The following is a 228783-nucleotide window of genomic DNA, read 5'->3' as shown; positions in this document are numbered from 1 at the left end:
GCAGCGATCCGCACCCATCTTCGCGGCGTGCTGGCCGACCTGCAGAAAGTCGCCCGCCTGCTGCCCCATTGCTTCGAGCCGGGCTAGCCGTCAGGCCCCCGGTCCGAAGGTCTCGAACAGGATGCGGTCGGGCGGGATGCCTGCGTCCTCCAGCCCGTTCCGCAGATCCGCGATGAAGCCCGCCGGCCCGCAGATCATGTAATCCGCATCGGGTCCGGCACCCAGTGCCAGCACATGCCCGGCGGTGATCCGGCCCGTCTCGTGATGATCGCGCCCGATCCGGTCGCAGGGCTCGGGCCTGCTGTAGAACACGCGCTGGCGCAGGTTCGGATGGGCCGCGACAAGGGCCGCGACCTCGTCCCGCATCGCGTGATCGCGCCCGCTGCGGGCCGCGTGCAGATACCAGGTCCTGCGGCCCGTCCCCGCCAGCGCATGCAGCGCCGACAGAATCGGCGTCAGCCCGACCCCCGCGCCGATCAGGACGACCGGCCCGCGCCCCTCGGGCAGCACGAAATCGCCCGAGGGCTCGCCCGCCTCGATGATGCCACCTTTGGGCAGCGCGTCATGCAGATGGCGCGAGACGAGGCCCCGATCCTCGCGCTTGACGGAGATGCGGTACTCGCCCCCCTGCGGATCGCCCGACAGGGAATAGCTGCGGCTGCTGGTCCCAGCCTGCCCCGGCACCTGGACCGTGATCGGCAGATGCTGCCCCGCGCGAAACCGCGGCAGAGGCCGCCCGTCCAGCGATGCCAGATGAAACGAGGTGATGGAGGCGGACTCGACCGTCTTGCGCACCACCCGCAGCTTGCGCGCCCCGCCATCAGTCCGCGACCAGCGCAGCGACAGCGCGGCGGGCCGGTCGATCACGGCCTCGACCTCGACCCGGATCATGCGCCAGGCATCGGGATCATGCGCGTTGTCGGGCGACCAGTCCACGCTGGCCCGCCCGCGAAGATGCAGCAGCCCGCCGGTCGCGAAATCGACGAAGACCAGCCCCACGCGGGGATCGGCCATGATATTGCCGATGGTGTTGAAGAAATTGTTGCCCATGTAATCGGGGATCAGCAGCCGGTTCCGCCCCTCGACCCGCACGAAGCCGGGCGCTCCGCCCCGATGAGAGGCGTCGTACCCGTCCGAGGCCGCGCCCGCGCCCTCGTGCTGACCGGACCCGATGAACAGCGTATCCGCCGCGTGGATCCGCGCGATCTGGTCGTCGTCCAGCGCGTCCGATCGGCGCACGGGTCCGGGGGATGACGGAACGCGGGCAAGGCTGCGCTCGTGGATGTACTGCGGGCAATTCCCGAAGGTCTGCACGACGCGGATCACGAAGCCGTCCGGCACGGGGCGCAGCCGCCCCGAGAACCGGTTGCGCCGCCGCGTCGCAAGGTCGATCCCCACCGCGCCCACATCGCCCCCCTGCGAGAAGCGCTGCGCCAGTGGATCGTCGTCCGGAACATCGGCGCGAAACGCCAGATGCTGCGGATCGGGCGAGGTGACGAAGCCCTCCTCGCCCTCGACCAGGGTCACCCAGACATGCCCCGAGGGGTCGGCGCCCGCCAGAACCATGAAGGGCAGGCCCGCGTGGAACCTGCGATGCTGATCCGGCAGGTGGTCGCGGACGAAGCCGCCCGCCCACCGCGACACGTCGCCCACGCCCGCCCGCATCTGGGCCGCACGCTCGGCTTCGTGAAAGGGGTTGGGATGGGTCATCGGGGCCTCAGGCCAGCTGGGGGATGGGCGACCGCGCCATGCCGACAAAGCCCGGCAGGGACTCGATCCGGTCGATCCACGCGCGGACCCGGGCATAGGGCGACAGGTCCACCCCACCCTCGGGGGCATGGGCGACATAGCTGTAGCCCGCGACATCCGCGATGGTGACGCGATCCGCGGCCAGCCAGTCGCGACCCGCCAAATGCGCCTCCATCACCGACAGCAGGCGGTGTGCGCGGGCGACGGCGGCGGCATGGTCGTGATCCGTGCCGAAGACCTTGACCAAACGCGCGGCGCAGGGTCCGGCATAGATGTCGTCGGCAGCGATGCTCAGCCAGCGCTGCACCTCGGCGGCGTCCTTGGGGTCGGCAGGGATCCAGCCCGCATCGGGCGCGTGGGAGCCCACCAGATAGACGAGGATCGCGTTGCTGTCGGCCAGTGTGAAGCCGTCATCGTCGATGGCAGGGACCAGGCCGAAGGGGCTGATCCGCAGGAAATCGGGCGCCTTGTGCGCACCGTTCGCCATGTCCAGATCGACGGTGCGGTAGGGGAGGCCCAGCAGGGCCATCATCAGTTCGACCCGGTGGCAATGGCCGGATTTCGGGTGGCGATACAGGGTGATCGCGGTCATCGGTCTCTCTCCTTGCGTGACGGGGCGTTCCAGCGTCAGGGGGATGGCCGCCGAGTCCCTGCAGTCCGGTCGGGCGGCGCGTCGTCTGGCCCCAAAGTTAATTTGCCGCGCAGGGCGAATGAATATACCCTTCACAAAAGGCATAATTTCACCGGACGACATGAATGGACCGGCTCCAGACCCTCGAGATCTTCATCGCCGTGGCCGAATCCGAAAGCTTCGCCGAAGGCGCGCGGCGCGTCGGCATCAGCGCGCCATCCGCCACGCGCGGGGTCAACGCGCTGGAGACGCGTCTGGGCGCGCGGCTGTTCACCCGCACCACCCGCCGCGTCCGCCTGACCGAGGTCGGCAAGACCTATCTCGAGGATGCGCGCCACGTCCTGACCCAGCTTCAGGCGGCGGATGATGCGGCCTCGGGCGCGGCGCTGCGGCCCAAGGGGGAATTGCGGCTGACCTGCTCGAACGAGTTCGGGCGCATCTACGTCACCCCCATCCTGACCGAGTTCCTGGACACCCACCCCGAGGTTTCCGCCGATGTCGTGATGGTGGACCGGGTCGTGAACATGGTCGAGGAAGGCTTCGACGTCGCGGTCAGGATCGGGCCGCTGCCCTCGTCGGGGCTGGTCGCGATCCGCGTGGGCAGCGTGCGCCGGGTGGTCTGCGCCTCGCCCGGCTATCTTGCGCGGCACGGGACGCCCCGCACCCCCGAGGATCTGGCGCGGCACAGGATCGCCGCGGCGGCCCCCGTCAGCCCGCTGGTCGAATGGCGCTTCGGCGGGGACCGCGCGCAGGTGATACGGATGAGGCCGCGCCTGCGTCTCAGCAGCGTCGCCGCCGCGATCGAGGTCGCCCGCCAGGGCTGGGGACTGACGCGGGTGCTGTCCTATCAGGTCGGCCCCGACCTTCAGGCGGGCCGGTTATGCGCCGTGCTGACCGACCACGAACCCGAGCCGCTGCCCATTCACCTGGTCCATCCCGAGGGCCGCCGCGCCCCCGCGAAGGTCCGCAGCTTCATCGATCTCGCGACCGAACGCCTGCGCGCATTGCCGGTCCTGGCGTGATCAACGCGACAACCCCGGCCTTGCACCCCGTCGCGCGACATCCCACACATGGCCCCACAGGCCAGAGGAGCGCAGCATGACCACCGCGACACCGAACCATGAACAGGCTATCGCAAGGCTGCGCGACCTTCTGGGCGACAGGCTTGCGACCGGGCCGTCGATCCGCGACCTGCACGGGCGGGACGCGGCCTATGCGACGCCGCACCTGCCGGACGCCGTGGCCTTTCCCGACAGCACCGAGGAGGTCGCGGCGATCATGCGGATCTGTTCGGAGCATCGTTGCCCGGTCGTGCCCTTCGGCATCGGCTCGTCGCTGGAGGGGCATGTCGTGCCGCTGAAGGGCGGGATCAGCGTCGATACCAGCCGCATGAACCGCGTCCTGGCCGTCAACGACCGCGATCTGGACGCGGTGGTGCAGCCGGGCGTCACGCGGACGCAGCTGAACGCCGAACTGCGCGCCACGGGGCTGATGTTCACCGTCGATCCCGGCGCCGACGCCACCCTCGGCGGCATGGCGGCGACGCGGGCCTCGGGGACGAATGCCGTGCGCTATGGCACGATGCGGGAAAACGTGATGGCACTGACGGTCGTGCTGCCCGACGGGCGCGTGATCCGGACGGGCAGCCGCGCGCGCAAATCCTCGGCGGGGTACGACCTGACGCATCTGTTCGTCGGCTCGGAAGGCACCCTCGGGATCATCACCGAACTGACGGTCCGGCTGCACGGATCGCCCGAACGCATCATGGCCGCCACCTGCGCCTTCGAGACGGTCGAGGACGCGGTCGATACTGTCATCCTCGCCATCCAGAGCGGCCTGCCCATGGCCCGGATCGAGTTGCTGGACGAGATGCAGATGCGCGGCATGAACATCTTCAACCCCGACCTGGACCTGCCCGAGAAGCCGCACCTGTTCCTGGAATTCCACGGGACCGAGGCGGGCGTCGAGGAACAGGTCGCGACCTTCGGCGACATCGCGGGCGAATTCGGCGTCAGCGGTTTCCGCAGCGCCAGCCGGACCGAGGACCGCACCCGCCTGTGGGAGGCGCGGCACAACGCCTATTTCGCAGCCAAGGCGCTGCGGCCCGGCTGTTCGGCGGTGCTGACCGATTGCTGCGTGCCCATCTCGGCGCTGGCGGAATGCATCGCGCGGACCAAGGTGCTGATCGCGGAATCCGGGCTGGTCGCGCCGCTGGTGGGGCATGTGGGCGACGGGAATTTCCACCTTGCGATCCTGATCGACCCCGACGATCCCGACGACATGGCGCGCGCAAGAACGCTTGCGGGCGCGGTGAACATGATCGCGCTGGAGCTGGGCGGGACGGTGACGGGCGAACATGGCGTGGGGTCCGGCAAGACCGCCTATATGCGCGCCGAACACGGCGAGGGCTGGGACCTGATGGCGCAGATCAAGCGCAGCATCGACCCCCTGAACATCATGAACCCTGGCAAGGTGGTCGAGGTCTGACGCTCACATCCGCGTGAGCGGCTGTCACGTTCCGCCCCCCGCGCGCGTATCGGCCACGAAGCACGGTTACCACAAGGAGAATTCCGATGCGTCTTGCGATCACGGCAGCCACCTTCATGGCGCTTGGCGGCGCGGCAATGGCCGGGCCGATCAGCTTTGCCAGCGGCTGGCAGGAACAGCGCCTGTCGCTGTTCAGCACGAACGACTATCGCTTCGGGTCCAGCCTTTCGATGCAGTCCGAGGGGTCGGTCTCGATCGCGTGGACGCGGGTCGGACAGGGCGATTGGGGTGCGGATGCCGCATCCTGGAACTGGACGGTCGAGGAATCCGTGCCCGCGACCGACCTGTCGCGCAAGGGCGGTGACGACCGGAACCTGTCGATCTATTTCGTCTTCGTGCCCGAAGCCTCGGCGCCGGGGCTGGCTAACGCGAACATCCGCAGCCTGCTGGGCAATTCCGAGGTGCGGATCATCCAATACGCCTGGGGCGGCAATCACGGTCGGGGGCAGGTGCTGCCCTCGCCCTACGGGCCGCGCGGACAGGGCGTGACGATCCCGCTGCGCCAGGCTGGCACCGGTTCGCATTCCGAGAATGTCGACCTGGCGGGCGATTACGCGCGCGCCTTCGGGGGCAGCAAGGGCGCGCTGATCGGGCTGGCCGTGTCGGGCGACAGCGACGACACCGACAGCCGCATCCGCGCCGCGATCGGCGGGCTGACCCTGCGCTAGGGGATCACGTCGCCGCGACGGCCCCATTTGCGAATTGCGGGGGCCGTGCGGGCATCGTAACCCACGGGAATGGCAAACGATCCATTCCAGCCCGTCGGTCCGATCCTGCTGCTCGATGACATCTCGGGGTCAACGATGCGGCTGGCGGCCATGTTCATCATGCCCGCAGGCGATGTCCCCGGTCCGCTGACCCTGGCCGAAGGGACGGCCCAGCCCGAGCGCATCGCGGATTTCGACCGCGCCTCGGTCTGGCGCGCGCGCTTCGCGCTGCCTGCGGATCGCGCGTCCACCTATGGCTGGGACGGTCGGGAATACGAGGTCGCGGGCGACATGACCGGCGACCTGCGCCTGGCCTATGTGTCGTGCAACGGCGAAGAGGTCGGCGACATGGACCGCGAGGGGTCCGAGCGCAACGTGATGTGGTCGCGCCTGCGCGACGAACATCGCCGCGCGCCCTTCGCGCTGATGCTGCATGGCGGCGATCAGGTCTATGCCGACGAGGTCACGCAGGGCCATCCGCTGACCGAGGACTGGCCCGACCGCCTGCCCGCCGATCCCACCGCCGAACAGCTTGCCGATCTGCACCGCCACCTGCGCGAACGTTTCTTTGACCGCTATGCCGCGCTCTATGCCGCGCCGGAACTGGCATGGCTGTCGGCGCGCGTGCCCTCGTTGATGCAATGGGACGACCACGACATCTGCGACGGCTGGGGCTCGCTGCGGACCGAACGCACCCGCTCGGACATCGGGCAGACGCTGTTCCATGCCGCCCGAGAGGCGTTCCTGCTGTTCCAGCACGCCACGACCGAGGGCGACCTGCCCGCGCGCTTTGCCGATCCGGCGGGCGCGCATCTGGGCTGGTCGGTCGCTGCGGGCGACCTGCGCATCCTGGCGCCGGACCTGCGCGGCGAACGCACGCGCCGCCGGATCATGGGTCCGGGCGGCTGGACCATGATGCAGGATCAGGCCCGCGCGACGGCGGGCGGGCACACGATGCTGATGTCCAGCGTGCCGCTGCTGGGTCCGCGCATGTCGATCCTGGAGACCGTCATGCTGGCCATCCCCAGCATGCAGAAATACGAGGACGACCTGCGCGACCAATGGCAGAGCCGCGCGCATCGCGACGAATGGCGGCGCATGCTGGGGCTGGTCCGCGACATGGCCGAGGCCCCCGGCCACCGCCTCACCACCCTCTCGGGCGAGATCCACCTGGCGACCCGCGCGGTCATGCGGCTGTCGGACGGTCACGCGATGCATCAGCTGGTCGCCTCGGGGATCTCGCATCGCGCCCCGCCCAAGGCCTGGGCGCGTTTCCTTGGGATGCTGTCCTGGCTGGGCGAGGATCCCCTGCCGCGCCACCCCATCGCGATCCGCACCCTGCCCGGCCAGCGCCACCGCTATGCCGCCGAGCGGAACTTCCTGGTGCTGGACAGGCACGGCGTGGACTGGTCGGCGGTCTGGCACTTGGAACATTCCGGCCCGACCCCGCCCCTTCCGCTGGACTGATCCGACGCGGCGTTCCGGCACTGCATTCGCTGCAAACCTGCCGGAACACGAAAGAAAACTGTGGAAATCCTGTCGCGCATGTCGTTTCCTTGCGCCCAAGGGCAGCACTCAAGCCTTGCCCACGGGGAGGATGACCATGAAGAACACCACCGCACTTGTCGCCGTGCTGATGCTCGCGGCCACCGGCGCATCCGCGCAGAACGAGAAATATGCCGATCTGGACCGGACCGACTGGCCCGAGAGCTTCACGGTCGGCACGGCATCGCAGGGCGGGACCTATTTCGTCTATGGCTCGGGCTGGGCGAACCTCGTGGGCGAGGAGCTGGGCATTTCCGGCGGCGGCGAGGTGACCGGCGGCCCGATGCAGAACATGGCGCTGGTCCACACGGGCGACGCGGCCTTCGGCATGACCACTATGGGCCCCGCGCGTGAATCGCTGGAAGGCACGAACCCGATCGCGCCGGGCCTGCAGATGACCAATGCCTGCGCGATGTTCCCGATGTACCAGACGCCCTTCTCGATGGCGGCGCTGGCCTCTTCGGGGATCACGTCTGTCGAGTCGATCCCGGACGGCGCGCGCATCGGCTTCGGTCCCGCAGGCTCGACCTCGGACACGTATTTCCCGGCCATGCTGGAATCGCTCGGGGTGAACTTCGAACGCCGCAACGGCGGCTGGGACGATCTTGGCGGGCAGCTTCAGGACGGGCTGCTGGACGCGGTGGCCTTCGCGGTCGGCATCCCGACCCCCGCGATCAGCCAGATCGAGGTCCAGGCCGAGGTGAACTTCATCGACTTCACCGACGAGGAAGAGGCCAAGATCATCGAGGAATTCCCGGTGGCCGAGTTCGGCATCCCCGCCGACACCTATTCCACGCTGGATCGCGACATGCAGTCGGTGGCCATGTGGAACTTCGCCATCGCCAGCTGCGACCTGCCCGAAAGCTTCGTCCATGCCGCGACCGACATCGTCATGTCGGACAACGACCGCATGAAGAACATCCACGGCTCGGCCCGCGAGACCCTGCCCGAGAACTGGGAGAAGAACACCGTCATGAAGTGGCACCCGGGCGCCGCCCGCTGGTTCCGCGAGAATGCCGGCGCCGAGATCCCGGACGACATGGTCCATTCCGCCGAATAAGGTCCGGCTGAAATCCTGACGACAACAGGCGGGCCGCGGCGACAGCTGGCGGCCCGTTTCACGACCCAAGAGACGGACGGCCAAGCGCCGCGGGATGGAACGGATGCCGGAACAGGACCACGAAACAGGGCGCGAAACGCCCGAAATGCAGGCCAGCGCCCTGCCCGAGGGCGGCGGCGTCATCGCCGAGGGCGTGGACGACGAACCCGTCGAAGCCAACCGCCGCAGCTTTGCCGGATGGCGGCTGACGGTCGTGACGTGGTTCGCAGCGCTTTACGCCGCCTTCCACATGATCGCGCTGAACGGCGTGTCGATCCGCGACTGGACGGGCATCAACCTGTCCTTCCTGCCGACCTTCCCGATGGAGACGTGGAATTTCCGCATCATCCACGTCGCTGGCGCGCTGTTCCTGGGCTTCGTGCTGTTCGCCGCCCGCCGCTTCCCCGCCGAGGACGAGGACGAGAGCCGCGCGATCCGCCTGCCCTCGGCCGCCTTCGGCGTTCTGGCGCTGATCTCGCTTGCGACGGCGGTGTCCTTCGCGATCGACATCGCGGGCGGGACCATGTGGAACGGCATGGACGAAGGCATCCGCAACCGAGAGATCTGGTGGTTCGGCGTGCCCCTGCTGGTCGCAACGGCAGGCGGGACCGTGCTGGGCTGGATACACCTGCGCCGCCGCGACGGGTTCTCGGCCCCCGACATCGTGCTGGGCATCTGCGCCTGTGCGGTCGCGGTCTACCTGATCACCATCTATGGCACGCTGATGCGCAATTCGACGGGCACACCCTTCGCGCCCATCGGCATCTCTCTGGCGGCGGTCGCGGGGACGGCGCTGATCCTTGAACTGACGCGCCGCGTGGCGGGCATGGCGCTGGTCATCATCTCGGCCGTGTTCCTGGCCTATGTGTTCACCGGCCAGTACATGCCGGGCTTCCTGAACTCGCCCGCAATCTCGTGGGAGCGGTTCTTCAGCCAGGTCTATACCGATGCGGGGATCCTGGGGCCGACCACGGCGGTCAGCTCGACCTATATCATCCTGTTCATCATCTTCGCGGCCTTCCTGTCGGCGTCGAAGGTGGGCGACTATTTCGTTAACTTCGCCTTTGCCGCAGCGGGCCGGTCGCGGGGCGGACCCGCCAAGGTCGCGATCTTCGCATCGGGCCTGATGGGCATGATCAACGGCACCTCGGCGGGCAATGTCGTGGCGACCGGATCGCTGACAATCCCGCTGATGAAGAAGGTGGGCTATCGCCCGACCACCGCCGGCGCGGTCGAGGCCGCGGCATCGACCGGCGGTCAGATCATGCCGCCGATCATGGGCGCGGGCGCCTTCATCATGGCCGAGATCACGGGCATCCCCTATACCGACATCGCGCTGGCTGCGGTGATCCCGGCGATCCTCTATTTCGTGTCGATCTACTTCATGGTCGATTTCGAGGCCGCGAAGCTTGGCATGCGCGGCATGCGAGAGGATGAGCTGCCGAAATTCCGCGCCATGGCGCGGCAGGTCTATCTGTTCCTGCCCATCGTGATCCTGATCGCGGCGCTGTTCATGGGATATTCGGTCATCCGTGCGGGCACGCTGGCCACGATCTCGGCCGCGGTGGTGTCCTGGCTGACGCCCTATCGCATGGGGTTCGGCGCCATCGCCAAGGCGTTCGAGCTGGCGGGCATCATGTCGATCCAGATCATCACCGTCTGCGCCTGCGCGGGCATCATCGTCGGCGTCATCGCCCTGACCGGGGTTGGGGCGCGGTTTTCCTCGCTTCTGCTGGGGATCGCGGGCGCGTCGGAACTGCTGGCCCTGTTCTTCGCCATGTTCATCGCGATCCTTCTGGGCATGGGGATGCCGACCACGGCGGCCTATGCGGTCGCCGCCAGCGTCGTGGCCCCCGGCCTAACGAACCTGGGCATCCCGCCGCTGACCGCGCATTTCTTCGTCTTCTACTTCGCGGTCGTCAGCGCGATCACCCCGCCCGTGGCGCTTGCCAGCTATGCGGCGGCGGGGATTTCGGGGGCGAATGCGATGGCCACCTCGGTCGCGTCCTTCAAGATCGGGATCACCGCCTTCGTCGTGCCCTTCATGTTCTTCTACAACGCGGCCCTGCTGATGGACGGCACCTGGCTCGAAATCATCCGCGCGGGCGCGACCGCGATCGTGGGCGTGTTCCTGCTGTCGGCGGCGGTGCAGGGATGGTTCATCGGCGGGCGCATGGTCTGGTGGCTGCGCCTGGTCCTTGGCATCTTCGCGCTGTTCATGATCGAGGGCGGGCTGCTGACCGACCTGATCGGCATCGGCGGCGGCGTCGCGGTCTGGGCCGTCCAGAAGATGATCCGCCCCGATCCCGACGCCCCCTTCGAGGTGCGCGGCGCAGACTGACCAGGACCCCGCGATCCCTCCCCGCCTTTGCATCGAACACGGCTTTGTTACATAAGGTGCAAATCGAGGGGGCGGGATCGCGGTTCCGCGCCTCAAACTCAATGAAGGGAGGCGCATCATGGAAACAGGCGTCTGGGTCAGCCTTGCTGCCTATTTCTTGCTGATGCTCGGCATCGGCTTCTATGCCTATCGTAAATCCACCGCCAGCAGCGAGGAATACCTGCTGGGCGGTCGCAACCTGCCGCCAGCCGTCGCGGCACTGTCGGCAGGCGCATCCGACATGAGCGGCTGGCTGCTGCTGGGCCTGCCCGGCGCGCTCTATGCCACGGGCCTGGTCGAGGCCTGGATCGGGATCGGCCTGTTCGTCGGCGCATTCGTCAACTGGCTCGTGGTAGCCCCGCGCCTGCGCGAACAGACCGAGCGTTACGACAACGCGCTGACCATCCCGTCCTTCCTGGCGAACCGCTTTCCCACCAAGGCCAAGGCGCTGCGCGTCGTGTCGGCGGTTATCATCGTGGTGTTCTTCGCGGTCTATACCGCGTCGGGTCTGGTCGCCGGGGGCAAGCTGTTCGCCAGCGCCTTCGATGGCGGTTACATGACCGGCGTCTGGGCGACGCTGCTTGTCGTGCTGGCCTATACCATGATCGGCGGCTTCCTTGCCGTCAGCCTGACCGACTTCGTGCAGGGCTGCATCATGATGATCGCCCTGATCATCATGCCCGCCATGATCCTGTGGCTGGGCAAGGGCGACGGCTTCGCGCAGGCGGCGGAAACCGTCTCGACCGTCGATCCTAACTATCTGTCGCTAACCAACGGGCTGACCTTCGTGGGCTTTCTGTCGGCGGTGACCTGGGGCCTGGGCTATTTCGGCCAGCCGCACATCATCGTGCGCTTCATGGCCGTCCGCAGCGTCCGCGAGGTCGCGACCGCACGCAATATCGGCATGGCCTGGATGGGCATCTCGCTGCTGGGTGCGGTGGGTGTCGGCATCCTGGGCCGCGCCTATGCGGTGCGCAACGACCTGGCCGTCGAGGATGCCGAGACGATCTTCATCATCCTGTCCGACCTGCTGTTCCACCCGCTGGTGACCGGCTTCCTGTTCGCCGCGCTGCTGGCTGCGGTGATGTCCACCGTCTCCAGCCAGCTGCTGGTGTCGTCCTCGTCCCTGGCCGAGGATTTCTACCGCCTGTTCCTGCGCAAGGACGCGTCCGAGCGCGAGGTCGTGAACATGGGCCGCATCGCCGTCGCGCTGGTCGGCGTCGTGGCCGCCCTGATCGCGGGCGATCCCGACAGCCAGGTGCTGGGGCTGGTGTCCAACGCATGGGCGGGCTTCGGCGCGGCCTTCGGTCCGCTGATCCTGCTGTCGCTGACCTGGTCGCGCATGACCGGATCGGGTGCGGTCGCGGGTCTGGTGACCGGTGCTGCCGTGGTGATCGCCTGGATCGCGCTTGGCTGGAACAAGTCCTTCATGGGCGGCGCGGGGATCTACGAGATCATCCCGGGCTTCGTCGCGGCCTTCGCGGCCATCGTCATCGTCAGCCTGGCCAGCCGCCAGCAGAACGAATACCGCGCCTGACGACGGCGCCATGACAACGGAAAACCCCGTCGGCGAACCGGCGGGGTTTTCTTTTGACGTCGGCAGATTGTCGACGAAGGGGCGTCGATCAGCCGTTATTCGCGCTCGAGAAGTCGACGGGCCCACCTTCGGGAAACTCGCTCAGCGTGATCAGGTCGTCGGCGTTCAGGTCGCGGCGGTGCAGATCCTTTTCCTGCAGGACGTCACCTGCGCGGACTTGGCGGGTCGACAGTTCCTGGACCGGCTGCTCGTCGTTGAAGCTGGGGCCGTTGCCGCCCTGGACGGTGGCGAAGGCCGGGAATGCGGTCAGGGCCGAAAGGGCTGCGACGGCGGTCAGTTTACGGATAGCCATGGTATGTCTCCTGTTTCGTCATTGCGTTCAGGGGTGCACTACGCATGACCCGGGGGGATCGTTTCATCGCTCGCATTCCTGTGATTGAATGCGAGAACGGGTGAACGGAACGGTTTTGTATGGCCATTTTGACGTGCCGCGACGCATCCGCGCATAGGGGAACCGGAAGGCCGATCAGCGCGGTCTGCGACCCCAGCCGATACGCGCCCAGGCCATCTCGTGCAGGAAGTAGCACAAGTATCCCGTGACCCCGCTGACCAGGGCGATCCCGCCCCCCGCGCTGAGCGATCCGGTAAAGGCAAGTCCGATCCCCAGCATCACGACCAGCCCCAGAAGCTGCCATGTCAGTGCCTTGATCGCGATCCGCGCCCTGCTTTCCATGCGTTCCCCTTTCATGACGTTTCACGATCCCTAACTGCAGGAGGCGGCGCCGAGAATTCCGATAATTCGCTGCGGATTGTTTGCGTTGTTGTGCAAAGACTGCATTGTAGTCGAATGGCAACCAGAGACAGGCATCAGATCTTCCGCGCGCGGCTGGGACAGGCCATGGCCGACAGCGCCACCAGCAAAAGCGCGCTGGCCCGCGCGGCCGGGGTCGATCGTTCGACCGTCGGGCAGCTTCTCAAGGGCGATCACCCGCGCCTTCCCAACGCGCAGCTTGCAGCGGACATGGCTGCGCATCTGGGCGTCAGCCTCGATTGGCTGCTGGGGCTGACGAACCGACCCGAACCCGCGGGCGACATCCTGGCCTCGGCCATGGGGCTCAGCCCTGCCGAACGCGACGAGGCCGACCGCCAGATCATCGAATGGCACCAATCCGCCATCGGAAGCAAGATCCGCCACGTCCCCGCCACCCTGCCCGAAATGCTGAAGACCCCCGCCCTGCTGGAATGGGAATACGCCGCCTGCCCGCCCGCCACGATCGCGCAGATCATCGGGACCGCCCGCGCCTATCACGACTGGGTCCGCACCGGAGAGGCCGATTACGAGATCGCGATGCCCCTTCAGGAACTGCAGTCGCTTGCATCGGGCGAGGGCTATTATGCCGATCTGTCCGCCGATATCCGCCGCGACCAGTTGCGCTTCATGGCCAGCCGATGCGAGGCGCTGTTCCCGCGCCTGCGCCTGTTCCTTTTCGACAAGCGCCGCGCCTTCAGCGTACCCGTGACGGTCTTCGGCAACGGGCTGGGGATCATCTATGTCGGGCAGTTCTACCTGTCGCTGAGGGAACGCCAGCGCGTCGGCGCCCTGATCGACCATTTCGACTGGCTGATCCGCAATTGCGACACCGACGCCCGCGACGCGACGGCCTATCTGGCGCGGCTGGCAGGCGGCTAGAAGCTCAGCCCGCGCAGCCAGTCCACGAAGATCGCCACGTCCTCGCGCGGGCCGAGGTCGTCCTGCTCGACGACGTAGAAGCTTTGGGACATCGGGACCTCGACCGGCAGGGGCGCGACAAGGGTGCCCGCCTCGAAGGCGTCGAAGGCGAAGCTGCGGCTGACGATGGCGCAGCCGTGGCCCGCCGACAGCATCTGCAGCGCCAGCAGCGACGAATCCGCCCGCATCCAATGCGCGGGGCGCGGCAGGGGCATGCCCTCTTGCAGGAACAGGCGGTCCCAATCGGTTTCGCAGCCGACGATCTGGACGATATCGGCGCGGGCCAGCGCGTTCAGGTCCGGGATCGCGGGGGCATAATCCGGGTGACAGACCACGGTCGCCGGCGCGGTCTTCAGCGGATGGATGTTCTGCTCGGGCCAGTCGCCCGCACCATAGCGGATGTCCAGATCGATGCTCGCGCCGTTCATGCGGTCGGCCCAGACGGCGGTCGACAGCTCGATCTCGATCCCCGGATGTTCGCGGCGGAACGCGGCCAGCCGCCGCGCCAGCACCAGTGCCGCATAGGAGATCGAAGACCGAACCCGAATGACCGAACTGCGCCGGTCGCTGAACAGCCCGTCGGTCGCGACCTGCATCTCGGCAAAGGATTTGCGCACGGGCACGGCATAGGCCTGACCCATATCCGTCAGCTCGACCCCCCGCGCCAGCCTGCGAAACAGCTGGATCCCCAGATGCCCTTCCAGCAGGCGGATCTGCTGGCTGACGGCGGCGGATGTCAGGCCCAGCTCGTCCGCGGCGGCGCTGAACGAGGCATGGCGCGCGGCGGCCTCGAAGGCTCGGAGCCATGTGACATGGGGCAGCTTGCGCATGGGCGGGGTCCGTTCCTGCAGTCGGCGGCCATCCTGACGTAGGCGATGGGCAAACGCAAACAATGCCTCAGCAGTCAAAGGCATTGTTTGCATTGCAGGCAACGCTCTGGCTTGCTGGCGCGGAATTCGGGACCGCAAGGCAGGGGGCGATGACCGGGACTGCATATGATTACATCATCGTCGGCGCGGGTTCGGCGGGCTGCGTGCTGGCCGAGCAGCTGACGCGCTGCGGGCGCCACAAGGTCCTGCTGCTCGAGGCCGGGGGAAGCGATGCGCGCTTCTGGATCAAGGTGCCGGTCGGCTATGCCGTGAACTATGCCAATCCCGCGCTGAACTGGGGCTATCGCACCGATGCGGACGAGGGGCTGGCCGGGCGCAGCACCTATTGGCCGCGCGGGCGAGTCGTGGGGGGCAGCAGCTCGATCAACGCGATGGCCTATGTGCGGGGGCTGCCGCATGATTTCGACGATTGGGCGGCGGCGGGCGCGACCGGCTGGGACTGGGACGCGGTCCGGCAGACCTATGACGCGATCGAGGATGCGGGCGGCGGGCCGGTCCGCGTGGCCGACCTGTCCGACCGGATGCACCCGTTCTCGGCCCGCTTCCTGGACGCGGCGCGGCAGGCGGGTCATCCGCTCAGCCCCGACATGAACCGGGCCGAGGGCGTCGGCCATTATCGCAGCACCGTCTGGCGCGGGCGTCGCTGGTCGGCGGCCGACGCCTTCCTGCGCCCTGCCCTGCGCCGTCCCAACCTGCGGATCGAGACCGACGCCCATGTCACCGGCCTGCGGATGGAGGGTCGGCGCGTGACCGGCCTTAACTGGTCGCGGCGCGGCCAGATGCACCACGCCCTCGCCGGGCAAGAGGTGATCCTGTCGGCGGGCGCGATCAATTCCCCGCAGATCCTGCAGCTGTCGGGCATCGGACCGGCGGCCTATCTGCAATCGCTTGGGGTGACGCCTGTGATCGACCTGCCGCAGGTGGGCGAGGGGTTGCAGGACCACCTGGCGATCACGCATCAGTTCCACGCATCGGTGCCTACGCTGAACGCGATGCTGGGTCGGCGGCGGGGGCGGCTGGCGGCGGGGGTGCGATATCTGCTGACGCGGAACGGTCCGCTGTCGGTTCCGGTCAACCAGGTCGGCGGCTTCGTGCGATCCGCGGACGGGCTGACGCATCCCGACATGCAGCTGTTCTGCAATCCCGCATCCTATTCGCTGACGACGGACGGCCAGGTGGTGATGGATCGCGATGGCGGCTTCATCCTGTCGGGGCAGTTCTGCCGCCCGACCAGCCGCGGGCAGGTGCGCATCACCTCGGGCGATCCGGGGGTCGCGCCCGCCATCCGCCCCGCGTCGCTTGGCACCGCAGAGGACCGCGCGGCGGCAGTCGCGGCCAGCCGCCTTGCGCGCGACCTGTCGCTCGTGCCCGCGCTGCGCGACGTGACGCGCGCGCCGAAATGCGCCGACCTGCACGCCATGGACGACGCCGCGCTGCTGCAGGATTTCCGCGAGAGGGCCACCACGGTCTATCATCCCAGCTGCACCTGCCGGATGGGCCATGATCCCGCCGGTTCGGTGATCGACGCGCGGCTGCGGGTTCACGGCATCGACGGATTGCGCGTCGTCGATGCCTCGAGCTTTCCGAACATCACCTCGGGGAACACCAACGCGCCGGTCATGATGCTGGCGATGCGCGCGGCGGGAATGATCCTGCAGGACGCGCGATGACGAACGACACCGACGAAAGGGGACGCAATGCGCCTTGAGAAGCTGGAAACATTCGTGATGGGCAACCCGCCCCCCCGCCATGGGGGCCGATATTTCATCTTCGTCCGACTGACGACCGAATGCGGCATCACCGGCGTGGGCGAGATCTACAACGCCACCTTCGGCCCCGACATCTGCTGCGCGATGGCGCGGGACATGTTCGACCGGCAGTTCGCGGGCACCGACCCCGCCAATATCGAGCTGCTGTTCCGCCGCGCCTACGGGGCGGGCTTCACCCACCGCCCCGATGTCAGCGTGATGGGCGTGTTCAGCGGCCTTGAGATGGCGTGCTGGGACATCCTGGGCAAGGCCGCCGACAAGCCGGTCCATGCGCTTCTGGGCGGGCGAGTCCATGACCGGCTGCGCAGCTACAGCTACATCTATCCGGCGGATGGGGATGTCTATCCCGACCCCGACGCGCCGAATGTCTACAACGACGCCGAGATGGCCGCCGAGGTCGCGGCGAAGATGGTCGATCAGGGCTTCAACGCGCTGAAATTCGACCCCGCCGGACCCTACAGCATCTTCGACGGCCACCAGCCCCGGCGCGAGGACATCACCCGCAGCGTCGCCTTCTGCCGCGAGATCCGCCGCGCCGTGGGCGACCGCGCCGATCTGCTGTTCGGCACCCACGGGCAGTTCACCGTCTCGGGGGCCAAGCGGATGGCCCGCGCACTGGAACCCTACGACCCCCTGTGGTTCGAGGAACCGATGCCGCCTGAAAGCCCCGCCGACATGGCGGCGGTCGCGGCCTTCACCTCGATCCCCGTCGCCGCGGGCGAGAGGCTGTGCACGAAATACGAGTTCGCCCGCGTGCTGGAAGCCGGGGCCGCCTCGATCCTGCAGATGAACCTGGGCCGCGTGGGCGGCCTGCTCGAGGCCAAGAAGATCGCCGGCATGGCCGAGACGCGGCAGGCGCAGATCGCGCCCCATCTCTATTGCGGGCCTGTCGTGGCGGCGGCGAACATCCAGCTGGCGGCCTGTTCGCCGAACTTCCTGATCCTCGAAAGCATCGGGACCTTCGACGGCCCCTACATGGCGGGCGTGAAGGGCCGGATCGAATGGGAGGACGGCTATGTCATCCCCTCGACCGCGCCGGGGCTGGGGCTGGAGCTGGACGACGCGGCCATCGCCGCGAACCCCTGGACCGGCACCGATCTGCACCTTGGCATGACCGAAACGCATGTGACCCACTAGGAGGACCATCATGACCGATATCGACACGTTCTTCATCGGCGGTGAATGGGTCGCCCCGCAGGGCACCCGCACCATGCCGATCCTGACGCCCCGCGACAATTCGCGCATCGGCACGCTGACACTGGGCGATGCGTCCGACGTGGACCGCGCGGTCGCCGCCGCCTGCAAGGCGTTCGAGGGCTTCTCGACCACCACCAAGGCCGAGAGGCTGGAGCTGCTGCGCCGCATGGCCCGCATCACCGAACGGCGCATGGACGACCTGGCCCATGCGATCACAACCGAGATGGGCGCCCCCATCACCATGTCCCGCGACGTGCAGGCCGATAGCGGCCTCGGGCACCTGAACGCCTTCATCGCCGCGCTTCAGGCGCTGGACGAGGAAGAGACGCTGCCCAATGGCGACATCCTGTCGAGGGAACCGATCGGCGTCTGCGGCCTGATCACGCCCTGGAACTGGCCCATCAACCAGATCGCGCTGAAGGTCGTGCCGGCACTGGCCACCGGTTCGACCTGCGTCCTGAAGCCGTCCGAGCACACCCCCCTTTCGGCGCAGATCTATGCCGAGATCGTCGAGGAGGCAGGCTATCCCGCGGGCGTCTTCAACCTGGTCCACGGCGACGGGCCGACCGTCGGGGCCGCGATGTCGCGCCATCCCGACATCGCGATGATGTCCTTCACCGGCTCGACCCGCGCGGGCAGCGCCGTGTCGCGCGACAGCGCCGATACGATCAAGCGCGTGACGCTGGAACTGGGCGGCAAGTCCCCGAACCTGGTCTTCGCGGATTGCGACCTGGAAACCCGCGTGCGCGAAGGCGTGCAGACCTGCTTCTACAATACCGGGCAATCCTGCGACGCGCCGACCCGCATGCTGGTCGAGCGCGGCGTCTACGACCGCGCGGTCGAGATCGCCCGCCAGGCCGCCGAGGAACAGCAGGTCGGCGACCCGCTGGAGCAGGGCGACCACATCGGTCCGCTGTTCGACGGACTGCAATACGACCGCGTGCAGGCGATGATTCAGAAGGGCATCGACGAAGGCGCGCGCCTGCTGGCCGGCGGCCCCGGCCGTCCCGAGGGCCTGCCCGAGGCGCTGCGCGAAGGCTGGTTCGTGCGCCCGACGATCTTTGCCGACGTGACGCCCGACATGGCGATCTGGTCGCAGGAGATCTTCGGCCCGGTTCTGGTGATGACCCCCTTCAACGACGAGGATCAGGGCATCGCGATGGCCAACGACACCGAATACGGGCTGGCCGCGTACCTGCAGACCGGGGACGAGGCGCGCGCGACGCGTGTCGCACGCCGCCTGCGCGCGGGCGGCATCCACATCAACGGTGCCGACGCCGATTACGGCTCGCCCTTCGGCGGCTTCAAGCATTCGGGCATCGGCCGCGAGGGGGGGCGCTTCGGCCTCGAGGATTACCTTGAACTGAAGGTGCGCCCGCCCTTCAAGGCGTGATGCGCCGATCCTGACGACAGAAGGCCCGGCGCGGATATCCGCGCCGGGCCTTCTTCGTCTTACGGCTGAAGCAGCGCCCCGTTCAGCCCCGCGCCTGCTGCGCGGGCTGTTCGACCGAACCGTCATGCCCCTTCATCGCCAACACGCGATAGGTCGAGCGCAGCGCCCCCCGGTCGGTATAGCAGCCCCGCAGGTGACGCTTGCCGCTGTCGGCGACATAGCCTTCGCGGCCATGCACGATGCGGTGGTTGTCGAAGACCACGCAATTGCCCGCCTCGGAGCGGAAGCGCAGAAGGAAGCGATCCTCCTGCATCATGCGGATGAACTTGATGAACGCGGGATAATAGTCGTCCAGCAGATCCTGCGGCAGGTCCATGTAGTCCTGCAGGTGCTGCGAGATCGTGACCCCGGTCACGCGCCCGTCCACATCCGTCTCGATCACGCGCTGGTGGGACCGGTAATCCCAGTTGTCGTGACGATAGAAGAACGGGATATCGTGGCCCGCCAGCAGGGCGAAGGCCTCGGGGGCCTCCTTGCGCAGGGCCTCCGCCACCGCGGCACCGTCGAGGAACAGCGAATTGCCGCCCTCGACCGTGTTCTCGAGGCAATGGAGGAACTGCACACCCGGCGCGGTCTCCTCTCCCGGCAGGTCGGTATGCATTTCCAGCGGACCGGCGGTGAAGGCAAGGTTCGTCGGCGCGATCTCGACGCGGACGTTGAAGAACAGCCCCTCGGCCGACGGGGTGACGGGGCCGATCGCGTTCACCAGGCGGGGAAGCGATCCTTCGGACTTCTCCATGTCGGTCACGATGGCGATGCCGTCCTCGATCAGGGCGCGGGTCAGGCGGGCGCGGCCTTCCTCGGTGCCCACCACGGCATCCTGGTCCATGCGCGTGATGTTGGGCGTATGGTCCTTGTACCACAGGCGGCGCGGCAGGTCGGCGGGATCGGCGCGGCGACCGGTGGCGAAGACCTCGCGCAGCAGCGACAGCGGCACGCGAGAAGCCTGCGCCTCGTCGGCCCAGCCGATGACGACCGTGTCCTCCTCGATCACGGCCGAGGTGGCACGCGGCGGAGACTTCAGCTCCGAGGCGTCGAAGATCCGTTCGCGCGTCTGGGGGTCGATGCAGGACAGGCACGCATCGCGCAGCCAGTAGTAGTTGAAGTACTTCTCGCCTTCGGGCAGGCCGATGACCATGCCCTTCTCGCGCAGGTCGAAGCTTGTTTCGGTCATGCGACGTCTCCTTTCAGGTTCGTCTCAGGTTGCATAGCTGTCGCCCTCGGCATCCAGGATGGCGCGCAGCTCGGACAGATGCGCCTCGGCCTGGCCGGGATAGTCCTCCAGCTCTCGGGCGGTCTTCTCGGCGATGTCGTCGGACATGATCCGCAGCGGACGCCCGGTCTGCAGCGCGCGGACATAGGTTTCCGCCGCGCGTTCGAAGTAGAACAGGCGGTTCCACGTGTCGGCCACGCTGTCGCCCACGACCAGGATGCCGTGATTGCCCATGACCAGCACCTTGCTGACAGGGTCCGACAGCAGGCTCGCGCAGCGGCGGCCCTCCTCTTCGAAGGCGAGGCCGCCGAATTCCTCGTCGATGACGTGGCGGTTGGAGAAGGTCGCCGTGTTCTGGTCGATCGGCGGCATTCGGCTGTCGGCCAGGCAGGCCAGGACGGTCGACCAGATCGAATGGGTGTGCATGACGCAGCGCGCATGCGGGCAGGCGCGGTGGATCGCGGCGTGAAGCCCCCAGGCGGTGGGATCGGGCGCGTTCGGCGCGTCCATCACCGAGGGGTCGTCCACGTCCAGCATAAGCAGGTCCGACGCCTTGATGCGCGAGAAATGCACCTGGTTCGGGTTGATCAGGAACCGCGTGCCCTCGTCGTTCACCGCAAGGCTGAAATGGTTCGCCACCGCCTCGTGCATGTTCAGCCGCGCGGCCCAACGGAAGCTGGCGGCAAGGTCCGCGCGCTCGGTCCAGTGATCGAGATTGGCGTGCTGCATGGGGGTTACCCCTCGGCCAGCGCGGGGCGCGATTCCGTCAGGCCCGCGGGCGCCGACAGGCCGGTCGGGATGACCTCGTAGCCGCGTTCCTCGGGTTCGTCGTCGACCAGTTCGGGCGGGAAGCCCGGCGCGGTGATCGACAGGCCGGTGGCCTCTTCCAGGCGGCGGATGATGTTCGGCGACAGCTCGCGTTCGCCAAAGCGCGCGATGCCGTCGTTGAAGATCTCGATCATCAGGGGGCTGATCTCCAGCGGCACGCCGGCCTCGGACGCGATCTTCTGGAACAGGCCGATATCCTTCTTCACCAGGTCCATCGTGAACGAGATGTCGCGCGAGCCGTTCAGGATCACCTGGCTCTCAGTCTCGTGGACGAAGGACGTCCCCGACGAGATCTTCATGGCCTCATAGGTGGTGTTCAGGTCGATCCCCGCGGCCTTCATCGTCACCAGCGCCTCGCAGCAGGTCAGCAGGTTCGCGGTCGCAAGATAGTTGGTCATCACCTTCAGCACCGAGGCCGTGCCGATATCGCCCGTGTGCAGCACGCGACGCCCGAGCGTCGCCAGCGTCGGCAGCATGCGTTCGAAGGTCGCGCGGTCGCAGCCCGCGAAGATCGAGATGTTGCCCGTATCCGCCCTGTGGCACCCGCCCGAGACCGGGCATTCCATCGCCGCGCCGCCGCGTTCCTGCACAAGGGCCGCAAGACGTTGGACCTCGGCCTGGTCGGTGGTGGACATCTCCATCCAGATCTTGCTGTGATCGACCTCGGGCAGCATTTCCTCGACCACGGCGGCCGAGGCGGCGGGCGAGGGCAGGCAGGTGATGACCGCGTCGCAATCGCGCATCAGCTGGCGCGGGCCGCTTGTGGACTTCGCGCCCTTGGCGACGAATGCCGCGACCAGCTTGGGATCGAGATCGTGGACCGTCACGTCGAATTCGTTGCGCAGCAGGCTGCCGGCCAGCTTGCCGCCGACATTGCCCAATCCGATGAAGCCGATTTTCATGTGATGCAGCGCCTTTTTCCGAGCTGTTTCAATTCCCCTTCAGGCTGGTGCAGATCGCCCCGGATTTGAAACAATGCGTTTTCACCCACAGGGTCCGCTGGCGTTGCCGCAGCCTGGCGGCAGACCGGTCCCCCCGGCCCGTCAAACTTTCGACTTGACCCGGAACATATCGTGATCGCATCTATGGCGGGATGCAGTCGGGCAATACAACATCTAGAAACGACCCTGTGATGCGGAACGTGAAGAACACCCCGCATCCCATTGTGCGATAAACGCTTTCCCGACGCAGCGGCACAAACGGCAACGACGACCCCTTGGATTGGACGAATTGGAAGACCTCAGCCCCGAAGGCGCTGCCCCGGCAGTCGGCCTTGACCTCGAACCGGTGGACCGGATCAACTTCGCCCTGTCGCAGAACGGACTGTCGATCCTGCGACGCGTCGCGCTGCGAAACGACGGCGACGAGGCGCTGGAGAACCTGGACGTCACGCTGCTGACGCGCCCCGCCGCCATGCGCCCGCGCAGCTTCCGCATCGACAGGATCGCGCCGGGGGCGACCGTGACGCTGCCGCAGGCGGAAACGCCGCTGGACAATGCGCTGCTGGGCGGCCTGAACGAGGCCGAGTGGGGCGAGGTCGTCCTGCAGGTCCACCAGTCCGAGACGCTGCTGGCCGAAACCTCGCGCCCGGTCGAGATGCTGGCGCGGGACGAATGGGGCGGGCTGTCGATGGCGCCGCTGCTGGCCGCCCACCTGTCGCCCAACGACGCGCTGGTCGCGGGCATCCTCAAGGACGCCGCGCGGCTGCTGGAAGCCGTGGGCGAACCCGGCGATATCGACGGATACCGCTCGGGCGATCCGGGCCGCGTCTGGATGCTGGCGGGGGCGATCTGGTCGGCGCTGACGGGATGGGGCCTCAGCTATGCGCTGCCGCCCGCGTCCTTCGAACGGCAGGGCCAGAAGCTGCGCGACCCCGCGCGCATCCGGTCCGAGGGGCTGGCGACCTGCCTCGATACGGCGGTCCTCCTCGCCTCGTGCTTCGAGGCTGCGGGCCTCAACCCCGTCGTGCTGTTCGCCGAGGGGCATGCCTGGACCGGCTTCTGGCTGACCGACGCCGATTTCGGCTGCGTGTCGGAACCCGACGTGATGACGGTGCGCAAGGCCGTCGATGCGCGCGAGCTGGTGATGCTGGAAACCACCTACCTGACGCGCCGCCCCGCCATCGCCTTCGAAGAGGCCGCCGCCGCGGGCCGCGATCTCGTGGCCGAACGGAACGAGCACGGCTTCCTTCAGGCGTTGGACATCCGCCGCGCACGTGCCGCGGGCATCCGCCCGATGGCCAGCCACCGCGCCCCCGAGGATACCGATCCCGACGCCCCCGTCGCGCCCGCCGCCCTGCCCCGACCGCTGCCGCCCGGCATGATGCCCGCCAGCCCGATCGCGGACGACACCCCGCAGAACGCCGCCGACCGCATCGCCCGCTGGCAGCGCAAGCTGCTGGACCTGTCGCTGCGCAACCGGCTGCTGAACTTCCGCGACACGCGCCAGACCCTGCCCTTCATCTGCCCCGACATCCCCGCGCTCGAGGATCGGCTGGCGCAGGGCCAGGGCGTGCGGGCGGAATCGCTGGCGGGCGACGCCCTGCCCGAAGACCCCGCGATCATCGATCAGATGGCCCGCGACGCCTTCCAGCGCGGGCGCATCGCCGTCCCGCTGCCCGGCAAGGACATGCAGGACCGGCTGCTCGACCTCTATCGCAAGGCCCGCAGCGACCTGCAGGAGGGCGGGACGAACACGCTGTTCCTGGCCGCGGGCTTCCTGCGCTGGAAGAAATCGGCGCAGGATACCCGCAGCTATCGCGCGCCGCTGCTGCTGATCCCGGTCCGGCTGACGCGCCGCTCGGCCCAGTCCGATTTCGTGATCGAACCGCACGAGGACGACATCCGCTTCAACACCACCCTGCTGGAGTTCCTGAAGCGCGATTTCGACCTGAAGATCCCCGAGCTGGAGGGCGATCTGCCCCGCGACGAGGCGGGCTTCGACCTGACGCGGATCTTTACGACGATGCGCGCCCGCATCCGCGACGTGCCGGGCTTCGAGCTGGTCGAGGAATCCGCCCTCTCGACCTTCTCCTTCGCCAAGTTCCTGATGTGGAAGGACCTGGCCGACCGCACCGACAGCCTGCGCGACAGCGCGCTGGTCCGTCACCTGGTCGACAACCCCGAAACCCCCTTCCTGCCCGAGGGCGATCCGGGGCTTGCCGGACCGCGCGACGTGGACCGCCGCCTGCCGCCGCAGGACCTGTTCGCGCCGCTGCCTGCCGACAGCTCTCAGTTGGCCGCCGTCCTGTCGGCGCAGGAGGGGCGCGACTTCGTGCTGATCGGCCCGCCCGGCACCGGCAAGAGCCAGACCATCGCCAACATCATCAGCCAGTGCCTTGCGACGGGCCGCACGGTCCTGTTCGTGGCCGAGAAATCCGCCGCGCTGGATGTCGTCCATCGCCGCCTGAACGCGCATGGCCTGGGCGATGCCGTGCTGGAGCTGCATTCAAACAAGGCCGACCGCAAGTCGGTCATGGCCCAGCTGGGCCGCAGCTGGGATCGCGCGTCCGAGGGCAGCGATGCCGAATGGGCGCGCGTCACGGCGGATCTGGATGTCACGCGGCAGGAACTCAACGCCTATGTCGCGGCGCTTCATGCAACGGGGCGGCAGGGGTTCAGCATCTTCCAGGCCATCGGCTGGGCGCTGAACGCCGATCCGGCGCTACGCCTGCGCTTCGACAATCGCGATGCCCATGACGATGAAAGCTTCCGCAGGATGCAGCAGATCGCGGCCACGCTTGGCCGCACGCACGCGGTCGTGCGCGATCTGCCGTCATTCCCGCTGATCGGCGCGCAGGACTGGTCCTTCGGCTGGCAGGCGCGGCTGCTGGAAACCGCGGCGCCGCTGGCGCGCGCGGCACGCGACCTGATGGCCGCGCGGCGCGACCTGATCGCGGTCGCGGGCCTGCAGGACGCCACCCCGCCCGAGGATCTGCTGGCGCTGGCCCGCGCGGGCGACGGCGCGGGCGACCTGGTCTGGGCGCTCGATCGCCAGCCCCAGGATCTGCCTCGCCAGGGCCAGGACCTTGCACAGGTCCTGCGCAGCCGCGACGAGGCCCGCGCCCGCCTTGCCGCGACCTATGATCCCGGCGCGCGGATTCCGGTCGATCGGCTGGACAGCGACTGGCGAGAGGCGCAGGCCAGGATCTGGCCGCTGTCCTCGCTGGCGACGGGACGCCTGCGCAAGCTGCTGCAGACCTATGCGACGGCAGGACAGGCCGATCCGCAGACCGACATCCCCGCACTGGGCGCCATCGCGCAGGCGCAGGCGGCGATCGACGCATCGCCCCTGCGCGACGTGGCGGACGATGCCGCGACCCTGACCGCGCGCGTGCAGGCGGCCGTCGCCCTGCTGGGCGCGGTGGAGACGCTGCGCCCGCATGTGGCCGAACCGGCGCGCTGGCAGGACAGCCTGCGCCGCATCGCCTCGGGCGGGGCGCATCCCGCGCGGGCGTTGCTGGCGGCGCAGGACGCCTTTGCCGCCGCCTGCCCGCCCTTCGCCGATGCGGCGGGCGGCAATCCGGCGTCGGTCCCGCTGGCCGAACTGATCGCGCAGCTGGACGCGCTGGAACAGGCGCGCGAGCATCTGCCGGACTGGACCCGCTGGAACGCCGCCCGCCTCCAGGCCGAGGGGGCCGGACTGCTTCCGCTGATCGAGGCGCTGGAGGATGGCCGCCTGACGCAGGACGCCGAGACGGCCTTCCGCAACGCCTATGCCGCGTGGTGGCTGCCCGAGGCGCTGGATACCGACCCCGTCCTGCGCGGCTTTTCCCACTGGGCGCACGAGGACGCGATCGCGCGGTTCCGCGACCTCGACCGCGCCGCGACCGAGATGGCCGCCGGACAGGTGCTGGCGCGCATCCGCCACGGGCTGCCCGCCCGCGATGCCGTCCCGCGCAAGTCGGAGCTGGGCACGCTGCGGCACCAGCTGGGGCTTCAGCGTCCCAGCATGCCGATCCGGTCGCTGATCGCGCAGATGCCCGACGCCTTCACGCGGCTGGCGCCCTGCGTACTGATGTCGCCGCTGTCGGTGGCGCAATACCTGCCCGCCGGGCAGGCGGCCTTCGACGTGGTGATCTTCGACGAGGCGTCCCAGATCACCACATGGGACGCGATCGGCGCCATCGCGCGCGGGCGGCAGGCGATCATCGTGGGCGATCCCAAGCAGCTGCCGCCGACCAACTTCTTCGGCAAGGTCGAGGACGACGCCGACGACATCCCCGAGACCGAACGCGACCTTCCCTCGATCCTGGACGAGGTGGCGGCATCGGGCGTGCCGACGCAGCAGCTGGACTGGCATTATCGCAGCCGCGACGAGGCGCTGATCGCGTTTTCCAACTGGCACTATTACGGCGGGCGGCTGATCACCTTCCCCTCGCCGCGGACGCAGTCGAACGCGGTGCGGCTGCACCCGGTCGACGGCACCTATGGCCGCGGCAAGGATCGCCGGAACGAGGTCGAGGCCCGCGCCATCACGCAGATGACCGTCGCGCGCCTGACCGAATGGCTGACCCTGCCCGAGGCCGCGCGTCCGACCCTGGGCGTCATCACCTTCAACGCCGAACAGCAGGCGCTGATCCTGGATCTGCTGGATGAGGAACGCCGCCGCGATCCCGAGCTGGAATGGTTCTTCGAGGATGCCCGCGAGGAACCCGTCATCGTCAAGAACCTCGAGAACATCCAGGGCGACGAACGCGACGTGATGCTGTTCTCGATCACCTACGGGCCGGATCACGCGGGCAAGCTGTCGATGGGCTTCGGCGCGCTGAACGGCACGGGCGGGGAGAAGCGGCTGAACGTCGCCGTCACCCGCGCGCGGTCCGAGCTGCACGTCTTCGCCTCGCTGCGGGCCGAGCAGATCGACCTTGCGCGCACCAATGCGACCGGTGTGCGGCACCTCAAGGCGTTCCTGGATTACGCGGAACGCGGGGCCGTGGCCCTGCCCGCGCAGGATACCGGGTCGCAGGGCGGCGTGGACAGCCCGTTCGAGGCCGCGGTCCTGCAGGCCTTGGAACTGCGGGGATGGGAGATCCGGCCCCAGATCGGGGTGTCGGGGTTCCGCATCGACCTGGGCGTCGTGCATCCCGACCATGCCGGGATCTATCTTGCGGGGATCGAATGCGACGGCGCGACCTATCACGGATCGGCCACGGCGCGGGACCGCGACAAGGTGCGCCAAGCGGTGCTGGAAGGTCTTGGCTGGACGATCCTGCGCATCTGGTCGACCGACTGGTTCCGCCACCCGCCCTCCGTCGCGGACCGCATCCACGAGGCGCTGCAGCAGCATCTGCAGGCCGACCGCGACCTGCGCGCGCAGAAGGCCGCCGAAACGCAGCCCCCCGCGCCGCAGGCCGCGACCGCCACGCCCGATCCTGATCGATTCTTCGACGCCGCCTATCAGCCGGTGCTGGTCGCCATGATCGCCGAGGAACTGTCGCGCGACGCGCCGCTGCCCCTGACCGAGCTTGCGGGCCGGATCGCGGCGCTGCACGGCTGGCCCCGCGCGGGCGACCGGATCGAGGACAGGGTCCGCGCAGCAATCGACCCCGCCCGGATCGAGTGCCGCGACGGGGTCGAGATGGTATCGATCGAAGGGGCCTGAGCGGCCCCTCCGCGTCACTCGGCGATGGCCTTGTCGGTCAGCATCCCCATGGCGCCCGCCAGCTTCTCCAGCGGTTCCTCGGCGCCGTCGATCTCGTACAGGTCCTCGAACTCTTCGGGGTCCATGTAGCCGACCTTGGTCTGCCCGTCCTCGTCCCAGATCAGGACGCGGGCGGGCAGGTCCAGCGCGATGCGCGGATCGGCATTCATCAGGGGCGTGCCGATCTCGGGGTTGCCGAAGATCATCACGGTCGCGCCCGGCATTTCCAGGCCGGCAGCCTCGGCTGCGCGCTGGTGGTCGATCCGCGTGACCAGCTTGGCGGGGCTTTCCTCGATGGCGGCTTCCAGCCGGTCGGCGGTCGTCACCACGTCATGCGGGCTGTCCTTCACGATCCAGTCGTCGGGGCCGTCATCGGCCAGAGCGGGCGCGGCCATGAGGGTCATGGCGGTCGCGATCATCGGCAAACGCATGGGCGTTCCTTTCTTCCGTCCCTTGGACGCCCCGCCCCGGATCGGGACAGGGCCGGGGCGGAACACCCGAGGGGCGTGGCCGGTTCCTCAGCCGCCCGTAAGCTGCAGCAGGACCAGGTAGATGACCGACGGCCCCATCAGGCAGCCGAGGCCCGTGTAGAACGTCGCCGTCATCGCGCCATAGGGGACCAGCCGCTTGTCGGTGGCGGCGAGGCCCCCCGCGACGCCGCTGGTCGTGCCCATCAGCCCGCCATAGGCCATGGCCGATTTCGGGTTGTTCAGCCCGATCACCGGCGCGACGAAGGGCGTGCCGATCATCACAAGCACGGCCTTCAGGAGGCCCGCTGCGACCGACAGCGCGATCACGTCCGAACTGGCCCCGAGCGCGGTCCCGGTCACCGGACCCACGATATAGGTCGCGGCACCCCCGCCGATGGTCGCCATGCTGACGGCATCGGTATAGCCGAAGGAGGCGGCGACGACCGCGCCCACCACGAAGGACAGGACGATCCCCATGATCAGCGACAGCACGCCCGCGGTGCCGGCCTTGCGGATTTCGCGCATGTCCACGCCATAGGCGGTGGAGACGATGGCCAGGTCGCGCAGCATGGACCCGCCCATGATCCCGATCCCCGCGAACAGCGGCATGTCCGCCAGCCCCGACGACCCGCCCGTCACGCGCCCGCCGATCCAGGCCAGCACCAGGCCCAGGATGATGGCCACGGCAGATCCGTGGACGCGACCCGCGCTCAGCCGGTCAGACAGCTGGTAGGACACCCACATCACCACGCCCACCACCACGAAGGCGAAGACGAGGCCGTTCTTCTCGATCAGTCCGACGATCTCTTCCATGGCTCAGGCCTCCTGCGGCATGAGGGGCGGAAGCGGGGCCTCGCGGCCGCCGATACCGGCGATGACGGGAACCATCGCGACGCAGACGACCGTCGCGCCGACACCCGCGATGATCGCGACGGGACCGCCCGCAAGGGCCGCGACGACGTTCTGCTTGGCCGCCATCGCCACGACGATGGGGATGTACATCGCGCTCCAGAACAGGACGCCCTGTTCGGTCAGCTTGGGCAGCCGACCGGTGCGGCGCATCCAGTCGGTCAGCACGACAAGGATCAGCATCGCGAACCCGACGCCGCCCACATTCGACTGGACGCCCAGCACGGCCCCCAGCAGATCGCCCAGGATGACGCCCGCCAGGTGGCAGGCGGCCAGGGCCGCAACTCCGTAGATGATCATTTCTCTCCTCCCTCTCGTTTGTTTTCCCCGTTCCGCGCGACCTCCTCCGTCACGCGAAACGGGGCCTTCGTTCAGGCATCCACACCGGCATAGAGCGTGGCGTGATTGCGGCGCAGTTCGGCCTTCTGGACCTTGCCCATGACGTTGCGCGGCAGGGCATCGGCCAGGATCACGCGCTTGGGCTGCTTGAAGCGGGCCAGCTTCTCCGACAGCGCGGCGCGCAGGGCCTCGGGGTCGAGGCTTGCGTCGCCCTTCGGCACGACGACCGCCGTGACACCTTCGCCCAGGTCGGGATGCGGCAACCCGATGACCGCGCTTTCCAGGACGCCCGGCAGCGCGTCCAGCGCCTCCTCGACCTCCTTGGGATAGACGTTGTACCCGCCCGAGATGACCAGGTCCTTGTCGCGCCCGCTGATGCGCAGATATCCGTCCTCGCCGATCAGGCCCAGGTCGCCCGTGATGAAGAACCCGTCCTCGCGGAACTCGGAGGCGGTCTTCTCGGGCATGTTCCAGTAGCCCTCGAAGACGTTCGGGCCCTTCACCTCGATCAGGCCGATCTGGCCGTCGGGCAGCGGGGCCCCCGTCTCGCGGTCGGTCACGCGGATGGCGATGCCCGGCAGCGCCATGCCGACCGCGCCCGGAATGCGGTCGCCGTCATAGGGGTTCGACGCGATCATGCAGGTCTCGGTCATGCCATAGCGTTCGAGGATCTTCATGCCCGTCCGCTCCTCGAAGGCGCGGTGATCCTCGGCCAGAAGGGGGGCGGAGCCGGACACGAACAGGCGCATGTTCGCCGTCGTCTCGCGCGTCAGGCGGTCGGATTTCAGCAGGCGGGTGTAGAAGGTCGGCACGCCCATCAGGACGGTCGCGCGATCCATCAGGTCGATCGCCTGCTCCGGGTCGAACTTCGTCAGGAAGACCATCGTCGCACCCGCCGTCAGCGCCATGTTGGCGGCGACGAACAGACCGTGCGTGTGGAAGATCGGCAGCGCGTGGATCAGGCGGTCATCCGCCGTGAAGCGCCAGCATTCCAGCAGCGCCTCGGTGTTCGAGGTCAGGTTGCCATGCGTCAGCACCGCGCCCTTGGACCGCCCCGTCGTCCCCGATGTATAGAGGATCGCGGCACGGTCGGACGGCCCGGATTCCACGCGATCCTCGCGCGGGGTGGCGCTGCGGGCGGCGTCCATCAGCGTGCCGTCGGCATCCGGCCCGAGCGTCTCGACGCGTAGCGCGTCCGAGGCGCGATGCGCGTGATCCGCAGCCACCGAAGGGTCGCAGACGAAGATCCGGGGCGAGGCATCGCCCACGAAATAGTCGATCTCGGGGCCGGTATAGGCCGTGTTCAGCGGCAGGAAGATGCCGCCGACCTGCAGCACCGCCAGATACAGCGCGATGGCCTCGGGCGATTTCTCGACCTGGACGGCCACGCGGTCGCCGGGGGTCACGCCCATTTCCGTCAGCGCGCCGGCCATGCGTTCGACGATGTCGCGCATCTGGGCAAAGCTGATGTCTGGCTTGCCGGGGCGCTGGAACAGGGGCTTGCCCTCCAGCAGCTCGGCGGTCTGGATGAATTGCTCGTGGATGGTCTGCATCAGGGTCTCCTCCCCCTCTTATCGTTGCAGTGCTTCGGCAAGCTGTTCGCCATGGGCGACCGTGCCGTCGCGGACGAAGCCCTCGTGGCGGGCCTCGATCAGCGGAAGTTCATAGAGGTAGTTGATCATCAGCCCATGCGCGGACCGCATCGCACCCGGCGACAGGTCGGCGGGCCAGTTCAGGCGATGCGCGCTGGCACCGTTGCCCAGGTGGAAACGGGCGACCGGATCGGCGGGCATGCCGCCGCGGCCCTTTTCCTGCACGATGTATCGCGCGGCTATGGCCTCGATCTCGGGGCGCAGGGCCTCGATGGCGTCGGCATCCTCGGACCATTCGCCCGCTGCCAAGGCACGCCCAAGGGCTGCGGCGCGGTCGTCATCCTGCGCGGCCAGCCAGCGGGCAAAGCCCGGCACGGGCGATAGCGTCACGAAGCGCGACAACTGCGGCAGCTCCGCGCTGAGGACGGCGACCACCTGTTTGATCAGGAAGTTCCCGAAGGACACGCCCTTCAGCCCCGCAAGGCTGTTGTTGATCGAATAGAACACGGCCGTATCGGCATCGACGGCCTCGCGGGCCTCGGGGGCGGTCAGGATCGGGCCGATCGCATCGGGGATGCCGCGCGTCAGGGCCACCTCGACGAAGATCAGCGGCTCGTCGCCGGTCGCGGGGTGGAAGAAGGCATAGAGCCTGCGGTCGTTGTCGGCGAGGCGGCGCTTGAGGTCGTCCCAGCCCCGCATGCGGTGGACGATCTCGTAATCCATGATCTTCTCCAGGATCGCGGCGGGCGAGGCCCAGTCGATCCGGCGCAGCGTCAGGAAGCCGCGGTTGAACCAGGACGCGAAGAGATGCGCGAAATCCTCGTCGATGGGCGCAAGGGCCGGATCGTCGGCGATGGCCTTCAGCAGGTCCTCTCGCATGCGGACCAGCCGCAGGGTCGCGCCGGGCGCCAGGTTCAGGCGGCGCAGCAGGGTCTGGCGCGCGGGCTCGACGGCACGGAACAGATCCGCCACCGCGACCGCGTCCCCGCCCGCATCCTAGGCGGCATAGGCGCTGCGGATCGCATCGGCATCGACGCCGTAATCGTCGCGCAGATGGGCGAAGAAGGCGCGCTTCTCGTCGTCCGACAGGTCGCCATAGGCGGCCAGCGCCTGTTCGGCCACCGCCACCCGAGAGGCGTCCCCGATCCGGCCCATCAGCACGCTGCAGGCGGCGATCAGCCGCTCGGGTGCGGGGTGGGACAGCGCCTTCAGCGTCTCGGCCTCTCCGGCGCGCTTGCGCCGGGTGATCGCCTCGACGAAATCGGTCAGGAAGGTCAGTCGTTGCTTGCCCATATGCGATCCTCCTCGGGACCAGATATACACCTTCTGGATGTTGTTGTATATAACAGCCTTGCAAATGGACAATTCCCCGCCCGTCGGATGAAATGGGCAGCAAGGACAAGGACATCGCGTGGCCATGAACATCCCGACCGCCCAGAGAATCCGCCTTGCGCTGGAAAACGACATCGTCGACGGGCGCTTTCAGCCGGGCGACAGAATCGACCCCGATGCCATCGCCGCCAATTACGGCTGTTCGCGCACCCCCGTCCGCGAGGCGCTGCAGGCGCTCGAGGCGTCGGGCCTGCTGATCGTCCAGCCCAAGCGCGGCACCTTCGTCACCAAGCTGGGCGTCGCGCAGCTGATGGAGCGGTTCGAGCTAATGGCCCAGATGGAGGCGTTCTGCGCGCGCCTGGCCTGCCGCCGCGCCGAGGATGCCGATCACCGCCGCATCGAGGCCAGCCTGTCCGCCTGCGAGCTGGCCGCCAAGGCGGGCGACAGCGACCGCTACTATGCCGAGAACACCGAGTTCCACCAGGCCATCTATCACGCCGCGCACAACGCGTTCCTCGAGGCCGAGACACTGCGCCTGCAGGCGATCCTGCAACCCTATCGCCGCCGCCAGCTGCAGGCGCGGGGGCGGGTGCGGACCTCGCTTGCCGAACACCGACAGATCGCCCGCGCCATCCGCGACGGCGCCGAGGACGAGGCCGCCCGCGCGATGCAGGATCACGTCCTGATCCAGGGCGAACGCTTCCGCGATCTGGTCGCGCTTCTGGAAAGGTTGGACCGTCGTGCCTAGCTTGGGGGGCTGAACAAGGAAGGATCCCATGACCGAAGCATCCCCGATCCGCGTCGATATCGTCTCGGACGTCGTCTGTCCCTGGTGCGTGATCGGCTATCGCCAGCTTGCGCTTGCCAGCGAACAGACCGGCATTCCCGTCGAGGTGCACTGGCACCCGTTCGAGCTGAACACCGACATGCCCCCCGAAGGCCAGAACCTGCGAGAGCATATCGCCCAGAAATACGGCTCGACCATCGAGGAATCCGAGGCCTCGCGCCATCGCCTGACCGAGCTGGGGGCAGAGCTGGGCTTCGAGTTCAACTATGCCGCCGACATGCGGATGGTGAACACCTTCCGCGCGCATCAGCTGATCGACTGGGCCGCGACCAAGGGCAAGGCGCACGAGGTGAAGATGGCGCTGTTCGCATCCTTCTTCACCGATCGCCGCGACGTGTCGCAGCCCGACGTGCTGGGCGACGCGGCGGTCGCGGCCGGTCTGGACCGCGACGAGGCGCTGGAGGTCCTGCGCGACGAACGCATGGCGGGCGACGTGCGCCAGAAGCAGCAGTTCTGGACCGGGCACGGCATCTCGGGCGTGCCCGCGATGGTCTTCAGCCAGCAGCACCTGGTGACCGGCGCGCAGGGGGTCGAGAATTACGGCCGCATCCTGCAGCACTTGGCAGAGGCCTGATCGACATCACGGGTTCGTGATCCGTGTAACGATCGGTTCGGTCGCTCCGAATGGTCAGGGGAAGGACGGCGCAAGATCGTCCTTCCCGTCTGACAAGGAGGACCCGATGACAACCAAGACCAACACGCTTGCACTGGGCGCCGCGCTGACCTGCGCCCTTGGTGCGATGGCAGCCACCCCCGTCCACGCCCAGGGCATGGAGAAATGCTTCGGCGTCTCGCTGGCGGGCGAGAACGACTGCGCCGCCGGACCGGGCACGACCTGCGCCGGAACCTCGAAGGTGGATTACCAGGGCAATGCCTGGACGCTGGTGCCCGCGGGAACCTGCGCGGATATCGCGCTGCCCGCCGCCGATGACGGCACCGCGCGGCAGGGATCGCTCTCGGAACTCGACCGCGACATCCCTGCCTGACCGGCAGGGCGCGCGTGCGCGGGTTCCCCCGGCCGCGCACGCGCCATCCGCCCCGTTCCAACCGCCAAGGTGAACACCATGTCCCATCTTCCCGCACGCCCCGGTGTCGGCTTCAAGTCGAAGCACTTCGCCGATATCGCTCGCAACCCCGGTCCGGTCGGCTTCTTCGAGGTCCATGCCGAGAACTACATGGGCGCGGGCGGGCTGCCCCATGCGCAGCTGACCGCGCTGCGCGCCGATCACCCGCTGTCGGTGCATGGCGTCGGCCTGTCGATCGGCGGCCACAAGGGGCTGGACGAGGATCACCTGGCGCGGCTGAAGACCCTCTGCGACCGTTACCAGCCCGACAGTTTTTCCGAGCATCTCGCATGGTCCAGCCACGGGGCGGAATATCTGAACGACCTGCTGCCCCTGCCCTATACCGAGCAGACGCTGCAGATCGTGGCCGATCACGTCGACCGCGTGCAGGAGGTTCTGGGCCGCCAAATGCTGCTGGAGAACCCCGCGACCTATGTGCTGTTCGAACAGTCGACCATACCCGAGCCCGAGTTCATGGCGAGTGTCGCCGACCGCACCGGCTGCGGGCTGCTGCTGGACGTGAACAACGTCTTCGTGTCCTGCGCGAACCATCGCCGCGATCCGCTGGACTATCTTGCGGAATTCCGGCTGGACCTCGTGGCCGAGATCCATCTGGGCGGCCACGACCAGGAGGACCTGCCCTCGGGGCCGCTGCTGATCGACAGCCACGGCGCGCCCGTGGCCGATCCGGTCTGGGCGCTGTTTCGCGACATCATTGCCCGCACGGGGCCGCTGCCCACGCTGGTCGAATGGGACAACGACGTTCCCGAATGGTCCGTGCTGGCCGCCGAGGCCGCACGCGCCGATGCAATCCTTCGCGAAAGGGGGCAGAGCCTTGCCGCACAGTGATTTCCTGACCGCGTTCCGGGCGGGCCTGCAGGACGGCACCCTGCCCCCCGGACTGACCGCCATCGATCCGGCCGAGACCGGCCAGCGTTTCGCGGTCTATCGCAACAACGTGGCCGTCGGCCTGTCCGAGGCACTGGCCGCCCGTTTCCCCGTCATCCGCCGCCTGGTGGGCGAGGAATTCTTTGCGGCGCTGGCGCGGGGCTTCATCCGCGACGACCGCCCCGCCAGCCCCGTCATCGCGGAATGGGGCGAGGGCTTTGCCGATTTCCTTCGCGGTTTCGCACCGCTGGTCGCCCATCCCTACATGGCCGACGTGGCGCGGCTGGAACATGCGCGGGGCCGCGCCTTCCACGCCGCCGACGCGATGCCGGTGGCACCGGGCGATCTTGCGGCTTGCGCGCCCGACCGGCTGATCCTGGGGCTGCACCCCTCGGTCCAGGTGCTGCGCTTCGGGCATGCGGCGATCTCGGTCTGGCTGGCGAACCAGCCGGACGGCCCGCCCGTCCGCGACCATGCGCGGGCCGAGACCGCGCTGATCCTGCGCGACCCGGCGTTTCAGGTCCATGTCGTGGGCATTGCCGAAGCCGACGCCGCCCTGATCGAGGCCCTGCAGCAGGGCCGCCCCCTTGCCGATGCGGCCCGATGCGCGCTGCGGATCGATCCCGACCATTCGGCGCAGCACATCCTCGTGCGGCTGATGTCGGGCGGGGCCATCACCAGCGCGCAGGAGGAAGCGCCATGATCGCGACGTTGAACACCGTCCTTGCAGCCATTCCGCGCGACATTCCCGCGCTGGCCCTGCGCGTCTTTCCGGCGATGGTCTTCCTGCAATCGGGCCGCACCAAGGTCGAGGGCTTCGGCATCAAGGAATCGACCTGGTTCCTGTTCGAACACGAATACGCCCTGCCCCTGCTCCCGTCCGACTGGGCGGCGGTAATGGCGACGGTCGCGGAACATGTCCTGCCGGTCCTGATGATCCTTGGGCTGATGACGCGGCTGTCGGCCCTGGGGCTGCTGGCGATGACGGCGGTGATCCAGGTCTTCGTCTATCCGGGGGCGTGGATCACCCACGGGTTGTGGGCCGCCGCCCTGCTTGCGGTGATCGTCCACGGGCCGGGACGCTGGTCCATCGACCGCGCCCTGCGGCTGGACTGAGGAAGACGTGATGGCCTTCGTCCAGTCATATGCGGCCCCCCGGCATTGCCTCGGCTCCGTTCGAAGCGCTATTTTGGGCGCCAGCTTCGATAACGGACGGGAGGTCGCGCTGGAACCGCAGGGCGAATGGGAAAGGCTGTTGACGGCCGCGAACGCGGGCGACGGCGCCGCATTTGCGCGGTTCCTGACACTGATCACGCCGGTCATGCGCGGCATCATCCGCGCACGCGCCGGCACGATGGGCAGCGACGAACACGAGGACATCCTGCAGGAGGTCCTTCTGGCGGTCCATCTGAAGCGGGGGACATGGCAGGGCGACAGGCCCGTGCGGCCCTGGCTCTATGCGGTGGCGCGACACAAGATCGTCGATGCATTCCGCAAGCGCGGCAGCGCGATCCAGGTGCCCATCGAGGCATTCGAGGAGACGCTGCCCGCCGAACGAAGCGACGAACCCATGGCCGCCCGCGACCTGTCGGCCATGCTGGACCAGATAGACGAGCGATCGGCCACAATCGTGCGCGCGATCGCGATCGAAGGTGAAAGCGCCGAGACCGCCGGAGAACGCGTCGGGCTCAGCGCAGGAGCCGCACGGGTATCGATGCACAGGGCGATGAAGCGCCTGAGCGCCCTGGCGGAGAGGATGACGAGATGAGCGAACGACAGACCACCGAAGACCTGATCGCCAGCCTTGCGGCCATGCCTGCGCCGCCCCGGCTGCGCATGTCCCGCATCGCGCTGCAGATCGTGGGGCTGGTCGGCATCGGCCTCGTGCTGCTGCTGATCGGCACCGGCCTGCGGCCCGACCTGGCCCATGCGCTGACGACGCCGGTGACGCTGGCCAAGAATGCCATTCCGCTGGCGCTGGCCGCAATCGCGCTGCCCGCCGCCATGATGACCGCCCGCCCCGAGGCCGAGCCCCCCGTCTGGCTGCTGCTGCTGCCCGCCGGACTGGCCGCCGCGCTGTTCGTGGCGACGCTTGCGGAAACGCCTGTCGCGCAGATCCCGCGCGGGATCATGGGCAATACCGTCGCGGCCTGCCTGACCTCGATCACGGTGCTGTCGCTGACGCCCATCGTCGTGGGGATCGCGCTGATGCGCCGGGGCGCCACGACGCGTCCGACCCTGACGGGCGCGCTGATCGGGCTGGCATCGGGGGCGGGTGCTGCCGCGGGCTATGCCCTCCACTGCGCCGAGGACAACCCGCTGTTCTATGTCACCTGGTACGGGATGGGCATCTGCATCGCGACCCTGATCGGGGCCGTTCTGGGACGCCGCTGGCTGCGCTGGTGATTGGCGGAAGGGAATGGGAGTCGAACCCACCCGGGACAGGCTCGCTGCCCCAACCGGATTTGAAGTCCGGCCGCCCCACCGGGGACGATTCCCTTCCATGACGCGCCATGCGCGGGACGGCCTTGATGGCCAAGCCCCGCGCCCTTTGCAAGCGCCTTATCCGAACAGATCCAGCCGATGCGGGTTCAGCTTGCGCATGTCCCCGCGCCGGATTGTCACACCCAGCCTGTCGAAGAAGTCCAGGATCTCGATCGCGACCTTGCGACCGTTGTTCAGCCGGTCGCGGAACGCGGGGGCCGCGAACCAGTCGCCCTCGGCCTGATCGGCCACGTCGCGCAGGATGGCCAGCATCTCGATCGTGACCTCTCGGGCGAAGAAGTGGTCGGTGGCCACCTGATCGGTCAGGCCCAACTTCTGCGTCAGGCGCATCGCGCGGCGCAGGTCGCGTTCATCGACTCCGAACTCGGTCGCGAAGTCGCGCACGCGCGGCGGGCGGAAGCGCTGTTCCCCGACCAGGACCGGATGCACGCGCTGCCATATCGCCTCGTCCTCGGGGGACAGGCGGACCGAGTGGCCGGGCAGCCGCAGGAAGGCCCCGTCCAGCACGACGCGACCCTCGGCGGCCTCGGACCGCAGGAAGGCCAGATGCGCGTCCTTGGGCAGGCGCGGCTGCATCGACAGGCGCAGCCTTTCGCGACCAAGGCCCGGCATGTCGGGGTTTTCTTTGTGGAAGGCCGCAAGCTGTTCGGTCAGTTGATGCTGCAGGCCCGCGAGATGCGCGTCCGACAGCGCGACGCCCACGAAGTTCGGGATGCGGTCGTCCTGCGGCAGACCCCTGTCGCGGAAGAAGACGCGCAGATCGACCGGCGCGATGTCCAGCATGCGCGGCAGCGGATCGGGCAGCCGCGCGGCCCCGATCAGCGCAAGCCGTTCGGGCGTGCGCCTGCGCCGTGCGGGCGGGCGCAGGTCCAGGAACCGCCCCCCGCCGATGGTCCGACTGGCCGAGACGTCGCGCAGCACGAAGCGGTCGCCCACCGCGCCCGCGACCGGACGGTCCAGCACGATCTGCACCGGCCCGCCCTCGCCCGGGCGGATCGGATCGCCCAAGGGCACGATCCTCGCGCCGCGTTCGGCGGCATGGCTGTGCAGGCGGGCGGGAAACCAGGTGCCGACGGGCTTGGGTTCCGACGGCAGGACCGACAGCCAGGCGTCGATCCGGTCCGTCGGGGCCAGAAGCTCGGGCGCCATCAGCATGTCGCCGCGATGGATCGCGTCCTTGGCGATCCCCTCGCCCGCCAGGTTGACCGCGCAACGCTGGCCCGCGACGCCCGTGGTTGCGGCGCGGTTCTGCGCGTGGACGCCCCGCACACGGGCCGCGATCCCCTCCGGCCCGATCACGACCTGATCCCCGACCGAGACGCGCCCCTGCACGACCATGCCCGTCACGACCGTCCCCGCCCCCGACAGGGTAAAGCTGCGGTCGACCGACATGCGCAGCGGCAGCGCATCGGCGCGGGCGGCGGTCGCGGCCTCGGCCCGGATCAGCGCATCCCGCAGCGCGTCGATCCCCGCGCCCGTGACGGCGGATACGGGCATCACCGGCGCACCCGCCAGCAGCGTGGGTGCCAGCGCATCCCCGATCTGCGCGCGGACCTGCGACAGGCGGTCGTCATCCACGAGGTCGCATTTCGTCAGCGCCACGATTGCACGGTTAAGGCCCAGCAGGTCCAGGATGGCCAGATGTTCGCGCGTCTGCGGCATGATCCCGTCATCCGCCGCCACGATCAGCAGCGCCATGTCGATCCCGCCCGCACCGGCAAGCATGGTGTGGATCAGCCGCTCGTGTCCGGGAACATCGACGAAGCCCGTGACGCCGCCGCCGCCCAGATCGGCATAGGCGAAGCCCAGGTCGATGGTGATGCCACGGGCCTTCTCCTCGGCCAGGCGATCGGCATCGGTGCCGGTCAGCGCCTTCACGAGGGCGGTCTTGCCGTGGTCGATATGTCCTGCGGTTCCGACGATCATCGCCCGGCCAACGCCCCCGTCAGATCGTCATCCGCGCCAAGGCAGCGCAGGTCGAGGATAAGCGCCCCGTCGCGAATATGCCCGATGATGGGGCGCGGCAGGGCCCGCAGCCGCGCGGCAAGGCGGTCGGGCGCATCGCCGCCCTGCCCCGTCAGCCGCAATCCCGCCGAGGGGATCGTGTCGGTCGGCAGCGCGCCCGACCCCACCTGGCTGTCGCAGGCGCAGGTTTCGGCATGGAAGCCCCAGCCCGACAGGATCTTCGCCACCTGCGGCAGCACCCGTTCGGCCTGCGCGGCAATCTCGGCCTGCGGACGCGACAGCATCCGCAGCACCGGCAGACGCTCCGCCAGTCGATCCGGATCGCGATAGAGCCGCAGTGTCGCCTGCAGCGCCGCGATGCGGATCTTGTCCAGCCGCAGCGCGCGCTTCAGCGGGTTGCGGTTGATCTGCGCGATCAGGTCGCGCCGCCCGACGATGAAGCCCGCCTGCGGGCCGCCCAGCAGCTTGTCCCCCGAGAAGGTCACCAGGTCGGCTCCCTCGGCGACGGCCTCGGCCACGGTCGGTTCGCGCCGCAGGCCCCACCGCGACAGGTCCACCAGCGATCCCGCGCCCAGATCGTTCAGCAGCACGACGCCCGCCTCGCGCGCGATGCGCGACAGTTCGGGGGCCGCAACCTCGGAGGTGAAACCCTCGATCCGATAGTTCGAGGTATGGACCTTGAGGATCAGCCCCGTATCCGCGTCGATCGCGGACTGGTAATCGCGCGGATGGGTGCGGTTCGTGGTCCCGACCTCGACCAGGCGGGTGCCGGCGCGGGACATGATGTCGGGCATGCGGAAGGCGCCGCCGATCTCGATCAGCTCGCCCCGCGACACGATGCTGCCGCGCCCCTGCCCGAAGGTGTTCAGCGCGATCAGCACGGCTGCGGCGTTGTTGTTCAGGATGGTCGCATCCTCGGCCCCGGTCAGCTCGCACAGGATGTCGCGCAGGTGGTCGTCGCGCTGTCCGCGCCCGCCGGTCGCAAGGTCGAATTCCAGCGCGAGCGGCGCGGCCATGGCGGTCGCGGCGGCCTCGACCGCCTCGGGGGCCAGGATCGCGCGACCCAGATTGGTGTGCAGGACGGTGCCGGTCAGGTTCAGCATGGGCCGCAGCCCCGTTGCGGCGGCGGCGGCCAGGTCGGCGGCGATCAGATGCGGCAGCGCGGCGGCCTGCGCGGGCCCGTCGGCACCGTCGCGGATCGCATCGCGGGCGCCGTCCAGACGCGTGCGGGCGGCGGCGGTGACCGCCTGCCGCCCGTGTTCCGCGACCAGTGCCGCGACCGGTTCCGATTGCAGCAGCTGATCGACGGATGGCAGGGCCCGGAAGCCCTGCATCAGAACCCCGCCAGGAAGGGGTTGAAGCCCCCGCGCGTCACGCCCTTGTCCTTCATCAGCAGGTCCAGCCCAAGCGAGCCGACATCGTCCGCGATGGGCTCCAGGCTGTGGTTCGCCGTCTGGGTCAGGATCTTGACCCAATGGCCGCACTTGCCGCATTCCTCGGCGCGGACGGTGGCCTCGGCGGTTTCGACGCTGCGATAGGACACGTCCTCGTTCGAGCCGCAGCAGAGGCAGGTCACGCGGACCTCGTTCCAGCGGGTCTGGCAGCAGGCGCAGGTCGCATAGCGCACGCCTTCCAGCTGGCCAACCGTGGTCAGGGACGAGGTGGCCGCCCGCCCGCCGCAGGACGGGCAGACGCCCGTGCGGATCGGGACCAGCGCATCGGCATCCAGCGTCGCAGCAAGCCGGGCCAGATGCAGCTGCACGGCCAGCGAGGCGAACAGGTGGGGCGCTGCGCTGTCATCGGGGATCGTGTCGGACAGGATGTTCCCGACCAGCCAGTGCCGGTCCGCGACCCCGGCCGAGATGACGGCCGACAGCGCAAGCCGCGCCTCCTCGGGCATCTCGATGGCCTGAGCCTCGGACAGGAAGCGGTCCAGCAGGATGTGCAGATCGGGATCGGTCGCCAGCTTCGCGCGGTCGATCGGCGGCATGCGGCTTTCGCGTGCAAGGTCGATGCGGTCGCGCGGGACGGGGGTCACCTGCGGCAGATCCCGCGCGATGCGGTCCTGCAGGGCCACCAGCTCGCCCAGGAATTTCAGATAGGGCGCAAGGTTCTGGCTGTGCTGCGACAGGAAGTCGAAGCGCCGCGCGCGCGTCGCGAACAGCCGCGCGGGGTTCGGCAGAAAGGCAAGCGGCGCCTGAGGGACGCCGCCGATGACCGTCGGATCGGGTTGGATGGTGGTAGTCATGATCCTCTCTGGGCCGACCGGCCACGAAAGTCGGGTCGGCGGATCATTCCGCCGGACCCTTGTTGTCACGCGCCGCGATCTCTCGCAGCCACTTGCGGTGATGGCGATACGCCCAGCCGCCAGTCACGGTTCCCCGCGTCATCGCACGCAGCGTGCCACGCGTCCAGATCGCGGCATAGACGTGGACGATGAACACCAGGATGATCGCGACCGCCGACAGCGCATGGACCAGCACCGCGATGCGCCGCACCGGGATCGACACGAGGCCGGGGAAGAACTGTTCCCAGATCGCGACGCCGGTGACGATCACCAGGATGATCAGGCCGGACATGCCCCAGAAGACGAACTTCTGGCCGGGGTTGTATTTCCCCAGCTCGGGCAGCTTGTCCTCGTTCTGCTTCACGACATCGCCGATATGGGCCATCCACTTCGCGTCCTCGCGCCGGGGCAGGTTCAGCCGCCACAGCTGCACGAACATCAGCGCGAAGCTGACGAACAGGACGACCCCCACGATGGGATGCAGCCAGCGCGTCGTCTGACCGCCCCCGAAGAGGCCGGTCAGGAAGTACAGCGCCGGATCGAACAGCGCCAGCCCCGAGATCGCAAGCACGATCAGGCAGGCCGCCGTCACCCAGTGGTTCGCACGGGTGAAGCCGCGATACCGGCTGACGCGGATCGGCTCATGGCTGGCGATGTGATCGCCTCGTTCCGAGAATTGGGGACGCGCCATCAGAGCTGCCCCCCGTCACGCGGTTCCTGCCCGTCGACGATGCGATCGGCCTCGATCTCGTCATGCTCCTCGACCTCGTTCGGGCGGGCGAACAGACCATGCAGCGTCGCGCCGACGGCGGCGATGCCCATGGCCGCAAGGCCCGCGGTCTTGGTCACGCCCTTCCAGCCCTCGACCACCGGCGAGATGCGCGGCTCCTCGGGCAGGCCGGCATAGAGACCGGGCTGGTCGCGATGATGCAGGACATACATCACATGCGTCCCGCCGACGCCCTCGGGATCATAGAGACCCGCATTGTCATAGCCGCGCGACTTCAGATCCTCGATCCGTTCGGCGGCATGGGCCTTCATGTCGTCCTTGGTGCCGAAGACGATGGCCTGGGTCGGGCATGCCTTGGCGCAGGCCGGACCCTGCCCCACCGCGACGCGGTCCGAACACAGCGTGCACTTGTAGCTCTTGTGGTCGGTATCCGAGATGCGGGGGATGTTGAACGGGCAGCCGGTGACGCAGTACCCGCAGCCGATGCAGTTGTCGTGGTTGAAGTCCACGATTCCGTTCGAATACTGCACGATCGCGCCGGGGGCCGGGCAGGCCTTCAGGCAGCCCGGATCCTCGCAATGCATGCAGCCATCCTTGCGGATCAGCCATTCCAGCTCGTTCGTGACCGGGTTCTCCCATTCGCTGAAGCGCATCAGGGTGAACATGTCGGGCGTCAGGTCGTGGGGGTTTTCGTAGACCCCCACGTTCTCGCCGACACCGGGATCGGTGTCGTTCCATTCGACGCAGGCCGACTGGCAGGCCTTGCAACCGATGCACTTGCTGACATCGATCAGCTTGGCCAGCTTCGTCAGCTCGCGATCCGGCTGCGGAACGTTCCGCGTGGCCGAGATGCGGGTGATGTCGCCCTGATCGAAATAGGCCTCGGTCGGCTGGACCGGCGGGTTCGAGACCGCGGTGGTCGGGCCAGATGCGGTATCCTTCATGCGACCGGCTCCTCTGCTGCGGGTTCGATGTTGACAAGGAAGGCCTTGTATTCGGGCGTCTGGATGTTCGCGTCACCCACGAACGGCGTCAGGCTGTTCGGCCCGAAGCCCTTCTTGGCGGCGCCCATGAAGCCCCAGTGCAGCGGGATGCCCACCACGTGGACCTGCTTGCCGTCGCAGACCATCGGCTTGATGCGCTTGGTCACCACGGCCTTGGCCCAGACCTGCCCGCGGTTCGACCAGACGCGCACGCGCCCGCCCTTGGTGATGCCGCGTTCCGCCGCCAGTTCCTCGCTGATCTCCACGAAGAACTCGGGCTGCAAGGCGGCGTTCACCTTGTTGTGCTTGGTCCAGTAGTGGAAATGCTCGGTCAGGCGATAGGATGTCGCGACGAAGGGGAAGTCCGCGCTGGTGCCCAGCTGCTCCAGGTCGCCCGGGAAGATCCGCGCAGCCGGGTTGCCCCGCATCTTGCGGTTCAGCACGTTCTCCACGGGGCTCTCGAAGGGCTCCATATGCGTGGGGAAGGGTCCGTCCACCATCATCTTGCGGCTGAAGAGGCGTCCGACCCCCTCATGCGTCATGATGAAGGGCATGACCTCCTCGGGCTTGGCCGTCGGTGCCGTGTCGGGCACGTCGAAGCCGACCCACTTCTCGCCGTTCCATTCGATCAGCGTGCGTTCGGGGTCCCAGGGGCGCCCCTTCATGTCCGCCGATGCGCGGTTGTACAGGATCCGGCGGTTCAGCGGCCACGCGAAGGACCATTTCAGGAAAGTCCCCGTGTCGCCCAGGTCCGAATTGTCCCGGCGCGCCATCATGTTGCCTTCCGGCGTGAACGAGCCCGCGAAGATCCAGCACCCGGCCATGGTCGATCCGTCGTCGCGCAGATGCGCGAAGGTCGAGACCTGCTCGCCCGCGGGGACCAGCAGCTTTTGGGGATCGGCAAGGTCATAGACGTCGCGCAGCGCGCGGCCGTTCATCTCCTTGGCCAGTTCCTGGGGCGAGGGTTCCATCGGATCCTCGTATTCCCAGTTCAGGTTCACGATCGGATCGGGGAACACGCCGCCCTCGGTGCGATACAGTTCGCGCACGCGCAGGAAGATGTTGGACATGATCCAGGTGTCCGGCTTGGCCTGCCCCGGCGCGGTCGCGCCCGGCCAGTGCCATTGCAGCCAGCGACCCGAGTTCACGGTCGCGCCCTCGTCCTCGGCGAAGCAGGTCGTGGGCAGTTCCAGCACCTCGGTCTGGATCGAGGCCATGTCGACATCGTTGTAGATGCCGTGATCCTGCCAGAAATGCGCCGTTTCCGTCTGCAGCGGGTCCATCACGACCAGCAGCTTCAGCTTCGACAGCGCGCTCAGCAGCTTGGCCCGGTTCGGGAAGCTGAGGAACGGGTTGAAGCCCTGGCAGAAATACAGGTTCACCTCGCCCTTGGACATCATGTCGAACATGCGCAGGATGTCGTAGGTCGGAACGTCCAGCTTGGGCAGGTAGTCGTAGGCCCAGTCGTTCTCCTCGGTGGCGGCGTCGCCCCACATGGCCTTCTGGAAGGACACGAAGAACTTCGAGTAGTTCTGCCAGTAGCTGATCTGGTTCGGCCGCAGGGGCGGGTTCGCCTTGCCCGCGATATAGGTCTCGAAGTCGATTTCCGTGTCGCGCGGGATGTTCATGTATCCCGGGATCAGGTTCGACATCAGGCCCAGATCGGTCAGACCCTGGATGTTGGCATGGCCGCGCAGCGCGTTCACGCCGCCGCCCATCATGCCGATATTGCCCAGGATCAGCTGCAGCATCGCCATGCCGCGGATGTTCTGCGCACCCTTGGAATGCTGCGTCCAGCCAAGCGCATAGACCGAGGTCATGACGCGGTCGGGCGCGCTGCATTCGCCGATCATCTCGCAGATGGTCAGGAACTTGTCCCTGGGCGTGCCGGTGACGTTCTCGACGAATTCGGGGGTATAGACGTCGACATGCTCGCGCAGCAGGTTCCACACGCAGCGCGGATCCTGAAGCGTCGGGTCGGTCATCGCGAAGCCGTCATCGCCGATCTGGTATTCCCAGTCGTCCATGTCGTAGCTGCGCGTCTCCTCGTCATAGCCGTTGAACATCCCGTCGGACCAGCCGAAGCCGTCCTTCACCAGGAACGCCGCGTTGGTATAGTTGCGGACGTATTCCCACTGGATCTTGTCGTTTTCCATGCACCAGCGGATCACCCCCATCAGGAAGGCGATGTCGGCGCCCGGACGGATCGGGGCATAGTAGTCCGCCACCGATGCGGTGCGGGTATAGCGCGGATCGACCACGATCAGCTTCGCGCCGCGACGGGCCTTTGCTTCGGTCACCCACTTGAAACCACATGGATGCGCCTCGGCGGCGTTGCCGCCCATGACGATCACGAGGTCGGTATTCTTGATGTCGGTCCAGGCGTTCGTCATCGCGCCACGGCCAAATGTCGGAGCCAAACTGGCCACCGTAGGTCCGTGTCAGACGCGTGCCTGGTTGTCGAAGCCGACCATCCCCATCGAGCGCACGACCTTGTAGGTGGTCCATGCGGCCTCGTTGGTGGAACCAGATGCCGCAAGGAAGCCCGCCGTCGTCCAGCGGTTGACCGGCGTGCCGATCTCGTTCCGCTCGATCATGTTGGCGTCGCGGTCGTCCTTGATGGCGCGGGCGATCTTGTCGAATGCCTCGTCCCAGGTGATGTCCTGCCATTCGCCGCCGCCGGGGGCGCGATAGCGGGGCTTGGTCGCGCGGGTCTCGGATTTCACGAAATCCTTCAGCGCGGCACCCTTGGGGCACAGCGTGCCGCGGTTCGTCGGGTGGTCGGCATCGCCTTCGACATGGACCAGCTCGGCGGTCTCGCCCGCCTTCAGGTCACCCTTGGAATACAGGATGATCCCGCATGCCACCGAACAATAGGTGCAGATGTTGCGCGTCTCGGTCATGGTGGCCAGCTTGAAGGCGCGCACATGTGCCGCCTCTGCCGCCTCGGCCTTGCCGAAACCCATCGCGCCTAGCGATGTCGCTGCAACCCCTGCACCTGCCAGCCGCAGGAAACTGCGGCGTGAAAGGTCCATATTCATTCGACCCCTCTCCCTTGCGATTAGGCGTGGTACAAATTGTGTACATATGGTCTGCCCGAAACGCGGAATTGTCAATATCGGTTGCAGATGCTGCACGGCCCGCAGGCGGCGCGCGACCTTTCGCCGCAACCGCGTAACACGCCCGATTGACGCGCAGGGAACGATGCCGCCCCCGGCATGTTGTCATGCAGGTTCAAGCCAGGAGAACGACATGACCGACAGCCCCGATCTTCGTTGCGACGTGGCCGTCATCGGGGCGGGCACGGCGGGCATGTCGGCGGAACGCGCGGCGCGGGATGCAGGCGCCAGCACGCTGCTGATCGACCCCGAGTTCCGCGGGACGCTGTGCGCGAATACCGGCTGCATGCCCTCGAAGCTGCTGCTGGCGGCGGCCCATGCCGCCCATGACGCGCGCCGCGCGCCCGTCTTCGGCGTTCATCCCGGCACCCCGCGCATCGACGGCCCCGCGGTCATGGCCCGTCTGCGCGAGGAACGCGACCGCTTTGCTGCCGGCACGCGCGAAAGCTATGACAAGCTGCCCCAGGGCGTGATGATCCGCGCCCGCGCACGCTTCGCGGGTCCGAACCTGCTGGCCCTGTCGGACGGGCGCACCGTCCGGGCCGGTGCGGTCGTGATCGCCACCGGATCGGCCAACGCCATCCCCGAGCCCTTCCGCGATCTGGGCGAGGCCCTTCTGACCAACGAGACCATCTTTGAGATCGAGGACCTGCCCCGCAGCCTTGCCGTCATCGGCGCGGGCGCCATCGGGTGCGAACTGGCGCAGGCGATGGCGCGGCTGGGGGTCACCGTATCGCTGTTCGATCACGGCAGCACGGTCGGCAAGGCCCGCTGTCCCCGCGTCGGGCGCGCGCTGGAACAGGCGTTGACGCGCGACGTGGACCTGCATCTGGGCGTCCAGACCGATGCGCAGCGCGAGGGCTTCGGCGTTCGTCTCCGCTGGTCCTCGGACGATGACAGCGGCGAGGAATATTTCGACCGCGTGCTGGTCGCGGCAGGGCGGCCGCCGAACCTGAAGGCGCTGGACCTGGAACGAAGCGGACTGGCGCTGGACGACAAGGGCATGCCCGATTTCGACCGCCGCACCATGCGCTGCGGCGACAGCGCGATCTTCATTGCGGGCGATGCGAATGCCGACGCGCCGGTCCTGCACGAGGCCTCGACCGAGGGGGCCGTCGCGGGGCGCAACGCCGCCCGCCTGCCCGACGTGGCCCCTGCCGACCGCAGCCCGGCCTTGGCGCTGACCTTCACCGATCCGCCGATGGCCGTGATCGGCACCGCCCCCGAGGACGGTCGCATCTGCGGCAGCTCGGATTACGGCGATCAGGGCCGCGCCAAGGTCGAGGCCACGAACGAGGGGCTGATGCGCATCTATGCCGACGATGACGGGCGGCTGACGGGAGCGGATCTGTGCTGTCCGGGCGGGGACACGCTGGCGCATCTGCTGGCCTGGGCGATCCAGTCGGGCGCGACCGCGCCGCAGCTTCTGTCGATGCCCTTCTATCACCCCACCCTGGTCGAGGGCATGAAGCCCGCGCTGCGCGACATCTGCCGCCAGGTGAACGCACCGCAGCCCACGGACCGCGATTTCGGAACGCCCCCGGGTGCATGAACCCACTGGACGCATGAACAGGAAAGACACATGAGCGAGAAGATCATCGACCTCGGCAACGGGTTCTGGAACATCCGCGGCGATCTGCGGATCGGCGGCGTGCTGAACGTGGGCACGCAGGCATCGCTGGTGCAGCTGGGATCGGGCGAATTCGCGATGCTGGACAGCTATCCCCTGTCGGGCGAGATCCGCGACCAGGTGATGCAGATGACCGACCAGGGGCGTGCGGTGACGGCGGTCTTGAACCTGCATCCCTATCACACGCTGCACTGCCAGGCGGTCGCGCGGGACTTTCCGCAGGCGCGGCTCTATGGGACCGAGCGGCATCGCCGCCAGCACCCCGATCTGGACTGGCAGCCGACCCTGATCGACACCCCCGAGGCCGAGGCCACCTTCGCGTCGGATTTCGTCCTGACCGTGCCGCGCGGGATAGATCACACCACCGCGAACGAGCGCGTTCACGCGGGCTCGGTCCTTGCATGGCATCCGGCCAGCGCGACGCTGCATGTGGACGACACGATCAACGTGCTGCCCATGCCCGGCCCGCTGAAGCGCATCGTGGGCGAGGACAAGCTGTTCATGCACCCAACCATGTCCAAGGCGCTGACCGGCGACCCCGACTGCATCGAGCAGCTGGGCGCGTGGGTGGACGAGCTGGCCCATACCTGCGCCGAGCTGCGCAACCTGTGCGCCGCGCATTCCAGCATCCGCAGCTTTGCCCCCGGAGAGTTCGGCCCTGCCCTGAGAAAGGCATTCGACCGCACCCTGCCCGGCCTTCGCAAGGCGTTGCAGTCCTGACCTTGCACCGCCCCGCCCCCGCGTCGTATCGCGGGGAAAAGGGGGTGCCCATGGGACAGATCACCTTGCGTTCGGGCCGTGCGACGGCGACGCTGCTGCCGTTCGGCGCGGTGGTGCAGGACCTTCGGATCGCGGGCATCGACCGCCCGCTGGTGCTGGGCCATCCCGACCCCGCCGCCTATGCCGACCGATTTGCCCATGTGGGCGCGATGATGGGCCGCTTTGCCAACCGCATCGCCGGGGCACGCTTCGATCTGGACGGCAGGACGCATGTGCTGGACGCGAACGAGGGGGCGAACTGCCTGCATGGCGGCCACGCGGCGGCCTCGCTTCGGGACTGGACCCCGATCCGCACGACCGAGGACAGCGCGACCCTGACGTTGACCCTGCCCGATGGCGCGGGGGGATTTCCGGGCAATTTCCACGCGACGATCCGGATCACCCTGTCGGATGACGGGGTCCGTTGCGCGCTGGATTTCGACCTGCAGGCCACATGCGACCGCGCCACGCCCTGCAGCCTGACGCATCACGGTTATTTCGCGCTTGGGGGCGATGCGGCGGACCAGATCCTGACGGTTCATGCCGACAGCTATCTTCCGGTGGATGCGTCGGGCATCCCCGTGCCCGAAGCCCCCGCGCCGGTCGCGGGAACGCGCTTCGACTTCCGGCAGCCGCGGGCGTTGGGACGCGACGGGATCGACCATTGCTTCTGCCTGCCCGGCGGGGATGCCGCGATGCGGCAGGTCGCGACGCTGCAATCGTCGGACCTGCGGCTGGCGGTGTTGACGACCGCGCCGGGGCTTCAGATCTATGACGGCGGGCATTTCCCGCCCGAAGGCATCCCCGCGCACAAGGGCCAGCTGGCCCGCCCTCGCGCCGCCGTCGCGTTCGAGGCGCAGGCATGGCCCGACGCCCCGAACAGGCCGGATTTCCCGGACGCGATCCTGCGTCCGGGCGAGATCTGGCAGCAGCGCACCCGTTACCGGATCGAGCCTTCCTGACCGACCGTGACGACCGCCACGCCATCCGCGAATTGCGGGTGGCGGGCGGTGATGCGGATCTGTCCCGCATCCCCCGTCAGGCGCAGCCACATCCCCGTGGTGCCCCCCTGCAAGGGCCGCGCATGGGGGCCGATCAGCGTGGCCGGACCCTCGACCGTGACATCGACGCAGCCCGCCAGGAAGGGCAGACGGTTCCCCGCCTGGTCCAGCGCACGGATCATCACCCGCAGGTCGATATCGCCATCCGCCGGGACCGACTCCAGATCGGGCGCGACCTGCAGCGTGGTGGGCAGCGGGTCGGCCACGAAATCGCGACGGGCGACGGGCTTGCCGTCGATCAGGCCGGTGATGCTGCCGGGATGCCAGCTCATGCCCCACAGGCCCAGTTCCTCGGGGCCGATATGGCGGTCGTCGATGATGACCGGCGGATGCGGCAGATGCGGGAAGCGTTCGCGATCGGGGCCGACGCGGCGGGTGACGCCCGCGCATTCGAACTCGACCTCGTCGCAATTGGTCAGCACGATCAGCGGCAGCACGCCGCCGATATTGCGTTCGCCCCGCGCCCAGAAGGTCACCGGCTCCATCACCACGCCCTCGGATTGCGGTTTCTGGCTGGAATAGGCATGCGCCGCGAATTTCGGTTCGCGCCAGATGTCCATGACGCCGTGATGGCAGATACGGTCGCCCGCGCCGAAGTCCTTGTGCGTGTTGTAGTCGAACATGCACCAGCCGATGCAACCCGCGATGTTCGGATCGCCATGCGCCGCGTTCAGCACGTCCAGGTGACGGATCACGTGTTCCATCTGGCGCAGCTCGGGGTCGCCCGCCTTGGTGGGGAACATGTGGCCGTTATATTCGGTCACCACATAGGGGACCGGCGCCTTCAGGCCCGTCACTTCGGTCTGCGCGCGCAGGGGGGTGCGCGGGCGCTGGATCAGCGGCAGCTCGGATTCGTCCAGGATGAAGTCGTTCATCGTATAGACGTCCTCCAGCATCTCGCTGTCGGTGATGAAGCGCACGCCGCCGGTCGCCCGCGTCGGGTCCAGTTCCCGCGCGACCGCATTGGTGCGGACATAGAAGTCGTGGTTGTCCTGGCTTTCGTTGATGCGCACGCCCCAGATCACGATGCTGGGGTGGTTCCAGTCGCGGCGGATCATCGCGCGGACGTTCTCCACCGACGCGTCCTGCCACGCCTGGTCCCCGATATGCTGCCAGCCAGGGATCTCCTCGAAGACCAGCAGGCCGATCTCGTCGCAGCGGTCGATGAACCACGGGCTTTGCGGATAATGCGAGGTGCGCACCATGTTGCAGCCCAGATCGCGCTTCAGGATCTCGGCGTCGCGTTCCTGCGCGTGACGGCCCGCGGCATAGCCCGCATGCGCCCAGCTCTGATGCCGGTTCAGGCCGCGCAGCTTGACGGGCCGGCCGTTCAGCACGAAGCCCTCGGGGGTCCATTCGGCAGTGCGGAAGCCGAAGCGATGGGTCGTCACGTCGCCCGTGTCGGGCAGCGTCAGCTCGACCGTGTACAGCGCCGGATCATCCAGCGACCACAGGCGCAGGCCGGTCAGGCCCGAAAGGGTCAGCTCTCCCTCGCCCTCGGTCGCGGCGATCTCTCGGTCGCCGTCCAGCAGGCGGGCGCGGACGGGGCCGGGGGCCGTGACCTCGGGGCGGATCACGACGGTCTTGTCATCCGACAGCGCGTCCGGCGTCAGGATGCGCGCGTTCGTCAGGTGGCGTTCGGGAATAACCTCCAGCCAGACATCGCGATAGATGCCCGCATAGGTCAGATAGTCGATCTGCGCGCCGAAGGGCGGGATCGCAGGGTTTTCCGACCCGTCCAGATGCACGGTCACGACCGCCTGGCCATCGCCCAGGTGATCGGTCAGATCGGCGGTGAAGGGGGTATAGCCGTCGGGATGGGCCACGACCTGCACCCCGTTCACGAAGACGCGCGAATCCGCCATCGCCCCGTCGAAGCGCAGCCGGACCCGCCGCCCCGCCCATGCCGGATCGGCGGCGATCACGCGCTGATAGGTGAAGGGCTTCTGGAAGCACGCCTCGTCGAAATAGGTCAGCGGCATGTCCACCGCGTTATGCGGCAGGCGCACCGCCTGCCCCGCCAGAACGGCGGCAGGGTCGGCATGGCCGGGCGCGAAGGTCCAGCCGTCGTTCAGTTTCAGCGTCTCGCGCATGATCACCACTCTGCAAAGCTGCCGTCGGCATGGCGCCAGACGGGGTTGCGCCAGCGATGGCCCTCGGCCGCCATCTCGCGGACCTTGGCCTCGTTCACCTCGATGCCCAGGCCCGGACCCTGCGGGATCTTCACGAAACCGTCGTCATAGTCGAAGACGCTCGGATCGACGAGGTAGTCCAGCAGGTCGCTGCCCTTGTTGTAATGGATCCCGAGCGACTGTTCCTGGATGAAGGCGTTGTAGCAGACGGCATCCAGCTGCAGGTTCGCGGCCAGCGCGATGGGGCCAAGCGGGCAGTGCAGCGCAAGCGCCACGTCATAGGATTCGGCCATGGACGCGATGCGATAGGTCTCGGTGATGCCGCCCGAATGGCTGGGATCGGGCTGGATGATGTCCACGAAGCCGCCCTGCAGGATCGACTTGAAGTCCCACCGCGTATAGAGCCGCTCGCCGAGCGCGATGGGGGTGGAACAATGGTTCGCGATCTCGCGCAGGGCCTTGGCATGTTCGGACAGGACCGGTTCCTCGATGAACATCAGGCGGAAGGGTTCCAGCTCCTTGGCCAGCACCTTGGCCATCGGGCGATGCACGCGCCCGTGGAAGTCGATGCCGATGCCGAAATCCTGGCCCATCTCGTCGCGGATGGCCTGCACGCGTTCCAGCACCTGGTCGACCTTGGCGTGGGTATCGACGAACTGCATCTCCTCGGTGCCGTTCATCTTGACGGCGGTAAAGCCGCGGTCGCCGCAATCGCGGGCCATGCGGGCCGTGTCGCCCGGACGGTCGCCGCCGATCCAGCTGTAGACGCGGATGCGGTCGCGCAGCTGGCCGCCCAGAAGCGAATGGACCGGAACGCCCAGATCCTTGCCCTTGATGTCCCACAGCGCCTGGTCCAGCCCCGCGATGGCCGACATGTGGATGCCGCCGCCGCGATAGAAGCCTGCGCGATACATGACCGTCCAGTGATCCTGGATCAGGCGCGGGTCGCGGCCGATCAGGTAGTCCGACAGCTCTTCGACGCAGGCGGCGACGGATGCGGCGCGGCCTTCCAGCACGGGCTCGCCCCAGCCGCAGACGCCCTCGTCGGTGCTGATCTTGACGAAGCACCAGCGCGGCGGAACGATGAAGGTTTCGATCTGGGTGATCTTCATGGTGTCAGTCCTGGAATTCGGGTGCCGCATGGATGCGGCCGTTCATGAACGCGTCGGCGACAAGCCGCAGCGGGGCAAGGTCGAAATCGCTGTCGCCTCGGGCGACCAGGTCGCCGAAGCGGGAATAGAGGCGGGCGTATTCACGGTTCCCGCCCGACTGGATCTCGGTTCCGTCGATGGTCAGGCGCGCGCCGCCCTCGGACAGGATCGCGGTGCCGGCATCGGTCTCGAAGCGGATCTGCCAGATATCCGCGCCCTGCTGGCGCCAGTCCAGCCGCGCGGTCACGGGGTGGCCCGCATCCATCACCAGATCGGCGGCGATGGGGGTCTGGCAGTTCGACGGCACATGCAGCTCGGCCCCGACCATGCGCGCGGGCGCGGGCAGCACGGCGGTCAGGATCGACAGCGCGTTGATGCCCGGATCGAAGACGCCAAGCCCGCCCGCCTGCCAGATCCACTGCTGGCCCGGATGCCATTTGCGCACATCCTCGGACCAGTCGATATGGGTGCGGCGCAGCGTGCGGCCCGCCAGCCAGTCGCGGCAGGCATCGACGGCCGCAGCCTCGCGCGAGTGCCATGTCGCGAAGATGGTCAGGCCGCGGGATTTCGCCTCGGCGGCCAGCAGCTCCAGCTCGGACAGGGTCGCGCCGGGGGGCTTTTCCAGCATCAGGTGGCGGTTCGCGCGCAGGACCGACATGGCCTGATCGAACCGCCCCTGCGGCGGCGTGCAGAGCGACACGGCATCCACCCCGCCCGCCGCCAGCAGCGCGTCGACATCGGGGTGGTTCGCCACGCCCTCGGCCTGCGCGTTGCGGCTTGCGACATCGGTCAGCACCATGCCCGCCGTCGCCTCGATGGCGGGCAGATGCTGGGCGCGGGCGATGGTGCCCAGGCCCACGAGGCCAATCCGAAGATCGCTCATCTCAGGCGCTGCCCGGTTTCGGCGTCGAAGTAATAGGCCGCCGCCGGATCGAAGGTCAGCCCCACCGTGCCGCCGCCCGCGGGGTCCAGCCGCTGATCGGTCTGCACGACCAGCTTCTCGCCCGAGGGCGCGGTCAGATGCGCGAAGGTCATCCCGCCCAGGTTCTCGGCCATCTCGACGCGGAAGGGACCGTCGCCGGTGATCTTCAGCGCGTCGGGACGCAGGCCCATCTCGACCTTGCGGCCCTCCAGAAGGTTGCCGTTCGAATGGGGCACCGGCGCGTCGAAGGCCGGGACGACAAGCTGCCCGTCCGTCACCTGCCCCGCGACGAAGTTCATCGAGGGGCTGCCGATGAAGCCCGCGACGAAGCGGTTGTCCGGGTCGTCGTACAGGTGCATGGGCGCGCCGACCTGCTCGATCCGGCCCGCGCGCAGGACGACGATCTTGTCGGCCATGGTCATCGCCTCGACCTGGTCATGGGTGACATAGATCATCGTGGCCTTGATCTCGCGGTGCAGGCGCGCGATCTCGGCACGCATCTCGACCCGCAATTCGGCATCCAGGTTCGACAGCGGTTCGTCGAACAGGAAGACCTTGGGCCCGCGCACGATGGCGCGACCGATGGCGACGCGCTGGCGCTGACCGCCCGACAGGGCGGCGGGCTTGCGGTCCAGCAGCGGCTCCAGTTTCAGGATGCGCGCGGCCTCGGCGACCTTCTCGCGGATCTCGGCCTTGGGGTGGCCGTTCATCTTCAGACCGAAGCCCATGTTCTCGGCCACGGTCATGTGCGGATAGAGCGCGTAGGTCTGGAACACCATCGCCACGCCGCGATCGGCGGGCTCGGCATGGGTGACGTCGTCGGCCTCGATGCGGATCTGGCCGTCGCTGGTCTCCTCCAGGCCCGCGATCATGCGCAGCAGCGTGGACTTGCCGCAGCCCGAAGGCCCGACAAAGACGCAGAACTCGCCCTGATCGACCTGCAGATCGACGCCGTGAATGACCCGCACGGGGCCGAAATCCTTGGTGACGCGGTTCAGCTGAACGCCGGACATGCGGACCTCATTGCTTGGTTTCAGGAAAACGCCACGCCTCGGCCGCGGCGGCGATGGCCGCGCTGGCGTCGGATACGGGACCGGCCAGCGACAGCAATTCGTCGCGAGAGGTCGTGGCGGTGGTGGTGGTGACCGAGATCGCGCCCAGCATCCGCCCGGATGCCGACAGGATCGGGACCGCGATGCAGGCGATGCCGGCCTCGTGCTCCTCGTCGTCCAGCGCGAAGCCGCGCTCGCGGATCACGCCCAGCTCGGCGCGCAGCGCCTCGGGGGTGGTGATGGTCTTGGGCGTGTGCCCGTGAAAGGACTGCCGCGCGATGGCCTGCGCCAGCCGGTCCTCGGGCAGGTGGGCCAGCATGGCCTTGCCGACGCCGGTGCAATAGGCCGGACCGACCTTCCCCGACTGCGAGAACATCTCGACCGGTTTCTGGGCGTTGCGCTTGTCCACATACAGCACGGCGCCGTTGTCCAGCTGCGCAAGGTGCACGGTCTGCCCGATGCGGGCGGCCAGCGCGTCGATGATGTCCTTGGCCAGCGGCGCAAGGCTGGACTGCGCCCAGGCCGAATGCGCAAGGCGCACCAGCCGCATCCCCGGCGCATAGGTCTGCCGATCCTCGTCGAAGACCAGCATGTCCTGATGCGCCAGCACCTGCAGGAAACGATAGAGCGTGGCCTTGGGCAGGCCCGCGCGCGGAAGAATCTCGGCAAAGCGGACGGGGCGGCCGTATTCGGCCACGAGGTCCAGCACCGCCAGGGTGCGACCCACCGTTCCGTCCGATGTCTCGCGGTCCATTGCCGTCACGTCGCCGTCCCCCTCCCGTTCTGGCCCTTGTTGACAGGCTAGTCGATTCGCCGCATAGTTTCAATATTCAAAACCAAGTCTCAAATATTGGAACCAACTCGGGAGGAGATCATGTTCCAAGTCAAGCACGGACTGGCGATGGCCGCATTGCTGGCCACCACAGCCCCCGCATTCGCGCAGACCCGCACGCTGGTGATGAACACCGACGCGTCCGACCCCGCCCCCAAGGCGGCGTTCGAGCAGCTGATCGCGGATTTCGAGGCCGAACATCCCGACATCAAGGTCGAGGTGAACGTCTTCGACCACGAGGGGTACAAGACCGCCATCCGCAACTTCCTGACCGCCGACGCGCCGGATCTTGCGAACTGGTATGCGGGCAACCGGATGCGCCCCTTCGTCGAGGCGAACCAGTTCATGGACGTGTCCGACGTCTGGGCCGAGAACGGGCTGGAGGAGAGCCTGGGTTCCGCCGCGTCCTCGATGACGATCGACGGCAAGCAGTGGGGCGTTCCCTACACCTATTACCAGTGGGGCATCTACTTCAACCGCGACGCCTATGCGCAGGCGGGCGTCGATCCCGACACCATCGAGACCTGGGACGACTTCGTCGCCGCCTGCGAGAAGATCGACGCCGCAGGCATCGACTGCCTGACCACGGGCAGCAAGGCGCTGTGGCCCATCGCGGGGATCTTCGACTATCTGAACCTGCGCACGAACGGCTACGACTTCCACATGCAGCTGACCTCGGGCGAGGTTCCCTGGACGGACGATCGCGTCAAGGCGACCTTCGCGAACTGGGAAAAGGTGCTGCCCTATACCACCGACAACCACGCCGCCATCGACTGGCAGGACGCGGTGGCGAACCTCGTCCAGGGCAAGGCCGCCAACTATGTCATGGGCAATTTCGCGGTCGCGGCCTTCAAGGATGGCGGCATGACCGACGAGAACCTGGGCTTCATGCCCTTCCCGACCGTCGACGCCTCGATCCCGCGCGCCGAGGATGCGCCGACCGACACCATCCACATCCCCGCGGGCGCCAAGAACCCCGAGGATGCCAAGCTGTTCCTGGCCTTCCTGGCCCGCGCCGACGTGCAGACCAAGATGAACGAGACGCTTGGCCAGCTGCCGATCAACGCCGAGAGCAGCGTGGGTGAGGACCCCTATCTGCAGCAGGGCTTCGAGCTGCTGTCCACGGCCGAAGGCGGCATCGCGCAGTTCTTCGACCGCGACGCCAGCCCGGAAATGGCCAAGGCCGGGATGGAGGGCTTCCAGGAGTTCATGGTCCGCCCCGAGCGCCTGGACAACATCCTCGATCGGCTGGAGCGTCAGCGCCAGCGCCTGGCCGGGCAGTAAGCGCCGCCATCGGCATCCAAGGCGGGGGCGACACCGATCGCCCCCGCCCCTTCCCATCCGCTGACCCACCCCGGAGGACGTGATGTCCGTCACCCCCGATACGCATGGCACGCCCGCGCCGCGCAGGCGCCGTCGCAGCCAGCTGACGCCCTGGCTGTTCCTTACGCCCGGCATCCTGATGTTCGCCGTCTATGTCGTCATCCCGATCTTCCAGTCCTTCTGGATCTCGTTCCATTCCTGGGACGGCATCGGCGAGGCGCGCTGGATCGGCCTGTCCAACTATTCCGAGCTTTGGTGGGACGAGGCGTTCTATACCAGCCTGAAGAACAACGTCATCTGGCTGGTCCTGTACATGCTGGCGGTGCCGTTCGGGCTGCTGATCGCGCTGTTCCTGAACCAGACCGTGCGCGGCATCCGCATCTACAAGTCGCTGTTCTTCTTCCCCTTCGTGATCAGCCAGGTCGTCGTCGGCCTGATGTTCTCGTGGTTCTACGCGCCCGATTTCGGGCTGCTCTATACCCTGATCGAGGCGGTGACCGGGGACGGAGTGGCCATCCTGGCCGACGAGCGCTTCGTGACCTACGGCATCATCGCGGCAGGCCTGTGGCCGCAGATCGCCTATTGCATGATCCTGTACCTGACGGGCCTGAACGCCGTCGCCCCCGACCAGATCGAGGCCGCGCGCCTGGACGGCGCGAAGGGCTGGAAGATGCTGTGGCACGTCATCATCCCGCAGCTGCGGCCCGCGACCTTCATCGCGGTCGTCGTCACCGTCATCGGCGCGCTGCGCAGCTTTGACCTCGTGTCGATCATGACGGCAGGCGGACCCTTCGGGTCGTCGCGCGTGCTGTCCTACTACATGTATGAGCAGGCGCTGTCGGAATACGGCTACCGCATGGGCTATGGCGCGGCCATCGCCGTGGTGCTGTTCGCCATCATGATGATCTTCATTTCGGGCTTCATCTGGAAGATGTGGCGCGACGAGAAAGGGGTCTGACCCATGTTTCCCCGTCCCATCCAGACCCTGTCGCCCGCCGCGCAGCGCGGATACAAGATCGCCCTGCCGATCATGCTGGTCCTGTGGCTGCTGCCGCTTCTGGGGGTCGCGCTGACCTCGTTCCGCCCCTCGGGGGACCTGGCCGCCGGCAATTATTTCGGGATGCCGTCGCGCATCGCCTTCGAGAACTACCTGGACGTGTTCCGCAACTCGCCCTTCGCGCAGTACCTGTGGAACAGCTTCCGCGTGACGATCCCCGTGGTCATCGGCGCGGTCGGGCTGTCCTGCCTGACGGGCTTCGCGCTGGCGGTCTACAGGTTCCGCCTGTCGATGGTCGTGTTCTTCATGTTCGTGGCGGGCAATTTCGTGCCCTTCCAGATCCTGATGGTGCCGGTGCGCGACCTGACGGTGAACATGGGGCTGTACAACAGCATCACCGGCCTGGCGCTGTTCCACATCGCGTTCCAGACCGGCTTCTGCACGCTGTTCATGCGCAACTTCATCAAGGCCCTGCCCAAGGAACTGATCGAGGCCGCCCGCGTCGAGGGCGTGACCGAGTGGCAGATCTTCTGGCACATCGTCATGCCGCTGGTGCGTCCGGCCATCGCCGCGCTGTCGGTGCTGATCTTCACCTTCATCTGGAACGACTATTTCTGGGCGACGGTGCTGACCACGGGTGCCAGCACGCAGCCGATCACGGCGGGTCTGAACAGCCTCAACGGGCAGTGGATCGCGGCGTGGCACCTTGTCAGTGCGGGGTCCATCCTGGCGGCGCTTCCGCCCGTCCTGATGTTCTTCCTGATGCAGCGCCACTTCATCGCCGGCCTGACCTTGGGTGCCGTGAAATGAGCTTCTGGCGGATCGACACCCCGACCCAGACCTTCGTGTTCGGGTCCGATGGCAGGCTTGCCTGCTGCCACTACTGGGGCGCCCCCCTGCCCGAGGATACCGACCTGGCCGCGATGGTCGCGGCGGGGCGCGGGGGCATCACCGGCGGCATGCTGGACCAGGTGCCGCCCCTGTCCCTGGCCCCCGAGGCGCGGCGCAGCTTTCCGGGGCAGCCGGGGCTGGTGGCCTTCGGGGCGGACGGCGCGGAACTGGCGCCCGAATGGCGCTTCGACCGCGCGGATCGCGACGGGGGCACGCTGATCCTGCGCCATGTCGCGCAGGGGCTGGCGCTGGACTTCACCATCCGCGCGCTGGATCACGGGCTGGTCGGGTTCTCGGCCAGCCTGCGGTCGGACACGCCGATCCGGCTGCACTGGCTGACGGCGGGGGCGCTGCTCCTGCCCGCGCATCTGGACCGGCTGACCGAATTCGCGGGCCGCTGGACGCGCGAATGGCAGCCGGTCACCACGGTCCTCGACCACGGGATGCGGGTGCGCGAGGCCCGCACCGGACGCTCGGGTCATGAACATCCGCCGCACATGATCCTGGCGACGCAGGGCACGACCAACACCCGGGGCGAGAACGCGGCCATCCATTACGGCTGGTCGGGCGGCCACCGCATGGTGGTCGAGACCCTGCCCGAGGGCCGCCGCCAGTTGCAGCTGGGCCATGTCACCGGATCGGAACGCGCCCCGGCCACGGCCTTCGCCACCGCCGAGATGATCGTCGCGCGCAGCGACGGGGGCCTCAACGGCACGGCGATCCCGTTCCAGCGCCATATCCGCGACAACCTGCCGCGCGCGCGCCAGCCTCGCCCCGTCCATTACAACGGGTGGGAGGCGATCTATTTCCGCCACGACCAGGCCGAGCTGCGACGCATCGCGGACCGCGCCGCCGAACTGGGGGCCGAGCGTTTCGTGCTGGACGACGGCTGGTTCGGGCTGCGCGACGACGACACCTCGTCGCTTGGGGACTGGGTCATCGACCCGCGCAAGCACCCCGAGGGCTTCGGCCCGCTGATCGACCATGTGCGCGGTCTGGGCATGCGCTTCGGCCTGTGGTTCGAACCCGAGATGATCAACGAGGACAGCGACCTGCACCGCGCCCATCCCGACTGGGTCATGGGACCGGCCGACCAGATCCGGGGCCGCAACCAGCTTCACCTGGACATGAGCCGCGAGGACGTGCGCGACCACCTGTTCGCCCGCATCGACGCCGTGCTGTCCGGCAACGACATCGATTACGTCAAATGGGACCACAACCGGCTGACCCCCTTCCCCGACGCGGCCCAGACGCGCGGCGTCCATGCCCTGCTGGACCGGCTGCGGACGGCGCATCCGGGGGTCGAGTTCGAAAGCTGCGCCTCGGGCGGAGGTCGCATCGACGCGGGCATCCTGACGCGCTGCGGGCGGGTCTGGCTGTCGGACAGCAACGACGCGCTGGAACGGCTGCGCATCCAGCACCACGCGGCATCGCTGCTGCCCGCCTGCGCGACCGGCAGCCATGTCGGCCCGCGCGACTGCCACACCAGCCACCGCGTCCTGCCGATGGCCCTGCGCGCATGGACGGCGGCGCAGCGGCACATGGGCTTCGAGATGGACCCGCACGAGCTGACCGAGGACGAGGCCGCGACCCTGACCCGCGTAACCGCCTGGTGGAAGGCCAATCGCGACTGGATGATGGCGGGCGACATCTGGCGGCTGGACCGCCCCGACGACGCGCTGGCCGAGATGCAGCTGGCCGCCGACGGATCGCGCTTCGTGCTGTTCGCCGCCCAGATCACCGCGCCCGTCGCGCTGCAGCCTCCGCTGCTGCGGCTGACCGGGCTGGATCCGCAGGCTACCTATCGCCTGCGCATGATCGAGGCCCCGTCGCGGCACGCCACGTCGCATGTGGCGCTGACGGACGGGGAAATCCGCGTCTCGGGGGCGGTTCTCATGGCGCAGGGGGTTGCACTGCCGCCCGCCTTCCCGCAGTCCATCGCCGTCATCGAAGGAGAGCGTCTGTGACAGGAACGATCGACTGGATTGCCGCCGACTGGGGCACGACCAACCTGCGGCTGTGGGCCATGTCGGGCCGCGCGCCCGTCGAGGCCCGGACCGACCCGCGCGGCATGGGCGGCCTTGCCCCCGACGATTTCGCCGCCGTCCTGGCCGAGGCGACGCAGGGATGGCCCGCCGTCCCCGTCATCGCCTGCGGCATGGTGGGCTCTCGGCAGGGCTGGTCCGAGGCCCCCTATGCCGCCGTGCCCTGCCCCGCCCAGCCGCGCATCGTCGCGGTGCCGGGCGATCCGGGGGGCCGCCCCGTACGGATCGTCTGCGGCGTCAAGCAGACCGATCCCGCCGACGTGATGCGCGGCGAGGAAACGCAGATCGCGGGCCTGCTGGCCGCCGATCCGCAATTCGACGGCGTGATCTGCCTGCCCGGCACCCATACGAAATGGGTCCGCATCTCGGCCGGCGAGATCTGCAACTTCAAATCCGTCATGACAGGCGAGATCTTCGGCCTGATCGCGGGCCATTCCGTGCTGCGCCATTCGGTCGGCACGGATGGCTGCGACCTGCCGACCTTCCTGTCGGCGGTGTCCGACGCCATCGCGCGCCCCGAACGCGGCTATGGCGGCCTGTTCCAGATCCGCGCCGAGGGGCTGCTTGGCGAACTGCCCGCGCCCGTCGCCCGCGCCCGCCTGTCGGGCACGCTGATCGGCTGGGAACTGGCCGCGACCAAGCCCTGGTGGCTTGGCAGCGACATCACCATCATCGGCGCATCCGGCCTTGCGCGTCTCTATGCCGAAGCCCTGACGGCGCAGGGCCTGGCCCCGCGCAGCGTCTCGGTCGAGGATGCGACGCTTGCGGGCCTGAACGCCGCCCATGACCGCTTCAGATCGGAAGGCTGATCCATGTCACGACCCCTCATCGCCATCCTGCGCGGCCTGACCCCGCCCGAGGCCCCCGCCATCGCCCGCGCCCTGATCGAGGCCGGCGTCACCCGGATCGAGGTTCCGCTGAACTCGCCCGATCCCATCGACAGCATCGCCGTCATGGCGCGCGAATTCGGGCAGGACGCCACCATCGGCGCGGGCACCGTGCTGACGGTGGAACAGGTCCGCGACGTGGCCCGCGCAGGCGGTCGCATGGTCCTGTCGCCCAATTGCAACGCCGATGTCATCCGCGCCACCCGCGCCGAGGGGATGGACAGCTTTCCGGGCGTCATGACCCCGTCCGAGGCCTTCGTGGCGCTGGATGCGGGCGCAAGCGGGCTGAAGATGTTCCCGGGCGAACTGATCGGCCCCGTCGGCCTGCGCGCGATGCGGGCGGTGCTGCCCAAGGATGTCGATTGCTGGGCCGTGGGCGGGGTTTCCGCCGACAACATGGCCGAGTGGCGCCAGGCGGGCGCTGCGGGCTTCGGGATCGGATCGTCCATGTACAAGCCGGGCGACACGCCGCAGGTGGTCTCCGACAAGGCGCGCCGCATGGTCGCCGCATGGGACGAGGTCGGCGCATGATCTTCGACGCGGGGCAGTGCCAGCTGGGTGAGGGCGCGTTGTGGCATTCGGATCGCAACGCGCTGATCTGGTTCGATATCCTGGGGCGGCGCATGTTCATGCGCGAACCCGGCGGGGAACGCCGCGAATGGCGGTTCGAGGATCACGTCTCGGCAGCGGGGATCGTGGACCGCGACCGCCTGATCGTGGCCTCCAGCCGCGCGCTGTCGCTGTTCGACCTGCGCGACGGCAGCAGCCGTCCGCTTGTCGCGCTCGAGGCCGACAACCCGGTCACGCGATCGAACGATGGCCGCGCCGACCCGCAGGGCGGCTTCTGGATCGGAACGATCGGCCTGAATGCCGAGGATGGCGCGGGCTCGATCTGGCGCTGGTACCGGGGCGAGCTGCGCCGCCTGTTCCCCGACATCACCATCACCAACGCCATCTGCTTCACCCCCGACGGGCGGCACGCGCATTTCGCGGATACCGCACGATCCATCGTCTGGAAGGTCGCGCTGGACGCCGATGGCTGGCCCGCGGGCGACCCGCAGCCCTGGCTTGACCTGTCGGCCGAGGGGCTGAACCCCGACGGCGCGGTGATCGACGCGCAGGGCGGCTTGTGGACCGCGCAATGGGGTGCGTCCCGCGTCGCGCGCTATGACGCCGAGGGGCGGTTCGACCGCGCCATCGACCTGCCCGCCCGCCATGTCAGCTGCCCCGCATTCGGCGGACCGGAACTGACGCGCATGTTCGTGACCTCGGCCACGCAGGGGCTGGACGACCCCACCCCCGAGGATGGCTGCGTCATGTCCGTGCCCGCCGATGTCGCAGGCCAGCCCGAATACCGGGTGCGGGTGGACTGATCCCCGTCCTAGGGGCAGGACCCATTGCTTGCCGTCTAACGGGGCGATTCCCCGTTGCAAAGATAGAGGCATGATGAGCAATCCTTTCTGGCTGAGCGACGAACCGTTGGCGCGGCTGCGGCCGTTCTTTCCCAAGAGCCATGGCAAGCCACGAACCGATGGCCGGCGTGCCTCGAGCGGCATTGTATTCGTCAATCGCAATGGCTTGCGATGGCGTGCTGCGCATGCAGCCCGTGGTCCCACAAGACGCGCTACAATCATTGGAAGCGCTGGAGTGACAAGGGCGTCTTCGCCCCGATGATGGCTGGCCTGGCGTCCGAGCGCGGCGAAACGAAGACCGTCATGATTGGTCGGACCAGAGGGTTCGCGGGAAGAAGAAACTGTCAGTTTTTGCCCCAGAACGGAACACCAAGCTGCACGCTATTTGCGACAGAAAAGGCCGGTCTCTTAACCTGTTCGCCACGGCGGGTCAGGTCAGCGATGACATCGGTGCAAGAGCAATGCTGAGCAGCCTGACGGACGTGGACTGGCTCCTCGGGGGTCGCGGCCATGACACCAATTGGTTCATAGAGGAGTTGAAGGATACGGAGGATACGCCCGTGCATCCCTAGCCGGAAGCACCGGAAGAGAACCGTCAAACACGACAAGTACCGTTATAAACGGCGCAATCGGATCGAGATCATGTTCGGCAGGCTCAAGGACCGGCGGCGTGTGGCAACCCGATACGACAGATGCCCGCAGGCTTTCCTCTCGGCCATCGCACTGGGTGCGCCCGTCATCGACTGGCTGCGAAACTCAATGAGTCCAAGCCCATATAATGGTAGTCAGAGCAGCTTGGACCGCACAATAATCGCAGATGAACGGTATACCCAGTACTAGGTCAGTATCAAAATCGGGCGCAAGCATCAGGGCGCTATCGCGATTGAATACGACCGCTGCCCCAGCACAATTCGCATGCCGGCGCTTCAGCGGCTATCGTCGTCTACCGGCTGAAAGCGCGGCCTTCCGGGTCACGACTGCCCGGTGCCGGATAAAGTTCAGGCTGGACCATCTCGGTGACCGGAGGGCTCTTGTCCTCCAGAAGCGTGAAGGCGCGCTGAACCAGCATCTTGTGCCGTTGTCGCATCATGTGCACAGGAAAGCGAAGCAACTGCCCCAGGGGCTCGTAGTCGAAACACCCCATCGAGCATTCGGCCAGTTCGGCCTCGGGCAATGTTGCCAGAAAGCGCAGCGCACCCTCGAAAACCGAATCCGAATTGATGAACAGCCCGCGCGGAAGCCCTCCCATCTTGCGATAAAGCGCTGCGATGGATTCGGTCGCAGCATCCAGATCGTAGGTCTCGGCGATGACCTGCTCTGGTTCCAGATGCCCGACATGGGCATAAACGGCATCGGAAAAGCCTTCGACGCGATTGCGAGTGGACGGCAGCCTTCGGTCGCCCCCCAGAAAGTATATGGTGTCTCGCGGACTCTCTCCGATCCTGACGCCACGGTGCGTCATACTGCTCAGGATCTCTCGGGTCAGGATGCGCGCGCCCGTCCGGCTGTCGGTGACGACGGACGGCGCCAGATCGCAAGGCTGATCCACGAAGACATGGGGGATGTCAGCGCTTTGGCATTGTCGGCTCAGTTCGTCAGGGGCGACCGCGCCGACGAAGAATATCGCATCGATCGACCAGGACATCAGGTCCGTGACGGTGTCGTGCTCCTTCTGCGTGTCCCGGCCGGTGGAGATGATGACGGGGCACTGGTTGCGTGCCCGCACCTCGTCCGAGAAAGTCTGAGCGATGCTGGAGAAGAAGCGGTTGTATTCGGGAACCAGCAGCGCCACGAGGCCGGATCGGGATGTCCGCAACGCCCTTGCCTGCAGGTTGATCGAGTAGCCCTGCTCACGTGCGATGGCGATGATCCGCTCGGCCGTCGCGCGCGAGATTCGCCGCTTTTCCCATGTGCCGTTCAGGGCCGCGCTTACCGTCGAGGCGGATGCGCCTGCCTTCGCGGCAATGTCGTATATCGTTTCTTTCTGGTTTTTTTTCACAGCATTACCGCATCCGCTCTCGTTCGGACCCACCGCCCCAACAGAAGTATTGACACTGTGCAGGAAAAGCACGAATGTTTGCAACATCGATTGTGCACCGAGGAGGTGAGCTGGTCTGATGCCCGGGAGTGGGTCGCAGACTTTTTTTTCAAGCAACAGCACAATCGGTTGCGCAAATGGATTGGCGGAATACGTCCGCTTGGGGAGGGATAGATGACGAAGATGAATTGTCTGATCGGCGCCTTGGCGCTGACGACCGGCCTGTCTACGGCGGCCGTTGCCGAAACATCGATCGGGGTGGTCGTCAAGATCGGCGGCATTCCGTGGTTCAATGCGATGGAAGATGGGATCGAACGCCGCGCAAAGGAGCTTGGCGTCGACGCCGAGATGATCGGCCCCGTTTCGGCCGATCCGTCGCTTCAGGTGCAGGCTATCGAGGATCTGATCGCAAAGGGCGTCGACGTGATCGGCGTCGTACCCAATGACGAGGCCGCGCTGGAGCCGGTTCTGCAGAAGGCGCGCGACGCGGGGATCGTCGTCATCTCTCACGAAGGGCCGGGCCTTCAGAATGTCGACTGGAACTTCGAACTGGCATCGGCCGAAGGTTTCGGCGAGGCTCACGCCAAGCTGCTGTCTGACAAGGCGCCGGATGGCGGCACCTACGCGGTCTATGTGGGATCTCTGACGGTGCCGCTGCACAATGCCTGGGCCGATGCGGCGATTGCCTGGATGGACGAGAACCGTCCCGATCTGAGCATCGTCGGTGATCGCTACGGCGTTGCAGAGAACGTCGATGACAGCCGGTCTACGGCGCTGGACCTGATCGCGGCGAACCCCGACCTGAAAGGGTTCCTGGCCTTCGGCAGTCAGGGGCCCATCGGCGCCGGGCGCGCGGTCGAGGAGCGTCGCAAGACTGGCGAGATTCACGTCATGGGGCCGTTCTCTCCGGGCCAGGGGCGGAAGATGATCCATTCGGACGTTCTGACTGGCGGCTTCATGTGGAATCCCGCGCAGGCAGGCGAGGTCTTCGTGACCCTGGGCGACATGCTGGCCAATGGCCAGCAGATCGAGGCAGGCATGGAAGTCCCCGGACTGGGCGTGATCGAACCCGACTTCGAGCAGCGTGACATCATCACCGATAACCTGCTGGAAATCAACAAGAGCACCGTGGACGATCTGGCCGACATGGGCCTCTGATCCGAAGCCTTGCTGCAGGCGGGGCATCGCGCCGCCTGCCCGTCCCCATTATTCACAGGTGAAGCATGACAACTGCCGAGGCAGATCGATATGCGCTGCGCCTCCACAAGGTCTCGAAGGCCTTTGGCGGCGTGCAGGCGCTGAACCGGGTCGACTTCGAGGTGCGCGCAGGCGAGGTGCACTGCCTCGCAGGCGAAAACGGATGCGGCAAGTCGACGCTGATCAAGACCGTTATCGGTGTGCACCAGCCCGAAGAGGCCGAGCTGATCGAGCTGTTCGGCGAAAAGGTCGACCGGATCAATCCCGTCAAGGCGCGCGAGCTTGGCGTATCGGTCATCTGGCAGGACCTTGCCCTGTTTCCGCACATGACCGTGGCCGAGAACATCGCCTTCGACGACCTGGTTGGTCTGCGCCCCCGATCGGTCCGCTACCGCGAAATGGTCCGGCGGGCGGGCGATGTGCTGGACCGTCTGGGCGTCGACATCTCGCTCGGCGCGTCGCTGAGCGATCTGGCAATCGCGCAGCGGCAGGTCGTCGCCATCGCCCGTGCCCTGATGAACAATGCCCGCCTGATCTTCATGGACGAGCCGACGGCCTCGCTGACCCAGACCGAAACGGACCGCCTTCTTGATATCGTGCGCAAGTTGTCGGCCGACGGGGTGGCAATCGTCTTCGTCTCGCACCGTCTTGCCGAAGTGCTGGAGATCGCCGAACGCGTGACCGTCGTGCGCGACGGAAACCTCGTGGGCGTCTATCCGACCGAAGGCATGACGCAGGGACGCCTGGGCGAGCTGATGACCGGTCACCTGATCGAGGATGAGGTCGTTGCCCGCGACCTGCCCGACGCGCCGACGGTATTTCAGGCCACGGGCCTGACGCGGCGCGGTGAATTCAGCGATATCTCGTTCAGGATCAAGGCGGGCGAAGTGCTTGGCCTGACAGGTCTGATCGGGGCGGGACGGACGGAGCTGGCGCATGTGATGATGGGGATGCGTCAGCCCGATGCCGGACAGATGGCGCTGAACGGTGCGTCCTATCGTCCGGCCAATATCCGAGAGGCGATCCGTGGTGGCATGGCCTATGTCTCGGAGGACAGGCTCTCACTGGGCTTGCTGCAGAAGCAGTCGATCGAGGACAACACCGTCATCTCGGTCCTGCGCAAGCTGACCACTGCGGCCGGACTGATCTCGGATACGCAAAAATCCCGGCTGGTCAGCCATTGGATCCGCGAGCTTGGCGTCAAGATCGGCGCAGCTTCCGACGCCATCTCGACCCTTTCGGGCGGCAATCAGCAGAAGGTCGTCCTGGCCAAATGGCTGGCGACCGAACCGCGCCTGCTGATCCTCGACAGCCCAACCGTCGGCGTGGACGTCGGCGCACGGGCGGGCATCTTCCGCATCGTGCGATCCCTTGCCGAGAAAGGGCTGGCGATCCTGCTGATCTCGGACGAGGTGACCGAGATCATGCATCAATCCGACCGGATACTTCACATGGCCGGTGGGCGCATCGTCGAGGAATACGATCCGCGCGCAATCTCGGTGCCCCAGTTGGAGGAGAAAATCTATGCGTGACGCATTCCGCCGCTATACGATCGAGCTGCGCTTGGGCGTCGTACTGGTGGTTATTTGCGCGCTGCTGTCCGTCGCTGCCCCGCAATTCGCCACCCTGCCGAACGCCACGTCGCTTCTGAACAACAGCGCGGTCAACCTGATCTGGGCCGTCGGGCTGCTGGTCGTGCTGATCGCGGGTGGCATCGACATTTCCTTCGCGGTCGCATCATCCGTGGTCCAATACCTGGCGGCAAAGCTGCTGATCGGCATCGGCGGAGGCAACTGGCTACTGGGGTTCCTGTTCTGCGGATCGCTCGGGATCCTGCTGGGCCTGCTGAACGCATGGCTGATCCATGGCTTCAGGATCATCTCGATCGTTGTCACCATCGCGACCTTCAACGCCTTCTTCGGTCTGCTGATGTTCTTCAGTGGCGGGCGCAACATCTACAACCTGCCCGACTGGTGGACGGCCCGGATCTTCATCTTCGAACACGAGAACGCGCAAGGGGTCTGGTCCGAACTGACCCTGCCCGTCGCCGTCATGATCGGTTGCATCGTCGCGACCTGGGTGCTGATCAAGCGCACTAATATCGGGCGGCAGCTCTATGCCTTCGGTGACAACCCGGAAGGCGCGCGGCGCGCCGGCGTGAACATCGCCGTCATGCAGGGCGTCGCGTTCGGATGGATGGGCCTGATGGCGGGGATCGCCGGCCTGATGCAGGTCAACCTCGTGAAGGAGGTGGTGCCCAACGCGCTCTATGGCCGAGAGCTGGATGTCCTTGCGGCCGTGGTGCTGGGGGGTGCGCGACTGGGCGGCGGCAAAGGGACGATCCTCGGGTGCATCCTGGGAGTGATGTTCGTCGCGGTCACGCAGAACGGCCTGAACCTGCTGGGCGTGTCGCCCTTCGCATTCCAGATGATCATCGGTGCCGCGATTCTCGTCGCGATCTCCACCTCGAACATCGATCTCAGCCAATTCTTCCGGAACAAGGAGGCCAGCTCTTGATGTCGCGATCCTCTCGTCTGCCCGTTCAGAAGGGCATCCGCATCAGGCCCGCCACCGGCGAGAACCTGTCCCTGCTGGCCCTTCTGGCCGTTCTGGTGGTGGTCTTCTCGATCGCTTCGCCCCGCTTCCTGACCGGCGCGAATCTCGGCTCGATGGGATTCCAGATGCCGCTGCTTGGGCTGCTCACGCTGGCGATGCTGGCCCCGATCCTGTCGGGCGGCCTGAATCTGGCCATCGTCTACACGGCCAACATCAGCGGCCTGACGCTTGCCTGGACGCTCATGCAGTTCGGCGGCGCCGAAGCCGGGATCGGCGCCTTCATGCTGGGCTGCGTCTTGGCGCTGGTGGTCGGCGCATTGGCCGGTGCGGCGATGGGCGGGGTCGTCGCCTATGTCGGCGCGCACCCGATCCTCGTTTCCCTGGCCATGATGATCTTCCTGCGCGGCCTGGGCGAGTTCCTGACCCGCGGGGGCGACATCTCGGGCTTCCCGGACTACATGCGCATTCTTGGGCACGGCAGCCTTGTCGGGGTTCCGGTACCCCTGATCATCTTCGGCATCGTCGCCTTCGGATGGCACATGCTGCTGCGCCGTTCGCCGCACGGCTTCTCGGTCTACATGACCGGGTCGAACATGAAGGCGGCCGAATATGCCGGGCTGAACGCCAAGCGAACGCTCGTGCTGATCTATACCTTGTCGGGCGTTCTCTGCGCGATCGCGGGCATCCTGATGGCGGCGCGCTTCAACTCCGTCAGGGTCGGCCACGGCGAGGCGATGCTGCTGATCACCGTGCTCGCCTGCTTTCTGGGCGGCGTGGACCCGTTCGGCGGGCATGGCCGCGTGGCGCCGGTCGTCATCGCGCTGGTCATCCTGCAGGTCCTGTCTTCGGGGCTGAACCTGATCGGTGCGAACCAGCATCTCTCGACTGCCGTCTGGGGCCTGTTCCTGATCGCCGTGATGGTGATGCGATCCAGCCAGTTGCGGCACACATTCTTCTTCCTGTTCGGAAAGGGCAAGTAAATGCAAGGCTTTGGCGTTCATACAAGCATGTGGACAATGAACTGGGACCGCGAGGGCGCGGAACGTGCCGTCAAGGGCGCCGTGACCTACGGTGTGGACTTCATCGAGATCCCGATGCTGCGCCCGAAAGAGGTCGACACCGCACACACCGCCGCGCTGCTGGACAAGAACAACCTCCGGGCGGTCTGCTCGCTCGGGCTCCCGGAACAGAACTGGGCATCGGTGAATCCAAGCGGCGCGATCGAGTACCTGAAGCTGGCGATTGATCAGACCAAGGCTTGCGGCGCCGAGGCGCTGTCGGGCGTCACCTTCGGCGGCATCGGTCAGCGCACCGGGACCTGGCCGACGCAGGGCGAGTACGACAACATCGCAAAGGTTCTGGACGCTGCCGCGAAGTACGCCAAGACGGTCGGACTGCAGTTCGGTATCGAACCCGTCAACCGCTACGAGAACCACTTGATCAACACCGGCTGGCAGGCGCGCGACATGATCGAGCGGGTGGGTTCCGACAACATCTTCATCCACCTCGACACCTATCACATGAACATCGAGGAGAAGGGGGCCGCGAACGGCATCCTCGATGCGCGCGACTACCTCAAGTACATCCACCTCAGCGAAAGCGATCGGGGCACGCCGGGCGAGGGCTGCTGCGACTGGGACGAGGTCTTTGCCACGCTGAAGGCGATCGATTTCAAGGGCGGGCTGGCAATGGAGAGCTTCATCAACATGCCGCCCGAAATCGGCTTCGGTCTGGCCGTCTGGCGTCCCGTTGCAAGTGACCACGACGAGGTGATGTCCAAAGGGCTGCCGTTCCTGCGCAACAAGGCCGCGCAATATCGCCTGATCTGATGAGCCGCCGCATAGACTTCGACGGGCTCATCGCCGAGGCACGCAGTCTTCTGGAACGCCCCGGCCGGCGCATCCTCGCGATTGCCGGGGCACCGGGTTCCGGCAAGAGCACCACCGTCGACAGGTTGGCCCAGGCCTTCGATCTGACCCATCCGGGTCAGGTCGCGATCCTGCCGATGGACGGATATCATTTCGATGATGCGGTGCTGCGTCAGGCAGGTCGCCTGCCGTGGAAGGGTGCACCCGACACGTTCGACGTGGGGGGACTGGCTTCGACCCTGTCCCGCCTGGTGGCCGGGACCGACACGGTTGCGGTGCCAGTTTTCGACCGCGCGCTCGAGATATCGCGAGGGTCCGCGCGGCTGATCGGTCCAGAAGCGCGGCTGATTCTGTGCGAAGGCAACTATCTGCTTCTGGACCATGATCCATGGCGCGATCTTGCCCCTTTCTTCGATCGGACCCTGATGATCGACGTGCCGGAGAACGAGCTGAAGCAACGTCTTACGGCAAGGTGGCAAGGATACCGTCTGTCACCCGCGGATATCCGCGACAAGCTGGAGGCCAACGACCTGCCCAACGGGCGAACCGTGCGCAGCGCAAGCAGACCAGCCGATCTGGTGCTGACCCAATGAAGGAAGAACGCATGCATTATATCGGGGTCGATGTCGGCACCGGATCCGCGCGGGCCGGGGTGTTCGACGCCAAGGGCGCGCTGAAGGGCACGGCCAAGCGCCCGATCGACACGTGGCGCGACGATGAGGGCCATGCCGAGCAGTCCAGCGCACAGATCTGGAAGGCGGTCTGCGACAGCGTGGCCGAGGCGGTTCTGGCAGCAGACGTTTCCGCGCAGGACATCGCGGGGATAGGCTTCGACGCGACCTGTTCGCTGGTCATCGTCGGCGGCACCCCGTGCGATCCCGCCCATCCCGACCGCGATGTCATCGCATGGTTCGATCATCGTGCGGAGGAGCAGGCCGACCGGATCAACGCCACGGCGCATCCCGTGCTTCAATATGTCGGCGGACGCATATCGCCCGAGATGCAGACCCCCAAGCTTCTGTGGCTGAAGGAGAACCGAAACCAAGCCTATAAAAGCGCCGATCACTTCTTCGACCTGACGGATTTTCTTACATGGAAGGCAAGCGGATCGGTCGCGCGATCCACCTGCACCGTCACCTGCAAATGGACCTATCTGGCGCATGAGGGTCGTTGGGACGGCAGCTTCTTCGACAAGGTCGGCCTTGGCGATCTGACCGACGACGGCCATGCACGGATCGGCAGCGATATCGTCGCCCCCGGAACGGCAGTGGGCCACGGCCTGACCGAAGCCGCCGCGCATTCGATGGGGCTGCGGCCCGGCACGGCAGTGGCCGCCGGATTGATCGACGCGCATGCGGGCGGGCTTGCGACCGTCGGTGCGGCGGGTGGCACCGGCGCAACGCGGACGCTGGCCTATGTCTTCGGCACCTCCTCATGCACCATGACGACCAGCAATGCTGCGCATCCGGTGCCCGGTGTCTGGGGCCCCTATTTCTCGGCGATGGTTCCGGGGCTGTGGCTGAACGAAGGCGGTCAGTCTGCGGCGGGCGCTGCGCTGGATCAGCTCTGCTCCTCTCACCCCGCAGCACCCGAGGCTGCGCGTCTTGCATCCGAAGACGGCAAGACCCTGACCGCTTGGCTTGCCGACCGCGCGCAGGCGAAAGACTTGGGAAGTCGCGCAGTCACGATGGCCCAGGGCTTGCATGTGGTGCCGGAATATCTTGGCAATCGCGCACCTTTTGCCGATCCAAGGCGCCGCGCAGTGATCGCGGGACTTGGCCTGCAAACCGGCCTCGACAGCCTTGTGGCACTGTATGTCGCGGGGTTGTGCGGGCTGGCCTACGGCTTGCGACAGATCATCGAGGCGCAAACTCGATCGGGCCTCGAAAGCATCGTGATCTCGGTTTCGGGCGGTGCGGGGACGCACCCATTCTCGGCCCAGATCCTGGCCGATGCCACCGGCAGGACGGTCGAGGTTACCCAGAGCCCCGAACCCGTGTTGCTGGGATCGGCCATGCTGGCCGCCCATGCGGCACAGGCGGTCCCCGATCTGCAGACGGCCATGCGCATGATGTCCAGCGTCGCCCACAGCTTCCAGCCCGACGCGCAGGCGGCAGCAATCCATGACACGCGGTTCGACGCGTTCGAGCGCCTCCAGGCTGTCGCTCATGCGGTGACGTGACCGCATGGGAAGTTCGCTCAGACCTCGACCTCGACCCGGCCCAGGGGGTTGGCGCAGCAGGCCAGGATCCAGCCGTCCTCGATATCCTCGTCGCTGATGCCGCCGTTATGGACCATGTGCACCTCGCCCGAGCGTTTGCGGATCCGGCAGGTACCGCACAGGCCGAAGGTGCAGCCCGAGGGGATGTTGAGGCCCGCGCGCTTGGCGACGGCAAGGACCGTGTCGGTTTCCGAACAGGCCGCCGACACGCCGCTTGCGGCAAAGACCACCTGCGCGCGCGCATCCTCGTCCGGGGCCACGTCGTCGATGACGGGGGCCTCGGCCTCGGTCGCGACGGGGGCGCCGAAGCTTTCCTGGTGGTATCGGTCCATGTCGTAGCCGAGCGACCCGAGCATTTCCCGCACCGCCTGCATGAAGGGCTCGGGGCCGCAGCAGAACACCTCTCGGTCCAGATAGTCCGGCGCCATCAGGCCCAGCATGATCTGCGACAGGCGGCCCTGGTATCCGTGCCATGTCTGGTAGGGCTCGGGCTCTTCGACGGTGAAGCGCAGCTGGACGCCCGGCACGCGGGCCGCGAACTGTTCCAGCCGCTCGCGGAAGATGATCTCGGACGGGGTGCGGGCGGCGTGGACGAACACGATGTCGGTGTCCTGCGCCTGGTCCCAGGCCCAGGTCGTCATGGACATCATCGGCGTGACCCCCGACCCGGCCGAGATGAACAGGTACTTGCGGGCCGGATGCTGGTGGAAGCTGAAGATCCCCGCAGGACCGAAGGCGCGCAGCCTCGTGCCGGGGCGCAGGTGGTCCAGCATCCAGCGCGTACCCACGGAATCCGGCTGCGCCTTGACCGTGACCGAGATCGACAGCGGACGCGATGGCGACGAGCTGATCGTATAGGTCCGCTGCACATTGCCGCCCGGCACTGGCAGGTCCAGCGTGATGAACTGGCCGGGGGAATAGTCGAACCACGCCCCCGAAGGCGCGCGGAAGGTGAAGGTCGCGCAATCGCGCGTCTCGGGGGTGACCATGACGCATTCAAGCGGCTCGTCGTCGGACCAGGGCTCGGACGACCAGTTCAGGCGCAGTCGCTTCATCGCCATCACTCGGCCGCCATGGTCTGCGGACCCAGCCGTTCGGTCATCGTGGCGCAATACCAGTCGGTGAACTGGATCACGCCCTCTTCCTGCAGGGTCGAATAGGGGCCGGGCTCGTAGGCGGGGGACAGGATGCCCACCTGGTTCTCCTCGACGACCTGGCGGTCCTCGTCATTGGTGTGCATCCAGACATGGGTCAGGTCGTCCAGATCGTAGTCGCGCCCCTCGGTCGCGCCTGCGGGCACCAGCCAATGCGTCGTCACCTGCGTTTCCGTGGGGCTGATGGGCAGCACCCGGAAGACGATGGCGTGATCGGCCAGGAAGTGGTTCCAGGTATTGGGATAGTTGAAGAACAGCAGCGCCCCTGCATCGTCGAAGGGCATCGTGCCCATGCGGTGCGACACCGCCTTCTTGCCGCTGAGGGTATAGCTTTCGGCCCCGTTCAGCAGCGGGATGCGCGCAAGGCGCCATTGCATCCGGTCGTGGTTCACGAAGCGCGAGGGCAGGCCCGCATCCTCGCAGCGGCGCCAATGGGCGATGATCTCGGGGCTGGCGCTGTCGGGGCCTTCCATCGCGGTCATGCTGGGATCGTCGGAATAGGTGCGGCACAGCGACGGATGGCTGCCCCCGCAGTGATAGCATTCGCGGTTGTTTTCGATCACCAGCTTCCAGTTGCCCTTTTCCACGATGGTCGAGCTGTGCGCGATGCGCGCGTCCTTCAGCCCATGCGCCCCCAGATAGCGCATCAACTGGGCGGCCATCTCGTTGATGGCGGGCGGGATGCGGGCAAGGCAGATGAAGATCATCCCCGCCAGATCGACGCAGTGGACAGGCTTCAGCCCGTATTTCGACGCGTCGAACTCCGGCCCCATGTCGCGCGCGAAGATCAGCTTGCCGTCCAGGTCGTAGGTCCATTGGTGATAGGGGCAGACCAGCTTGGGGTTCGTGCCGCTGGCCGTCGCGCACAGCCGCTGCCCCCGGTGGCGGCAGACATTGTGGAACGCCCTGATCCGCCCGTCCGCGCCCCGCGTCACGATCACCGGATATTCGCCCACCTGCATCGTGGTGAAGCTGCCGGTCTTGGGCAGTTCCGCCGACGGCCCCGCGAACAGCCATTCGCGATACCAGATATGCTCCAGGTCGTCGCGGAAGGTCGTCTCGCTGCAATAGAGATCGCGCGGCAGCGAATGGTTCGGCTGGCGTTCCGCGATCAGCTGGGCCGTGGAGATGTGTTCGTTCATGGCGCGGCGCGATTCCTGTGCGGCAAGGGTTCATCTTCCCCCAACGATAATCGGTGCCATGCGCCTTATTGGCCCTTTTGCGACATTCCGGGCGCGAAAACGGACATGCGCCCCATTTTGCCGGCGGAGGGTCGCCGATAAATGGAAAAACATTCCAAAATATTTCTTGGCAAGTCCCGCGCCCTGCCCTAGACCTGTCGCCAAGGGAAATTCCTGCGCCATGAAGGGGGAACCATGACCGAACGTCTCGACCGCCACGGCCTTGCCGTCGATGCCCGACTTGCCGAATTCATCGAAACCAGCGTGCTGCCGGGAACGGGCGTCGATGCCGACCGCTTCTGGCAGGGCTATGCCGAGCTGATCGACGGCTTCGCCCCGGAGAACCGCGCCCTGCTGGCCCGGCGCGAGGAATTGCAGACCCGGATCGACGACTGGCACCGCGCCCGCGGCAACCAGCCCTGGGACGCCGCGGCCTATCGCGCCTTCCTGACCGAGATCGGATACCTCGTCCCCGAGCCCGCGCCCTTCACCATCGCGAACGGCGATATCGACCCCGAGATCGCGACCCTTGCCGGTCCGCAGCTGGTCGTGCCCGTCAGCAATGCACGTTTCGCGCTGAACGCGGCGAATGCGCGTTGGGGCTCGCTCTATGATGCGATGTACGGGTCGGACGTGATGGGCCCTGCGCCCACCGGCGGCTTCGATGCCGACCGCCGCGATGCCGTCGTGGCCCGCGTCGCGGCCTTCCTGGACGAGACCTTCCCGCTGACCGCCGGCAGCCACAGCGCTGTCGAGGGCTATGGCGCGGACGACCAGGGGCTGGTCGCGACCGTCGCGGGCCAGCCCGTGCGCCTGGCGCATCCGGCGGCATATGTCGGCACGCGCAGCGATGGCGGCGATACCGGATACCTGCTGCGCCATAACGGACTGCATGTCGAACTGGTGATCGACCCGACCGACCCGATCGGGGCCGCGTCCAAATCCGGCCTGCGCGACGTCGTGATGGAGGCCGCGCTCAGCGCCATCCAGGATTGCGAGGACAGCGTCGCCGCCGTCGATGCCGAGGACAAGGTCGCCGTCTATGGCAACTGGCTGGGCCTGATGAAGGGCGACCTGGCCGAGACGTTCCGGAAGGGCGACAAGGACATGACCCGCCGCCTGCAGGGCGACCGCGTCTTCGCGCGTCCCGACGGGTCCCAGCTGACCCTGCAGGGCCGCGCGCTGCTGCTGGTGCGCAATGTCGGCCACCTGATGACCACCGATGCGGTGCTGAAGGACGGCCAGCCCACCCCCGAGGGGATGATGGACGCGATGGTCACGACCGCCTGCGCCATGCACGACTTGGCCAAGACCGAGGGCCCGCGCAACAGCCGCTGCGGCGCGATCTATGTCGTGAAGCCCAAGATGCACGGCCCGTCCGAGGCCGATTTCGCCAACCGCATCTTCGCCCATGTCGAGAAAGTGCTGGGCCTGCCCGCCAATACCGTCAAGCTGGGCCTGATGGACGAGGAACGCCGCACCAGTGCGAACCTCGCGGCCTGCATCCACGCGATCCGCGACCGGATCTTCTTCATCAACACCGGCTTCCTCGACCGTACCGGAGACGAGATCCACACCTCGATGCAGGCGGGTGCCTTCGTCGGCCGCGACGGATTGAAATCGGCCAGCTGGCTGAAATCCTACGAGGATCGCAACGTGCTGATCGGCCTTGCTGCCGGGATGCGGGGCCGCGCCCAGATCGGCAAGGGCATGTGGGCCAAGCCCGACGCCATGGCCGAGATGCTGGAGGCCAAGATCGGCCATCCGAAATCGGGCGCGACGACTGCTTGGGTGCCCAGCCCGACCGCGGCGACGCTGCACGCGATGCATTACCACGCCGTCGATGTGGCACAGGTCCAGGACCGCATGTCCGCCAACGCGCTGCCCGATCTGGACACGCTGCTGACCCCCGCGCTGGCGACCGAGCCGATGGCCCCGGACCAGATCGCGCGGGAACTGGAAAACAGCGCGCAGGGTATCCTCGGCTATGTCGTGCGTTGGGTGGACCAGGGCATCGGCTGCTCCAAGGTGCCCGATATCGACGACGTGGCCCTGATGGAGGATCGCGCCACCTGCCGGATCAGTGCGCAGTATCTGGCGAACTGGCTGGAGCATGGCCTGATCACGACCGACCAGGTCGAGGATGCGCTGCGCCGCATGGCCGCCAAGGTCGATGCGCAGAACGCGGGCGATCCGGCCTATCGCCCCATGGCGCCGGGCTTCGACGGCCCCGCCTTCCAGGCCGCGCGCGACCTGATCCTGACCGGCACGCGCCAACCCTCGGGCTATACCGAGCCTGCGCTGCATGCCCGCCGGGCCGAGGCCAAGGCGATGGCCTGACGCCCCATCCTGCGGGGAACCGTTCGGGCGCGCGGGGGATTTCCCCTGCGCGCCCTTTTCATTGCGGCGCGCAGCGAACAAAGGGGACAGGGATGGACAACCGGCAGATTTCCGAATTCGAAGGCCGCCTTCTGGCTCAACGCCGCCTGCTGGCGCGGCTGATCGCGGCCATGCCCGATGCCGCGCGGGACGAGATCCGCGGCTTCATGTCCGATCGCAGCCTGCCCCGCGACGGGCAGGAGGACCCGGGCGCCGTCCCGTCCGAGGGGCAGGCGCTGGATCACGCGATGGCGGACGAGTTCCGCCGTATCGACCGGCTGGTCGGCGACCGGCTGGCCGATTAACGCGCGTCCAGCCGCGCCTGCAGATCGGCCGGATCGAACAGCGCGTCCAGATCGACCCGCGCGCGCAGCCGTGCCAGCAGCAGATACAGCCCGCCCAGCTTGCGATGTAGGAACAGGATCTCGGGCGGGGGCATCTCGGCGGCGCTGCGGGTGCGGGCAAGGTCCATCGCCAGATCGGCGATCTGCTGCGGGATGGTCGTTCTGGCGACATCGAAGACCCCGCCCTGCCGCAGAGGCTGGAAAGCGATCTCCATCATGTCCAGAAGCGCCTCGCGGTGATCGGGCGGGGTCTCAGAGCGGAAATATCCGATGGCGATGGCGGCATCCGCGATCGAGCCGCGGTCGCCGCCAAGGCCCGCCCGAAGCAGCGCAAGGTATCGAGGCGCCACCGCCCCCGAGAAACCGCGCGTCGCGCCGAAATCCAGCAGGACGATCCGCTGTGTCGACGGGCACCAGCGGAAATTGGCAAAGTTCGGATCCGTCTGCATCAGGTCGAACAGGAACAGCTCGTCGATGACCAGCCGGACCATGTCGCATGCCACGCGGTCGCGCAGGTCCTGCGGCGCGTCGGTCAGCAGCTCGATGGGCTGGCTGTCGATGAAATCCATCGCAAGGACGGTGCCGGTCGTCAGCTCCTCCACGGGCCGGGGCAGCGTGAAGCGCGGTCGCTCGGCCAGATGCGCGCCATAGGCCAGCATCGCGCGGGCCTCCTGCAGGTAATCCGCCTCTTGGCGCAGCTGGGTGCGGGCCTCGTCCATCAGGGCGGGCAGGTCGATCCCCGGCGGCGTCACCCCCGGCATTCGCAGCAGCATCCCGAGGTTCGACAGATCGCTGTCGATGCTGTCCGCGACGCCCGGATACTGCACCTTGATCGCAAGGTCGCGACCGTCCTTCAGCCTTGCGCGATGGACCTGCCCGATCGAGGCCGCGGCGATGGGGCGGGTCTCGAACCGGTCGAAGCGGTGGATCCAGCCTTCGCCCCAGGCGGCGTCCAGCTGGCTGCGCAACTGCCGGGGTGGCATGTGGTCCGCGTCGGCACGCAACCGCGCCATCACCTGCGCCAGCTCGGGCGGCAGCACCGCCCCCGCATCCATCGAGATCAGCTGCCCCAGCTTCATCGCGGCCCCGCGCATCCGCGACAGCTGGTCGGTCAGCCGCAGGGCGTTCCCCGGCGTCAGGAACAGCTGCGATGCCGAGGGCCGCCTGCCCTGCGCGATTTCCCGAAGCCCCGTCGCCATGGCGCGCGCCCCCATGCCCCCGGCAAGCCCCCCGATCCGCGCCATGCGCGACAGCCGCCCCTGCGGGACCGGCCGGATGCGCGGCTCATCGTTCATCGACACCCCGCGCCAGCAGGTGGCCCGCCATCTCTCGGCCGCTGGCCCAGCCATCCTCGGCATAGGGGCCAAGCGTCCAGTCGCCGCCCACGATCACCGCGCTGGCCTGGTCCGCAAGGAACGGCGCCCCAAGCGGATGCGACGCCTGGGAATAGAGCCAGCGATGCGCGACGGCATGCTTCAGCGCCTCGGGCGGGGCCTGGATGACGCGCAGCAGCTCGGGGGCCATGATTTCGGCCAGCTCGGGCAACGGCGTGTCGACATGGCGCGCGCTGAAATCGGGATCGGCCTGCGCGACCCAGGTGGTCAGCCGCTGCCCTTCCCGGCCCGGCTTCGCGCCGTCATTGGCGATCCATGACATCGCCCCCCGCCCGATCCGCGTCGTGAAGGGCGCGGGCGCATCGACCCCCGCCATCAGCGTGGCGCAGGCATGGAAGCGCACCTGCATCAGGCGGTCATAGAGGGGATGCGTCTCGCCCAGCAGCTCGGCCGCCTGGGGCGCGGGGATGGCCAGCACCAGCTGCCTTGCGCGAAAGACCTCGTTGCCGGACAGCAGGCTCCATATATGGCCGTCGAAGACGATCCGCTCGATCCGGACGCCCTGCACCACCTCCAGCCCCGAGGCCAGCGCGCGGGGCAGGTCCACCATCGTGGGCGTTCCGATGCACCATTCGTCGCCCGGTCCGATGGACCAATGGGCCAGCCTGGCACCGGCCTTTTTAAGGAAGGCGTGGAATTCGGGGGTGGAACACTGGATCCCCTGCGCACCGTGGTCGAAATGCATCCCGTCGCCCGTGCAGCGCGATGCAAGACGTCCGCCGATGGAACGCCCCTTGTCGAACAGGCGAACGCTCAGCCCCCGGCGCGAAAGCGCCCGCCCACAGGTGATCCCCGTGATCCCGGCGCCGATGATGGCAATATCCTCGACCAGCACGTCAAAACCCTCCGCACCATGTACAATGCCACAAACAGAACACGTGACACTGCGTCACTGTGGCGCGAGGATGTTAGACCAGCTTCAGCCCTCCGAGAAAGTCCAGAAACCGCGAAAGCGCCGCGGTCACCAGTTTCCGGCTGGAATAGACGACATGGACCGGAACGCCCGGCAGCGCGTAATCGGGCATGACCTGCACCAGCCGACCCTCGGCCAGGTCCGCGGCGACCTGGAATTCGGGCGCCAGCGCGATGCCCCGTCCGCCGACCGCCATCGCACGCAAAAGATCGCCGTTGTTGCTGGAAAAGGCGGGCGTGATCTTCTGATAGATCACCTCGTTGCCGTTGCGCAGCGGCCATGTGCCCGGCCCGCGCAGGTTGGTGTAATGCAGGCAGGCATGGTCGCGCAGATCGGCGGGGATGCGGGGGCTGCCATGCCGCTGGATGTAATCGGGCGCCGCGACCAGCAGGATATGCGCGTCGTCCAGCCTGCGCGCGTGCAGGGCGCTGTCCTCCAGCTCTCCGATGCGGATCATGGCGTCGAACCCCTCGCGCACCATGTCGGACCTGCCATCTTCCAGCACCAGGTCCAGCTGGATGTCGGGATGGTCGTCCATGAAGCGGAACAGGTGCGGTTGCAGAACCTTCAGCGTGTACTGCACGGGCGCCGCGATGCGCAGCGGGCCCGCCGGATGTTCGCCCGCGGCCTTCACGGCCTCGGCGGCGGCGTCCAGCTGCCCCAGGATCTGCGTCAGCTCGGCATGGAAGGCCAGCCCCACCGCCGTCGGCTTGACCGCGCGGGTCGAACGCGACAGCAGACGCCCGCCCAGATCCGCCTCGAGATCCGAGATCATCTTGCTGCACATGCTCTTGGAGATGCCCAGCCTGCGCGCGGCCCCTGCAAAGCTGCCCTCCTCGATGATGGCGACGAAGGCTCGAAGGGGCTTGAGTTCCATGACATGGCTCCGCAGGGCGTGAACGCAAAAAGGACCGCCTGCCCCCGAAGCCGGGGCGGGCGGTCCGTCAGGCCCCGCGTCGCGGGGCAGATCGGTCACGGATTAGTAGTAGCCGTGGCTGGAATTATCAACCGGACCTTCGGGCGCGGCGACCTTGGTCACGTTGACGATGTCCGAGGCCTCCAGACCGGCTTCGGCCAGTTCGCGGGTGGTCATGACCGAACCTGCGGGAACTTCGACGGTGACGGTCGGCTGGGCCGCACGCTCGGAACCCGCGATCGGGCCCTGGCTGCTGGCCTGTGCGGCACCGGTGGCGAGGGCGAGGGCGGCGAGAGCAAACACAACAGGTTTCATTTCATATCTCCTTGTTCTTGCGCGGTACCTGCGATCAGGTCCGTTTGGATGAGCGGGAGATATGCCCCGTGCCGCCGGAAGATTAGCCCCCGATTTGCACCTTCTGAATTCGCTCTCGTCGAACAATGCGACAGCCGCATGACAGCCTAGCGCGCGGTGCAGACCTGATCGATGCGGGCCAGGATCGCGGGCGCGTCCCCGTCATGGGCATAGGACTGCCGGGGCCGCCCCTCCCAGTCGGCCAGCGGCCCCTTCCGGTCCTCGGGGTTGCACAGCGTCAGGCCGATGGCGATGCCGCGATCGACGACGCGAACCTCGCCCCGCGCCAGGTCGAACAGGTCGGGATCGGTCAGATAGACCGCCGCGCAGCAGTCGTGCACCAGCATCCCGTCATAGCCCGCCCCGCGATAGAAGCCGACGTAATCCTGCGACAGCTCGGCCACCAGCTCCATCCCCGCGCCGCCGCGACGGGCAAGGTCCTGCAGCGTGGCCGCATCCATGAAGGTCTGCGTGGTCAGGTCCAGCGGGATCGCGACGACCGGCCACTCCGCGCCAAAGACCACGTCGGCGGCCAGCGCATCGCCCCAGATGTTCGCCTCGGCAGCCGGGGTGATGTTGCCCGGTACACGGAAGGCGCCGCCCATGATCACGACGTCGCGGACCAGGGGCGCGATGCCGGGGTCCAGCGCCAGCGCGCGGGCGAGGTTCGTCATGCGCCCGACGGCCAGAAGCCGCACCTCGCCCGGATGGGCGCGGACGGTGTCGATGATGAAGCGCGCCGCGGTTTCGGAAACCGGACCCGCCGCCATGTCGATCGGAATGTCGCCAAGACCGTTCAGCCCGTGGATATGGGTCGGGAAGGATTCCTCGGCCATGTCGGGGGTCATCGTGGCCGACGCGCCCGCATGGACGGGCACGTCCTCGTGGCCCCATTGCTTCAGCAGCCAGGCGGCATTGCGGGTCGTCACCTCGACCGGGGCGTTGCCGAAGACCGTGGTCACGCCCAGCAGGTCGATCCCCGGATGGCGCAGCAGGTAATAGAGCGCAAGCGCGTCGTCCACGCCGGGATCGGTATCGAAGATGACTTTCTGCTGGCTCATGTCTCGGCTCCGTTCGCTGATCGCGATCTGCATAGCCGGTTTCGCCGCAACGGACGAGGGGGGATCAGTCGCGCAGCGCCGCCATGAAGCGGCGGTCGATGCGGTCCTTCAGCCACCAGGCCGCCCGCCCCCGCAGGCTGAGCCCGCGCCAGACCGCCAGCGCCCTGCGCTGCCCGAGCGATACGAGCTTGAGATAATCGTGCTGCGGGTGGAAGGCATCGAGCGCCCTGCCCCGCGCCAAGGCCGCGATGTTGCAGGCCAGAAGCGGCCCCTGCCTGACGGCATAGACCCCTGCTCGCGGGCGCGGCGCGGTCGTCTGGACCGCGCAGTCGCCGGCCGCGAACAGGTCGTCGCGACCCATCACCCGCAGATCGGCCCCCACGCGGATGAACCCCGACCCATCCACCGGCAGACAGGCCTGCGGCCAGTCATAGGCGCGCGCGCCCGCCGCCCCGATCGCCAGCCCGCACTCGATGCGCCGCCCGTCATCCAGCAGGATGTGATCCGCGGCGACGCGGGTGACGCGATGCCCGGACAGCAGGGTGATGCCGTTCAGGGCCATCTCGTGGCGCAGCTGCCGCGCGGCGCGGGGTGGCAGGCCCGCAAGCTCGGTCCGGCCGCTGTCGATGACGGTCACGGGGCCGTCATGCGAGTGCCGGATGGCGAAGGCGATCTCGATCCCCGCAAGGCCCGCGCCGATCAGCGCGACGGGCGTGCCGGGGGGCGCGGCGGCCACGAAATCCTGCCAGCGACGGCGGAAGACGCCGACCGGCTTGACCGGAACGCCGTGGTCGCGGAACCCCGGCATGTCGCCCAGGCAGGCATGCGATCCAATGTCGATCGAGGCGATGTCGTAGCTGCGCGTCCCCGTCCCCTGCGGCCCCATCAGCGTGACCAGGCGGCGTTCGGGGTCGATGCCCGTCACGCTGGCGCGCATCAGGTGCAGCTTGTGCCGCCGCGCGATGCGGTCCAGCGGGGCCATCATCAGGGGCGTGTCGTAATGACCCGCGACGACGCCGGGCAGCATCCCGGAATAGGCGGCCTCGGTCCCCGGATCGATCAGCGTGATGCGCGCATTCGGCAGCGCCTGACGCAGCGCGGGCAAGGCCACGAGATGCGCGTGACCCGCGCCGATCAGCAGGATGTTGGCCATTCCGGCCTGCGCCACAGGTTTCATGCGGGGGATACACCGAGAAGATTGCCCCACCGAAGCTGCCCGCCCGGCGCGCCCCGCGCAAGCGCAATCCGCATCCAATTGGACCGATCACGACGCCGCGCCATACACGATGGCGCGACCGCGCCGACCCCCGTCAGATCGACATCGTGGCCTCGACCGCGCGCTTCCAGCGGGCGACGCGGGCATCGCGATCCTCGGGTTGCATTTCGGGCTGGAAGCTGCGGTCCAGCGCCCATGCCTTCGCGAACCCCTCTTGGTCGGGATAGATGCCGTTGTGACGACCCGCCAGCCATGCCGCGCCAAGGGCCGTCGTCTCCAGCACCTGCGGGCGGTCGACCTGCGTGCCGAGGATGTCCGACAGGAACTGCATCGCCCAGTCGGACGCGCTCATGCCGCCATCGACGCGCAGGGCGGGCTGGCCCTCGGGGTTCCAGTCGGCCTGCATCGCCTCCAGCAGGTCGCGCGTCTGATAGCCCACGCTCTCCAACGCGGCGCGGGCGAATTCGGCGGGCCCGGAATTGCGCGTCAGGCCATAGATCGCGCCGCGGCAATCGGGCTGCCAATAGGGCGCGCCAAGACCCGTGAAGGCGGGAACCAGCACCAGGTTCTGTTCCGGATCGGCGCGTTCGGCCAGGGGCTGCGTCTCGGCTGCGTCGCGGATGATCTGCAGCCCGTCGCGCAGCCACTGCACCACCGCGCCCGCGATGAAGATCGACCCCTCCAGCGCATAGGTCGGCTTGCCGTCCAGCTGATAGGCGATGGTCGTCAACAGCCGCTTGGTCGAGGCGACGGGCTTGTCGCCGGTGTTCAGCAGCGCGAAGCAGCCCGTACCATAGGTCGATTTCATCATGCCCGGCTGGAAGCACGCCTGCCCCAGGGTCGCGGCCTGCTGGTCGCCCGCGACGCCGCTGATCGGGATGGGGCGCCCGAACAGGTCGGCCCGCGTCTCGCCGAAATCGGCGGCGCAGTCGCGCACTTCGGGCAGCATGGCCTGCGGGATGCCGAACAGCTTGCAGATCGTCGTGCTCCACCGGCCCTTGTGGATGTCGTACAGCATCGTGCGGGCGGCGTTCGTGGCGTCCGTCGCATGGACCTTGCCGTCGGTCAGCTTCCAGATCAGCCAGCTGTCCACGGTGCCGAAGGCCAGGTCGCCCGCCTCGGCGCGCGCGCGGGCGCCTTCGACATTGTCCAGGATCCATTTCAGCTTGGTCGCCGAGAAATAGGGATCGACCAGCAGACCCGTGCGGTCGGTGATCATCGGGCCGTGGCCCTGGGCCTCCAGCTCTCGGCAGAATTCGGCGGTGCGGCGGTCCTGCCAGACGATGGCGTTGTGGACGGGCTTGCCGGTCTTGCGGTCCCAGACCAGCGTGGTCTCGCGCTGGTTGGTGATGCCGATGGCCGCGATGGTTGGGTTGCCCGCCTTCTCGATGGCCGCGCGGCAGGTCGCGGCGGTCGATGCCCACAGGTCGCCCGGATCGTGTTCGACCCAGCCCGAGCGCGGGAAGTGCTGGGTGAATTCCTCCTGCGCCTTCGCGACGATACCCATGCTGCCGTCGAAGACGATGGCGCGGGAACTTGTCGTGCCCTGATCGATGGCCAGAATATGGGTCATGCCTTGGTATCCTTTCTGCGGCATCGGCAAGGGGCGCGGTCGATCCGCGCCCCTTCCGGTTCTCATGCGGGCAGGATCATTCCTGCCAGCGGGTGATCAGTTCCTCGTAGGAAATGGTCTTGGGCTCGGGCTTCTCGTTTTCCAGCTTGGGCTTCGGGGCGCCGGGCTGGTCCAGCCAGTACTGGGCCTCCTGCTCCTCGTTCAGCACCGGGCCCAGGTCGCCCTGCACGCCGGAACGTTCCAGCCGGTCGAGGACCGCTTCCTGCTGTTCGCACAGCGCGTCCAGCGCCTCCTGCGCGGATTTCGCCCCCGAGGACGCGTCACCGATATTCTGCCACCACAGCTGCGCAAGGCGCGGATAGTCCGGCACGTTCAGGCCGGTATCCGACCAGCGCGTGCGGTCGGGCGAGCGGTAGAACTCGACCAGGCCGCCCAGCTGCGGGGCACGTTCGGTAAAGCTCTCGTGGCGCACCGAACTGTCGCGCACGAAGGTCAGGCCGACATGGCTCTTCTTGGTGTCCACGGTCTTGGACACGATGAACTGCGCATAGAGCCATGCGGCCTGCGCGCGATCCACCGGGGTGGACTGCATCAGCGTGGCCGAACCGACATCCTGATAGCCGACCTTCATCCCCTCTTCCCAGTAGGCGCCATAGGGCGAGGGGGCCATGCGCCATTTCGGCGTGCCGTCCTCGTTCATGACGGGCAGACCTTCCTTGACCATGTCGGCGGTGAAGGCGGTGTACCAGAACATCTGCTGCGCGATGTTGCCCTGCGCGGGGACCGGACCGGCCTCGCTGAAGGTCATGCCGCCCGCGGCGGGGGGCGTATAGTTCTTCAGCCAGTCGATATACTTCTCGATGGCATAGACGGCGGCGGGGCTGTTCGTCGCGCCGCCACGGGCCACGCAGGACCCCACGGGCTGGTAATCCTCGTTGACGCGGATGCCCCATTCGTCGACCGGGAAGCCGTTGGGTTCGCCCTTGTCGCCCATGCCGGCCATGGACATCCAGGCATCGGTGAAGCGCCAGCCGAGGCTGGGGTCCTTCTTGCCGTAATCCATGTTGCCCCAGACTTCCTGGCCGTCGATCTCGCGGCCGGTGAAGAACTTGGCGATGTCCTCGTAGGCCGACCAGTTGACCGGCACGCCCAGGTCATAGCCGTATTCCTCCTTGAAGGCGGCCATGATCTCGGGGTCGGTGAACCAGTCGTGGCGGAACCAGTAGAGGTTGGCGAACTGCTGGACCGGCAGCTGGTACAGCTTGTCGTCGGGACCCGTGGTCGAGGCCAGCCCGATGAAGTCGTCCAGATCCAGGTCGGGGTTCGTGAAGTCGGCCCCCTCGCCCGCCATCCAGTCGGTCATGTTGCGGACCTGCTGGTAACGCCAATGCGTCCCGATCAGGTCGGCGTCGTTGACATACATGTCATAGACGTTCTCGCCGGTCTGCATCTGGGTCTGCAGCTTCTCGACCACGTCGCCCTCGCCGATCAGGTCGTGGGTGACCTCGATCCCGGTGATGGCGGTGAAGGCGGGCGCCAGCACGCGGCTTTCGTATTCATGGGTGGTGATCGTCTCGGACACGACGTTGATCGACATGCCCTTCAGCGGTTCGGCGGCGTCGACGAACCACTGCATCTCGGCCTCCTGATCCTCGCGGCTCAGGACCGACATGTCGCCGATCTCGGAGTCGAGGAAGGCCTTCGCGGCCTCCATGTCGGCCAGCGCGGGGCCGGCCATGGCCATGACCAGCGCGGTGGTCGTCACCAGTTGCGGTTTCAGCTTCATCTTTTCCCTCCCGTTGAAGCGTTGACTTGCGCCGGGCCCCTCCAGCCCCGGCGGACGTTCCCGATCAGACCCACCGGAACACGGCGGCGGCCCAGATCAGGCAGACCAGCATCGCCCAGGGCTGCGGCATCCCCGTCAACCCCAGCCATGCGAGGTTGATGAAGGCCGAGCCGAGAAGCGTGATGAACAGGCGGTCGCCGCGCGTGGTCTCGATCCCCAGGACGCCGGTGCGCGGCGTTTCCGGGAACCGGACCGCCAGGATCGTGAAGATCACCAGCAGGCAGGCGATGGTGCCGAAGAAGATCCCCGTCGGCAGGGTCCAGGCCATCCATGACATGCGCGTTCCCCCTTACACGCGGCCCAGGGCAAAGCCCTTGGCGATGTAGTTCCGCACGAACCAGATGACCAGCGCGCCCGGCACGATGGTCAGGATGCCCGCGGCTGCCAGCACCCCCCAGTCCACGCCCGAAGCCCCCTGCGTCCGGGTCATGGTCGCCGCGATCGGCTTGGCCGCGACCGAGGTCAGCGTCCTGGACAGCAGCAGCTCGACCCAGCTGAACATGAAGCAGAAGAAGGCGGCAACCCCGATCCCCGAGGAAATCAGCGGCATGAAGATCTTCACGAAGAAGCGTCCGAAGGAATACCCGTCGATATAGGCGGTCTCGTCGATCTCCTTGGGGACGCCGCGCATGAAGCCTTCGAGGATCCAGACGGCAAGCGGCACGTTGAACAGGCAATGCGCCAGCGCCACCGCGATATGCGTGTCGAACAGCCCGACCGAGGAGTAGAGCTGGAAGAACGGCAGCGCGAAGACGGCGGGCGGCGCCATGCGGTTCGTCAGCAGCCAGAAGAACAGGTGCTTATCGCCCATGAACCGGTACCGGCTGAAGGCATAGGCCGCGGGCAGCGCCACGCCGACCGAGATGACGGTGTTCATCGCCACATAGGCCAGGCTGTTCACGTATCCCATGTACCAGCTGGGATCCGTCAGGATCGTGACATAGTTCTGCAGCGTCAGGTTTTGCGGCCACAGGCTGAAGCTGCCGGTGATCTCGGTATTGGTCTTCAGGCTCATGTTCAGCAGCCAGTAGATCGGCAGCATCAGGAACAGAAGATACAGCACCATGACCACGGCGCTGCCGCGCGATTTTTCGGTCGCCATGGCTCAGCCCCCCCTTTTGTCGAGATTGGTCATCACGGTGTAGAACACCCACGAGATCAGCAGGATCACCAGGAAGTACATCAACGAGAATGCCGCCGCCGGCCCCAGGTCGAACTGCCCGAGCGCCATCTTCACCAGGTCGATCGACAGGAAGGTCGTGGCATTGCCCGGACCGCCCCCCGTCAGCACGAACGGCTCGGTATAGATCATGAAGCTGTCCATGAAGCGCAGCAGCACGGCGATCATCAGCACGCCCGCCATCTTCGGCAGCTCGATGAAGCGGAAGACCTTCCAGCGGCTGGCCTGGTCGATCTTGGCCGCCTGGTAATAGGCGTCGGGGATGGATTGCAGCCCCGCATAGGCCAGCAGCGCCACCAGCGACGTCCAGTGCCAGACATCCATCACCACGACCGTGATCCAGGCATGGATCGGGTTCTGGGTATAGTTGTAGTCGATGCCCAACGCGTCCAGCCCGTAGCCCAGCAGCCCGATATCGACGCGCCCGAAGATCTGCCAGATCGTGCCGACCACGTTCCACGGGATCAGCAAGGGCAGCGACATCAGCACCAGCACCACGCTGGCCCAGACGCCGCGCTTGGGCATGTTCAGCGCCACGAAGATGCCCAGGGGAATCTCGATCGCGATGATCACGCCGGAAAAGATCAGCTGGCGGCCAAGCGCGTTCCACATCCGCTCGGATGACAGCAGGTCCTCGAACCAGCCGAGGCCGTTCCAGAAGAACACGTTGTTGCCGAACGTGTCCTGCACCGAGTAGTTGACGACCGTCATCAGCGGGATTACCGCCGAGAAGGCCACCAGAACCAGCACCGGCAGGACAAGGAACCAGGCCTTGTGATTGACGGGTTTGTCCATGTCTCTCCTCCCTCCCCTGCGCTCAGGCCGCGGTCACGCGCCAGTCGTCGGCATAGATGCTGACCTTGGCGGGATCGACGACGACCCGGTTCATGCCCTCTCCCAGGGGCTGATCCTCGGGGGCGATGATGTTCAGCTCGTGGCCCGCAAGATCGGCGCGCACGATGCGGTGGCGGCCCACATCCTCGATCCGGCGGATCGTGACGGGCAGGCCGTCCGCATCGCTCAGGCGCAGATGCTCGGGGCGGATGCCCAGCTGCAGGCGACCCTGCGGCGTGCCGTAATGGCCCGCCAGCGGAACGGTGCCGCCGGGGATGCGCGCCTCGGCGCCCGCGACCTCGGCGGGCAGAAGGTTCATCCCGGGCGAGCCGATGAAATATCCGACGAAGGTATGCTCGGGCCGCTCGAACAGCTCGTCGGGGGTTCCGATCTGCACGACGCGGCCGTCATACATCACCACCACCTTGTCGGCGAAGGTCAGCGCCTCGGTCTGGTCATGGGTGACATAGATCATCGTGTGGCCGAAATCGTGATGCAGCTTCTTCAGCTGGGTGCGCAGCTCCCATTTCATGTGCGGGTCGATGACGGTCAGGGGTTCATCGAACAGAAGCGCGTTCACGTCCTTGCGGACCATGCCGCGCCCAAGGCTGATCTTCTGCTTGGCATCCGCCGTCAGCCCGCGCGCCTTGCGGTCCAGCATGTGCTCCATCCCGATCATCGCCGCGATCTCGGCCACGCGTTCGGCCACATAGGCTTCGGGGCGGCCGCGGTTGCGCAGCGGGAATGCCAGGTTCTCGCGCACGGACATCGTGTCGTAGACGACCGGGAACTGGAACACCTGCGCGATGTTGCGTTCCGCCGTCGGCGCATCGGTCATGTCCTGCCCGTCGAACAGGATGCGCCCCTGCGACGGGCGCAGCAGCCCCGAGATGATGTTCAGCAGCGTCGATTTCCCGCAGCCCGAACTGCCCAGCAGCGCATAGGCGGCGCCGTCCTCCCAGACGTGGTTCAGTTCCTTCAGCGCGAAATCATCGGGGCCCTTCGGGTCCGCCAGATAGGAATGCGCCAGGTTGTCCAGCGTGATCTGTGCCATCGGTCCCCTCCCTCAGGCTGCGTCGGCATAGGCGGCGGGCGTGACCAGCGCGCCGTCTTCGCCGAAGACATAGACGTGGCGCGGCTCCAGCCAGACCGGCATGACCTGCCCGATCGGCAGGTCGTGGACGCCGTGGACCAGCCCGACCCACCGTTCCTGCCCGCGATCCAGGTGCACGAAGGTCTCGGACCCCGTCAGCTCGGTCACGCCCAGGCTGGCTTCGAAGCGCAGGGCGCGGGTGCCGGGATCGGCGATCATCAGGTGGTTGGGGCGGAACCCCGCGCGATAGCGGCCATCGGCAAGGCCCGCGAAGGGCGCGCCCTCCAGCGGGGCACCATCGGCGCTGGCCCGTCCGTTCGCGACCGTCACGTCCAGGAAATTCATCGGCGGGTCCGAGAAGACCCGCGCCGTCGTCGCATCGACCGGACGGCGATAGACGCCTGCGGTCGGGCCGAACTGCGTGACGCGCCCCTCCCACAGGGTGGCGGTGTTGCCGCCCAGCAGAAGCGCCTCTTCGGGTTCGGTCGTGGCATAGACGAAGATCGCGCCGGATGCCTCGAAGATGCGCGGGATCTCGACCCGCAATTCCTCGCGCAGCTTGTAATCCAGATTGGCCAGCGGCTCGTCCAGCAGCACGAGGCCCGCATCCTTGACCAGCGCGCGCGCAAGGGCGCAGCGCTGCTGCTGCCCGCCCGACAGTTCCAGCGGCTTGCGTTCCAGCATCGGCGTCAGGCGCATCATCTCGGCGGCCTCGTGGACGCGGCGCTCGATCTCGGGGCGCGGCACGCCCAGCAGTCGCAGGGGCGATGCGATGTTGTCGAAGACCGTCATCGCCGGATAGTTGACGAACTGCTGATAGACCATCGCGACCTTGCGGTCCTGCACGCGCATGCCGGTGACGTCCTGGCCTTCCCAGAAGATGCGCCCCTCGGTCGGGCGGTCCAGCCCCGCCATCAGCCGCATCAGCGACGTCTTGCCCGACAGCGTCGGCCCCAGCAGCACGTTCATCGTGCCCTTTTCCAGGCGCAGGTCGGTCGGGTGGATATGCACCTGACCCTCGACCGACTTCGCAGCGCCCCGCAGTTCCAATGTCATCTTGTCCATCCCCCTCCCCAGGGACGGGTGTGAGACCTAGGCCGCACCCCCCATTCGGCCCGCACGGGCCAGCATCCATTCGTCCAGGGCCGCGATCTGCGCATCCTCCATGCGCAGGCCCAGCTTGCTGCGACGCCAGACCACGTCCTCGGCGCGGGCGGCGTATTCATGATCCATCAGCCAGATCACCTCGGCCTCGGTCAAGTCCGCACCGAAGGCGATGCCCATGTCCGCGGCGTCCTTGGCCGATCCCGTGACCGCAGCGGCCTCGGTGCCGTATGCGCGGACCAGACGGCGGGCCCACCGGTCCGACAGGAAGGGATGGGCCGCGCGCAGGTCCGCGATCAGCGTCTCGACCCCGTCCACCGGAAAATCGCCGCCGGGCAGCGGGACGCCCGCGGTCCATTCGCCCTTGGACAGGCTCAGATGCTGGCCGATCTTCTCCAGCGCGGATTCCGCCAGCCGGCGATAGGTGGTGATCTTGCCGCCGAAGACGTTCAGCACCGGCGCGCCCGCGCTCTGATCCACGGTCAGCACGTAATCGCGCGTGGCCGCAGTCGCGCTCTTGGCGCCGTCGTCATAGAGGGGGCGTACGCCGCTATAGCTCCAGACCACGTCATCGGTCGTCAGTTCCTGGCGGAAATACTGGTTCGCGAAGTTCAGAAGATAGTCGCGTTCCTCGGGCGTGCATTCGGGCTTCTGCCCCGCATCCGTATGTTCCTTGTCGGTCGTGCCGATCAGGGTGAAATCGGTCTCGTACGGGATGGCGAAGATGATCCGCCCGTCGGTCCCCTGGAAGAAATAGCACTTGTCGTGATCGAAAAGACGCTTCGTCACGATATGCGAGCCGCGCACCAGCCGCACGCCTTCGGTCGAGTTCAGACGCAGCTTGCCCTGGATGATGTCGCCGACCCAGGGGCCGCCCGCATTGACCAGCATCTTCGCGACATGGGTGCGGGTCGTGCCGTCCGCATCCTCGACGGTGACGTGCCACAGCCCGTCGCGCTGTTCGGCGCCGGTGACGCGGGTGCGGGTCATGATGCGCGCGCCGCGGGCCTCGGCGTCGCGGGCGTTCAGGACGACCAGCCGCGCATCCTCGATCCAGCAGTCGCTGTATTCATAGGCGTGGTGGAAGCGGTCCTGCAGCGGCGCGCCTTCGGGCGTCCCGTCCAGCGACAGGGTCCGCGTTCCGGGCAGGATCTTCCGGCCGCCAAGGTTGTCGTACATGAACAGGCCCAGCCGGATCAGCCAGGACGGGCGCCGCCCCTTCATCCAGGGCATGACCATCCCCATCAGCTTCGAGGTGGGCGTGTCGTTCTCGAAGCGCATGTCGGGATGGAAGGGCAGCACGAAGCGCATGGGCCAGCTGATATGGGGCATGGCGCGCAGCAGGGTCTCGCGCTCGATCAGGGCTTCGCGGACCAGGCGGAACTCGAAATATTCGAGGTACCGCAGCCCCCCGTGGAACAGCTTGGTCGATGCCGAGGACGTCGCCTGCGCCAGGTCGCCCATCTCGGCCAGGGTCACGCTCAGGCCACGGCCCACCGCGTCGCGCGCGATGCCGCATCCGTTGATGCCGCCGCCGATGATGAACAGGTCGTCGGGTGCCGTGCTGGGCGTGGACATGTGCCACCTCGTCTTGAAGTATTGTGCCAACACTGGCGGATTTCGCGCAAAAAGGAAACGGTTTTATTTTCCTTCATGTTCGCTTTGCAGAAACGTCACGATTCCAGCGCCGTAGGCTGGCTGGGTCAGCCCGTCTGACGCGTTTCGCGCAGGTTCGCGCATGCCGATCCACCCTGCCCTGCCGAAAACCGCGCGAAAGCGAACATCTTGCCTTGCGACGAATCGCGTGCGACAGATTCGGAGCAGCCACGGGGACGCAACATGTCGCAATCCTTCCGCCAGCCCGAGATCCTCGAGATCGCCCGCCGCGACGGCAAGGTCACCGTCGAGGGGCTGGCCCAGCATTTCGGCGTCACGCTGCAGACGATCCGTCGCGACCTGACCGACATGGCCGAGGCCGGGCGGCTGGAACGGGTGCATGGCGGCGCGATCCTGCCCTCGGGGGTGGCCAATATCGGCTACGAGGAACGCCGCTCGCTGCACGAGGATGCCAAGACCGCCATCGCGCGCGCCTGCGCCGCCGAGGTCCCCGAGAACATCTCGCTGTTCCTCAATATCGGGACCAGCACCGAGGCCGTCGCCCGCGAGCTGCTGGGCCATCGCAACCTGCTGGTCGTCACGAACAACATCAACGTCGCGAACATTCTGGCCCAGAACCCCGATTGCGAGGTGATCGTGACGGGCGGCAGCCTGCGCCGCGCCGATGGCGGACTGGTGGGCAACCTGGCCGCGGACACCATCCGCAAGTTCAAGTTCGACCTAGCCGTGATCGGCTGCTCGGCGCTGGACCCCGATGGCGACATGCTGGATTTCGACATCCAGGAGGTGGGCGTCAGCCAGACCGTCCTGCGCCAGTCGCGCCGCACCTTCCTGGTGGCCGACCATTCCAAGCTGTCGCGCAGCGCGCCCGCCCGCATCGCGTCCCTGTCCGAGCTCGACCGCTTCTTCACCGACAGGCCCCTGCCCCGCCCGCTGGCGCAGGCCTGCGCCGATTGGGGCACCGAGGTGACCGTCGCCTAGAGCGCGCCCAGCACCGCCGCCGTTTCCGGCATCCGTTCCAGGCTGGCCGCGATGCGTTCGCGCCAGCGCGGGCCCTGCTCTCGCGCATCCTCCAGCGCATCCAGCAGGTCGTCGGGGCGGTCGCGGGCCAGCGCCTCGATCAGCCATTCGGCCTGCGCGCGGTCCTTGGCGGCCTTCAGTCGCGCCTGCCCCTGGCGCCGTTCCGAGACGATCAGCTTGTGGATGGCGAAACGCTCGGGGCGCGGGATCTGCACCAGCACGCCGCTGCGATAGGGGATCGCCGCCGGGATCGGTTCCGCGATCAGCCAGTTCAGGTGCCGCAGTGCCTGCGCCTGCACGCCCAGGGCGGGCAGATCGCGCAGCCCCTCCTCGCCGAAGGCGGGGGTCAGGAACTCGACCAAGGCCTGCCCCTGCGTCTGCCGCCAGCGCCATGTGCGCCCCGGCTCCAGGCTGGGAACGGGGGCGAAGTCGAAATCGCGCAGCACCTCCTGCACGGGGGGTGCTGCCGCATCCTCCAGCGCAAGGGACAGGCGTTCGAAGCTGGCGATGTCGATATCGTCGGTCTGCGCGGTCTGTTCCAGCGACAGGGCCAGGTTCAATTCGCCCTCGTACAGGCGGAAGGCGTGGGTGCCGACGACCGTGCCGCCCAGCCGGAACACCCCTGCCCCGGCCAACGCGGCCATCAGGCTGCCGGTCGTGGGATCGAGGCCCAGGAACCCCTCGGCCCGCAGCAGCCTGACCAGCCGCGCCCGCGCACGACGCCGTGCCTCGGCCGGTTCGCGCGCCTCGCGGGCGGCCTGCATCCGGGCGGTCATCTGGGGATCGTCCTCGCCCAGATAGCGCTTGCGGACCTCGGCGCCCACGCGAAAGCTGTCATACCAGTAGCCGCGCCCGTTCCGCTCGACCCGTGTGGGCGTGCCACGCAGATCGCCGACCGCCTCTTCGCGCAGGGAACGCAAAAGGTCGTGATAGGCCGCATGAGCGATGGCGGAATGGGGTTTCAGCGTCATGTTCAACAATCCTTGCAACTGTTGAATACGGTGATGTTCAACGAATGACAAGATTGTTGAACATCACCCCTGCCCCACCTCGATCACCACGCCCACAAGGCTTGGATCGACCCGCCGCGCGGCGGTCTGCAGCCTGACCGACAGATGCGTGCGCAGATAACTTGCGTGGAAACGAGAGGGGGCCGAGACGACAAGGCGCCCCGCATCGTCGCGCCCGATCTCGGTCAGAGGGGCCAGCCAGATATCGGCCAGGGCCTGATCCTCCTGCGCCAGAAGCGCGAAGATCCGCGGCCATTCGCCCTGCCCCTGCGGGCCCGGAACGTCGCGGCGGAACGGAACGACATTGGCCGTGGGTTCGGGGATTTGCGTTCGCTCGGACATGCGGGCGACGTAATCCTCGCCGATATTCGACCAGGCCGGGCGAGTGTCCAGAAGGATGCGTTCGAGGTCGATCCCCAGAACCGAGACCCGCCCCCGTGCGCCCTGGCGCTTGACCGTGATCCAGCCGAGATCGCGCAGCTTCGCCATCTCGCGCTTGACCGTGCGTTCATCGACGCACCAGAGCCGCGCGATCTCGCGCTGGCCCACCGCAAGCTCGTTGCGCTGCCAGTTGTACCTGGTCGTGATCAACGCCACGAGGCGCATCACCAGCCGCTGTCGGTTCTGGTCCTGCGACAGACCATGTGCCGTCAGGGCCGACAGGATGTCGTATTTCTTCGCCGCCGATTCCCGGCCGACGGGCCTGATCACCTGCATCGCCGCTCCTGCTGCCGGTTTGCCCGGCCTTGCCCTCTGGACGTCGGGGATCTTGGCGTCCCGCAAACGTCTTTCGCCTCATGGCAGGCATTAGCGTCCTGTTTCGTGATTCTGTCAAGAGAGCGTGATGCAACGCACGGTATTCATCCCGTATCAAGGATCAAGAATAGGTATCATATGGTATAGGGGGTCACCTTGGGCGTCCCCTATAAGACCTGCCATGTCCCCTATTGCGGTGTGATGTCCCGACCCTTGTCCCGTTTTATGGCCCGATGCATTGCCGCAGCACCGATTCGTGCAGCCGTGGCAGGGGTTTGCGCTGCCGTGAAAGAAGCGCCCGCAGATTAAACTTCCCTTTTGCCAAAAACGCAAATCCGGCGTAAAAGCGAAGGCACCGATAATCTGCGTCCTAAGAATACAGGCAAATCATGTACACGCACGAAGACCTCGCAAGACTGCAGGCGCAGTCGCTCAAGATGCAGGGCTGGATCCGCAGGCAGACCTTCAGTCCCTCGAACGAGAAGACGCTGCGCCGCTTCTCCAGCTGGGAGGTGTCCGAGCTGATCTTTCGGATCAACCAGTCGACCTTCCGCGGCAAGCTGGCGGCGGATCCGAACCTTCCCCTCGGGGAAGTCGAGGAGGATGGCCGCCAGCGCTGGTTCAGCCTCGACGAGGTCAACGAGTTGCGCCGTCGCATCCGCATCAACCGCAAGTCCCTGATGCCCCCCCGCCCCGAGGGCAAGCGCGCCTTCCGCGCGGCGATCGCGAACTTCAAGGGCGGCGCGGGCAAGTCGACGGTGGCGCTGCATTTCGCCCATGCCGCGGCGCTGGACGGCTATCGCGTTCTGGTGGTCGACTTCGACCCGCAGGCGACCCTGTCCCACAGCATGGGCCTGTCGGATGTGGGCGAGGATCACACCGTCTGGGGCATCATGGCCCGCGACCTCGAGCGCGAGACCGACCGCATGAACGCCGCCGCGCAGGGCGCCGAGAGCGGGACCGCCCTGCCCCAACGCAAGTTGCCCTCCTCGATCCGGGACATGGGCCTGGGGTCGTTGCGGCCTGCCGATTTCATCAAGCAGACGGCTTGGCCGACGATCGACATCGTTCCCAGCTGCGCCAACGCCGCCTTCGTCGAGTTCGCAAGCGCCCAGTATCGGCACCTCAACCCGGAATGGACCTTCTTCGGCGCGGTGTCGCGCTTCCTCGACGGGCTGCCGGACGACGCCTACGACCTGATCCTGTTCGATTGCCCGCCTGCGATCGGCTACCAGTCGATGAACGCGGTCTTCGCAGCCGACATGCTCTATATCCCGTCGGGGCCAGGTTACTGGGAGTACGACTCGACGACCAGCTTCATCGGCCAGCTGTCCGAGGCGCTTGAGGATCTGTCGCACGGTTTCGAATCCTTCCCCACGGGGAAGATCACGCTGCCCAAGCAGTTCACCGATGTCCGCTTCCTCATGACCCGCTACGAGCCGTCGAACGAACTGCACCAGGCGATGCTGAACGCCTTCGGGCAGGTCTTCGGCGACCGGATGGCGCAGCACCCGATCGAACTGACCCGCGCGGTCGAACAGTCGGGCCGCTTCCTGTCCTCGATCTACGAGATCGACTATCGCGAGATGACGCGGGGGACGTGGCGGCGCGCGCGGGCGACCTTCGATCAGGCCTACGAGGAATTCCGCGGCCACGTGATGGCCGCCTGGGACAAGCTGGAGGATGCAGCATGAGCCGCAAGCGCCGGATGTTCGACATCGACATCCCGACCGAGGATGAGCCGCAAACCTTCCCCGCGGGGAAGGACGACAAGGAAAGCCGCCGCGGCCCGATGGCCGCAGCCATCGCCGAAACCGCCGAGAGCAGCCGCGACCGCGCCAAGGTCGAGGCCCAGATCCGGGCCGAGAACGACGCGCTTGCGCAGGAACATGTGCGCCTGAAGCGGGCAGGGCTGATCACCGACCTGATCCCGCTGGACGCGATCGACACCCAGAAGCTGATCCGCGACCGCCGCCCGGTCGCCGACTTCGAGCTGGAGGAGCTGGTCTCGTCGATCCGCGACATCGGGCTGTCGAACCCTATCCGGGTCGAGCCGGTGGGCGAGGGGCGCTACGAGCTGATCCAGGGCTGGCGCAGGTTGTCGGCGTTCAAGCGGCTGCTGGACGAGACGAAGGACGCCGACAAATGGGGGCGCATTCCGGCGGGCATCTCGGCCAAGGGCGAGGCGCTGGACGACCTGTATCGGCGCATGGTCGACGAGAACCTAGTCCGCAAGGACATCTCGTTCGCCGAAATGGCGCAGCTGGCGCTGCACTATGCCATGGACCCGCTGACCCCCGAGAACGATCCCGAAAAGGCGGTCGCGATCCTGTTTAAGTCGGCGGGCTATCAGAAGCGCAGCTATATCCGGAACTTCATCCCGCTGGTCGAGAAGCTGGGCGAGACGCTGATGTATGCGCAGGAGATTCCGCGCGCGCTCGGGTTGTCGCTGGCGCAGCGGCTCGAGGATGTGCCGGGGACCGGGGCGGCGATCAAGGCCGAGCTGAAGAACTGGGACACGCGGTCGATTACCGACGAGCTGGAGGTGCTGCGCCGCTATGCGGGGCAGGGGGCGCCTGCACCTGCGGGCAAGGCCGCCAAGCCGTCGGGCGAAAAGCAGCCGGCGGGCAAGGCCAAGACGACTTTCCAGTTGCGCCGACCCCAGGGACAGGCGAAATGCGTCGCGGCGAATGGGCGGCTGGAGATCCGGCTGCCGCGCGACTTCTCGACCGTGGACCGGCGCAGGCTGGAGGCCGCCGTGGCCTCGATGCTGGACCAGATCGAGTGATCTTCCCCGCGGGGAAGATCACTTAACCCATTGATAATAAACAAAAAGGGCGGATTTACCGCCCTTTTTCGTTGTCAGGCGCCCTGTTCCGCGTCGATCAGGTCGTGGCGCTTCAGCAGATGGTCGCGCAGCCGCTCGATATGGGGGGCGTTGATCCCGCAGCAGCCGCCGACCAGCGTGGCACCTGCGGCGATCCACTTCTCGACCCAGTTGCCGTAGTTCAGCGGGTCCAGGTCGGCGCGGATGCCCGACAGGGCCTCGTTGGCGGCACGTTCGTCGTCCTGGCTCTCGAAGGCATTGGCATAGACGCCGACGGGGATGTCGCGATCGCCGATCACCGTCTTCGCGATGCGGATCGCGCCCTCCATCACCTCGGGCATGGAGCAGTTGAAGAGGATGGCGGACGCGCCCGCGCCGATCGCGGCCTCGACCGCCTCGGCCACGCCTTCGCGCGACCGCAGGACCGGCGTGCCTTGCGCGATGGCCGCCGCGTCGTCGCGCAGCGTGTAGGACACCCAGAGCGGATGCGGCGATCCGGCGACGGCGGCGGCGGTGGTCGTCGCCTCCTCGATGCTGCTCATGGTTTCGGCCAGCCACAGGTCGACATGCGGCTGCATGCCTGCGACCAACACCGACAGGATCTGCGCGGCGGCCTGTGCGTCGAATTCCTCGGGGATGTAGGACCCGCAGGCCGGGGGCAGGGCGCCCGCGACCAGCACGCCGGGTTCGGCATCCGCAGCCTCGCGCGCGAGGCGACCGGCGCGGTCCGCCAGTTCGGCACCGCGTTCGTCGAAGACCGACTGCCCCAGGTGGAAGGGCACGACGGCATAGCTGTTGGCCGTCACGACCCGCGATCCCGCCGCGATGAAGGCGGCATGCGCGTCGCGGACCTTGGCAGGTTCGTTCATCAGCGCCAGCGCCGACCATTCCGGCTGGCGCAGCGTGGCGCCCTGCCGTTCGAGTTCGCGGCTCATGCCGCCGTCCAGAAGGGTGATCCCGCTCATGTCATGTTCCTCGGGCGATGTGGTTCCGGCGCCGCTGCTAATCGAAAGGGCAGGGGGATGACAGACCCGTGCTTTCGGTTGCGTCGCGGCGATGTTGTTATACAAACGGTCAACAAGCAGGCGAAAGGGGGTTTCATGGACCGCATCGAGGGCGTGTATCTGAGCGACAGTCTGGATCTGCAGGCGCTCTATGGCGATTACCTGGGCGAGGATGTCGTGCTGCGGCGGCCCGAGGATGTGGCGGATCCGGCGGCGGTGCGCCTGGCGGTGTGCTGGCAGCCGGGGCAGGGGGCCTTCGCGGCCTATCCGAACCTGGAGGTGGCCATGTCCATCGGCGCAGGCGTTGATGCGCTGCTGGACCATTCGGGGCTGCCCGGCCATGTCGGCATCGCGCGCGTGCGCGATCCGCACCAGGCGGCGCTGATGGCGGGCTTCGTCGCCCACGAGGTGCTGCATGACAGCCGCAATTTCCCGCAGATGGCGGCCAATGCGGCGCGGCGCGTCTGGCATCCCCATCCCATGCAGGCCCCTGAGGCGCTGCGCATCGCCGTTCTGGGCCACGGCACGATGGGCCGCGCCGTGATCGAGGCGCTGCGCGTCTTGGGCTTCACGCTGCGGGTGGCCTGCCGCAGCACGCCGGATGCGCCGCTGCCGGGGGTGACCTATCTGACGGGCGACGATGCGGTCGGGCGCGCCGCCGACGGGGCGGATGTGCTGGTGAACGTGCTGCCGCTGACCGACGCCACGCGCGACATCCTGGACGCCGCGCTGCTGTCGCGGCTGGCCCCCGGCGCGCGGCTGATCCAGATCGGGCGGGGCGAGCACCTGGTCGAGGCCGACCTGACCGCCGCGCTGGATGCGGGCCATCTGTCGGGCGCCACGCTGGACGTGTTCCGGACCGAGCCTCTGCCCGCCGATCACCCCTTCTGGGCGGACGAGCGGCTGCGCATCACCCCCCATATCGCCAGCGATTCCATCCCCGAGGTGGTCGCCGACCAGATCATGCGCACCGCCCGCGCACTGCGCGACGGCCAGACGCCTGACCTGCTGATCGACCGCAGCCAGGGATACTGAGGAGATACCGATGACCGATCCTGAATGGCAGACCCGGATCGAGCTTGCCGCCTGCTACCGGCTGGCGGCGCATTACCGGTTCACCGACCTGATCTATACCCATATCACCGCCCGCGTGCCGGGGCAGGAGGGGGCGTTCCTGATCAACCCCTATGGCCTCGCATGGGAGGAGATCACCGCATCCTCGCTGGTCAAGATCGACGTCGAGGGGAACAAGCTGGATGACGGCCCCCACGGGGTCAATCCGGCGGGCTTCACCATCCATTCCGCGATCCACCGCGCCAATCACGATGCGGCCTGGATCATGCACACCCATTCGCGCGCGGGCGTCGCCGTCTCGGCGATGGAGGAAGGGCTGCTGCCGCTGAACCAGATCGCGCTGCAGTTCCACGGGCGCACGGCCTATCACGACTACGAGGGGATCGCGCTGGACCTGTCGGAACGCGACCGCATCGTCGCCAGCATGGGCGACAGGCCGGTGCTGATCCTGCGCAATCACGGGCTGCTAGCCACCGGCGACAGCGCGGCGCGGATGTTCAACAACATGTTCTATCTGGAACGCGCCTGCGAGATCCAGGTCGCCACCCTGTCGATGGGCCGTCCGCTGCGGATGGTGGACGATGCCACAGCCGCCCATGTCGCCGCGCAGTACCAGGGCAACATGGGCGAGGATGACGATCTTGCGCTGGAATGGGCGGCGCATCTTCGCATGCTGGACCGCACCGCCCCCGATTTCCGCGACTGAAGGAAGGGGGGCCTCAGCCCCCCGAGGGCATCCGCCCTTCCAGCCATCTCAGCGCGATCGTCAGGATCGCGCTGAGGCAGAGATAGATCCCCGCCAGCAGCAGCAGCGGCTCGTAGGTCAACAGCGTCGCCTGCCGGACCCGCGTGACGATCGCATAGAGATCGGCGACCGCGATCGTCGCGATCAGCGGGGTCGATTTCAGCTGCAGGATGATCTCTCCGGTCAGGACGGGCAGGGCGCGATGGACCGCGCGCGGCAGCCAGACGCGGAAGAACACCTTGCGGGGGGACATGCCGAAGGCGCGGGCGGCCTCCAGCTCTCCGTTGGGGACGCCGGCGAAAGCGCCGCGCATCACCTCGCCCTCGTAGGCGGCGAAGGATATGGTCAGCGCCAGCAGCCCATAGGGCCACGCCTCGCGCAGATAGGGCCAGGCCCAGGTCTCGCGGATGACGGGATAGGCCGCGAACAGCGACCCCAGCCCGTAATAGAGCAGCCACAGCTGCAGCAGCAGCGGCGTGCCCCGCACCACGGTGCAGAAGCCCGATGCCAGCCAGCGCAGCGGGCGCGGGCCGATGACCTGCACCACGCCCAAGGGGAGCGCCAGCGCGAAGCCCAAGATCACGCTGCCCGCAAGCATCCACAGCGTCGTCAGAAGCCCGCCCCACAGCCGCGGCAGATAGGCGGGCAGCCAGGACCAGTCCATCTGCGTGACCATCGCCGCAAGCCCCGTCAGGGCCAGCGCCAGCATGATCAGCCGGTGGGGCATCAGCAATCCGCGCAGGCCCGCCAGAAGCTGGGCGCCGGTCGCGGGGCGAAGGGGTGTGATCGTGTCCATGTCGGGCATCGTGTTTCCCCCTTTCTCAGCGCGGGGCGACCATGCCGCGGCGGGCATGGCGCTCGAACAGGCGCAGGACGACATTCGATCCAAGCGTCAGGATCAGGTACAGAAGCCCCGCCGCGATGAAGAACAGGAAATATTCCCGCGTCGCGGCCGCCGCCTGCTTGGTCACCAGCGTCAGTTCGCTGAAGCCGATCACCGCCAGAAGCGCGGTGTCCTTGGTGGCGATCATCCACAGGTTCGCCATGCCGGGAATGGCATGGGGCAGCATGGCGGGCAGGGTGATGCGGCGCATGACGCGCATGGGGGACATGCCGAAGGAATGTGCGGCCTCGATCTGGCCGCGCGGCACGGCAAGGATCGCGGCGCGGATCACCTCGGTGGTGTATCCCCCCTGCACGAGGCCGATGACCAGGATGCCCGCGGCAAGCCCGTTCACGTCGATGCCCCCGGCGCCGAACAGGCCCATCAGCCGGTTCAGCAGGTCCGTGCCCGCATAGTAGAAGATCAGCATCAGCACCAGTTCGGGCACCGCGCGGATGGTCATGGTATAGATTTCGGCCAGGTCGCGGGACACCCGCCCGCCATAGAGCTTGGCCACAGCGCCCAGGATGCCGATGACGATGCCCAGGGCATACCCGCCCGCGGCCAGCTGGATCGAGCGCCAGAAGCCCGCAAGCAGCGCGCCCCCCCAACCCGGAGAGTTCAGGGCCAGAAGCCCGAAGTCGATGGACTGAAACAAGATCGCGTCCGTTCTGTCGTGTCTGTTGCGACCGGCCCCGATGGCGGGGCCGGCCGGTCGGGCGTCACTCGCCGTAGATGTCGATGTTGAACCAGGGTTCGGCCAGCTTGGCATAGGTGCCGTCGGTGCGGATTTCCGCGATGGCGGCGTTCATGCGGCCCAGCAGCTCGGTATCGTCCTTGCGCAGGCCGACGCCCACGCCATAGCCCAGCACATCGGGGTCGTTCTGCACCGCGCCCAGGTATTCGCAGCAGGCCTGCCCCTGATCCGAGTTGATGAACGGGTCCATCGCCAGCGCGTCGCCGATCACGGCATCCAGCCGGCCCGCCGCAAGATCCTGCAGTTCCTCGTCCAGCGTCTGGTAGACGCGGATCTGCCCCGCCACGTCGCCGTAATACTTCTCGGCATAGACTTGCTGGATCGAGCCGGACTGCGCGCCGATGATCGCGCCTTCCAGCGCCTCGGGGCTGTTGCCGTACTTGCTGCCCTTGGCGACGATCAGGCCGGTCGGCGTGTCGTAATACTTGTCCGAGAAGCTGATCTGTTCCGCGCGCGCGGGCGTGATCGACATGGAACCTACGATCATGTCGATCTTGCCGGTGTTCAGCGCGGGGATGATGCCTTCCCACGCGATGGGGGTGACTTCGCATTCCTCGCCGATGCGGGCGCACATCTCGTGCATGAAATCCACCTCCCAGCCGGTCCATTCGCCGCTGGCATCGGGCGTGTAGAAGGGCGGATAGGGTTCGGCCGAGACGCCGACCTTCATGACCTCGGCCATTGCCGGGGTGGCAAGGCCGGTTGCGACGGCAAGGGCTGCTAGGATGCGTGTCATGTTCTCTCCTGTTGCGGTGTCACGCGGCATTCCCGAGGAATTGCCGCAGATGGGGCGACCGGGGGTCGCCGAAGATCTGCTCGGGCGGGCCCTGTTCCTCGATCCTGCCGTCGCGCAGATAGACCACGTGGCTGGCGACGTCGCGGGCAAAACGCATTTCGTGGGTCACGAGGATCATCGTGCGCCGTTCGGCGGCCAGGTCGCGGATCACGGCCAGCACCTCGCCCACCAGTTCGGGGTCCAGCGCCGAGGTCGGCTCGTCCAGCAGCATGGCCAGCGGATCGACCGCAAGAACGCGGGCGATGGCGGCACGCTGCTGCTGGCCGCCCGACAGATGCGCGGGCCATGCATCGGCCTTGTCGGCCATGCCCACGCGTTCCAGCGCGGCACGGGCGCGGGCCTCGGCCTGTGCGCGGGGCAGGCCAAGGACATGGACCGGAACCTCGGTCACGTTGCCCAGCACGGTGCGGTGCTGCCACAGGTTGAAGTTCTGGAACACCATGCCAAGCTGCGCGCGGATGCGCTGGACCTGCCGCGGATCGGCGGGCACGAGGCCGCCGTCGCCGGGACGCATGCGGTATTCCTCGCCCCGGATGGCGATGCTGCCGGAACTGGGCTGTTCCAGCAGGTTGATGCAGCGCAGCATCGTGGACTTGCCCGAACCCGACCCGCCGATCACGGCCACCACGTCGCCCGGACGGGCCGTCAGCGTCACGCCGCGAAGCACATGCGCATCACCGAAGCTCTTGTGCAGATCGATGATCTGGATGGCGGGGTCGTCCTGCATTCCTGTCCTTTCGCGTTCGTGGCGTCGGCGGGTTGAATTTCCCGTCTTGTTGTACGACTGTAAAACAATGACGCCGCGATGACAGTGGTTACCCGAACGGAGGCTGCATTTCGATGGAAAAATGGGCGGTTCTGCCTTTTGCCTGCGCACTGCCTGAATATTGGGCAGGCACCCCGGCATGACCCGGCGCAGCTTCCAGCGCCTGTCCGAGGATGCGCGCCGCAACGACCTGCTGGAGGCCACGCTGGCGGTTATCGCGGATTGCGGGATCAACGCAGCCTCGGCCCGGCGCATCGCGGAACGGGCGGGCGTGTCGGCGGGCCTGATCCGGCACTATTTCGCATCCAAGGAGGAGATGCTGCACGCGGCCTATGCCCATCTGATCGGGCAGCTGATCTCGACCGCCGCGGAACAGGCCGATCTGGGCGGGACGGATGCCGATGCGCGGCTGGCGGGCTTTGTCGAGGCCAACCTGTCGGCCCCGAACCTGTCGGATTTCAAGCTGTCGCTCTGGGCGACCTTCATCGGGATGATCCGCTCGGATGCCGCCTATGCCGCGATCCACCGCGACGGATACCGCGAATTCCTGGAAATGCTGCAGGTCATGATCGCGCCGGTCCGCGCGGCCCATGAGCTGCCCGCGACACCCGCCGATTGCCGGCTGCTGGCCATCGCGCTGAACGGGCTGATCGACGGGCTGTGGCTGGAAGGGTCGCTGGAACACGGGCTGTACGATCCGCGCGAGCTGGCCGCCATCGGCCTTCGCGCCGCCGAGGACATCCTGCGATTGCCGGAAGGCACGCTTCTCCGCCACCGGGCGGGACAATGACACAAGGGACACATGCCATGCGCTATGCCGACATCACCGACAGGCTTGCCAATCTGGGCGGCGACAAATGGGCGCTGCACAATGCCGCCCGCGCCGCGATCGCGGCAGGCGATCCCGTGATCGAGCTGACCATCGGAGAACCCGACATCACCACCGATCCGGCGCTGATCCGCGCCTGCATCGACGCGCTGAACGCGGGCCGCACCCGTTACTCCAACGGGCGGGGCGAGGCGAACCTGATCGAGGCCCTGATCGACACCTATCGCCCGCGCATGCCCGAGATCGCGCCCGGAAACATCCTGTGCTTCCCCGGCACGCAGACCGCGCTTTATGCCGTGATGCAGGCGCTGGTGCAGGACGGGCAGGGGGTGCTGATCGGCGATCCCTACTATGCGACCTATGAGGGCGTCGTCCGTGCGACGGGTGCCCATGTCCAGCCCGTGCCCCTGCGGATGGAGGACGGGTTCGTCCTGCAGCCCGACGCCCTGGCCGCCGCGATCACCCCCGAAAGCCGCGTCCTGCTGCTGAACACGCCCCACAACCCCACGGGCGCGATCATCCCCATCGAGGTGCTGGAACGCATCGGCGATCTGGCCGTCGCCCATGACCTGTGGATCGTCTGCGACGAGGTCTACGAGAAGCTGATCTTCGCGGGCGAATTCGCATCCCCCCTGCAGATCGCGCGCCTGAGGGATCGGGTCGTGGTCGTCTCGTCGATCTCGAAGACCTTCGCGGCGACGGGCTTCCGCAGCGGCTGGGCCATCGGACCCGAGGAATTCTGCGACCGGCTTCTGCCCATCTCGGAGACGATGCTGTTCGGCAACCAGCCGTTCATCGCGGACATGACCGAGGCTGCGCTGCGGGGCCATGTCGATACCGCCGACAGGCTGCGCACCGCCTTCGCGCGCCGCGCGGGCATCGTGCAGCGGGCCGTGTCGCGGGTACCGGGCCTGCGCGCCGACATGCCCCGCGGCGGCATGTTCATCATGGTCGATGTGGGCGGCACCGGTCTTGACGGCGACGCCTTCGCCTGGCGCCTGATGCAGGAGAAATCCGTGGCCGTCATGCCCGGCAGCTCTTTCGGGGCCGAGGCCGCGAACCTGGTCCGCATCGCGCTGACCGTGCCAGACGAGGTGATGGAGGACGCGATGACCCGCATCGCCGACCTGTGCGCGGCGCTGGCCGTCCCGGCCTGAGGATCAGTCGAGGGCGGCGACCAGCGGGCGGGCATTCTTGCGGTGCCGCATCGCCAGTTGCCGCCCCTGCCGCCCCGAGGGAAGGGTGCGCGCCCCCGGCATGGGGCCGTCGCGCAGCTCGGGGAATATCGCAAGGATCTCGTCGCGCTGCGCATCGTCCAGCGCGGCCATGGCCTGCGGGCCGGCAAAGAAGGTCTCGGCCTCGGCGCCGTTCGCGAAGACGATCTCGTGGCGGGGCAGCAGGATGTGGTGATAGGTGACGGCCGAGGGCGGCATCGCCTCGATTCCATCGATCCCGAGAAGCTGCTTGGCGGCCACCAGCACCTCCGAGGCGCCGAACATGCGCCGCGCGATGCCCGACCGGATCAGGATGCGGTGCTGGGGCGAGACGACCAGATCCGCCGAAGGGCAGCCGGGGCCAAGCGCGCCCGCGCGGATGCGGATTGGGCAGAGCTGCGGCTGGCACAGCAGCTCGACCGCAGACATGGCGCGGGTGCCCTTCCACAGGACGGGCTGCGCGCCGTTGTCGCGCGTCAGCACCAGGTCGCCATCGGTCAGCGCCTCGATCGGGCGGGGGCCGTGCGGGGTGCGGATCATGGTGCCCGACGCGAAGCAGGTCACCATCAGCGCGGCGCCGTTCAGCTGGGCTGCCGACACGCCGACCAGCGTTAGCTGCCCCGTTGTGGTCGCGCCGGGAGCCGCCAGCATAATGGTGATCGAGCCGTCCGCGTTCTCGGTGCAGGCGTCGCGCAATGCGGCCATGCTGGGAAAGAAGCTGGCGAGGTCGATCACGTCCTCGGTGGCGTCGAAATCGGTGATGACGTCGTTCCCGGACCCCATGCCGGCAAAGACATCGCGCCCCGCGCCCCCCGTCAGGGTGTCGTGGCCGTCGCCACCGTCCAGCGTGTCGTCGCCATCGCCGCCCCACAGCCTGTCGTCGCCGCCCGCCCCGAACAGCAGATCGTCGTTGACGCCGCCCCAGATGTCTTCGTGGAAGAAGGTCCCGATCACCGTGGTGTCGTTCGATCCCGCGGATTGGCCGGACACCAGCGTGTTCCGGGCGAAGTCGTCCGCGCTGCGGGCATCCTCGCCCTCCAACGCCTCGATCGCGGCGGCAAGGTCGTGATACTGCGCCGACAGATCGGTAGAGTAGCCGCCGCTGCCATAGGTCCTGGCCGCAGTCCCGATCAGGTATTCGCCGGTCTGACCGTCGGGGGTGGTATAGGTTGCCCAGGTGCCGCCACCGCTCATGCCGCCTTCGACCTGGACGCCCGTGACGTTCCAGGTCCGCCCCGGATCGCCGTTCACATCGTAATCCACCGAGCCCGCGATCGTGCCGGACGTCTCGTAGGGGGTGTCGTAGCGGGTCGTTCCGTCCGTCGGGTTCGAGAGATAGCCCGTTACCCAGGCCTGCGCGCCGATCAGGTCCGCCGGATCGGACATGATGAGCATCGGTGCTGCCGGGCCGTCGTACCGCTCGCCCTCGGCGCGGGCGTCGGCCTGCATCGCGATGTCATAGCCGGCATAGACGAAGCCGTCCGGGTCCTTGTAATCGTCCCATGTGGTCGAATCGGCAGGCAGCGTGAAATCGGATTCCTCGGCCCGATGCGACGATGTTTCGCCATCCAGCCCACGCTGTGGCGTCGCCGAGCTTGCCCCCCCCTCCGATGGGCGATGGTTCGCCGTCAGATAGATCCCGCCGCCGATATGCACCCCCGAGAACTTGACCTGCACCATCGTCAGGTGGCGGAGAAGGTCGGAACCGGGATCGACGGTCTCGAGGGTCATGGGCAGCATCCCGCAGCAGGGCCCGGTATCGAACGCCGCACGGGGGCCGCTCTCGTCCGGGTTGTGTTAACCTTAACGAGAAACCTAACCTTTCGGATAGATGGAAAGAAGGATTTTCAGCACTTACACATGCCGGATGCCGCATGTTTTCGCATCGCGCGGCAATTCCTGCCGCACGATGCTTCTCGCCCTCTGCGTGTTTCGAACCTTCCCCGCAGACCTTCCCCGCGGGGAGGAACGCCGTCAGTCCTCGACCGGGATGTACAGGCTGCCGCCCTCGCGGAACTTCTCGGCCATCTCTTCCATGCCGCGTGTCTTCTCGGCCTCGGCGCGGATGTCGTGGCTGATCCGCATCGAGCAGAATTTCGGCCCGCACATGGAACAGAAATGCGCGACCTTGTGGGCCTCGGCGGGCATCGTCTCGTCATGCATGCCGCGCGCGGTGTCGGGGTCGAGGCCGATGTTGAACTGGTCGATCCAGCGGAATTCGAACCGCGCCTTGGACAGCGCGTCGTCGCGGGCCTGCGCGCCGGGATGCCCCTTGGCAAGATCCGCCGCATGGGCCGCGATCTTGTAGGTGATCACGCCGGTCTTCACGTCGTCGCGGTCGGGCAGGCCCAGATGCTCCTTGGGCGTGACATAGCAGAGCATCGCGGTCCCGAACCAGCCGATCATCGCCGCGCCGATGGCGCTGGTGATGTGGTCGTAGCCCGGCGCGATGTCGGTGGTCAGCGGCCCGAGGGTATAGAAGGGGGCCTCATGGCAGTGCTTCAGCTGCTCGTCCATGTTGGCCTTGATCTTGTGCATGGGCACGTGGCCCGGCCCCTCGATCATGACCTGGCAGTCCTTGGCCCATGCGATCTTCGTCAGCTCTCCCAGGGTGTGCAGTTCGGCGAATTGCGCCTGGTCGTTGGCATCGGCGATGGACCCCGGACGCAGCCCGTCACCCAAGCTGAAGCTGACGTCATAGCGGCGGCAGATGTCGCAGATCTCGTCGAAATGTTCATAGAGGAAGCTTTCGCGGTGATGGTGCAGGCACCATTTCGCCATGATCGAGCCGCCCCGGCTGACGATGCCGGTCACGCGTTTCGCGGTCATCGGGATCATGTGCAGCCGCACGCCCGCGTGGATGGTGAAATAATCCACGCCCTGTTCGGCCTGCTCGATCAGCGTGTCGCGGAAGATCTCCCATGTCAGGTCCTCGGCCACGCCGCCGACCTTCTCCAGCGCCTGGTACAGGGGCACGGTCCCGATGGGCACGGGCGCGTTGCGCAGGATCCAGTCGCGGATGTTGTGGATGTTGCGACCGGTGGACAGGTCCATGACCGTGTCTGCCCCCCAACGGATGGCCCAGACCATCTTCTCGACCTCTTCCTCCATCGACGAGGTCACGGCCGAGTTGCCGATATTGGCGTTGATCTTGACCTTGAAGTTGCGGCCGATGACGACCGGCTCCAGTTCGGGGTGGTTGATGTTGGCCGGGATGATGGCGCGGCCCGCCGCGATCTCGTCCCGGACGAATTCCGGGGTCACGAGATCGGGCAGGGTGGCCCCCATCGGGTCGCCATCGGTCGGGTGGGCGGCGATGCGGCCCTCGTTCTCGCGGATGGCGGCGAATTCCATTTCCGGCGTGACGATGCCCGCGCGGGCATAGGCAAGCTGCGTCACGGCACGGTCGTCCGTGGCCGCAAGGGGCTGGCGGGCCTGCGGGAAGGGCGCGACCAGCCGCGCGCCCGTGGCAAAGCCATTGTCGGCATCCGTCACCGCGCGCCCGTCATAGGGGGCCACGTCGCCCCGTTCGCGCTGCCACGCGCCGCGCACGGGCGGCAGGCCGCGGGCGATGTCGATCGCGATATCGGGATCGGTATAGGGCCCCGAGCTGTCATAGACGGTCAGCCCCTCGCCCGTGGTCAGGTCGATCCGGCGCATCGGCACGCGGATGTCGTGCAGGCTGCCCGGCACGTGGATCTTGGTCGAGGCCGGCAGCGGGCCGGTGGTGATTGCGGGGATCGTGTCTTTCATTCCGGGTCTCCTTGTGCGGAAAGCCAGTGTGAAAGCCTTGGCAGAAAGCGGACCGGTCCGGCCCGAGCAGGGGCCATCAGCGGCCCGAAAGGACCGCACCCTGTTTCAAAGGTTCGCGGGATTGCCCTTCGGTCTTCCTACGCCAGCATCAACTGGTTCAGGTTCTAAGGGTCGCGTCACCGGGGTTTCCCCCCGTCTGCCTCTCAGTCCCCTTGGCGGGACTCCCCTGACGTGCGGGCGACCTTTGCGTGATTCGCATGCCCCGTCAAGCAGATCAGCCTTGGGTTGAGGGCCAGGCGAGCCATTCCCCCGGAAGTGCAAGGATTTACCACGCAAGCGACCATTTCCTGCACAAAAGAACAGGGGCGTCGGCATGGGGGCGGGCGGTATTCTCAGGCATTAGGGTTAGTTAAAGGGTGTTTGTTACCATGCCTCTTGAACCGGGAGACCTGCTCTTCGTCGGCTTCGACGCCGACAACGAAGACATCGCGTTCCTCACGACCGTCGATATCCCCGAAGGCGAGGTCATCTATTTTACCGATGACGAATGGAACGGGACGAACTTCATCGGCAACGAGCAGCTGATAGAGTGGACCGTGCCCGCCGGCGGCATCTCGGCGAACACCGTCGTGACGCTCGACATGGCGCGCAACACCGATCCTGTCATCAGCACAGGCGGCTCGCTGGAGCAGTTGCAACGCGGCGATGACCTGGAGAACCAAAACGAGATGTTCTGGGCCTTCCAAGGCACCCGCGACGGCGACACGGTGACGCCCACGAACTTCATCGCCGTGATCGGAATCGAGGCCGACGGCCCAACGCCACAGACCCCGAACCTGGAAGGGACCGGTCTGACCCCGGAAAACGGCGCCCTGGTGATCGATGGCGACAACGACTACATGGAATGGACGGCGGACGCCGATCTGACCGCGCCGTTCACGCGGCAGGACCTGCTGGACAGCATCCTCGCGGGGGGATCGAACTGGACGGTCGCCGACAGCAACCAGCTCGACAATCCCAACGGCGTGGGCTTCGACATCAACCTGCCCACCAACGTCATCTGCTTTGCGGGCGGCACGCTGATCCTTACGCCCGACGGAGAGGTGGACATACAGACCCTGCGCCCCGGCGACATGGTCCTGACCGAGGATTCCGGCCCGCGACCGCTGTCATGGGTCGGCAGCCGCCGCATCACCCGCCCCGAGATGGAGGCGAACCCGCGGCTGCGTCCCGTCCGCATCCTTGCGGGCGCGCTTGGCGGCGGGCTGCCGCGCCGCGACCTGCTGGTGTCGCGCCAGCATCGCCTCCTCCTGTCCTCGGCCATCGCGGAGCGGATGTTCGGCGAACGGGAGGTGCTGCTGCCCGCCATCCGGCTGACCGCGCTGCCGGGGATCTTCGTCGATGCGGAGGTGACGCAGGTCACCTATCTTCACCTGATGTTCGACCGGCACGAGATCGTCCTGGCCGAGGGCGCCCCCGCCGAAAGCCTGCATACCGGCCCGCAGGCCATGGACAGCATCACCGACGAGGGCCGAGAGGAGATCTTCACGATCTTTCCCGAATTGCGGCGCGGGGACGCGCGGCCCATGGCGCGCCACGTCCCCGATGCCGCCCGTCAGAAGCGGCTGGTCGCCCGTCACCTGAAGAACGAGCGACCGGTCCTGTCCTAGCCCGCCAGCAGGGTGGCGTTGCCGCCCGCCGCGGTGGTGTCCACGCACAGGTGGCGTTCGTGGCGCAGATGCGCACGGTCGGGCCTGGCCGCGATCAGCGGGACCAGCGCGCCGTCGCGCAGGGCAAGCGCTTCGGCCATGGCGCGGCCCGTCGCCTCGTCGCCCCACCACAGGACCGCCGCCAGATCCGGCAGATCGCGCAGCGCCTGCGGATCGAGGCTGCCCTGCGCCTGCACCGGCTGACCGCCAAGCGCCTCGACGGCCTGCGCCTGCGCGGCGACCGCGGCGGTGCCGGGGCCCATGCACAGCACCGGACCGCGGGGCAGGGATGCCAGGCGGTTCAGCTCGCCGGTGGGGCCGGGCATCAGCGTCTCGTCGCGCGGGGCGCCTGCGGGGGCGTCCTGCAATGCGCGGGCGATGCGTGCCGGATCGTCGGCGCGGTCCCATGCGGTGCCGGGCTGGCCGGGTTCGGGGGCGTAGAAGCGCGGCAGATAGTTCGGCCCGCCCGCCTTGGGTCCGGTGCCCGACAGCCCCTCGCCGCCGAAGGGCTGGCTGCCCACCGTCGCGCCGACCTGGTTGCGGTTCACATAGAGGTTGCCCGCATGAACCGCGTCCGTCACCTCCTGCACGCGGGTGTCGATGCGGGTGTGCAGGCCGAAGGTCAGGCCATAGCCGCGCGCGTTGATGGCCTCGATCACGCGGTCCAGATCGCGGGCTTTGTAGGTCGCGACATGCAGGACGGGGCCGAAGATCTCGCGCTCCATCTGCTGGATGCCGTCCACCTGGATCAGCGTCGGCGCGATGAAGTGCCCGCCCTGCGGCACGGGGATCGAATGCAGGATGCGGTCGCGATGGGCGTCCAGGTAATCCGCGATGCCCTGGCGTGCCTCGTCGTCGATCACAGGACCCACATCGGTCGAGATGTGCCACGGATCGCCCACGCGCAGTTCGTCCATCGCGCCCTTGATCATGCGGATCAGGTGCGGGGCGACATCCTCTTGCACGTAAAGGCAGCGCAGCGCCGAACAGCGCTGGCCCGCGCTGCGGAAGCTGGAGGCCACGATGTCGCGCACGGCCTGTTCGGGCAGGGCGGTGCTGTCCACGATCATGGCGTTGAGGCCGCCGGTCTCGGCGACCAAGGGCGTTCCGGGGGCCATGTTGCGCGCCACGCTGCGCGCGATCAGCTGCGCGGTGTCGGTGCCGCCGGTGAAGACGACGCCGTCGATGCGCGGATCGGCGGTCAGGGCGGCGCCCGTCACGCCACCGTCGCCCGGCAGCAGCTGCAGCGCGGTCGCGGGGACGCCCGCCTTGTGCAGCAGGCGCACGGCATGGGCGGCGATCAGGGTGGTCTGCTCGGCCGGTTTGGCCAGGACCGCGTTCCCTGCCATCAGCGCGGCCGTGACCTGGCCGGTGAAGATCGCCAGCGGGAAGTTCCAGGGGCTGATCGCGGCGATGCGCCCGCGCGGGGCATCCGTGCGGCTCTCGCCCTGCGCGGCATAGTAGCGCAGGAAATCGACCGCCTCGCGCAGCTCGGCCACGGCGTCGTTCATCGTCTTGCCGGCCTCGGCGGCCAGCAGGGCGAAGATCGGACCGAAATCGGCCTCGTAGAGGTCGGCGGCATGGCGCAGGATGCGGGCGCGTTCGGCGGGTGCGGCATCCCAGGGCGCGGCGGCGGCGATGGCCGCATCGACGGTCGCGGCATCGGCATGGCCGGCCATCGCGACGGGCGCACCGGTGGCGGGGTTCAGGACCTGCACCTGCGGGCCGCTGGCCTCGCAGGCGGTGATCGGACCGGCATCCGCGAAGTCGCCCCGGCGGGCCTGGTCGATGCGGGCCAGCACGTCATCGGCGGTCAGGTCGAACCCCATCGAGTTCACGCGCCCCTCGCCATAGATCGCGTCGGGCGCGACCAGCGATGCGGGCGCCTGCGCGGTCTCCAGCGCGTCGAAGGGATCGACGGCGATCTCCTCGGGGGTGACCTCCTCGTCGACGATCTGGTTCACGAAGCTGGAATTCGCGCCGTTCTCCAGCAGGCGGCGCACCAGATAGGCCAGCAGGTCCTGGTGCTTGCCCACGGGGGCATAGATGCGGCAGGCGGTGCCCTCGTTCTTCAGCACGATGTCGTGCAGGCGTTCGCCCATGCCGTGCAGGCGCTGGAACTCGAAGGGCTGGCCGTCGGCCATTTCCAGGACGGCGGCGACCGAATGGGCGTTATGCGTGGCGAATTGCGGATAGATGCGGTCGGTCATGCCCAGAAGCTTGCGCGCCAGCGCGACATAGGACACGTCGGTCGCGGTCTTGGCGGTGAACAGCGGGAAGTCCTGCAGCCCCTCGACCTGGGCGCGCTTAATCTCGGTATCCCAATACGCGCCCTTGACCAGGCGCAGCATGATGCGGCGGTCGGATGCCTGGGCCAGCGCATAGAGCCGGTCGATCGCCGCGCCCGCGCGCTTGCCATAGGCCTGGACCACGACGCCGAAACCGTCCCAGCCCGCCAGTTCGGGATCGGGCAGCACGGCCTCGATCACGCGCAGCGACAGGGCCAGCCGGTCCTGTTCCTCGGCGTCGATGTTCAGGCCCATGTTGGCGGCGCGGGCCTGGCGGGCCAGGTCGCGGACGACGGGGACCAGCTCCTCCATCACGCGGGCCTCTTGCGCGACCTCGTAGCGGGGGTGCAGCGCCGACAGCTTGATCGAGATGCCGGGGTTCTTCGCGACCGTGCCCTTGTCGCAGGATTTCGCGATGGCCGCGATGGCCGCGCGGTATTCGGCGGCATAGCGGGCAGCGTCCTCGGCGGTCATCGCGGCCTCGCCCAGCATGTCATAGCTGTAGGTGTATCCCTTGGCCTCCTGCCCGCGGGCGCGGTCCAGCGCGTCCTCGATGGTCTGGCCCAGAACGAACTGGCGGCCCATCTCGCGCATGACGCGGGTGACGGCGGTGCGGATGACGGGTTCGCCCACGCGGCGGATCGCCCCGCGCAGCGTGCCCGCCATGCCGGGGCTTTCCTCGGCCAGCACGCGGCCCGTCAGCATCAGCGCCCAGGTCGAGGCGTTGACCATGCTGGACGAGCTTTCGCCCAGGTGGCGGCCCCAGTCCGAGGGCGCGATCTTGTCCTCGATCAGCGCGTCGATGGTGGCGCGGTCGGGGACGCGCAGCATCGCCTCGGCCAGGCACATCAGGGCGATCCCCTCGCGGGTGGACAGCCCGTATTCGGCCAGCATCGCCTCCATCATGGTCGGGCGCGACTGCGCGCGGATGGCGCGGACCAGATCGGCCGCGCGCCCCGAGATGCGCGCCCGCGTGGCGGCGTCCAGGTTCGCATCGGCGATCAGGCGGGCCAGAAGCGGGGCTTCGGGCTGGAACTTGGCGGAGGAATCGAAATTCATGGCGTGATCCTTGGTCTTTGCGCCAGCATACAGCGCGACGAATGGGCATTGTGACCAATGATGCCCCATGCGATGGTCGTTCAGACCGAAATGGGACCGTTTTTCAGACATGACAGAGATCCTCGACCCGATCAACCGCCGCATCCTGGCCGAACTGACCGCCAATGCCCGCATCCCCGTCACGGAACTGGCGCGCAAGGTGGGCCTGTCGAAGACGCCCGTCGCCATCCGCATCAAGCAGCTGGAGGATGCGGGCCTGATCACCGGATACCGCGCGATCCTGTCGCCCGTGCGGCTGGGCCTGACCCATGTCACCTATGTCGAGGTGCGCGTCAGCGACACGCGGCAGAAGGCGCTGGATGCCTTCAACGAGGCCGTGCGCGCCATCCCCGAGGTCGAGGAATGCTACATGATCGCGGGGGGGTTCGACTATCTGATCAAGGTGCGGTCGCGCGACATGGCGCATTACCGGCAGATCATGGCGGAACGCATCTCGACGCTGCCCTTCGTGCTGGGAACCTCCAGCCATGTCGCGATGGAGGCGGTGGTCGAGGAAAACGGTGCCACGCTCTAGCGGGCGGGGGCGGCGGTTGGTAATGGGGGCACTGACAATCTGCGAAAGGTTCCCCGGATGATCGCCCGCCTCACCGCCCTTCTGATGCTGCTTGCCGGCGCCGCGCAGGCGCAGGACACGCTCTATTTCTCGGCCATCCCGGACGAGGACGAGACCCGCCTGGCCGAACGCTTCGGCGCCGTGGCCGAATACCTGACCGACGAGCTTGGCGTCCCGGTCGAGTTCGTGCCCGTGAAATCCTATCCCGCGGCGGTCACCGCCTTCCGCAACGACCAGGTGCAGCTGGCATGGTTCGGCGGTCTGTCCGGCGTGCAGGCCCGCCTGCTGGTCGAGGATGCCCGCGCCATCGCCCAAGGCACCGAGGACGCGGAATTCGTGACCTACTTCATCGCGAATACCGAAACCGGCCTGACCGAATCCGATGCCTTCCCCGAGGCCGCGAAGGGCATGTCCTTCACCTTCGGCGCCAAGACCTCGACCTCGGGTCGCTTGATGCCCGAATTCCACATCCGCGAGGAGACCGGCGAGGCGCCCGAGGCGTTCTTCGACCGCGTCGGCTTCTCGGGCGATCACAGCCAGACGCTGCGGCTGGTCGGATCGGGCGCGTGGGACGTGGGCGCGCTGAACTTTGCCGTCTATGACCAGGCCGTGGCCGAAGGCGCCCCCGAGGTCGAGACCGCCAAGGTCGTCTGGAAGACGCCGCCCTATCCCGACTACAACTGGACCATCCGCGGCGATGTCGATGCGCGTTGGGGCGAAGGCTTCGCCGATCGCGTGCAAGCCGCGCTGATCGGCATGGACGATCCCGAGCTGCTGGCGGCCTTCCCGCGCGAGGGCTTCATTCCGGCCACGAACGACGACTATGCCCCGATCGAGGATGTCGCCCGCCAGCTGGACCTGCTGGACTGATGCTGCATCTGGACGGTCAGGATCTGGGTCACGGCGGCACGCCCGTGCTGTCGGATGTCCGGCTGACCGTCCGTCCCGGCGAACGCGTGGCCCTGCTGGGCCGCAGCGGGTCGGGCAAATCGACGCTGCTGGGCGCGCTGCACCGCGCGCTTGGCGACCGGCGCGTCGCGCTGGTGCCGCAGGATACCGCGCTGGTCCCGCAGCTGAGCGCGCTGCGCAACGTGCTGATGGGGCGGCTGGACGATCACGGGGCGCTGCGCAACCTGGCCACGCTGATCCGGCCACGCCGCGCGGACCGCGATGCCGCGCTGGCGGTCCTGGCCCGCGTGGGCCTGACCCCCGAGGCCGACCGCCCGGTCGAGGCGCTGTCGGGCGGCCAGCAGCAGCGCGTCGCGCTGGCCCGCGCCATTCATCGCGGCGGTGACGTCATCCTGGGCGACGAGCCGCTGTCGGCCGTCGATCCCGTGCAGGCCACGGCCCTTGCGGCCGAGATCCGCGCGGCCTTTCCCACCGCGATCCTTGCGCTGCACGACGTGGGCCTGGCCCGCGACTTCGCGACGCGGGTGATCGGCCTGCGGGGCGGGCGCATCCTGATCGACGCGCCCATCGCCGAACTGGACGCCGCCACGGTCGAGGATCTCTATGCCCGCTAGGATCTCGCGGCTGGCGGTGGTTGCGGGCTTCACGGCGCTGGCCGTCATCCTGCTGCCCTTCGCCGATCTGACGGTCGCGGGGCACGACCCCTGGGCTGCGCTGTCGCGCATGGCGCGGGGGTTCCTGTCGCCCGATTTCGCGGGGATCGAGCAGATCCTGTGGGCCGTCGCGCTGACAGTCGGCTTCGCCATCGCGGGTGTCGCGCTTGGCGGGGTGGCGGGGCTGCTGATGGCGCCCTTCTATGCCATGCGCGGCGTGCGCTGGACGGCCATCGCGCTGCGTTCGGTTCATGAGCTGTTCTGGGCGCTGCTGCTGATGCAGGTGCTGGGCATCGGGACCTGGACCGGGGTGCTGGCCATCGCGCTGCCCTATGCGGGGATCTTCGCCAAGGTCATGTCCGAGATCCTGGACGAGGCCGACCGCCGCCCCTCGGACTGGCTGGGCGACAGGGTCGATCCGCTGAGCAGGTTCCTCTGGGCGCGGGTGCCCCTGGCGCGGCCCGAGATGGCCAGCTATGCGCTCTATCGCCTGGAATGTGGGCTGCGTTCCTCGGCGGTGCTGGGCTTCGTGGGGCTGCCGACACTGGGCTTCCAGCTGGATACCTTCTTCCGGCAGGGCCATTACGGCGCGGCAGGTGCGGTCATGGTCATCTATGTCGCGCTGATCGGAACGGTGCGGCTGTGGATGCGCCCGCGGCTGGTGGCGGGCTGGCTGCTGGCCGCCGCGGCGGTCATGTCGCAGGTCGATGCGCCGCCGATGGGGCAGGGCGCGCTGTGGCGGTTCCTGACCAGCGACATCGTGCCCGCGCCGCTGCGGCAGGGCGATCCGGCATCGCTGGCGCCCTGGGCGTGGGACATGCTGACGGGCGCGATCCTGCCGGGGCTGTGGGCCACGATGGTCGTGGCGCAGATCGCGCTGGTCCTGACCGGACTGGTGGCCTTCGCGGGGCAGGCGCTGGTGGTGCCGCGCGTCGCGGGGCGCGTGGGCGCGTGGATCGGGAACCTTGTGCTGGTCGTGCTGCGGTCCTTTCCCGAATACATGCTGGCCTTCCTGTTCCTGCAGGTCTGGGGCCCGTCGATGTTGCCCGCGATCCTTGCGCTGGCGCTGCATAACGGGGCGATCATCGCGCATCTTCTGGGCCGTCAGGCGCGCGGCCTGACCCTGCGCCCCGACGCGCCGCGCGGGCTGACGCTGTGGGGCTGGGAAATCGCGCCGCGCCTGTTCGGCAGCTTCGTGGCGCTGTGCCTGTACCGGTGGGAGATCATCATCCGCGAATCCGCGATCATGGGGATCCTGGGGATCGCCACGCTCGGGTTCTTCCTGGACGATGCCATCGCGGAGCTGCGCATGGACCGCGCCGTCGTGATCTTGGTCGCGACGGCGCTGGTGACGGTTGCGATCGACAGAACGTCGCGCAGCCTGCGCGCGCGGTTGGGCGCGGGCAGGCTGATCGTGAACGAAACCCCGTCGAGGACGGCTGCCTCCTGCTAGGCCGCCATGGCGGGCATCTCGGGCTGGCGCACCGCGCAGGAAAACGCCAGGAACTTGCCGTCGTCGTTCGACACCAGGTCGCCCATCTTCTGCGGGGTCCAGCCAAGGCGCGTCGCCATGCGCAGGAAGGCGGGCGGCCCCAGGAACAGGCAGTCGCTTGCGCCGATCCCGAACAGGTAGTCGTTCGAAGCCTCGAGGATGCGCTCGGCCAGGCCCGGCACGGGCAGGGCGGCAAAGCGGGTCAGCTCCCATGCGCGCGGATCGACGGGCGGTTCGTCGTGGCACAGGTTCGTCGGCATCCCCGGCAGCAGCCCCAGATGCGCGTCGCGGATCATGTAGCTGTAGACGACGCTGCCCGCCCCGAAGCTGCAATCGGTGGGCTTCAGCCGCGCCCCGCCGACGGCCTGGCCGTTGCGATGCGCGATGACATAGACGGTGTCGTTGAAGGTGTCGTACTGCTCGAACTCGATCCCCTCGGCGTGGTGAAGGGGCCAGGACATGCGGTCCACGAAGATCTGCTTGCGCAGCTTGAAGAAGCTGGCAACCAGGTCGAAGCGGTGCATGTCGCGCGGCAGGCTGATGGTGTCGATGGTGATGGGTGCGTCCTGCATGGTCGGTCCTTTCTTACTGCTTGATGCAATCGGGAAGCTTCGCGAGGCCGAGGAACTGGCGCCCGCCGGTGACTTTGTTGGGAAGCCACAACCCCCAGGACGTAACTTCGACCTTGAGGACACCCTCGTCGGCATAGGCGTCGAAATAGGCGAGCATGGTCTCGACCATGTCCCGGCTGAACTCGGCAGTCGCCAGCTTGGGTTCCCTGGTACCGGTATCCATTCGATTTCTCCTTTTGGATGGACGATCCGAAATGGATGGTACCACCAGGCGTGAAAGTCGCGTGAAAACCGATTAGGTTGCCTTTTCAGTATGTCCGAAAAGACATATGCTATGGTTAACCATAGCCGAGGGCCCATGCTGCACGACCTGATCCCGAATTTCGACGAAGAGATCGCCCGCATGCACGAGCTGGCACCCACGGGCTGGATCATGGGGTTCAACCTGACCTATCGGGGGCCGGAACACCTGCATAACGCCTATCCCGACGCGTGGCGGCGCATCTACGAGGATCGCAACTATTTCTTCGGGGATCCCATCGCCATGTGGACGATGACCCATGACGGTTCCGCGCGCTGGTCCGAGGTGCGGATTCCCGACCTTCGCGGGGTGATGAACGCGGCGCGGTCCTTCCGGCTGAACTATGGCGTCGCGATCTCTCGCAAGGTGGCGGGCAAGCGGTCGTTCCTGACCCTGTCCCATCCCGACCGCGAATTCACCGATGACGAGATCTCGATGGCGCAGGCGCGCTTCACGCTGTGGACGGACCTGGTCACGAACCGCGCCGCCCTGACCGCAGGAGAGCTTGAGGTGCTGCGCTGCTTCCGCGACGGGCTTGGCCAATCGGACACTGCCGAAAGCCTCGGGATCGCGGAATCGACCGTCAAGCAGCGTGCGCTGAAGGCCTGCAGCAAGCTGGGGGCCAAGACGCGCACGCAGGCCGTCGCCATCGCGGTCGCCCGGAACTACCTGTCCTGAGGCGGAACGGAACTGCCGCCCGAACGCCCGTGTTGGTCCCCTGCACAACGACTGCGGAGGACATCATGGCAGAACGAATTCAGTCCAAGGACGGCAGCCGCGATACCGACCGTATCCTGGGTGACGATCCGGCAGGCGCTCCGGCGCATGGCGGGCGCGAGGGCGGCAACCTGGCCCGCGCCATCGGCACCGAGGACGAGATGAAGCGCACCGCCGAGAAGCCTGCGGGCACCACCCGCCCCCACAAGGCCGACGAGGAAAAGCCCGGGACCTCGAACCTGGGCGAGGAGAACCGCTGATGTCGCTTGATAACCTGACCAATGGCACCTGGGTCCTGATCGCGGATGGCGAGAAGGCGCTGTTCCTTGTCAATCACGGCGACCAGGATCTGCTGGACCTGCGCATCCACGACGAGGAGAAGCAGGACAACCCCTCGGACCGCGAGCAATCCGCCAACCGCCCCGGACGCCAGCATCAGAGCGTCGGCTCGGGCCGGTCGGCCTACGAGGATACCGACTGGCACCAGCTTGCCAAGGAGCGCTTCGCCGACCACCTGGCCGAGATGCTGTACGAACGCGCCCACAAGGGCCGTTTCGACCGGATCGTGCTGATCGCCGCGCCCAAGGTTCTGGCCGAGCTGCGCGACAAGATGCACAAGGAGGTCGCATCCCGCGTGGTGGGCGAGGTTCCGAAGACCCTGACCAACCACCCGCTGGACCAGATCGAGAAGGTGCTGCGGGCCGAGCTGGCCTGACATCGGAACTGGCCTGAGACCGGAACGGGCCGCCCATCGCGGGCGGCCCTTCCTTATTCGTGCGCCCCGCGCAACGACCCTTTCCACAACTGTCGGTTCACGCAAAGCGCCCGCGCGTCCATCTGTTCGCCAGTCAATTCGAACGGATGGAGTGATCCAATGCCTCTTGCCCTTTGGGCGCTGACCATCAGCGCCTTCGCCGTCGGCACCACGGAATTCGTGATCGTCGGCCTGATCCCCACCATCGCCGCCGATCTTGGCGTCTCGCTGCCTTCGGCGGGGTTGCTGGTCAGCCTGTACGCGCTTGGCGTGACGATCGGGGCGCCCGTCCTGACCGCGCTGGCGGGACGGATGCCGCGCAAGCGGCTGCTGCTGTCGCTGCTGGTCCTGTTCATCGCGGGCAATGCCTTCGCGGCCTTCGCCCCGTCCTACGAGGCGCTGATCGCCGCGCGCTTTGCCACGGGGCTTGCCCATGGCGTGTTCTTCGCCATCGCCTCGACCATCGCGACCGACCTCGTAGACCGCGAGCGTGAAAGCTCGGCCATCGCGCTGGTGTTCCTGGGCCTGACCGTCGCGCTGGTCACGGGCGTCCCGCTCGGGACCTGGATCGGGCAGGCATTCGGCTGGCAATCGACCTTCCTGGGCGTCGTGGCGCTTGGCATCGTTGGGCTGATCGCGTCGGCGGTGCTGGTTCCGTCGAACCTGCGCCAGGCCAGCGCGCCGGGCCTGCGGGCGCAGGCGCGGGTGCTGACCTCGGGGCGGCTGCTGTTGGTCTATGCGATCACGGCTGTCGGCTATGGCGGCAACTTCGTGGCCTTCACCTATCTTGCGCCGATGCTGAACGAGGTGACGGGCCTTGGCGCAGGGGCGGTCAGCATCGTGATCCTGGTCTATGGCGCGTCGGTCGCCGCGGGCAACATCATCGGCGGCAAGCTGGCCGACCGGATGGGTCCGGTGCCCGCGCTGACCGTGATCTTCGGCGGTCTGGCCGTGATGCTGGCGGCGCTTGGCGTGGCGCTGCCCTCGCCCGTGGCGGCCATCGCGGTCGTGGCCCTGTGGGGCGGCTTCGCCTTCGCCAACGTGCCGCCGCTGCAATCCTATGTCGTGCAGATCGCCCGGGAGGTCAGCCCGGACGCGGTCGATGTCGCCTCGGGGCTGAACATCGGCGCTTTCAACCTGGGGATCGCGCTTGGGGCATGGATCGGCGGGATGGTCGTGCAGGGGATGGGGCTGACCGCCGCACCCTTCATCGGCGCGGCGATCGTGGCCGGTGGCATCGTGCTGGTCCGCCTGTCGGGCCGCGCCGATCGCCATGTCGGGGCCGTCACCGCGTGACGACCCCCCTGGGCGCGGGCCTTATTCGGCCCGCGCCTTCAGGAAGTCAGGGACCTCCAGCAGGATCAGCTCGTTGTCGTCCTGCGTGTTCATGTCCCGCCCCATCGAGAAGGGATAGTTGTTGTCGTTGCCCACGATGATGTGGCTGTCATCGACGATGTCTACGTCCTCGATCGTGACGAAGGGGAAGGCGAAGCGCCCGTCATCGCGCTTGCCCTGGCGGGCGATGCCATCGGGATCCGCCATGTCCAGCAGGTCGATATGGGCGACCTTGTGGACCGGCTCGCCTGCCCCCACGCCCGCCATGTCGATCATGTAGACGCGCTTGAAGCGGGCGGGATTGTCGAAGCAGCCTTCGGTCGCCTCGCCCTCGCAGGCCAGTTCGGCGTCGCCCTGACCGCCGTCGCGTTCGATCACCAGGCCGCGGGTCTCGTCGATCATGTTGAAATCGCCGATGGCGTGGTTATCCGCCTCGAGCGGATAGAGCCAGGAATTCCCGGTCCATTCGCGGCTGTCGGCCTTCATTTCCAGGATGCGCAGCGCGGTGCGGCCATCCTCGACCGTTTCCCACGCGCCGTCGCGCCACAGCGGCCCTTCCAGCATCGGATAGAGCAGCTGCCCGTCCACCGAACCCGCGAACCCCTCGAACCCGCGCGACCGCTTGGCGTCGTATTCGGGCGCATCCGCGCCAGGATCGGGCAGCTGGATGAAGGGGTTGTCGGGCGACATCACGGTGCGGCCGTCCACGACCGTCTCGTGAAACTCGACGATGCGGCCGGTCTCGCGGTCAGCCACGATGACGAAGGGGCCGAATTCCTCGCCGATGACGATGTGGTCGCCCACCAGCTGGAACCCTTCGAGGTCCAGATCCGCGCCCGTCAGATAGCGCGTGTCGGTGGCCTCGGTCACGATGGGGAAGGGGATCACGCGATCGGGGTCGTTCAGGAACACCGTGCGATCGACCGCGACCGTGCCCGCGTCGAAATCGGGCGTCACGACCGAGAAGAACAGCATCGCGTCGGGCGAGTTGCGCTTGGTCCCGAAGCCGTTGTCGGTCAACACGACATAGCTGCCGTCGCCCACGGCCTTGATGCCGGAAAAGCCCTGCAGCGGCTGGCCCGCCAGCGGCATCGCGGGGCCGTCACCCGGTTCCGACAGGTCGCGGCGGTTGCCCTTGCCGGTGAAGCGCCCCGAGGCGCGCAGCGATGCCGGCGCATCCTCGGGGGCGTCCAGAAGCGTGTCGGCGGGCAGGATGGCGTGGCCTTTCAGCACCGCCTCGAAGCGGGGGGCGTCTGCATGGGCGGCGGCGGTGGTGGCCAGAAGGGCTGCAAGGATGGTGCGGGTCATCGGATACCTTTGGTCAAGTGTCTGACCACGGCTCCTAATTTCGCCGGATGACAGGCGGGTGGCGGGACCGTGAATGTCCCGCGACAGTTTCAGCCCAGATGGCCCAGCACCGCATCGGTGATCGCGTCGGTCGTGTCGCGGCCCGGCACGGTGCCGATGCCCTGCGCGGTCGCGGCCTCCATCGCGGCCATGATGCGGGCGGCGGGTTCGGACTGGCCCAGGTGGTCCAGCATCATCGCCGCCGACCAGAAGGCCGCCATCGGGTTGGCGATCCCCTTGTCCGCGATGTCGGGGGCCGATCCGTGGACGGGCTCGAACATCGAGGGCGCGCTGCGGTCGGGGTTGATATTGGCCGATGCCGCGAAGCCCAGGCCCCCCTGGATCGCCGCGCCCAGGTCGGTCAGGATGTCGCCGAACAGGTTCGAGGCGACCACCACGTCAAGGCTGTCGGGATCCATCACCATCCGCGCGCACATCGCGTCGATATGATAGCGGCCGACCTCGACCTCGGGATATTCGGCGGCCAGCCTGTCGGTCATCTCGTCCCAGAAGACCATGCTGTGGCGCTGCGCGTTGGATTTCGTCACCGATGCCAGCTTGCGGCGGCGGGTCATCGCCTGCTCGAACGCGAAGCGCAGGATGCGCTCCACCCCGGTGCGCGTGAAGATCGAGGTCTCGACCGCGACCTCGTCATCGGTGCCCTGGTGGACGCGGCCGCCCGCGCCGGAATACTCGCCCTCGGTATTCTCGCGGATGCACAGGATGTCGAAGCCGGTCTTGCGCAGCGGGCCCTCGACGCCGGGCAGCAGGCGGTGCGGGCGGATATTGGCATATTGCACGAAGGCCTTGCGGATCGGCAGCAGCAGCCCGTGCAGCGACACGCTGTCGGGCACGCGCGCGGGCCAGCCGACCGCGCCGAGGAAGATCGCGTCGAAGCCGCGCAGCGTCTCGATCCCGTCGGCGGGCATCATGTGCCCATGTTCCAGGTAGTAGTCGCAGGACCAGGGGAAGGTCTGCGTCTCGACCGATGCGCCGCTGGCCGCGACGACGCGCATGGCCGCCTGCGTGACCGGGACGCCGATGCCGTCACCGGGGATGAGTGCGATGCGCTGCATGGACATAGGGAACCTCGTGATCTTGTGGCGTGACGCCTGAATGGCGCAGCGCTGCCGCAGGGTAAAGCGGATTTTGCAGGACGTGCAGGTCGGGTTCCCGAAGGCCGCTCAATAAATCGTGCGGGGCGCGGGCAGGAACGGGGCCGGGGAAATCGTCGTTCTTGGTGCAGCACGAAAGGAGACATCCATGTCGACGATCACCACCGTCAATCCGACCACCGGCAAGGAAATCAAATCCTATGACAAGATGTCCGAGGCGCAGGCCTTCGATGTCGTCGAGGCAAGCCACGATGCCTTTCTGGACTGGTCGCAGAAGACCCACGAGGAACGCGCGCCGTTCCTGAAGGACATCGCCGCCAAGCTGCGCGAGAACAAGGAAGAGCTGGCCCGCCTGATGACCGACGAGGTCGGCAAGCTGCTGGACGACGCGCGGCAAGAGGTCGAGATCTGCGCCGCGATCTTCGAATACACCGCCGAGCAGGGCCCGAAGGCGCTGGCCGACGAGGAACGGACCTATGGCGACGGCAACCGCGGGATCGTCACCTATCAGCCGATCGGCGTGATCTATTCGGTGCAGCCTTGGAACTTCCCGCTGTACCAGCCCGTGCGCGTGCTGGCGGCGGCGCTGATGGCGGGCAATGGCTGCGTGCTGAAACATGCCTCGATCTGCACCGGCAGCGGGCTGCGCCTGCGCGAGCTGTGCGAGGAAGCCGGCCTGCCCAAGGGCCTGTTCGGCGTCGTGCTGATCGGCCATGACGTGTCCGACAAGATCATCGCGCATGACATGGTGCGCGGCGTCACCATGACCGGCTCGGACAAGGCCGGCCAGCATATCGGCGAGAAGGCGGCCTCGGCGCTGAAGAAATCGGTGCTGGAGCTGGGCTCGAACGACGCCTACCTGGTGCTGGAAGACGCGGATATCGACCTTGCGGTCAAGACCTCGGTCATGGGGCGGCTGTACAATAACGGCCAGACCTGCGTGAACGCCAAGCGCTTCATCGTCACCGACAAGGTCTATGACCGGTTCGTCGCGGCTTTCGTCGAACAGATGGACAAGATCAAGGTCGGCGACCCGAGCGATGACGACACCCAGCTTGGCCCGCTGAGCAGCGTCGATCAGCGCGACACGATCCACGACCAGTTGCAGGACAGCGTGAAGAACGGCGCGAAAATCCTTTGTGGCGGCAAGAAGCCCGAAGGTCCGGGCGCCTTCTATCCGGCGACGGTTCTGGGCGACGTGAAGCCCGGCATGCCCGCCTATGACGACGAGATCTTCGGCCCCATCGCCGCAGTCATCCGCGCCAAGGACGACGAGGACGCGATGCGCATCGCCAATGACAGCCGCTATGGCCTTGGCGGGGGCATCTTCTCGCAGGACGAGGAGAAGGCCGTGCGCCTTGCCCGCAAGCATTTCGACACGGGCATGGTGCGCATCAACTCGTTCGGGGCGGCCGATCCGAACATGCCCTTCGGCGGCGTCAAGAATTCCGGCTATGGCCGTGAGCATGGCGGCTTCGGCATGCATGAATTCGTGAACGCGAAGGCCGTGTTCCTGCCGCCCAAGGCTGCCTGAGCCGGTCCCCTTTGAACGAAGGACGCCCCCGACCGTGACGGCCGGGGGCGTTTTGCATCAGGCGGTGGCCTTGGTCAGACCCTGGTCCAGATCCGCGATGATGTCCTCCACGTTCTCGATCCCGATCGAGATGCGCACCACGTTCGGCGCGGCCCCTGCGGCGATCTGCTGATCTTCCTCGAGCTGGCGGTGCGTGGTCGAGGCGGGGTGGATGATCAGGCTGCGCGTGTCGCCAAGATTGGCGACATGGCTGAACAGCTCGAGGCTGTCGACCAGCTTGACGCAGGCGTCATAGCCGCCCTTGACCGCCACCGTGAACAGCGCACCCGCGCCCTTGGGCACGATCCGCTGCGCACGCTCGGCCCAAGGCGACGAGGCGAGGCCCGCATAAGTCACGCCCTCGATCCGGGGGTCCTTTTCCAGCCATTCCGCGACGGCCTTGGCGTTCGCCACATGGCGTTCCATCCGCAGGCCAAGCGTCTCGATCCCCATCAGCGTGTAATGCGCGCCCTGCGGGTTCATCGTCATGCCCAGGTCGCGCAGGCCCACCGCGATGGAATGGAAGGTGAAGGCCATCGGCCCCAACGCGCCGTGGAAGTTCAGCCCGTGATAGGCCGGTTCCGGCTGCGACAGCGACGGGAACTTGTCCGAGGCCGACCAGTCGAACTTGCCGCTGTCCACCACGATGCCGCCGGTGACGGTGCCGTTGCCGGTCATGTATTTCGTCGCCGAATGCACCACCAGCGTCGCGCCGTGGTCGATCGGACGGCAGAGGTACGGCGTCGCCGTGGTGTTGTCCACGATCAGCGGGATGCCCGCCTCGTCCGCGATGGCGGCCATCGCGTCCAGATCGGTGACATAGCCGCCGGGATTGGCGATCGTCTCGCAGAACAGGGCGCGCGTGTCCTCGTCGATGGCGGCGCGGACGGCGTCCAGATCGTCGGTATCGACGAACTTGGCCGACCAGCCGAAGCGGCGGATCGTCTGGCTGAACTGCGTGATCGTCCCGCCATAGAGCCGCGACGACGAGACCACGTTCCGCCCCGGCCCCATCAGCGGGAACAGCGCCATGATCTGCGCGGCATGGCCCGACGAGCAGCCGATCCCGCCCGCGGCCCCCTCCAGCGCGGCGACCCGCGCGGCCAGCGCACTGACCGTCGGGTTGGTCAGGCGAGAGTAGATATAGCCCACCTCTTCGAGGTTGAAGAGCCGCGCCGCATGTTCCGCATCGCGAAAGACATAGGACGTGGACTGGTAGATCGGCACCTGCCGCGCGCCCGTCGCGGGGTCCGGCTCGGCCCCTGCATGGACGGCCAGCGTGTCGAAGCCCCTGGTGTTTCCGGTCATGATTTCCCCCTTCCCGTGTTCGGGCCGAAGGTTAAGCGCAGCCCGCCCTTCGCTGCAATCGTGGAAATGGCAGGCTCAGGTCTGACCCTCGAACATGCGGTCGCGTGCGGCGGTGATGTGATGGCGCATCGCCTGCGTCGCGGCGGCGGCATCCTGCGCGCGGATCGCGTCGATGACCGCGCGATGTTCCGATTGCACCAGCGCCTGCCGTTCGGGAACGTCCAGCAGCGTCAGCGACCGCGACAGCGTCATCCCGAACTGGATCTGGGCGGTCAGCTGCGCGATCACGGCGGGATAGAACGGGTTCTTCGCGGCCTTCGCGATGGCCATGTGCAGTGCCTGGTCCGCATCGACCCCGACGATCTGCTGGACATAGGTCCTGTCCAGCGCCTCGTAGGCGCGTTCCAGCACGGCCAGGTCGGCATCGTCGCGCCGCAACGCGGCCCAGCCCGCCGCGGCCCCCTCCAGGTCCACGCGGAACTCGTAGCAGCGCTGGATGTCCGTGATGGACCCGAGCGGCACCAGGTCGCCCACACGCGGATCGGGCCTGCGGGTGACATAGTTGCCGGACCCGCGCCTTGCGGTGACGATCCCGTCGTCGCGCAGGCGGGCAAGCGCGTCGCGCAGCACGGGGCGCGACACGCCGAAGCTGGCGGACAGGCTCTGTTCCGAGGGGAGGCGTCCGTTCAGCGGAAACTCGTCCGACATGATGCGTTGCAGCAGCCGGTCATAGACCTGATCGGCAAGCGAGGGGGCTTCGGTCATGGCGCCCCTTCGATCGGGACGCCCGCCGCGCGATAGACGGATTCCATCAGACGCAGCGTGCGCAGGTTGTCCAGCCGGTCGGTGCGGAAGGGCCGCGACTGCCGGATGCCCTCGACGAAATCGGTCACCGCGCCGGTGAAGCAGGCCTGGTAATTCGCGGTCAGGTCGTGCAGCGACGGGTTCTCGGGGTCGGACAGCAGCGTGATCCGGTCGCGGTCGTAGATCAGCGTATCGGTCTCGCCCAGCAGTTCCAGCCGGTCGGTCGGCAGCGGCGGATGCCCGGGGGCCGAGATGTTGGCGTCGATCTGGATCAGCGCGCCCGTGTCGGATTCCAGCTGGATCAGCGCCACGTCCTCGCCGCTCAGCGCGGGGTTCATGCGGTCCAGCCGCGCCGAGACGACCCGCATCTCGCCGATGATCGCCCGCAGCGCGTCCAGATGGTGGATCAGCACCTCGAAGACCAGCAGGCGCGGGAACTTCGCCAGATAGGGTTGGCGCCCCAGAAGGAAGGGCGTCCGCCCCGCGTAATCCAGCAGCGACGAGGACCGGACCGTCAGCCGCGCGTGGCGCAGCCGGCCGACCTGCCCATCGGCCACGCGGCGGGCCAGTTCGGCGTAATGCGGGCGGAAGCGGTAATTCTCGTGGACCATGAAGCGCACGCGGTCCCCGATATCGGCGATCAGCGCCTCGGCCTCGGCGACGGTGGGGGTCATGGGCTTCTGGCACATGACGTGAAGGCCCGCATCGGCGGCCTTGCGGACAAGGTCGGCATGGGTGCCGACGGGGGTGATGATGTCGACCGCATCCGCCCGGACCCGGGCCAGCATGTCGTCCATGTCGTCGAAAACCTGCGCGATGCCGAACCTGTCGGCCTGCGCCGCCGCGCGGTCGCGGTCGGGGTCGCAGATCGCGACAAGGCGCACGTTTCCCTGCGCCTGCCATCCCTTCAGGTGGAATTCGCTGATTGCGCCCGCACCCACGATCGCCACGTCCATCGGCTGCATTCGGTTCCTCCGTCCCGGTCTGCGAGGACGATTATCCGCTTCGGACAGATTTTACAACTATTGACCGATTTGGGCATCGCGGTTACCAATTGTCCCCGAGGAGGATCGGCCAGGCTGCATGCCCGGCCAGTGCCCGGTTCCGGGCGTCATCATCTGGGAGGAAACGATGACCGACTTCACCAATTCGACCCGCCGCGGACTGCTGCGGGGTGCCGCGGCGCTTGCGGGTGCAAGCCTGCTGCCGCAACTGGCATGGGCCGCGGATTACCCGTCGCGCCCGCTGACCATGATCGTGCCCTGGGGCGCGGGCGGCGGCACCGATGCGACCGCGCGCATGATCTCGGCGCTGCTGGAACGCAAGCTGGGCCAGCCCGTCAACGTCGTGAACCGCACGGGCGGCGCGGGCGTGGTCGGCCATTCGGCCATCGCGACCGCTCCGGCGGACGGCTATACTTTGGGCGTCGTCACGGTCGAGATCGCGATGATGCACCACATGGGCCTGACCGAGCTTACCTCGGCGGATTACACGCCGCTTGGGCTGATGAACGCCGACAGCCCGGCGGTCACCGTGTCCAGCGATGCGGGCTTTGCCGATATCGGCGCCCTGACCGAGGCGGTGAAGGCGTCCGAGCCCGGCACCTTCAAGGCGTCCGGCACGGGTCAGGGGGGCATCTGGCACCTGGCGCTGGTCGGCTGGCTGAAAAGCCTGGGCCTTGCCGCCGATCACGTGACCTGGGTGCCGTCCGAAGGCTCGGCCCCGGCGATGCAGGACCTGATCGCGGGCGGGATCGACATCGTGACGGTGTCGCTGGCGGAAACCAAGGCGATGGTCGATGCGGGCCGCGCCGTGAACCTGGCATTGATGAGCACCGAGCGTGCGTCCAGCCATCCCGACCTGCCCACCCTGACCGAGGGCGGCGGCAGCAACTTCGCGCTGGCCACATGGCGCGGCATCGCGGGTCCCCGCGACCTGCCCCCCGAGATCGGGTCCACCATCGCCACCGCCCTCTCCGAGATCGCGGTCGATCCCGAGTTCACCGAGTTCATGGCCAGCCGCGGCTTCAACATATCCTATCTGGAGCCCGAGGCCCATGGGCAGATGATGCAGGATGCCGACGCGCAGATGGCGGATGCCATGACCGCCGCCGGCCTGATCCAGGGCTGAGCCGAAGGGCGGGCGCAATGCCCGCCCCATTTCACCCAACGAGGGGGACGACATGAAACTCACCGACGCGCTGTCGGGGGTGGCGCTGATCCTGCTGGGGCTGTTCATGCTGTGGCAGGCGGCGCAATTTCCCGTGTTCGCGGGCCAGCCCTACGGGGCGGCGCTGCTGCCGCGCATTCTGGCCGCGGGCTTCGTGATCGGCGGCGCGCTGCTGGTCCTGCGCGACATCGCCGCGCGCAGGCTGGCGGGCGGGCCGATCGTGGCCTTCGCGGACGAATTGCGGCGTCCCGCGGGCTGGGCCGCGATGGCCGCCGTGCTGGGCAACGTGCTGGCGCAGGTGCTGCTGGGACCGCATCTGGGCTATCTTCCGGTCTCGGTCGCGGGGCTTCTGGTGCTGTTCCTCGTGCTGCGGCTGCCGCTTCTGAAGGCGGCGGGGCTGGCGGTCGGGACGACGGCGCTGTGCTGGTGGCTGTTCGCGGTGCTGCTGCGCGTGCCGCTGCCGCGCGGGTTGCTGGAAGGGATCGTCTGAGATGCCCATGACCGACATTCTTCTGCAGGCGCTGATGCTGGTCGCCGATCCGCGCGTGCTGATCACGGCGCTGCTGGCCGGGACCTTCGGCATGTTCGTCGGCGCCATGCCGGGGCTGACCGCCACGATGGCGACAGCGCTGCTGGTCCCCATGACCTTCTTCATGGACCCGATCCCCGCGCTGGCCGCGATCGTGTCGGCCAGCGGCATGGCGATCTTCGCGGGCGACATTCCGGGCGCGCTGCTGCGCATTCCGGGCACGCCCGCCTCGGCCGCCTATGTCGAGGACAGTCACCGGCTGGCGATGAAGGGCAAGCTGAACCTCGCGCTTGGGACGAACCTGCTGGTCAGCTGCATCGGCGGGCTGTTCGGCGTGGCCGTGCTGATCGCCGCCGCCCCCATGCTGGCCGAGTTCGCGCTGCGCTTCACCTCCTACGAATATTTCTGGCTGGCCGCACTGGGCCTGTCCTGCGCGATCTTCATCGCCTCGGCCGACCCGCTGAAGGCGGGAGTTGCGCTGCTGATCGGGCTGGCGATGGCGACGGTCGGGCTTGACCCCACGACGGGGGTGCCGCGCTTCACCATGGGCCAGGTGGACCTGATGGCGGGGGTCGAGTTCATCCCCGCCATGATCGGTCTTTTCGCGCTGGCCGAGGTGATGCGTGGCGTGATCCGGCTGAACCACGGCAGCCGGCCCCCCGCCATGCCGCGCGGCGACGGGGCGCTGTTCAAGGGCGTCGGTGGCGTCATCCGCCGTCATCCGGGCAATATCGCGCGCGGATCGCTGCTGGGGGCGCTGATCGGCGCGCTGCCGGGGGCCGGGGCCGATATCGCGGCCTGGATGTCCTATGCCGTGTCCAAGCGTTTCTCGAAGACGCCCGAAGCCTATGGCACCGGCCATGTCGAGGGGCTGGTCGATGCCTCGGCCGCCAACAACTCGGCCGTGGGCGGGGCGTGGATCCCGGCGCTGGTCTTCGGCATCCCCGGCGACAGCGTGACGGCCATCGTGATCGGCGTGCTGTACATGAAGGGGATGAACCCCGGCCCGACCGTGTTCATCCAGAACCCGCAGCTGATCTATGCGGTGTTCATGATCTTCATCCTGACGACGCTGATGATGGTCCCGCTTGGCTGGGTGGCGGTCAAGGCCGCGCGACAGGTGCTGCGCGTGCCGCCGCGTGTGCTGCTGCCCGTGGTTCTCAGCTTCTGCATCGTGGGGGCGTTCGCGATGACCAATTCGGTCTTCGGGATCGTGGTGATGCTTGCGCTCGGGGTGCTGGGCTGGCTGCTGGAGGAGAACGGCTTTCCCGTCGCGCCGATCATCCTGGGCCTGGTCCTGGGCGGCATGTTCGAGAGGATGTTCATGACCTCGATGATCAAGTCCGGCGGCGATCTGGGCGCGTTCTTCGACAGGCCCATCGCGGCCACGTTGGGGGTGGCGGTGCTGCTGATCTGGGGGCTGGCGATCCTGGGCGCGGTCAGGCGGATGCTTGCCCCGGCGGGGCGTCCGTTGCAGAAGGCGGGCCACAGCAAGAACTGAAGGCCCGCGCCCCATGACCATCTTCGTCGATGCCGATGCCTGCCCCGTCAAGTCCGAGGTCGAGCGTGTCGGCACCCGCCACCGCGTCCAGATGGTCGTCGTGTCGAACGGGGGCATCCGCCCATCTCAGAACCCGCTGGTGCGGATGGTCGTGGTGCCCGAAGGCCCGGACGAGGCCGACAAGTGGATCGCCGAACAGGCGGGGCCGGGGGACGTGGTGGTGACCGCCGACATCCCCCTTGCCGCCCGCTGCGTCGAGGCCGGCGCCCGCGTCCTGCGCCATGACGGCGAGGAGCTGGGCCCGAACAATATCGGCAGCGTGCTGGCCATGCGCGACCTGATGACCGACCTGCGATCCGCCGATCCCTTCATGCAGGGGCGGGGGCGCGGCTTCACCAAGGCCGACCGCTCGCGGTTCCTTGACGGGCTGGAACGCGTCCTGCGGGCCGTGGCGAAAAAATGAGGGACCGGCGCCGGGGTAGCGCCGGTCCCTTTTTCCCGTGAGTGGGATCACGGAACCCGTCATCCGTCGCGCGACAGCCTGTCGATGATGCTGTCCAGAAACGCGTTGCACCGGTCCAGCTGGTCCAGCGCGACGAACTCGTTCGGCTTGTGCGCCTGGTCGATCGAGCCGGGGCCGACGATGACCGACGGGATCCCGCCAAGCGTCTCGAACACGCCGCCTTCCGACCCGAAGGACACCTTGCCGCCCCATTCGGGGAACAGGTCCGCATGGCGCGCGAAGGCATCGGTGCCGCGTGCCTCGCCCATGGCCGGATAGGCGAAGATCCGTTCGAAGACGATCCCCGCCCCTTCGGCCATCTGCGCCATCGGACGTCCGACACGTTCCTCGATCCGGGCCAGAAGCCCCGCCATGTCGCCTTCCGCATCCATCCCGCTGATCGAGCGCAGCTCGAACGTGAAGCTGCAGCTTTCGGGGGTGATGTTCGTGGCGACGCCGCCCTCGATCATGGTGACCAGCATGGTGGCATGGGGCACGGTGAAGTCGTGGTCGAACGGCCCGTTCTCGGCATATCCCCGCGCATGTTCGGCGATCATGTCGATGGCGCGGGCGGCATGTTCGATGGCGTTGACATGCCGGGGCGCGAAGGACGAATGCCCCGAAGTGCCGGTGACCCGTGCACGCATCGCGATCTTGCCCTTCTGGCCGGTCACCAGCCGCATCATCGAGGGTTCGCCGATGATGGCCAGTTCCGGCGGCACGGGCATCGCCGCAAGATGCCGCGCGATGGCGGGCGCGCCCAGGCAGCCGACTTCTTCGTCATGGCTGAAGCACAGGTGCACGGGCCGGGTCAGCTCGGCCTGCGCCAGCCTTGGCGCGACGGTCATCGCGCAGGCCGCGAAGCCCTTCATGTCGCAGGCCCCCCGACCGTAAAGCCGCCCGTCCGCGACCCGCGCCGAGAAGGGATCGCCCTGCCATTCGGGCTCGTTCGCGGGCACGACGTCGGTATGGCCCGACCAGACGATGCCGGCTGCATCCTCGGGGCCGAAGCTGGCGACCAGGTTCGCCTTCTGCCCGGTCGCGTCGGGCAGGATCGCGATCCGTGCGCCCAGGGCCCCCAGAAAGGCTGCCATGTGGTCGATCAGGTCGCGATTGCCGTTGCGCGATACCGTGTCGAAGCCGATCAGGTCGGCCAGGTGGCCGATCGTCCGGTCCAGATCGCTGCTTCGGTCTTGGGTGGGGGCGCTCATGATGCGAGGGCCTTTCTGTCGTTGTTCTTGCGGATCTCGCGGCGGATGGTGATGGCGATCACGAAGACGATCAGAGCGGCAAAGCCCCATGTGATCGGCGTCGAGACCAGCACCATCGGATCGCCGCGAGAGATTGCGATGGCGCGGCGCATGTTCTCTTCCAGCGTCGGGCCCAGGATGAAGGCGATCAGGAAGGGCGCGGTGGGGATGTTCAGCAGGAACATCGCGAAGCCGACCAGCCCCATGACCAGAAGCACCGCCACGTCGAACATGCTGGACGAGATGGCATAGATCCCGAACAGGCACAGCAGCAGGACCAGCGGCGTCAGCAGCGTCTGCGGAATGTGCGAGACATGCTGGAACATGCGCATCGTCGCCTTGCCCGCGAAGAACAGCAGCACCGACGATACCAGCATGCCGATCAGCAGCATGTAGATCTCGTGCAGGTTCGTCTGGAACAGCATCGGTCCGGGCGTCAGGCCCTGGATCATGAAGGCGCCCAGCATCACGCCGGTGATGACATCGCCCGGCACCCCAAGCGCCAGCAGCGGGATCATCGTCGCGCCGCATGCGCCGTTATTGGCGGATTCCGATGCGGCGATGCCCTCCAGCTCTCCGTTGCCGAAATTCTCGCCGTTGCGGCTGCTGCGCTGCGCCTCGCCATAGGAGAAGAACGCCGCCGCCGACGGCCCGATCCCCGGGATGGCCCCCAGCACCGACCCGATGGCCGAGCCCTTCAGGATCGAGCGGAGCGAGCCCATGAACTCGGCCCGCGTGACATGCTGCGCGCCAAGGGTGGCGGCCTCTTCGCGGGTATCGGCGCGCAGGACGATCAGCTTGATCAGCTCGGGCAGGGCGAACAGGCCGATCAGCACCGGCGCGATGGCAAGCCCCGCCTGCATGTCGGGCGTGAAGGCGAAGCGGAAGGACCCGTACATGTCCTCGCCCACGGTGGCCAGCAGCAGCCCGAACGCCGCCGAGACCAGCCCCAGCAGCAAAGAGTTGCCCGAGACGCCCGCCACCGTCGTCAGCGCGAACAGCATCAGCATGAAGAACTCGGGCGGGCCGATCTTCAGCGCCAGCATCGCCAGCGGCGCGGCGAAGAAGATCAGCGACAGGTTCGACACGAAATCCCCGATGACCGAGGAGTATAGCGCCATGTTCAGCGCCTTGCCGGCCTTGCCCTGCCGCGCCAGCGGATAGCCGTCCAGCGCGGTGCAGGCCGCCGATGCCGTGCCCGGCGTCTTGATCAGGATGGCCGAGACCGACCCCCCATATGTCGACCCCTTGTAGAGCGCGACCAGCAGCAGGATCGAGGGCACCGGGTCCATGTAGAAGGTGAAGGGCAGGGCCAGCGTCACGGCCATCGTCCCGGTCATGCCGGGAATGGCGCCGACGATGACGCCGCCCCAGATGCCCGCTGCCATGATCAGCAGGTTCTGGATCGTCGCGACGGCCTGGATCGCCGTCAGGATGTCATGGATCATATCGGTCCTTCCTTCAGAAGCCGAAGGGCTTGAACAGGCCCTGCGGGAACTGCGTTCCCAGGGCCGAGTGGAAGAAGATCGCCAGCGCCACCGGCCCGCCGATCGCCAGAAGCGCGATCCAGACATGGCGGCCGCGTTCGCCGGTCATCAGGATCATCGCCAGCGTCAGGGCCATGCCTGCCACGACAAAGCCCGCGACCGGCACCAGCGCCAGAAACGCCGCGAAGGCCGCGACGACGCCTGCCAGCCGCATCGCCATGCGAAGGGGGCTGCTGCCGTCGTGATCGACCGGCTCGGGGGGCGCGCGGCGCAAAAGTGCCGCGGCCAGGACCAGAAGGCCCAGGACCGCGCCCGCGATGGCGACGGTGCGCGGCCACATGTCGGGCGGGGGCGCGAAGCCGGGGATGAAGGCCGGGCGGGGGACGTGGATGGGGATCAGCAGAGCGGCTGTCACCGCGAAGAAGGCAGTGATCAGCAGCCCCCGCAGGACGGGCTTGGACATGGGATGCCTCTGGACGGGATGTGGACTGCGGCGCGGCCCCCTGCAGGGCCGCGCGCGGTTGCCTTACTGGGGCAGGTAGCCGAATTCGACGGCCATGTCGTGGAACAGGTCGTATTGCGACTGGGCGTAATCCGCCATCTCGACGGTGCCGATGGTCGAGATCGAGCCGCGACGGTCCGCCAGTTCCTGCCACTGATCGTTCTGGGCGACCTGGCCCAGCACGCCGTCCCATGTCTCGATCACCTCGGCGGGCAGGTCCTTGGGGCCGTAGAGCGCGCTCCAGCCCGCGATCTGGCCTGCCTTCTCGAAGCCCAGCTCGGACGCGGTGGCGACCTCGGGCAGGGCGTCCATGCGCTGCGGGGCGAAGACCATCAGCGGCTTCATGTCGCCGCTGGCGATATGCGGCATCAGCGACCCCGCGGCCATCGCCACGAAATCGACATGGCCGCCCAGCAGCGCCGTCGCCAGCGCGCCGCCGCCCTTGTAGGGGACCAGCGTCGCGGCGGTCAGCGGGTCGAGATCGCTGTCGGCCAGCAGGGCCTGCGTGGTAAAGCCGTCGATCGCCGTCGCGCCCGACGCGGCATAGGTCATCGCGCCGTTGCTGTCGCGAATGGCCGCGATCAGGTCGTCCACGCTGTCATAGGGGGCGTCGGCGCGCACCGCCAGGATCATCGGCGTGGCCTCGAGCGCGCCGAGGAAGGTATAGGCGTCGTGCGGCACCGCGTTGCCCGGCGTGACGGCAGGCGACAGCGCCATGCCGACCCGCGCCAGCAGCAGGGTATAGCCGTCGGCATCGGCCTCGGTCACGGAACGCGCGCCGTTCATGCCGCCAGCGCCCGGCTTGTTCATCACCGTGACCGGCTGGCCCAGATATTCCGGCGCGACCTCGGCCAGGGCGCGACCGGCAAGGTCGGATGCGCCGCCGGGGCCATAGGGCACGACCAGCGTGACCGCCTGATCGGGATAGGTGTCGGCGAATACGGGGCTTGCGGTTGCCATCGCGGCCAGTGCGACGGATCCGAGAATCTTCTTCATGGGGCTACCTCGCCTTGATTGATCCGTGTGGATCTTGTTGGACGGGGCCACCATCCACAGTATTCCGCAGCTGGCAAGAACGCGCTATCAGTATGCGAAACGTGCATACCGAGGGAACGCCATGAAGATCCGCGAACTGGAAGCCTTCGACGCCTTCATGCGGCTGGGCGGGGTCAAGCTGGCCGCCGAACATCTGGGCAGCAGCCAGCCCGTGATCAGCAGGTTGCTGATATCGCTGGAGGAAAAGCTTGGGTTCGAGCTGTTCCTGCGCAAGCGCAACCGCCTGTCCCCCACGCCCGAGGCGTTCCGTTTCCACCCCACGGTCGCGCGTCACCTTGCCGGCCTGCGGTCGCTGGAACAGGAGGCATATGCGATCGCCGCGGGGCAGGTCGGGCACCTGGTGATCGCCGCGCAGCCGATCTTCTGCGACACCTTCCTTCTGGACGCGCTTGGCCGTTTCCGCGTGACCCACCCCGAGGTGACCGTCCAGATCGTCGATGTCGGCATGGCCGAGATGCTGCGCATGATCAGCGAGGGGCGCTGCGACCTGGCCTTCGGGATCACCCTGAACGCCGAGGCCTTCGGCGGCACCTCTCGGACGCTGGCCGATTGCGAGGCGCGCTGCATCCTGCCCAAGGGGCACCCCCAGGGCGACCAGCCCGAGATCCCGCTGCCGCGCCTGCGCCACGAATGGTTCATCGACCTGGCGCAGGGCAGCCCGCTGCGCCAGCGCATCGACAACATGATGCAGACCATCGACGTCCATCGCGACATCGCGGCCGAGCTGCGCACGCTGCACGGCATCGTCAGCCTGGTCGAGCGCGGCGTGGGCGTGGCCATCGTCGATCCCGTCGCGCTGCGGCTGATCGACCCCGCCAAGGTCACCTCGCACCGCCTAGTCCCCGCCATCACCTGGGAGATCGCGGAATTCGCCCCTCGCGACCGCCCGCCCGGCATCGCGGCCCGCGCCTTTGCCGATGCAGTCCAGGCCGAGATCGATATCCTGAAGCATAGCGGCATCGTCACCTGATGCGGCCAGCTTGCGGAACGCGGCCCGCGCAGGCATAGTGACGAAAGGTCGCAGTGTCCCCTGCGGCCCATCTTGGGTGACCGGGCCCCTCTGGCGGATGTGGCGGCGCATTCCGTGATGTCGGCACCGATACGAGACACGCCGCACGGACAATTTCCGAAAATGACACAGGGAACAATCGACGTCCCCGGCCGCGCCATGGCGGGCTATTTCAAGTGGGCGTTCATCGTGACGGCGCTCGGGCTGGCGATGGGCGCGGTGCTGGGCTGGCAGATGACCGGCACCATCGGCGGGATGGCGGGCATCTTCTTCATCTGCACGGTGCTGGCCGTGCTGGAAATCTCGTTGTCCTTCGACAATGCCATCGTCAACGCGAACAAGCTGAAGACGATGACCCCCGAATGGCAGCGCCGCTTCCTGACCTGGGGCATCCTGATCGCGGTCTTCGGGATGCGCATCATCTTTCCGCTGCTGATCGTGGTGATCGCGGCGGGCATCGGGCCGTGGCAGGCGCTGGTGCTGGCCGCCAGCCAGCCCGCGGAATACGCGCGCATCATGCATGACGCGCATCTGCCCATCGCGGCCTTCGGCGGCACCTTCCTGATGATGGTCGGGCTGAGCTTCTTCTTCGACCATGAAAAGGACGTGCACTGGGTGCGCTGGCTGGAACGGCGCATGCAGGAATACGCCACCGTCCGCGGGATCGAGGTCGCCTTCGTGCTGGTCGTCATGCTGGGCTTCTCGCACCTGCTGGGTCCGGTCGAACGCGAGGTCTTCCTGCATTCCGCCATCTGGGGCCTGCTGACCTTCCTGCTGGTCGAGGTGCTGGGCGGCCTTCTGGACCGCAGCCAGGAGACGCTGAAGGCGGGTGCGCAGGGCGGCGTCGGCGCGTTCCTGTATCTCGAGGTGCTGGACGCGTCCTTCAGCTTCGACGGCGTGATCGGCGCCTTCGCCCTGTCGCAGAACCTGTTCATCATCGCCATCGGGCTGGGGATCGGCGCGATGTATGTGCGGTCCATGACCATCATGCTGGTCGAGAAGGGGACGCTGGCCGAATACCGGTACCTCGAACACGGGGCCTTCTGGGCGATCATCGCGCTGTCGGTCATCATGTATGCGCAGGCGCTGGTGCACATCCCCGAGGTCATCACCGGCCTTGGCGGCGCGGCGCTGATCGGGCTGTCCTTCTGGGCATCGGTCCGGCACAACAGGGCAGCCGCCCGATGAAACTGCGCCGGGCGGAACATCGGGTTGCGCCCGGCGCCCCGTTCGGGGCAGAAAACCGCGAGTGGAGGATATCGGCGGACGCCCTGCGCGTCGCCGTGGAAACGGAGCAAGCGAGTTGAGCGGACTACTGTGTATCGGCGAATGCATGATCGAGCTTTCGGGCGGTCAGGACGATCTTTATCGGGGGGGCTTTGCCGGGGACACGCTGAACACCGCCTGGCACGCCAAGGCGCATCTGGGTGACGTGCCCGTCGCCTTCTATACCGCGGTCGGGACGGACCGCATGTCGGACCGGATGCTGGACTTCTTCGCCGCCGCCGATATCGACACGACCGGCGTGCTGCGCATTCCCGAACGCCGCCCCGGTCTTTACATGATCGAACAGCGCGACGGCGACCGGCACTTCACCTATTGGCGCGAGACTTCCGCCGCGCGGATGCTGGCCGAGGATGCGGGCCACTTGTCGCAGGTCATGGCGGGTCGCGACCTCGTCTATCTGTCGGGGATCACGCTGGCGATCCTGTCGCCCGCGGCGCGCGAACGCCTGCTGGGCGCGCTCAAGGATTGCCGCGTCGCCTTCGACCCGAACATCCGCCCGATCCTGTGGGAAAGCGCCGAGGTGATGTGCGACGTCATCATGCGTGCCGCAGCATTGTCGGACATCGTTCTGCCCAGCTTCGACGACGAGGCGGTGCATTTCGGCGATGCCGATCCGGCGGCGACCGTCGAACGCTATGCCCGCGCAAATCCCCGGGCCGAGATCGTGGTGAAGGACGGGCCGAAGCCCGCCCGCCTGCGCGCAGACGGCAAGGACAGCCAGATCGAGGTGCCGCCCGTGGCCAGCGTCGTCGATGCGACCGGCGCGGGCGACAGCTTCAACGGCCGCTACCTGGCCGAGCGTCTGAAGGGCACCGCCCCGGATGCCGCCGCCCGTGCGGCCATCTCGACCTCGGGGCAGGTGATCGGGCATCACGGGGCGATCCCGCGCGGCTGATCACCCGGCGACGGCGATGCCGATCTTGCCGACATGGTCCTTTGCCAGGAACGCCTCCTGCGCGGCCCGCAGGTCGCGCAGGGCGAAGGTGCGCGCCAGGGCGGGCCGGATCTCGCCCGCCTCGACATAGCGGACCAGATCGGTGAACACGTTCTCGGGCTGGAAGGTGCTGCCCATCAGTGTCAGGTCCCGCAGGTACAGCGTGCGCAGGTCGAGTTCCACGATCGGCCCCGCGATGGCCCCCGAGGTGACATAGCGCCCGCCCTTGCGCAGCGCGGCCACGACGGCTTCCCATCCCGCGCCGCCGACAAGGTCCAGCGCCACGTCGAAGCGGGCCTCGGGCAGGGGGGCGTCGCGGGCCAGCACCTCGTCCGCGCCAAGCGCGGTCAGGGCATCGGCCTTGGACGCGGTGCTGATCGCGGTGACATGCGCCCCGCGCCGCTTGGCCAGCTGGATCGCTGCCGACCCGACACCGCCCGAGGCGCCGGTGATCAGCACGCGTTCGACCCCCAGCCCCGCACGCTGGATCATCCCCTCGGCGGTCGAGAAGGCGCAGGGAAAGCTTGCCAGCTCGACATCGCTCAGATCCGAGGTGACGGGAATGGCGTGACGCGCCTCGGCGGTGGTGTATTCGGCAAAGCTGCCGTCGCGCTCGGACCCCATCGTCGCCAGCGGCAGATCGCCGGTGTCGCCCGCGGGCGCAAACATCGGGCGCAGCAGGACGCGCTGCCCGATGCGGGCCGGATCGACGCCCGCCCCGACCGCGCTGACGATCCCGCAGCAATCCGCGCCCTGGATGCGCGGAAACTGCAGCGCGCCGTTCCAGCCGCCATCGGCGTCCGAATCCCCGTCATAGCCGCCCGCCGCGCCCGATGCGGTATCGCCGCGCACGGCCTTGGAATACCAGCCGGTGCGCGTGTTGATGTCGGTATTGTTCACCGCCGCCGCCAGCACGCGGACCTGCACCTCGCCGGGGGCGGGTTGCGGCACGGGCAGATCCTCGCGCCATTCCAGCCGGTCCAGCCCGCCATGCCCGGTCAGCACCATGCCTTTCATCGTCAGGGTCATTTCGGATCCTTTCGGTAAAACGTTCCTTCTACTTGCCGAGGTAGAGAGTTCATTCTACATCGTCAAGCATGAACGAGACGATGACCAGAATCGCCGCAGGGCTCGAAGCATGCTTCGCGGCGCGCGGCTTTGCCGAACCCAGTGTGGAGGACCTGCGCGACGCGGCGGGGGTCAGCCTGCGCACGCTCTACAAATACGTGCCCTCGCGGCAGGACATGGTGCATGCGGCGATGGAGAACCGGCATCGCCGCTATCTGGCGCGGGTGCTGGACGACCTGCCCGACGGTCCCGCCGCGCTGGACGAGGTGCTGGCCCGTGTCGCGGGCTGGATGCGGGACGAGACCTCGCATGGCTGCCTGTTCCACGCCGCCGTCGCCGCCGCCCCGCAGGATGCCGCCCTGCGCAACCTGCTGCAGCGCCACAAGGCCGAGGTTGCGGGGCGCATCGCCGCAGCCACCGGCCTGCAGGGCCACGAGGTCGCGCTGCTGCTGATCGTCGAGGGGCTGACCCAGGGCTGGACGCTGCACGATGCCCGCGCGTTGGACGCAGCGCAGGCCCTTGGCGCGCTGCTGCGGGCCGATGCCGCGAAATCGCCGCCGCAGGGCTTTGCCCCGCCCCGGCAATAGGCTAGCCCTTGGTCCTGCAAAAGGACCCGCATCATGCCACCGAACGATTCCCCCCTTCGCGGCATCGCGCTGAAATGCCTCAGCGTGGCCGTCTTCACCTGCATGGCCGCGCTGGTGAAGGCTACCTCGGGCGGGCAGATGGCGGTCCCCGCGGGCGAGCAGGTCTTCTTCCGGTCCTTCTTCGCGATCCCCGTCATCCTCGGCTGGCTGATCGCCCGAGGAGAGCTGTCGGTCGGCCTGCGCACGCACCGCCCGATGGGCCATTTCTATCGCGGGGTCGTGGGAACCATGGCGATGGGGCTGAACTTCTGGGCGCTGTCGCTGCTGACCTTCCCCGAGGTGACGGCCATCGGCTATGCCGCGCCGCTCTTGGTGGTGATCTTCGCGGCGATGTTCCTGAACGAGGAGGTGCGGCTGTTCCGGCTGGGGATGGTGGGGCTTGGCCTTGCGGGGGTGATGATCGTGCTGTCGCCGCAGCTGCATATCGGCGTGTCGGACACCGCGCGCCAGCTGGGCGCGGTCGTGACGCTTGGCGGGGCAAGCTGCGCGGCGCTGGCGCAGATCTTCGTGCGCAAGCTGGTCGAGGAGGAGCGGACATCGGCCATCGTCTTCTGGTTCTCGATCACCTCGACGCTGCTCAGCCTGACCACGCTGCCCTTCGGATGGGTGATGCCGGACGGGCAGACGCTGGCGCTGCTGATCGCGATGGGTCTTCTGGGTGGGCTGGGCCAGATCCTGCTGACCTCGGCCTATCGCTTTGCCGATGCGTCGCTGGTGGCGCCCTTCGACTATACCTCGATGGTGCTGGCGATCGTCATCGGCTGGTTCGCCTTTGGCGAGGCCCCGACCGCCATCGTGCTGTCGGGGACCGCGCTGGTGATCCTTGCGGGGCTGCTGATCATCTGGCGCGAACGCAGGCTGGGGCTGCAACGCACCCGCCAGCGCCGCGCGATGACCCCGCAGGGCTGATCCATCACACCTCGGCCATCAGCCGCAGGCTCTGACCGCCGAGGTCGCGGAAGGCGCGCTGCCTGCAGGTCAGCACGATGATCTGCAGGTCGGCGGCCTGCCGGTGAAGCGCGTCGAACATCCGCTCGATCCGTTCGTCGTCGGTAAAGACCAGCGCATCGTCCAGGATCACCGGTGCGCTGCGGCCCGCATTGCCCAGAAGCCGCGCGAAGGCCAGCCGCACCAGCAGCGCGATCTGTTCCTGCGTGCCGCCCGACAGGATGTCCAGCGGCTCGGGCCGACCGTCGCGAATCAGCGCGTCGGGCAGCAGGGAATCCTCGGACCAGGACAGGTCGGCATCGGGCCACAACAGCGCGAGCAGGGGGCGCAGCTCGCGGGCGATCGGCTCGAAGTAGCGTTCGCGGGCCTCGGTCCGGGCGGCCGTCAGCGCGGTTTCCAGGCGTTGCAGCACGGCGACCTCGTGGTCGATCCGCTGCAATTCGCCGGTGGCGAAGTCCAGTTCCTCGAGGCAGGCGGTCAGCCGTTCCTCGACCGCCTCGCCCGAGGCATGGTCGATGCGTTCGTCCAGCGTCGCAAGTTCGACCCGGATCTGCTCGGTCCGGCTGCGCGCGCCCTCGTCGACCGAGCGGGCGCGCGTCAGTGCCGCCTTGCATCCCGCAAGATCGGGCGCATCGGTCCCTGCGCGTTCCAGCTCGGCATGGGCAAGGGCAAGGGCTGCATTCGCATCCTGCGCGGCCCCGGCGATGGCGTCCGCATCCTCGAACCCCGCAAGACTGTCGGTCGCACGGGTCAGGCGGCCCTGGATCTCGGCCTGCCGCATTTCCGCGCGGGTGAGCGTGTCGCGCAGTTCGGCCAGACGACCTGCGCGGGCATCGCGCGTGGCGCGCGCCAGCGTTTCGGCCTGGCGGGCCGCGTCATGGGCGGCTGCGGCGTCGGTCGGCACGGGCGCATCGGGGTCGGCACGATCCTCGGGCAGGGCGGCCAGCTGGCTGCGCAGCGCGTCCAGGCCGTCAGGCGCGATGCCCGCCAGCCTTGCGGCGGCCTCGAACTGCTGTCGTTCCGCCTGCGCCCTTGCGGCAGCGCTTGCGCGCGCGGCGGCCAGATCGGTCACGTCCAGCGCGGCCAGCGCGTCGCGGAGCGCCTTGGCCGCGTCCTCGTGCGCCTGATCGTCGCCGCCCTGGGCCGGGCGGATGGTCAGCTGGCCGATGCCCGGCATCGCGATGGTCGCAACCCGCGACAGGGGCAGCGTGGTGCCATCCTCGATCTGCGCGCCGTCCAGCTGCAACCTTGCCGCGCCGGAATAGCTTGCGGTGATCTGCGTGGCCGAGGCCCGCCGCGCGGCATCGGCGGTGGCAAGGCGCAGCGACAGATCCTCGATCCGGGCAAGCTGGTCCTGGGTGACGCCGCCGATGCGGGCGCGGGCCTGTTCCTGCTGGGTCCGCGCGGCTTCGGCCAGCGCGATGCGGTCCGTCAGGTCCTTGCGGAGGGCGGCGGATTGGCGTGCGGCATGGGCGCGGTCGGCCCGCTGGCGTTCGGCCTCGGTCCGCTGCAGGGTGGCGGTCGCGGCGTCCAGTTCGGCCTGCGCCGCATCCAGCGCGTCCCGCGCCTCGGCATAGGCGGCCTGCGCATCGGCCAGCGACAGGTCGGCATCCGCCAGAAGCTGCGCCGACTGCTGCTGTTCGACGCGGGCGCGGTCCAGATCCGCCAGCCGCCGCTGCGCGGAATCCGCCTGCAGGCGCGCGGTCCGCAGGATGCCGCCCAGGCGGTCCATCTCGGCCGCGTGGCGTTCGGCGGCGGCATGTTCGGCCTGCGCAACCTCCAGCCGCTTCGCGCGGGCGGCGACGGCCTCGGGGTCGGTCAGCTCCGCCAGCTCTCGCCTCGCGGTCTGCCTGCGGGCCAGCGCGCCGTGCAGGTCGTCGGCCAGCCGCGACAGCCGCTCACGCTCGACCGTCAGGTCCGCGACGCGATCCTGCGCGGCCCGCCACGGGCCGTTGGCCTTCACGCGTCCCGTATCGGTCGCATAAAGCCGCAGCTCCTCGCGGCAGCGGCGCAGCGCGTCGTCCATGCGCCGACCCCCGGTCATCGCCTCGACCTCTTCGCCAACCGAGGACAGCAGGTCGCGCCGCGCTTCCAGACCGGCGGCCTTCTCGGCCTTGCCCGCCTCGACCAGGGACGTCATGCCCTGCCGGACCCAGATCAGCCCCGCCGGACCGCCCGCATCCTGCCCAAGGCACCGCGCGATCCAATCCTCGGCGGCGTCGGACTGGGCGATCATGGTGCCGCCGCGGGTGACGGTCGCGGCAGGCTTCTGCATCCAGCGCTTGGTGATGGTGAAGCGCCCGTCGGGCAGCTCGATCTCGACCGCGATCTCGGGGGCGCCGCCGGAATGGGGACGCAGGGCCTTGATCTCCTTGTCGGCGCTGCCATGGGCCTTGAAGAAGACCGCGTGGATCGCGTCGAACAGGGTGGACTTGCCGAACTCGTTCGGTTCGCTCAGCACGTTCAGCCCGTCCTGGAAACCGTCGATGCGGACGGTGCCGGTGAACTGTCGCACATTCGTCAGGGCGATGGACCGCAGTCTCATTCCGCGCCCTCCTTCACATAGGAGTAGAGCCGCGCCAGCGCGTCGCGGGCGATGCGGTCGTCGGGATCGGCGGCAAGCGCCTCGGCCGCGATGCGCAGCGCGCCGCCGGGGCGGTCGATCAGGTCCAGATCGCTTGCGTCATGTTCGGTCGCCAGATCGTCGGCGCGGATTTCGAAATGGGCGAAGTCGGGGGCGGCGGCCCAGGCAGCCGCCATCAGTTCGGCCCGTCCCGCCAGCCGCGCGCGGCCCGACAGGCGCAGCCGCAGCAACGTGTCGCGCCGGCCCGTGGGCGGCAGCGCCTGCGCCAGCGCCGCCACGGCATCCGCGCCGGGGGTCACCTGCAGCGCGATCTCGGTCCAGTGGAAATGCCCCGTGCGGATCTCGGACACCTGCGGCGCGGCGCCGGGGGCGTCGATGGTGACGGCCAGGCAGACGCCGGGCGTGCCGTGCTTGAACCGGTCCTGTTCGGGCGAGCCGCAGTAATGCACGCGGTCGGACACGCGCATCCGCCCGTGCCAGTCGCCAAGCGCCAGATAGTCGAGCCGCGCGCGCCCGTCGCGATCGGGGGCGATGGCACCGCCGCTGTCTGTGAAATCGGTCACGCCGCCATGGGCCAGCCCGATGCGGATGTCGCCCTCGGGGACCTCCATCTGCTGCATCGCCTCGGTCGGATCCGAGGCACCGGCGCGGAAGCGGACGGGGCAGGGCAGCAGCGTGACGCCCGGGCGGAGCGCGACGGGGCGATCGGCGTCCAGCACGGCGATGTTGGGATGCCCCGCCTGCCGGACCGTGTCCCACAAGGGTTCGGCGTCGCGCAGGTTGTCGTGGTTTCCGGGCAGCAGCCACCAGGTGAGGTCCGCAGCCTCGGCCATCGCGGCGACGGCCTGCCGGACGATCGCGGGCGAGGGGGTGGGCGTGTCGAAGCTGTCGCCCGCCAGCAGGACATGGGCTGCCCCGTGATCCCGCGCGGCGCGGGCAAGGGCGGCGATGGCGGCGTGGCGGGCCTCCATCAGGCGGCCCCTGATATTGCCGTCGGCGGGCTGGGGGATGCTGGCGAACTTCCTGCCCAGATGCAGGTCGGAGCTGTGGATGAAGCGGAAACTCATGGATGCTCGTGAAATGCCGTGATGAATGCGGGGGATGCGCCCCGGACCATTCATGACAGCGTGGACGCGCGGTTGAAACGGAAGATTGCATAAAGATTCCGCGCCCGCCGCGCGCAACGAAAAGGCCCCGGCATCGCGCGATGCCGGGGCCCTTCTTGTCGGATGGGTCGGATCAGTAATGGACCGACAGCGTGTCCAGCGGGGTGGCCTTCGGGGGGGCGAACTTGGTCAGGTCGATCCCTTCGACGGCGGTCTTGTATTCCTCGATATTGGGCGTGCGGCCAAGGATCGCGGACAGGACGACGACCGGGGTCGATGCCAGCAGAGATTCACCGGTCTTCTCGCCCGAATCCTCGACCACGCGGCCCTTGAACAGGCGGGTCGAGGTCGCAAGCACGGTGTCGCCCTTGCCGGCCTTTTCCTGGTTGCCCATGCACAGGTTGCAGCCCGGACGCTCCAGATACAGGATGTTCTCGTACTCGGTGCGGGCGGTCTGCTTGGGGGCGCTGTCGTCGAACTCGAAGCCCGAGTATTTCTGCAGCACTTCCCAATCGCCTTCGGCCTTCAGCTCGTCGATGATGTTGTAGGTCGGTGCGGCGACGACCAGCGGCGCCTTGAACGAGACCTGGCCCTGCGCTTTCTCAAGGTTGCGCAGCATCTGCGCCACAATCTTGACGTCGCCCTTGTGGACCATGCACGAGCCGACGAAGCCCAGGTCCACCTTCTTCTCGGCCCCGTAATACGAGATCGGACGGATGGTGTCGTGGGTATAGCGCTTGGACACGTCCGAGTTCGCGACATCGGGGTCGGCGATCATCGGTTCGTTGATGGCGTCCAGATCGACGACCACCTCGGCGAAGTACTTCGCGTTCTCGTCGGGCTTCAGCGCGGGCTTCTCGCCCGAGCGGATCTGGGCGATGCGCGCGTCGGCGCGCGCCACGAGGCCCGCCAGGACGCCCGCATCGTTGTCCATGCCCTTGTCGATCATGATCTGGATGCGGCTCTTGGCGATCTCCAGCGACTCGATCAGGGTCTCGTCCTCGGAAATGCAGATCGAGGCCTTGGCCTTCATCTCGGCGGTCCAGTCGGTGAAGGTGAAGGCCTGGTCGGCCAGCAGCGTCCCGATATGGACCTCGATGATGCGGCCCTGGAAGACGTTGTCGCCGAACTGGTCCAGCATCTGCGCCTGCGTCGCGTGGACCACGTCGCGGAAGTCCATGTGGTCGGCCATCTTGCCCTTGAAGGTGACCTTGACCGATTCCGGGATCGGCATGGTCGCCTCACCCGTGGCCAGCGCCAGCGCGACGGTGCCCGAATCCGCGCCGAAGGCGACGCCCTTGGACATGCGGGTATGGCTGTCGCCGCCGATGATGATGTCCCAGTCCGACACGGTGATGTCGTTCAGCACCTTGTGGATCACGTCCGTCATCGAGTGATAGACGCCCTTGGGATCGCGCGCGGTGATCAGGCCGAAATCATGCATGAACTTCATCAGGCGGGGCGTGTTGGCCTGCGCCTTCATGTCCCAGACCGACGCGGTATGGCAGCCCGACTGGTACGCGCCATCGACCTTGGGCGAGATGACGGTCGCGGCCATCGCCTCGAGTTCCTGCGCGGTCATCAGGCCGGTGGTGTCCTGCGAGCCGACGATGTTCACCTGAACGCGCACGTCCGAACCGGCATGCAGCACCTTGCCCGGCGTGGTGCCGACGGCATTGGCGTTGAAGATCTTTTCCACCGCGGTCAGGCCCTGACCTTCGATCGACACTTCCTTCGAGGGGGCGAAGGCCGATTTCAGCGGCACGCCCAGGGTCTCGCAGGCGAAGGTCTGCAGCTGCTTGCCGAAGACGATGGCATAGGAGCTGCCGGCCTTCATGAACTCGACCTTCTGCGGCGAGAACGAGGCCGCGAGGTCGGTCAGCTCTTCGCTGCCATCCTCGTTGTAGAGCTTGTGCTTCTTGGTGTTGATCGTCAGCACGGTGCCCGTCTCGACCGAGTATTTCTGCTCGAGGATGGGGTTGCCGTCATTGTTCAGGATCGCCTTGCCGTCCGGGCCGGTCTTGCGGACCCAGTTCTTCAGGTCGATCCCGATGCCGCCGGTCACGCCCACGGTCGTCAGGAAGATGGGCGAGATGCCGTTCGTGCCCGCCACGATCGGGGCGAAGTTCACGTAGGGGACGTAGGGGCTGGCCTTCTTGCCGGTCCACAGCGCGACGTTGTTCACGCCCGACATGCGCGACGAGCCGACGCCCATCGTGCCCTTCTCGGCGATCAGCATGACGCGCTTGTCGGGGTGCTGCAGCTTCAGCGCCTCGATTTCCTTCTGCGCCTGTTCCGAGATCATGCACTTGCCGTGCAGTTCGCGGTCCGAACGCGAATGCGCCTGGTTGCCCGGCGACAGAAGGTCGGTCGAGATGTCGCCTTCCGCGGCGATATAGGTGACGACCTTGATCTCCTCGTCGATCTCGGGAAGCTTGGTGAAGAACTCGGCGTCGGAATAGCTGACGAGGATGTCCTTCGCGATCTCGTTGCCGGCCTTGAAGGCCGCGGCCAGGCGGTCGGTATCGGCCTCGTATAGGAAGACCTGCGTCTTCAGCACCTCGGCCGCGTCCTTGGCGATCGCCTGGTCGTCACCCAGTGCCAGGTCCAGCAGAACCTCGACCGAGGGGCCGCCCTTCATGTGGGACAGCAGCTCGAAGGCGAAGGCGGGGGTGATCTCGGGGACCTCGACCTCGCCCAGGATGATCTCCTTGAGGAAGAACGCCTTCTCGCGCGCGGCGCTGGTCGTGCCGGGCAGGGTGTTGTAGATGAAGAAGTTCAGCGATGCCGCACGATGCTCGTTTTCGCGATCCTTGATCTGGGCGATGATCTCGCGCGCAAGATCGGCGCCGTCCACCGGCTTGGGGCCCAGCCCCTGCGCCTTGCGGGTTTCGATTTCGTCCAGATAGTCGGTATACAAGCTCATGGCGATGCCCAGGTCATGCGTTTCAAGTGGCACTTGTCCCGTTCGCAAGGCCTGCGGGCATTGCCGGGAAAGCTAGAGGTATGCCGTCGTATACCAAAGCATCCGCAGATTGCAAGTTCACTCGGCGACCGGTTTCAGAAAGGTCACGCGATCGGGCGCCATCTCGGCCAGGACGATGGTGCCATCGGCGCAGACATCCATCCCATGGGCATAGGTCGCGAAGGTGCGGCAGCGCCCCGTCAGGCGGCCATCGGGGTCGAAGGCCGACAGGCGCGGCGTCTGGTCCGTCGCCAGCAGCGTACCGTCCGCCAGCAGCGCCAGTGCCATGGGGCGGTGCAGCCCCTCGATCATGTCGATGAATTCGCCGTCCGCATCGAAGCGCTGGATGCGGTCGTTTTCGCGGTCGGCGATGCAGACGCGGCCCTGGCCGTCCACCACGACGCTGTGCGGGGTCGAGAACTGCCCCGCCCCCCGGCCCGGCGTGCCGAAGCTGTGGAGGTGGCGGAAATCGGGCGCGAAGACATGGACCGCGCTGTTGCCATAGCCGTCGGTGACATAGAACCGCCCGTCCGGCCCGCGCGCGCAATCGGTGGGGTGGTTGAAGGGCCGGCCCAGGCCCGGCCGCTCGTTGCAGTGGATGCGCCCGATCTCGCTCAGCGCGGCATCGAGGAACAGCAGCTTGTGCCCGTCCATGTCCACCGCCGCGAACAGCCCCGGCGCGATGCGGCGCAAGCCGTGACCGCAGGCCATCTGCGGCAGGTCGTGGCCTTCGTCCCGCAGCGATCCGCGCGGGTCCATCACCTGCAGTTCGGGCACGCGACGGCGCAGCGCGACGATCCGGTCGCCATCCACCGCGATGTCGCTGATCCCCGCCAGCGCGTCATCGGTCACGTGGCGAACGACATAGAGCCGTTCGCCCAGGGCCACGTGGATCGCGGGGCGCGTCGTCGTCGTCACAGCTGGTCGGCCAGCACCTCGGCCATGCCGAGGACCGTGGCGTCATGGCCGCGCGGCGCGGTGATCATCAGCCCCGCGCCCGGCAGGTCCGTCAGCGGCAGGCTGACCGAGCAGCCGTCGATCACGTTCCCAAGGCTGGTATTGCGCAGCGCCAGCAGGTTCACGCGGTCATAGGTCGCGTCGTCCGACAGGTCGGCCAGCTGCGGCGGCAGGGTCGCGACGGTCGGCAGCACGATGGGCGCATCCGCGAAGATGCGCGCGGCCTCGTCCGCCAGCGCCTGGCGCGCGATCAGCGTGCGGGCATAGCCCGGGGCATCGGTCTCGTCCGCGCGGGCCATGCGCGAGGCGACGCGCGGGTCCAGCCGGTCGCGGTGACCTTCGAAGGCCGCGCCGTGATGGCAGCGGGACTCGACCGCGCTGAACTGCCAGACGGGCAGGGCGCGGTAATCGTCGAAGAAGCGCATCGACAGGCGGCGGATGGTGATGCCGCCCTGGGCCAGGACCTCCAGCGCGGCTTCGAAGGCCTCGGTGATCTGCGGGTCCACGCCGTCCAGCCCGAAATTCTGCGGCACGATCACGGTGCCGGGGATGTCGGCGGCGGCCAGCGGGCGGTCGCGCAGCACGTTCAGCACCGGGCGCAGCAGGGCCGGATCGCGGGTCATCACGCCCACGCTGTCCAGCGAATGCGACAGCGGCACGGCACCCTTGCGCGAGATGCTGTCCGCGGTCGGCTTGAACCCGTAAAGCCCGCAGAAGGCCGCCGGAATGCGCGCCGATCCGCCCGTGTCGGTCCCAAGCGCGATATCGGCCACGCCGCGCGCCACCGCCGACGCCCCGCCCGAGGTCGAGCCGCCCGCGATCGCGCCCTCGATCAGCGGGGTCAGCGGCGTGCCGTGATGGGGGTTCAGGCCCAGCCCGCTATAGGCGTATTCGGTCATGTTGGCATGGCCGATCAGCCCCGCCCCCGCCGCCCGCAGCCGCGCCACGGCGACCGCGTCGTCTTGCGCAGGCGCGCGCGCAGGATCGGGGGCGGTGCCCGCGCCGGTCGGGTATCCGCGAACGTCGAACAGGTCCTTGACCGCGACGGTCAGGCCGCTCAGCGGGCCTTCGGTTTCCACCGGATCGTCGAACACGCGCGTGAAGTCGGGGGCAGAGGCGCGGGCGCGGGCGGCGGCAAGCAGGTCGTTGGTCATCGAAGCTCTCAGATCGTTTGTTGGACAAGCCAGGTGGCGATGCCGGGGAATGCCGTCAGCAATATCACCGCCAGCACGAGGATCAGGAAATAGGGCACGATCATGCGCGTGATCTCGAAGATGCCGCGCCCGGTCAGGTTCTGGATCACGAACAGGTTGAAGCCAAGGGGGGGCGTGATCTGCGCCATCTCGACCACGATGATCAGATAGATGCCGAACCAGACCGGATCGATCCCCACCGCCGCGATGGCGGGCATCACCACCGAGGTCGTCAGCACCACGATCGAGATCCCGTCGAGGAAGCAGCCCAGCAGCACGAAGAACACCGTCAGCACCGCGATCAGCCCGGCCTTGCCCAGCCCGCTGTTCGAGATGACCTCGGCCAGGTCGGCGGGCAGGCCCGAGAAGCTCATGGCCGATGTCAGGAAGGCCGCACCCAGCAGGATCAGGCCGATCATCGCGGATGTCCGCGTCGCGCCGAACAGCGCGGCGAAGAAGCTGTCGCGCGTCAGCGACCGGCCAAGCGCGGCGATCAGCAGGGCACCGGCCACACCGATGGCCGCAGCCTCGGTCGCGGTGGCGAAACCGGCATAGATCGAGCCGATGACGCCCACGATCAGCCCCACCACCGGGAGCAGCAGGCGCAGGCGGTACAGGCGCTCGGCCCAGCCGATGCTGGTTTCGGGGGCGGGCATGGCATCGCGGTTCATCCGCGACCAGATCGCGATATAGCCCGAGAACAGTGCCATCAGCATCAGCCCCGGCACCACGCCCGCGATGAACAGCCGGTTGATGGAGACCTGCGCCGCGACGCCATAGACGATCATCACGACCGAAGGCGGGATCAGCAGGCCAAGCGTGCCCGACCCCGCCAGCGACCCGATGGCCAGCCGGTCGTCATAGCCGCGCGATTTCAGTTCCGGCAGCGAGATGCGGCCGACGGTCGCCGTGGTGGCCGCCGACGATCCCGACACGGCGGCAAAGATGCCGCAGCCCACCACGTTCACATGGGCCAGCCCGCCGGGCAGACGCCCGACCCAGGGGGCAAGGCCGGAAAACAGATCCTCGGCCAGGCGGGTGCGGTACAGGATCTCACCCATCCAGATGAACAGCGGCAGCGCGGTCAGGGTCCAGCTGGCGGAATGCGCCCACATGGTGGTGCCCAGCACCGCATCGACCGGGCTGGAGGTGAACAGCAGGAAGATCACCACGGCGGATGCCAGAAGCGCCACGCCCACCCAGACGCCAAGGCCCAGAAGGACCAGCAGCGTCACGACAAGAACGGCGGATTGCGAAAGGATTTCCATGTCACTCGCCCCGTGCTTGTTCGGCGACATCGTCGCGTTCGACCGGCAGGCCCAGGACCAGGCGCAGCGTGCGTTCGGCAAAGGCCACCGCGAACAGGATCGCGCCGAAGGCCATGGCCGATTGCGGGATCCACAGCGGCACCGCGACGATCCCCTGGCTGACATCGTCATAGGCCCAGCTTTCATGGACATAGCCGAAGATCGCCCAGGCGACCCAGGCCATCATCAGCGTGGCGAAGCCCGCCGCGACGACATCCGCCACGTGGCCGATGCCCGCAGGCAGCAGCTGGCGCAGCGAGGTCACGCGGATATGGTCGCCATGCGTCAGCGCGGTCGGCAGCGCCAGGAAGATCGAGGCCGACAGCCCCCAGGCCGCGAAATCGTCGGCCGAGGGGATCTGGCTGCCCATCATGCGCAGAACGATCTGGGCAAGGATCAGCACGGCGATCCCCACAAGCGAAAGCGCGGCCAGGGCCCCGCAGAAGGTGAACAGATGTCGTGTCAGGACCATCGCGACGCTCCTTAATTCGTGGACGGGCGGCGCCCGCGTCAGGATGCCCGCGACCCCGTGAGCGGGATCGCGGGTGCGGGGCCTCAGTTCAGGCCGTCGACGATGGTCTGGCCGTCCTCGCCCGCCTGTTCCAGCCACTCGGCGCGCATGGTCTCGGCGATGGCCTCGAAATCGGTCGCCAGGCCTTCGGGGGTGGGCAGGACCTGCATGCCGTTGTCGGCCATGGTCTGCGTGGCCTCGGTGGTCGCGGTCTCGGCCATCTCCCAGCCGCGGGTCTCGGCCCGCTCGGCGGCCTCGCGCAGCGCGCCCTGCACGCCCTCGTCCAGTCCGTCGAAGGACCGCTGGTTCACGATGACCATGTTCTTCGGGATGAAGGCCTGCACGTCATAGTAATGCGAGACGAAATCCCACGCCTGGCTGTCCACCCCCGTCGAGGGCGAGGTGATCATCCCGTTGATGACCCCGGTCGAGAAGGCCTGCGAGATCTCGGCCGTGGCGATGGTCGCGGGCACGGCGCCCAGCAGCTCGGCCAGCCGCGCGGTCGAGGGGTTGTAGGCGCGGAACTTGACGCCGTCGAAGGACGAGGCGTCGGTGACCTCGCTGTTCATGTAGATCCCCTGCGGCGGCCAGGGTGCGGCATAAAGCAGGACCAGGCCTTCCTCGGCCAGCTTCTCCTCGTAGATCGGGCGCGATGCGTCCCACAGGGCCTTCGCCTCGTCGAAGGTGGTGGCCAGCAGCGGCACGGCATCCGCCGAATAGGCCGCGTCCTCGTTGCCGAGGGCCGAGATCAGCACCTCGCCGATGGGCACGATGCCGCGCTGCACGCCGCGCTTCAGTTCCGGACGCTTCAGCAGGACCGAGTTCGAGACGACCTCGATCTCCAGCTCGCCTTCGGTCAGGCGCGCGACGTCATCGGCGAAGGCGCGGATGTTCTGGGTCAGGTAGTTGCCGTCCGGCGCGTCCGCCGACATCTGCCAGGTCTCGGCCTGGGCGGCGGTGGTCGCAAGGGCCGCGATGGCGGTGCCAAGAAGGATGCGTTTCATGTCGTGATCTCCCGGTTGGTTGGTGTTCTGGGGCCGGCCGGGGATCTCTGCCCCCGTGCCGGCAATTCGTGTTCAGTCGGCTTGCGGCGGCAGGTCGTGTTCGTCCAGCGACCACAGCAGGGTGAAGGTCTGGGCCTCGCGGACGCTGCCCTCGAAGCGCTCGGTCATCTGGCGCAGGGTCGCCTCGGCCACGGGTTCGGTGGTGACGTCGACGACCAGGCAGGGCGCAAGGACGCGTCCCTCGGTCTGTTCCGAGGGCAAGGGCGTCGAGAGCGCCTGATCGGGGACCATGTAATGGACGCGCAGCACGCCCTCGACGGCCATCAGCGCCTCCATCTGGTCGCGGATCGCGTCCTCATCGACCGCGCCGGGGGCCAGTTCGACCATCGCGACGGCCGATCCCCAGCCGAAGCCGCCTTCCAGCGCGACATGCATCACGCGGCGGCGGGTGTTCGACATGCGGGTGAAGTTCGTGACCGACCACTGCGTCTGGTGCTGGAACGCCTGCTTGTAGGCCGCCGAGGTGAAATCGCTCAGCGCGCTGGCGCGATAGAGCGCGAGGTAGCGCCGCGCCGATCCCGACACCGCGCGATAGCGGCGCGCGCCGGTAAAGCCCTCGATGCGGACGCGCTCTTCCATGTGCTCGCGGTCGTACCACAGGTTGAAATCGGCCTCGTGGTCGGGGTCGACGTCGCTCCAGACGAACAACTGCGCTTCTTCGGTGGAACGGATCCTGCTCATGCCTGCATCCTGACTGCTGGACGTGCGGGCGGGTGCCCGCGCCGTCGGTTGGGATTGGGGGAAGGCTGCGGCGAAAAGGCCCATCGGGCAAACGGGATTTTCCGTCAGGGGGTGATCGGGTTTTCCGATCACCCCCTTGTCACCCCGCATTCAGGCGCGGGGCGGCGGGCAGGGCCGCGCGGTGGGCCTCGGCGCAATGGCGGGCAAGATCGGCGATGGCGCGGTGGATCGCGGCATCCGAATTGCGCCGCCAGACGCAGAACAGCGGCAGGTCGGGCAGCGCGGCATCGACCGCCAGCTCGACCAGGTCCGGCCCCGCAAGGTCGCAGCCGCGCGGCAGCGTCGCCACGCCCAGGCCCCGTTCCGTCAGCCGCGCGATGGCCGAGATCGAGGTCACGCAATGCACCATCGACGGGCGCAGCCCCTGTTCGTCGAACAGCGCCACGACATTGGCATGCGGCCTGGAATTGCGGGTGAAGGTGATCAGCGGGCCGGTGACGATATCGGCAAGGCCCAGAACCTCGTCGCGCATGCCGACGGGGCCGAACCACCCCATCGCAAGGGGCGCAAGCGCCGTGCAGGCGGTCTGTTCGTCCTGCATCTCGTCGGTGGTCAGCAGCAGGTCCAGCCCGCCGCGATCGAAGGCCGCCGACAGGCCGGGGGTGGCCTCGACCGTCAGCTCGATCTCCAGCCGGGGATAGACGCGGGCGACCTCCTCGATCAGGTCGCACAGCCATGTATGCACGACCGAGGTGACAAGACCCACCCGCACGCGCCCCGCGGCCTGGGACGGATCGGACAGCGTGGCGCGCAGGCGGTTCTCGGTCGCCAGCATCTCCTTGGCCTTGTCCAGGATCAGCGTCCCCGCGACGGTGATGCGGCTGGCATGGAATTCGCGGTCGAACAGGTTCACGCCCAGCTCGTTCTCCAGCGCCGAGATGCGGCTGGAGACGGTCGCCTGGCTGATGTTCAGCCGTTCCGCCGCCGCGCGAAAGCTGCCGAGCCCCGCGACGGTGACGAAGGTTTCCAAAAAGCGGGTGTTCACCTTGGGGCGATGCCTTCTGCTGCGGGCGCGGTCCTTCGTGATTAGCGCCAATCGCCCCGCACGGCAACGCGGCGGTCAGGCCGCGGGCCGCTGCAGGAAGGTTTCGAGGAAGTCCAGCAGCCGCCGTGCCGCCAGGCTCTGGTGATGGGCGATGGAATGGCCCAGCTCCAGCAGGGTCTCGATCCGGGCGCGCGGCTCGAAGGGGCGCGCGACAAGACTGCCATCCGCGATCTCTCGGGCGACGGCCATGCGGGGCAGGATCAGCACCGCCGATCCGCGCCGCGCCAGCTCCTTCTGCAGTTCCATCGACGAGGTGGTGAAGGCGGCCTCGAACCCGTCCAGCCCCTGCGCCCGCATCCGCTGGTCGAAGGCCCGCCGCACGCCGAAGCCGCGATCGGGCAGGGCAAGGCGCGCGCCCGCGATCTGGGGCAGGGTGACGACCTGCGATGCCGCAAGCGGGTGGTCGGGCGCCATGATCGGTTCGTGCATGACGGGCCGCCGGTGTCGGATGACGATGCGCGTGTCGGGCGGCGCGAACATGGTCACGATCAGGTCGGTCCGCCCGGTCGCCGCCGCATCCAGCGCCCCCTGGGCCGAGGTGACCGTGACCTCGACCGAGATGCCGGGATGCAGCGCGGCGAATTCCGACAGCGCGGGCCCCAGGATCGAGCTGATCGCCGCGCCATTCACATGGATCGAGACATGGCCCCGCCGCAGCCCCTTCAGGTCGTCGATCATCTGCCGTGTCAGGGCCAGCTCGCGCCCGATGTCGCGGCTTCTGGCGGCCAACAGCTCGCCCGCGGCGGTCAGGCGGACGCCGCGCGGGGTGCGTTCGACCAGCGGCGATCCGAAGGTGCGCTCCAGCTTGTCCAGCTGCCGGGTCACGGCGGTGGGCGACATGCCCACCGTGTCGGCGGTCTGCCGGATGGACCCTGTCCGCGCCAGTTCCTGGAACAGTTCGATTGTCTGCCGATCCACGCGCCATCCCCGCTGCAACGATTTGCGTTGCACGGTGCCACGCATCTTTCGCTTTTCAAGTCACTGGAACTGCCATCTTATCAGCGCATAAGATGTGCACATGAACGCATCACCCGCTGCGCCGCCCCGCGTCGCGGCCAAGCAATCCAAGGACAGGGATCCGCCATGAACATGCCCCTTCGCGCCCTTGCCATGACGGCATCCGCCGCCGCGCTGATCGCCGCCGCCCCCGTCGCGGCCCTTGCCGCGAACGAGGTCAGCTTCGTGCAGTCGGTCGAACCGGCGGGCCTGGACCCCACGGTCAGCTCGCCCGTGGCGGCGGGGCAGGTCACCTGGCAGAACGTCTTCGAGGGGCTGGTCGCCATCGACCGCGACGGCCAGGTCCAGCCGCAGCTTGCGACCGAATGGCAGGTGTCGGATGACGGCCTGACCTACAGCTTCACGCTGCGCGAGGGGGTCGCCTTCCAGAACGGCGTGCCCTTCGACAGCGCGACCGCGAAATTCACGCTGGAACGCATCCTGGCCGAGGAGTCGACGAACGGCCAGAAGGCGCTTTACGCCGCGATCGAAGGGATCGAGGCGCCCGATCCCTCGACGCTGGTGCTGACGCTGTCGGCGCCGTCCTCGGACCTGATCTACTGGCTGGGCTTTCCCGCCGCCGTGATGGTCGAGCCGTCATCGGCGGATACCAACGGCACCGCGCCGGTCGGCACAGGTCCCTTCAAGCTGGACGAATGGCGCAAGGGCGACCGCGCGATCATGTCCGCATGGGACGGATACTGGGGCGAGAAGCCCGCGCTGGACCGCATCGTGGCGCGCTTCATCTCGGACCCGCAGGCGCAGGTGGCCGCGCTGAAATCGGGGCAGGTGCAGGTCGTGGCCGAGTTCTCGGCGCCCGAGCTGTACGACCAGTTCGCAAGCGACGCGGCCTTCGCCACCCACGAGGGCACCGGAGAGATGGAGGTCGTCGCGGGCATGAATGCCGAACGCCCGCCCTTCGACGACATCCGCGTGCGGCAGGCCCTGATGCACGCCATCGACCGCGACGTGCTGATCGAGGCGGTGAAATCCGGCCACGGCACGCCCATCGGGTCGCATTTCGCGCCCGGCTCGCCCTTCTACGTGGACATGACCGGCGAATACGGCTTCGACCCCGAGGCCGCCAAGGCGCTGCTGGCCGAGGCGGGCCATCCCGACGGGTTCGAATTCACCTTCAAGGTGCCGAACCGCGCCTATGCCCAACGCTCGGCCGAGATCATGCAGGCGTTCTTCGCCCAGATCGGGGTGACGGCGAATATCGAAAGCTCGGATTTTCCGGCGGCATGGATCCAGGACGTGTTCCAGGACACGAATTACGACATGACCATCATCGGCCATGCCGAACCGCTGGACATCAACATCTATGCCCGCGATCCCTACTACTTCAACTATGACAACCCCGAGTTCCGCGAGACGATGTCGGCCATCGCGACCGCATCCACCCCCGAGGACCGCGCCGAAGGCTATGCCCGGGCACAGCGCATCGTGGCGCGCGACCTGCCCGCGCTGTTCCTGTATTCCGAGCCGCGCCTGGCGGTCTGGGATGCCGGGCTGGAGGGCGTGTGGGAGAACGGCCCCGTTCCCTCGAACGACATGACGGACGTCCGCTGGACCGACCGCTGAGCGATACGGGAACCGATGATGCCTGCCCTGACACGATCCGCGCGGCGGATCGGCGGCCTGCTTGCCGTCCTTCTGATCGCCTCGCTGGTGATCTTCCTGCTGATCGAGGCCGCGCCGGGCGATCCGGCCTCGATCATGCTGGGGACCAGCGCCGCCCCCGACACCGTCGCGGCCCTGCGGGCCGAGCTGGGTCTGAACAGGCCGCTTGCCCTTCGCTATCTTTCCTGGCTGGGCGGGTTGGTGCGGGGCGACATGGGCGTGTCCTATACCTATGACACGCCCGTCGCGGGGCTGATCCTGGACCGGCTGCTGGTGACGCTGCCCTTGACGGCGATGGCCGTGGTCCTGTCGGTGGCGATCGCGCTGCCGCTTGGCGTCTGGGCCGCGAACCGCCCGAACGGGCCGGTGGACACGCTGGCCTCGGTCTTCTCGCAGGTGGGGATCGCGGTGCCGAACTTCTGGATCGGCCTGCTGCTGATCCTGGGCGTGGCACTGGGGCTGGGATGGTTCACCACGGGTGGCTTTCCGGGCTGGGGCGCGGGCGCCGGTCCCGCCATCGGCGCGCTTGTGCTGCCGGCCATCGCGCTGGCCATCCCGCAGGCCGCCGTCCTGACCCGCGTGACCCGCGCCGCCGTGATCGAGGTCGCCAACGAGGATTTCATCCGCACCGCCCGCGCCAAGGGGCTGTCGCGCAGCCGCGCGCTGTGGCGGCACACGGTCCCGAACGCGCTGCTGCCGGTGGTGACGATGCTGGGCCTGCAGATCCCGTTCCTTATTTCCGGCGCGGTGCTGGTCGAGAACGTCTTCACCCTGCCGGGTATCGGCACGCTGGCCTATCAGGCGCTGTCGCAGCGCGACCTGATCGTGGTGCAGAACGTCGTCCTGCTGTTCACGCTGATCGTGCTGGTGGTGAATTTCGCGGTCGATGGGCTTTACTCCGTGCTGGACCCGCGGCTGAGGGGGCGGACATGAGGCGGCTTCCGGTTTCCCTTGTCATCGGCGGCGCGATCACGGCGCTGCTGCTGGGCGCGGCGCTTCTCAGCCGGGTGTGGACGCCTGCCGACCCGACCGCGATGAACGTGCTGAACCGCCTGAAGGGTCCGGGCGAGGCCGGGCTGCTGGGTGCCGACCAGATCGGGCGGGACGTGTTCTCGATCGTGATGGCTGGGGCATGGACATCGCTTGGCGTGGCCCTCACGGCGACGATCCTGGGCGGCGCGGTGGGCACGCTGCTGGGCGTCACCGCCGCCGCGCGTGGCGGCACGGTCGAGCGGGTGCTGATGGCCGCGAACGGGGTGCTGTTCTCGTTTCCGCCGATCCTGTCGGCGATCCTGCTGGGCGCGCTGATGGGGCCGGGGGCGCTGACCTCGATCACCGCCATCGGCGTCTTCATGGTGCCCGTCTTCGCGCGCATCTCGCGGGCGGCGGCGATGCAGATCTGGGCGCGCGACTTCGTGCAGGCCGCGCGGATGGCGGGCAAGGGGCAGGCACTTATCACGGTCCAGCACGTCATCCCGAACATCCAGGCGCAGATCATCGTGCAGCTGGCGATCCAGACGGGTCTCGGCATCCTGTCCGAGGCAGGGCTGTCCTTCCTTGGCATGGGGGTCGCGCCGCCGACGCCCAGCTGGGGGCGGATGCTGGCCGATGCGCAGACCTACATCTCGGGCGCGCCGCACCTGGTGCTGGCACCGGGGCTGGCCATCGCGATCGCCGTGCTGGGCCTGAACCTGCTGGGCGACGGGCTGCGCGATCTGACCGACCCAAGGCGGAGGCAGGCGTCATGATGCTGTCGATCAGGGATCTGCGCGTGTCCTTCGCGCGCGAACGCGGCCCCGCGGCCGAGGTGCTGCACGGCATCGACCTGGATCTGCCCAAAGGTCGGACCCTTGGTATCGTGGGCGAAAGCGGATCGGGAAAATCGGTGCTGTCGCTGGCGGTGATGGGCCTGCTGCCCCGCAGCGCGACGGCCAGCGGGCAGGTACTGCTGGACGGGCAGGACGTGCTGGCCATGTCCGAGCGCCAGCTGTGCGGCATCAGGGGGCGGCGGATCGGCATGATCTTCCAGGAACCGATGACCGCGCTGAACCCCGCCATGCGCGTCGGCGACCAGATCGCCGAGGGGCTGCGCATCACGCAGGGCATGCCCCGCGCCGATGCCCGCGCCGAGGCGCTGCGCCTGCTGGAGATGGTGCGCATCCCCCGGGCATCCGAACGCATCGACAGCTTTCCGCACCAGATGTCGGGCGGGCAGCGCCAGCGCGTGGGCATCGCCATCGCCCTTGCGCTGAAGCCCGACCTGCTGATCGCGGACGAGCCCACCACCGCGCTGGACGTGACGGTGCAGGCCGAGGTTCTGGACATCCTCGACGACCTGGTGACGGAACTGGGGATCTCGCTGATGCTGATCTCTCATGACCTGGGGGTGATCGCGCGGATCGCGGACCGCACGCTGGTCATGTATCGCGGCGACCGCATGGAAGAGGGCGAGACCGAGGCCGTCCTGCGCCGTCCCGCCCATGATTACACCCGCAAGCTGATCGCGGCCATGCCGCGCCGCGTGCGTGCATCGCTGGAGGCCCCCCATGGCTGAGATCCTGCGGGTCGAGAACCTGTCGCGCGACTTCCAGCTGGGGCAGGGCCATGTGCGCGCGCTGGACGACGTGTCGCTGTCGCTGGAACAGGGCCGCATCCTCGGCGTCGTGGGCGAGAGCGGGTCGGGCAAGTCCACCCTTGCCAAGCTGGTCATGGCGCTGGACCGCCCGACCGCGGGGCGGGTCGTGATCGACGGGCAGGACCTGTTCGCGCTGCCCCCGCGGGCGCTGCGGCAGGCGCGGCGGCATTTCCAGATGGTGTTCCAGGACCCCTATGGATCGCTGGACCCGCGCCATGCCGTGGGTCGCATCGTGGCCGAGCCGCTGCATCTTGACCCGGCCGCCCCGAAGGGTGCCGCGCGTCGCGACCTGGTCGCGGGGCTTCTGGAGGATGTGGGCCTTGCCGCCGCCGATGCCGACCGCTTTCCGCACGAATTCTCGGGCGGTCAGCGCCAGCGCATCGCGATTGCCCGCGCGCTGATCACGAAGCCGCGACTGCTGGTCGCGGACGAGGCCACCTCGGCGCTGGATCTGACGGTGCAGAAGCAGATCCTGGAGCTGATCCTGCGGCTGCGCGACGAACACGGCATCAGCGTGCTGTTCATCACCCACAATATCGGCGTCGTGGACGAGATCTGCGACGAGGTCGCCGTCATGCAGGATGGCCGCCTGGTCGAGACCGGCCCCGCACGGCAGGTGCTGGACCACCCGCGACAGGACTATACCCGCAGGCTGCTTGCGGCCGAACCGATGCTGAACGTGATCGGGCGCCGGAACCGCGCGCCCGTCTGATCCCAACCCGAAGGCGAAAGAAGACCGATGTCCGATATCCTCGACCTGACCGCCCGGCGCGTGCTTGCCGCATTCGCCGACCGCAGCCTTTCGCCCGTCGAATACATGACCGCCCTGATCGCCCGCGTCGAGGCGAGCGAGCCGAAGGTCGGCGCGCTCTATGCCTTCGCGCCCGAACGCGCGCTGGACGATGCCCGCGCATCCGAGGCGCGTTACATGGCCTCCAGCCCCCTTGGACGGCTGGACGGGATGCCCGTCACCGTCAAGGAACTGATCGCCACGAAGGGAGAGCCGGTCCCCATGGGCACCGCCGCCATCGACCTTGTGCCCGCCCCCGAGGACGCGCCCACCGCCGCCAGGCTACGAGAGGACGGCGCGGTGATCTTCGCCAAGACGACCTGCCCGGATTACGGGATGCTGTCATCGGGCTTGTCCACCTTTCACCAGCTGTCGCTGAACCCGTGGAAGCTGACCGAGAACCCGGGCGGTTCCTCGGCGGGGGCGGCCTCGGCGGGGGCGGCGGGATACGGTCCGCTGCATGTCGGCACGGATATCGGCGGATCGGTGCGGCTGCCCGCGGGCTGGACGGGGCTGTTCGGGTTCAAGCCCTCGCACGGGCGGATCCCCATCGACCCCTACTATACCGGGCGCTGCGCGGGGCCGATGACGCCCACCGTGGACGATGCGGCGCTGATGATGCCGACCCTGTCGCGCCCGGACTGGCGCGACGCGACATCGCTTCCCCCCGAGGTGCTGGACTGGGACGGCGCGCGCGTCGATCCGCGCGGCATGCGGATCGGGCTGATGATGGATGCTGGCTGCGGCATCGATCCCGAACCCGAGGTGGTCGCCGCCCTGTCCGATGCCGCCCGCGCCTTCGAGGGGATGGGCGCCACCATCGTCCCCGTCGCCCCCGTCCTGACCCGCGAGATGCTGGACGGGCTGGACATCGCATGGCGCGCGCGCTTCTGGGGCATGATGGAGGCGCTGCGCCCCGAGGCCCGCGCCCGCATCCTGCCCTATATCCGCGAATGGGCCGAGGCGGGGGCGGACGCGTCGCCCATCAGGGTGGCGCAGGGGTTCGACCAGACCTTCGCCATGCGCCGCGCCACCGCCGAGGCGTTCCGGCAGGTCGATGCGATCATCTCTCCGGTCAATCCCAATGTCAGCTATCCGGCGGATTGGGCCTCGCCCACCAACGACCCCGCCCGCCCGTTCGAGCATATCTGCTTCACCGTGCCCTGGAACATGGGCGAACAGCCGGCCTGTTCGATCAATTGCGGCTTTGCGGCCAATGGCATGCCCATCGGGCTGCAGATCGTCGCACCGCGCTTTGGCGACCTGACGGTGATGGGCCTTGCCCGCGTCTATGAGGAATTGCGCGGCCCGATCACGACCTGGCCGCGCTTCGACTGAGGGATGGGCGCCACCGTCATGCGGTGGCGCGCAGACCCTCCAGATGGGCCAGCGCGGGGGCCAGATCGACCACGTCGGCATATTTCGCGTTCATGTCGAACAGGTTGGCCTCGTGCGGGGCATCGTGGCGGTCGCCGCAGGCGGGGCCGACCACGATGGTGCGGAAGCCGTGGCTCATGGCATCCACGCAGCTTGCGCGCACGCAGCCCGAGGTGGTCAGGCCCGTCAGCAGGACGCTGTCGCAGCCCAGGGTGGTCAGCATCGCCGCAAGCGATGTGCCGAAGAAGGCCGAGGGGTATTGCTTGGTCACCACGATGTCGTCCGCGTCCGGGACCAGGCCGTCGGCGAATTCGGCCGTCGCGCGACCGGGCAGGAAGGCCGTCAGGGGGGCGGCCTTCTCGAAGAACCTGCCGCCATCGACGCCGGTCGGGTGGTATCCGACGCGCGTCAGGATCACGGGCACGCCCGCCGCCTTCGCGGCCTGCCGAAGGCGCAGCGCCGCGGCAAGGGCCGTGCGACAGCCCTCGCCGCCGAACAGCGGGCATTCCGGATCGTAATAGGCATGGGCGAAATCGACCATCAGCAGGGCGGGCCGTTGCCCGAACCCGACCCGCCGGTCATAGACGCCCGCATAGTTGTCGTCGCGATCCAGCATCGCTGTTCCTTTCCGCAAGTGGGGGCGGGGACCGCATGGCCCCCGCCGGATGTCAGGCCGCGACCTCGGCCGGGCTCCGAGAGGTCATGAGCGGCTGGATGCGCTGCCCGAACTTGTCGAGCCCTTCGAGGAAGTCGTCGAAGACCATCATGATGCCCTTCACCCCTTCCATTTCCGAGGCCTCGTCCAGCATCCGCGCGACATTGGCGTAGGACCCGACCAGCGTGCCCATGTTGAAGTTCACGGCGCCTTCGGGAAGGTTGATGTGCTTCGCGGTGGCGCTGGCATCGGCGGCATCGTCCTTGCTGCCCTGATCGGCCATCCAGGCCAGCGCATCGGCATCGACGTGATCCTTGTAGCGCTGCCAGGTCGCCTGCGCGGCCTCGTCGGTCTCGTCGGCGATGACCATGAACAGGCAATAGGCGCCGACATCGCGGCCGCTTTTCTTGGCGGCCTCGGCCAGGCGGTCGCAGATGGGCGACACCGCCGTGGGCGTGTTCACGCCCTGCGCCATGATGAAGTTGTAGTCGGCATATTGCGCGGCGAACTCCATGCCCTTGGGCGACTGGCCCGCGGCCACGATCTCGACCTTGCCCTGGGGGGGCGGGGACAGCTTGCAATCCGTCATCTGGAAATGCTCGCCCTTGAGGTCGGAGGACCCCTCGGACCACAGTTGGTTCATGATGTCGACATATTCGCCCGCGTAATCGTAGCGATAGCCGAAATATTCGTTGCCGGGCCAGATGCCCATCTGGCTGTACTCGGCCTCGGCCCAGCCGGTCACGATATTCACCCCGAAGCGCCCCGGCGCGATCGAGGACACCGTGCTGGCCATGCGCGCGGCGATGGCGGGCGGCAGCGTCAGCACCGCCGAGGATGCGAACAGCTTGATCTTGGTCGTCACGGCGGCCAGCCCGGCCATCAGCGTGAAGCTTTCGAGGTTGTGGTCCCAGAACTCGGTCTTGCCGCCGAAGCCGCGCAGCTTGATCATCGACAGCGCGAATTCCAGGCCATAGCCCTCGGCCTTCTGGACGATCTGCTTGTTCAGCTCGAAGCTGGGTTTGTATTGCGGCGCGGCCTCGGAGATCAGCCAGCCGTTGTTCCCGATCGGGATGAAGACGCCCATGTCCATGGTGAAGGCCCCCTGTTGGATTTCTGACAAGTCCGAACTTAGCAGGGGACTTCTTGCACTGGTCCAGAGCAAATGCCGCTCAGCATGTCCGGACTTGTTCATAATCCTCGGCGATGCCCAAATGCGGGGCAGGCCGCATGATCAGGTGGCCTGGATGTGGGTCCGATAGGCAAAACTGTCAGCCGGAGAGGTCTGGATCGCGTATTCCATCAGCCGCCCCCCGGACGAGAGATAGCGGCGGGTGATTCTGAGACCGATCGTGCCTTCGGGCTGTTTCAGCTGTTCACAGATGCGGGGCGCGATGGTGACGGCGCGGATTTCCTGCTGGATGTCGACGATCCTTTCGCCGGTATGGGCCTCGACCAGGTGGAACAGGGATGAGCGCTGCACGTCCATGTCGCGGATCACGGGTTCCGCGATGGGGTCCAGATAGACCTCGTTCCAGCAGAAGGCGTTGGGCTCATTGATGAAATGCCGCGGACCCTCCATGTAGATCAGCGGTTTTCCGGGGCGGCAGCCGATCTCGGTCGCAAGCTTTCCGCGCACCTCTCGGCGCTCCTTGAGGCGGATATACATCTCGGTCTCGTTGGCGAATTCGAACAGGTCGCCGCGATTGTTGTCGCGGAACCGCTCGCGCCATTGCGGGCGCGCGCTTTCGATGCTGGTGCCGACGCCCTTCTTGGCGGCCAGCATTCCGCGCTGGCGAAGCTGCGCGATGGCCTGGCGAATCGTGTGACGGCTGACGCCCAACTGCGCGGCCAGTTCCGCCTCGGGGGGCAGCAGGCTGCCGACGGCGCGTTCGCCGCTGACGATCTGCCGCTCCAGCTTGTGCGCGATCTGCAGATAGAGCGGCGTGTTCGTGCTGTCATTATGCGCTTCGGCGGTTTCGGCCATGCGAAGGGTCTTTCGGACTGTGAATCGTGTTGCTTGATTGTCCGGACTTATGTAGCCAAGAGGAAATCGCAGCCGGCGAACGGCCCGGACAAGGTACGGACAGAATACTCATGACGGATACAGTGTCGAGCGGACCCGAACGAGCAGGCCGACCGGAATGGATCGGCCCGCTGGCCATGATGACGCTGGTGCAGATCGCCGCGACCATGAGCGTGCTGGCCCTGACATCGCTTGCCCCCGAGGTTGCGGGCTCGCTCGGGATCGGGGCGCATGCGATCGGATACCAGATCAGCCTGATCTATTTCGCGGGGGTCTTCGCATCCGCAATCGCCGGCAGCGTGGTCGAGACCTTCCACGCCGAGCGCGTGATCGTGACCGAGCTGGGCGTCTTCGCGGCGGGCCTGCTGCTGCTGGCCACGGGGCGTCCCGTGCTGATGGTGCTGGCATCCGCGCTGTTCGGGATCTGCTACGGGCTGAACAACCCGGCCTCGTCCGAGATCCTGCACCGCGCCGCACGCGGGGGGCGGCATTCGCTGGTCTTCTCGATCAAGCAGACGGGGGTGCCCTTCGGCGCGGTGCTGGCATCGACGCTGCTGCCGATGCTGGCGGTCGCGCTGCCGGGAACGGGCGCGGGCTGGCGGCACGCGCTGGTCGCGGCGGCGGTCGTGCCGCTGGTCCTGATGGTCTGGGCGTGGTCTCAGTTCACCTTTCCGCCGATCCGCATGGCGGCGTGGCGCGGCAATCCCTTCGCCCGCGCGATCCGCGATCAGGTCGAACTGTATCGCAACCGCCGCATGCGGACGCTGGCGCTTCTGGGCGGGCTCTATTCGGCATTGCAGCTGATGGTCACGGCCTTCGCGGTGGTGATGATGGTCGAACATGGCTGGCCGCTGGTCGCGGCGGGCATCGTCGCGGCCTGCCTGCAGATGGCGGGGGCCGCGGGTCGCATCAGCTGGGGGCTGGCCGCCGACAGGCTGGGCGGTTTCCGTACGCTCGGGATCATCGGGGTGATCGCGGGGCTGTGCATGTTCCTGCTGGGCTGGGCGGGCGCATTGCCCGGCTGGGCGCTGGCGGTGCTGCTCGTTGTGCTGGGCGCGGTCGCGACGGGCTGGAACGGGGTCTTCCTGGCGGCGGCGGCACGGACCGCGCCAAGCGGCAAGGTCGGGGCGAATACCGGCGCGCTGCTGGTCTATACCTTCATCGGTGTCATCATCGGCCCCTCCGCCTTCGCGCTGATCTATGACCTGACCGGGTCCTATGACCTGTGCTTCATGGGTTTCTCGTGCATCGGGTTTGCGGGCGCAGCGATGTCCTTCCGCCAGCATGCTGCACAAGTCCGGACCTGATTCTGTTCAGCTTCGGACCAGACTGCCTAATCTGCGGGACGTATCGTCGAAATCGCTGATCCGATCGTTCCAAAACCCGCTTTCCTTCTTGGCTATCTCTGAACAAGTCCGGACTATCGGATCAACCGATTGCCGAAAGGGACTGTGATGAGAACCATGACGCCAGCGCTTGCCGCCCTGACGATGACGACCGCCACGCTGCTTGCCGCGCAGGGCGCGCGCGCCGACGCGATGGCCGAGGCCAAGGCCGTGATCGCGGAACACCGCGCCATTCCGGAATTCGCGCCCCTGGGCGAACCCTTCGACGCCGCGGCCTGCATGGCCGACAAGTCGGTCTTCTCGATCCCGGTCAGCATGGCCATCCCCTTCAACGTCGAGCTGCAGAAGGCGATGCAGCGCGCGGCCGAGGATGTGGGCTTCACCTATACCACCTGGGAAAACCAGGGCGCGTCCGACAGCTGGATCCAGGGCGTGAACCAGGCCGTCGCGCAGGAATATTCGCTGGTCGATCTGGCGGGCGGGCTCAACCCCGAGATGCTGGCCCCGCAGCTGCAAGAGGCGAAGCAGGCGGGCCTCGCCGTCACGACGACCCATCTCTATGACGAAAGCCAGGGACAGGCGGGCTTCGTCGATGCCTCGGCCAAGGTCGATTACCGCCGCGCGGGCGAGATCCTGGCTGCCTGGGCCTTCGTCGAGACCGAAGGAGCGCCGAACGTGCTGATCATCGGATCGGACGACGTGCTGCCCTCGATCCCCTTCGTCGAACAGATCCGCGAGAGCCTTTCGTCCTATTGCCCCGACTGCAAGCAGCAATACCTGAACGTGCCGGTGAACGAATGGGCCACGCGCATCCAGTCGGGCACACAATCCGCGCTGCTGGCCGATCCAGGCATCAACTACATCCTGCCGATCTATGATTCGATGACGCAGTTCGTGACGCCCGCACTGCGGATCGCGGGCGCCGACGGGGTCGGCATGGCATCCTATAACGGCACGCCCTTCGTCCTGGACATGGTGCGCGAGGGGACGGTGTCGATGGATGTCGGCGAGAGCCTCGGCTGGGCAGGCTATGCCGCCGTCGATGCGCAGATGCGCGTGCTGTGCGGGTTGGAGGTCCCCGAGAGCTTGGGCATCCCGCTGCTGATCTTCGACAAGGACAATGCCGAGACGGCAGGCGTGCCCGCTGATTTCGACTCGGGCTATGGCGACAGCCATGTGGCCGGGTTCCGCAAGCTCTGGGGCCTCGAGGGCTGAAATGGCGGGGCAGGCGACAGACCGTCAGGCGGACGATCCCGGCGGGGTCCTTCGCCTGACCGACATCCGCATGCGCTTCGGCCCGGTCGAGGTGCTGAAGGGCGTGTCCCTGAACCTGCGCCGGGCCGAGATCCTGGGCCTTCTGGGCCAGAACGGATCGGGCAAGTCGACGCTGATCAAGGTGCTGGCGGGCTTCAACTCTCCCTCGGAGGGCAGCGGCGTCACCCTGTGGGGCGATACGCTGCCCCTGCCGCTGGATGCCGCGCGCATCCGGCGCATGGGGGTGGCCTTCGTGCACCAGCACCTGGCGCTGGTGCCGTCGCTCAGCGTGGCGGACAACATGCTGATCGGGGACGATCGCCGGCGCGGGCCCGCGGGCATCCGCTGGCGCCGCGAACGCGCCGAGATGCGCGCGCTGTTCGACGAGTTCGGCCTTGCGATCGACCCCTCGGCGCTGGTGTCCGAGCTGTCCTCGGTCGAGCGGGCCTTCGTCGCGATCCTGCGGGCCGTCGCGCAGCTGCGCCGGTCCGAGGCGGGCGCCGCGGGCGAGGGGATCCTGGTCCTGGACGAGCCGACGCCCTTCCTGTCGGCCGAGGATGTCGACAAGCTGTTCACCCTGCTGCGCCAGATCCGCGCCAAGGGGGCCAGCGTCATCATCGTCACCCATGACATCGACGAGGTGCTGGCCATCACCGACCGCGTGGCGATCCTGCGCGACGGGGAACTGGACGCGCTGATGGTGACCGCGGAGACGACGCGGCAGGCGATCCTGGACCGCATCGTCGGTCGCAGCATCACGCCCTTCCGCCGCGCCCCCGCACAGCCGCGCCCCGAGATCGCCGCCCGGATCGAGGGGTTGTCGGGCGGGCAGCTGCAGCATTTCGACACCACCATCCGCCGGTCCGAGGTGGTCGGCGTCACCGGCCTGATCGGGTCGGGCTTTGCCGAGATCCCCTATCTGCTGTTCGGCGCCATGCAGGGCGCGGGGCAGGTGACGCTGGATCATGCGCTGGACGTGGCTGCGATCACCCCCCGGGCGGCGATGGCCGCGGGCATGGGCCTGATACCGGGCGACCGCACGCATCAAAGCTGCGTCGGCGGCCTGACCGTCGAGGAGAACGCCACCTTCCTGCAACTGCCGCGATACCGCGCCCCTGCGGGGCTGCGCCGGCAGGGGCTGGTGGATGCCGCGCGCGGGATGATCCGCGACTATGACGTGCGCCCCGACCGCCCCGAGGTCGCCATGTCCACGCTGTCGGGCGGCAACCAGCAGAAGGTCGTGATCGGCAAGTGGCTGGCGCAGGACCCGCGCCTGCTGCTGCTGGACGAACCCACGCAGGGCGTCGATTACGGCGCACGCCAGCAGATCTTCGCGGCGCTGGACCGCGCGGTCGCCGCGGGCACCGCGATCCTCTGCGCCTCGACCGATGCCGAGCAGCTGGCCCAGATATGCGACCGCGTGCTGGTCCTGCGGCGCGGCACGGTCGGCGCGGTCCTGCAGGGCGACCAGCTGACCCGCGACGCCATCGCGCGCGCCTGCTTCCACGATCCCGCCCCCCAGAACGCCACCAATCTGTCCGAGGCCACCGCATGAGCATCACCGAAACCCCGCGCCCGCGCGTCCTGCCCGTCATCGCCTGGAAGAAAGAGCTGGAGCGATATGCCCTGCCGCTGGCTTGGATCGCGCTGTTCGCCGTCTTCGGCATGCTGCTGCCCGACACGTTCCTGACATGGCGCACGCTGTCCTCGATGCTGGGCTCGCAGGCGGTGCTGGTCGTGCTGGCACTGGCGATCCTGGTCCCGCTGACCTCGGGCGATTTCGACCTGTCGGCGGCCTCGATCCTGGTCTTCGGGGCGATGTTCCTGGCGGTGTCGAATGTCGGCTGGGGCTGGCCCATCGGCCTGTCCGTCGTGGCCGCGCTGCTGATCGGCGCGCTTGCCGGGGCGGTCAACGCGTTCTTCGTGCTGTATTTCCGCATCCACAGCCTGATCGTGACACTGGGGCTGGGGACGTTCCTGAACGGCATGACGCTGTGGCTGTCGGATTCGCGCACCATCGCGGGCGTGTCGATGCAGCTGGTCGAGCTGGTCGTGATCCAGCGCCTGTTCGGCATCCCGCTGGCCTTCTTCTATGGCCTGGCGCTGGCGGCGGTGATGTGGTGGGCGATGGAATACACCATCGCGGGCCGCAAGCTGCTGTTCGTCGGGCGAGGGCGCGAGGTCGCGCGCCTGAACGGCGTCTCGGTCGACCGGGTGCGGGCCACGTCCTTCGTGCTGTCGGGGGCGATGGCCGCGCTGGCTGGCGTGCTCTATGCCGGGATGACGGGATCTGCCGATCCGACCTCGGGGCTGTCGCTGCTGCTGCCCGCCTTCGCGGCGGCGTTCCTTGGCGCGACGGCGATCTATCCGGGGCGCTTCAACCCGATGGGGACGCTGGTCGGTGTCTATTTCCTGATCACCGGCATCACCGGGCTGACCATGCTGGGGGCAGATGCCTTCGTGCAGTCGCTTTTCTACGGCGGGGCCCTGATCGTCGCCGTCTCTCTCAGCCAGCTTGTCCGCAAGCGCCAGCCGCAGAATTTCGGCTGATGAACCACCAACAAGGAGGAACCGCCATGACCACCACGGATGCCCTCGAGACCTATCTGGGCCGCAGCCCGACCCCGGAAGAGCTGGCGATATTCCAGGACCAGCGCACCCGGATCGAGTTCGGCGTGATCTATCACCCGCTGCTGCGCGACGACGACGCGGCGACGGGGCTGAACGAACGCGACCCGATGGCGGGCGGGGGTCGCCAATGACGATCCGCCGGATGCAGGCGCGCCTTGCCACGGGCGAGGCGACCGCCCAATCCCTCGCGTCCGAGGCGCTGGCCCTTGCAGCAGGCCCCGACAGCCCGTTCTCGACCATCGAGGCCGACCGCGCACTGGCGCAGGCCGCCATGGTGGACCGCGCCCGCGCCGAGGGGCGCGCCACCGGCCCGCTGGCGGGCATCCCCTTGGCCCACAAGGACATGTTCGACCGCACGGGCTGCCGCGTGGGGCGCGGGGTGCATCCCTCGGCCAGCTATGTCGCGACCGGCACGGCAGAGGTTCTGAGCCGCCTCGACCATGCCCATGCCGTGGACCTGGGGCGCCTGCAGATGTCTGAATTCGCGATGGGGCCGACGGGGGCGAACCATCACCATCCCGCGCCGCCGAACCCGGTCGTGCCGGGGGCGATCATCGGCGGGTCGTCTTCCGGGTCGGGTGTCGCGGTGGCGATGGGCATCGTGCCTGCGGCGCTTGGTTCGGACACGGGCGGGTCGATCCGCATTCCCGCCGCCTGCAACGGCGTCGTCGGCTTCAAGCCGACGCCGGGGCGGATGCCGATGGCTGGGGTGATGCCGCTGTCCTGGACGCAGGATTGCGTTGGGCCGCTGGCCGCCAGCGTCGATTGCGCAAGGCGCGTCCTGTCGGTGCTGACGGGCGGTGCCGTCTCGGCCATGGGCGGCGACGCCCGCGATCTGCGCATCGGCTTCGATGCGGGGCCGCTGACGGACGGCATCGCCGAGGCGACGGATCGCCAGCTGCGCATCGCGCGCGCGATGCTGTCGGATGCGGGCCACCGGCCCTGCGACCTGGACCTGGGCTGGCTGGCGACGCTGGACGAACCCGCCAATGTCATCGCCATGGCCGAGGCCGGGACCGTCCATGCCGACCGGCTGCGCAAGGCGCAGGACAGCTATGGCCCGCAGGTCCGCACGCGGCTGGCGCAGGCGGCGGCAATCTCGGCGCAGGATTACCTGCGGGCGCTGCAGATCAGGGCCGTGGCGCAGGACCGGATGCAGGCGATCTTCGCCAAGGTGGACGTGATCGTGACGCCGATGCTGCCGGACGTGCCGCCCCAGATCTCGGCGCTTGCATCGCTGGAAGGCCGCTCGCTTGCGCGAATGATCTCGGAGGTGACGCGCTTCTCGCGGCCCGCGTCGATCCTGGGGCTGCCCGCCATCTCGGTTCCCGTGGCGCGCACGGATCGCGGGCCGATCTCGGTTCAGGTCATTGGCCCGCCGAATGCCGAGGATCGCATCGCCGACATCGCGGTGCTGCTGGAAGAAGCCGCGCTGCAACCTGCCTGAGGGAAGAAGAATGGACATGAAACTGGACCTGTGTGCTGCGACCGCGCGCGATCTGCAACGCGCGGTCGCATCGGGCGTCGCACCCCAGGCCGTCGCCGAGGCGCTGATCGCCCGCGCCGCGCGGATCGAGCCGGTCGTCGCGGCCTATGCGCATCTGGACCCCGATGCGCTGCTGCGCGCGGCGGCGGTGCTGCCCCAGGGGCCGCTGCGGGGCGTGACCGTGGCGGTCAAGGACGTGCTGCTGACGCGCGACATGCCGACGGGGCACAATGCCGCCCGCCATCTGGGCAGCGGCGCGGGCATCGACGCCCCCGCGGTCGAGGTTCTGCGCCAGGCGGGCGCGCTGATCGCGGGCAAGGCGCGGACCACGCAATTCGCCGCGATGTCGGTCGGCCCCGGCACGGCGAACCCGCACGATCCAGGCCGCTCGCCCGGGGGGTCGTCCTCGGGGTCGGCGGCGGCGGTGGCGGCGGGGCTGGCCGCGATCGCACTGGGCACGCAGACGGGCGGCTCGACCATCCGTCCGGCCTCGTTCTGCGGGGTGTTCGGGATGAAGCCCAGCTGGAACGCCATCACGCGCGAGGGGTCGAAGATGTATTCGGCGACCTGCGACACGGTCGGGCTGTATTCACGCGCGGCAGACGACCTTGAAATGTTGGCCGACCTGTTCGACTTCGACCCCTGCACCCTGCCCACGACGCTGGAGGGGCTGCGCATCGGGATGACCTTCGGCACCACCCCCGATGCCGCCATGTCCGAGACCCGCGACGCCATGATCCTTGCGCGCGAGATGCTGCGCGACCGTGGCGCGATCGTCACCGAACTGGCGCTGCCGCAGGATTTCGACGGGATCCTCGACGCCCACCGCGTCATCCTTGCGCGCGAAGGGGCATCGGCCTTCCTCAACGAGGTGCGCGTCGATCCCGCTGTCGATCCGTTCTTTGCCGAGATGCAGCGCGACAGGCCCGATGCGGCGACCAGCCGCGCGGCCTATGGGCAGGCGGACCGCTGCCGCGCGATGCTGGATGAGATGTTCGCGGACGGGATGGACCTGATCCTTGCGCCCTCGGCACCGGGGGTGGCCCCGGTCGGGACATGGGCGGGCGATCCGGTCTTCAACTCGCTCTGGACGCTGATGCAGGTGCCGGTGGTCAACGTGCCGCTGCACCGCGCGGCGGGGGGCCTGCCGGTCGGCGTGTCGCTGATCGGCCGCCGCTTCGAGGATCGCAAGGTGATCCGCGCGGCGGGGCTGCTGCATCCCGACGCCGTCCCGGTCGTCGAACCGCGCAGGCCCTGACCGTCAGAGCGGAAAGCCCATCGCGTGGATCAGCCGGATCCACGCCCTGCGCCAGCCGCCCTTGCTGTCCACCTCGTCCAGGGCGCGCATGGTGATGGCCGCGCCGGGCCAGCGCAGCGGCTCGCGCGGGATGGCGCGGGGCAGGCTGCGGGCCAGGCCCAGCTGCAATTCGGGAACGCCGGTATCGTCCAGCATCTCCAGCGCCATCCGCGCCCCGAAGCGCGATGCGGTCACCCCGAACCCGGAATAGCCCCCGGCATAGACGCCCTTGCCGCCGTAATAGGGCTGGAAATGCACGGCCAGCCGCGTGGTCATGTCGATCGGCCCCGACCAGGCATGGGTGAAGCGCAGGTCGTCCAGCTGCGGGAAGGTCTGCAGGAAATAGCCCGCCAGCCGGTCATAGACCTCGATCCGGCGGTCGCCCGCCGGGTCCGTCCGGTCGCCATAGTAGTAGCCGATCCGCCCGCCATAGACGATGCGGTTGTCCCGTGTCAGCCGCATGTAGTTCAGCTGCGTCCGCGTGTCGTAGATGCCCTGCCGGTTGCGCCAGCCGATGCGCGACAGCTGTTCGTCGGTCAGCGGCTCGGTGGCGATCACGCGGTCGCGCATGGTCACGACATAGCTGCGGATCTTCGGATGCCCCGCCGCCCAGGCATTGGTCGCGAAGAGGACGCGCGGCGCGGTGACGCTGCCGTCATGGGTGGTGATCCGCAGGCTGCTGCCCAGATCCTCGACCCGCTCCATCGGGGTATGTTCGTGGATGGCGACGCCAAGCGATTTCGCGGCGGCCTTCAGGCCCCATGCCAGCTTGGCGGGGTGGACCGTGCCGGTCCGGTCGCGCGACCAGATGCCCGCGTGGAACATGGGGGACGCGACCTCGGCCCGGACCTGGTCGCGGTCCAGCCAGACCGCGTCATGGCCGTGGCGGCGGTGCAGGTCCTGTTCGTGGCGCAGGCCCTCGATATCCGCGGGGCGGGCGGCGACGGTCATCTCTCCGCCCCATTCCAGGTCGGCGTCGATGCCGAATTCCTCGATGGTGGCGCGCCAGGCATCCAGGTTCTCGATGCCCAGCCGTTCCAGCATCTCCATGTCGTCGGGAAAGACCCGCTCGGCATTCGACAGCCCGTGCATCACCGAGGTCGAGACGATCCCCCCCGGACGCCCCGAGGCGCCATGCGCGACCTTGCCCGCCTCGATCACGACGACCTCGCGGGACGGGTCGCGCTGCTTGGCGATGATCGCGGCCCACAGCCCGGTAAAGCCGCCGCCCACGATCAGCAGATCGGCCTGCCGCCTGCCGATCAGATGCGGCTCGGTGGCGGGCGCCGCCGGATCGTCCAGCCACAAGGGCGACAGCGTCGCATCGGCCAGCGCCGCGTGCTTCAGGGTCATCGGTCGGCCGCCTTTCCGTCTGGTGCGATCACGCGACCTCGATATCACCATGGCGCAGGCTTGGGAAACAGATCACAGTCGCCCCGAAGGATCGAAGGAAGGATGTCGCCGATGCCGAAACTGAACAGCCCCCTTGGCGGAAACGAGATGGTGCGCACGGGCGGGCCTGCCACGATGATGCGCCTGCCCTCGCAGCCCACGGCCGAGGGGCTGGATGCCTGCTTCGTGGGGATCCCGATGGATATCGGCACCTCGAACCGTCCGGGGACGCGGCTTGGCCCCCGCCAGATCCGCGACGAGAGCAGGATGATCCGCCCCTACAACATGGCAACCCGCGCCGCGCCCTTCGATCACCTGCAAGTCGCGGATATCGGGGATGTGCCGATCAACATCTTCGACCTGAAGAAATCGGTCGGGATCATCGCCCGCACCTATGGCGAGATCCTTGCGCACGGGACCGTGCCGCTGACGCTTGGGGGGGATCACACGCTGACCTGGCCCATCCTGCAGGCGATGCGCGACCGCCACGGCCCGGTCGCGCTGATCCATGTCGATGCCCATTCCGACACCAACGACATGATGTTCGGAGAGAAGGTCGCCCATGGCTGCCCCTTCCGCCGCGCCCACGAGGAAGGGCTGCTGCGCGACGATCTCGTGTTCCAGATCGGCCTGCGCGGCAGCGGCTACAGCCCCGAGGATTTCGACTGGGGCCGCGAACGGGGCTGGACCGTGATCCAGGCCGAGGAATGCTGGCACCGCTCCATGACCCCGCTGATGGCCGAGATCCGCAGCCGGATCGGGGATGCGCCGGTCTATCTCAGCTTCGACATCGACAGCCTCGACCCGGCCTTCGCGCCGGGCACCGGCACGGTCGAGGTCGGCGGCCTGACGACCATCCAGGGGCTGGAGATCATCCGCGGCTGCGCGGGGCTGAACCTTGTGGGCTGCGACCTGGTCGAGGTGTCGCCCCCCTACGACACCTCGGGGAACACGGCGGTAATCGCCGCGAATTTCCTGTTCGAGATGCTCTGCGCGCTGCCCGGCGTCCCGCGATAAGGGTGCGTTCCGCCCCGGTCGCGACCGACCGGGGCGCGTCGCTCAGGCGCCCTTCACCGCGCGGGCGGCGTCTTGCAGCATCTCCATCGCCTCGTCGAAATGGTCGTCGGGAATGGTGATCGGCGCAAGGAAGCGGATCACGTTGCCATGCACGCCGCAGGTCAGCAGCAGCAGCCCGCGCGACAGGGCCTCTTGCCTGATGGCGTTCGCAAGGTCGGGGGCAGGGGTGCCGTCGGCATGCATCAGCTCGATCGCGACCATGAAGCCGGGGCCGCGGATATCCGCGATCTCGGGCATGAAGCCCTGGATCGCGCGCAGGCGGTCCTTCAGCCGCGCGCCCAGATCCTCGGCGCGGGCGCACAGATTCTCGTCGCGGATGATGTCCAGCACCGCATGGGCCGCCGCGATCCCCAACGGGTTGCCGCCATAGGTGCCGCCAAGACCGCCCGGCGCGGGCGCGTCCATGATGTCGGCGCGGCCGACCACGGCGGCGATGGGGAAGCCGCCGCCCAGGCTTTTTGCCATGGTGATCATGTCGGCGGCGACCTCGTGGCGGTCCATCGCCAGCAGGCTGCCCGTGCGGGCAAAGCCGGTCTGCACCTCGTCCGCGATCATCACGATGCCATGTTCGTCGCACAGCGCGCGCAGGCGGGTCGTGAATTCGGCGGGCGCGGGGTTGAAGCCGCCTTCGCCCTGCACAGGCTCGAACACGATCGCCGCCACGCGCGAGGGTTCGAGGTCGGACTTGAACAGCCCGTCCAATGCGCGGAAGCAGTCGTCCACGCTCACGCCGTGCAGCGGGTTCGGGAAGGGGACATGGAAGACGTCGGGCATCATCGGGCCGAAGCCCGCCTTGTAGGGGGCGACCTTGCCGGTCATCGACATGGTCATGAAGGTCCGCCCGTGGAAGGCACCGTGGAACGTGACCACCGCCTGCCGCCCGGTATGGGCGCGCGCGATCTTGACCGCGTTCTCCAGCGCCTCGGCGCCGGTGGTCACGAAGATCGCCTTCTTGTCGAAATCGCCCGGCGCGGCATCGGTCAGCCGTTCCGCCAGGTGGACATAGTTCTCGTAGGGGACGACCTGGTGGCAGGTATGGGTGAAGGCGCGCAGCTGTTCCTCGACCGCCTGCATCACGCGCGGATGGCGGTGCCCGGTATTCAGCACGGCAATCCCCGAGGCGAAGTCGATCAGCCGGTTGCCGTCCGCGTCCCAGATCTCGGAGTTGAGGGCGCGGGTCGCGTAATGGTCGGTCATCACGCCGACGCCGCGCGCCATGACCTTCTTGCGCCGTGCCTCGATTTCCGAATTGGCGGTCTTTTTCAACATGACCCGTCCTTTCACGCGATGGGTGGTGCCGAAGGCGAAGTCTAGCGCTTTCGCGGGCCGGAGGAAGGCTGTTTCTGCGCAGCGCTTCGGCAGAAATGGCACGCCCTGCCGCGCCATCGGGCAGGGCGGAGGCCGCGCGCCCGAAAAACCGTCAACAGCCCGGTTCGTGAAATATCGGCGAAGAATTTCATTGCGCGGTCGTGAAATAACCGGCAGGAATTTCACGAAGAACAGGATCGCGGGATCGGCCATGACGGAAGAGGCGACCATCGGCGGCGACATCAGGGCCTTGCGCAGTGCACGGCGCATGACGCTTGGCGACATGGCGGCGGCGATGGGCAAGTCGATCGGCTGGCTGTCGCAGGTCGAGCGCGGCATCTCATCGCCGACGGTGTCGGACCTGCACCGCATCGCGGCCATCCTGGAAGTGCCGGTCTCGATGTTCTTCGGCGTGGCCGACGCCCCCGAGGACGAGCGCGGCATCGTCGTGCGCGCCGCCAACCGCCGAGAGATCGGCGAACGCGACAGCGGCCTCTACGAGGCGCTGGTCTCGCCCGACCTGACCGACGATTTCGAGGTGATCCACTCGACCTTCATGCCCGGTGCCGCGCTGGACCAGCCGCGCCGGCGCGCCACCTCCGAGGTGGTCTATCTCGTCTCGGGGCAGCTCGAGATGTGGATCGACGGTGCCACCTTCACCATCCGCGCCGGCGACAGCTTCCGCATCAAGGGTGCGGAATATCGCTGGTCCAACCCCTTCGACGACCCCGCCACGGCGATCTGGGTCATCTCTCCCCCTGTCTACTGAGGTTAACGAAATGGCTCTTCCCTCCACGGCGCGTGTGGTCATCATCGGTGGCGGGGTGGTCGGCGTCTCGGCGCTGTATCACCTTGCCAAAGCGGGCTGGACGGATTGCGTCCTTCTGGAAAAGAACGAGCTGACGGCGGGGTCGACCTGGCACGCGGCAGGCAATTGCCCGAACTTCGCGGCGAACTACGGCGTGATGAACATGCAGCGCCACGGGCTGGCGCTGTATCGCGGCCTGGCCGACGAGGTGGATTACCCGATCAACTATCACGTGACGGGCGCGGTTCGGCTGGCCCATACCCATGACCGCATGATGGAGTTCGAGCGCGTGCGCGGCATGGCCGCCCATATGGGCCTGACCATGGACATGTGCACACCAAACGAATTGCAGAGCCACTTCCCCTTCATGGAGACGCATGACCTGGAAGGGGGCCTCTGGGATCCGCTGGACGGCGATATCGACCCCAGCCAGGTCACGCAGGCGCTGGCCAAGGGTGCGCGGGCGCATGGCGGCACGATCCTGCGCTTTACCCCCGCCACCGGCGTCAGCCGCAAGGATGGCGAATGGATCGTCCATACCGAGAAGGGCGATATCCGCTGCGAATACGTGGTGAACGCGGCGGGCTACTATGCCGCACGCGTCGGCGAATGGTTCCTGCCGCATGGTGGCCGCCCCGTGCCCCTGACCGTGATGAGCCACCAGTATTTCCTGACCGAGGCCATCCCCGAGGTCGCCGCATGGTCCAAGGAACATGGCCGCAAGCTGCCGATGCTGCGCGACGTGGACAGCAGCTATTACCTGCGGCAGGACACGCATTCGCTGAACCTTGGCCCGTATGAACGCAACTGCCAGGTCGGCTGGGCCTCGGGTCAGGAAATGCCCGCCGATTTCAGCTTCCAGCTCTATCCCGACGATCTGGACAGGCTGGAATGGTATATCGAGGATGCGATGGCGCGGGTGCCGCTGCTGGGCACGCAGGGCGTTCAGCGCAACATCAACGGGCCGATCCCCTATGCGCCGGACGGGTTGCCGATGATCGGGCCGATGCCGGGCGTGCCGAACGCGTTCGAGGCGCACAGCTTCACCTTCGGGATCGCGCAGGGCGGCGGCGCGGGCAAGGTGCTGTCGGAATGGATCATGCATGGCCATACCGAATGGGACATGTGGTCGGTCGATCCGCGCCGCTTCACCGGGCATGCCGACGCGGCATATTGCACCGGCAAGGCGATGGAGACTTATGGCCACGAATACGCGATGCATTTCCCGCATCACGAATGGCCCGCCGAACGCGACCGCAAGCTGTCGCCGAACCACGACCGCCTGGTCGCGGATGGCGGGCAGATGGGCGCCTATAACGGCTGGGAACGTGCCAACTGGTTCGCACAGCCCGGCGACGACACGTCCGAGGAAGCGACCCTGACCTGGGATCGCAGCGGCCCGTGGGAACCCCGCGTCCGCGCCGAGGTCGAGGCCGTGCGCGACGGAGTGGGCGTGATCGACCTCTGCGGTTTCTCTCGCTTCGCGCTGTCGGGCGAGGGGGCTGCCGAATGGCTGCGCGGCATGGTCGCGGGCGGCCTGCCCAAGGTCGGGCGCATGAACCTGATCTATTTCCCCGACAGCCGTGGCCGCGTCCTGACCGAGATGTCCTGCATCCGCCACGCCGAGGATGAATTCACCCTGATGACCGCCGCCGTCGCCCAGTGGCACGACCGCGATCTGCTGTCGCAGAACATGCCCGCCGGTCTGACCCTGACCGACCGCAGCGCCGATGTGACCGCGATGCTGGTGACGGGGCCGAAATCGCGCGATCTGCTGGCCGGGATCTCGGATGCGGATCTGACGCTTGGCTGGCTGTCGCATCAGCAGGCGACGGTGGCGGGCAGGCCCGCGATGATGGCCCGCGTGTCCTTTGCCGGCGAGCTGGGATGGGAGGTGCACGCATCCCCCGCTGATGCCGCCGCGATCTATGACGCGATCCGCGATGCGGGGGCCGCGCCCTTCGGGATGTATGCGCTGAACTCGATGCGGATCGAGAAGGGTTACCTGACCTGGAAGGGCGATCTGTCCAGCGATTACACGCTGATGGAAACCGGGCTGGGCCGCTTCGTGAAGCTGGACAAACCGCAGGACTTCCCCGGCAAGGCCGCGCTTCAGGCCGAGACCGCGCCTGCCCGCCGCCTGGTCACGCTGGTGGTCGAGCCGGGCCAGCAGGACGCGCCCTACATGGCGGCGGCCTTCCACGGCGACACCCGCGTGGGCGAGGTCCTGTCCTCGGCCTATGGATACCGCACCGACAAGGCCATCGCGATGGCGATGCTGGCAGGCGATGCCGCCCTGCCGGGAACCGAACTGGAGATCGAGGTCTATGGCACCCGCCTGAAGGCCGTCGTGCAGGAGAACGCCTGCCTCTGGGATGCCGACAACAGCCGCATCCGTGCGTGAAAGGACGATGAACATGGCACTGCCCCCTGAAAAAGCACGCGTCGTCATCGTCGGCGGCGGGGTGATCGGCTGCTCGGTCGCCTATCACCTGACCAAGCTGGGCTGGAAGGACGTGGTCCTGCTGGAACGCAAGCAGCTGACCTCGGGGACGACCTGGCACGCCGCCGGGCTGATCGCCCAGCTGCGGGCGTCCCAGAACATGACGCGCCTGGCGAAATACAGCCAGGAACTGTACGGCAAGCTGGAGGAGGAGACCGGCGTCGCGACCGGCTTCCGGCGCAACGGCTCGATCACCGTGGCCCTGTCCGAGGAACGCCGAGAGGAGATCCTGCGCCAGGCCTCGATGGCCCGCGCCTTCGGCGTCGAGGTCGAGGAGATCAGCCCCTCGGAGCTGCAGACTCGCTATCCTCATGTCAATATCGACGGCGTGAAGGCTGCGGTCTATCTGGACAAGGACGGGCAGGGCGATCCGGCCAATATCGCGCTGGCGCTGGCCAAGGGCGCGAAGCAGCGGGGCGCGCAGGTGCTGGAACGCACCAAGGTCACGGGTTTCCGCCGCGACGGGCGCCGCATCACCGGCGTCTCGTGGGAGGCCGAGGGCGCAAGCGGCATGATCGAATGCGACCACGTCGTGAACTGTTCGGGCATGTGGGGCCACGAGGTCGGCCGCCAGATGGGCATCAACGTGCCCCTGCATGCCTGCGAGCATTTCTACATCGTCACCGACACCGTGCCGGGCCTGCAGCAGCTGCCCGTGCTGCGCGTCCCCGAGGAATGCGCCTATTACAAGGAGGATGCGGGCAAGATCCTGCTCGGCGCCTTCGAACCCGTCGCCAAGCCCTGGGCGATGAAGGGCATCCCCGAGGATTTCGAATTCGACCAGCTGCCCGAGGATTTCGACCATTTCGAGCCGATCCTGGAAATGGCCGTGAACCGCCTGCCGATCCTTGCGGAAACCGGCATCCACACCTTCTTCAACGGCCCCGAAAGCTTTACCCCCGACGACGCCTATCACATGGGTCTTGCCCCCGAGATGGACAATGTCTGGGTCGCGGCGGGCTTCAATTCCATCGGCATCCAGTCGGCGGGCGGCGCGGGCAGTGCGCTGGCATCCTGGATGGACACGGGCGAAAAGCCCTTCGATCTGGGCGATGTCGACATCGCGCGGATGCAGCCCTTCCAGGGGAACAAGCACTACCTGTTCGAACGCTCCAAGGAGACGCTCGGCCTGCTCTATGCCGATCACTTCCCCTATCGCCAGAAGGCCACCGCGCGCGGCATCCGCCGCTCGCCCCTGCACGAGGCGCTGAAGGCCGAAGGCGCGGTCATGGGGGAACTCTCGGGCTGGGAACGCGCCAACTGGTTCGCGGATCCGGGGCAGAAGGCGGAATACGAATATTCGTGGAAGCGCCAGAACTGGTTCGACAACGCGGCCCGCGAACACAAGGCCATCCGCGAGAATGTCGGCATCTATGACATGTCGTCCTTTGGCAAGATCCGCGTCGAGGGTGCCGATGCCGAGGCGTTCCTGAACCACATCTCGGGCAGCGACCTGTCGGTGCCGGTGGGCAAGATCGTCTACAGCCAGTTCCTTAACAGCCGCGCGGGGATCGAGGCCGACGTCACCATCAACCGCCTGGCCGAGGATGCCTATATGGTCGTGACCCCGGCGGCGACGCGTCAGGCCGATCAGGCATGGATGCGCCGCCATCTGGGCGACCGCCGCGTGACCCTGACCGACATGACCGCAGCCGAGGCCGTGATCTGCGTCATGGGTCCGAACAGCCGCGCCCTGTTGCAGCGCGTCTCGCCCAACGACTTCTCGAACGCGGCCAACCCCTTCGGGACGTGGCAGGATATCGAGATCGGCATGGCCGTCGCCCGCGCCCACCGCGTCACCTATGTGGGCGAACTGGGATGGGAGATCTACGTGTCCACCGACATGGCCGCCCATGTCTTCGAGGTGCTGCGCGAGGCGGGCCGCGATATGGGCGCCAAGCTGTGCGGTCTGCACATGATGGACAGCTGCCGCCTGGAAAAGGGCTTCCGCCATTTCGGGCACGACATCTCGGCCGAGGATCACATCCTGGAGGCGGGGCTCGGCTTTGCGCTGAAGAAGGGCGACGGCGACTATATCGGCCGCGATGCCGTGATGCGCAAGCGCGAGGCCGGGCTTGCCAGCCGCATGGTCCAGTTCAGGCTGACCGACCCCGAGCCGCTTCTGTATCACGCGGAACCCATCCTGCGCGATGGCCGGATCGTCGGTTATCTCAGTTCCGGCGGCTATGGCCACCACCTGGGGGCGGCGATGGGCATGGGCTATGTCCCCTGCGCCGGAGAAAGCGCGCAGGACGTGCTGGCCTCGGATTACGAGATCGAGGTGGCGGGCGTCCGCGTGCGGGCCGAGGCATCCCTCAAACCCTTCTACGACCCGAAATCCGAACGGGTGAAGGTCTGATCCCTTGAAACTCAACGACGAACGAAAGGCGCAGCAATGAAGGTATTGGTGCCTGTGAAGCGGGTCATCGACTATAACGTCAAGGTCCGCGTGAAGGCCGACGGTTCCGGCGTGGACCTGGCCAATGTGAAGATGTCGATGAACCCCTTCGACGAGATCTCGGTCGAGGCCGCGATCCGCATGAAGGAAGCCGGGATCGCGACCGAGGTTGTCGTGGTCTCGGTCGGCGACAAGAAGTCGGTCGAGACCCTGCGCACCGCGCTGGCGATGGGGGCCGATCGCGGCATCATGGTCGAGGCGCCCGAGGCGACCGAGATCGAGCCGCTGGCCGTCGCCAAGATCCTGAAGGCCGTCGTCAACGAGGAACAGCCGCAGCTGGTCATCGCGGGCAAGCAGGCCATCGACAACGACATGAACGCGACCGGCCAGATGCTGGCGGCGCTGCTGGGCTGGGGTCAGGCGACCTTCGCATCCGCGCTGGAGATCGCGGATGGCAAGGCGCAGGTCGTCCGCGAGGTCGATGGCGGGTTGCAGAAGATCGAGGTGGCGCTGCCCGCCATCGTGACCACCGATCTGCGCCTGAACGAGCCGCGCTATGCCAGCCTTCCCAACATCATGAAGGCCAAGAAGAAGCCCGTCGCGGAAAAGACCGCCGCGGATTACGGGGTCGATACCACGCCCCGCCTGAAGGTCGTCGCGACCGAGGAACCCGCCGGTCGTGCGGCGGGCATCAAGGTCGGTTCGGTCGGTGAACTGGTCGAGAAACTGAAAGAAAGGGCGCTGGTCTGATGTCTGTTCTTCTTCTGGCAGAGGTTGCGGGGGGCGCGCTGGCGCTGGACGCGACCGCGAAATCCGCAAGCGCCGCGTCCGCCCTGGGTCCGGTCACTGTTCTGGTCTGCGGCCCCGCCGAGGCGGCGGCGGCCGCTGCCGGCATCGCGGGCATCGACAAGGTGCTGCATTGCGCCGATGACAGCGTGGCCAACGGGCTGGCCGAGAACCTGTCGGCGCTGATCCTGCAACTGGCGGGTGGCGTGACCCATATCGTCGCCCCCGCGACGAATTCGGGCAAGAACGTGCTGCCCCGGGTCGCGGCGCTGCTGGATGCGATGGTGATCACCGACGTGATCGAGGTTCTGGACGCCAACACCTTCAAGCGCCCGATCTATGCCGGCAACGCGATCCAGACCGTGCAGTCGCAGGACGCGGTCAAGGTGCTGTCGATCCGCACCGCCGCCTTCGAGGCCGCCGCGACCGGCAATGCCGCGCCCGTGGAAACCGTCACACTGTCCGACGCGCCCGCGCTGTCGGCGCATCTGGAGGACATGGTCGTCAAAAGCGACCGTCCCGAACTCTCCTCGGCCAAGGTCGTGGTCTCGGGCGGTCGCGGCGTCGGGTCCGAGGCCGATTTCGCGCTGATCTCGGGCCTTGCGGACAAGCTGGGCGCGGCGGTCGGCGCAAGTCGCGCGGCGGTGGACAGCGGGTTTGCCGCCAACGACCTTCAGGTCGGCCAGACCGGCAAGGTCGTGGCGCCGGACCTCTATGTCGCCGTCGGCATTTCCGGCGCGATCCAGCATCTGGCGGGGATGAAGGACAGCAAGGTCATCGTCGCGATCAACAAGGACGAGGAAGCGCCGATCTTCCAGGTGGCCGATTACGGGCTGGTCGCGGACCTGTTCGACGCCGTGCCCGAACTGACCGGGACGCTCTAGCCGATGACCGCCCAGCTGATCGACGGCAAGGCCTATGCGACGGTCCTGCGCGACCGCGTGCGCAGGCGCACCGCCGCGCTGCAGGCCGAAACGGGCCACACACCGGGACTGGCCGTGGTGCTGGTCGGGCAGGACCCGGCCTCCGAGGTCTATGTCCGCGCCAAGGGCAAGCAGGCGGTCGAGGCGGGCATGCGCAGCTTCGAGCATCGCCTGCCCGCCGACACGCAGGCCGACGATCTGCTGGGCCTGATCCACCGGCTGAACGACGACCCGCAGGTGCATGGCATCCTTGTGCAACTGCCGCTGCCTGCGCATCTGGATGCGCGGGCGGTGATCAACGCGATATCGCCGGCCAAGGACGTGGACGGATTCCACATCTCGAATGTCGGGATGGTGGGGACCGGGCAGGATGCGATCGTGCCCTGCACCCCCCTTGGCTGCATGATGATGCTGCGCCATCACCACGCCGATTTCCGGGGCCTGACGGCGCTGGTGATCGGGCATTCCAACATCGTGGGCAAGCCGATGGCACGGCTGCTGCTGAATGCCGATTGCACGGTGATGGTGGCGCATAAATCCTCGACCAACATCCCCGAACTGGCGCGCATGGCCGATATCGTGGTGGTGGCCGCAGGCGTGCCGGGGCTGGTCCGGGCCGAATGGATCAAGCCCGGCGCGACGGTGATCGACGTGGGCATCAACCGCATCCAGCGCGACGGCAAGCCCGCCCTTGTGGGCGATGTCGATTTCGAGAATGTCCGCCATGTCGCGGGCGCGATCACCCCGGTTCCGGGCGGGGTCGGTCCGATGACGATCGCCTGCCTTCTTGCCAATACGCTCAGCGCGTTCTGCCATCAGAACGGGCTCGAGGATCTGCCCCTTCTTCTGGACGAACAGGATCCGACATGACCAATTACTGCCTTACCGTCACCTGCCCGTCGCGGCGCGGGATCGTGGCCGCGATCTCGACCTTCCTGGCGGAACACGACTGCAACATCACCGACAGCAGCCAGTTCGACGACCAGGAGACCGGCCGGTTCTTCATGCGCGTCAGCTTCACCCCCGAGGAGGGCGCGGCCCTGCCCGAGCTGGAGGCCGCCTTCGCGACCGTCGCCGGAGCGATGGGCATGACCTTCCAGTTCCATGACGAGGCCACGAAGATGCGCGTCGCGATCATGGTCAGCCGCTTCGGACATTGCCTGAACGACCTGCTGTACCGCGTCCGCATCGGCGCGCTGCCGATCGAGATCGTCGCCGTCATCAGCAACCACATGGATTACCAGAAGGTCGTGGTGAACGCCGACATCCCGTTCCACTGCATCAAGGTCACCAAGGACAACAAGCCCGAGGCCGAGGCCCAGATCATGAAGGTGGTCGAGGATGCGGGCGCCGAGCTGATCGTCCTGGCCCGCTACATGCAGATCCTGTCGGATCAGATGTGCCAGAAGATGTCGGGGCGGATCATCAACATCCACCACTCGTTCCTGCCCAGCTTCAAGGGGGCGAACCCCTACAAGCAGGCCTATGAGCGCGGCGTGAAGCTGATCGGCGCGACCAGCCATTACGTCACCGCCGACCTGGACGAGGGTCCGATCATCGAGCAGGACATCGTCCGCATCACCCACGCCCAGAGCGCGTCCGACTATGTCAGCCTGGGCCGCGATGTCGAAAGCCAGGTGCTGGCGCGCGCGATCCATGCCCATGCGCATCACCGCGTGTTCCTGAACGGCAACAAGACCGTCGTCTTCCCCGCATCGCCCGGCAGCTATTCCAGCGAACTGATGGGCTGAGGCGCGGCGCGGTTCTTCCGTCCCGATCACGACATGAAGAAGGCCCGGAGCGTGCTCCGGGCCTTTCGCGTCGTTGAGCCTGCATCACTTCCGTCCGGCGACAATCCGGTCGAGGATCAGCGCGCAGAACAGGATCGCCAGCCCCGCAAGGATGCCCTGACCCGCCGCCGCGTATTGCAGCGCCTCCAGCACGTCCTCGCCCAGGCCCTTGGCCCCGATCAGCGAGGCGACGACCACCATCGCAAGCGACAGAAGGATCGTCTGGTTCACGCCCGCCATGATCGTCTTGCGCGCCAGCGGCAGATCCACGCGCCACAGCAGGTAGCGGGGCGATGCGCCGAAGGCCATCGCGGCCTCTCGGACCGATGCGGGGACCTGCTGCAGGCCCAGCACGGTGAAGCGGATCACCGGCGGGCTGCCGAAGATCATCGTGGCGACCACGCCCGCGGGCTTGCCCGATCCGATGAAGGCCACGACCGGGATCAGGTAGACGAAGGACGGCATGGACTGCATGAAGTCCAGCACCGGACGCACGATCGCGAAGGCGGTCGGCCTGCGCGCGCAGAAGATGCCCAGGGGGATGCCGATGGTGATCGAGATCAGCGCCGCCGCGCCCAGAAGCGCGATGGTCGTCATGGCCTTTTCCCAGAAGTCCAGCAGCCCCAGATAGGCCAGCGCCGCGCCGGTGAAGATCGCGACGCTCGGGCCGCCGGACAGCCATGCCAGCATGACGAAGACCAGCGCGACCACGGGCCAGGGCGTGCCGACCAGCAGGATCTCGATCCAGTCTAGCAATCCGCGCATCCCCACGGTCAGCCCGTCGAAGAAGCCGCGTCCGGCGGTCTTGGTCCAGTCGAAGACCGATTGCACGCCGTCGCCCAGATCCAGCCGCCATTCGCGGTTCGTCGGAAAACTGTTCAGGATCGCGAAGGCGTCGGGCATCGCAAAGCGCAGGATCGACAAGCCGACGACCGCAGCCATCAGCACAGATGCGACGGACAGGCGGGCAGGGGACCAGCCGCTTGCCGTCGCGCGGTCCGACCGCCAGCGCACGAATTGTCGTTCCAGCGTCCAGTTCGCGATCGACGCCGCGACGAAGCGGATGGCCAGCAGCAGAAGAAGGCCCAGGGCGACATGCATCATGCCGCCCGCGATCGCGCCCTCGGCGGCGTCGCGTGCCGATGCCAGCGCCTGTTCCAGCGATGCGGCTGCCCTTTCCAGCGACGCGACCGAGCCGGAACCGGCCTGCCGCGCGGCCTCGATCTGCTGGCGGCGCAGGTCCAGCGTCTGCGCGATCTGTTCGGCGCGCAACCGGTCCTCGCGCCCCAGATCGCCGATAAGGCCGATGCCGATCTGCACGAAGGCCAGCGTCTCCAGCAGGACGAAGCCCAGGAACCACGACCACAACCCGCGCGCCCCGAACCACAGCGGCCCTAGCAGCGCCGCCGCCGCGTTCAGGGTGAAGCGGAAGCCCGGCGCCTGCATCATGTAGGCGAAGACGCGCTGGTAATAGGACCGGCCCCGGCCCGCGAACTCGGACACGAGGGCCTGCAGCTGCACCGCATTCTCGGGCGCCATATCGGATGTTTCGATATGCTTCATGGGATCACCTCAGGCTTGGCTTGACTGGATCGCGCGGATCAGCCGCGCGCGGTCGATGACGCCGACGGTGGCGTGATCGGACATCACGCGCAGGATGCCGTGGCCCTCGATTGACAGGTCCATCAGCGCGTTGAGGTCCATGTCGGGATGGGCCGCCATCGCATCCGCGGGGACGGGTCCGTGCATCGCCTCGTATTCCGCGGCAGGTTGCATGACCGAGCGCGCGAAGATCATGTCCAGCTTCGAGATGCCGGCCACGAAATCGGCGACATAGTCGTCGACCGGGTTCAGGATGATCTCCTCGGGGGTGCCGATCTGGACGATGCGGCCGTCCTTCATGATGGCGATGCGATGGCCGATGCGGATCGCCTCGTCCAGGTCGTGGGTGATGAACATGGTGGTCTTGCCCAGCCGCCGCGACAGCTGCATGAACTGGTCCTGCAGCTGCTTGCGGATCAGCGGGTCCAGCGCCGAGAAGGGCTCGTCCATCAGCAGGATCTCGGGGTCCGAGGCGATGGCGCGGGCCAGCCCCACGCGCTGCTGCATCCCGCCCGACAGCTCGTGGGCGTACTTGTCCTCCCATCCCTGCAGGTCGACAAGATCCAGCACGCGGTCGGCCTCGGCCCAACGGCGGGCCTTGCCGGTGCCGCGGATCTCCAGCGGCATGGCGACGTTGTCGCGCACGGTCCGGTGGGGCATCAGGCCGAAATTCTGGAACACCATCGAGACGCGGCGGTTGCGCAGATCGCGCAACCCGCGTTCGTCCAGCGCCATCACGTCGTCGCCGTCGATGAAGATATGCCCGTCGGTCGGCTCCAGCAGGCGGTTGACGTGACGGACCAGGGTGGACTTGCCCGAACCGGACAGGCCCATGACGCAGAACAGCTCTCCCTTGCGGATCTGGAAGTTGGCATCCGCGACGCCGACCACGCATTCGAAGCGGTCGCGGACCTCGGCCTTGCTCAGCCCCTCGTCGCGGATGGCGCGCAGGGCCTCCTTGGCGCGCGTGCCGAAGATCTTCCACACGCCCTGCGCGTCGATCACTGTCTCGTCGGTCATGGCTTCTCCTTGCGGGGCGACGATCGGACCCCGGCCCGTATCGGGCGGGGGTCGGTACCAGGGCGCGGTCACCGCAGGCCCAGCCAGCCGTCGACGATCTCGCCGTTGGCATCCAGCCACTGGGCCACGGCCTCGTCGATCTCCTGCCCCTCGATCACGGTCTGGCGGGTCAGCTGCGACAGGTCGGACGCCTGCATGTCGATACGCGACAGGAAGGCCGCGGCGGCAGGGTTGCGTTGTTCCAGCGACCGGGAATAGGCGACGGTGACGGTCTTGACCTCGTCGCCCGTCGTGATCGAGGACTTGGCGAGCCAGTCGGCATCCTGGTCGGGTTGAAGCATCACGTAGGCTGCCGGGTCGTGTGCGGGTTCCTCGATGAAGGTCACGTCATAGATGGCGTGGACGAAATGCGGCTCGTAGCAGTAGAAGACGACGCCCTCCTTGCGGTCGATCGCGTCCTTCAGGCGGGCGTAGAAGACGGCCTCGTCCTCGGTCGTGGGTTCGAGGAACGTCTCGATCCCGTAATCGCGGACCTTCACGCGGTTGATGTTGGTCGAGGTCCACCCCGAGGCCCCGACCCAGATCTCGCCCTTGCCGTCGCCATTGCTGTCGAACAGGTCCTGCGCCATGGGCGTGGCAAGGTCGTAGACCGACTTCATCGCGTGTTCCTCGGCCATGTAGGTGGGAACGCAGAAGCCCGAACGCCCCTCGTAGCTGCCTTCGGACAGGGCGACGGTTCCCTTGCCCTCGACGAATTCGTCGGTGAAGGACGCCTGGTTCGGCAGCCAGACATCGGGATGCACGTCGATATCGCCGCGCTCGCCATCCATGGCCGAGAAGATGACCGCGTTCGCGCCGGGGGCATAGCCCGCCTCGCTGCCCAGCCGGGTCTTGATGACCTGCGCGACGATGCGGCTCATGACCTTGGCGCCGGGCCAGCTTGGTTCGCCGACCATGACCTTTTCCTGCGCGGTGGCCGAGGTCGCGGCCAGGACCGCCGCGATGGCGGTCAGGGATTTAAGCTTCTTCATGTCATATCCTCTCTGTCAGGGGGATGCGCCGGTCAGGCGCGCGCCCGCTTGCGTTGCGGGTCTATGAAGGGAATGTCGGTCACGGTCGCGCCAAGGCGCTTCATCCGGCCGTCCAGCTGGCCGATCTCCAGCCGGGTGTCGTTCAGCGCGTGCTCGACGCCGATGCGCGCGATGGCGATGGCGTGCCCCAGCATGGGCGAGCGGGTGGCCGAGGTGACGATGCCGACCTGTCTTTCGCCCGCAAGGACCGGATCGCCGTGATGTGGCAGGTCGTTGCAGTCCAGAAGCAGCCCCTTGAGCACGCGCCGCGGGGCAGCAGCATTGCGTTCAAGCGCGGCCTTGCCGGTGAAGTCGGGCTTGGTCAGATCGACGGCGAAGCCCAGGCCCGCCTCGAACGCGTCGATGCCGGGGGCGAATTCGGCGTTCCCGGCGGCCAGCCCAGCCTCGATCCGGATCATCGACAGCGCGTCGCTGCCCATCGGCGTGATACCGAATTCCTGCCCGGCCTCGATCAGCGCATCCCAGATCGTCAGCGCATCGGCGCGGGCGCAGAAGATCTCGTAGCCCAGTTCGCCGGTATAGCCCGATCTGGACAGCATGAACGGCGCGCCGTCGCGGTCGTTCAACCGCGCGACGGTGACGCCGAACCATTTCAGCTGGTCCAGCGCGGGCACGGTCGGTTGCGTGAAGACGATCCGGCGCAGCAGGTCGCGCGATTTTGGCCCCTGCAGCGCAAGGTTCGGCATCGCGCCGCCCAGGTGATGGATGCGGACCTGCAGACCCATCTGCCGGGCCAGCGCCTCCAGCACGCGGCCGCTTTCCTCGGACCCGCAGCACCAACGGAACAGGTCTGGGGCAAGACGGAACAGCGTGCCGTCGTCGATGACGGTGCCCGCCTCGTCGCAGATCAGCGTATAGGATCCGCGCCAGACCGCCAGCTTGGCCACGTTGCGGGTGGTCGCGTGCTGCAGCAGGCGCTCGGCATCGGGGCCGATGATGTCGTATTTGCGCAGCCCGCTCATGTCCTGGATCGTCACGTCGTTGCGGCAGGCCCAGTATTCGCCGATCGCCCCGTCCGCCGCGAAGCTGGTGGGCGCCCAGAGGTCGCGCGCGGGCGCGAAGTTCTGCGTCAGCGGGGCCAGCCGTTCGTGGAAGGCCGAATTCTGGCTGATCGTCATGGGGGCGTCTTCCTTTTCGCGGTAGGCCACGGCGCGGCGGATGGGGGTTTCGGGGCGATAGATGCGGACATGCACATCCGTCGGGTTCCAGCCGTTGATGGGGTCGATGTCGTCGGGACAGGCGGTCGAGACGCAGACAAGGTCGTCCATCGCCTGCATCGCCACGTAATCGCCGGGACGCGAATGGGATTCCTGCGTCATCAGGTGATGGGAATGCGGGTCGATCCAGGTGTTCCAGAAGAAGTTGATCGCGGGCCATGCGCGCCTGCGCTGCACGCCGAACGGTGCCAGCGCGTCGGACATGTTGTCCGAACAGTTCACATGGCCCGGAAAGCCGCGCTCCTCGTAGCCGCGCGCGTTGCAGGCCAGCCCGAAGGTGTCGTGACGCCCGCAGGTATCCTGCACCACGTTCAGCAGCGGGCGCATCTCGGCATCGAAGAACTTGTCCAGGATGCCCGGCCCCGGAAAGGCCCGCCGCACCATCGAGCGGGTGGCCGTGCCGTCGATCGACAGTTCCAGTCCGCGATCGAGGCCATCCGCGCGGAAGGCGTTGAAATCCGAGCATTGCTGCCCTTCGACGTCGATGATCTGCAGGAACTCGCCCTTCTTCAGCTCGTAGGCCAGGGCGGTTCCGCGCGGAACGGTGAATTCGTCGCGCACATCGCCCAGAAGCGGCGGCAGCAGCGGCGAATTCGTCGCCGCCTGCCGATGTCCGACGCGGACCGCGCCGCCCAGGCCGCCCGTCACCAGCGCCTCGGGTGGGGTCGGCCAGAAGACCCAGATCGTCAGGGGATCGCGGACGCGCAGCAGCAGCGGCTCGTCCAGCGGGGCGATGCGACAGGCGGGCAGGTCGCGGCAGGTTCCGCCGCAGGCCGCGATCCAGTCGAACATGGCTTGCGGATCGCAATCGCCCACATCCATCGCGGTATTCGCGGTCAGGCCCAGTTCGGCCAGCGCATCGGCGCCGCGCGGTCCGAAGGCAAGGATGCGGGCCTCGGCCCCTGCCGCGATCTCGACCGACACGAGGTCGCCTGCACGGGCATCCAGCCGCATCCCCTCGCGCGGGGCAAGCGCGCGATCGACCGGGGCCGAGCGTTTGGGAAAGCCGTGGAAGCTGCGGGCAGGGGTCAGGAAACCCATGTTGTCGAAATCGCGCAGGACTGTGTAAGCGGTCATCAGTCGGTCTCGATTCTGCAGATGTAACTGGTTACAGTTGGCGTGTAACTGGTTACATCCGTCAAGAACCTATACAGGTGTTCCTGCGAAAATGCAGGAACGGCAGGGTGGCGTGATCGAATCTCGGGCGGTGCGGATGAATAAAACGGCGATGCGGAAGCGGGCGAACCTGCGCGATGTCGCAGCGGAGGCGGGCGTGTCGGTGGCGACCGTCTCGCGGGTGATGAATTCACCGGCAACCGTGGCCCCGGCCACGCGCGAACGGGTCGAGGGTGCGATGCGGCGGCTGCAGTGGGTGCCCAGTGCGGCGGCCCGCGCGATCAATTCGGGGCGGACGCGATTCGTGGGCGCGCTGGTCCCCACGCTGGACAGCGACATCTTCGCGCGCGTGTTGGCGAACCTCGAACAGGGGCTGACCGCGCAGCGGCTGTCGCTGGTCGTCGCCACGACGGATGACGATCCCGATATCGAGCTCGCCAAGGCCCGCGCCCTGCTGGATATCGGGGCCGAGGGGCTGATCGTGTCGGGCATGACCCGCAGCCCCGACTTCGACGAGCTGGTCGCCCGTGCACGCCTGCCGGTCATCGCGATTTCCTGCCACGATCCGGATTACCGGATGCCGACCATCGGATATGACAACCACGGTGCCGCGCTGGCGGCGCTGTCCCATCTGACCGGGCTGGGCCATCGTCGCATCGCCGTCCTGCACGGCCCGCTGCGCAACGACCGGACGCAGCGCCGCGTCCTTGCGCTGCAGGGGCAGGGCGATGCCGATCTGACCTTTCACGAGACCACACTGTCGACGGCGGGCGGCTGTCAGGCGGTCCGGGGCGTGCTTTCGGGTCGGCGCCCAAGCGCGATCCTGTGCCTGTCCGATGTCATCGCCGCCGGCGCGATGGCCGAGGTGCAGCGCCACGGGTTGCGCATTCCGGACGACATGTCGGTGATGGGTCTCGACGATCTGCCCGGCTCGGCGCATCTCTATCCGGCGCTGTCGACGATCCACTTGCCGGTGTCGCGGATGGGGCGCGCCGTCGCCGATGCGCTGGCGGGCTGGGTCGAGAGGGACGAGAAGCCGGACCCGCAACTGCTGGATCACGAACTGGTCGTGCGCGCCTCGACCGGTCCCTGCCGATGATCAGGCGCGGGGGGCCTGCCGGATCGCCTCGGCCAGCAGGGCCATGCCGTCGCGGATGAGGTTCGCGTTGATCGAGGAATAGGCGATGCGGTAATGCGCCTTGTCGGGCGCGCGATGCGCGAAGAAGGCATTGCCGGGTTCGATCAGGACGCTGTTCCGGCGCAGGTCCAGCGCCAGCTGGGTCGTATCGACGCCGGGCGGGGCCTTCATCCAGAAGGACGACCCGCCATGCATGTCGCGCCCCGCGGGCGTCAGGCCGAATTCGCGGATGCAGCCCTCCATGATGGCGCGGCGCTTGCCATAGACGCGGGCCATCCGCGCAAGCTGGCTGTCGTAATGCCCGAGCGACAGGAAATAGGCGGTCGTGCGCTGAATATGGCTGGGCGGATGGCGCAGGACGACCGTGCGCAGCTTGCGCATTTCCTGGATCAGCGGCTTCGCCCCCACGACATAGCCCAGCCGCAACCCCGGAAAGATCGATTTGGAGAACGACCCGAGGTAGATGACCGACCCCGCCCGATCCAGCGACTTGAGCGCGGGTGCGGGCGGGTTGAGGAAGGACATCTCGAACTCGTAATCGTCCTCGACGATGAGGAAGTCGTCCTGCAAGGCTCGGTCCAGCATTTGCAGGCGCCGTTCCAGCGGCATCGTCACGTTGGTCGGCGCGTGGTGGCTGGGGGTGGTGAAGACCAGGTCCGCATCCGGCGGGATCCGGTCCGGCGGCAGGCCGTCGCCATCCACATCGACCGAGGTCGCGACATAGCGCATCTGGTCGAAGATCCGGCGCAGCCCCGGAAAGCAGGGGTTTTCGACGATGGCCTTCTGCCCCTCGGACAGCAGCAGCTGCGCGATCATCCACAGCGCGTTCTGCCCGCCCATGGTGATCAGGATCTCGTCGGGATGGGCGCGGATGCCGCGGCGGGGCAGGATCTGGCGCAGGATGAACTCGACCAGCATCGGATCGTCGTTCTGGTAATGGTCCTGCGCAAGGCTGTCGAAATCGCGCCGCCCGACCGCGCGCAGGGCGCAGTTGCGCCAGTTGCCGTGGTCGAACAGGTCCGGGTCCGACTGGCCATAGATGAAGGGAAAGCGGTAATCGCTCCAGTTCGGGGGGCGCAGGATGTCGTCGCGCTGCAGGGTCCGGCGCGTCAGCTTGCGGTCCCAGTCCACGCCGCCGCGGCTGTCCTCGGCCTGGTCGGCGAAGACGGGGCGCGTAGGCGCGGTATCGGCCACGAAATAGCCCGACCTGTCGCGCGAGACGAGGTATTCGTTCGCGACCAGTTCCGTATATCCAAGCGTGACCGTGATCCGGGACACGCCCAGATGTTCGGCCAGCCTGCGCGAGGACGGCATCTTCTCGCCGGGGGCGCAGCGCCCCGAGACGATCGCCTCGGCCACGACCTGCTGGATCTGCTGCTGAAGGGTCGCGTCGCTCTTGGCGGGCAGAAGGAAGATTTCGGGTGGTATCGCCAATTGCCGTTCCGTCGCACGGGTGGTTCGGACCGCAGGTTAGCGCGGTCCGAACCCGTTGCGCAATCGCCGCCGGTCAGCCGAAGACGCGCGTCAGGGCGACGTCGATGGCCGCGGTGATCGCGTCGATGTCCTCGGCGGTGGCGATCAGGGCAGGGGCCAGGCACAGCGTGTTGTTGAAGCCCGGGATCGCCCGCGCTGTCGCGCCGATGATGACGCCCTGCGCCATGCATTCCGCGATGACGGCCTGCACCTTGGCCTCGGGGGCGGGTTCCTTGGTTTCCCGATCCGCGACCAGTTCGGCCCCGCAGAACAGTCCCAGCCCGCGCACGTCGCCGATCGCCGCGTGGCGTTCCTGCAATTCGCGCAGGTTGCCCATCAGCCGCTCGCCCATGGCCAGCGTGTTCTCCAGCAGGCCCTCTTCCTCGATGATGCGCATGTTCTCCAGCGCTGCCGCCGGCCCGCCGGTGCAGCCGCCATAGGTCGAGATGTCGCGGAAATGACCCATCGGATCGCTGGCATCCTTGAACATCTCGAAGACCTTCTCGGTCGTGACAAGACAGGCGATCGCGGCATAGCCCGAGGCCACGCCCTTGGCCATCGTCACCAGGTCCGGCTGGATGCCGTAATGCTGGTATCCGAACCACTTGCCGGTGCGTCCGATGCCGCAGACCACCTCGTCCAGATGCAGCAGGATGTCGTATTTGCGGCAGATCTCCTGCACGCGCTGCCAATACCCTTCGGGCGGGGTGATGACGCCGCCGCCCGCCGTCACGGTTTCAAGGCACAGCGCGCCGACGGTCTCGGGGCCCTCGCGCAGGATCACCTCATCGATGGCGTCGGCCGCGCGCTGGCCGTAATTCTCGACATCCCACTGCGCGCGGTATTCCAGGCAGTGCGGCACCTCGACGAAGCCGGGGGTATAGGGGCCGTAATGGGCGTTCCGCTCGAACTGGCCGCCCGCCGAGATCGTCGAGATGGTCGAGCCGTGATAGTCGCGCTCGCGATAAAGGATCTTGTACTTCTGCCCGCCGTAACGCTTCTGCGCGATCTGGCGGACCATCTTGAACGCCTTCTCGTTGGCCTCGGACCCCGAGTTGACATAGTAGACGCGGCTCATGCCCGGCATCCGCTCGATCAGCTTCTGCGCGAACAGGGCACCGGGAACCGATCCGTTGTTCTGCGCGAAGAAGTTCATCTTCGTGACCTGATCGCTGATCGCCTGCCCGATCGTGTCGCGGCCATATCCGACATTGACGGTCCAGACGCCGCCCGACACGGCGTCCAGATGTTCGCGCCCCGTGGCATCCCAGACGCGCATGCCCTTGCCCTCGACCATGATGCGGGGGTCGGTCGTCTCGTGCGCCTTGTGCTGGGTCAGGTGATGCCAGACATGCGCGCGGTCGGCGCTGATGATTTCCGAGAAATCGTTGACGGGGGCGACTTGGTTCACGGGAGGGCACTCCAATCGGGGGCAAGGGAAGGGGACATGCTTCGGGGGACGATCCCGCCGCTGCGCATCTGGTCCCAAACTGTGCCCAAACTTGCAGCGCGAGTAGGGCCAGACGACCCCAAGCGATAGGTCCAGACTTGCAGGCATGTTGAGCGGCGCATCATCATCCGCCTTGATCGGATCATCGGCGGGCGCCCCATGCGGGTCGCCGTGCCGGAACGACAGGGAAAAGCCTTGCGGCCAACGCGTCGCCAAACATCCGCCCGAAGGAGAGAGAGATGAGAAGATTTGCCAGCATGATGTCCGCAAGCGCGATGGCGCTGGTGGCGGGCGCCGCCGCCGCCGAGGAACTGACCGTGGCCTATTTCCTGGAATGGCCGATGCCGTTCCTGGCCGCCAAGGCCGACGGCACCTATGACGAGGCGCTTGGCATGAAGGTCAACTGGGTCGCCTTCGAGACCGGCACCGCCATGTCGGCGGCGATGGCATCCGGGGATGTGCAGATCGCGCTGTCGCAGGGCGTGCCGCCCTTCGTGGTGGCCGCATCGGCCGGTCAGGCGCTGCAGACGCTGGATGTCGCCGTCAGCTATTCCGAGAACGACAACTGCGTCGTCGCGACCGCGCTGGAGATCGACAAGGGCAGCGCGGACGAGCTGGCCGGCAAGAAGGTCGCCGTGCCGATGGGCACCGCCGCACATTACGGCTTCCTGCGCCAGATGGAGCATTTCGGCGTGGACGTGGCCTCGCTGACGGTCGTGGACATGGCGCCGACCGACGGTGCCGCCGCGCTGGCCCAGGGCGAGGTCGATTTCGCCTGCGGTTACGGCGGTGGCCTTGCCCGCATGAAGGAGCACGGCAACGTGCTGCTGACCGGCGCCGAGAAGGAGGAGCTGGGCATCCTCGTCTTCGACGTGACCTCGGCCCCCGCCGATTTCGTGGTCGAGAACGAGGCGCTGGTGTCCGAGTTCCTGGCCGTGACCGCCGCCGTCAACGCCGAGTGGAACGAGAACCACGACCCCGAGATGCTGGCCAAGATCGCCGCGGAATCCGGCATGACCCCCGAAGAGGCCGAGGCCGCGATCGAGACCTTCGCCTTCCCCAGTGTCGAGGAACAGCTGTCGCCGAAATGGCTGGGCGGCAACGCGCAGAACTTCATGAAGGGCGTCGCGGACGTCTTCGTCGAGGCCGGCAGCATCGGCAGCGCGCTGGACAGCTATGCCGCGGCGATCAACACCGCGCCCTTGGCCGCGACCCAGTGAACCCTGCGTTCCGGGCGCGGCACGACCCTGCGCCCGGAACGACCACCCTTTGATTTCGGGAATACTGCCCATGGCATTTCTCAGCATCGACAACCTGTCCATGCGTTTCGACCTGCCCAAGGGCGGGCATGTTCAGGCGTTGAAGGACGTCTCGCTTGATATCGGCAAGGGAGAGCTTCTGTCGGTTCTCGGCCCGTCGGGTTGCGGGAAATCGACGCTTCTGAACATCCTTGCCGGGTTCCTTGCGCCCACCGCGGGCCAGGTCACGCTGGATGGCCGCCCCGTCACCGGCCCCGGCGCGGAACGCGGCATGGTCTTCCAGAAGGGCGCGCTGTTCGAATGGATGAGTGTGCGCCAGAACGTCGAATTCGGCCCCCGCATGAAGGGCATGGACGAGACCGAGCGCAACACCATCGTCGAGAACCTTCTGGACACGGTCGGCCTTGGCGCGTTCAAGACCAAGGCCGTCTACGAGCTGTCGGGCGGCATGCAGCAGCGCGTGGCGCTGGCCCGCTGCCTTGCCAACGACCCCGACGTGATCCTGATGGACGAACCCCTGGGCGCGCTGGACGCGCTGACGCGCGAGAAGATGCAGGGCCTCGTGCTGAAGCTGTGGAAGGAGACGGGCAAGACCATCATCCTGATCACGCATTCCGTCGACGAGGCGCTGCTGCTGGGCGAACGCCTGCTGGTCATGGCCCCGCGCCCCGGCCGCATCCACAAGGAATATCGCCTGCCCTTCGCCGAACGCGCGGTCGGCGCCGATCTGCGCTCGGTCAAGGAAGATCCGGCCTTCGGGGCCACCAAGAACGAGATCCTGGGCATGATCTGGGAAATGGAAGAGGAAATCATGGGCGGAGCAGAGAACTGACATGACCGGTCTCATCATACTTGCCGTCTATGCCGCGCTGTTCTTCGGGGCGGCGCTGGCCATATCCCTGGTGCGCAGGTCGATGGCCAAGGTCACCGACTTCACCTCGCTCAAGACCGTCACCTTCGGGGATGAAAGCGCCGTAAGGCCCGACCGATGGGCCTCGATCATCTCGGTCGTGGTGGTGTTCCTGGTCTGGGGCGCGTTCACCGGTTCGAAGCTGGTGCCGGTCCACGTGCCGGGGCCTTACACGGGGACGACCTCGTTCACCTACACGGCGACCGCGCCGGACGGGCAGCAGGCCGACGCCACAGTGACCGTGCTGGTCCACGAGACCGGCGCCGAGGCCGAGGACCCCGAGGCCGGACCCGCGACCGGCTTTGCCACAAGCGATGTCGCGACCGTCGCCGCATGGCGCTCGGTCCTGATCAGCGCGCAGCGCAACGATGGCGACGACGCGACCATCACCGCGATCGAAGGTCGCCCGATCCAGCCGGGCGGCACGGTCGCGGTCCCCGATGGCAGCGTCACGATGACGGCCAAGGGCTCGCTCAACTTCTCGCCCGACAAGGGCCTGCAGATGGAGCCGATCTGGATGCCCGCCCCCGAGGCCGTCGTCGCCCGCTTCTTCGAGATCGCGCGCGACGGATACCAGAACGTCGCCCTGCTGGAACATGTCGGCTGGTCGCTGTGGCGCGTGATCGCGGGCTTCGTGATCGGGTCGCTGGTGGGGATCCCGCTTGGCTACGCGATGGGCCTGTCGGGCTGGGCGCGCGGCTGGTTCGATCCCATCGTCGAATTCATGCGCCCCGTCCCGCCGCTTGCGCTGATCCCGCTGGTCATCATCTGGTTCGGCATCGGCGAGAACGGCAAGATCGTGCTGCTGTTCCTGGCCGCGCTGTGGGTCATGATCATCTCGGCCCGGGCGGGCGTGTCGGGGGTGAACATCACCAAGGTGCACGCGGCCTACAGCCTGGGCGCGTCGAAATGGCAGGTGCTGCGGCATGTCATCGTGCCGAACTCGCTTCCCGAGATCTTCACCGGTGCGCGGGTCGCGATGGGCGTCTGCTGGGGCACCGTCGTCGCGGCCGAGCTGGTCGCCGCCGAAAAGGGCGCGGGCAAGATGATCGTCGCGGCGTCCAAGTTCCAGGCGACCGACATCGTGATCATGGGGATCGTGCTGATCGGCCTGATCGGCTTCGGCATCGACATCCTGATGCGCAAGGCCGAAAGCTGGCTGGTGCCCTGGAAGGGCCGCTCCTGAGAGAAACGCGAAACGCCGCCCCGTCGGGGGCGGCGTTCTTCGTTGCGGATCGGTTCAGATCAGGCCCGCGACGCCCTTGATCCCCGTCAGCACCGCCGAGAAGAACAGCACGCCAAGCGCCGCGATCCGGTAATGCCCGTCGCCCAGCCGCTGGAACAGGCGCGTGCCCAGCCAGCTTCCGATCAGCATCGATGGATAGGCCGCGACCGCTGCCAGCACCATGTGCCAGCGCAGCACGTCCGACCCGATCGCAAGCGATCCAAGCGCGATGACCGCCGTGAAGGCGAAGAACAGCAGCAACGAGGCCCGGCTGGATGCCTTGCCCGCGCCCCGGCCCAGGAAATAGGCCACGGCGGGCGGTCCGGGCATCGCGGCCAGTCCCCCCAGCAGGCCCGCCACCGCACCCGCGGTGATCGCCGGGCCCTTGCCGTCGCGGATCGTGACCTTCGCCATCAGCGCCAAAAGGCCCATCAGCACCACGACCGCGATGGCAAGGCGCATGGCGTCGGCGGGCAGGCGGGTCGCGAAGAACGCGCCGACCGGCGTGCAGATCACCGCGCCCGAGCACAGCAGGGCCAGCGCCTTGCGGTCCACGCTGCGGCGGTTCTGTACGATATCCGTCGGCGCGGCGGCGATCTGCAGCATCTGCGCCATGACCACCGCCTGGATCGGCGGCACGCTGAGACTGTAGAGCGGAACGGCAGCAAGGGCGAAACCGAACCCGGTCACGCCCCGCAGAAAGCCCGCCGCCATGGTGGCGGCGGACAGCACGATGATGTCGTCCATCAGTCGAAGTTCATGACGATGGTCTTGGACCGCGTGAAATGCTCCAGCATCGCCTCGAGCGAGGCTTCCTTGCCGAGGCCCGACCGCCCGAACCCGCCATAGCTGACATTGGGCTGGATCGTCAGGTTCTGGTTCACCTGGACATAGCCCGCATCCAGCCGCGAGGTGCTGTCCAGCGCGACCTGCAGGCTGCGCGTCCAGACCGATGCGGCAAGGCCGTAATGCGTGCTGTTGGCGCGGTCGATGACCTCGTCGTAATCGCTCCAGCCCTGGACGACGGCGACCGGGCCGAAGATCTCTTCCATGATGCAGGGGTGATCGTCGGGAAGGCCCGTCAGGATCGTCGGCTGGACGAACAGGTCGGGCGACAGCGCCGCGTCCTTGGGCAGCTGCCCATAGCGGGTGACGGTCGCGCCGGGCGTGGCCTCGGCCTGTGCGACATAGCCCGCGATGGTCGCGGTCTGGCGGGCGTTGATGATGGTGCCGACATCGGTGGCCTCGTCCAGCGGGTCGCCGATGACCAGCCGGTCCAGCTGTTCGCCAAGGCGCTGCATGAAGCCGTCCATCAGGCTGTCATGGACATAGATGCGGCTGGCGGCGGTGCAGCTCTGACCCTGGCGGGTGAAGCGCATCCCCGAGATCGCGCCCGCGACGGCCTTGTCCAGATCCGCATCCTCGCAGATGATCATGGGCGACTTGCCCCCCAGCTCGAGCGAGACGGGGATGATCCGCGACGCACCGACCTTGTAGATCGCCTCGCCCACGGCCTCGGATCCGGTGAAGGTGATCTTGGCGATGTCGGGATGGCCGGTCAGGGCATTGCCGCAGACCGCGCCGGTGCCGTTCACGATGTTCAGCACGCCCGCGGGCAGGTGGGCCATCATGATCTCGGCCAGAAGGAAGGTCGCGAAGGGGGCTTCTTCCGAGGATTTCACCACGACCGAGTTGCCCGCGACCAGCGCGGGGCCGACCTTCAGCGCGAACAGGACCAGCGGCACGTTCCAGGGCACGATCGCCGCGACGACGCCAAGGGGCTCTCGCGTGGTCATGGTCAGCATGCGCGGGTTGTAGGGGACGGTCTGGCCCTTCAGTTCCGATCCCAGCCCGCCATAGAACTCGATGATATCGGCGGCGACGGCGACCTCGCCCCGGCATTCGGTGCGGATGGCCTTGCCGGTCTCGCGCGCGAGGACCTGGGCGATCAGCTCGGCGTTCTGGGCCACGGCGCGGGCTGCGGCGGCGACGCGCTTGCCGCGTTCGCGGGCGGGGACCTGCGCCCATGCGACCTGCGCGGCCTTGGCCGATGCGACGGCGGCTGCGGTCTCGTCGGCGTCGCTGGCGGCGGCCTGCCCCAGCACCAGCCCCGTGGCGGGGTTCAGCACGTCCAGCGCCGCCTTGGCGGGGACGCGCTGTCCGTTGATCAGGTTCACCTGCCGGTAATTCGCGAAGACCTCGTCCGGTGCGGTCTGGATCTGTTTCTGCGTCGTCATTAAGGATTCTCCGGCCATGGAACATTCGGCTGGGTCCGGTATAGATGGCGAAAGCCCCCCGGCGTTAGGGCCAGAGGGGCGGTTCGATAGTGCCAGTTTGACCTCCGGCTCAGGCGATGTCGGGCAGGGTGGTCGTGGCGTATTCATGCGTGATGCTGCGACCCGTCGCGGGGTCGGTCATGCGCATCCGGAATTGGCCCGCCGGACGCACGCCGCCGATCGCGCCGAAGGTGCCGCACATCATCGCGACGGGGCCGTCCTTGGCCAGGTCGTCGAACCCCGCGCCGTCGATCAGGTCGGCCAGCGGCCGGATCGAGGCCGCCGTGCCCTTCTGGTATTCGACCCAGTCGCCGCCCTCGTGGATCCAGCTTTCCAGCACAAGATCCTCGAGCCGGTCGGCGATCCCGTCCCAGTCCCACAGCTGGGCCGCGCAGGGCTTGGCGCAGACCTGCTTCGACATGGCGACCGAATGCGCCTCGAGCGCGCGGTCGGTATGGTCCGACCCCAGCCCCAGCCAGCGGCGGGCGCCGTCCTGCACGATCATCGGCTCGACCTCGCCCGAGGATGCCGGGCCGACGGCCTGGATTTCATCGGCGGTGGTCAGCAGCGATGCGGACACGCGATAGAACAGCGGCGTGGCCGAGGGCGGCTTGACCCCCAGTTCGGCCAGCTCGTCGATATGGTGCTGGATGGCGTCCTGGTTGCGGCCCGTCCAGCCCGCGATGATCAGGTTCGCGGGCGTCAGGTCCAGCGCCGTTCCGTCGACGGTGAATTGCATGAAGTCAGTCCTTTGCTACAGAATCGAGGGCAGCCAAAGGGCCAGCCCCGGCAGGGCGATCAGCGCCGCGATCATGCAGATCATGACCAGCACATAGGGGATCGCACCCATGATGACATCGTTGATCGAGCCGCTTTTTCGCGCGCCCTGCACCACGAACAGGTTCAGGCCGACGGGCGGGGTGATCAGCGCCATCTCGATCAGGACGATCATCAGGACGCCGAACCAGACCTTGTCATAGCCCAGCCCCGCCATGATCGGCACGACGATGGGAATGGTCGCGACCATCAGCGACAGCGTCTCGATGAAGAAGCCCAGCACCAGGTACAGCGCGATGACCAGCAGCAGCGTGCCGAAGGGCGACAGGCCCGACCCCTCGATCATCTCGGTCAGCTGCCGTCCCAGCCCCGCCGAGGTCATGGCGAAGTTCAGGAAGGACGCGCCCGCCACCACCAGCATGATCATCGCGGAAATGCGGATCGTGCCGTGCAGCGCCTGCGCCATTGCGCGTGGACCCAGCCCGTCGCCCAGGAAGATCGCGATCAGCCCGGCCATGACGACCCCGATCGCGGCGCTTTCGGTGGGCGTGGCCCAGCCTGCATAGATCGAGCCGATGACCACCGCGAACAGCAGGATGATCGGCACCAGCTGGATCAGGCTGTTCGCGCGTTCGGCCCAGCCGAAGCTGCGCGACGGCCCGCCCAGATGCGGGCGCGCAAGGCAGATCGCGGCGGTGACGGCGATGAAGGCCAGCGCCATCAGCAGCCCCGGGATCAGCCCCGCCGAGAACAGGCGTGGGATCGAGGTTTCCGTCAGGAAGCCATAGACGATCAGGTTGATCGAGGGCGGGATCAGGATGCCGAGCGTCCCACCCGCCGCGATCGCGCCGGAAAACAGGCGCGGATCGTAGTTCAGCTTCTCGGCCTGCGGCATGGCGACGGTGGCCACGGTCGCGGCGGTCGCCACCGACGATCCCGACGTGGCCGAGAACATCGTCGCGGTCGCGATATTGGCATGGACCAGCCCGCCCGGCAGCCAGGACAGCCACTTGTCCAGTGCCGCATAGGTGCGTTCGGCGACGCCGCCGCGCACCAGGATCTCGCCCAGCAGGACGAACAGCGGAATGGCGATCAGGGTCGAGGAATTCGAGGCCGACCAGATCACCTGTCCCAGCCCGCGCAGCAGCGGGAAGGCGGAATAGAACTCGCCCACGCCGATGCCCAGGATGAACAGGACGATGCCGACGGGGATCGACAGGGCCATCAGGCCCAGAAGGGAAATCGCGACGGTCCAGATCATTCCTGCAGCTCCGATCCCATGCCGATGGCGGCGTCGAATTCAGCGCGGCGGCCCTTGGCAAGATGCGCGATGCCGATCAGCGACAGCAGCGTCGCCGACAGCACGAACCACATCCAGCCCGAGAACCAGATGCCCTGCGGGATCCACAAGGGCGTTTCCAGCGGGGTGTTGGCCCGCGATCCGCGTTCCAGCGTCTTTTGCAGCACCGGCCAGCAATGCCACGCGATCAGCAGCACGACGCCGTTGGTGACGATCATGGCGAAGATGTCCATCGCCGCCTGCGATGGCTGCGCCAGCTTCTGGCGCAGCACGTCGATGCGGACATGCGCGCGGTCCAACAGCGCGCAGGCCAGGCCCCAGCTTGCGACGGCCGCCATGACATAGCCCGACACCTCGTCCGAGCCGCCAAGCGATCCCCAGCCGAATTTGCGCAGGATCACGTCTGTCAGGATGAAGGCGACGGTCAGCAGCAGCGCGACCCCGAGGATCAGCGCGACGATACGGTTGGCGCGCCGAAGCGCGCCGTGCAATGCATCTGTCATGGCGGTTGTCCCGGCTTACTGGATCGTCACGCCGACGGCCTGGCCGACGGTCTCGTTCCAGCGCGTGGCCCAGTCCCCGCCCGCGCGTTCCGCCCAGTCGGGCAGGACTTCCGAGGTCAGGATCTCGCGCGCGGTTTCGACATCGGCCTCGCTCGGTTCGACCAGGGTCATCGAGGCCGCCTCGCCCGAGGCGCAGTCGCCGGTGCCCGTCAGGCAGGCGATGTCATTGTCCAGACCGCCCTCGGCTGCGGCCCATGCGGGGGCCTCCAGCCCTTCGGCCACGGCGGATTTCAGGGTCGCCCGCTGGTCTTCGCTGAAACCGTCGAAGCGGTCGGCATTCATCGCGATCACGACCGCGTCCCAGCCGCCAAGCGGAATGGTCATCAGCGTGTCGGACACTTCCCACCAGCCCGCGGAATAGCCCGAGCCCGCGCCGGTCACCGCGCAATCGATCACGCCGCGCTCCAGCGACCCCGGCACCTCCGAGAAGGCGATGTTGATGCCCTCGGCCCCGAGCGCCTCGAGGAATTTCGTCGTCATGCGGCCCGAGCCGCGCACCTTCTTGCCCTCCAGATCGGCAAGCGAGGCGACCTCGCCCTTGCAGAAGACGACCTGCGGCGGATAGGGCGCGATGCCCAGTACCTCGGCGCCGAAGCGGTCGCGCATGATGTCGTCGACCATCGGACGGGCGGCCTCGACCATGGCCTGCGCCTGGGCGGGGGTGGTCGCGACCAGCGGCACGTCCAGACCTTCCAGCTCGGGCGCGTCGCCCACGGTGTAATCGGCCACCGTCGCGCCCACGTCGAAGACGCCGTCGCCCAGCATCCGGTAGACATCGGATCCGGCAATGCCCATCTGGTCGAAGCTGGTCAGCTGCGCGGTGAATTCGCCGTCGGTCAACTCGGGCAGCTTCTCGGTCCAGAAGGGGGTCTCGAAGTCCTGGTACAGCGGCAGGTTCGACCAGCTGCCGACGATGGCCAGTTCCTCGGCCAGGGTCGGGGTCGCCATCAGGGCGGTGCTGGCCAGAAGGGCAAGCGTGGTGCGTTTCATGTCATCTCTCCTGTTGGTTCTTATAGGTAGACGCCGGTCAGCCGCATCTCTGCGCGGTCTGCCGGAATGTCGGTGACCAGCATGTGGCCGGGGGCGTGCGTGATCGCCAGCGCGGGGCGGGCGCTGGCGATGGCGGCCTGCGGGGTGACGCCGCAGGCCCAGAAGACCGGGATGTCGCCGTCGCGGATATCGGGCGCGTCGCCATAATCGGGCGCGTGGATATCCGCGATCCCGATGCGCGACGGATCGCCCAGATGGATCGGCGCGCCATGCGCCAGCGGCATCCGCGCGCAGATCTGCACGGCCTCGATCGCGTCGGCGGCGGGCATGGCGCGCATGCTGACGACGACCGGACCGCCGAAGCGTCCGGCGGGGCGCGTCGGCAGGTTGGTGCGATACATCGGCACGTTGCGGCCCGCATCCTGGTGGCGGACGGGAATGCCCGCGCGGGTCAGCGCATCCTCGAAGCTGAAGGAACAGCCAAGCGCAAAGGACACCATGTTGTCCTGCCACAGATCGGCGATGTCGGTCGGCTCGGCCTCCAGTTCGCCGTCGCGCCAGATGCGGTATCGCGGCAGGTCGTGGCGCAGATCGATCCCGTCCCCAAGCGTCGGCAGCGCGGGATCGCCCGGTTCGCCCACGGCCAGCAGCGGGCAGGGGCGCGGGTTCGACTGGCAGAAGCGCAGGAAATCGGCGGCATCGCTGCCGCGCAGGATCACGAGGTTCGCCTGCAGCGCATCGCCGCCATGCCCCGCCGTGGGACCGTCGAAGCCGCCCCCGCGGATCTGCGCCCGAAGCATTCGCGGATCGTGCAGAATGGGGGCGGCGATGGTCATTGCGGTTCTCCTGCTGGGTTCCGAACAGGATTCAGCAGATCGTCATATCTTATCAATAGTTCATTCATGCCCATTACTGATCGCACAGTGCGATCAGTCGGCGGCGGCATCCAGCGCGGCGCGGGTCACCTCGCGGCCGATATCCTCGTTCCGTTCGGGCATGAAGCAGATGGCGAAATCCAGGTCGGGCAGGCGGGCGTCTTCGCGCGTCGGGATCTCCTCGATGCCGACATGGGGCCAGGCGCGGACGATGTCATGCGGGATCGTGCCGATGCCGAAGCCCTGCCCGACAAGGTGCAGCACCGTCGCCAGCGAGGCCGATCCGTGGACCGCCACCGCCTGCCTGCGCCCCGGAGACAGCAGGTCCAGAACCCGCCGGTGGGGCAGGGTGGATTTCGGAAAGGACACGATGGGGTTCGCAGCCAGATCGTCGATGCCCGCCGGGCGGGGCAGGGCGAAATGCGCGGGCGCCGCGAACCAGCCCAGGCTGACGGGGGGCAGGGCAGCCAGATGCGCGCCGCGGGGTGCCTGGTCGCGCAGCAGGATGGCCACGTCCAGCTGATCCTCGGTCAGCATCTGCGCCATCTGTTCGGACGTATCGACCGAGATCTCGAACCGCAGCAGGGGGTGGCGCGTGCGCAGGTCGGTCAGCAGGCGGGGCAGGATGGTGTGGGTCATCGTCTCGGCCACGCCCAGCCGGACGACGCCCGCCATGTCGCCCTGGGTCAGTTCCTCCAGGATGCGGTCGCGTTGGGCGATCAGGATCTCGGCCTCTTCGACCAGGCGGCGGCCGGGGGCGGTCAGCCGCACGCCGCGCCCGTCGCGCTCGAAGATGGTGATGCGCATCCGGCTTTCCAGATGACGCACGCGACGAGAGATCGCGGATTGCGCCAGCCCCGTCGCGTCCGATGCCGCGCGAAAGCCGCCATGACGCACGATGGCGCGGATGATGTCGATATCGCGGAATCCGAACATCCGGTCTGTTCCCCCCTTGTGGCGTCTGCCTGTTTCGTGGGCAATCGCGTGACGACCCGCCCGCCGCCGCGCCTTATCGCTTTGCCCCGTGCCGCGCCTGCACCATTCATGCAGCATGAGCCAGCCGCTTTCCATCGTCGTGGTCGAGGAAGACCGCGACCGCGCCATCGCCATCATGGACGCCCTGCGCGACGCGGGCGACCACGAGGTGCACGTGATCGGACAGGCGACGGGCCTTGCCCGCAAGATCGCGGCCTGCCAGCCCGACATCGTGCTGATCGACATCGACAACCCCACCCGCGACATGCTCGAGGAACTGACGCTGGCCTCGGGGCCGCTGGACCGGCCGGTCGCGATGTTCGTGTCGGGCGCGGCTGGCGGCCTTGCCCGCGCCGCGGTCGAGGCGGGCGTCAGCGCCTATGTCGTGGACGGCCTGCTGCCCGAACGGCTGAAGCCGGTGATGGACACCGCCATCGCGCGCTTCCAGATGATGCGCCAGATGCGGTCCGAACTGGCCGAGACCCGCCGCGCGTTGGAGGAACGCAAGGTCATCGACCGCGCCAAGGGCCTGCTGATGAAATCCCGCCGCATCGACGAGGACGCGGCCTATGCCCTGCTGCGCCGCACCGCGATGGACCAGGGCCGCAAGATCGTCGAGGTCGCCCAGGCGCTGGTGACCGCATCGGAGCTGCTGTCATGAGGATGCTGCGCCTTCCCGTCGCCTACATGCCGCTGGTCGATGCGGCGCCGCTGATCGTCGCGCAGGAAATGGGCTTTGCCCGCAACGAGGGGCTGGAGCTGGACCTGATCGCCGCGCCGTCCTGGTCCTCGGTCCGCGACATGCTGGCCTTCGGGCGGGTCGATGCGGCGCATCTGCTGTCGCCCGTGCCGGTCGCGATGGCGCTTGGGATGGGGGGCGTCTCGACCGCGCTGTCGGCGGTGATGGTGCTGTCGATGAACGGCGACGTGATCGGCGTCAGCCGCCGCCTGGAACAGGCGCTGCGCGATATCGGCCACCCGTTCGATTTCCGCGATCCCTTCGCGGCGGGCGCGGCCCTTGCGCGGATCGCGCCCGACGGGCTGACAATCGGAGCGCCGTTCCCCTTCTCCATGCATGTGGAACTGCTGCACCGCTGGTTCGCGGCCACGCCCTTGGCCGACATCCCCGTCACCATCCGCACCGTGCCGCCGCCGCTGATGGCCGATGCCCTTGCCGCGTCCGAAATCGACGCCTTCTGCGTGGGCGAGCCCTGGGGCTCGGTCTCGGTCGAGGCCGGATACGGGGCGCTGCTGCTGCCGGGCAAGGCGATCTGGTCCTTCGCCCCCGAGAAGGTGCTGGCCGTGCGCACCGAATGGGCCGAGACCGAGCCGCATCTTCTGGGCCGCCTGATGCGGGCGGTCTGGCGTGCCTCGCGCTGGCTGGCGGACCCCGCCGCGCGGACCGCCGCCTCCGAGATCCTGTCGCGCCCCGCATGGCTGGACCTGCCCCCGGAGATGATCGACCGCGCGCTTGCGGGTCGCCTGGTCGTGTCGGGCAGGGGCGAGGAACGGCAGGTCGATCGCTTTGTCGAATTCCACGCGGGCGCCACCGGCTTTCCCTGGCCCAGCCAGGCGAAATGGATCGCATCGCGGCTTGCCGCGCGCACGGGTGGCGACCGCGCCGCCGCGATGGAGCGTGCGGCGCAGGTCTTCCGGCCCGACATCTATCGCAGCCAGCTGGCGGGAATCGGCGCCGACATGCCCGGCGCGAACGAGAAGGTCGAGGGCGCGCTGCACCACCCGACGCAGGTTCCCGCGGTCGAGGGCGAGGTCGTCCTGCAACCCGATGCCTTCCTCGATGGTCAGATTTTCGACCCTTACGCCGATTGACGCCCGTTTTGCGGGCAGATCGCGGCCCGCCCGCGGAAAATCGTGCTGCATCGCGGCGCTTGCGCTTGACCGGGGGCGGATGCCGCCGGATGCTGGGATCAACGGGGGCAATGGCGTCCTCGGGTCCGCAATACCCACAATACACACGGGAACCCCAGTGTCGGGGCCCCATGAGCACAGCCGCTCGACCCTCTGCCGCATGGCAGGGCGCGTCAGCGGCTTTTTTGCATTTCGGCCCCGGACATGGGCCACCAGTGACAGGAGACATCTTCCATGAAGCGCCTTCTTGCCAGCCTTGCCGCCAGCACCGCCCTTGCGGGCCCCCTTGCGGCACAGGATCTCGAGATCGACGAGCTGACCTTCGGCTTCATCAAGCTGACCGACATGGCCCCGCTGGCCGTCGCCTATGAACGCGGATATTTCGAGGACGAGGGCCTGTTCGTCACGCTCGATGCGCAGGCCAACTGGAAGGTCCTGCTGGACGGGGTGATCGACGGCACGCTGGACGGCGCGCACATGCTGGCCGGCCAGCCGCTGGCCGCCACCATCGGCTATGGGTCCGAGGCCCATATCGTCACGCCCTTCTCGATGGACCTGAACGGCAACGGCATCACCGTGTCGAACGAGGTGTGGGAGAAGATGCGCCCGCATGTCGCCTCGATGGACGATGGCCGCCCGGTCCACCCCATCGGCGCCGAGGCGCTGGTCCCCGTGGTCGAGGAATTCCGCGACGCCGGAGAGCGGTTCAACATGGGCATGGTCTTTCCCGTGTCCACCCACAATTACGAGCTGCGCTACTGGCTGGCGGCGGGCGGGCTGCATCCGGGCTTCTACAGCCCCGACGACGTGTCGGGCCAGATCGACGCCGACGTCTTCCTGTCGGTCACCCCGCCCCCGCAGATGCCCACCACGCTCGAGGCCGGGACGATCCACGGTTATTGCGTGGGCGAGCCGTGGAACCAGGCCGCCGTCCAGCGCGGCATCGGCGTCGCGGTCGTCACCGATTACGAGATCTGGCCCGACAACCCCGAGAAGGTCTTCGGCCTGACCGCCGAATTCGTCGAGCAGAACCCGAACACCACCCGCGCCCTGGTCCGCGCGCTGATCCGCGCCGCGATGTGGCTGGATGCCGACGACAACGCCAACCGCATGGAGGCGGTCGAGATGCTCAGCTGGCCCGAATATGTCGGGGCCGATGCCGAGGTGATCGCCGCATCCATGACCGGAACCTTCGAATACGAACCCGGCGACGTGCGCGACGTGCCCGATTTCAACGTCTTCTTCCGCTACAACGCGACCTATCCCTTCTATTCCGATGCGGTCTGGTACCTGACCCAGATGCGCCGGTGGGGCCAGATCGCCGAACCGCAGACCGACGAGTGGTACCACGATGTCGCGAAATCCGTGTACCGCCCCGACATCTACCTGGAAGCGGCCCAGAGCCTGGTGGACGAAGGGCTGGCGGATGCGGCCGATTTCCCCTTCGACAGCGACGGCTTCAAGGATGTCGTGGACACGCTGATCGACGGCATCCCCTATGACGGGCGCACGCCCAACGCCTATATCGACAGCTTCCCCATCGGGCTGGGCGGCGAACAGAAGATCGCCGACGGCGAAGTGACGGGCTGAGGGGGGGCATCATGACAACCATCGACCCCAATTTCGACGCCGCCCGCGAGGCACGCCGCGAACGGAACTTCACCCGCATCAACAAAGCCGATGCCTGGCTGAAGGTCGCGGGCCTGGGCTGGCTGACGCCGATGATGCGGATCGCGGCGGGCGACAATGCCCGCACGCAGGGCCGCGAGCTGTGGCGCCTGATGGGCGTGCCGCTGCTGGCGATCATGGCCTTCCTGCTGCTGTGGGGAACGCTTGCGCCGCGGGTGCAGACCTCGCTCGGCGCGATCCCCGGCCCCGCCGCCGTGTGGGAGCAGGTGGTGAACCTGAACGAGGACGCGGCCCGCACGCGCGAACGCGCCGCCGACTTCTATGCCCGCCAGGACGAACGCAACGCCGAACGCATCGCGGCGGGGCAGGAGCCGCGTTACCGCGATTTCACGGGCGCGCCGACCTATTACCAGCAGATCTGGACCTCGATCACGACGGTGTTCTTCGGCTTCCTGCTGGCGACCGCCGTGGCGGTGCCGCTCGGGATCGCGGCGGGGCTGTCGGCCACCGCCAACGCGGCGCTGAACCCGCTGATCCAGATCTTCAAGCCGGTCTCGCCGTTGGCATGGCTGCCGATCGTGTCGATCGTGGTTTCGGCGCTCTATACCGCCGATGACGGCTGGTTCGAGAAGTCGTTCCTTGTGTCGGCCATCACCGTGACGCTGTGTTCGCTGTGGCCCACGCTGATCAACACCGCGCTTGGCGTTGCCAGCATCGACAAGGACCTGGTGAACGTCTCGAAGGTGCTGAAGATGGGCACCTGGACCAAGATCCGCAAGCTGGTCCTGCCCTCCGCGCTGCCGCTGATCTTCACGGGCCTTCGCCTGTCTCTCGGGGTCGGTTGGATGGTCCTGATCGCGGCCGAGATGCTGGCCCAGAACCCGGGTCTGGGTAAGTTCGTCTGGGACGAGTTCCAGAACGGCAGCAGCCAGTCGCTGGCCAAGATCATGGTCGCGGTCTTCACCATCGGGATCATCGGCTTCCTGCTGGACCGCCTGATGTTCACCATCCAGTCGCTGTTCACCTTCACCAACAATCGCTGAGGGACAGGTCATGACGATACTCGAATTCACGGGCGTCTCGAAATCCTTCGGGGAAACGCAGGTGCTGAAGGACGTGGACCTGAAGGTCGAGGCCGGAGAGTTCCTGGTCATCCTGGGCTTCTCGGGGACGGGCAAGACGACGCTGATCAACCTGATGGCGGGGCTGGAACGCCCCACCCGCGGCAGCGTCACCTTCAAGGGAAGCGCGATCACCGAACCCGGCCCCGAACGCGGCGTGATCTTCCAGTCCTATTCGCTGATGCCCTGGCTGACGGTGAACGGGAACGTCGCGCTGGCGGTGGACACGATGTTTCCGCAGCTGTCACGTGCCGACCGCGCCGCGCGGGTGGACCACTATGTCCGCATGGTGGGCCTGGGCCACGCCGCCCATCGGCGCCCGGCGGAACTGTCGGGGGGCATGCGCCAGCGCGTGAACGTCGCCCGCGCGCTGGCGATGGACCCCGAGATGCTGCTGCTGGACGAGCCGCTGTCGGCGCTGGACGCGCTGACCCGCGCGAACCTTGCCGACGAGATCGAGCGCCTGTGCGCCGCCGACCGCAAGACCTGCGTGCTGATCACCAACGACGTGGACGAGGCGATCCTGCTGGCCGACCGCATCGTGCCGCTGAACCCCGACGGCACCCTGGGGCAGGAATTCCGCGTCGATCTGCCCCGCCCGCGCGACCGGGGCGCGATGAACAGCGACGCGGGTTTCAAGAAGCTGCGCGCCGCCGTCACCGGATACCTGATGGACGCGGGCATCGAGGCGCGGGTCGAAGGCACACGCGTGCTGCCCGACGTGACGCCCATCTTCGGCAAGCCCACCGCCGTGGCGGATGCGCAGGCGGGGCTGGCCGATCAGCGCTTCCTCGAATTCTCGCAGCTGCACAAGATCTATGCCACGCCCAAGGGGCCGCTGACCGTGGTCGAGGATTTCGACCTCAGGATCGACCGCGGAGAGTTCATATCGCTCATCGGGCATTCGGGCTGCGGGAAATCGACCGTGCTGACGATGGCCGCGGGCCTGAACGAGATCAGCAAGGGCGCGATCACGCTGGACCGCAAGCACGTGCAGGGCGCCGATCCCGAACGGGCCGTGGTGTTCCAGTCGCCCTCCCTGTTCCCCTGGCTAACCGCCAAGGAGAATGTCAGCGTCGGCGTGGACAAGGTCTATCCCCGTGCCAGCCAGGCCGAACGGCAGGACGTGGTCGAATACTATCTTGAACGCGTGGGCCTGGGCGATGCGATGGACCGTCCCGCAGCCCAGATGTCGAACGGCATGCAGCAGCGCGTGGGCATCGCGCGGGCCTTCGCCCTGTCGCCCAAGCTGCTGCTGCTGGACGAACCCTTCGGCATGCTGGACAGCCTGACCCGGTGGGAGCTGCAGGAGGTCCTGATGGAGGTCTGGTCCCGCACCAAGGTCACCGCGATCTGCGTGACCCATGACGTGGACGAGGCGATCCTGCTGGCCGACCGCGTCGTGATGATGACGAACGGCCCGCAGGCCACGATCGGCAAGATCACCAAGGTCGACCTGCCGCGCCCGCGGACGCGCAAGGCGCTGCTGGAACATCCCGATTATTACGCCTACCGCCAGGAGGTCCTCGATTTCCTTCAGGAATACGAGCATGGCGCGCGGCCGAACGAAGCCAGGGCCAAGGGGACGACCGACCCCAAGGCCATCGCTGCGGAGTGATGGACATGGACAAGCAGAAGATCGTCGTGATCGGCGCGGGCATGGCCTCGGGGCGGGTGCTGGAACACCTGACCGATGCGGCTCCGGACCGCTTCCAGATCACCCTCTTCAATGCCGAGCCGCGCGGGAACTACAACCGCATCATGCTGTCGCCGGTGCTGGCGGGCGACAAGACCTACGAGGATATCGTCACCCATGACGATGCCTGGTACGCGGATCGCGGCATCGCCACCCGCTTTGGCGAGAAGGTGCTGCGCATCGACCGCGAGGCGCGCGTGGTGCATGGCGAGAATGGCGCGGTGCCCTATGACCGGCTGATCATGGGCACGGGGTCGAACCCCTTCATCATCCCGCTGCCGGGTCACGATCTGGAAGGCGTCATCGCCTATCGCGACCTCGAGGATACGCAGCGCATGATGGCGATGGGCGCGGGCAAGCGTGTCGTCGTGATCGGGGGCGGGCTGCTGGGCCTCGAGGCGGCTGCCGGCATGGCCGCGCGCGGTGCGCAGGTCACCGTCGTCCATATCATGGGCCACCTGATGGAGCGGCAGCTGGACGAGGCCGCGGGTTACCTTCTGAAAAAGTCTCTGGAATCCAAGGGGATCGAGGTCAGACTTCAGGCCAATTCCAAGGAGATCGTCGGCAAGGACGGCCATGTCGCCGCCCTGCGGCTGGAGGACGGCACCGATCTGCCCTGCGACCTGCTGGTCATGGCGGTGGGCATCCGTCCGAATGTCGCGCTGGCGCAGCAGGCGGGCCTTGCCGTCGGGCGCGGCATCCATGTGGACGACCAGATGCGCAGCTCGGACGCGGATATCTTCGCGGTCGGCGAATGCGTCGAACACCAGGGCGCGGTCTTCGGCCTTGTCGCGCCGCTCTATGATCAGGCGAAGGTGCTGGCGGCCACGCTGCTGGGCGAGGATGCCGCGTTCGTCCAGAAATCGCTGTCCACCAAGCTGAAGGTCACCGGCTGCGACCTGTTCAGCGCGGGCGATTTCGCCGATGCCGAGGGGCGCGAGGACATCGTCTTCCGCGACCCCGCGCGCGGCATCTACAAGCGGCTGGTGATCGAGGGCGACCGCCTGATTGGCGCGGTGATGTACGGTGACACCGCCGACGGCAACTGGTTCTTCGGCCTGATCAAGGACGCCACCCCGATCGAGGAGATGCGCGAGACGCTGATCTTCGGCCCCGCGCATCAGGGGGGTGCCTCGGCGGACCCTCTGTCAGCCGTTGCAGCATTGCCGCCTGAGGCGGAGATCTGCGGCTGCAACGGCATCTGCAAGGGCACGATCACCGACGCGATCGGGGCGGGGGCGACCGACCTGGACGCCATCCGCGCCACCACCAAGGCCAGCGCATCCTGCGGGACCTGCACGGGCCTGGTCGAACAGCTGCTGCAGGTCACGCTTGGCGACGAATTCGTCATGCCGGTCGCCAAGCCCGTCTGCGCCTGCACCGACCACACCCACGAGGATGTGCGCCGCCTGATCAAGACCATGCCGCTGAAATCGCAAGAGGCCGTCTGGCAGGAACTGGGCTGGAAGACCCGCAACGGCTGCCATGTCTGCCGTCCCGCGATCAACTTCTACCTGCTGGCCGACTGGCCGCTGGAATATCGCGACGACCCGCAAAGCCGGTTCATCAACGAAAGGAAGCACGCCAACATCCAGAAGGACGGCACCTTCAGCGTCGTTCCCCGCATGTGGGGCGGGCTGACCAACCCGACCGAGCTGCGCGCCATCGCCGATGCCGCCGAGAAGTACAACGTCCCCACCGTCAAGGTCACCGGCGGCCAGCGCATCGACCTGCTGGGCGTCCGGGGCGAGGATCTGCCCGCGATCTGGGCCGATCTGAACCGCGCGGGGCTGGTGTCCGGACACGCCTATTCCAAGGGCTTGCGGACGGTGAAGACCTGCGTGGGGACCGATCACTGCCGCTTCGGCACGCAGGACAGCACGGGCCTGGGCGTGCGGCTGGAAAAGCTGCTCTGGGGGTCGTGGACGCCGCACAAGGTCAAGCTGGGCGTTTCCGGCTGCCCGCGCAACTGCGCCGAGGCGACCTGCAAGGATGTGGGCATCGTCTGCGTGGACAGCGGCTACCAGATCGGCGTCGGCGGTGCCGCGGGCATGGACCTGCGCGAGACCGAGCGCCTCTTGGATGTCGCGACCGAGGCCGAGGCCATCGAGGTGACGACCGCCTTCATCCAGCTCTATCGCGAGAACGCGAAATACCTGGACCGCCCCTACAAGTGGATCGCGAAGGTGGGGCTGGACTGGGTGCGCGAACGCATCGAGGACAAGGCCGAGCGTCGCCGCCTGATCGACGCGTTCGAGCTGTCGCAATCCATCTATCGCAAGGACCCCTGGGCCGAACATGCCGCCACCCGCGCGGCGGATTACGCCCCCCTTGCCGACCTGACACTGGAGGCCGCGGAATGAGCTGGATCGATATCGGCGCCATCGACGACATCCCCCTGCGCGGCGCGCGCAAGCTGCGCACCCATCTGGGCTGCGTCGCGGTCTTTCGCACCGACCGGGACGAGGTCTTCGCGACGGGCGGCACCTGTCCCCATCGCGGCGGTCCGCTGGCCGAAGGGATCGTGCATGGCCGCGCGGTCACCTGCCCGCTGCACAACTGGGTCTTCGACCTGGAAACCGGGCAGGCGCGGGGCGAGGATGCCAGCATCCCCACCTATCCAGTCAGGGTAGAACGGGGCCGCATCCTGATCGACGCGACCCTTCTGCGCAGGGCCGCCGCATGAGCCGCGAGACGCGTTCCACCTGCCCCTATTGCGGGGTGGGTTGCGGGGTGCTGCTGCGCGCGGATGGCGCGGGCGGGCTGTCGGTCAGGGGCGATCCCGACCATCCGGCAAATCGCGGCAGGTTGTGTTCCAAGGGCGCGGCCCTGGCCGAGACGGTCGGCCATGCGGGACGCCTGACCGCGCCGCTGGTGGACGGGCGTCCGACCGATTGGGACGCCGCGCTGGACCTGGTGGCCGACCGGTTCCGCGACACGATCGCCCGCCACGGGCCGGACAGCGTGGGGTTCTATGTCTCGGGTCAGCTGCTGACCGAGGACTACTATGTCGCGAACAAGCTGATGAAGGGGTTCATCGGGTCGGCGAATATCGACACGAACTCTCGGCTGTGCATGGCGTCGACTGTGGCGGGCCATCGGCGGGCCTTCGGGACGGATACGGTGCCCGGCACCTATGAGGACCTCGAAGAGGCGGATCTTGTGGTGCTGGTCGGGTCGAACCTTGCGTGGTGCCACCCGGTGCTGCACCAGCGCCTGCTGGCGGCGCGTCAGGCGCGCGGCACGCGGATCGTCGTCATCGACCCGCGCCGCACGGCCAGCTGCGATCAGGCCGACCTGCATCTTGCGCTGTCGCCGGGGGCCGATGTCGCGGTCTTCAACCGCCTGCTGGCCGCCATCGCGGATGCGGGCGCGGTGGATGCCGATTTCGCGCAGAACGTCGAGGGGCTGGACCATGCCATCGCCGCCGCCCGCGCCGAGGGCATGGATACCGGCATCCCCGAGGAAACCCTGCGCGAGTTCTGCCGCATGTGGATCGCGACGCCGCGCGTGGTGACGATCTTCAGCCAGGGGGTGAACCAGTCCTCGTCGGGGGCGGACAAGGTGAACGCGATCCTGAACTGCCACCTGGCGACGGGTCGGATCGGCAGGCCGGGCATGGGGCCGTTTTCGGTGACGGGCCAGCCCAACGCGATGGGTGGCCGCGAGGTCGGCGGCCTTGCGAACATGCTGGCCTGCCATCTGGACCTCGAAGATCCAGCGCACCGGCAGGCCGTGCAGGATTTCTGGGACGCCCCCCGCATGGCCGACAGGCCCGGCCTGAAGGCGGTCGAGATGTTCCGCGCCGCAGCCGAGGGCCAGATCAAGGCGCTGTGGATCATCCACACCAACCCCGCCGCCACCATGCCCGATGCCGAGAATGTCCGCCGCGCCATCGCGGGCTGCGATTTCGTGGTCGTCAGCGACGTGACGGGCGCGACCGATACCGCGCGGCTTGCGCATGTCCTGCTGCCCGCCGCCGCCTGGGCCGAGAAGGACGGCACCGTCACCAATTCCGACCGCACGATCAGCCGTCAGCGCGCCGTTCTGGCAGCGCCCGGACAGTCGCGCCCCGACTGGTGGATGCTGGCGCAGGTCGCACGCCGCATGGGCTTTGCAGGCTTCGACCATGACGGGCCGGCGCAGATCTTTCGCGAATACGCGCGGCTGTCGGGCGTGGCCGCAGGGTTCGGGCGGGATTTCGACATCTCGGGGCTCGCCCGGGCGGATTACGACACGCTGCAGCCGCGGCGCTGGCCGGTCGCCCCGGGCCGCAGCGGCGGGCGCTTCTTCGCGGACGGGCGGTTCTTCCACCCGGGTGGCAAGGCGCGGATGCTGCCGGTGACGGCGCGGGCACCGGCGGCGCCTGCCTCGGGGGATCTGCCCTTCCGGCTGAACACGGGGCGCATCCGTGACCAGTGGCACACGATGACGCGCAGCGGGCTGTCGCCGCGCCTGTCCTCGCACCTGCCCGAGCCTTTCGTGGACATCCACCCCGCCGATGCCGCCGCACAGGGGATCGCGCATGCCGATCTGGTGCGGCTTCACAGCCCGACGGGCCGTGCGATCCTGCGCGCGCGGATCACCGACGCGGTCCGCCCCGGCCAGCTGTTCGCCCCCATCCACTGGACGGGCGAGACCGCGCCATCCGCCCGGATCGACACGCTGATCCCCGCCGTCACGGACCCCATCTCGGGGCAGCCCGAAAGCAAGGCCGCGGTCGTCGGCATGCGCCGCTTCGACGCGGCGTGGTACGGGTTCGCGGTGTCCGACCGCGCCTTCCGGCCCGATCACGCCTATTGGGCCATCGCCCGCACCGCCGCCGGATACCGGGCCGAGATCGCGGGCAGCGCGCCCGTCGACGACTGGGAAGCCGAGGCCCGCCGCATCTTCGGCCCCGCGGGCGATGCCGTCAGCTTCTGCGACCCTGCGCGCGGCACGGCGCGGCTCGCGCTGTTCCGCGATGGGCGGCTGGCCAGCGCGCTGTTCGTCGCGCGGCGGCCCGTGGCGGTCATGCGCGACCATCTTGCGGGCCTGCCGGGGGGCGACGGGACGGACGTGCTGACGGGCCTCCCGCCGATCGGGCGTCCCGATCCGGGTCCGATGCTGTGTTCCTGCTTCGGGGTCGGCGTGAACAGCATCGTCACGGCGATCGAGGATGGCGGCCTGACCTCGGTCGAGGCGGTGGGCGAATCTCTGCAGGCGGGCACGAATTGCGGGTCCTGCCGCCCCGAGATCGCGCAGCTTCTGGCCAGGCAGGCGACCCGCTGCGCGGCCGAGTGACGGCTGGCTGTCACCATCATTTCACCCGGCCTGCACGAAACCGTCACGAAGCGCCGCGAAACAGCACGGAAACACGGACAGGAGGTTTCCATGCATCTTCCCGCAACGCTGACGGCCGTCTGCGCGCTGGTCGCGGCCGCGCCCGCGCTGGCCGATCCGGTCTTCAACCGGATCGCCAGCTTCGCCACGACCGCCAACATGGCCGAGGGCGAGGACCGGATGCGCGAGACCTCGGCCGAGATCATGGCGGTGACCGAGGACGGCATGCGGCTGATCTATTCCGACAGCCCGCTCGGGGTGATCGGCATGATCGACATCGCGGATCCCCGCGCGCCGAAGCCGCTTGGCAATATCGACGTGGACGGAGAACCGACGACCGCCGTGATCCGCAAGGGGATGGCCTTCGTCGGCGTGAACACCTCGGAAAGCTTCACCGACCCGTCGGGTGCGCTGCGCAGCATCGACCTGGCCGAAGGGCGCATCGTCGACAGCTGCGATCTGGGCGGGCAGCCCGACAGCGTGGCCATCGGCTCGGACATGATCGCGGTCGCCATCGAGAACGAGCGTGACGAGGATCTGGGCGATGGCGGCCTGCCGCAGATGCCCGCGGGCTTCGTGGCGCTGCTGCCGCTGACCGATGCCGGCGTCGATTGCGCGGCGATGACGCGCGTGGACCTGACCGGCCTGGCCGAGATCGCGCCCGAGGATCCCGAACCCGAATTCCTCGACATCAACGACGCGGGCGAGATCGTCGTGACCCTGCAGGAGAACAACCATATCGTCGTGATTGGCGCGGATGGCGCCATCGCAAGCCATTTCAGCGCGGGCAGCGTCGATCTGGACGGCATCGACGTGGCCGAGGAAGGCGCGCTGGACTTTACCGGCCAGCTTCGCGACGTGCCGCGTGAACCCGACGCGGTCAAATGGCTGGACGCGGATCATTTCGTGACCGCCAACGAAGGCGACTGGAATGGCGGCTCTCGTGGGTTCACCGTCTTCGCGCGCGACGGCGGCGTGGTCTTCGACAGCGGCAACGGCTTCGATCGCGCGGTCGCGGCCATCGGGCATTATCCCGAGCACCGCTCGGAGAACAAGGGCGCCGAGCCCGAGGCCGTGACGGTCGCAACCTTCGACGGCCAGCGCCTGCTGTTCGTCGCCTCCGAACGCGGCAGTGTCGTCGGCGTCTATGATGCGACCGACCCGGCCCAGCCCCGCCTGCTGCAGATGCTGCCCTCGGGCATCGGCCCCGAGGGGCTGGTCGCGATCCCCGCGCGCAACCTGTTCGCCACCGCCAACGAGACCGACCTGGGCGAGGATGGCGGCGCGCGCGCCCATGTGATGATCTTCGAACGCGCCGAGGGGCAGGCGGCCTATCCGACGGTCACGTCAGAGGGGTCGGACCCGCTGATCGGCTGGGGCGCGCTGTCGGGCCTTGCGATGGACCCAGCCCAGCCCGGCACGCTATTTGCCGTCAGCGACAGCGCCTATCACACGCAGCCCGCGATCTTCACCATCGACGCCACGCAGACGCCGGCCCGCATCACCGCGAAGACGGTGCTGACGCGCGACGGTGCGCCCGCTGCGGCGATCGACCTGGAAGGCATCGCGCCGGATGGCCAGGGCGGCTTCTGGCTGGCATCCGAGGGCAATGCCGACAAGGATGTCCCGCACCTGGTCCTGCAGGTGGGTGCCGATGGCGCGATCCTCCGCGAGTTCGACCTGCCCGAGGCGCTGGTCGCGCATCGCAAGCGCTTCGGCTTCGAGGGGATCGCCCTGCACGAGGGCAAGCTGTGGATCGCGGTCCAGCGCGAATGGGGCGACGATCCGGCGGGGCAGACCAAGCTGCTGCAACTGGACCCCGCCACCGGCGAATGGTCGGGCGTGCGCTATCCGCTCGAGTCCGGCGAGGGCTGGGTCGGCCTGTCCGAACTGACGGTTCATGGCGACCACCTGTACCTGATCGAGCGCGACAACCTGATCGGGGACGCGGCCGTGCTCAAGACCGTGACCCGCGTGGCAATGGCCGATCTGCAGCCCGCGCCCCTGGGCGGCGATCTGCCGCTGGTCGCCAAGGAGGTGGTCCGCGACCTGATCCCGGACCTGCGCCGCTGGAAAGGATACGTGCAGGACAAGGTCGAGGGGATGGCCATCTCGGACGGGGGGCAGGTCTGGATCGTCACCGACAATGACGGCGTGGACGATGCCTCGGGCGAGACGTTCCTGTGGTCCTTCGACCTGCCCTGAAGACAAGGGGGATCGCGCCGTCGTGATGGCGCAACCCATTGAACTTCCGATCCGACGGGCGCATGGCGGCGGCGAAAAGGGCCGACCTCCATGCGACCCTTCGCAAGGAAACGGAAGGTATCCCCATGTCCCAGACGGAAACGCGGCCGCGGGTCGTCATCATCGGGGCGGGCTTCGGCGGACTGGCCGCCGCCAAGGCGCTGCGCCACGCCCCCGTCGATGTCGAGATCATCGACAAGCGCAACTATCACCTGTTCCAGCCGCTGCTGTACCAGGTGGCGACGGCGGACCTGTCGCCCGCCGATATCGCCTGGCCGATCCGCAGCATCTTCTCGGCCCAGAAGAACGTCACGGTCACGCTGTCAAAGGTCATGGATGTCGATACCGACCGTCAGGTGGTCCTGCACGAGAACGGGGAATCCCGCTATGACCACCTGATCGTCGCGAACGGGTCGTCGCATTCCTATTTCGGCAAGGATCACTGGGCCGAACACGCCCCCGGCCTGAAGCGGATCGTCGATGCGACCGAGGTGCGCCGCCGCGTCCTGATGGCGTTCGAGCGCGCCGAACTATGCGAGGACCCCGAGGATCAGGCCCGCGAGATGACCTTCGTGATCGTGGGCGCGGGCCCGACCGGGGTCGAGATGGCGGGCGCCATCGCCGAGCTGGCGCATGTCACGCTGTCCGACGATTTCCGCCGCGTCGATCCCGACGATGCCCGCGTGATCCTGATCGAGGCCGGGCCGCGCATCCTCTCTGCCTTTCCCGAAAGCCTGTCGGCCAAGGCCGAGGCGTCGCTGAACCGGCTGGGCGTCGAGGTCCGCACAGGCGTCATGGTCGAACATATCGCGGACGATCACGTCATCGCCGGGGGCGAGACCATCCCCGCGATGACCGCGATCTGGGCCGCGGGCGTCAAGATCGACAGCCTTGCGCAATGGCTGGGATGTCAGACCGACCGGATCGGGCGGGTCGCCGTCATGCCGGACCTGACGGTGCCGGACCTGCCCGCGGTTTCCGTGATCGGGGATGCGGCCAAGCTGCCTTGGCGCGACGGGATGGACGTTCCGGGCATCGCCCCCGCCGCCAAGCAGGAGGGGAAATATGCAGGCCGCCGCATCGCCGCGCTTGCGACGGGACGCGCCGCGCCCGCGCCCTTCCGGTATCGCCACATGGGCAGCCTTGCGACCATCGGGCGGAACTCGGCCATCATCTCGTTCGGGCGGATCAATCTCAGCGGGTTCTTCGCGTGGCTCTGCTGGGGGCTGATCCACATCTATTTCCTGATCGGGATGAAGCGCCCGCTATTCGTCGCGATGAACTGGTTTTCCAGCTATGTCTTCCGGTCCAAGGGCGCGCGCCTGATCACCGGGATGGAGGCCCTGCGCGCCGTCCGCGCGCATGTCCCCCGCCGCCGCTGAGGCCCCGGCGCGTCACGCGATGCGCGGCGCGCCTTCTGCCATCCGGCCCATGATGCCGATCGCGACCGAGTCGCTGATCTTGATGTGCCGGATCATCAGGTCGCGCGCCAGGTCGTGCTGCCCCGAGGCGACGGCCTCGTGGATCCGCCGGTGTTCGAGGTTCGACTTCTCGATCTGGCCGGGCAGGTCCAGCTTCGCGACGATATAGCCGATGATGCGCAGGGCGAAGCCATAGGCGGCCTCGTCCAGGGCCGGGTTGGCGCATGCGGCGATCAGCCCGTGATGGAAGTCGATATTGGCGTCATAGTAGAGATTGGCATCCTGGCCCGCGGCCTCGCATCGGGCGATGGCGGTTTCCAGCGCGCCAAGCTGCGCGCGGCTGATGCGTTGGGCGGCGTGAAAGGCGATCGCGCCCTCGATCTCGGACAGGGCCTCGTTCAGGCGCAGCAGGTCCGCGAGGTCCAGTCGGGTCAGAAAGACGCCGCCGCTGGATCTGCGCGTGATGATGCGCTTGGCGTCCAGCCGCATGAAGGCCTCTCGGACGGGGGTCGCGGAGACGCCCAGGCGTTCGCGCAGATCGCCATCGTCGATCCGGTCGCCGGGCAGCAGCCGCCGCGACAGGATGCGGGCGATGATGTCGGCTTCAACCGTATCTGTCTGCGAACTCATGGATCTGGCTCCGGTCCGGATGATCGTTCCCCTAGCAATGGTTGGCGTGCGACGCAATTCTATAAAATGACGTATTGGTTTTATATCGGACTAACCGTAAGGATAGTTGAAAGCGCGATTTCGACAACCGCAGGCAGAAACCCGCCCGTTCAAGGGGTCGCGCCCCAAGCCTAAGCCCACCGGGCCCTTCGGAAAACCCCGAGGCACCGGAAGGTATCGTTGCATGCATCGGCGGCGGTCGGGTGATGGTGCATGTCAACTTGCGGACACTGTCCGCGCCAAGGGGAAGATGGTCATGGTCGTTTCGCTCAACACGGGCAACACCCTCTACGCTTATGAAGGCAGCCTCGCCAATCTGCTGGGGCTGTCTGTCCTTCCCGCCTTTTCCAGCCCAACCTCGGCAGTCATCACGGATGATGATGGCATTCTTGCGCCCGGCGGCGACAGCACGATCAGCCTGGGCGGCGGGCCTGAACAGTCGCTGAACTATCTCGGGTCCGGCTCGGTTTCCAGCACGCTCGGGCTGCTGGGTTCAACCCCGATCATGGTCTTCTCGACCGGCAGCGGCGCGTCCGAGCAGCTCTATATCTATGCCCCCCTGGGGTTCCCGGTCGCGTCGGGGTTGATCTCGTCGTTCAACGTCTCCGAGACCGCGCCCTTCAACCTGTTCGCAAACGCCCCGGGCGTCGTTGACGGAACCGCCCTTGGCCAGACCATGGGGGTCGGATTCACCGACCTCGATGGCGACCAGATCACGGACAATGCCGACACGATCCTGGGCAATGGCGGCGCTGACGGGATCGGTTCGGGCGGGGGCGACGACCTCGTCTATGGCGGGACCGGGAACGATACCGTCAACGCGGGCGATGGCAACGACACCGTCTATGGCGAGGACGGGGCCGATTCCATCGTGGGCGGCGCGGGGGCCGACCTGATCGATGGCGGTGTCGGCGACGACGTTATTGGGGGCGACGCGGGCGCCGACCTGATCTATGGCGGGGCCGGCAACGATAGCCTGTACGGAAACGCCGACGACGACACGATCTATGGCGGCATCGGCAACGACATCCTGTTCGGGCAGGGCGGGAACAACACGCTGTTTGGCGAGGAGGGCAACGACACCCTGGCGGGCGGCATCGGCTTTGCCGATCTGATCGAGGGCGGGATCGGCGACGACTTGGTCATCGCGACCTCGGGGGCCGACACGGTCGATGGCGGCGACGGGACTGATACTCTTCAGGCGTATATCGGCGTAGAAACCCTTGCCAACAACATGAACGTGACCGTCGACGAGAACGGCAACGGCTCGGCCACCATCAACGGCGTCAACGGGGGTACGTTCACCTCGTTCGAGAATTTCGTCGCGGCCGAGGTTGCGGGCGAGAACGACACCATCACCTTCAGCACTGCGACCGGCTTCGACAGCATCACGGGCATCGCGCCGGGTGCCAGCGGCGTCTTCACCAGCGACGGTGGGACCATCGTGCCCTTCGGCGGCGCGGGCCAGCCCACCTATGGCGAGCTGGTCGTGGCGATCCAGTCCGGCACCTATGGCCGCGGCACGATCAGCATCACCGGCGGTGACGAGGCGGGCCAGGTCGGGGGGATCACCTTCTCGAACTTCGAGACGATCAACATCTCGGTCACCTGCTTCACCCGCGATGCGATGATCATGACCGACAATGGCGAGGTCCGCATCGAGGATCTGACCGAAGGCGATTACGTCCAGACGGTCGACAACGGCCTGCAGCAGATCAAGTGGATCGGCAGCCAGAAGCTGGGCGCGGCCGATCTGGGCGCGAACCCCAAGCTGAAGCCGATCCGCATCGCGGCGGGCGCGCTTGGCTGCGGGCTGCCGGAACGCGATCTGATCGTGTCGCCCCAGCACCGCATGCTGGTCCGCTCGCGCATCGCGCAGCGCATGTTCGGCCAGCCCGAGGTGCTTGCGGCGGCCAAGCAGCTGCTGGCGCTGGACGGGGTCGAGGTGATGCACGAATGCACCGAGATCGAGTATTTTCACTTCATGTGCGACCGTCACGAGCTGGTCATCGCGAACGGCGCGGCCACCG

198 protein-coding genes, 1 tRNA gene and 1 pseudogene (2 of these 200 running past the window's edge) are annotated in these 228783 nt (G+C 67.6%); 103 read left to right on the top strand and 97 right to left on the bottom strand.

The features are described 5' to 3' along the window. On the top strand, nucleotides 1-87 hold the 3' portion of the coding sequence (locus tag F804_RS0103120; protein WP_022706287.1) for a GntR family transcriptional regulator. It extends 588 nt beyond the left edge of the window; only the last 87 of its 675 coding nucleotides appear in the window; its start codon lies off the left edge, out of view; it ends in the stop codon at nucleotides 85-87. 3 nt (nucleotides 88-90) lie between these two features. Here the strand turns inward: F804_RS0103120 and F804_RS0103115 are convergent, their stop codons facing one another. Both F804_RS0103115 and F804_RS0103110 read right to left on the bottom strand, forming a co-directional pair. Then, nucleotides 91-1710, bottom strand: a complete 1620-nt coding sequence (locus tag F804_RS0103115; protein WP_022706286.1) for an FAD-binding oxidoreductase — start codon at nucleotides 1708-1710, stop codon at nucleotides 91-93. Between the two features lie 7 nt (nucleotides 1711-1717). Further along, the gene (locus tag F804_RS0103110; RefSeq protein WP_022706285.1) at nucleotides 1718-2341 is read right to left on the bottom strand and encodes a glutathione S-transferase family protein; all 624 of its coding nucleotides are present in this window, start codon (nucleotides 2339-2341) and stop codon (nucleotides 1718-1720) included. Nucleotides 2342-2505: 164 nt separating this feature from the next. Here F804_RS0103110 and F804_RS0103105 point away from each other — a divergent pair, with 164 nt between their 5' ends. The 7 genes from F804_RS0103105 (at nucleotide 2506) to putP (ending at nucleotide 12195) form a co-directional block, all read left to right on the top strand. After that, nucleotides 2506-3402, top strand: a complete 897-nt coding sequence (locus F804_RS0103105; RefSeq protein ID WP_022706284.1) for a LysR family transcriptional regulator — start codon at nucleotides 2506-2508, stop codon at nucleotides 3400-3402. 76 nt (nucleotides 3403-3478) lie between these two features. Further along, nucleotides 3479-4867 (top strand): FAD-binding oxidoreductase, encoded by a 1389-nt coding sequence (locus F804_RS0103100; protein WP_022706283.1) that lies wholly within the window; start codon nucleotides 3479-3481, stop codon nucleotides 4865-4867. An 86-nt stretch (nucleotides 4868-4953) separates the two neighbouring features. Continuing rightward, complete coding sequence (locus F804_RS0103095; RefSeq protein WP_022706282.1) at nucleotides 4954-5595, top strand: DUF3047 domain-containing protein; 642 nt, start codon at nucleotides 4954-4956, stop codon at nucleotides 5593-5595. A 69-nt stretch (nucleotides 5596-5664) separates the two neighbouring features. Then, nucleotides 5665-7101, top strand: coding sequence for an alkaline phosphatase D family protein (locus tag F804_RS0103090; protein WP_022706281.1), 1437 nt, complete (start codon nucleotides 5665-5667; stop codon nucleotides 7099-7101). 136 nt (nucleotides 7102-7237) lie between these two features. Then, nucleotides 7238-8239, top strand: a complete 1002-nt coding sequence (locus F804_RS0103085) for a TAXI family TRAP transporter solute-binding subunit (RefSeq protein ID WP_028725553.1) — start codon at nucleotides 7238-7240, stop codon at nucleotides 8237-8239. Nucleotides 8240-8384: 145 nt separating this feature from the next. Continuing rightward, nucleotides 8385-10619, top strand: a complete 2235-nt coding sequence (locus F804_RS0103080) for a TRAP transporter permease (RefSeq protein ID WP_028725552.1) — start codon at nucleotides 8385-8387, stop codon at nucleotides 10617-10619. A 118-nt stretch (nucleotides 10620-10737) separates the two neighbouring features. Beyond that, nucleotides 10738-12195: a sodium/proline symporter PutP gene (putP, locus tag F804_RS0103075; protein WP_022706278.1), complete on the top strand. Its 1458-nt coding sequence runs from the start codon at nucleotides 10738-10740 to the stop codon at nucleotides 12193-12195. Nucleotides 12196-12283: 88 nt separating this feature from the next. Here putP and F804_RS0103070 read toward each other — a convergent pair whose 3' ends face one another. After that, nucleotides 12284-12547: a hypothetical protein gene (locus F804_RS0103070; RefSeq protein WP_022706277.1), complete on the bottom strand. Its 264-nt coding sequence runs from the start codon at nucleotides 12545-12547 to the stop codon at nucleotides 12284-12286. A gap of 174 nt (nucleotides 12548-12721) precedes the next feature. Then, nucleotides 12722-12928: a DUF2061 domain-containing protein gene (locus F804_RS0103065; protein ID WP_022706276.1), complete on the bottom strand. Its 207-nt coding sequence runs from the start codon at nucleotides 12926-12928 to the stop codon at nucleotides 12722-12724. Nucleotides 12929-13042: 114 nt separating this feature from the next. On the opposite strand from F804_RS0103065, the gene F804_RS0103060 reads away from it, so the two are divergent. Next, the gene (locus F804_RS0103060) at nucleotides 13043-13885 is read left to right on the top strand and encodes a helix-turn-helix transcriptional regulator (protein ID WP_022706275.1); all 843 of its coding nucleotides are present in this window, start codon (nucleotides 13043-13045) and stop codon (nucleotides 13883-13885) included. On the opposite strand, the gene F804_RS0103055 is transcribed toward F804_RS0103060, so the two are convergent. Next, complete coding sequence (locus tag F804_RS0103055) at nucleotides 13882-14754, bottom strand: LysR substrate-binding domain-containing protein (protein ID WP_022706274.1); 873 nt, start codon at nucleotides 14752-14754, stop codon at nucleotides 13882-13884. The genes F804_RS0103060 and F804_RS0103055 overlap by 4 nt on opposite strands. 149 nt (nucleotides 14755-14903) lie before the next feature. Between F804_RS0103055 and F804_RS0103050 the strand changes: the two genes are divergently transcribed. From F804_RS0103050 to F804_RS0103040, 3 genes are read left to right on the top strand one after another with little or no spacing between them, the layout of a single operon-like run. After that, complete coding sequence (locus F804_RS0103050; RefSeq protein ID WP_022706273.1) at nucleotides 14904-16484, top strand: GMC family oxidoreductase; 1581 nt, start codon at nucleotides 14904-14906, stop codon at nucleotides 16482-16484. A gap of 27 nt (nucleotides 16485-16511) precedes the next feature. Then, nucleotides 16512-17720, top strand: coding sequence for a mandelate racemase/muconate lactonizing enzyme family protein (locus tag F804_RS0103045; RefSeq protein WP_022706272.1), 1209 nt, complete (start codon nucleotides 16512-16514; stop codon nucleotides 17718-17720). Between the two features lie 10 nt (nucleotides 17721-17730). Further along, a complete protein-coding gene (locus tag F804_RS0103040; protein WP_022706271.1) occupies nucleotides 17731-19173 on the top strand; it encodes an aldehyde dehydrogenase family protein in 1443 nt (480 codons plus the stop codon). An 82-nt stretch (nucleotides 19174-19255) separates the two neighbouring features. Here the strand turns inward: F804_RS0103040 and F804_RS15490 are convergent, their stop codons facing one another. The 3 genes from F804_RS15490 to F804_RS15485 are packed head-to-tail and all read right to left on the bottom strand — an operon-like array spanning nucleotide 19256 to nucleotide 22185. Further along, nucleotides 19256-20407: a TauD/TfdA family dioxygenase gene (locus F804_RS15490; RefSeq protein ID WP_022706270.1), complete on the bottom strand. Its 1152-nt coding sequence runs from the start codon at nucleotides 20405-20407 to the stop codon at nucleotides 19256-19258. A gap of 24 nt (nucleotides 20408-20431) precedes the next feature. Further along, nucleotides 20432-21175 carry a class II aldolase and adducin N-terminal domain-containing protein gene (locus F804_RS0103030; RefSeq protein WP_022706269.1) on the bottom strand — a complete coding sequence of 248 codons (744 nt, stop codon included), beginning with the start codon at nucleotides 21173-21175 and terminating at the stop codon, nucleotides 20432-20434. Nucleotides 21176-21180: 5 nt separating this feature from the next. Further along, on the bottom strand, nucleotides 21181-22185 hold the full coding sequence (locus F804_RS15485) for an NAD(P)-dependent oxidoreductase (RefSeq protein ID WP_281166804.1): 1005 nt from the start codon (nucleotides 22183-22185) through the stop codon (nucleotides 21181-21183). A 319-nt stretch (nucleotides 22186-22504) separates the two neighbouring features. Here F804_RS15485 and F804_RS15480 point away from each other — a divergent pair, with 319 nt between their 5' ends. Next, on the top strand, nucleotides 22505-27877 hold the full coding sequence (locus F804_RS15480; protein ID WP_084686417.1) for a DUF3320 domain-containing protein: 5373 nt from the start codon (nucleotides 22505-22507) through the stop codon (nucleotides 27875-27877). A 14-nt stretch (nucleotides 27878-27891) separates the two neighbouring features. Here F804_RS15480 and F804_RS0103015 read toward each other — a convergent pair whose 3' ends face one another. From F804_RS0103015 to F804_RS17560, 6 genes are all read right to left on the bottom strand, one after another. After that, complete coding sequence (locus F804_RS0103015) at nucleotides 27892-28347, bottom strand: DUF302 domain-containing protein (protein WP_022706266.1); 456 nt, start codon at nucleotides 28345-28347, stop codon at nucleotides 27892-27894. An 87-nt stretch (nucleotides 28348-28434) separates the two neighbouring features. Then, on the bottom strand, nucleotides 28435-29199 hold the full coding sequence (gene madM, locus F804_RS0103010) for a malonate transporter subunit MadM (protein ID WP_022706265.1): 765 nt from the start codon (nucleotides 29197-29199) through the stop codon (nucleotides 28435-28437). Between the two features lie 3 nt (nucleotides 29200-29202). Then, nucleotides 29203-29595, bottom strand: coding sequence for a malonate transporter subunit MadL (madL, locus tag F804_RS0103005; RefSeq protein ID WP_022706264.1), 393 nt, complete (start codon nucleotides 29593-29595; stop codon nucleotides 29203-29205). A 71-nt stretch (nucleotides 29596-29666) separates the two neighbouring features. Then, entirely contained in the window at nucleotides 29667-31187 is a 1521-nt protein-coding gene (locus tag F804_RS0103000) for a malonate--CoA ligase (protein ID WP_022706263.1), read from the bottom strand. An 18-nt stretch (nucleotides 31188-31205) separates the two neighbouring features. Next, nucleotides 31206-32198 (bottom strand): malonyl-CoA decarboxylase domain-containing protein, encoded by a 993-nt coding sequence (locus tag F804_RS15475; protein WP_051142274.1) that lies wholly within the window; start codon nucleotides 32196-32198, stop codon nucleotides 31206-31208. Between the two features lie 24 nt (nucleotides 32199-32222). Then, nucleotides 32223-32519 (bottom strand): hypothetical protein, encoded by a 297-nt coding sequence (locus F804_RS17560; RefSeq protein ID WP_051142273.1) that lies wholly within the window; start codon nucleotides 32517-32519, stop codon nucleotides 32223-32225. Nucleotides 32520-32643: 124 nt separating this feature from the next. Here F804_RS17560 and F804_RS0102990 point away from each other — a divergent pair, with 124 nt between their 5' ends. The 8 genes from F804_RS0102990 (at nucleotide 32644) to F804_RS0102955 (ending at nucleotide 37763) form a co-directional block, all read left to right on the top strand. Next, a complete protein-coding gene (locus tag F804_RS0102990; protein ID WP_022706262.1) occupies nucleotides 32644-33306 on the top strand; it encodes a GntR family transcriptional regulator in 663 nt (220 codons plus the stop codon). Between the two features lie 28 nt (nucleotides 33307-33334). Next, nucleotides 33335-33979: a DsbA family oxidoreductase gene (locus tag F804_RS0102985; RefSeq protein ID WP_022706261.1), complete on the top strand. Its 645-nt coding sequence runs from the start codon at nucleotides 33335-33337 to the stop codon at nucleotides 33977-33979. Between the two features lie 106 nt (nucleotides 33980-34085). Continuing rightward, nucleotides 34086-34391, top strand: coding sequence for a BufA1 family periplasmic bufferin-type metallophore (locus F804_RS0102980; RefSeq protein WP_028725550.1), 306 nt, complete (start codon nucleotides 34086-34088; stop codon nucleotides 34389-34391). A 78-nt stretch (nucleotides 34392-34469) separates the two neighbouring features. Further along, nucleotides 34470-35318, top strand: a complete 849-nt coding sequence (gene bufB, locus F804_RS0102975; protein WP_040595589.1) for an MNIO family bufferin maturase — start codon at nucleotides 34470-34472, stop codon at nucleotides 35316-35318. Then, a complete protein-coding gene (locus F804_RS15470; RefSeq protein WP_022706260.1) occupies nucleotides 35305-36060 on the top strand; it encodes an HvfC/BufC N-terminal domain-containing protein in 756 nt (251 codons plus the stop codon). Before bufB ends, F804_RS15470 begins: the two co-directional genes overlap by 14 nt. Then, a complete protein-coding gene (locus F804_RS0102965) occupies nucleotides 36057-36473 on the top strand; it encodes a DoxX family protein (RefSeq protein WP_028725548.1) in 417 nt (138 codons plus the stop codon). Before F804_RS15470 ends, F804_RS0102965 begins: the two co-directional genes overlap by 4 nt. A 10-nt stretch (nucleotides 36474-36483) precedes the next feature. Continuing rightward, on the top strand, nucleotides 36484-37125 hold the full coding sequence (locus F804_RS15465) for a sigma-70 family RNA polymerase sigma factor (protein WP_084686413.1): 642 nt from the start codon (nucleotides 36484-36486) through the stop codon (nucleotides 37123-37125). Next, entirely contained in the window at nucleotides 37122-37763 is a 642-nt protein-coding gene (locus F804_RS0102955) for an NrsF family protein (protein WP_022706258.1), read from the top strand. Before F804_RS15465 ends, F804_RS0102955 begins: the two co-directional genes overlap by 4 nt. Nucleotide 37764: 1 nt before the next feature. On the opposite strand, the gene F804_RS17315 is transcribed toward F804_RS0102955, so the two are convergent. The 8 genes from F804_RS17315 to F804_RS17785 all read right to left on the bottom strand — a co-directional run bounded on the left by F804_RS17315 (nucleotide 37765) and on the right by F804_RS17785 (nucleotide 46868). Beyond that, nucleotides 37765-37860 (bottom strand) — tRNA-Sec (locus F804_RS17315). Between the two features lie 59 nt (nucleotides 37861-37919). Then, complete coding sequence (gene selB / locus F804_RS0102950; RefSeq protein ID WP_022706257.1) at nucleotides 37920-39788, bottom strand: selenocysteine-specific translation elongation factor; 1869 nt, start codon at nucleotides 39786-39788, stop codon at nucleotides 37920-37922. Beyond that, nucleotides 39785-41161 (bottom strand): L-seryl-tRNA(Sec) selenium transferase, encoded by a 1377-nt coding sequence (selA, locus tag F804_RS0102945; protein ID WP_022706256.1) that lies wholly within the window; start codon nucleotides 41159-41161, stop codon nucleotides 39785-39787. The genes selB and selA overlap by 4 nt, the downstream gene beginning before the upstream one ends. Further along, a complete protein-coding gene (gene fdhE, locus F804_RS0102940) occupies nucleotides 41161-42075 on the bottom strand; it encodes a formate dehydrogenase accessory protein FdhE (RefSeq protein WP_022706255.1) in 915 nt (304 codons plus the stop codon). The genes selA and fdhE overlap by 1 nt, the downstream gene beginning before the upstream one ends. A 43-nt stretch (nucleotides 42076-42118) precedes the next feature. Next, the gene (locus F804_RS0102935; protein WP_022706254.1) at nucleotides 42119-42805 is read right to left on the bottom strand and encodes a formate dehydrogenase subunit gamma; all 687 of its coding nucleotides are present in this window, start codon (nucleotides 42803-42805) and stop codon (nucleotides 42119-42121) included. Continuing rightward, on the bottom strand, nucleotides 42805-43788 hold the full coding sequence (gene fdxH / locus F804_RS0102930; RefSeq protein ID WP_022706253.1) for a formate dehydrogenase subunit beta: 984 nt from the start codon (nucleotides 43786-43788) through the stop codon (nucleotides 42805-42807). Before fdxH ends, F804_RS0102935 begins: the two co-directional genes overlap by 1 nt. Beyond that, complete coding sequence (gene fdnG / locus F804_RS0102925) at nucleotides 43785-46256, bottom strand: formate dehydrogenase-N subunit alpha (protein WP_211214600.1); 2472 nt, start codon at nucleotides 46254-46256, stop codon at nucleotides 43785-43787. The genes fdxH and fdnG overlap by 4 nt, the downstream gene beginning before the upstream one ends. A 12-nt stretch (nucleotides 46257-46268) precedes the next feature. Beyond that, a complete protein-coding gene (locus tag F804_RS17785; RefSeq protein ID WP_084686411.1) occupies nucleotides 46269-46868 on the bottom strand; it encodes a twin-arginine translocation signal domain-containing protein in 600 nt (199 codons plus the stop codon). Nucleotides 46869-47079: 211 nt separating this feature from the next. On the opposite strand from F804_RS17785, the gene F804_RS0102915 reads away from it, so the two are divergent. From F804_RS0102915 to F804_RS15460, 3 genes are read left to right on the top strand one after another with little or no spacing between them, the layout of a single operon-like run. Further along, a complete protein-coding gene (locus tag F804_RS0102915; RefSeq protein WP_022706252.1) occupies nucleotides 47080-48498 on the top strand; it encodes a dihydrolipoyl dehydrogenase in 1419 nt (472 codons plus the stop codon). 30 nt (nucleotides 48499-48528) lie between these two features. Beyond that, on the top strand, nucleotides 48529-49296 hold the full coding sequence (locus tag F804_RS0102910; RefSeq protein WP_022706251.1) for a hypothetical protein: 768 nt from the start codon (nucleotides 48529-48531) through the stop codon (nucleotides 49294-49296). Between the two features lie 50 nt (nucleotides 49297-49346). Continuing rightward, a complete protein-coding gene (locus F804_RS15460) occupies nucleotides 49347-50297 on the top strand; it encodes an aldose epimerase family protein (protein ID WP_040595586.1) in 951 nt (316 codons plus the stop codon). Here F804_RS15460 and F804_RS0102900 read toward each other — a convergent pair. From F804_RS0102900 to F804_RS0102880, 5 genes are read right to left on the bottom strand one after another with little or no spacing between them, the layout of a single operon-like run. Beyond that, a complete protein-coding gene (locus F804_RS0102900; protein WP_028725545.1) occupies nucleotides 50276-52489 on the bottom strand; it encodes a glycoside hydrolase family 2 protein in 2214 nt (737 codons plus the stop codon). The two genes, F804_RS15460 and F804_RS0102900, sit on opposite strands and share 22 nt — an antisense overlap. Before the next feature lie 2 nt (nucleotides 52490-52491). Continuing rightward, on the bottom strand, nucleotides 52492-53640 hold the full coding sequence (gene dgoD, locus F804_RS0102895) for a galactonate dehydratase (protein ID WP_022706248.1): 1149 nt from the start codon (nucleotides 53638-53640) through the stop codon (nucleotides 52492-52494). A gap of 4 nt (nucleotides 53641-53644) precedes the next feature. Next, complete coding sequence (locus tag F804_RS0102890) at nucleotides 53645-54562, bottom strand: Gfo/Idh/MocA family protein (RefSeq protein WP_022706247.1); 918 nt, start codon at nucleotides 54560-54562, stop codon at nucleotides 53645-53647. Next, the gene (locus F804_RS0102885; protein WP_022706246.1) at nucleotides 54559-55614 is read right to left on the bottom strand and encodes an ABC transporter ATP-binding protein; all 1056 of its coding nucleotides are present in this window, start codon (nucleotides 55612-55614) and stop codon (nucleotides 54559-54561) included. Before F804_RS0102885 ends, F804_RS0102890 begins: the two co-directional genes overlap by 4 nt. A gap of 7 nt (nucleotides 55615-55621) precedes the next feature. Then, entirely contained in the window at nucleotides 55622-56407 is a 786-nt protein-coding gene (locus F804_RS0102880; RefSeq protein WP_022706245.1) for an IclR family transcriptional regulator, read from the bottom strand. A gap of 120 nt (nucleotides 56408-56527) precedes the next feature. On the opposite strand from F804_RS0102880, the gene F804_RS0102875 reads away from it, so the two are divergent. From F804_RS0102875 to F804_RS17095, 8 genes and pseudogenes are all read left to right on the top strand, one after another. Beyond that, a complete protein-coding gene (locus tag F804_RS0102875) occupies nucleotides 56528-57769 on the top strand; it encodes an ABC transporter substrate-binding protein (RefSeq protein ID WP_022706244.1) in 1242 nt (413 codons plus the stop codon). Nucleotides 57770-57851: 82 nt separating this feature from the next. Next, entirely contained in the window at nucleotides 57852-58766 is a 915-nt protein-coding gene (locus tag F804_RS0102870; protein WP_022706243.1) for a carbohydrate ABC transporter permease, read from the top strand. Nucleotides 58767-58769: 3 nt separating this feature from the next. Then, nucleotides 58770-59615, top strand: a complete 846-nt coding sequence (locus F804_RS0102865) for a carbohydrate ABC transporter permease (protein ID WP_022706242.1) — start codon at nucleotides 58770-58772, stop codon at nucleotides 59613-59615. Further along, on the top strand, nucleotides 59612-61663 hold the full coding sequence (locus F804_RS0102860) for an alpha-galactosidase (RefSeq protein ID WP_022706241.1): 2052 nt from the start codon (nucleotides 59612-59614) through the stop codon (nucleotides 61661-61663). The genes F804_RS0102865 and F804_RS0102860 overlap by 4 nt, the downstream gene beginning before the upstream one ends. Continuing rightward, nucleotides 61660-62550: a 2-dehydro-3-deoxygalactonokinase gene (locus F804_RS0102855; protein ID WP_022706240.1), complete on the top strand. Its 891-nt coding sequence runs from the start codon at nucleotides 61660-61662 to the stop codon at nucleotides 62548-62550. Before F804_RS0102860 ends, F804_RS0102855 begins: the two co-directional genes overlap by 4 nt. A 3-nt stretch (nucleotides 62551-62553) precedes the next feature. Then, a complete protein-coding gene (locus tag F804_RS0102850; protein WP_022706239.1) occupies nucleotides 62554-63159 on the top strand; it encodes a 2-dehydro-3-deoxy-6-phosphogalactonate aldolase in 606 nt (201 codons plus the stop codon). Next, complete coding sequence (locus F804_RS0102845) at nucleotides 63156-64001, top strand: SMP-30/gluconolactonase/LRE family protein (protein WP_022706238.1); 846 nt, start codon at nucleotides 63156-63158, stop codon at nucleotides 63999-64001. The genes F804_RS0102850 and F804_RS0102845 overlap by 4 nt, the downstream gene beginning before the upstream one ends. Nucleotides 64002-64074: 73 nt before the next feature. Next, nucleotides 64075-64790, top strand: a pseudogene (locus F804_RS17095) (IS5 family transposase); the annotation flags it as partial. 193 nt (nucleotides 64791-64983) lie between these two features. On the opposite strand, the gene F804_RS15450 reads toward F804_RS17095, so the two are convergent. Next, entirely contained in the window at nucleotides 64984-66201 is a 1218-nt protein-coding gene (locus F804_RS15450) for a LacI family DNA-binding transcriptional regulator (RefSeq protein ID WP_245540303.1), read from the bottom strand. 51 nt (nucleotides 66202-66252) lie between these two features. Between F804_RS15450 and F804_RS0102830 the strand changes: the two genes are divergently transcribed. From F804_RS0102830 to F804_RS0102800, 7 genes are all read left to right on the top strand, one after another. Then, nucleotides 66253-67236, top strand: coding sequence for a substrate-binding domain-containing protein (locus F804_RS0102830; RefSeq protein ID WP_022706235.1), 984 nt, complete (start codon nucleotides 66253-66255; stop codon nucleotides 67234-67236). Between the two features lie 65 nt (nucleotides 67237-67301). Next, the gene (locus tag F804_RS0102825; protein ID WP_022706234.1) at nucleotides 67302-68807 is read left to right on the top strand and encodes a sugar ABC transporter ATP-binding protein; all 1506 of its coding nucleotides are present in this window, start codon (nucleotides 67302-67304) and stop codon (nucleotides 68805-68807) included. After that, entirely contained in the window at nucleotides 68800-69792 is a 993-nt protein-coding gene (locus tag F804_RS0102820) for an ABC transporter permease (RefSeq protein WP_022706233.1), read from the top strand. The genes F804_RS0102825 and F804_RS0102820 overlap by 8 nt, the downstream gene beginning before the upstream one ends. Continuing rightward, nucleotides 69792-70811, top strand: coding sequence for an ABC transporter permease (locus F804_RS0102815; protein WP_022706232.1), 1020 nt, complete (start codon nucleotides 69792-69794; stop codon nucleotides 70809-70811). The genes F804_RS0102820 and F804_RS0102815 overlap by 1 nt, the downstream gene beginning before the upstream one ends. Continuing rightward, nucleotides 70812-71660 (top strand): TIM barrel protein, encoded by an 849-nt coding sequence (locus F804_RS0102810; protein WP_022706231.1) that lies wholly within the window; start codon nucleotides 70812-70814, stop codon nucleotides 71658-71660. Then, the gene (locus tag F804_RS0102805; protein ID WP_022706230.1) at nucleotides 71660-72292 is read left to right on the top strand and encodes a nucleoside triphosphate hydrolase; all 633 of its coding nucleotides are present in this window, start codon (nucleotides 71660-71662) and stop codon (nucleotides 72290-72292) included. Before F804_RS0102810 ends, F804_RS0102805 begins: the two co-directional genes overlap by 1 nt. Nucleotides 72293-72303: 11 nt before the next feature. Then, entirely contained in the window at nucleotides 72304-73881 is a 1578-nt protein-coding gene (locus F804_RS0102800; RefSeq protein WP_022706229.1) for an FGGY-family carbohydrate kinase, read from the top strand. A 17-nt stretch (nucleotides 73882-73898) separates the two neighbouring features. Here the strand turns inward: F804_RS0102800 and F804_RS0102795 are convergent, their stop codons facing one another. Beyond that, the gene (locus tag F804_RS0102795; protein WP_028725540.1) at nucleotides 73899-74975 is read right to left on the bottom strand and encodes an FAD-binding oxidoreductase; all 1077 of its coding nucleotides are present in this window, start codon (nucleotides 74973-74975) and stop codon (nucleotides 73899-73901) included. A gap of 5 nt (nucleotides 74976-74980) precedes the next feature. Next, nucleotides 74981-76216, bottom strand: coding sequence for an aromatic ring-hydroxylating oxygenase subunit alpha (locus tag F804_RS0102790; protein ID WP_022706227.1), 1236 nt, complete (start codon nucleotides 76214-76216; stop codon nucleotides 74981-74983). A 234-nt stretch (nucleotides 76217-76450) separates the two neighbouring features. Here F804_RS0102790 and F804_RS0102785 point away from each other — a divergent pair, with 234 nt between their 5' ends. Then, entirely contained in the window at nucleotides 76451-78595 is a 2145-nt protein-coding gene (locus tag F804_RS0102785; RefSeq protein WP_022706226.1) for a malate synthase G, read from the top strand. A 92-nt stretch (nucleotides 78596-78687) separates the two neighbouring features. After that, nucleotides 78688-78939 (top strand): hypothetical protein, encoded by a 252-nt coding sequence (locus F804_RS0102780; protein WP_022706225.1) that lies wholly within the window; start codon nucleotides 78688-78690, stop codon nucleotides 78937-78939. On the opposite strand, the gene F804_RS15445 is transcribed toward F804_RS0102780, so the two are convergent. From F804_RS15445 to glpD, 14 genes are all read right to left on the bottom strand, one after another. Further along, nucleotides 78936-80273, bottom strand: a complete 1338-nt coding sequence (locus F804_RS15445) for an ABC1 kinase family protein (RefSeq protein WP_022706224.1) — start codon at nucleotides 80271-80273, stop codon at nucleotides 78936-78938. The genes F804_RS0102780 and F804_RS15445 overlap by 4 nt on opposite strands. Further along, entirely contained in the window at nucleotides 80263-81207 is a 945-nt protein-coding gene (locus F804_RS0102770) for an NAD(P)/FAD-dependent oxidoreductase (RefSeq protein ID WP_022706223.1), read from the bottom strand. Before F804_RS0102770 ends, F804_RS15445 begins: the two co-directional genes overlap by 11 nt. Nucleotides 81208-81280: 73 nt before the next feature. Beyond that, a complete protein-coding gene (locus F804_RS0102765) occupies nucleotides 81281-82162 on the bottom strand; it encodes a LysR family transcriptional regulator (RefSeq protein ID WP_022706222.1) in 882 nt (293 codons plus the stop codon). Between the two features lie 102 nt (nucleotides 82163-82264). After that, on the bottom strand, nucleotides 82265-82516 hold the full coding sequence (locus tag F804_RS0102760) for a hypothetical protein (protein ID WP_022706221.1): 252 nt from the start codon (nucleotides 82514-82516) through the stop codon (nucleotides 82265-82267). A gap of 146 nt (nucleotides 82517-82662) precedes the next feature. Then, nucleotides 82663-83616 (bottom strand): nucleoside hydrolase, encoded by a 954-nt coding sequence (locus F804_RS0102755; RefSeq protein ID WP_040595635.1) that lies wholly within the window; start codon nucleotides 83614-83616, stop codon nucleotides 82663-82665. A gap of 64 nt (nucleotides 83617-83680) precedes the next feature. Then, nucleotides 83681-84769, bottom strand: a complete 1089-nt coding sequence (locus F804_RS15440; RefSeq protein WP_022706219.1) for an FAD-dependent oxidoreductase — start codon at nucleotides 84767-84769, stop codon at nucleotides 83681-83683. A gap of 157 nt (nucleotides 84770-84926) precedes the next feature. Beyond that, nucleotides 84927-86405 carry a glycerol kinase GlpK gene (glpK, locus tag F804_RS0102745; RefSeq protein ID WP_022706218.1) on the bottom strand — a complete coding sequence of 493 codons (1479 nt, stop codon included), beginning with the start codon at nucleotides 86403-86405 and terminating at the stop codon, nucleotides 84927-84929. 76 nt (nucleotides 86406-86481) lie between these two features. After that, nucleotides 86482-88191 (bottom strand): ABC transporter substrate-binding protein, encoded by a 1710-nt coding sequence (locus F804_RS0102740; RefSeq protein ID WP_022706217.1) that lies wholly within the window; start codon nucleotides 88189-88191, stop codon nucleotides 86482-86484. A gap of 64 nt (nucleotides 88192-88255) precedes the next feature. Next, nucleotides 88256-88528, bottom strand: a complete 273-nt coding sequence (locus tag F804_RS0102735) for a DUF2160 domain-containing protein (protein WP_022706216.1) — start codon at nucleotides 88526-88528, stop codon at nucleotides 88256-88258. A gap of 12 nt (nucleotides 88529-88540) precedes the next feature. Continuing rightward, the gene (locus F804_RS0102730; protein WP_022706215.1) at nucleotides 88541-89353 is read right to left on the bottom strand and encodes a carbohydrate ABC transporter permease; all 813 of its coding nucleotides are present in this window, start codon (nucleotides 89351-89353) and stop codon (nucleotides 88541-88543) included. A 3-nt stretch (nucleotides 89354-89356) separates the two neighbouring features. Continuing rightward, nucleotides 89357-90226 (bottom strand): carbohydrate ABC transporter permease, encoded by an 870-nt coding sequence (locus F804_RS0102725; RefSeq protein ID WP_022706214.1) that lies wholly within the window; start codon nucleotides 90224-90226, stop codon nucleotides 89357-89359. Between the two features lie 22 nt (nucleotides 90227-90248). Further along, the gene (locus tag F804_RS0102720) at nucleotides 90249-91319 is read right to left on the bottom strand and encodes an ABC transporter ATP-binding protein (RefSeq protein ID WP_022706213.1); all 1071 of its coding nucleotides are present in this window, start codon (nucleotides 91317-91319) and stop codon (nucleotides 90249-90251) included. Between the two features lie 12 nt (nucleotides 91320-91331). Then, nucleotides 91332-92414 carry an ABC transporter ATP-binding protein gene (locus tag F804_RS0102715; RefSeq protein ID WP_028725537.1) on the bottom strand — a complete coding sequence of 361 codons (1083 nt, stop codon included), beginning with the start codon at nucleotides 92412-92414 and terminating at the stop codon, nucleotides 91332-91334. Nucleotides 92415-92450: 36 nt separating this feature from the next. After that, on the bottom strand, nucleotides 92451-94040 hold the full coding sequence (glpD, locus tag F804_RS0102710) for a glycerol-3-phosphate dehydrogenase (protein ID WP_022706211.1): 1590 nt from the start codon (nucleotides 94038-94040) through the stop codon (nucleotides 92451-92453). A gap of 261 nt (nucleotides 94041-94301) precedes the next feature. Between glpD and F804_RS0102705 the strand changes: the two genes are divergently transcribed. Next, nucleotides 94302-95060, top strand: coding sequence for a DeoR/GlpR family DNA-binding transcription regulator (locus tag F804_RS0102705; protein ID WP_022706209.1), 759 nt, complete (start codon nucleotides 94302-94304; stop codon nucleotides 95058-95060). Here the strand turns inward: F804_RS0102705 and F804_RS0102700 are convergent. Then, complete coding sequence (locus F804_RS0102700) at nucleotides 95057-96070, bottom strand: nucleotidyltransferase family protein (RefSeq protein WP_022706208.1); 1014 nt, start codon at nucleotides 96068-96070, stop codon at nucleotides 95057-95059. The genes F804_RS0102705 and F804_RS0102700 overlap by 4 nt on opposite strands. Before the next feature lie 63 nt (nucleotides 96071-96133). After that, on the bottom strand, nucleotides 96134-96826 hold the full coding sequence (locus F804_RS0102695) for a hypothetical protein (RefSeq protein WP_022706207.1): 693 nt from the start codon (nucleotides 96824-96826) through the stop codon (nucleotides 96134-96136). A gap of 428 nt (nucleotides 96827-97254) precedes the next feature. Between F804_RS0102695 and F804_RS0102690 the strand changes: the two genes are divergently transcribed. Beyond that, nucleotides 97255-98559, top strand: coding sequence for an AAA family ATPase (locus F804_RS0102690; protein ID WP_022706206.1), 1305 nt, complete (start codon nucleotides 97255-97257; stop codon nucleotides 98557-98559). After that, nucleotides 98556-99653 carry a ParB/RepB/Spo0J family partition protein gene (locus tag F804_RS0102685; protein WP_022706205.1) on the top strand — a complete coding sequence of 366 codons (1098 nt, stop codon included), beginning with the start codon at nucleotides 98556-98558 and terminating at the stop codon, nucleotides 99651-99653. Before F804_RS0102690 ends, F804_RS0102685 begins: the two co-directional genes overlap by 4 nt. Before the next feature lie 74 nt (nucleotides 99654-99727). Here the strand turns inward: F804_RS0102685 and F804_RS15435 are convergent, their stop codons facing one another. Next, nucleotides 99728-100657 (bottom strand): homocysteine S-methyltransferase family protein, encoded by a 930-nt coding sequence (locus F804_RS15435; RefSeq protein ID WP_022706204.1) that lies wholly within the window; start codon nucleotides 100655-100657, stop codon nucleotides 99728-99730. 135 nt (nucleotides 100658-100792) lie between these two features. Between F804_RS15435 and F804_RS0102675 the strand changes: the two genes are divergently transcribed. Next, nucleotides 100793-101731, top strand: a complete 939-nt coding sequence (locus F804_RS0102675; RefSeq protein ID WP_022706203.1) for a 2-hydroxyacid dehydrogenase — start codon at nucleotides 100793-100795, stop codon at nucleotides 101729-101731. Nucleotides 101732-101741: 10 nt separating this feature from the next. Then, a complete protein-coding gene (locus F804_RS0102670; protein ID WP_022706202.1) occupies nucleotides 101742-102476 on the top strand; it encodes a class II aldolase/adducin family protein in 735 nt (244 codons plus the stop codon). Between the two features lie 13 nt (nucleotides 102477-102489). Here the strand turns inward: F804_RS0102670 and F804_RS0102665 are convergent, their stop codons facing one another. The 4 genes from F804_RS0102665 to F804_RS0102650 all read right to left on the bottom strand — a co-directional run bounded on the left by F804_RS0102665 (nucleotide 102490) and on the right by F804_RS0102650 (nucleotide 105678). Beyond that, entirely contained in the window at nucleotides 102490-103311 is an 822-nt protein-coding gene (locus F804_RS0102665) for an ABC transporter permease (protein WP_342662140.1), read from the bottom strand. 25 nt (nucleotides 103312-103336) lie between these two features. After that, entirely contained in the window at nucleotides 103337-104056 is a 720-nt protein-coding gene (locus F804_RS0102660) for an ABC transporter permease (RefSeq protein WP_022706200.1), read from the bottom strand. Between the two features lie 64 nt (nucleotides 104057-104120). Beyond that, nucleotides 104121-104891, bottom strand: a complete 771-nt coding sequence (locus F804_RS0102655) for a transporter substrate-binding domain-containing protein (RefSeq protein WP_022706199.1) — start codon at nucleotides 104889-104891, stop codon at nucleotides 104121-104123. Nucleotides 104892-104910: 19 nt separating this feature from the next. Next, on the bottom strand, nucleotides 104911-105678 hold the full coding sequence (locus F804_RS0102650; RefSeq protein ID WP_022706198.1) for an ABC transporter ATP-binding protein: 768 nt from the start codon (nucleotides 105676-105678) through the stop codon (nucleotides 104911-104913). A gap of 178 nt (nucleotides 105679-105856) precedes the next feature. Here F804_RS0102650 and F804_RS0102645 point away from each other — a divergent pair, with 178 nt between their 5' ends. Together F804_RS0102645 and F804_RS0102640 are read left to right on the top strand one after the other, a co-directional pair. Beyond that, nucleotides 105857-106507, top strand: a complete 651-nt coding sequence (locus F804_RS0102645) for a TetR family transcriptional regulator C-terminal domain-containing protein (protein ID WP_022706197.1) — start codon at nucleotides 105857-105859, stop codon at nucleotides 106505-106507. A gap of 17 nt (nucleotides 106508-106524) precedes the next feature. Then, entirely contained in the window at nucleotides 106525-107703 is a 1179-nt protein-coding gene (locus F804_RS0102640; protein ID WP_022706196.1) for a pyridoxal phosphate-dependent aminotransferase, read from the top strand. Between the two features lie 3 nt (nucleotides 107704-107706). On the opposite strand, the gene F804_RS17495 is transcribed toward F804_RS0102640, so the two are convergent. Together F804_RS17495 and thiC are read right to left on the bottom strand one after the other, a co-directional pair. Beyond that, nucleotides 107707-109491: a Hint domain-containing protein gene (locus F804_RS17495; protein ID WP_169447671.1), complete on the bottom strand. Its 1785-nt coding sequence runs from the start codon at nucleotides 109489-109491 to the stop codon at nucleotides 107707-107709. Between the two features lie 243 nt (nucleotides 109492-109734). Continuing rightward, nucleotides 109735-111513 (bottom strand): phosphomethylpyrimidine synthase ThiC, encoded by a 1779-nt coding sequence (gene thiC, locus F804_RS0102630; protein WP_022706194.1) that lies wholly within the window; start codon nucleotides 111511-111513, stop codon nucleotides 109735-109737. A gap of 428 nt (nucleotides 111514-111941) precedes the next feature. Here thiC and F804_RS16835 point away from each other — a divergent pair, with 428 nt between their 5' ends. Continuing rightward, on the top strand, nucleotides 111942-113183 hold the full coding sequence (locus F804_RS16835) for a Hint domain-containing protein (protein WP_022706193.1): 1242 nt from the start codon (nucleotides 111942-111944) through the stop codon (nucleotides 113181-113183). Here F804_RS16835 and putA read toward each other — a convergent pair. After that, entirely contained in the window at nucleotides 113180-116569 is a 3390-nt protein-coding gene (gene putA, locus F804_RS0102620) for a bifunctional proline dehydrogenase/L-glutamate gamma-semialdehyde dehydrogenase PutA (RefSeq protein ID WP_022706192.1), read from the bottom strand. The genes F804_RS16835 and putA overlap by 4 nt on opposite strands. 109 nt (nucleotides 116570-116678) lie before the next feature. Here putA and F804_RS0102615 point away from each other — a divergent pair, with 109 nt between their 5' ends. From F804_RS0102615 to F804_RS0102600, 4 genes are read left to right on the top strand one after another with little or no spacing between them, the layout of a single operon-like run. Further along, nucleotides 116679-117143: an Lrp/AsnC family transcriptional regulator gene (locus F804_RS0102615; RefSeq protein ID WP_022706191.1), complete on the top strand. Its 465-nt coding sequence runs from the start codon at nucleotides 116679-116681 to the stop codon at nucleotides 117141-117143. Nucleotides 117144-117200: 57 nt separating this feature from the next. Continuing rightward, nucleotides 117201-118052, top strand: coding sequence for a putative selenate ABC transporter substrate-binding protein (locus F804_RS0102610; protein ID WP_022706190.1), 852 nt, complete (start codon nucleotides 117201-117203; stop codon nucleotides 118050-118052). Beyond that, a complete protein-coding gene (locus tag F804_RS0102605) occupies nucleotides 118052-118705 on the top strand; it encodes an ATP-binding cassette domain-containing protein (protein WP_022706189.1) in 654 nt (217 codons plus the stop codon). The genes F804_RS0102610 and F804_RS0102605 overlap by 1 nt, the downstream gene beginning before the upstream one ends. Further along, nucleotides 118695-120197, top strand: a complete 1503-nt coding sequence (locus F804_RS0102600) for a PhnE/PtxC family ABC transporter permease (RefSeq protein WP_022706188.1) — start codon at nucleotides 118695-118697, stop codon at nucleotides 120195-120197. The genes F804_RS0102605 and F804_RS0102600 overlap by 11 nt, the downstream gene beginning before the upstream one ends. Here the strand turns inward: F804_RS0102600 and F804_RS17490 are convergent. Beyond that, nucleotides 120194-120808, bottom strand: coding sequence for an acyl-homoserine-lactone synthase (locus F804_RS17490; RefSeq protein ID WP_022706187.1), 615 nt, complete (start codon nucleotides 120806-120808; stop codon nucleotides 120194-120196). The two genes, F804_RS0102600 and F804_RS17490, sit on opposite strands and share 4 nt — an antisense overlap. A gap of 13 nt (nucleotides 120809-120821) precedes the next feature. Further along, nucleotides 120822-121031 (bottom strand): hypothetical protein, encoded by a 210-nt coding sequence (locus F804_RS17485; protein ID WP_022706186.1) that lies wholly within the window; start codon nucleotides 121029-121031, stop codon nucleotides 120822-120824. 135 nt (nucleotides 121032-121166) lie between these two features. Between F804_RS17485 and F804_RS15420 the strand changes: the two genes are divergently transcribed. The 4 genes from F804_RS15420 (at nucleotide 121167) to F804_RS0102570 (ending at nucleotide 123876) form a co-directional block, all read left to right on the top strand. Further along, a complete protein-coding gene (locus F804_RS15420) occupies nucleotides 121167-121787 on the top strand; it encodes a helix-turn-helix transcriptional regulator (RefSeq protein WP_022706185.1) in 621 nt (206 codons plus the stop codon). A 65-nt stretch (nucleotides 121788-121852) separates the two neighbouring features. Further along, the gene (locus F804_RS0102580) at nucleotides 121853-122086 is read left to right on the top strand and encodes a hypothetical protein (protein WP_022706184.1); all 234 of its coding nucleotides are present in this window, start codon (nucleotides 121853-121855) and stop codon (nucleotides 122084-122086) included. Beyond that, nucleotides 122086-122541 carry a host attachment family protein gene (locus F804_RS0102575; RefSeq protein WP_022706183.1) on the top strand — a complete coding sequence of 152 codons (456 nt, stop codon included), beginning with the start codon at nucleotides 122086-122088 and terminating at the stop codon, nucleotides 122539-122541. The genes F804_RS0102580 and F804_RS0102575 overlap by 1 nt, the downstream gene beginning before the upstream one ends. Nucleotides 122542-122700: 159 nt before the next feature. Continuing rightward, on the top strand, nucleotides 122701-123876 hold the full coding sequence (locus F804_RS0102570; protein ID WP_022706182.1) for an MFS transporter: 1176 nt from the start codon (nucleotides 122701-122703) through the stop codon (nucleotides 123874-123876). 21 nt (nucleotides 123877-123897) lie between these two features. Here the strand turns inward: F804_RS0102570 and F804_RS0102565 are convergent, their stop codons facing one another. Then, on the bottom strand, nucleotides 123898-125223 hold the full coding sequence (locus F804_RS0102565) for an esterase-like activity of phytase family protein (RefSeq protein WP_022706181.1): 1326 nt from the start codon (nucleotides 125221-125223) through the stop codon (nucleotides 123898-123900). An 89-nt stretch (nucleotides 125224-125312) separates the two neighbouring features. After that, on the bottom strand, nucleotides 125313-126344 hold the full coding sequence (locus tag F804_RS0102560; RefSeq protein WP_022706180.1) for a tartrate dehydrogenase: 1032 nt from the start codon (nucleotides 126342-126344) through the stop codon (nucleotides 125313-125315). A gap of 181 nt (nucleotides 126345-126525) precedes the next feature. On the opposite strand from F804_RS0102560, the gene F804_RS0102555 reads away from it, so the two are divergent. After that, a complete protein-coding gene (locus tag F804_RS0102555; protein WP_022706179.1) occupies nucleotides 126526-127911 on the top strand; it encodes an NAD-dependent succinate-semialdehyde dehydrogenase in 1386 nt (461 codons plus the stop codon). 57 nt (nucleotides 127912-127968) lie between these two features. On the opposite strand, the gene F804_RS0102550 is transcribed toward F804_RS0102555, so the two are convergent. The 3 genes from F804_RS0102550 to F804_RS15415 all read right to left on the bottom strand — a co-directional run bounded on the left by F804_RS0102550 (nucleotide 127969) and on the right by F804_RS15415 (nucleotide 131027). Further along, nucleotides 127969-129258, bottom strand: a complete 1290-nt coding sequence (locus F804_RS0102550; RefSeq protein ID WP_022706178.1) for an O-acetylhomoserine aminocarboxypropyltransferase/cysteine synthase family protein — start codon at nucleotides 129256-129258, stop codon at nucleotides 127969-127971. A 75-nt stretch (nucleotides 129259-129333) separates the two neighbouring features. Further along, nucleotides 129334-130023 carry a FadR/GntR family transcriptional regulator gene (locus F804_RS0102545; protein ID WP_022706177.1) on the bottom strand — a complete coding sequence of 230 codons (690 nt, stop codon included), beginning with the start codon at nucleotides 130021-130023 and terminating at the stop codon, nucleotides 129334-129336. After that, the gene (locus F804_RS15415) at nucleotides 130020-131027 is read right to left on the bottom strand and encodes a Gfo/Idh/MocA family protein (RefSeq protein WP_022706176.1); all 1008 of its coding nucleotides are present in this window, start codon (nucleotides 131025-131027) and stop codon (nucleotides 130020-130022) included. The genes F804_RS0102545 and F804_RS15415 overlap by 4 nt, the downstream gene beginning before the upstream one ends. Before the next feature lie 118 nt (nucleotides 131028-131145). On the opposite strand from F804_RS15415, the gene F804_RS0102535 reads away from it, so the two are divergent. The 4 genes from F804_RS0102535 to F804_RS0102520 are packed head-to-tail and all read left to right on the top strand — an operon-like array spanning nucleotide 131146 to nucleotide 134724. Further along, the gene (locus F804_RS0102535; protein WP_022706175.1) at nucleotides 131146-132192 is read left to right on the top strand and encodes a tripartite tricarboxylate transporter substrate binding protein; all 1047 of its coding nucleotides are present in this window, start codon (nucleotides 131146-131148) and stop codon (nucleotides 132190-132192) included. 52 nt (nucleotides 132193-132244) lie between these two features. Next, on the top strand, nucleotides 132245-132721 hold the full coding sequence (locus F804_RS0102530; protein ID WP_022706174.1) for a tripartite tricarboxylate transporter TctB family protein: 477 nt from the start codon (nucleotides 132245-132247) through the stop codon (nucleotides 132719-132721). Nucleotides 132722-132728: 7 nt separating this feature from the next. Next, nucleotides 132729-134261, top strand: a complete 1533-nt coding sequence (locus F804_RS0102525) for a tripartite tricarboxylate transporter permease (RefSeq protein ID WP_028725531.1) — start codon at nucleotides 132729-132731, stop codon at nucleotides 134259-134261. A gap of 13 nt (nucleotides 134262-134274) precedes the next feature. Then, nucleotides 134275-134724 carry a YaiI/YqxD family protein gene (locus F804_RS0102520; RefSeq protein WP_022706172.1) on the top strand — a complete coding sequence of 150 codons (450 nt, stop codon included), beginning with the start codon at nucleotides 134275-134277 and terminating at the stop codon, nucleotides 134722-134724. A gap of 59 nt (nucleotides 134725-134783) precedes the next feature. On the opposite strand, the gene argE is transcribed toward F804_RS0102520, so the two are convergent. The 4 genes from argE to F804_RS0102500 all read right to left on the bottom strand — a co-directional run bounded on the left by argE (nucleotide 134784) and on the right by F804_RS0102500 (nucleotide 138998). Then, nucleotides 134784-135974 carry an acetylornithine deacetylase gene (gene argE, locus F804_RS0102515; RefSeq protein ID WP_022706171.1) on the bottom strand — a complete coding sequence of 397 codons (1191 nt, stop codon included), beginning with the start codon at nucleotides 135972-135974 and terminating at the stop codon, nucleotides 134784-134786. Beyond that, the gene (locus F804_RS0102510; RefSeq protein WP_022706170.1) at nucleotides 135971-137461 is read right to left on the bottom strand and encodes a tripartite tricarboxylate transporter permease; all 1491 of its coding nucleotides are present in this window, start codon (nucleotides 137459-137461) and stop codon (nucleotides 135971-135973) included. The genes argE and F804_RS0102510 overlap by 4 nt, the downstream gene beginning before the upstream one ends. 13 nt (nucleotides 137462-137474) lie before the next feature. After that, the gene (locus F804_RS0102505; RefSeq protein WP_022706169.1) at nucleotides 137475-137963 is read right to left on the bottom strand and encodes a tripartite tricarboxylate transporter TctB family protein; all 489 of its coding nucleotides are present in this window, start codon (nucleotides 137961-137963) and stop codon (nucleotides 137475-137477) included. A 63-nt stretch (nucleotides 137964-138026) separates the two neighbouring features. Further along, nucleotides 138027-138998: a Bug family tripartite tricarboxylate transporter substrate binding protein gene (locus tag F804_RS0102500; protein ID WP_022706168.1), complete on the bottom strand. Its 972-nt coding sequence runs from the start codon at nucleotides 138996-138998 to the stop codon at nucleotides 138027-138029. 121 nt (nucleotides 138999-139119) lie between these two features. Between F804_RS0102500 and F804_RS0102495 the strand changes: the two genes are divergently transcribed. From F804_RS0102495 to F804_RS0102485, 3 genes are all read left to right on the top strand, one after another. Further along, the gene (locus F804_RS0102495) at nucleotides 139120-140028 is read left to right on the top strand and encodes a LysR family transcriptional regulator (protein ID WP_022706167.1); all 909 of its coding nucleotides are present in this window, start codon (nucleotides 139120-139122) and stop codon (nucleotides 140026-140028) included. A 162-nt stretch (nucleotides 140029-140190) separates the two neighbouring features. Next, the gene (locus tag F804_RS0102490) at nucleotides 140191-141255 is read left to right on the top strand and encodes a DUF475 domain-containing protein (protein ID WP_245540300.1); all 1065 of its coding nucleotides are present in this window, start codon (nucleotides 140191-140193) and stop codon (nucleotides 141253-141255) included. A 61-nt stretch (nucleotides 141256-141316) separates the two neighbouring features. Beyond that, on the top strand, nucleotides 141317-142249 hold the full coding sequence (locus F804_RS0102485; protein ID WP_281166803.1) for a sugar kinase: 933 nt from the start codon (nucleotides 141317-141319) through the stop codon (nucleotides 142247-142249). Here the strand turns inward: F804_RS0102485 and F804_RS0102480 are convergent, their stop codons facing one another. Further along, nucleotides 142250-143317, bottom strand: coding sequence for an alcohol dehydrogenase family protein (locus F804_RS0102480; protein ID WP_022706164.1), 1068 nt, complete (start codon nucleotides 143315-143317; stop codon nucleotides 142250-142252). A gap of 80 nt (nucleotides 143318-143397) precedes the next feature. Here F804_RS0102480 and F804_RS15410 point away from each other — a divergent pair, with 80 nt between their 5' ends. Together F804_RS15410 and F804_RS0102470 are read left to right on the top strand one after the other, a co-directional pair. Beyond that, a complete protein-coding gene (locus tag F804_RS15410; RefSeq protein WP_245540298.1) occupies nucleotides 143398-143943 on the top strand; it encodes a TetR/AcrR family transcriptional regulator in 546 nt (181 codons plus the stop codon). 33 nt (nucleotides 143944-143976) lie between these two features. Further along, nucleotides 143977-144912 (top strand): DMT family transporter, encoded by a 936-nt coding sequence (locus F804_RS0102470; RefSeq protein ID WP_022706162.1) that lies wholly within the window; start codon nucleotides 143977-143979, stop codon nucleotides 144910-144912. 4 nt (nucleotides 144913-144916) lie between these two features. Here the strand turns inward: F804_RS0102470 and F804_RS0102465 are convergent, their stop codons facing one another. From F804_RS0102465 to F804_RS0102415, 11 genes are all read right to left on the bottom strand, one after another. Further along, nucleotides 144917-147496 (bottom strand): AAA family ATPase, encoded by a 2580-nt coding sequence (locus F804_RS0102465; RefSeq protein ID WP_022706161.1) that lies wholly within the window; start codon nucleotides 147494-147496, stop codon nucleotides 144917-144919. Then, nucleotides 147493-148602, bottom strand: a complete 1110-nt coding sequence (locus F804_RS0102460) for a metallophosphoesterase family protein (protein ID WP_022706160.1) — start codon at nucleotides 148600-148602, stop codon at nucleotides 147493-147495. The genes F804_RS0102465 and F804_RS0102460 overlap by 4 nt, the downstream gene beginning before the upstream one ends. A gap of 172 nt (nucleotides 148603-148774) precedes the next feature. Beyond that, a complete protein-coding gene (locus tag F804_RS0102455) occupies nucleotides 148775-151567 on the bottom strand; it encodes a bifunctional aconitate hydratase 2/2-methylisocitrate dehydratase (RefSeq protein ID WP_022706159.1) in 2793 nt (930 codons plus the stop codon). Nucleotides 151568-151684: 117 nt separating this feature from the next. Then, nucleotides 151685-152524, bottom strand: coding sequence for a 6-bladed beta-propeller (locus tag F804_RS0102450; protein ID WP_022706158.1), 840 nt, complete (start codon nucleotides 152522-152524; stop codon nucleotides 151685-151687). Next, the gene (locus F804_RS0102445; protein WP_022706157.1) at nucleotides 152521-153717 is read right to left on the bottom strand and encodes an amidase family protein; all 1197 of its coding nucleotides are present in this window, start codon (nucleotides 153715-153717) and stop codon (nucleotides 152521-152523) included. Before F804_RS0102445 ends, F804_RS0102450 begins: the two co-directional genes overlap by 4 nt. Nucleotides 153718-153725: 8 nt before the next feature. After that, on the bottom strand, nucleotides 153726-155024 hold the full coding sequence (locus F804_RS0102440; protein WP_022706156.1) for a TRAP transporter large permease: 1299 nt from the start codon (nucleotides 155022-155024) through the stop codon (nucleotides 153726-153728). A 1-nt stretch (nucleotide 155025) separates the two neighbouring features. Further along, complete coding sequence (locus F804_RS15405; RefSeq protein ID WP_022706155.1) at nucleotides 155026-155535, bottom strand: TRAP transporter small permease; 510 nt, start codon at nucleotides 155533-155535, stop codon at nucleotides 155026-155028. An 83-nt stretch (nucleotides 155536-155618) separates the two neighbouring features. Beyond that, nucleotides 155619-156578, bottom strand: coding sequence for a TRAP transporter substrate-binding protein (locus F804_RS0102430; protein ID WP_022706154.1), 960 nt, complete (start codon nucleotides 156576-156578; stop codon nucleotides 155619-155621). Nucleotides 156579-156650: 72 nt separating this feature from the next. Then, nucleotides 156651-157319, bottom strand: a complete 669-nt coding sequence (locus F804_RS0102425; RefSeq protein WP_022706153.1) for a DUF4286 family protein — start codon at nucleotides 157317-157319, stop codon at nucleotides 156651-156653. 139 nt (nucleotides 157320-157458) lie between these two features. Next, nucleotides 157459-158364 (bottom strand): LysR family transcriptional regulator, encoded by a 906-nt coding sequence (locus tag F804_RS15400; protein ID WP_022706152.1) that lies wholly within the window; start codon nucleotides 158362-158364, stop codon nucleotides 157459-157461. A gap of 75 nt (nucleotides 158365-158439) precedes the next feature. Continuing rightward, complete coding sequence (locus F804_RS0102415) at nucleotides 158440-159342, bottom strand: LysR family transcriptional regulator (RefSeq protein ID WP_028725526.1); 903 nt, start codon at nucleotides 159340-159342, stop codon at nucleotides 158440-158442. 165 nt (nucleotides 159343-159507) lie between these two features. Here F804_RS0102415 and F804_RS0102410 point away from each other — a divergent pair, with 165 nt between their 5' ends. Genes F804_RS0102410 through F804_RS0102385 form a run of 6 tightly spaced genes read left to right on the top strand, consistent with a single transcriptional unit; the run spans nucleotide 159508 to nucleotide 165806 of the window. After that, a complete protein-coding gene (locus tag F804_RS0102410; protein ID WP_022706150.1) occupies nucleotides 159508-161004 on the top strand; it encodes an ABC transporter substrate-binding protein in 1497 nt (498 codons plus the stop codon). An 18-nt stretch (nucleotides 161005-161022) separates the two neighbouring features. Next, nucleotides 161023-161976, top strand: coding sequence for an ABC transporter permease (locus F804_RS0102405; RefSeq protein WP_028725525.1), 954 nt, complete (start codon nucleotides 161023-161025; stop codon nucleotides 161974-161976). Further along, nucleotides 161973-162791 (top strand): ABC transporter permease, encoded by an 819-nt coding sequence (locus F804_RS0102400; RefSeq protein WP_022706148.1) that lies wholly within the window; start codon nucleotides 161973-161975, stop codon nucleotides 162789-162791. Before F804_RS0102405 ends, F804_RS0102400 begins: the two co-directional genes overlap by 4 nt. Continuing rightward, nucleotides 162788-163597 carry an ABC transporter ATP-binding protein gene (locus tag F804_RS0102395; protein WP_022706147.1) on the top strand — a complete coding sequence of 270 codons (810 nt, stop codon included), beginning with the start codon at nucleotides 162788-162790 and terminating at the stop codon, nucleotides 163595-163597. Before F804_RS0102400 ends, F804_RS0102395 begins: the two co-directional genes overlap by 4 nt. Next, nucleotides 163590-164390, top strand: coding sequence for an ATP-binding cassette domain-containing protein (locus F804_RS0102390; protein WP_022706146.1), 801 nt, complete (start codon nucleotides 163590-163592; stop codon nucleotides 164388-164390). The genes F804_RS0102395 and F804_RS0102390 overlap by 8 nt, the downstream gene beginning before the upstream one ends. A gap of 27 nt (nucleotides 164391-164417) precedes the next feature. Continuing rightward, nucleotides 164418-165806 (top strand): amidase, encoded by a 1389-nt coding sequence (locus tag F804_RS0102385; protein WP_022706145.1) that lies wholly within the window; start codon nucleotides 164418-164420, stop codon nucleotides 165804-165806. 16 nt (nucleotides 165807-165822) lie between these two features. Here F804_RS0102385 and F804_RS0102380 read toward each other — a convergent pair whose 3' ends face one another. The 3 genes from F804_RS0102380 to F804_RS0102370 form a co-directional block, all read right to left on the bottom strand. Next, complete coding sequence (locus tag F804_RS0102380; RefSeq protein WP_022706144.1) at nucleotides 165823-166461, bottom strand: isochorismatase family protein; 639 nt, start codon at nucleotides 166459-166461, stop codon at nucleotides 165823-165825. Between the two features lie 52 nt (nucleotides 166462-166513). Further along, nucleotides 166514-167587 carry a pyrimidine utilization protein A gene (gene rutA / locus F804_RS0102375; RefSeq protein ID WP_245540297.1) on the bottom strand — a complete coding sequence of 358 codons (1074 nt, stop codon included), beginning with the start codon at nucleotides 167585-167587 and terminating at the stop codon, nucleotides 166514-166516. 147 nt (nucleotides 167588-167734) lie between these two features. Beyond that, complete coding sequence (locus tag F804_RS0102370) at nucleotides 167735-168487, bottom strand: GntR family transcriptional regulator (protein WP_022706142.1); 753 nt, start codon at nucleotides 168485-168487, stop codon at nucleotides 167735-167737. A gap of 122 nt (nucleotides 168488-168609) precedes the next feature. Here F804_RS0102370 and F804_RS15395 point away from each other — a divergent pair, with 122 nt between their 5' ends. The 7 genes from F804_RS15395 to F804_RS15380 all read left to right on the top strand — a co-directional run bounded on the left by F804_RS15395 (nucleotide 168610) and on the right by F804_RS15380 (nucleotide 176501). After that, on the top strand, nucleotides 168610-169833 hold the full coding sequence (locus F804_RS15395; RefSeq protein WP_169447670.1) for an MFS transporter: 1224 nt from the start codon (nucleotides 168610-168612) through the stop codon (nucleotides 169831-169833). 156 nt (nucleotides 169834-169989) lie between these two features. Beyond that, the gene (locus tag F804_RS0102360; protein WP_051142270.1) at nucleotides 169990-171087 is read left to right on the top strand and encodes a sugar ABC transporter substrate-binding protein; all 1098 of its coding nucleotides are present in this window, start codon (nucleotides 169990-169992) and stop codon (nucleotides 171085-171087) included. Between the two features lies 1 nt (nucleotide 171088). Then, on the top strand, nucleotides 171089-172681 hold the full coding sequence (locus F804_RS15390) for a sugar ABC transporter ATP-binding protein (RefSeq protein ID WP_022706139.1): 1593 nt from the start codon (nucleotides 171089-171091) through the stop codon (nucleotides 172679-172681). Then, complete coding sequence (locus tag F804_RS0102350) at nucleotides 172678-173676, top strand: ABC transporter permease (RefSeq protein ID WP_022706138.1); 999 nt, start codon at nucleotides 172678-172680, stop codon at nucleotides 173674-173676. The genes F804_RS15390 and F804_RS0102350 overlap by 4 nt, the downstream gene beginning before the upstream one ends. Nucleotides 173677-173702: 26 nt before the next feature. After that, nucleotides 173703-173888: a hypothetical protein gene (locus F804_RS0102345; RefSeq protein WP_022706137.1), complete on the top strand. Its 186-nt coding sequence runs from the start codon at nucleotides 173703-173705 to the stop codon at nucleotides 173886-173888. Continuing rightward, nucleotides 173885-175204, top strand: coding sequence for an amidase (locus F804_RS15385; RefSeq protein ID WP_022706136.1), 1320 nt, complete (start codon nucleotides 173885-173887; stop codon nucleotides 175202-175204). Before F804_RS0102345 ends, F804_RS15385 begins: the two co-directional genes overlap by 4 nt. 10 nt (nucleotides 175205-175214) lie before the next feature. After that, the gene (locus F804_RS15380) at nucleotides 175215-176501 is read left to right on the top strand and encodes an amidase family protein (RefSeq protein WP_022706135.1); all 1287 of its coding nucleotides are present in this window, start codon (nucleotides 175215-175217) and stop codon (nucleotides 176499-176501) included. Between the two features lie 3 nt (nucleotides 176502-176504). Here F804_RS15380 and F804_RS0102330 read toward each other — a convergent pair whose 3' ends face one another. Continuing rightward, the gene (locus F804_RS0102330) at nucleotides 176505-177893 is read right to left on the bottom strand and encodes an NAD(P)/FAD-dependent oxidoreductase (RefSeq protein ID WP_022706134.1); all 1389 of its coding nucleotides are present in this window, start codon (nucleotides 177891-177893) and stop codon (nucleotides 176505-176507) included. 111 nt (nucleotides 177894-178004) lie between these two features. Between F804_RS0102330 and speB the strand changes: the two genes are divergently transcribed. Then, nucleotides 178005-178949 (top strand): agmatinase, encoded by a 945-nt coding sequence (gene speB / locus F804_RS0102325; protein WP_028725522.1) that lies wholly within the window; start codon nucleotides 178005-178007, stop codon nucleotides 178947-178949. A gap of 42 nt (nucleotides 178950-178991) precedes the next feature. Here speB and F804_RS0102320 read toward each other — a convergent pair whose 3' ends face one another. After that, complete coding sequence (locus F804_RS0102320) at nucleotides 178992-180278, bottom strand: 4-aminobutyrate--2-oxoglutarate transaminase (RefSeq protein ID WP_022706132.1); 1287 nt, start codon at nucleotides 180276-180278, stop codon at nucleotides 178992-178994. A 250-nt stretch (nucleotides 180279-180528) separates the two neighbouring features. On the opposite strand from F804_RS0102320, the gene F804_RS0102315 reads away from it, so the two are divergent. The 7 genes from F804_RS0102315 to purU are packed head-to-tail and all read left to right on the top strand — an operon-like array spanning nucleotide 180529 to nucleotide 189486. Continuing rightward, entirely contained in the window at nucleotides 180529-181086 is a 558-nt protein-coding gene (locus F804_RS0102315; RefSeq protein ID WP_028725520.1) for a helix-turn-helix domain-containing protein, read from the top strand. Nucleotides 181087-181096: 10 nt separating this feature from the next. Further along, nucleotides 181097-183529 (top strand): GcvT family protein, encoded by a 2433-nt coding sequence (locus tag F804_RS0102310; protein WP_022706130.1) that lies wholly within the window; start codon nucleotides 181097-181099, stop codon nucleotides 183527-183529. 13 nt (nucleotides 183530-183542) lie between these two features. Continuing rightward, nucleotides 183543-185987, top strand: coding sequence for a GcvT family protein (locus F804_RS0102305; RefSeq protein ID WP_022706129.1), 2445 nt, complete (start codon nucleotides 183543-183545; stop codon nucleotides 185985-185987). A 36-nt stretch (nucleotides 185988-186023) separates the two neighbouring features. Then, entirely contained in the window at nucleotides 186024-186776 is a 753-nt protein-coding gene (locus F804_RS0102300; RefSeq protein ID WP_022706128.1) for an electron transfer flavoprotein subunit beta/FixA family protein, read from the top strand. Continuing rightward, nucleotides 186776-187696 (top strand): FAD-binding protein, encoded by a 921-nt coding sequence (locus F804_RS0102295; protein ID WP_022706127.1) that lies wholly within the window; start codon nucleotides 186776-186778, stop codon nucleotides 187694-187696. Before F804_RS0102300 ends, F804_RS0102295 begins: the two co-directional genes overlap by 1 nt. 3 nt (nucleotides 187697-187699) lie before the next feature. After that, nucleotides 187700-188605: a bifunctional methylenetetrahydrofolate dehydrogenase/methenyltetrahydrofolate cyclohydrolase FolD gene (gene folD, locus F804_RS0102290; RefSeq protein ID WP_022706126.1), complete on the top strand. Its 906-nt coding sequence runs from the start codon at nucleotides 187700-187702 to the stop codon at nucleotides 188603-188605. After that, nucleotides 188602-189486, top strand: a complete 885-nt coding sequence (purU, locus tag F804_RS0102285; protein WP_022706125.1) for a formyltetrahydrofolate deformylase — start codon at nucleotides 188602-188604, stop codon at nucleotides 189484-189486. The genes folD and purU overlap by 4 nt, the downstream gene beginning before the upstream one ends. An 84-nt stretch (nucleotides 189487-189570) precedes the next feature. Here purU and F804_RS0102280 read toward each other — a convergent pair whose 3' ends face one another. The 4 genes from F804_RS0102280 to F804_RS0102265 form a co-directional block, all read right to left on the bottom strand. Then, nucleotides 189571-191088 carry an ABC transporter permease gene (locus F804_RS0102280; protein ID WP_022706124.1) on the bottom strand — a complete coding sequence of 506 codons (1518 nt, stop codon included), beginning with the start codon at nucleotides 191086-191088 and terminating at the stop codon, nucleotides 189571-189573. Between the two features lie 9 nt (nucleotides 191089-191097). Next, complete coding sequence (locus tag F804_RS0102275) at nucleotides 191098-192147, bottom strand: quaternary amine ABC transporter ATP-binding protein (RefSeq protein ID WP_022706123.1); 1050 nt, start codon at nucleotides 192145-192147, stop codon at nucleotides 191098-191100. Nucleotides 192148-192215: 68 nt separating this feature from the next. Further along, complete coding sequence (locus F804_RS0102270; RefSeq protein WP_022706122.1) at nucleotides 192216-193178, bottom strand: ABC transporter substrate-binding protein; 963 nt, start codon at nucleotides 193176-193178, stop codon at nucleotides 192216-192218. 32 nt (nucleotides 193179-193210) lie between these two features. Next, on the bottom strand, nucleotides 193211-195532 hold the full coding sequence (locus F804_RS0102265; RefSeq protein ID WP_022706121.1) for a DUF1989 domain-containing protein: 2322 nt from the start codon (nucleotides 195530-195532) through the stop codon (nucleotides 193211-193213). 151 nt (nucleotides 195533-195683) lie between these two features. On the opposite strand from F804_RS0102265, the gene F804_RS15375 reads away from it, so the two are divergent. Next, nucleotides 195684-196670, top strand: coding sequence for a LacI family DNA-binding transcriptional regulator (locus F804_RS15375; RefSeq protein ID WP_245540296.1), 987 nt, complete (start codon nucleotides 195684-195686; stop codon nucleotides 196668-196670). Here F804_RS15375 and pdxR read toward each other — a convergent pair whose 3' ends face one another. Together pdxR and F804_RS0102250 are read right to left on the bottom strand one after the other, a co-directional pair. Continuing rightward, complete coding sequence (gene pdxR, locus F804_RS0102255; protein ID WP_022706119.1) at nucleotides 196671-198143, bottom strand: MocR-like pyridoxine biosynthesis transcription factor PdxR; 1473 nt, start codon at nucleotides 198141-198143, stop codon at nucleotides 196671-196673. Nucleotides 198144-198216: 73 nt separating this feature from the next. Continuing rightward, a complete protein-coding gene (locus F804_RS0102250; RefSeq protein ID WP_028725519.1) occupies nucleotides 198217-199593 on the bottom strand; it encodes an aminotransferase family protein in 1377 nt (458 codons plus the stop codon). A 278-nt stretch (nucleotides 199594-199871) separates the two neighbouring features. Here F804_RS0102250 and F804_RS0102245 point away from each other — a divergent pair, with 278 nt between their 5' ends. From F804_RS0102245 to F804_RS0102235, 3 genes are all read left to right on the top strand, one after another. Beyond that, nucleotides 199872-200852 (top strand): taurine ABC transporter substrate-binding protein, encoded by a 981-nt coding sequence (locus F804_RS0102245; RefSeq protein ID WP_040595579.1) that lies wholly within the window; start codon nucleotides 199872-199874, stop codon nucleotides 200850-200852. 70 nt (nucleotides 200853-200922) lie between these two features. Next, nucleotides 200923-201723: a taurine ABC transporter ATP-binding protein gene (locus F804_RS0102240; RefSeq protein ID WP_022706116.1), complete on the top strand. Its 801-nt coding sequence runs from the start codon at nucleotides 200923-200925 to the stop codon at nucleotides 201721-201723. A gap of 1 nt (nucleotide 201724) precedes the next feature. After that, a complete protein-coding gene (locus tag F804_RS0102235) occupies nucleotides 201725-202987 on the top strand; it encodes an ABC transporter permease (protein ID WP_022706115.1) in 1263 nt (420 codons plus the stop codon). A gap of 54 nt (nucleotides 202988-203041) precedes the next feature. On the opposite strand, the gene F804_RS0102230 is transcribed toward F804_RS0102235, so the two are convergent. From F804_RS0102230 to F804_RS0102195, 8 genes are all read right to left on the bottom strand, one after another. Further along, entirely contained in the window at nucleotides 203042-203773 is a 732-nt protein-coding gene (locus F804_RS0102230; RefSeq protein WP_022706114.1) for a sulfite exporter TauE/SafE family protein, read from the bottom strand. Then, nucleotides 203773-205263: an aldehyde dehydrogenase family protein gene (locus F804_RS0102225; RefSeq protein ID WP_022706113.1), complete on the bottom strand. Its 1491-nt coding sequence runs from the start codon at nucleotides 205261-205263 to the stop codon at nucleotides 203773-203775. Before F804_RS0102225 ends, F804_RS0102230 begins: the two co-directional genes overlap by 1 nt. 109 nt (nucleotides 205264-205372) lie before the next feature. Next, nucleotides 205373-206041 (bottom strand): DUF2848 domain-containing protein, encoded by a 669-nt coding sequence (locus F804_RS0102220; protein WP_022706112.1) that lies wholly within the window; start codon nucleotides 206039-206041, stop codon nucleotides 205373-205375. A gap of 15 nt (nucleotides 206042-206056) precedes the next feature. Then, nucleotides 206057-207340, bottom strand: a complete 1284-nt coding sequence (locus tag F804_RS0102215; RefSeq protein WP_022706111.1) for a TRAP transporter large permease — start codon at nucleotides 207338-207340, stop codon at nucleotides 206057-206059. Next, the gene (locus F804_RS0102210; RefSeq protein WP_022706110.1) at nucleotides 207337-207882 is read right to left on the bottom strand and encodes a TRAP transporter small permease subunit; all 546 of its coding nucleotides are present in this window, start codon (nucleotides 207880-207882) and stop codon (nucleotides 207337-207339) included. The genes F804_RS0102215 and F804_RS0102210 overlap by 4 nt, the downstream gene beginning before the upstream one ends. Before the next feature lie 15 nt (nucleotides 207883-207897). Beyond that, complete coding sequence (locus F804_RS0102205; protein WP_022706109.1) at nucleotides 207898-208932, bottom strand: TRAP transporter substrate-binding protein; 1035 nt, start codon at nucleotides 208930-208932, stop codon at nucleotides 207898-207900. 20 nt (nucleotides 208933-208952) lie between these two features. Beyond that, entirely contained in the window at nucleotides 208953-209768 is an 816-nt protein-coding gene (locus F804_RS15370; protein ID WP_022706108.1) for a putative hydro-lyase, read from the bottom strand. A gap of 93 nt (nucleotides 209769-209861) precedes the next feature. After that, the gene (locus F804_RS0102195; RefSeq protein WP_022706107.1) at nucleotides 209862-210743 is read right to left on the bottom strand and encodes a LysR family transcriptional regulator; all 882 of its coding nucleotides are present in this window, start codon (nucleotides 210741-210743) and stop codon (nucleotides 209862-209864) included. Nucleotides 210744-210858: 115 nt separating this feature from the next. On the opposite strand from F804_RS0102195, the gene F804_RS0102190 reads away from it, so the two are divergent. The 10 genes from F804_RS0102190 to F804_RS0102145 all read left to right on the top strand — a co-directional run bounded on the left by F804_RS0102190 (nucleotide 210859) and on the right by F804_RS0102145 (nucleotide 226045). Next, entirely contained in the window at nucleotides 210859-211443 is a 585-nt protein-coding gene (locus tag F804_RS0102190; protein ID WP_022706106.1) for an ANTAR domain-containing response regulator, read from the top strand. Next, a complete protein-coding gene (locus F804_RS0102185; RefSeq protein WP_022706105.1) occupies nucleotides 211440-212612 on the top strand; it encodes an ABC transporter substrate-binding protein in 1173 nt (390 codons plus the stop codon). The genes F804_RS0102190 and F804_RS0102185 overlap by 4 nt, the downstream gene beginning before the upstream one ends. Before the next feature lie 273 nt (nucleotides 212613-212885). Further along, nucleotides 212886-214241 (top strand): CmpA/NrtA family ABC transporter substrate-binding protein, encoded by a 1356-nt coding sequence (locus tag F804_RS0102180; protein ID WP_022706104.1) that lies wholly within the window; start codon nucleotides 212886-212888, stop codon nucleotides 214239-214241. A gap of 11 nt (nucleotides 214242-214252) precedes the next feature. Continuing rightward, on the top strand, nucleotides 214253-215323 hold the full coding sequence (locus F804_RS0102175; protein ID WP_022706103.1) for an ABC transporter permease: 1071 nt from the start codon (nucleotides 214253-214255) through the stop codon (nucleotides 215321-215323). Nucleotides 215324-215333: 10 nt separating this feature from the next. Continuing rightward, on the top strand, nucleotides 215334-217019 hold the full coding sequence (locus tag F804_RS0102170) for an ABC transporter ATP-binding protein (protein ID WP_022706102.1): 1686 nt from the start codon (nucleotides 215334-215336) through the stop codon (nucleotides 217017-217019). Between the two features lie 5 nt (nucleotides 217020-217024). Then, on the top strand, nucleotides 217025-219460 hold the full coding sequence (nirB, locus tag F804_RS0102165) for a nitrite reductase large subunit NirB (protein ID WP_028725517.1): 2436 nt from the start codon (nucleotides 217025-217027) through the stop codon (nucleotides 219458-219460). Next, the gene (gene nirD / locus F804_RS0102160; RefSeq protein ID WP_022706100.1) at nucleotides 219457-219783 is read left to right on the top strand and encodes a nitrite reductase small subunit NirD; all 327 of its coding nucleotides are present in this window, start codon (nucleotides 219457-219459) and stop codon (nucleotides 219781-219783) included. The genes nirB and nirD overlap by 4 nt, the downstream gene beginning before the upstream one ends. Beyond that, complete coding sequence (locus F804_RS0102155; protein ID WP_022706099.1) at nucleotides 219780-222380, top strand: nitrate reductase; 2601 nt, start codon at nucleotides 219780-219782, stop codon at nucleotides 222378-222380. Before nirD ends, F804_RS0102155 begins: the two co-directional genes overlap by 4 nt. A gap of 90 nt (nucleotides 222381-222470) precedes the next feature. Next, entirely contained in the window at nucleotides 222471-224624 is a 2154-nt protein-coding gene (locus tag F804_RS0102150) for an esterase-like activity of phytase family protein (RefSeq protein WP_022706098.1), read from the top strand. A 125-nt stretch (nucleotides 224625-224749) separates the two neighbouring features. After that, a complete protein-coding gene (locus F804_RS0102145) occupies nucleotides 224750-226045 on the top strand; it encodes an NAD(P)/FAD-dependent oxidoreductase (RefSeq protein ID WP_028725516.1) in 1296 nt (431 codons plus the stop codon). Between the two features lie 12 nt (nucleotides 226046-226057). On the opposite strand, the gene F804_RS16825 is transcribed toward F804_RS0102145, so the two are convergent. Beyond that, complete coding sequence (locus F804_RS16825; RefSeq protein ID WP_022706096.1) at nucleotides 226058-226714, bottom strand: GntR family transcriptional regulator; 657 nt, start codon at nucleotides 226712-226714, stop codon at nucleotides 226058-226060. Between the two features lie 289 nt (nucleotides 226715-227003). Between F804_RS16825 and F804_RS0102135 the strand changes: the two genes are divergently transcribed. Continuing rightward, nucleotides 227004-228783, top strand: partial view of a Hint domain-containing protein gene (locus F804_RS0102135; RefSeq protein WP_022706095.1) — the 5' portion only. 200 nt of this gene lie beyond the right edge of the window; the window shows 1780 of its 1980 coding nt (coding positions 1-1780); its start codon is at nucleotides 227004-227006; its stop codon lies beyond the right edge, outside the window.

The organism is Paracoccus zeaxanthinifaciens ATCC 21588 (assembly GCF_000420145.1).
Taxonomy (GTDB): domain Bacteria; phylum Pseudomonadota; class Alphaproteobacteria; order Rhodobacterales; family Rhodobacteraceae; genus Paracoccus; species Paracoccus zeaxanthinifaciens.
Note: the sequence above shows the minus strand (reverse complement) of the source record. Positions and strands in the feature narration are given on the sequence as shown.

What these genes read in the sequence shown, in the direction of transcription:
- F804_RS0103115 (WP_022706286.1), bottom strand. Translation starts at nt 1,710, where the DNA reads ATGACCCATCCCAACCCCTTTCACGAAGCCGAGCGTGCGGCCCAGATG.
- F804_RS0103110 (WP_022706285.1), bottom strand. Translation starts at nt 2,341, where the DNA reads ATGACCGCGATCACCCTGTATCGCCACCCGAAATCCGGCCATTGCCAC.
- F804_RS0103105 (WP_022706284.1), top strand. Translation starts at nt 2,506, where the DNA reads ATGGACCGGCTCCAGACCCTCGAGATCTTCATCGCCGTGGCCGAATCC.
- F804_RS0103100 (WP_022706283.1), top strand. Translation starts at nt 3,479, where the DNA reads ATGACCACCGCGACACCGAACCATGAACAGGCTATCGCAAGGCTGCGC.
- F804_RS0103095 (WP_022706282.1), top strand. Translation starts at nt 4,954, where the DNA reads ATGCGTCTTGCGATCACGGCAGCCACCTTCATGGCGCTTGGCGGCGCG.
- F804_RS0103090 (WP_022706281.1), top strand. Translation starts at nt 5,665, where the DNA reads ATGGCAAACGATCCATTCCAGCCCGTCGGTCCGATCCTGCTGCTCGAT.
- F804_RS0103085 (WP_028725553.1), top strand. Translation starts at nt 7,238, where the DNA reads ATGAAGAACACCACCGCACTTGTCGCCGTGCTGATGCTCGCGGCCACC.
- F804_RS0103080 (WP_028725552.1), top strand. Translation starts at nt 8,385, where the DNA reads ATGCAGGCCAGCGCCCTGCCCGAGGGCGGCGGCGTCATCGCCGAGGGC.
- putP (WP_022706278.1), top strand. Translation starts at nt 10,738, where the DNA reads ATGGAAACAGGCGTCTGGGTCAGCCTTGCTGCCTATTTCTTGCTGATG.
- F804_RS0103070 (WP_022706277.1), bottom strand. Translation starts at nt 12,547, where the DNA reads ATGGCTATCCGTAAACTGACCGCCGTCGCAGCCCTTTCGGCCCTGACC.
- F804_RS0103065 (WP_022706276.1), bottom strand. Translation starts at nt 12,928, where the DNA reads ATGGAAAGCAGGGCGCGGATCGCGATCAAGGCACTGACATGGCAGCTT.
- F804_RS0103060 (WP_022706275.1), top strand. Translation starts at nt 13,043, where the DNA reads ATGGCAACCAGAGACAGGCATCAGATCTTCCGCGCGCGGCTGGGACAG.
- F804_RS0103055 (WP_022706274.1), bottom strand. Translation starts at nt 14,754, where the DNA reads ATGCGCAAGCTGCCCCATGTCACATGGCTCCGAGCCTTCGAGGCCGCC.
- F804_RS0103050 (WP_022706273.1), top strand. Translation starts at nt 14,904, where the DNA reads ATGACCGGGACTGCATATGATTACATCATCGTCGGCGCGGGTTCGGCG.
- F804_RS0103045 (WP_022706272.1), top strand. Translation starts at nt 16,512, where the DNA reads ATGCGCCTTGAGAAGCTGGAAACATTCGTGATGGGCAACCCGCCCCCC.
- F804_RS0103040 (WP_022706271.1), top strand. Translation starts at nt 17,731, where the DNA reads ATGACCGATATCGACACGTTCTTCATCGGCGGTGAATGGGTCGCCCCG.
- F804_RS15490 (WP_022706270.1), bottom strand. Translation starts at nt 20,407, where the DNA reads ATGACCGAAACAAGCTTCGACCTGCGCGAGAAGGGCATGGTCATCGGC.
- F804_RS0103030 (WP_022706269.1), bottom strand. Translation starts at nt 21,175, where the DNA reads ATGCAGCACGCCAATCTCGATCACTGGACCGAGCGCGCGGACCTTGCC.
- F804_RS0103015 (WP_022706266.1), bottom strand. Translation starts at nt 28,347, where the DNA reads ATGCGTTTGCCGATGATCGCGACCGCCATGACCCTCATGGCCGCGCCC.
- madM (WP_022706265.1), bottom strand. Translation starts at nt 29,199, where the DNA reads ATGGAAGAGATCGTCGGACTGATCGAGAAGAACGGCCTCGTCTTCGCC.
- madL (WP_022706264.1), bottom strand. Translation starts at nt 29,595, where the DNA reads ATGATCATCTACGGAGTTGCGGCCCTGGCCGCCTGCCACCTGGCGGGC.
- F804_RS0103000 (WP_022706263.1), bottom strand. Translation starts at nt 31,187, where the DNA reads ATGCAGACCATCCACGAGCAATTCATCCAGACCGCCGAGCTGCTGGAG.
- F804_RS17560 (WP_051142273.1), bottom strand. Translation starts at nt 32,519, where the DNA reads ATGGGCAAGCAACGACTGACCTTCCTGACCGATTTCGTCGAGGCGATC.
- F804_RS0102990 (WP_022706262.1), top strand. Translation starts at nt 32,644, where the DNA reads ATGAACATCCCGACCGCCCAGAGAATCCGCCTTGCGCTGGAAAACGAC.
- F804_RS0102985 (WP_022706261.1), top strand. Translation starts at nt 33,335, where the DNA reads ATGACCGAAGCATCCCCGATCCGCGTCGATATCGTCTCGGACGTCGTC.
- F804_RS0102980 (WP_028725550.1), top strand. Translation starts at nt 34,086, where the DNA reads ATGACAACCAAGACCAACACGCTTGCACTGGGCGCCGCGCTGACCTGC.
- bufB (WP_040595589.1), top strand. Translation starts at nt 34,470, where the DNA reads ATGTCCCATCTTCCCGCACGCCCCGGTGTCGGCTTCAAGTCGAAGCAC.
- F804_RS0102965 (WP_028725548.1), top strand. Translation starts at nt 36,057, where the DNA reads ATGATCGCGACGTTGAACACCGTCCTTGCAGCCATTCCGCGCGACATT.
- F804_RS15465 (WP_084686413.1), top strand. Translation starts at nt 36,484, where the DNA reads ATGGCCTTCGTCCAGTCATATGCGGCCCCCCGGCATTGCCTCGGCTCC.
- F804_RS0102955 (WP_022706258.1), top strand. Translation starts at nt 37,122, where the DNA reads ATGAGCGAACGACAGACCACCGAAGACCTGATCGCCAGCCTTGCGGCC.
- selB (WP_022706257.1), bottom strand. Translation starts at nt 39,788, where the DNA reads ATGATCGTCGGAACCGCAGGACATATCGACCACGGCAAGACCGCCCTC.
- selA (WP_022706256.1), bottom strand. Translation starts at nt 41,161, where the DNA reads ATGCAGGGCTTCCGGGCCCTGCCATCCGTCGATCAGCTGCTGCAATCG.
- fdhE (WP_022706255.1), bottom strand. Translation starts at nt 42,075, where the DNA reads ATGACTACCACCATCCAACCCGATCCGACGGTCATCGGCGGCGTCCCT.
- F804_RS0102935 (WP_022706254.1), bottom strand. Translation starts at nt 42,805, where the DNA reads ATGGCGCGTCCCCAATTCTCGGAACGAGGCGATCACATCGCCAGCCAT.
- fdxH (WP_022706253.1), bottom strand. Translation starts at nt 43,788, where the DNA reads ATGAAGGATACCGCATCTGGCCCGACCACCGCGGTCTCGAACCCGCCG.
- F804_RS17785 (WP_084686411.1), bottom strand. Translation starts at nt 46,868, where the DNA reads ATGAATATGGACCTTTCACGCCGCAGTTTCCTGCGGCTGGCAGGTGCA.
- F804_RS0102915 (WP_022706252.1), top strand. Translation starts at nt 47,080, where the DNA reads ATGACCGACAGCCCCGATCTTCGTTGCGACGTGGCCGTCATCGGGGCG.
- F804_RS0102910 (WP_022706251.1), top strand. Translation starts at nt 48,529, where the DNA reads ATGAGCGAGAAGATCATCGACCTCGGCAACGGGTTCTGGAACATCCGC.
- F804_RS15460 (WP_040595586.1), top strand. Translation starts at nt 49,347, where the DNA reads ATGGGACAGATCACCTTGCGTTCGGGCCGTGCGACGGCGACGCTGCTG.
- F804_RS0102900 (WP_028725545.1), bottom strand. Translation starts at nt 52,489, where the DNA reads ATGCGCGAGACGCTGAAACTGAACGACGGCTGGACCTTCGCGCCCGGC.
- dgoD (WP_022706248.1), bottom strand. Translation starts at nt 53,640, where the DNA reads ATGAAGATCACCCAGATCGAAACCTTCATCGTTCCGCCGCGCTGGTGC.
- F804_RS0102890 (WP_022706247.1), bottom strand. Translation starts at nt 54,562, where the DNA reads ATGAGCGATCTTCGGATTGGCCTCGTGGGCCTGGGCACCATCGCCCGC.
- F804_RS0102885 (WP_022706246.1), bottom strand. Translation starts at nt 55,614, where the DNA reads ATGTCCGGCGTTCAGCTGAACCGCGTCACCAAGGATTTCGGCCCCGTG.
- F804_RS0102880 (WP_022706245.1), bottom strand. Translation starts at nt 56,407, where the DNA reads ATGGACCGCGAGACATCGGACGGAACGGTGGGTCGCACCCTGGCGGTG.
- F804_RS0102875 (WP_022706244.1), top strand. Translation starts at nt 56,528, where the DNA reads ATGTTCCAAGTCAAGCACGGACTGGCGATGGCCGCATTGCTGGCCACC.
- F804_RS0102870 (WP_022706243.1), top strand. Translation starts at nt 57,852, where the DNA reads ATGTCCGTCACCCCCGATACGCATGGCACGCCCGCGCCGCGCAGGCGC.
- F804_RS0102865 (WP_022706242.1), top strand. Translation starts at nt 58,770, where the DNA reads ATGTTTCCCCGTCCCATCCAGACCCTGTCGCCCGCCGCGCAGCGCGGA.
- F804_RS0102860 (WP_022706241.1), top strand. Translation starts at nt 59,612, where the DNA reads ATGAGCTTCTGGCGGATCGACACCCCGACCCAGACCTTCGTGTTCGGG.
- F804_RS0102850 (WP_022706239.1), top strand. Translation starts at nt 62,554, where the DNA reads ATGTCACGACCCCTCATCGCCATCCTGCGCGGCCTGACCCCGCCCGAG.
- F804_RS0102845 (WP_022706238.1), top strand. Translation starts at nt 63,156, where the DNA reads ATGATCTTCGACGCGGGGCAGTGCCAGCTGGGTGAGGGCGCGTTGTGG.
- F804_RS0102830 (WP_022706235.1), top strand. Translation starts at nt 66,253, where the DNA reads ATGACGAAGATGAATTGTCTGATCGGCGCCTTGGCGCTGACGACCGGC.
- F804_RS0102825 (WP_022706234.1), top strand. Translation starts at nt 67,302, where the DNA reads ATGACAACTGCCGAGGCAGATCGATATGCGCTGCGCCTCCACAAGGTC.
- F804_RS0102820 (WP_022706233.1), top strand. Translation starts at nt 68,800, where the DNA reads ATGCGTGACGCATTCCGCCGCTATACGATCGAGCTGCGCTTGGGCGTC.
- F804_RS0102815 (WP_022706232.1), top strand. Translation starts at nt 69,792, where the DNA reads ATGTCGCGATCCTCTCGTCTGCCCGTTCAGAAGGGCATCCGCATCAGG.
- F804_RS0102810 (WP_022706231.1), top strand. Translation starts at nt 70,812, where the DNA reads ATGCAAGGCTTTGGCGTTCATACAAGCATGTGGACAATGAACTGGGAC.
- F804_RS0102805 (WP_022706230.1), top strand. Translation starts at nt 71,660, where the DNA reads ATGAGCCGCCGCATAGACTTCGACGGGCTCATCGCCGAGGCACGCAGT.
- F804_RS0102800 (WP_022706229.1), top strand. Translation starts at nt 72,304, where the DNA reads ATGCATTATATCGGGGTCGATGTCGGCACCGGATCCGCGCGGGCCGGG.
- F804_RS0102795 (WP_028725540.1), bottom strand. Translation starts at nt 74,975, where the DNA reads ATGAAGCGACTGCGCCTGAACTGGTCGTCCGAGCCCTGGTCCGACGAC.
- F804_RS0102790 (WP_022706227.1), bottom strand. Translation starts at nt 76,216, where the DNA reads ATGAACGAACACATCTCCACGGCCCAGCTGATCGCGGAACGCCAGCCG.
- F804_RS0102785 (WP_022706226.1), top strand. Translation starts at nt 76,451, where the DNA reads ATGACCGAACGTCTCGACCGCCACGGCCTTGCCGTCGATGCCCGACTT.
- F804_RS0102780 (WP_022706225.1), top strand. Translation starts at nt 78,688, where the DNA reads ATGGACAACCGGCAGATTTCCGAATTCGAAGGCCGCCTTCTGGCTCAA.
- F804_RS15445 (WP_022706224.1), bottom strand. Translation starts at nt 80,273, where the DNA reads ATGAACGATGAGCCGCGCATCCGGCCGGTCCCGCAGGGGCGGCTGTCG.
- F804_RS0102765 (WP_022706222.1), bottom strand. Translation starts at nt 82,162, where the DNA reads ATGGAACTCAAGCCCCTTCGAGCCTTCGTCGCCATCATCGAGGAGGGC.
- F804_RS0102760 (WP_022706221.1), bottom strand. Translation starts at nt 82,516, where the DNA reads ATGAAACCTGTTGTGTTTGCTCTCGCCGCCCTCGCCCTCGCCACCGGT.
- F804_RS0102755 (WP_040595635.1), bottom strand. Translation starts at nt 83,616, where the DNA reads ATGAGCCAGCAGAAAGTCATCTTCGATACCGATCCCGGCGTGGACGAC.
- F804_RS15440 (WP_022706219.1), bottom strand. Translation starts at nt 84,769, where the DNA reads ATGGCCAACATCCTGCTGATCGGCGCGGGTCACGCGCATCTCGTGGCC.
- glpK (WP_022706218.1), bottom strand. Translation starts at nt 86,405, where the DNA reads ATGACCCATATTCTGGCCATCGATCAGGGCACGACAAGTTCCCGCGCC.
- F804_RS0102740 (WP_022706217.1), bottom strand. Translation starts at nt 88,191, where the DNA reads ATGAAGCTGAAACCGCAACTGGTGACGACCACCGCGCTGGTCATGGCC.
- F804_RS0102735 (WP_022706216.1), bottom strand. Translation starts at nt 88,528, where the DNA reads ATGTCATGGATGGCCTGGACCCTGCCGACGGGGATCTTCTTCGGCACC.
- F804_RS0102730 (WP_022706215.1), bottom strand. Translation starts at nt 89,353, where the DNA reads ATGGCGACCGAAAAATCGCGCGGCAGCGCCGTGGTCATGGTGCTGTAT.
- F804_RS0102725 (WP_022706214.1), bottom strand. Translation starts at nt 90,226, where the DNA reads ATGGACAAACCCGTCAATCACAAGGCCTGGTTCCTTGTCCTGCCGGTG.
- F804_RS0102720 (WP_022706213.1), bottom strand. Translation starts at nt 91,319, where the DNA reads ATGGCACAGATCACGCTGGACAACCTGGCGCATTCCTATCTGGCGGAC.
- F804_RS0102715 (WP_028725537.1), bottom strand. Translation starts at nt 92,414, where the DNA reads ATGACATTGGAACTGCGGGGCGCTGCGAAGTCGGTCGAGGGTCAGGTG.
- glpD (WP_022706211.1), bottom strand. Translation starts at nt 94,040, where the DNA reads ATGTCCACGCCCAGCACGGCACCCGACGACCTGTTCATCATCGGCGGC.
- F804_RS0102705 (WP_022706209.1), top strand. Translation starts at nt 94,302, where the DNA reads ATGTCGCAATCCTTCCGCCAGCCCGAGATCCTCGAGATCGCCCGCCGC.
- F804_RS0102700 (WP_022706208.1), bottom strand. Translation starts at nt 96,070, where the DNA reads ATGACGCTGAAACCCCATTCCGCCATCGCTCATGCGGCCTATCACGAC.
- F804_RS0102695 (WP_022706207.1), bottom strand. Translation starts at nt 96,826, where the DNA reads ATGCAGGTGATCAGGCCCGTCGGCCGGGAATCGGCGGCGAAGAAATAC.
- F804_RS0102690 (WP_022706206.1), top strand. Translation starts at nt 97,255, where the DNA reads ATGTACACGCACGAAGACCTCGCAAGACTGCAGGCGCAGTCGCTCAAG.
- F804_RS0102685 (WP_022706205.1), top strand. Translation starts at nt 98,556, where the DNA reads ATGAGCCGCAAGCGCCGGATGTTCGACATCGACATCCCGACCGAGGAT.
- F804_RS15435 (WP_022706204.1), bottom strand. Translation starts at nt 100,657, where the DNA reads ATGAGCGGGATCACCCTTCTGGACGGCGGCATGAGCCGCGAACTCGAA.
- F804_RS0102675 (WP_022706203.1), top strand. Translation starts at nt 100,793, where the DNA reads ATGGACCGCATCGAGGGCGTGTATCTGAGCGACAGTCTGGATCTGCAG.
- F804_RS0102670 (WP_022706202.1), top strand. Translation starts at nt 101,742, where the DNA reads ATGACCGATCCTGAATGGCAGACCCGGATCGAGCTTGCCGCCTGCTAC.
- F804_RS0102665 (WP_342662140.1), bottom strand. Translation starts at nt 103,311, where the DNA reads ATGGACACGATCACACCCCTTCGCCCCGCGACCGGCGCCCAGCTTCTG.
- F804_RS0102655 (WP_022706199.1), bottom strand. Translation starts at nt 104,891, where the DNA reads ATGACACGCATCCTAGCAGCCCTTGCCGTCGCAACCGGCCTTGCCACC.
- F804_RS0102650 (WP_022706198.1), bottom strand. Translation starts at nt 105,678, where the DNA reads ATGCAGGACGACCCCGCCATCCAGATCATCGATCTGCACAAGAGCTTC.
- F804_RS0102645 (WP_022706197.1), top strand. Translation starts at nt 105,857, where the DNA reads ATGACCCGGCGCAGCTTCCAGCGCCTGTCCGAGGATGCGCGCCGCAAC.
- F804_RS0102640 (WP_022706196.1), top strand. Translation starts at nt 106,525, where the DNA reads ATGCGCTATGCCGACATCACCGACAGGCTTGCCAATCTGGGCGGCGAC.
- F804_RS17495 (WP_169447671.1), bottom strand. Translation starts at nt 109,491, where the DNA reads ATGACCCTCGAGACCGTCGATCCCGGTTCCGACCTTCTCCGCCACCTG.
- thiC (WP_022706194.1), bottom strand. Translation starts at nt 111,513, where the DNA reads ATGAAAGACACGATCCCCGCAATCACCACCGGCCCGCTGCCGGCCTCG.
- F804_RS16835 (WP_022706193.1), top strand. Translation starts at nt 111,942, where the DNA reads ATGCCTCTTGAACCGGGAGACCTGCTCTTCGTCGGCTTCGACGCCGAC.
- putA (WP_022706192.1), bottom strand. Translation starts at nt 116,569, where the DNA reads ATGAATTTCGATTCCTCCGCCAAGTTCCAGCCCGAAGCCCCGCTTCTG.
- F804_RS0102615 (WP_022706191.1), top strand. Translation starts at nt 116,679, where the DNA reads ATGACAGAGATCCTCGACCCGATCAACCGCCGCATCCTGGCCGAACTG.
- F804_RS0102610 (WP_022706190.1), top strand. Translation starts at nt 117,201, where the DNA reads ATGATCGCCCGCCTCACCGCCCTTCTGATGCTGCTTGCCGGCGCCGCG.
- F804_RS0102605 (WP_022706189.1), top strand. Translation starts at nt 118,052, where the DNA reads ATGCTGCATCTGGACGGTCAGGATCTGGGTCACGGCGGCACGCCCGTG.
- F804_RS0102600 (WP_022706188.1), top strand. Translation starts at nt 118,695, where the DNA reads ATGCCCGCTAGGATCTCGCGGCTGGCGGTGGTTGCGGGCTTCACGGCG.
- F804_RS17490 (WP_022706187.1), bottom strand. Translation starts at nt 120,808, where the DNA reads ATGCAGGACGCACCCATCACCATCGACACCATCAGCCTGCCGCGCGAC.
- F804_RS17485 (WP_022706186.1), bottom strand. Translation starts at nt 121,031, where the DNA reads ATGGATACCGGTACCAGGGAACCCAAGCTGGCGACTGCCGAGTTCAGC.
- F804_RS15420 (WP_022706185.1), top strand. Translation starts at nt 121,167, where the DNA reads ATGCTGCACGACCTGATCCCGAATTTCGACGAAGAGATCGCCCGCATG.
- F804_RS0102580 (WP_022706184.1), top strand. Translation starts at nt 121,853, where the DNA reads ATGGCAGAACGAATTCAGTCCAAGGACGGCAGCCGCGATACCGACCGT.
- F804_RS0102575 (WP_022706183.1), top strand. Translation starts at nt 122,086, where the DNA reads ATGTCGCTTGATAACCTGACCAATGGCACCTGGGTCCTGATCGCGGAT.
- F804_RS0102570 (WP_022706182.1), top strand. Translation starts at nt 122,701, where the DNA reads ATGCCTCTTGCCCTTTGGGCGCTGACCATCAGCGCCTTCGCCGTCGGC.
- F804_RS0102565 (WP_022706181.1), bottom strand. Translation starts at nt 125,223, where the DNA reads ATGACCCGCACCATCCTTGCAGCCCTTCTGGCCACCACCGCCGCCGCC.
- F804_RS0102560 (WP_022706180.1), bottom strand. Translation starts at nt 126,344, where the DNA reads ATGTCCATGCAGCGCATCGCACTCATCCCCGGTGACGGCATCGGCGTC.
- F804_RS0102555 (WP_022706179.1), top strand. Translation starts at nt 126,526, where the DNA reads ATGTCGACGATCACCACCGTCAATCCGACCACCGGCAAGGAAATCAAA.
- F804_RS0102550 (WP_022706178.1), bottom strand. Translation starts at nt 129,258, where the DNA reads ATGACCGGAAACACCAGGGGCTTCGACACGCTGGCCGTCCATGCAGGG.
- F804_RS0102545 (WP_022706177.1), bottom strand. Translation starts at nt 130,023, where the DNA reads ATGACCGAAGCCCCCTCGCTTGCCGATCAGGTCTATGACCGGCTGCTG.
- F804_RS15415 (WP_022706176.1), bottom strand. Translation starts at nt 131,027, where the DNA reads ATGCAGCCGATGGACGTGGCGATCGTGGGTGCGGGCGCAATCAGCGAA.
- F804_RS0102535 (WP_022706175.1), top strand. Translation starts at nt 131,146, where the DNA reads ATGCCCGGCCAGTGCCCGGTTCCGGGCGTCATCATCTGGGAGGAAACG.
- F804_RS0102530 (WP_022706174.1), top strand. Translation starts at nt 132,245, where the DNA reads ATGAAACTCACCGACGCGCTGTCGGGGGTGGCGCTGATCCTGCTGGGG.
- F804_RS0102525 (WP_028725531.1), top strand. Translation starts at nt 132,729, where the DNA reads ATGACCGACATTCTTCTGCAGGCGCTGATGCTGGTCGCCGATCCGCGC.
- F804_RS0102520 (WP_022706172.1), top strand. Translation starts at nt 134,275, where the DNA reads ATGACCATCTTCGTCGATGCCGATGCCTGCCCCGTCAAGTCCGAGGTC.
- argE (WP_022706171.1), bottom strand. Translation starts at nt 135,974, where the DNA reads ATGAGCGCCCCCACCCAAGACCGAAGCAGCGATCTGGACCGGACGATC.
- F804_RS0102510 (WP_022706170.1), bottom strand. Translation starts at nt 137,461, where the DNA reads ATGATCCATGACATCCTGACGGCGATCCAGGCCGTCGCGACGATCCAG.
- F804_RS0102505 (WP_022706169.1), bottom strand. Translation starts at nt 137,963, where the DNA reads ATGTCCAAGCCCGTCCTGCGGGGGCTGCTGATCACTGCCTTCTTCGCG.
- F804_RS0102500 (WP_022706168.1), bottom strand. Translation starts at nt 138,998, where the DNA reads ATGAAGAAGATTCTCGGATCCGTCGCACTGGCCGCGATGGCAACCGCA.
- F804_RS0102495 (WP_022706167.1), top strand. Translation starts at nt 139,120, where the DNA reads ATGAAGATCCGCGAACTGGAAGCCTTCGACGCCTTCATGCGGCTGGGC.
- F804_RS0102490 (WP_245540300.1), top strand. Translation starts at nt 140,191, where the DNA reads ATGACACAGGGAACAATCGACGTCCCCGGCCGCGCCATGGCGGGCTAT.
- F804_RS0102480 (WP_022706164.1), bottom strand. Translation starts at nt 143,317, where the DNA reads ATGACCCTGACGATGAAAGGCATGGTGCTGACCGGGCATGGCGGGCTG.
- F804_RS15410 (WP_245540298.1), top strand. Translation starts at nt 143,398, where the DNA reads ATGACCAGAATCGCCGCAGGGCTCGAAGCATGCTTCGCGGCGCGCGGC.
- F804_RS0102470 (WP_022706162.1), top strand. Translation starts at nt 143,977, where the DNA reads ATGCCACCGAACGATTCCCCCCTTCGCGGCATCGCGCTGAAATGCCTC.
- F804_RS0102465 (WP_022706161.1), bottom strand. Translation starts at nt 147,496, where the DNA reads ATGAGACTGCGGTCCATCGCCCTGACGAATGTGCGACAGTTCACCGGC.
- F804_RS0102460 (WP_022706160.1), bottom strand. Translation starts at nt 148,602, where the DNA reads ATGAGTTTCCGCTTCATCCACAGCTCCGACCTGCATCTGGGCAGGAAG.
- F804_RS0102455 (WP_022706159.1), bottom strand. Translation starts at nt 151,567, where the DNA reads ATGAGCTTGTATACCGACTATCTGGACGAAATCGAAACCCGCAAGGCG.
- F804_RS0102445 (WP_022706157.1), bottom strand. Translation starts at nt 153,717, where the DNA reads ATGACCAACGACCTGCTTGCCGCCGCCCGCGCCCGCGCCTCTGCCCCC.
- F804_RS0102440 (WP_022706156.1), bottom strand. Translation starts at nt 155,024, where the DNA reads ATGGAAATCCTTTCGCAATCCGCCGTTCTTGTCGTGACGCTGCTGGTC.
- F804_RS15405 (WP_022706155.1), bottom strand. Translation starts at nt 155,535, where the DNA reads ATGGTCCTGACACGACATCTGTTCACCTTCTGCGGGGCCCTGGCCGCG.
- F804_RS0102430 (WP_022706154.1), bottom strand. Translation starts at nt 156,578, where the DNA reads ATGAAACGCATCCTTCTTGGCACCGCCATCGCGGCCCTTGCGACCACC.
- F804_RS0102425 (WP_022706153.1), bottom strand. Translation starts at nt 157,319, where the DNA reads ATGAGCAGGATCCGTTCCACCGAAGAAGCGCAGTTGTTCGTCTGGAGC.
- F804_RS0102410 (WP_022706150.1), top strand. Translation starts at nt 159,508, where the DNA reads ATGAACATGCCCCTTCGCGCCCTTGCCATGACGGCATCCGCCGCCGCG.
- F804_RS0102405 (WP_028725525.1), top strand. Translation starts at nt 161,023, where the DNA reads ATGCCTGCCCTGACACGATCCGCGCGGCGGATCGGCGGCCTGCTTGCC.
- F804_RS0102400 (WP_022706148.1), top strand. Translation starts at nt 161,973, where the DNA reads ATGAGGCGGCTTCCGGTTTCCCTTGTCATCGGCGGCGCGATCACGGCG.
- F804_RS0102395 (WP_022706147.1), top strand. Translation starts at nt 162,788, where the DNA reads ATGATGCTGTCGATCAGGGATCTGCGCGTGTCCTTCGCGCGCGAACGC.
- F804_RS0102390 (WP_022706146.1), top strand. Translation starts at nt 163,590, where the DNA reads ATGGCTGAGATCCTGCGGGTCGAGAACCTGTCGCGCGACTTCCAGCTG.
- F804_RS0102385 (WP_022706145.1), top strand. Translation starts at nt 164,418, where the DNA reads ATGTCCGATATCCTCGACCTGACCGCCCGGCGCGTGCTTGCCGCATTC.
- F804_RS0102380 (WP_022706144.1), bottom strand. Translation starts at nt 166,461, where the DNA reads ATGCTGGATCGCGACGACAACTATGCGGGCGTCTATGACCGGCGGGTC.
- rutA (WP_245540297.1), bottom strand. Translation starts at nt 167,587, where the DNA reads ATGGGCGTCTTCATCCCGATCGGGAACAACGGCTGGCTGATCTCCGAG.
- F804_RS0102370 (WP_022706142.1), bottom strand. Translation starts at nt 168,487, where the DNA reads ATGGCCGAAACCGCCGAAGCGCATAATGACAGCACGAACACGCCGCTC.
- F804_RS0102360 (WP_051142270.1), top strand. Translation starts at nt 169,990, where the DNA reads ATGACGCCAGCGCTTGCCGCCCTGACGATGACGACCGCCACGCTGCTT.
- F804_RS15390 (WP_022706139.1), top strand. Translation starts at nt 171,089, where the DNA reads ATGGCGGGGCAGGCGACAGACCGTCAGGCGGACGATCCCGGCGGGGTC.
- F804_RS0102350 (WP_022706138.1), top strand. Translation starts at nt 172,678, where the DNA reads ATGAGCATCACCGAAACCCCGCGCCCGCGCGTCCTGCCCGTCATCGCC.
- F804_RS0102345 (WP_022706137.1), top strand. Translation starts at nt 173,703, where the DNA reads ATGACCACCACGGATGCCCTCGAGACCTATCTGGGCCGCAGCCCGACC.
- F804_RS15385 (WP_022706136.1), top strand. Translation starts at nt 173,885, where the DNA reads ATGACGATCCGCCGGATGCAGGCGCGCCTTGCCACGGGCGAGGCGACC.
- F804_RS15380 (WP_022706135.1), top strand. Translation starts at nt 175,215, where the DNA reads ATGGACATGAAACTGGACCTGTGTGCTGCGACCGCGCGCGATCTGCAA.
- F804_RS0102330 (WP_022706134.1), bottom strand. Translation starts at nt 177,893, where the DNA reads ATGACCCTGAAGCACGCGGCGCTGGCCGATGCGACGCTGTCGCCCTTG.
- speB (WP_028725522.1), top strand. Translation starts at nt 178,005, where the DNA reads ATGCCGAAACTGAACAGCCCCCTTGGCGGAAACGAGATGGTGCGCACG.
- F804_RS0102320 (WP_022706132.1), bottom strand. Translation starts at nt 180,278, where the DNA reads ATGTTGAAAAAGACCGCCAATTCGGAAATCGAGGCACGGCGCAAGAAG.
- F804_RS0102315 (WP_028725520.1), top strand. Translation starts at nt 180,529, where the DNA reads ATGACGGAAGAGGCGACCATCGGCGGCGACATCAGGGCCTTGCGCAGT.
- F804_RS0102310 (WP_022706130.1), top strand. Translation starts at nt 181,097, where the DNA reads ATGGCTCTTCCCTCCACGGCGCGTGTGGTCATCATCGGTGGCGGGGTG.
- F804_RS0102305 (WP_022706129.1), top strand. Translation starts at nt 183,543, where the DNA reads ATGGCACTGCCCCCTGAAAAAGCACGCGTCGTCATCGTCGGCGGCGGG.
- F804_RS0102300 (WP_022706128.1), top strand. Translation starts at nt 186,024, where the DNA reads ATGAAGGTATTGGTGCCTGTGAAGCGGGTCATCGACTATAACGTCAAG.
- F804_RS0102295 (WP_022706127.1), top strand. Translation starts at nt 186,776, where the DNA reads ATGTCTGTTCTTCTTCTGGCAGAGGTTGCGGGGGGCGCGCTGGCGCTG.
- folD (WP_022706126.1), top strand. Translation starts at nt 187,700, where the DNA reads ATGACCGCCCAGCTGATCGACGGCAAGGCCTATGCGACGGTCCTGCGC.
- purU (WP_022706125.1), top strand. Translation starts at nt 188,602, where the DNA reads ATGACCAATTACTGCCTTACCGTCACCTGCCCGTCGCGGCGCGGGATC.
- F804_RS0102280 (WP_022706124.1), bottom strand. Translation starts at nt 191,088, where the DNA reads ATGAAGCATATCGAAACATCCGATATGGCGCCCGAGAATGCGGTGCAG.
- F804_RS0102275 (WP_022706123.1), bottom strand. Translation starts at nt 192,147, where the DNA reads ATGACCGACGAGACAGTGATCGACGCGCAGGGCGTGTGGAAGATCTTC.
- F804_RS0102270 (WP_022706122.1), bottom strand. Translation starts at nt 193,178, where the DNA reads ATGAAGAAGCTTAAATCCCTGACCGCCATCGCGGCGGTCCTGGCCGCG.
- F804_RS0102265 (WP_022706121.1), bottom strand. Translation starts at nt 195,532, where the DNA reads ATGACCGCTTACACAGTCCTGCGCGATTTCGACAACATGGGTTTCCTG.
- F804_RS15375 (WP_245540296.1), top strand. Translation starts at nt 195,684, where the DNA reads ATGCGGAAGCGGGCGAACCTGCGCGATGTCGCAGCGGAGGCGGGCGTG.
- F804_RS0102245 (WP_040595579.1), top strand. Translation starts at nt 199,872, where the DNA reads ATGAGAAGATTTGCCAGCATGATGTCCGCAAGCGCGATGGCGCTGGTG.
- F804_RS0102240 (WP_022706116.1), top strand. Translation starts at nt 200,923, where the DNA reads ATGGCATTTCTCAGCATCGACAACCTGTCCATGCGTTTCGACCTGCCC.
- F804_RS0102235 (WP_022706115.1), top strand. Translation starts at nt 201,725, where the DNA reads ATGACCGGTCTCATCATACTTGCCGTCTATGCCGCGCTGTTCTTCGGG.
- F804_RS0102230 (WP_022706114.1), bottom strand. Translation starts at nt 203,773, where the DNA reads ATGGACGACATCATCGTGCTGTCCGCCGCCACCATGGCGGCGGGCTTT.
- F804_RS0102225 (WP_022706113.1), bottom strand. Translation starts at nt 205,263, where the DNA reads ATGACGACGCAGAAACAGATCCAGACCGCACCGGACGAGGTCTTCGCG.
- F804_RS0102220 (WP_022706112.1), bottom strand. Translation starts at nt 206,041, where the DNA reads ATGCAATTCACCGTCGACGGAACGGCGCTGGACCTGACGCCCGCGAAC.
- F804_RS0102215 (WP_022706111.1), bottom strand. Translation starts at nt 207,340, where the DNA reads ATGATCTGGACCGTCGCGATTTCCCTTCTGGGCCTGATGGCCCTGTCG.
- F804_RS0102210 (WP_022706110.1), bottom strand. Translation starts at nt 207,882, where the DNA reads ATGACAGATGCATTGCACGGCGCGCTTCGGCGCGCCAACCGTATCGTC.
- F804_RS0102205 (WP_022706109.1), bottom strand. Translation starts at nt 208,932, where the DNA reads ATGAAACGCACCACGCTTGCCCTTCTGGCCAGCACCGCCCTGATGGCG.
- F804_RS15370 (WP_022706108.1), bottom strand. Translation starts at nt 209,768, where the DNA reads ATGACCATCGCCGCCCCCATTCTGCACGATCCGCGAATGCTTCGGGCG.
- F804_RS0102195 (WP_022706107.1), bottom strand. Translation starts at nt 210,743, where the DNA reads ATGTTCGGATTCCGCGATATCGACATCATCCGCGCCATCGTGCGTCAT.
- F804_RS0102190 (WP_022706106.1), top strand. Translation starts at nt 210,859, where the DNA reads ATGAGCCAGCCGCTTTCCATCGTCGTGGTCGAGGAAGACCGCGACCGC.
- F804_RS0102185 (WP_022706105.1), top strand. Translation starts at nt 211,440, where the DNA reads ATGAGGATGCTGCGCCTTCCCGTCGCCTACATGCCGCTGGTCGATGCG.
- F804_RS0102180 (WP_022706104.1), top strand. Translation starts at nt 212,886, where the DNA reads ATGAAGCGCCTTCTTGCCAGCCTTGCCGCCAGCACCGCCCTTGCGGGC.
- F804_RS0102175 (WP_022706103.1), top strand. Translation starts at nt 214,253, where the DNA reads ATGACAACCATCGACCCCAATTTCGACGCCGCCCGCGAGGCACGCCGC.
- F804_RS0102170 (WP_022706102.1), top strand. Translation starts at nt 215,334, where the DNA reads ATGACGATACTCGAATTCACGGGCGTCTCGAAATCCTTCGGGGAAACG.
- nirB (WP_028725517.1), top strand. Translation starts at nt 217,025, where the DNA reads ATGGACAAGCAGAAGATCGTCGTGATCGGCGCGGGCATGGCCTCGGGG.
- nirD (WP_022706100.1), top strand. Translation starts at nt 219,457, where the DNA reads ATGAGCTGGATCGATATCGGCGCCATCGACGACATCCCCCTGCGCGGC.
- F804_RS0102155 (WP_022706099.1), top strand. Translation starts at nt 219,780, where the DNA reads ATGAGCCGCGAGACGCGTTCCACCTGCCCCTATTGCGGGGTGGGTTGC.
- F804_RS0102150 (WP_022706098.1), top strand. Translation starts at nt 222,471, where the DNA reads ATGCATCTTCCCGCAACGCTGACGGCCGTCTGCGCGCTGGTCGCGGCC.
- F804_RS0102145 (WP_028725516.1), top strand. Translation starts at nt 224,750, where the DNA reads ATGTCCCAGACGGAAACGCGGCCGCGGGTCGTCATCATCGGGGCGGGC.
- F804_RS16825 (WP_022706096.1), bottom strand. Translation starts at nt 226,714, where the DNA reads ATGAGTTCGCAGACAGATACGGTTGAAGCCGACATCATCGCCCGCATC.